This is a genomic window from Flavobacterium sp. 3HN19-14 (genome assembly GCF_051373205.1).
GTDB lineage: Bacteria > Bacteroidota > Bacteroidia > Flavobacteriales > Flavobacteriaceae > Flavobacterium.
In genome coordinates this window covers 2,074,322-2,305,007 of record NZ_JBPPZT010000001.1, presented here as the reverse complement: position 1 = coordinate 2,305,007, position 230,686 = coordinate 2,074,322, and the positions used below count along the sequence as shown (strand labels likewise).

232 protein-coding genes, 1 tRNA gene, 2 other RNA genes and 37 pseudogenes (1 of these 272 only partly in view) are annotated in these 230,686 nt (G+C 40.4%); 112 read left to right on the top strand and 160 right to left on the bottom strand.

Annotated features, from left to right (window positions below; translation table 11 throughout):
- Nucleotides 1-146: the final stretch of a DUF421 domain-containing protein gene (locus tag ACSLFW_RS12475; RefSeq protein WP_436556015.1), read on the top strand. It extends 370 nt beyond the left edge of the window; only the last 146 of its 516 coding nucleotides appear in the window; the start codon falls outside the window, past its left edge; it ends in the stop codon at nt 144-146.
- Nucleotides 147-505: 359 nt separating this feature from the next.
- Here the strand turns inward: ACSLFW_RS12475 and ACSLFW_RS12470 are convergent, their stop codons facing one another.
- The 4 genes and pseudogenes from ACSLFW_RS12470 to ACSLFW_RS12455 form a co-directional block, all read right to left on the bottom strand.
- Nucleotides 506-1,615: an agmatine deiminase family protein gene (locus ACSLFW_RS12470; protein ID WP_436556014.1), complete on the bottom strand. Its 1,110-nt coding sequence runs from the start codon at nt 1,613-1,615 to the stop codon at nt 506-508.
- 3 nt (nt 1,616-1,618) lie between these two features.
- Complete coding sequence (locus ACSLFW_RS12465) at nt 1,619-1,972, bottom strand: four helix bundle protein (RefSeq protein ID WP_436556013.1); 354 nt, start codon at nt 1,970-1,972, stop codon at nt 1,619-1,621.
- A gap of 56 nt (nt 1,973-2,028) precedes the next feature.
- Nucleotides 2,029-2,903: pseudogene (locus tag ACSLFW_RS12460) on the bottom strand (carbon-nitrogen hydrolase).
- 152 nt (nt 2,904-3,055) lie between these two features.
- On the bottom strand, nt 3,056-3,901 hold the full coding sequence (locus ACSLFW_RS12455) for an NAD(P)H-hydrate dehydratase (protein WP_436556012.1): 846 nt from the start codon (nt 3,899-3,901) through the stop codon (nt 3,056-3,058).
- A 264-nt stretch (nt 3,902-4,165) separates the two neighbouring features.
- Between ACSLFW_RS12455 and gcvT the strand changes: the two are divergent.
- The 11 genes and pseudogenes from gcvT to ACSLFW_RS12400 all read left to right on the top strand — a co-directional run bounded on the left by gcvT (nt 4,166) and on the right by ACSLFW_RS12400 (nt 13,183).
- A pseudogene (gcvT, locus tag ACSLFW_RS12450) lies at nt 4,166-5,246 on the top strand (glycine cleavage system aminomethyltransferase GcvT).
- Nucleotides 5,247-5,366: 120 nt separating this feature from the next.
- A pseudogene (locus tag ACSLFW_RS12445) lies at nt 5,367-6,873 on the top strand (S41 family peptidase); the annotation flags it as partial.
- Between the two features lie 60 nt (nt 6,874-6,933).
- Complete coding sequence (locus tag ACSLFW_RS12440) at nt 6,934-7,419, top strand: carboxy terminal-processing peptidase (protein ID WP_436557444.1); 486 nt, start codon at nt 6,934-6,936, stop codon at nt 7,417-7,419.
- 102 nt (nt 7,420-7,521) lie between these two features.
- Entirely contained in the window at nt 7,522-8,232 is a 711-nt protein-coding gene (locus tag ACSLFW_RS12435; protein ID WP_436556011.1) for a YebC/PmpR family DNA-binding transcriptional regulator, read from the top strand.
- Nucleotides 8,233-8,406: 174 nt separating this feature from the next.
- Nucleotides 8,407-10,193: pseudogene (locus ACSLFW_RS12430) on the top strand (ABC transporter ATP-binding protein).
- A gap of 167 nt (nt 10,194-10,360) precedes the next feature.
- Nucleotides 10,361-10,911 (top strand): annotated as a pseudogene (locus ACSLFW_RS12425) (RNA polymerase sigma factor).
- Nucleotides 10,908-11,441 (top strand): anti-sigma factor, encoded by a 534-nt coding sequence (locus ACSLFW_RS12420; protein ID WP_436556010.1) that lies wholly within the window; start codon nt 10,908-10,910, stop codon nt 11,439-11,441. Before ACSLFW_RS12425 ends, ACSLFW_RS12420 begins: the two are co-directional and overlap by 4 nt.
- Nucleotides 11,425-11,640, top strand: a complete 216-nt coding sequence (locus tag ACSLFW_RS12415) for a hypothetical protein (RefSeq protein WP_436556009.1) — start codon at nt 11,425-11,427, stop codon at nt 11,638-11,640. The genes ACSLFW_RS12420 and ACSLFW_RS12415 overlap by 17 nt, the downstream gene beginning before the upstream one ends.
- Nucleotides 11,641-11,675: 35 nt before the next feature.
- Nucleotides 11,676-12,470, top strand: a complete 795-nt coding sequence (locus tag ACSLFW_RS12410) for a hypothetical protein (protein ID WP_436556008.1) — start codon at nt 11,676-11,678, stop codon at nt 12,468-12,470.
- Nucleotides 12,471-12,512: 42 nt separating this feature from the next.
- On the top strand, nt 12,513-12,791 hold the full coding sequence (locus ACSLFW_RS12405) for a hypothetical protein (RefSeq protein ID WP_436556007.1): 279 nt from the start codon (nt 12,513-12,515) through the stop codon (nt 12,789-12,791).
- Nucleotides 12,728-13,183, top strand: a complete 456-nt coding sequence (locus ACSLFW_RS12400; protein WP_436556006.1) for a head GIN domain-containing protein — start codon at nt 12,728-12,730, stop codon at nt 13,181-13,183. The genes ACSLFW_RS12405 and ACSLFW_RS12400 overlap by 64 nt, the downstream gene beginning before the upstream one ends.
- Nucleotides 13,184-13,381: 198 nt before the next feature.
- Here ACSLFW_RS12400 and ACSLFW_RS12395 read toward each other — a convergent pair.
- A pseudogene (locus ACSLFW_RS12395) lies at nt 13,382-14,423 on the bottom strand (PLP-dependent cysteine synthase family protein).
- Nucleotides 14,424-14,501: 78 nt separating this feature from the next.
- Nucleotides 14,502-16,564 (bottom strand): annotated as a pseudogene (locus ACSLFW_RS12390) (S9 family peptidase).
- Nucleotides 16,565-16,690: 126 nt separating this feature from the next.
- Between ACSLFW_RS12390 and ACSLFW_RS12385 the strand changes: the two are divergent.
- Nucleotides 16,691-17,017: a YbaB/EbfC family nucleoid-associated protein gene (locus tag ACSLFW_RS12385; protein ID WP_436556005.1), complete on the top strand. Its 327-nt coding sequence runs from the start codon at nt 16,691-16,693 to the stop codon at nt 17,015-17,017.
- 97 nt (nt 17,018-17,114) lie between these two features.
- On the opposite strand, the gene ACSLFW_RS12380 is transcribed toward ACSLFW_RS12385, so the two are convergent.
- Nucleotides 17,115-18,143, bottom strand: a complete 1,029-nt coding sequence (locus ACSLFW_RS12380; protein WP_436556004.1) for a threonine aldolase family protein — start codon at nt 18,141-18,143, stop codon at nt 17,115-17,117.
- Nucleotides 18,144-18,191: 48 nt separating this feature from the next.
- On the opposite strand from ACSLFW_RS12380, the pseudogene prfB reads away from it, so the two are divergent.
- Nucleotides 18,192-19,286, top strand: a pseudogene (gene prfB / locus ACSLFW_RS12375) (peptide chain release factor 2).
- Between the two features lie 121 nt (nt 19,287-19,407).
- Here the strand turns inward: prfB and ACSLFW_RS12370 are convergent.
- The 3 genes from ACSLFW_RS12370 to ACSLFW_RS12360 form a co-directional block, all read right to left on the bottom strand.
- On the bottom strand, nt 19,408-20,097 hold the full coding sequence (locus tag ACSLFW_RS12370) for a DUF4386 domain-containing protein (protein ID WP_436556003.1): 690 nt from the start codon (nt 20,095-20,097) through the stop codon (nt 19,408-19,410).
- Between the two features lie 72 nt (nt 20,098-20,169).
- Nucleotides 20,170-20,604, bottom strand: a complete 435-nt coding sequence (locus tag ACSLFW_RS12365; RefSeq protein ID WP_436556002.1) for a hypothetical protein — start codon at nt 20,602-20,604, stop codon at nt 20,170-20,172.
- Between the two features lie 178 nt (nt 20,605-20,782).
- Nucleotides 20,783-21,343, bottom strand: coding sequence for a Crp/Fnr family transcriptional regulator (locus ACSLFW_RS12360; RefSeq protein ID WP_436556001.1), 561 nt, complete (start codon nt 21,341-21,343; stop codon nt 20,783-20,785).
- Between the two features lie 99 nt (nt 21,344-21,442).
- Here ACSLFW_RS12360 and ACSLFW_RS12355 point away from each other — a divergent pair, with 99 nt between their 5' ends.
- The 4 genes and pseudogenes from ACSLFW_RS12355 (at nt 21,443) to lpxD (ACSLFW_RS12340) (ending at nt 24,065) form a co-directional block, all read left to right on the top strand.
- A complete protein-coding gene (locus tag ACSLFW_RS12355) occupies nt 21,443-21,880 on the top strand; it encodes a hypothetical protein (protein ID WP_436556000.1) in 438 nt (145 codons plus the stop codon).
- Complete coding sequence (locus ACSLFW_RS12350; RefSeq protein ID WP_436555999.1) at nt 21,831-22,289, top strand: endonuclease/exonuclease/phosphatase family protein; 459 nt, start codon at nt 21,831-21,833, stop codon at nt 22,287-22,289. Before ACSLFW_RS12355 ends, ACSLFW_RS12350 begins: the two co-directional genes overlap by 50 nt.
- Nucleotides 22,289-22,840 (top strand): DUF1697 domain-containing protein, encoded by a 552-nt coding sequence (locus tag ACSLFW_RS12345; RefSeq protein ID WP_436555998.1) that lies wholly within the window; start codon nt 22,289-22,291, stop codon nt 22,838-22,840. The genes ACSLFW_RS12350 and ACSLFW_RS12345 overlap by 1 nt, the downstream gene beginning before the upstream one ends.
- A 227-nt stretch (nt 22,841-23,067) precedes the next feature.
- Nucleotides 23,068-24,065: pseudogene (lpxD, locus tag ACSLFW_RS12340) on the top strand (UDP-3-O-(3-hydroxymyristoyl)glucosamine N-acyltransferase).
- 112 nt (nt 24,066-24,177) lie between these two features.
- Here the strand turns inward: lpxD (ACSLFW_RS12340) and ACSLFW_RS12335 are convergent.
- The 3 genes from ACSLFW_RS12335 to ACSLFW_RS12325 form a co-directional block, all read right to left on the bottom strand.
- Entirely contained in the window at nt 24,178-25,446 is a 1,269-nt protein-coding gene (locus ACSLFW_RS12335; RefSeq protein ID WP_436555997.1) for an anion permease, read from the bottom strand.
- Nucleotides 25,447-25,455: 9 nt separating this feature from the next.
- Entirely contained in the window at nt 25,456-26,100 is a 645-nt protein-coding gene (locus tag ACSLFW_RS12330; protein WP_436555996.1) for a DUF47 domain-containing protein, read from the bottom strand.
- A 130-nt stretch (nt 26,101-26,230) separates the two neighbouring features.
- Nucleotides 26,231-26,578: a hypothetical protein gene (locus ACSLFW_RS12325; protein WP_436555995.1), complete on the bottom strand. Its 348-nt coding sequence runs from the start codon at nt 26,576-26,578 to the stop codon at nt 26,231-26,233.
- 215 nt (nt 26,579-26,793) lie between these two features.
- Between ACSLFW_RS12325 and ACSLFW_RS12320 the strand changes: the two are divergent.
- The 14 genes and pseudogenes from ACSLFW_RS12320 to ACSLFW_RS12255 all read left to right on the top strand — a co-directional run bounded on the left by ACSLFW_RS12320 (nt 26,794) and on the right by ACSLFW_RS12255 (nt 39,457).
- Nucleotides 26,794-28,410 (top strand): annotated as a pseudogene (locus tag ACSLFW_RS12320) (acyl-CoA carboxylase subunit beta).
- Between the two features lie 130 nt (nt 28,411-28,540).
- Entirely contained in the window at nt 28,541-29,398 is an 858-nt protein-coding gene (locus tag ACSLFW_RS12315) for a hypothetical protein (protein WP_436555994.1), read from the top strand.
- Between the two features lie 17 nt (nt 29,399-29,415).
- A complete protein-coding gene (locus tag ACSLFW_RS12310; RefSeq protein WP_436555993.1) occupies nt 29,416-30,162 on the top strand; it encodes a M1 family metallopeptidase in 747 nt (248 codons plus the stop codon).
- A gap of 89 nt (nt 30,163-30,251) precedes the next feature.
- On the top strand, nt 30,252-30,650 hold the full coding sequence (locus ACSLFW_RS12305; RefSeq protein ID WP_436555992.1) for a glyoxalase: 399 nt from the start codon (nt 30,252-30,254) through the stop codon (nt 30,648-30,650).
- A 242-nt stretch (nt 30,651-30,892) separates the two neighbouring features.
- Nucleotides 30,893-31,606, top strand: coding sequence for an esterase family protein (locus ACSLFW_RS12300; RefSeq protein WP_436555991.1), 714 nt, complete (start codon nt 30,893-30,895; stop codon nt 31,604-31,606).
- A 52-nt stretch (nt 31,607-31,658) separates the two neighbouring features.
- Nucleotides 31,659-32,607, top strand: a pseudogene (locus ACSLFW_RS12295) (ATP-grasp domain-containing protein).
- Nucleotides 32,608-32,698: 91 nt separating this feature from the next.
- Nucleotides 32,699-33,807 (top strand): annotated as a pseudogene (locus tag ACSLFW_RS12290) (carboxylate-amine ligase).
- Nucleotides 33,808-33,980: 173 nt separating this feature from the next.
- A complete protein-coding gene (locus tag ACSLFW_RS12285) occupies nt 33,981-34,811 on the top strand; it encodes a type 1 glutamine amidotransferase (RefSeq protein ID WP_436555990.1) in 831 nt (276 codons plus the stop codon).
- 77 nt (nt 34,812-34,888) lie between these two features.
- Complete coding sequence (locus ACSLFW_RS12280) at nt 34,889-35,260, top strand: hypothetical protein (RefSeq protein WP_436555989.1); 372 nt, start codon at nt 34,889-34,891, stop codon at nt 35,258-35,260.
- Between the two features lie 6 nt (nt 35,261-35,266).
- Entirely contained in the window at nt 35,267-36,541 is a 1,275-nt protein-coding gene (locus tag ACSLFW_RS12275; RefSeq protein WP_436555988.1) for a M4 family metallopeptidase, read from the top strand.
- A 37-nt stretch (nt 36,542-36,578) separates the two neighbouring features.
- Nucleotides 36,579-37,670: a M4 family metallopeptidase gene (locus ACSLFW_RS12270; RefSeq protein WP_436555987.1), complete on the top strand. Its 1,092-nt coding sequence runs from the start codon at nt 36,579-36,581 to the stop codon at nt 37,668-37,670.
- Nucleotides 37,573-37,914: a CUB domain-containing protein gene (locus ACSLFW_RS12265; RefSeq protein WP_436555986.1), complete on the top strand. Its 342-nt coding sequence runs from the start codon at nt 37,573-37,575 to the stop codon at nt 37,912-37,914. The genes ACSLFW_RS12270 and ACSLFW_RS12265 overlap by 98 nt, the downstream gene beginning before the upstream one ends.
- Nucleotides 37,848-38,261, top strand: a pseudogene (locus tag ACSLFW_RS12260) (T9SS type A sorting domain-containing protein); the annotation flags it as partial. The gene ACSLFW_RS12265 and the pseudogene ACSLFW_RS12260, both read left to right, overlap by 67 nt.
- A gap of 95 nt (nt 38,262-38,356) precedes the next feature.
- Nucleotides 38,357-39,457 (top strand): hypothetical protein, encoded by a 1,101-nt coding sequence (locus ACSLFW_RS12255; protein WP_436555985.1) that lies wholly within the window; start codon nt 38,357-38,359, stop codon nt 39,455-39,457.
- 155 nt (nt 39,458-39,612) lie between these two features.
- Here the strand turns inward: ACSLFW_RS12255 and ACSLFW_RS12250 are convergent, their stop codons facing one another.
- The 15 genes from ACSLFW_RS12250 to ACSLFW_RS12180 form a co-directional block, all read right to left on the bottom strand.
- Complete coding sequence (locus ACSLFW_RS12250) at nt 39,613-39,834, bottom strand: hypothetical protein (protein WP_436555984.1); 222 nt, start codon at nt 39,832-39,834, stop codon at nt 39,613-39,615.
- Nucleotides 39,815-40,225, bottom strand: coding sequence for a hypothetical protein (locus ACSLFW_RS12245; protein WP_436555983.1), 411 nt, complete (start codon nt 40,223-40,225; stop codon nt 39,815-39,817). The genes ACSLFW_RS12250 and ACSLFW_RS12245 overlap by 20 nt, the downstream gene beginning before the upstream one ends.
- A gap of 104 nt (nt 40,226-40,329) precedes the next feature.
- Nucleotides 40,330-41,547, bottom strand: coding sequence for an ATP-grasp domain-containing protein (locus ACSLFW_RS12240; RefSeq protein WP_436555982.1), 1,218 nt, complete (start codon nt 41,545-41,547; stop codon nt 40,330-40,332).
- A 3-nt stretch (nt 41,548-41,550) separates the two neighbouring features.
- Nucleotides 41,551-42,687, bottom strand: coding sequence for a leucyl aminopeptidase family protein (locus tag ACSLFW_RS12235; protein ID WP_436555981.1), 1,137 nt, complete (start codon nt 42,685-42,687; stop codon nt 41,551-41,553).
- Nucleotides 42,626-42,982, bottom strand: coding sequence for a hypothetical protein (locus ACSLFW_RS12230; RefSeq protein ID WP_436555980.1), 357 nt, complete (start codon nt 42,980-42,982; stop codon nt 42,626-42,628). Before ACSLFW_RS12230 ends, ACSLFW_RS12235 begins: the two co-directional genes overlap by 62 nt.
- Entirely contained in the window at nt 42,983-44,089 is a 1,107-nt protein-coding gene (locus tag ACSLFW_RS12225) for an alpha/beta hydrolase (protein WP_436555979.1), read from the bottom strand.
- A gap of 172 nt (nt 44,090-44,261) precedes the next feature.
- A complete protein-coding gene (locus ACSLFW_RS12220; protein WP_436555978.1) occupies nt 44,262-44,735 on the bottom strand; it encodes a DUF2231 domain-containing protein in 474 nt (157 codons plus the stop codon).
- A 124-nt stretch (nt 44,736-44,859) separates the two neighbouring features.
- Nucleotides 44,860-46,254, bottom strand: coding sequence for a sensor histidine kinase (locus tag ACSLFW_RS12215; protein ID WP_436555977.1), 1,395 nt, complete (start codon nt 46,252-46,254; stop codon nt 44,860-44,862).
- Nucleotides 46,251-46,919, bottom strand: a complete 669-nt coding sequence (locus ACSLFW_RS12210; protein WP_436555976.1) for a response regulator transcription factor — start codon at nt 46,917-46,919, stop codon at nt 46,251-46,253. The genes ACSLFW_RS12215 and ACSLFW_RS12210 overlap by 4 nt, the downstream gene beginning before the upstream one ends.
- Nucleotides 46,920-46,930: 11 nt before the next feature.
- Nucleotides 46,931-47,812, bottom strand: coding sequence for a diacylglycerol/lipid kinase family protein (locus ACSLFW_RS12205; RefSeq protein ID WP_436555975.1), 882 nt, complete (start codon nt 47,810-47,812; stop codon nt 46,931-46,933).
- 171 nt (nt 47,813-47,983) lie between these two features.
- On the bottom strand, nt 47,984-48,364 hold the full coding sequence (locus ACSLFW_RS12200) for a hypothetical protein (protein WP_436555974.1): 381 nt from the start codon (nt 48,362-48,364) through the stop codon (nt 47,984-47,986).
- On the bottom strand, nt 48,358-49,092 hold the full coding sequence (locus ACSLFW_RS12195; protein WP_436555973.1) for a hypothetical protein: 735 nt from the start codon (nt 49,090-49,092) through the stop codon (nt 48,358-48,360). The genes ACSLFW_RS12200 and ACSLFW_RS12195 overlap by 7 nt, the downstream gene beginning before the upstream one ends.
- A gap of 5 nt (nt 49,093-49,097) precedes the next feature.
- On the bottom strand, nt 49,098-50,009 hold the full coding sequence (locus ACSLFW_RS12190; RefSeq protein ID WP_436555972.1) for a hypothetical protein: 912 nt from the start codon (nt 50,007-50,009) through the stop codon (nt 49,098-49,100).
- Nucleotides 50,010-50,060: 51 nt separating this feature from the next.
- Nucleotides 50,061-50,273 carry a GldL-related protein gene (locus ACSLFW_RS12185; RefSeq protein ID WP_436555971.1) on the bottom strand — a complete coding sequence of 71 codons (213 nt, stop codon included), beginning with the start codon at nt 50,271-50,273 and terminating at the stop codon, nt 50,061-50,063.
- Nucleotides 50,274-50,324: 51 nt separating this feature from the next.
- Nucleotides 50,325-51,071, bottom strand: a complete 747-nt coding sequence (locus ACSLFW_RS12180) for an SDR family oxidoreductase (RefSeq protein WP_436555970.1) — start codon at nt 51,069-51,071, stop codon at nt 50,325-50,327.
- Between the two features lie 164 nt (nt 51,072-51,235).
- Here ACSLFW_RS12180 and ACSLFW_RS12175 point away from each other — a divergent pair, with 164 nt between their 5' ends.
- The 5 genes from ACSLFW_RS12175 (at nt 51,236) to ACSLFW_RS12155 (ending at nt 55,012) form a co-directional block, all read left to right on the top strand.
- The gene (locus tag ACSLFW_RS12175; protein ID WP_436555969.1) at nt 51,236-51,787 is read left to right on the top strand and encodes an RNA polymerase sigma factor; all 552 of its coding nucleotides are present in this window, start codon (nt 51,236-51,238) and stop codon (nt 51,785-51,787) included.
- A 16-nt stretch (nt 51,788-51,803) separates the two neighbouring features.
- On the top strand, nt 51,804-52,070 hold the full coding sequence (locus ACSLFW_RS12170) for a hypothetical protein (RefSeq protein WP_436555968.1): 267 nt from the start codon (nt 51,804-51,806) through the stop codon (nt 52,068-52,070).
- A gap of 2 nt (nt 52,071-52,072) precedes the next feature.
- Nucleotides 52,073-52,531 (top strand): hypothetical protein, encoded by a 459-nt coding sequence (locus ACSLFW_RS12165; protein WP_436555967.1) that lies wholly within the window; start codon nt 52,073-52,075, stop codon nt 52,529-52,531.
- A 25-nt stretch (nt 52,532-52,556) separates the two neighbouring features.
- Nucleotides 52,557-53,747, top strand: coding sequence for a cytochrome-c peroxidase (locus tag ACSLFW_RS12160; RefSeq protein ID WP_436555966.1), 1,191 nt, complete (start codon nt 52,557-52,559; stop codon nt 53,745-53,747).
- Nucleotides 53,748-54,280: 533 nt separating this feature from the next.
- Nucleotides 54,281-55,012: a DUF6261 family protein gene (locus ACSLFW_RS12155; RefSeq protein ID WP_436555965.1), complete on the top strand. Its 732-nt coding sequence runs from the start codon at nt 54,281-54,283 to the stop codon at nt 55,010-55,012.
- Nucleotides 55,013-55,104: 92 nt separating this feature from the next.
- On the opposite strand, the gene ACSLFW_RS12150 is transcribed toward ACSLFW_RS12155, so the two are convergent.
- The 10 genes and pseudogenes from ACSLFW_RS12150 to ACSLFW_RS12105 form a co-directional block, all read right to left on the bottom strand.
- Entirely contained in the window at nt 55,105-55,533 is a 429-nt protein-coding gene (locus tag ACSLFW_RS12150; protein WP_436555964.1) for a hypothetical protein, read from the bottom strand.
- Nucleotides 55,534-55,655: 122 nt separating this feature from the next.
- Nucleotides 55,656-56,528, bottom strand: coding sequence for a succinate--CoA ligase subunit alpha (gene sucD, locus ACSLFW_RS12145; protein WP_436555963.1), 873 nt, complete (start codon nt 56,526-56,528; stop codon nt 55,656-55,658).
- A gap of 247 nt (nt 56,529-56,775) precedes the next feature.
- Nucleotides 56,776-57,834, bottom strand: coding sequence for a hypothetical protein (locus ACSLFW_RS12140; RefSeq protein ID WP_436555962.1), 1,059 nt, complete (start codon nt 57,832-57,834; stop codon nt 56,776-56,778).
- A 111-nt stretch (nt 57,835-57,945) separates the two neighbouring features.
- Nucleotides 57,946-58,308: a nuclear transport factor 2 family protein gene (locus ACSLFW_RS12135; protein ID WP_436555961.1), complete on the bottom strand. Its 363-nt coding sequence runs from the start codon at nt 58,306-58,308 to the stop codon at nt 57,946-57,948.
- A gap of 1 nt (nt 58,309) precedes the next feature.
- The gene (locus ACSLFW_RS12130; RefSeq protein ID WP_436555960.1) at nt 58,310-59,239 is read right to left on the bottom strand and encodes a UDP-3-O-(3-hydroxymyristoyl)glucosamine N-acyltransferase; all 930 of its coding nucleotides are present in this window, start codon (nt 59,237-59,239) and stop codon (nt 58,310-58,312) included.
- Nucleotides 59,240-59,273: 34 nt separating this feature from the next.
- Nucleotides 59,274-59,841: pseudogene (gene efp / locus ACSLFW_RS12125) on the bottom strand (elongation factor P).
- 51 nt (nt 59,842-59,892) lie between these two features.
- Nucleotides 59,893-60,678, bottom strand: a pseudogene (gene lpxA, locus ACSLFW_RS12120) (acyl-ACP--UDP-N-acetylglucosamine O-acyltransferase).
- Nucleotides 60,675-62,101: pseudogene (locus tag ACSLFW_RS12115) on the bottom strand (bifunctional UDP-3-O-[3-hydroxymyristoyl] N-acetylglucosamine deacetylase/3-hydroxyacyl-ACP dehydratase). The pseudogenes lpxA and ACSLFW_RS12115 overlap by 4 nt, the downstream one beginning before the upstream one ends.
- 15 nt (nt 62,102-62,116) lie before the next feature.
- Nucleotides 62,117-63,142: a UDP-3-O-(3-hydroxymyristoyl)glucosamine N-acyltransferase gene (gene lpxD / locus ACSLFW_RS12110; RefSeq protein ID WP_436555959.1), complete on the bottom strand. Its 1,026-nt coding sequence runs from the start codon at nt 63,140-63,142 to the stop codon at nt 62,117-62,119.
- Between the two features lie 110 nt (nt 63,143-63,252).
- Nucleotides 63,253-64,488 (bottom strand): annotated as a pseudogene (locus tag ACSLFW_RS12105) (HD domain-containing protein).
- A gap of 114 nt (nt 64,489-64,602) precedes the next feature.
- On the opposite strand from ACSLFW_RS12105, the gene ACSLFW_RS12100 reads away from it, so the two are divergent.
- A complete protein-coding gene (locus ACSLFW_RS12100; RefSeq protein ID WP_436555958.1) occupies nt 64,603-65,190 on the top strand; it encodes a hypothetical protein in 588 nt (195 codons plus the stop codon).
- A gap of 83 nt (nt 65,191-65,273) precedes the next feature.
- Nucleotides 65,274-65,474 carry a hypothetical protein gene (locus tag ACSLFW_RS12095; RefSeq protein WP_436555957.1) on the top strand — a complete coding sequence of 67 codons (201 nt, stop codon included), beginning with the start codon at nt 65,274-65,276 and terminating at the stop codon, nt 65,472-65,474.
- 95 nt (nt 65,475-65,569) lie between these two features.
- On the opposite strand, the gene ACSLFW_RS12090 is transcribed toward ACSLFW_RS12095, so the two are convergent.
- The gene (locus ACSLFW_RS12090) at nt 65,570-65,890 is read right to left on the bottom strand and encodes a ShlB/FhaC/HecB family hemolysin secretion/activation protein (RefSeq protein ID WP_436555956.1); all 321 of its coding nucleotides are present in this window, start codon (nt 65,888-65,890) and stop codon (nt 65,570-65,572) included.
- Between the two features lie 16 nt (nt 65,891-65,906).
- A complete protein-coding gene (locus ACSLFW_RS12085; protein ID WP_436555955.1) occupies nt 65,907-69,245 on the bottom strand; it encodes a metallophosphoesterase in 3,339 nt (1,112 codons plus the stop codon).
- Nucleotides 69,246-69,321: 76 nt separating this feature from the next.
- Here ACSLFW_RS12085 and ACSLFW_RS12080 point away from each other — a divergent pair, with 76 nt between their 5' ends.
- Nucleotides 69,322-70,509, top strand: coding sequence for a Pycsar system effector family protein (locus tag ACSLFW_RS12080; RefSeq protein ID WP_436555954.1), 1,188 nt, complete (start codon nt 69,322-69,324; stop codon nt 70,507-70,509).
- 144 nt (nt 70,510-70,653) lie between these two features.
- Here ACSLFW_RS12080 and ACSLFW_RS12075 read toward each other — a convergent pair whose 3' ends face one another.
- The gene (locus tag ACSLFW_RS12075; RefSeq protein ID WP_436555953.1) at nt 70,654-73,017 is read right to left on the bottom strand and encodes a GAF domain-containing protein; all 2,364 of its coding nucleotides are present in this window, start codon (nt 73,015-73,017) and stop codon (nt 70,654-70,656) included.
- Between the two features lie 122 nt (nt 73,018-73,139).
- On the opposite strand from ACSLFW_RS12075, the gene ACSLFW_RS12070 reads away from it, so the two are divergent.
- From ACSLFW_RS12070 to ACSLFW_RS12035, 8 genes and pseudogenes are all read left to right on the top strand, one after another.
- Complete coding sequence (locus tag ACSLFW_RS12070) at nt 73,140-73,427, top strand: Ku protein (RefSeq protein ID WP_436555952.1); 288 nt, start codon at nt 73,140-73,142, stop codon at nt 73,425-73,427.
- On the top strand, nt 73,385-73,666 hold the full coding sequence (locus ACSLFW_RS12065; protein ID WP_436555951.1) for a Ku protein: 282 nt from the start codon (nt 73,385-73,387) through the stop codon (nt 73,664-73,666). The genes ACSLFW_RS12070 and ACSLFW_RS12065 overlap by 43 nt, the downstream gene beginning before the upstream one ends.
- Complete coding sequence (locus ACSLFW_RS12060) at nt 73,632-73,928, top strand: hypothetical protein (protein WP_436555950.1); 297 nt, start codon at nt 73,632-73,634, stop codon at nt 73,926-73,928. Before ACSLFW_RS12065 ends, ACSLFW_RS12060 begins: the two co-directional genes overlap by 35 nt.
- Before the next feature lie 112 nt (nt 73,929-74,040).
- A pseudogene (locus tag ACSLFW_RS12055) lies at nt 74,041-74,420 on the top strand (DNA polymerase ligase N-terminal domain-containing protein); the annotation flags it as partial.
- Nucleotides 74,400-76,601 (top strand): DNA ligase D, encoded by a 2,202-nt coding sequence (gene ligD, locus ACSLFW_RS12050; RefSeq protein ID WP_436557443.1) that lies wholly within the window; start codon nt 74,400-74,402, stop codon nt 76,599-76,601. The pseudogene ACSLFW_RS12055 and the gene ligD, both read left to right, overlap by 21 nt.
- 329 nt (nt 76,602-76,930) lie before the next feature.
- Nucleotides 76,931-77,512: a Crp/Fnr family transcriptional regulator gene (locus tag ACSLFW_RS12045; protein ID WP_436555949.1), complete on the top strand. Its 582-nt coding sequence runs from the start codon at nt 76,931-76,933 to the stop codon at nt 77,510-77,512.
- Nucleotides 77,513-77,728: 216 nt separating this feature from the next.
- Entirely contained in the window at nt 77,729-78,454 is a 726-nt protein-coding gene (locus tag ACSLFW_RS12040; RefSeq protein WP_436555948.1) for a pirin family protein, read from the top strand.
- Nucleotides 78,455-78,580: 126 nt separating this feature from the next.
- Nucleotides 78,581-79,111: a YceI family protein gene (locus tag ACSLFW_RS12035; protein ID WP_436555947.1), complete on the top strand. Its 531-nt coding sequence runs from the start codon at nt 78,581-78,583 to the stop codon at nt 79,109-79,111.
- Between the two features lie 59 nt (nt 79,112-79,170).
- Here the strand turns inward: ACSLFW_RS12035 and ACSLFW_RS12030 are convergent, their stop codons facing one another.
- Nucleotides 79,171-79,716 carry a hypothetical protein gene (locus ACSLFW_RS12030; protein ID WP_436555946.1) on the bottom strand — a complete coding sequence of 182 codons (546 nt, stop codon included), beginning with the start codon at nt 79,714-79,716 and terminating at the stop codon, nt 79,171-79,173.
- A gap of 55 nt (nt 79,717-79,771) precedes the next feature.
- Nucleotides 79,772-80,809, bottom strand: a complete 1,038-nt coding sequence (locus ACSLFW_RS12025; protein ID WP_436555945.1) for an EamA family transporter — start codon at nt 80,807-80,809, stop codon at nt 79,772-79,774.
- 152 nt (nt 80,810-80,961) lie between these two features.
- Between ACSLFW_RS12025 and ACSLFW_RS12020 the strand changes: the two genes are divergently transcribed.
- The gene (locus tag ACSLFW_RS12020; RefSeq protein WP_436555944.1) at nt 80,962-81,291 is read left to right on the top strand and encodes a hypothetical protein; all 330 of its coding nucleotides are present in this window, start codon (nt 80,962-80,964) and stop codon (nt 81,289-81,291) included.
- Nucleotides 81,292-81,472: 181 nt separating this feature from the next.
- A pseudogene (locus ACSLFW_RS12015) lies at nt 81,473-82,901 on the top strand (L-serine ammonia-lyase).
- A gap of 12 nt (nt 82,902-82,913) precedes the next feature.
- Here ACSLFW_RS12015 and ACSLFW_RS12010 read toward each other — a convergent pair.
- The 13 genes and pseudogenes from ACSLFW_RS12010 to ACSLFW_RS11950 all read right to left on the bottom strand — a co-directional run bounded on the left by ACSLFW_RS12010 (nt 82,914) and on the right by ACSLFW_RS11950 (nt 90,603).
- Complete coding sequence (locus ACSLFW_RS12010) at nt 82,914-83,297, bottom strand: VOC family protein (protein ID WP_436555943.1); 384 nt, start codon at nt 83,295-83,297, stop codon at nt 82,914-82,916.
- Nucleotides 83,275-83,415: a lipoprotein gene (locus ACSLFW_RS12005; RefSeq protein WP_436555942.1), complete on the bottom strand. Its 141-nt coding sequence runs from the start codon at nt 83,413-83,415 to the stop codon at nt 83,275-83,277. Before ACSLFW_RS12005 ends, ACSLFW_RS12010 begins: the two co-directional genes overlap by 23 nt.
- Before the next feature lie 8 nt (nt 83,416-83,423).
- Nucleotides 83,424-83,765: an SRPBCC domain-containing protein gene (locus tag ACSLFW_RS12000; protein WP_436557442.1), complete on the bottom strand. Its 342-nt coding sequence runs from the start codon at nt 83,763-83,765 to the stop codon at nt 83,424-83,426.
- Nucleotides 83,714-83,878, bottom strand: a complete 165-nt coding sequence (locus tag ACSLFW_RS11995; protein WP_436555941.1) for an SRPBCC domain-containing protein — start codon at nt 83,876-83,878, stop codon at nt 83,714-83,716. Before ACSLFW_RS11995 ends, ACSLFW_RS12000 begins: the two co-directional genes overlap by 52 nt.
- A 51-nt stretch (nt 83,879-83,929) precedes the next feature.
- A complete protein-coding gene (locus tag ACSLFW_RS11990) occupies nt 83,930-85,171 on the bottom strand; it encodes a flavin monoamine oxidase family protein (protein ID WP_436555940.1) in 1,242 nt (413 codons plus the stop codon).
- A gap of 58 nt (nt 85,172-85,229) precedes the next feature.
- Nucleotides 85,230-86,528, bottom strand: a complete 1,299-nt coding sequence (locus tag ACSLFW_RS11985) for an outer membrane beta-barrel protein (RefSeq protein ID WP_436555939.1) — start codon at nt 86,526-86,528, stop codon at nt 85,230-85,232.
- A gap of 125 nt (nt 86,529-86,653) precedes the next feature.
- Complete coding sequence (locus tag ACSLFW_RS11980) at nt 86,654-88,105, bottom strand: KUP/HAK/KT family potassium transporter (protein WP_436555938.1); 1,452 nt, start codon at nt 88,103-88,105, stop codon at nt 86,654-86,656.
- Nucleotides 88,102-88,497, bottom strand: a complete 396-nt coding sequence (locus ACSLFW_RS11975; protein ID WP_436555937.1) for a KUP/HAK/KT family potassium transporter — start codon at nt 88,495-88,497, stop codon at nt 88,102-88,104. Before ACSLFW_RS11975 ends, ACSLFW_RS11980 begins: the two co-directional genes overlap by 4 nt.
- Nucleotides 88,498-88,782: 285 nt before the next feature.
- Complete coding sequence (locus tag ACSLFW_RS11970; RefSeq protein WP_436555936.1) at nt 88,783-89,169, bottom strand: winged helix-turn-helix domain-containing protein; 387 nt, start codon at nt 89,167-89,169, stop codon at nt 88,783-88,785.
- Between the two features lie 42 nt (nt 89,170-89,211).
- Nucleotides 89,212-89,268: pseudogene (locus ACSLFW_RS11965) on the bottom strand (hypothetical protein); the annotation flags it as partial.
- A gap of 49 nt (nt 89,269-89,317) precedes the next feature.
- Nucleotides 89,318-89,497, bottom strand: a complete 180-nt coding sequence (locus ACSLFW_RS11960) for a response regulator (protein WP_436555935.1) — start codon at nt 89,495-89,497, stop codon at nt 89,318-89,320.
- A complete protein-coding gene (locus ACSLFW_RS11955) occupies nt 89,490-89,768 on the bottom strand; it encodes a sensor histidine kinase (protein WP_436555934.1) in 279 nt (92 codons plus the stop codon). Before ACSLFW_RS11955 ends, ACSLFW_RS11960 begins: the two co-directional genes overlap by 8 nt.
- Nucleotides 89,758-90,603 (bottom strand): sensor histidine kinase, encoded by an 846-nt coding sequence (locus ACSLFW_RS11950; RefSeq protein ID WP_436555933.1) that lies wholly within the window; start codon nt 90,601-90,603, stop codon nt 89,758-89,760. Before ACSLFW_RS11950 ends, ACSLFW_RS11955 begins: the two co-directional genes overlap by 11 nt.
- A 430-nt stretch (nt 90,604-91,033) precedes the next feature.
- Here ACSLFW_RS11950 and panB point away from each other — a divergent pair.
- The 7 genes and pseudogenes from panB to ypfJ all read left to right on the top strand — a co-directional run bounded on the left by panB (nt 91,034) and on the right by ypfJ (nt 101,364).
- Nucleotides 91,034-91,851: pseudogene (panB, locus tag ACSLFW_RS11945) on the top strand (3-methyl-2-oxobutanoate hydroxymethyltransferase).
- 117 nt (nt 91,852-91,968) lie between these two features.
- Nucleotides 91,969-92,664, top strand: coding sequence for an RluA family pseudouridine synthase (locus ACSLFW_RS11940; RefSeq protein ID WP_436555932.1), 696 nt, complete (start codon nt 91,969-91,971; stop codon nt 92,662-92,664).
- Nucleotides 92,665-92,777: 113 nt separating this feature from the next.
- The gene (locus ACSLFW_RS11935) at nt 92,778-94,118 is read left to right on the top strand and encodes a hypothetical protein (protein WP_436555931.1); all 1,341 of its coding nucleotides are present in this window, start codon (nt 92,778-92,780) and stop codon (nt 94,116-94,118) included.
- A 31-nt stretch (nt 94,119-94,149) separates the two neighbouring features.
- Nucleotides 94,150-95,476: pseudogene (locus ACSLFW_RS11930) on the top strand (aldehyde dehydrogenase).
- 65 nt (nt 95,477-95,541) lie between these two features.
- A complete protein-coding gene (locus tag ACSLFW_RS11925) occupies nt 95,542-96,387 on the top strand; it encodes a hypothetical protein (protein ID WP_436555930.1) in 846 nt (281 codons plus the stop codon).
- A 141-nt stretch (nt 96,388-96,528) separates the two neighbouring features.
- Nucleotides 96,529-100,509, top strand: coding sequence for a PAS domain S-box protein (locus ACSLFW_RS11920; protein ID WP_436555929.1), 3,981 nt, complete (start codon nt 96,529-96,531; stop codon nt 100,507-100,509).
- Between the two features lie 10 nt (nt 100,510-100,519).
- Nucleotides 100,520-101,364 (top strand): annotated as a pseudogene (gene ypfJ, locus ACSLFW_RS11915) (KPN_02809 family neutral zinc metallopeptidase).
- A gap of 435 nt (nt 101,365-101,799) precedes the next feature.
- On the opposite strand, the gene ACSLFW_RS11910 reads toward ypfJ, so the two are convergent.
- Nucleotides 101,800-103,335: a YifB family Mg chelatase-like AAA ATPase gene (locus ACSLFW_RS11910; protein ID WP_436555928.1), complete on the bottom strand. Its 1,536-nt coding sequence runs from the start codon at nt 103,333-103,335 to the stop codon at nt 101,800-101,802.
- Between the two features lie 129 nt (nt 103,336-103,464).
- On the opposite strand from ACSLFW_RS11910, the pseudogene ACSLFW_RS11905 reads away from it, so the two are divergent.
- Both ACSLFW_RS11905 and ACSLFW_RS11900 read left to right on the top strand, forming a co-directional pair.
- Nucleotides 103,465-106,458: pseudogene (locus ACSLFW_RS11905) on the top strand (amidohydrolase family protein).
- A gap of 3 nt (nt 106,459-106,461) precedes the next feature.
- Nucleotides 106,462-107,758 (top strand): annotated as a pseudogene (locus ACSLFW_RS11900) (amidohydrolase family protein).
- Nucleotides 107,759-107,832: 74 nt separating this feature from the next.
- Here ACSLFW_RS11900 and ACSLFW_RS11895 read toward each other — a convergent pair.
- The 5 genes and pseudogenes from ACSLFW_RS11895 to pabB form a co-directional block, all read right to left on the bottom strand.
- Entirely contained in the window at nt 107,833-108,762 is a 930-nt protein-coding gene (locus ACSLFW_RS11895; protein ID WP_436555927.1) for a protein-disulfide reductase DsbD family protein, read from the bottom strand.
- A gap of 25 nt (nt 108,763-108,787) precedes the next feature.
- Nucleotides 108,788-109,198: a cytochrome c biogenesis protein CcdA gene (locus ACSLFW_RS11890; RefSeq protein ID WP_436555926.1), complete on the bottom strand. Its 411-nt coding sequence runs from the start codon at nt 109,196-109,198 to the stop codon at nt 108,788-108,790.
- Between the two features lie 17 nt (nt 109,199-109,215).
- Nucleotides 109,216-109,854 carry a protein-disulfide reductase DsbD domain-containing protein gene (locus ACSLFW_RS11885; protein ID WP_436555925.1) on the bottom strand — a complete coding sequence of 213 codons (639 nt, stop codon included), beginning with the start codon at nt 109,852-109,854 and terminating at the stop codon, nt 109,216-109,218.
- On the bottom strand, nt 109,854-111,164 hold the full coding sequence (gene tilS, locus ACSLFW_RS11880) for a tRNA lysidine(34) synthetase TilS (protein WP_436557441.1): 1,311 nt from the start codon (nt 111,162-111,164) through the stop codon (nt 109,854-109,856). The genes ACSLFW_RS11885 and tilS overlap by 1 nt, the downstream gene beginning before the upstream one ends.
- Before the next feature lie 358 nt (nt 111,165-111,522).
- A pseudogene (gene pabB / locus ACSLFW_RS11875) lies at nt 111,523-112,817 on the bottom strand (aminodeoxychorismate synthase component I).
- A gap of 398 nt (nt 112,818-113,215) precedes the next feature.
- On the opposite strand from pabB, the gene ACSLFW_RS11870 reads away from it, so the two are divergent.
- On the top strand, nt 113,216-114,544 hold the full coding sequence (locus ACSLFW_RS11870; protein WP_436555924.1) for a M1 family aminopeptidase/hydrolase: 1,329 nt from the start codon (nt 113,216-113,218) through the stop codon (nt 114,542-114,544).
- Entirely contained in the window at nt 114,528-115,061 is a 534-nt protein-coding gene (locus tag ACSLFW_RS11865) for a leukotriene A4 hydrolase C-terminal domain-containing protein (RefSeq protein WP_436555923.1), read from the top strand. The genes ACSLFW_RS11870 and ACSLFW_RS11865 overlap by 17 nt, the downstream gene beginning before the upstream one ends.
- 70 nt (nt 115,062-115,131) lie before the next feature.
- On the opposite strand, the gene ACSLFW_RS11860 is transcribed toward ACSLFW_RS11865, so the two are convergent.
- From ACSLFW_RS11860 to ACSLFW_RS11840, 5 genes are all read right to left on the bottom strand, one after another.
- Nucleotides 115,132-115,878 (bottom strand): ThuA domain-containing protein, encoded by a 747-nt coding sequence (locus ACSLFW_RS11860; RefSeq protein ID WP_436555922.1) that lies wholly within the window; start codon nt 115,876-115,878, stop codon nt 115,132-115,134.
- Nucleotides 115,879-115,960: 82 nt separating this feature from the next.
- Nucleotides 115,961-116,341 carry a hypothetical protein gene (locus ACSLFW_RS11855; RefSeq protein WP_436555921.1) on the bottom strand — a complete coding sequence of 127 codons (381 nt, stop codon included), beginning with the start codon at nt 116,339-116,341 and terminating at the stop codon, nt 115,961-115,963.
- Nucleotides 116,342-116,343: 2 nt separating this feature from the next.
- A complete protein-coding gene (locus ACSLFW_RS11850) occupies nt 116,344-116,718 on the bottom strand; it encodes a hypothetical protein (RefSeq protein WP_436555920.1) in 375 nt (124 codons plus the stop codon).
- On the bottom strand, nt 116,678-117,445 hold the full coding sequence (locus ACSLFW_RS11845; protein WP_436555919.1) for a hypothetical protein: 768 nt from the start codon (nt 117,443-117,445) through the stop codon (nt 116,678-116,680). Before ACSLFW_RS11845 ends, ACSLFW_RS11850 begins: the two co-directional genes overlap by 41 nt.
- Nucleotides 117,396-117,752, bottom strand: a complete 357-nt coding sequence (locus tag ACSLFW_RS11840) for a hypothetical protein (RefSeq protein ID WP_436555918.1) — start codon at nt 117,750-117,752, stop codon at nt 117,396-117,398. The genes ACSLFW_RS11845 and ACSLFW_RS11840 overlap by 50 nt, the downstream gene beginning before the upstream one ends.
- 518 nt (nt 117,753-118,270) lie before the next feature.
- Here ACSLFW_RS11840 and aroB point away from each other — a divergent pair.
- From aroB to ACSLFW_RS11810, 6 genes and pseudogenes are all read left to right on the top strand, one after another.
- On the top strand, nt 118,271-119,338 hold the full coding sequence (gene aroB / locus ACSLFW_RS11835; RefSeq protein WP_436555917.1) for a 3-dehydroquinate synthase: 1,068 nt from the start codon (nt 118,271-118,273) through the stop codon (nt 119,336-119,338).
- 58 nt (nt 119,339-119,396) lie between these two features.
- Nucleotides 119,397-119,576 carry a hypothetical protein gene (locus ACSLFW_RS11830; protein ID WP_436555916.1) on the top strand — a complete coding sequence of 60 codons (180 nt, stop codon included), beginning with the start codon at nt 119,397-119,399 and terminating at the stop codon, nt 119,574-119,576.
- 52 nt (nt 119,577-119,628) lie between these two features.
- Nucleotides 119,629-121,029 (top strand): arginine decarboxylase, encoded by a 1,401-nt coding sequence (locus tag ACSLFW_RS11825; protein ID WP_436555915.1) that lies wholly within the window; start codon nt 119,629-119,631, stop codon nt 121,027-121,029.
- Nucleotides 121,030-121,158: 129 nt separating this feature from the next.
- Nucleotides 121,159-122,129, top strand: a pseudogene (locus ACSLFW_RS11820) (deoxyhypusine synthase family protein).
- 9 nt (nt 122,130-122,138) lie between these two features.
- Nucleotides 122,139-122,351: a hypothetical protein gene (locus ACSLFW_RS11815; RefSeq protein ID WP_436555914.1), complete on the top strand. Its 213-nt coding sequence runs from the start codon at nt 122,139-122,141 to the stop codon at nt 122,349-122,351.
- 316 nt (nt 122,352-122,667) lie between these two features.
- Nucleotides 122,668-123,144, top strand: coding sequence for a DNA-deoxyinosine glycosylase (locus ACSLFW_RS11810; protein WP_436555913.1), 477 nt, complete (start codon nt 122,668-122,670; stop codon nt 123,142-123,144).
- Between the two features lie 74 nt (nt 123,145-123,218).
- Here ACSLFW_RS11810 and ACSLFW_RS11805 read toward each other — a convergent pair whose 3' ends face one another.
- The 4 genes and pseudogenes from ACSLFW_RS11805 to ACSLFW_RS11790 form a co-directional block, all read right to left on the bottom strand.
- Nucleotides 123,219-123,734, bottom strand: a complete 516-nt coding sequence (locus tag ACSLFW_RS11805; protein ID WP_436555912.1) for a DinB family protein — start codon at nt 123,732-123,734, stop codon at nt 123,219-123,221.
- 136 nt (nt 123,735-123,870) lie between these two features.
- Nucleotides 123,871-126,454, bottom strand: a pseudogene (locus tag ACSLFW_RS11800) (phosphoenolpyruvate carboxylase).
- Between the two features lie 78 nt (nt 126,455-126,532).
- The gene (locus ACSLFW_RS11795) at nt 126,533-127,012 is read right to left on the bottom strand and encodes an Lrp/AsnC family transcriptional regulator (RefSeq protein ID WP_091140893.1); all 480 of its coding nucleotides are present in this window, start codon (nt 127,010-127,012) and stop codon (nt 126,533-126,535) included.
- Between the two features lie 68 nt (nt 127,013-127,080).
- Nucleotides 127,081-128,235, bottom strand: coding sequence for a M14 family metallopeptidase (locus ACSLFW_RS11790; protein ID WP_436555911.1), 1,155 nt, complete (start codon nt 128,233-128,235; stop codon nt 127,081-127,083).
- A gap of 303 nt (nt 128,236-128,538) precedes the next feature.
- Here ACSLFW_RS11790 and ACSLFW_RS11785 point away from each other — a divergent pair, with 303 nt between their 5' ends.
- Nucleotides 128,539-128,961 carry a helix-turn-helix domain-containing protein gene (locus ACSLFW_RS11785; protein ID WP_436555910.1) on the top strand — a complete coding sequence of 141 codons (423 nt, stop codon included), beginning with the start codon at nt 128,539-128,541 and terminating at the stop codon, nt 128,959-128,961.
- A 179-nt stretch (nt 128,962-129,140) separates the two neighbouring features.
- Here ACSLFW_RS11785 and ACSLFW_RS11780 read toward each other — a convergent pair whose 3' ends face one another.
- The gene (locus tag ACSLFW_RS11780; protein WP_436555909.1) at nt 129,141-129,689 is read right to left on the bottom strand and encodes a 1-acyl-sn-glycerol-3-phosphate acyltransferase; all 549 of its coding nucleotides are present in this window, start codon (nt 129,687-129,689) and stop codon (nt 129,141-129,143) included.
- A gap of 57 nt (nt 129,690-129,746) precedes the next feature.
- On the opposite strand from ACSLFW_RS11780, the gene ACSLFW_RS11775 reads away from it, so the two are divergent.
- Entirely contained in the window at nt 129,747-130,412 is a 666-nt protein-coding gene (locus ACSLFW_RS11775) for a spermidine synthase (RefSeq protein ID WP_436555908.1), read from the top strand.
- Nucleotides 130,413-130,532: 120 nt separating this feature from the next.
- On the opposite strand, the gene kdsB is transcribed toward ACSLFW_RS11775, so the two are convergent.
- Both kdsB and ACSLFW_RS11765 read right to left on the bottom strand, forming a co-directional pair.
- Nucleotides 130,533-131,273 carry a 3-deoxy-manno-octulosonate cytidylyltransferase gene (gene kdsB / locus ACSLFW_RS11770; RefSeq protein WP_436555907.1) on the bottom strand — a complete coding sequence of 247 codons (741 nt, stop codon included), beginning with the start codon at nt 131,271-131,273 and terminating at the stop codon, nt 130,533-130,535.
- 115 nt (nt 131,274-131,388) lie between these two features.
- Nucleotides 131,389-132,811: pseudogene (locus ACSLFW_RS11765) on the bottom strand (ATP-dependent DNA helicase).
- 300 nt (nt 132,812-133,111) lie between these two features.
- On the opposite strand from ACSLFW_RS11765, the gene ACSLFW_RS11760 reads away from it, so the two are divergent.
- A complete protein-coding gene (locus ACSLFW_RS11760; protein ID WP_436555906.1) occupies nt 133,112-133,927 on the top strand; it encodes a DUF3822 family protein in 816 nt (271 codons plus the stop codon).
- Nucleotides 133,924-134,472 (top strand): RsmD family RNA methyltransferase, encoded by a 549-nt coding sequence (locus ACSLFW_RS11755; RefSeq protein WP_436555905.1) that lies wholly within the window; start codon nt 133,924-133,926, stop codon nt 134,470-134,472. Before ACSLFW_RS11760 ends, ACSLFW_RS11755 begins: the two co-directional genes overlap by 4 nt.
- A 42-nt stretch (nt 134,473-134,514) precedes the next feature.
- Here ACSLFW_RS11755 and ACSLFW_RS11750 read toward each other — a convergent pair.
- Nucleotides 134,515-136,298 (bottom strand): annotated as a pseudogene (locus ACSLFW_RS11750) (TonB-dependent receptor domain-containing protein).
- Nucleotides 136,299-136,693: 395 nt separating this feature from the next.
- Nucleotides 136,694-137,698, bottom strand: coding sequence for an alpha/beta hydrolase family protein (locus ACSLFW_RS11745; RefSeq protein ID WP_436555904.1), 1,005 nt, complete (start codon nt 137,696-137,698; stop codon nt 136,694-136,696).
- A gap of 288 nt (nt 137,699-137,986) precedes the next feature.
- Here ACSLFW_RS11745 and ACSLFW_RS11740 point away from each other — a divergent pair, with 288 nt between their 5' ends.
- Nucleotides 137,987-139,360, top strand: a complete 1,374-nt coding sequence (locus tag ACSLFW_RS11740) for a sensor histidine kinase (RefSeq protein WP_436555903.1) — start codon at nt 137,987-137,989, stop codon at nt 139,358-139,360.
- Between the two features lie 2 nt (nt 139,361-139,362).
- Nucleotides 139,363-140,043: a response regulator transcription factor gene (locus ACSLFW_RS11735; protein WP_436555902.1), complete on the top strand. Its 681-nt coding sequence runs from the start codon at nt 139,363-139,365 to the stop codon at nt 140,041-140,043.
- A gap of 91 nt (nt 140,044-140,134) precedes the next feature.
- Here the strand turns inward: ACSLFW_RS11735 and rnpB are convergent.
- Nucleotides 140,135-140,447, bottom strand: an RNA gene (rnpB, locus tag ACSLFW_RS11730) — RNase P RNA component class A.
- 299 nt (nt 140,448-140,746) lie between these two features.
- Between rnpB and ACSLFW_RS11725 the strand changes: the two genes are divergently transcribed.
- The 8 genes from ACSLFW_RS11725 to ACSLFW_RS11690 all read left to right on the top strand — a co-directional run bounded on the left by ACSLFW_RS11725 (nt 140,747) and on the right by ACSLFW_RS11690 (nt 146,688).
- A complete protein-coding gene (locus tag ACSLFW_RS11725) occupies nt 140,747-141,058 on the top strand; it encodes a hypothetical protein (RefSeq protein WP_436555901.1) in 312 nt (103 codons plus the stop codon).
- Nucleotides 141,059-142,129: a DNA topoisomerase IB gene (locus ACSLFW_RS11720; RefSeq protein WP_436555900.1), complete on the top strand. Its 1,071-nt coding sequence runs from the start codon at nt 141,059-141,061 to the stop codon at nt 142,127-142,129.
- Between the two features lie 67 nt (nt 142,130-142,196).
- Nucleotides 142,197-142,823, top strand: coding sequence for a hypothetical protein (locus tag ACSLFW_RS11715; RefSeq protein WP_436555899.1), 627 nt, complete (start codon nt 142,197-142,199; stop codon nt 142,821-142,823).
- A gap of 129 nt (nt 142,824-142,952) precedes the next feature.
- Nucleotides 142,953-143,489 (top strand): hypothetical protein, encoded by a 537-nt coding sequence (locus ACSLFW_RS11710; RefSeq protein ID WP_436555898.1) that lies wholly within the window; start codon nt 142,953-142,955, stop codon nt 143,487-143,489.
- 78 nt (nt 143,490-143,567) lie between these two features.
- A complete protein-coding gene (gene dnaX / locus ACSLFW_RS11705) occupies nt 143,568-144,641 on the top strand; it encodes a DNA polymerase III subunit gamma/tau (RefSeq protein ID WP_436555897.1) in 1,074 nt (357 codons plus the stop codon).
- On the top strand, nt 144,622-145,272 hold the full coding sequence (locus tag ACSLFW_RS11700) for a DNA polymerase III subunit gamma/tau (protein ID WP_436555896.1): 651 nt from the start codon (nt 144,622-144,624) through the stop codon (nt 145,270-145,272). Before dnaX ends, ACSLFW_RS11700 begins: the two co-directional genes overlap by 20 nt.
- A 122-nt stretch (nt 145,273-145,394) precedes the next feature.
- Entirely contained in the window at nt 145,395-145,832 is a 438-nt protein-coding gene (locus ACSLFW_RS11695) for a hypothetical protein (RefSeq protein WP_436555895.1), read from the top strand.
- Between the two features lie 421 nt (nt 145,833-146,253).
- On the top strand, nt 146,254-146,688 hold the full coding sequence (locus ACSLFW_RS11690) for an SRPBCC family protein (RefSeq protein ID WP_436555894.1): 435 nt from the start codon (nt 146,254-146,256) through the stop codon (nt 146,686-146,688).
- A gap of 121 nt (nt 146,689-146,809) precedes the next feature.
- Here the strand turns inward: ACSLFW_RS11690 and ACSLFW_RS11685 are convergent, their stop codons facing one another.
- Nucleotides 146,810-146,989 carry a hypothetical protein gene (locus tag ACSLFW_RS11685; protein WP_436555893.1) on the bottom strand — a complete coding sequence of 60 codons (180 nt, stop codon included), beginning with the start codon at nt 146,987-146,989 and terminating at the stop codon, nt 146,810-146,812.
- 176 nt (nt 146,990-147,165) lie between these two features.
- Here ACSLFW_RS11685 and ACSLFW_RS11680 point away from each other — a divergent pair, with 176 nt between their 5' ends.
- The 3 genes from ACSLFW_RS11680 (at nt 147,166) to ACSLFW_RS11670 (ending at nt 148,578) form a co-directional block, all read left to right on the top strand.
- The gene (locus ACSLFW_RS11680) at nt 147,166-147,372 is read left to right on the top strand and encodes a hypothetical protein (protein WP_436555892.1); all 207 of its coding nucleotides are present in this window, start codon (nt 147,166-147,168) and stop codon (nt 147,370-147,372) included.
- Nucleotides 147,373-147,512: 140 nt separating this feature from the next.
- Nucleotides 147,513-147,746 carry a hypothetical protein gene (locus ACSLFW_RS11675; RefSeq protein ID WP_436555891.1) on the top strand — a complete coding sequence of 78 codons (234 nt, stop codon included), beginning with the start codon at nt 147,513-147,515 and terminating at the stop codon, nt 147,744-147,746.
- A gap of 43 nt (nt 147,747-147,789) precedes the next feature.
- Nucleotides 147,790-148,578, top strand: coding sequence for a hypothetical protein (locus tag ACSLFW_RS11670; protein ID WP_436555890.1), 789 nt, complete (start codon nt 147,790-147,792; stop codon nt 148,576-148,578).
- A 44-nt stretch (nt 148,579-148,622) separates the two neighbouring features.
- Here the strand turns inward: ACSLFW_RS11670 and ACSLFW_RS11665 are convergent, their stop codons facing one another.
- From ACSLFW_RS11665 to pyrR, 9 genes and pseudogenes are all read right to left on the bottom strand, one after another.
- Nucleotides 148,623-149,204, bottom strand: a complete 582-nt coding sequence (locus ACSLFW_RS11665; RefSeq protein ID WP_436555889.1) for a TMEM175 family protein — start codon at nt 149,202-149,204, stop codon at nt 148,623-148,625.
- A gap of 2 nt (nt 149,205-149,206) precedes the next feature.
- Nucleotides 149,207-150,095 (bottom strand): annotated as a pseudogene (locus ACSLFW_RS11660) (Ppx/GppA phosphatase family protein).
- 53 nt (nt 150,096-150,148) lie between these two features.
- Nucleotides 150,149-152,253: pseudogene (gene ppk1, locus ACSLFW_RS11655) on the bottom strand (polyphosphate kinase 1).
- Nucleotides 152,254-152,256: 3 nt separating this feature from the next.
- A complete protein-coding gene (locus ACSLFW_RS11650; RefSeq protein WP_436555888.1) occupies nt 152,257-152,742 on the bottom strand; it encodes a SixA phosphatase family protein in 486 nt (161 codons plus the stop codon).
- Nucleotides 152,743-152,834: 92 nt separating this feature from the next.
- The gene (gene pdxH, locus ACSLFW_RS11645; protein WP_436555887.1) at nt 152,835-153,476 is read right to left on the bottom strand and encodes a pyridoxamine 5'-phosphate oxidase; all 642 of its coding nucleotides are present in this window, start codon (nt 153,474-153,476) and stop codon (nt 152,835-152,837) included.
- Nucleotides 153,477-153,576: 100 nt separating this feature from the next.
- Nucleotides 153,577-154,483, bottom strand: a pseudogene (locus tag ACSLFW_RS11640) (ribonuclease Z).
- Nucleotides 154,484-154,499: 16 nt separating this feature from the next.
- Nucleotides 154,500-154,832 carry a ribonuclease Z gene (locus ACSLFW_RS11635; RefSeq protein WP_436555886.1) on the bottom strand — a complete coding sequence of 111 codons (333 nt, stop codon included), beginning with the start codon at nt 154,830-154,832 and terminating at the stop codon, nt 154,500-154,502.
- Nucleotides 154,833-154,987: 155 nt separating this feature from the next.
- Nucleotides 154,988-155,912, bottom strand: a pseudogene (locus tag ACSLFW_RS11630) (aspartate carbamoyltransferase catalytic subunit).
- A 110-nt stretch (nt 155,913-156,022) separates the two neighbouring features.
- Nucleotides 156,023-156,556, bottom strand: coding sequence for a bifunctional pyr operon transcriptional regulator/uracil phosphoribosyltransferase PyrR (gene pyrR, locus ACSLFW_RS11625; RefSeq protein WP_436555885.1), 534 nt, complete (start codon nt 156,554-156,556; stop codon nt 156,023-156,025).
- Nucleotides 156,557-156,753: 197 nt separating this feature from the next.
- Here pyrR and ACSLFW_RS11620 point away from each other — a divergent pair, with 197 nt between their 5' ends.
- The 3 genes from ACSLFW_RS11620 to ACSLFW_RS11610 all read left to right on the top strand — a co-directional run bounded on the left by ACSLFW_RS11620 (nt 156,754) and on the right by ACSLFW_RS11610 (nt 158,806).
- Complete coding sequence (locus ACSLFW_RS11620; protein WP_436555884.1) at nt 156,754-157,152, top strand: response regulator; 399 nt, start codon at nt 156,754-156,756, stop codon at nt 157,150-157,152.
- A gap of 14 nt (nt 157,153-157,166) precedes the next feature.
- A complete protein-coding gene (locus ACSLFW_RS11615) occupies nt 157,167-158,558 on the top strand; it encodes an ATP-binding protein (RefSeq protein ID WP_436555883.1) in 1,392 nt (463 codons plus the stop codon).
- A gap of 80 nt (nt 158,559-158,638) precedes the next feature.
- Entirely contained in the window at nt 158,639-158,806 is a 168-nt protein-coding gene (locus tag ACSLFW_RS11610; RefSeq protein WP_436555882.1) for a hypothetical protein, read from the top strand.
- 104 nt (nt 158,807-158,910) lie between these two features.
- Here the strand turns inward: ACSLFW_RS11610 and ACSLFW_RS11605 are convergent, their stop codons facing one another.
- Nucleotides 158,911-160,527 carry an ABC-F family ATP-binding cassette domain-containing protein gene (locus ACSLFW_RS11605; RefSeq protein WP_436555881.1) on the bottom strand — a complete coding sequence of 539 codons (1,617 nt, stop codon included), beginning with the start codon at nt 160,525-160,527 and terminating at the stop codon, nt 158,911-158,913.
- A gap of 346 nt (nt 160,528-160,873) precedes the next feature.
- Here ACSLFW_RS11605 and ACSLFW_RS11600 point away from each other — a divergent pair, with 346 nt between their 5' ends.
- Nucleotides 160,874-162,283: a peroxiredoxin family protein gene (locus tag ACSLFW_RS11600; RefSeq protein ID WP_436555880.1), complete on the top strand. Its 1,410-nt coding sequence runs from the start codon at nt 160,874-160,876 to the stop codon at nt 162,281-162,283.
- 150 nt (nt 162,284-162,433) lie between these two features.
- Here ACSLFW_RS11600 and fsa read toward each other — a convergent pair.
- The 5 genes and pseudogenes from fsa to ffs form a co-directional block, all read right to left on the bottom strand.
- Nucleotides 162,434-163,091 (bottom strand): annotated as a pseudogene (fsa, locus tag ACSLFW_RS11595) (fructose-6-phosphate aldolase).
- Between the two features lie 328 nt (nt 163,092-163,419).
- A complete protein-coding gene (locus tag ACSLFW_RS11590) occupies nt 163,420-164,220 on the bottom strand; it encodes an SDR family oxidoreductase (protein WP_436555879.1) in 801 nt (266 codons plus the stop codon).
- 324 nt (nt 164,221-164,544) lie between these two features.
- Nucleotides 164,545-164,949: a hypothetical protein gene (locus ACSLFW_RS11585; protein ID WP_436555878.1), complete on the bottom strand. Its 405-nt coding sequence runs from the start codon at nt 164,947-164,949 to the stop codon at nt 164,545-164,547.
- A gap of 33 nt (nt 164,950-164,982) precedes the next feature.
- Entirely contained in the window at nt 164,983-165,411 is a 429-nt protein-coding gene (locus ACSLFW_RS11580) for a VOC family protein (RefSeq protein ID WP_436555877.1), read from the bottom strand.
- Nucleotides 165,412-165,667: 256 nt separating this feature from the next.
- An RNA gene (gene ffs / locus ACSLFW_RS11575) (signal recognition particle sRNA small type) lies at nt 165,668-165,764 on the bottom strand.
- Between the two features lie 87 nt (nt 165,765-165,851).
- Here ffs and ACSLFW_RS11570 point away from each other — a divergent pair.
- From ACSLFW_RS11570 to ACSLFW_RS11545, 6 genes are all read left to right on the top strand, one after another.
- Nucleotides 165,852-166,904: a glutaminyl-peptide cyclotransferase gene (locus tag ACSLFW_RS11570; RefSeq protein WP_436555876.1), complete on the top strand. Its 1,053-nt coding sequence runs from the start codon at nt 165,852-165,854 to the stop codon at nt 166,902-166,904.
- Nucleotides 166,905-167,129: 225 nt separating this feature from the next.
- On the top strand, nt 167,130-167,486 hold the full coding sequence (locus tag ACSLFW_RS11565) for a BlaI/MecI/CopY family transcriptional regulator (RefSeq protein WP_436555875.1): 357 nt from the start codon (nt 167,130-167,132) through the stop codon (nt 167,484-167,486).
- Between the two features lie 199 nt (nt 167,487-167,685).
- Nucleotides 167,686-169,404, top strand: coding sequence for a M56 family metallopeptidase (locus ACSLFW_RS11560; RefSeq protein ID WP_436555874.1), 1,719 nt, complete (start codon nt 167,686-167,688; stop codon nt 169,402-169,404).
- A gap of 54 nt (nt 169,405-169,458) precedes the next feature.
- The gene (locus ACSLFW_RS11555) at nt 169,459-169,602 is read left to right on the top strand and encodes an SsrA-binding protein (RefSeq protein WP_436555873.1); all 144 of its coding nucleotides are present in this window, start codon (nt 169,459-169,461) and stop codon (nt 169,600-169,602) included.
- Nucleotides 169,603-169,730: 128 nt separating this feature from the next.
- A tRNA-Arg gene (locus ACSLFW_RS11550) sits at nt 169,731-169,804 on the top strand.
- Between the two features lie 95 nt (nt 169,805-169,899).
- Nucleotides 169,900-171,105, top strand: coding sequence for a tyrosine-type recombinase/integrase (locus ACSLFW_RS11545; RefSeq protein WP_436555872.1), 1,206 nt, complete (start codon nt 169,900-169,902; stop codon nt 171,103-171,105).
- A gap of 46 nt (nt 171,106-171,151) precedes the next feature.
- Here the strand turns inward: ACSLFW_RS11545 and ACSLFW_RS11540 are convergent, their stop codons facing one another.
- The 7 genes from ACSLFW_RS11540 to ACSLFW_RS11510 form a co-directional block, all read right to left on the bottom strand.
- Nucleotides 171,152-172,582, bottom strand: coding sequence for a hypothetical protein (locus ACSLFW_RS11540; protein WP_436555871.1), 1,431 nt, complete (start codon nt 172,580-172,582; stop codon nt 171,152-171,154).
- A 98-nt stretch (nt 172,583-172,680) separates the two neighbouring features.
- The gene (locus tag ACSLFW_RS11535) at nt 172,681-172,971 is read right to left on the bottom strand and encodes a hypothetical protein (protein ID WP_436555870.1); all 291 of its coding nucleotides are present in this window, start codon (nt 172,969-172,971) and stop codon (nt 172,681-172,683) included.
- Nucleotides 172,972-173,068: 97 nt separating this feature from the next.
- Nucleotides 173,069-173,623 carry a hypothetical protein gene (locus ACSLFW_RS11530; protein ID WP_436555869.1) on the bottom strand — a complete coding sequence of 185 codons (555 nt, stop codon included), beginning with the start codon at nt 173,621-173,623 and terminating at the stop codon, nt 173,069-173,071.
- Between the two features lie 178 nt (nt 173,624-173,801).
- Nucleotides 173,802-174,395: a hypothetical protein gene (locus tag ACSLFW_RS11525; RefSeq protein ID WP_436555868.1), complete on the bottom strand. Its 594-nt coding sequence runs from the start codon at nt 174,393-174,395 to the stop codon at nt 173,802-173,804.
- 96 nt (nt 174,396-174,491) lie between these two features.
- A complete protein-coding gene (locus ACSLFW_RS11520; RefSeq protein ID WP_436555867.1) occupies nt 174,492-175,016 on the bottom strand; it encodes a DUF4468 domain-containing protein in 525 nt (174 codons plus the stop codon).
- Nucleotides 175,017-175,053: 37 nt separating this feature from the next.
- A complete protein-coding gene (locus ACSLFW_RS11515) occupies nt 175,054-178,110 on the bottom strand; it encodes a hypothetical protein (RefSeq protein WP_436555866.1) in 3,057 nt (1,018 codons plus the stop codon).
- Nucleotides 178,111-178,112: 2 nt separating this feature from the next.
- Nucleotides 178,113-178,487, bottom strand: a complete 375-nt coding sequence (locus tag ACSLFW_RS11510) for a hypothetical protein (RefSeq protein ID WP_436555865.1) — start codon at nt 178,485-178,487, stop codon at nt 178,113-178,115.
- Nucleotides 178,488-178,599: 112 nt separating this feature from the next.
- On the opposite strand from ACSLFW_RS11510, the gene ACSLFW_RS11505 reads away from it, so the two are divergent.
- Nucleotides 178,600-178,917 (top strand): hypothetical protein, encoded by a 318-nt coding sequence (locus ACSLFW_RS11505; protein WP_436555864.1) that lies wholly within the window; start codon nt 178,600-178,602, stop codon nt 178,915-178,917.
- Nucleotides 178,918-179,038: 121 nt separating this feature from the next.
- Here ACSLFW_RS11505 and ACSLFW_RS11500 read toward each other — a convergent pair whose 3' ends face one another.
- The 27 genes from ACSLFW_RS11500 to ACSLFW_RS11370 form a co-directional block, all read right to left on the bottom strand.
- Nucleotides 179,039-179,542: a hypothetical protein gene (locus ACSLFW_RS11500; protein WP_436555863.1), complete on the bottom strand. Its 504-nt coding sequence runs from the start codon at nt 179,540-179,542 to the stop codon at nt 179,039-179,041.
- The gene (locus tag ACSLFW_RS11495) at nt 179,520-179,981 is read right to left on the bottom strand and encodes a hypothetical protein (RefSeq protein WP_436555862.1); all 462 of its coding nucleotides are present in this window, start codon (nt 179,979-179,981) and stop codon (nt 179,520-179,522) included. Before ACSLFW_RS11495 ends, ACSLFW_RS11500 begins: the two co-directional genes overlap by 23 nt.
- Nucleotides 179,982-180,451: 470 nt before the next feature.
- Nucleotides 180,452-180,685: a hypothetical protein gene (locus tag ACSLFW_RS11490; RefSeq protein ID WP_436555861.1), complete on the bottom strand. Its 234-nt coding sequence runs from the start codon at nt 180,683-180,685 to the stop codon at nt 180,452-180,454.
- Nucleotides 180,667-181,068 carry a peptidoglycan-binding domain-containing protein gene (locus ACSLFW_RS11485; protein ID WP_436555860.1) on the bottom strand — a complete coding sequence of 134 codons (402 nt, stop codon included), beginning with the start codon at nt 181,066-181,068 and terminating at the stop codon, nt 180,667-180,669. The genes ACSLFW_RS11490 and ACSLFW_RS11485 overlap by 19 nt, the downstream gene beginning before the upstream one ends.
- Nucleotide 181,069: 1 nt before the next feature.
- Nucleotides 181,070-181,498, bottom strand: coding sequence for a phage holin family protein (locus ACSLFW_RS11480; RefSeq protein WP_436555859.1), 429 nt, complete (start codon nt 181,496-181,498; stop codon nt 181,070-181,072).
- Between the two features lie 2 nt (nt 181,499-181,500).
- Entirely contained in the window at nt 181,501-181,782 is a 282-nt protein-coding gene (locus ACSLFW_RS11475) for a hypothetical protein (RefSeq protein WP_436555858.1), read from the bottom strand.
- 3 nt (nt 181,783-181,785) lie between these two features.
- Nucleotides 181,786-183,384: a hypothetical protein gene (locus ACSLFW_RS11470; RefSeq protein WP_436555857.1), complete on the bottom strand. Its 1,599-nt coding sequence runs from the start codon at nt 183,382-183,384 to the stop codon at nt 181,786-181,788.
- Between the two features lie 40 nt (nt 183,385-183,424).
- Complete coding sequence (locus tag ACSLFW_RS11465) at nt 183,425-184,069, bottom strand: hypothetical protein (protein WP_436555856.1); 645 nt, start codon at nt 184,067-184,069, stop codon at nt 183,425-183,427.
- Nucleotides 183,978-184,397, bottom strand: a complete 420-nt coding sequence (locus ACSLFW_RS11460) for a DUF6712 family protein (RefSeq protein WP_436555855.1) — start codon at nt 184,395-184,397, stop codon at nt 183,978-183,980. The genes ACSLFW_RS11465 and ACSLFW_RS11460 overlap by 92 nt, the downstream gene beginning before the upstream one ends.
- Before the next feature lie 145 nt (nt 184,398-184,542).
- The gene (locus ACSLFW_RS11455) at nt 184,543-185,151 is read right to left on the bottom strand and encodes a hypothetical protein (protein ID WP_436555854.1); all 609 of its coding nucleotides are present in this window, start codon (nt 185,149-185,151) and stop codon (nt 184,543-184,545) included.
- Nucleotides 185,126-185,764 carry a hypothetical protein gene (locus tag ACSLFW_RS11450; RefSeq protein WP_436555853.1) on the bottom strand — a complete coding sequence of 213 codons (639 nt, stop codon included), beginning with the start codon at nt 185,762-185,764 and terminating at the stop codon, nt 185,126-185,128. The genes ACSLFW_RS11455 and ACSLFW_RS11450 overlap by 26 nt, the downstream gene beginning before the upstream one ends.
- Nucleotides 185,764-186,066, bottom strand: a complete 303-nt coding sequence (locus tag ACSLFW_RS11445; RefSeq protein ID WP_436555852.1) for a hypothetical protein — start codon at nt 186,064-186,066, stop codon at nt 185,764-185,766. The genes ACSLFW_RS11450 and ACSLFW_RS11445 overlap by 1 nt, the downstream gene beginning before the upstream one ends.
- A 272-nt stretch (nt 186,067-186,338) precedes the next feature.
- Nucleotides 186,339-187,157: a hypothetical protein gene (locus ACSLFW_RS11440; RefSeq protein WP_436555851.1), complete on the bottom strand. Its 819-nt coding sequence runs from the start codon at nt 187,155-187,157 to the stop codon at nt 186,339-186,341.
- Nucleotides 187,158-187,229: 72 nt separating this feature from the next.
- Entirely contained in the window at nt 187,230-187,712 is a 483-nt protein-coding gene (locus ACSLFW_RS11435; protein ID WP_436555850.1) for a hypothetical protein, read from the bottom strand.
- A 113-nt stretch (nt 187,713-187,825) separates the two neighbouring features.
- A complete protein-coding gene (locus ACSLFW_RS11430; RefSeq protein ID WP_436555849.1) occupies nt 187,826-188,398 on the bottom strand; it encodes a hypothetical protein in 573 nt (190 codons plus the stop codon).
- Nucleotides 188,391-189,134, bottom strand: a complete 744-nt coding sequence (locus ACSLFW_RS11425) for a hypothetical protein (RefSeq protein WP_436555848.1) — start codon at nt 189,132-189,134, stop codon at nt 188,391-188,393. The genes ACSLFW_RS11430 and ACSLFW_RS11425 overlap by 8 nt, the downstream gene beginning before the upstream one ends.
- Nucleotides 189,116-190,546, bottom strand: a complete 1,431-nt coding sequence (locus tag ACSLFW_RS11420; RefSeq protein WP_436555847.1) for a glycosyltransferase family 2 protein — start codon at nt 190,544-190,546, stop codon at nt 189,116-189,118. The genes ACSLFW_RS11425 and ACSLFW_RS11420 overlap by 19 nt, the downstream gene beginning before the upstream one ends.
- Complete coding sequence (locus ACSLFW_RS11415; RefSeq protein WP_436557440.1) at nt 190,543-191,121, bottom strand: glycosyltransferase; 579 nt, start codon at nt 191,119-191,121, stop codon at nt 190,543-190,545. The genes ACSLFW_RS11420 and ACSLFW_RS11415 overlap by 4 nt, the downstream gene beginning before the upstream one ends.
- Nucleotides 191,122-191,144: 23 nt before the next feature.
- Nucleotides 191,145-191,867, bottom strand: coding sequence for a hypothetical protein (locus tag ACSLFW_RS11410; RefSeq protein ID WP_436555846.1), 723 nt, complete (start codon nt 191,865-191,867; stop codon nt 191,145-191,147).
- Nucleotides 191,867-192,088: a hypothetical protein gene (locus ACSLFW_RS11405; protein ID WP_436555845.1), complete on the bottom strand. Its 222-nt coding sequence runs from the start codon at nt 192,086-192,088 to the stop codon at nt 191,867-191,869. Before ACSLFW_RS11405 ends, ACSLFW_RS11410 begins: the two co-directional genes overlap by 1 nt.
- Nucleotides 192,089-192,148: 60 nt before the next feature.
- Nucleotides 192,149-192,490 (bottom strand): hypothetical protein, encoded by a 342-nt coding sequence (locus ACSLFW_RS11400; protein WP_436555844.1) that lies wholly within the window; start codon nt 192,488-192,490, stop codon nt 192,149-192,151.
- A gap of 77 nt (nt 192,491-192,567) precedes the next feature.
- Entirely contained in the window at nt 192,568-192,699 is a 132-nt protein-coding gene (locus ACSLFW_RS11395) for a hypothetical protein (RefSeq protein WP_436555843.1), read from the bottom strand.
- A gap of 41 nt (nt 192,700-192,740) precedes the next feature.
- Nucleotides 192,741-192,947, bottom strand: coding sequence for a hypothetical protein (locus tag ACSLFW_RS11390; protein WP_436555842.1), 207 nt, complete (start codon nt 192,945-192,947; stop codon nt 192,741-192,743).
- A gap of 242 nt (nt 192,948-193,189) precedes the next feature.
- Nucleotides 193,190-194,155, bottom strand: a complete 966-nt coding sequence (locus ACSLFW_RS11385) for a hypothetical protein (protein WP_436555841.1) — start codon at nt 194,153-194,155, stop codon at nt 193,190-193,192.
- 17 nt (nt 194,156-194,172) lie between these two features.
- A complete protein-coding gene (locus tag ACSLFW_RS11380; RefSeq protein WP_436555840.1) occupies nt 194,173-195,471 on the bottom strand; it encodes a S49 family peptidase in 1,299 nt (432 codons plus the stop codon).
- Between the two features lie 74 nt (nt 195,472-195,545).
- On the bottom strand, nt 195,546-196,019 hold the full coding sequence (locus ACSLFW_RS11375; RefSeq protein ID WP_436555839.1) for a hypothetical protein: 474 nt from the start codon (nt 196,017-196,019) through the stop codon (nt 195,546-195,548).
- 70 nt (nt 196,020-196,089) lie between these two features.
- The gene (locus tag ACSLFW_RS11370; RefSeq protein ID WP_436555838.1) at nt 196,090-196,563 is read right to left on the bottom strand and encodes a hypothetical protein; all 474 of its coding nucleotides are present in this window, start codon (nt 196,561-196,563) and stop codon (nt 196,090-196,092) included.
- 453 nt (nt 196,564-197,016) lie between these two features.
- Between ACSLFW_RS11370 and ACSLFW_RS11365 the strand changes: the two genes are divergently transcribed.
- Together ACSLFW_RS11365 and ACSLFW_RS11360 are read left to right on the top strand one after the other, a co-directional pair.
- Nucleotides 197,017-197,394: a hypothetical protein gene (locus tag ACSLFW_RS11365; RefSeq protein WP_436555837.1), complete on the top strand. Its 378-nt coding sequence runs from the start codon at nt 197,017-197,019 to the stop codon at nt 197,392-197,394.
- Nucleotides 197,395-197,685: a hypothetical protein gene (locus tag ACSLFW_RS11360; RefSeq protein WP_436555836.1), complete on the top strand. Its 291-nt coding sequence runs from the start codon at nt 197,395-197,397 to the stop codon at nt 197,683-197,685.
- Nucleotides 197,686-197,745: 60 nt separating this feature from the next.
- Here the strand turns inward: ACSLFW_RS11360 and ACSLFW_RS11355 are convergent, their stop codons facing one another.
- The 19 genes from ACSLFW_RS11355 to ACSLFW_RS11265 all read right to left on the bottom strand — a co-directional run bounded on the left by ACSLFW_RS11355 (nt 197,746) and on the right by ACSLFW_RS11265 (nt 210,087).
- A complete protein-coding gene (locus tag ACSLFW_RS11355) occupies nt 197,746-198,138 on the bottom strand; it encodes an Acb2/Tad1 domain-containing protein (RefSeq protein ID WP_436555835.1) in 393 nt (130 codons plus the stop codon).
- A gap of 50 nt (nt 198,139-198,188) precedes the next feature.
- Nucleotides 198,189-198,335, bottom strand: a complete 147-nt coding sequence (locus ACSLFW_RS11350; RefSeq protein WP_436555834.1) for a hypothetical protein — start codon at nt 198,333-198,335, stop codon at nt 198,189-198,191.
- A 17-nt stretch (nt 198,336-198,352) separates the two neighbouring features.
- Nucleotides 198,353-198,586, bottom strand: coding sequence for a hypothetical protein (locus ACSLFW_RS11345; protein ID WP_436555833.1), 234 nt, complete (start codon nt 198,584-198,586; stop codon nt 198,353-198,355).
- A gap of 102 nt (nt 198,587-198,688) precedes the next feature.
- On the bottom strand, nt 198,689-200,446 hold the full coding sequence (locus tag ACSLFW_RS11340) for a hypothetical protein (RefSeq protein ID WP_436555832.1): 1,758 nt from the start codon (nt 200,444-200,446) through the stop codon (nt 198,689-198,691).
- 92 nt (nt 200,447-200,538) lie between these two features.
- The gene (locus tag ACSLFW_RS11335; protein ID WP_436555831.1) at nt 200,539-201,303 is read right to left on the bottom strand and encodes a toprim domain-containing protein; all 765 of its coding nucleotides are present in this window, start codon (nt 201,301-201,303) and stop codon (nt 200,539-200,541) included.
- Nucleotides 201,304-201,387: 84 nt separating this feature from the next.
- Nucleotides 201,388-203,526 (bottom strand): CHC2 zinc finger domain-containing protein, encoded by a 2,139-nt coding sequence (locus tag ACSLFW_RS11330; protein WP_436555830.1) that lies wholly within the window; start codon nt 203,524-203,526, stop codon nt 201,388-201,390.
- Nucleotides 203,466-203,972: a DNA cytosine methyltransferase gene (locus ACSLFW_RS11325; protein WP_436555829.1), complete on the bottom strand. Its 507-nt coding sequence runs from the start codon at nt 203,970-203,972 to the stop codon at nt 203,466-203,468. Before ACSLFW_RS11325 ends, ACSLFW_RS11330 begins: the two co-directional genes overlap by 61 nt.
- On the bottom strand, nt 203,962-204,783 hold the full coding sequence (locus tag ACSLFW_RS11320) for a hypothetical protein (protein WP_436555828.1): 822 nt from the start codon (nt 204,781-204,783) through the stop codon (nt 203,962-203,964). Before ACSLFW_RS11320 ends, ACSLFW_RS11325 begins: the two co-directional genes overlap by 11 nt.
- A gap of 10 nt (nt 204,784-204,793) precedes the next feature.
- The gene (locus ACSLFW_RS11315; RefSeq protein WP_436555827.1) at nt 204,794-204,925 is read right to left on the bottom strand and encodes a hypothetical protein; all 132 of its coding nucleotides are present in this window, start codon (nt 204,923-204,925) and stop codon (nt 204,794-204,796) included.
- 1 nt (nt 204,926) lies between these two features.
- Complete coding sequence (locus tag ACSLFW_RS11310; RefSeq protein WP_436555826.1) at nt 204,927-206,048, bottom strand: reverse transcriptase domain-containing protein; 1,122 nt, start codon at nt 206,046-206,048, stop codon at nt 204,927-204,929.
- A 218-nt stretch (nt 206,049-206,266) separates the two neighbouring features.
- A complete protein-coding gene (locus tag ACSLFW_RS11305; RefSeq protein ID WP_436555825.1) occupies nt 206,267-206,644 on the bottom strand; it encodes a hypothetical protein in 378 nt (125 codons plus the stop codon).
- Nucleotides 206,645-206,661: 17 nt separating this feature from the next.
- Nucleotides 206,662-207,099, bottom strand: a complete 438-nt coding sequence (locus ACSLFW_RS11300) for a hypothetical protein (protein WP_436555824.1) — start codon at nt 207,097-207,099, stop codon at nt 206,662-206,664.
- Between the two features lie 65 nt (nt 207,100-207,164).
- The gene (locus ACSLFW_RS11295; protein ID WP_436555823.1) at nt 207,165-207,647 is read right to left on the bottom strand and encodes a hypothetical protein; all 483 of its coding nucleotides are present in this window, start codon (nt 207,645-207,647) and stop codon (nt 207,165-207,167) included.
- A gap of 66 nt (nt 207,648-207,713) precedes the next feature.
- Complete coding sequence (locus ACSLFW_RS11290; protein WP_436555822.1) at nt 207,714-208,202, bottom strand: hypothetical protein; 489 nt, start codon at nt 208,200-208,202, stop codon at nt 207,714-207,716.
- 48 nt (nt 208,203-208,250) lie between these two features.
- Entirely contained in the window at nt 208,251-208,523 is a 273-nt protein-coding gene (locus ACSLFW_RS11285) for a hypothetical protein (RefSeq protein ID WP_436555821.1), read from the bottom strand.
- Complete coding sequence (locus ACSLFW_RS11280) at nt 208,499-208,714, bottom strand: hypothetical protein (RefSeq protein WP_436555820.1); 216 nt, start codon at nt 208,712-208,714, stop codon at nt 208,499-208,501. Before ACSLFW_RS11280 ends, ACSLFW_RS11285 begins: the two co-directional genes overlap by 25 nt.
- Before the next feature lie 3 nt (nt 208,715-208,717).
- Nucleotides 208,718-209,182 carry a hypothetical protein gene (locus tag ACSLFW_RS11275; protein WP_436555819.1) on the bottom strand — a complete coding sequence of 155 codons (465 nt, stop codon included), beginning with the start codon at nt 209,180-209,182 and terminating at the stop codon, nt 208,718-208,720.
- Nucleotides 209,179-209,760: a helix-turn-helix transcriptional regulator gene (locus ACSLFW_RS11270; protein WP_436555818.1), complete on the bottom strand. Its 582-nt coding sequence runs from the start codon at nt 209,758-209,760 to the stop codon at nt 209,179-209,181. Before ACSLFW_RS11270 ends, ACSLFW_RS11275 begins: the two co-directional genes overlap by 4 nt.
- Nucleotides 209,761-209,922: 162 nt before the next feature.
- Complete coding sequence (locus ACSLFW_RS11265; RefSeq protein WP_436555817.1) at nt 209,923-210,087, bottom strand: hypothetical protein; 165 nt, start codon at nt 210,085-210,087, stop codon at nt 209,923-209,925.
- 125 nt (nt 210,088-210,212) lie between these two features.
- Between ACSLFW_RS11265 and ACSLFW_RS11260 the strand changes: the two genes are divergently transcribed.
- Together ACSLFW_RS11260 and ACSLFW_RS11255 are read left to right on the top strand one after the other, a co-directional pair.
- On the top strand, nt 210,213-210,422 hold the full coding sequence (locus ACSLFW_RS11260; RefSeq protein WP_436555816.1) for a helix-turn-helix domain-containing protein: 210 nt from the start codon (nt 210,213-210,215) through the stop codon (nt 210,420-210,422).
- Between the two features lie 25 nt (nt 210,423-210,447).
- Nucleotides 210,448-210,687 carry a hypothetical protein gene (locus ACSLFW_RS11255; RefSeq protein ID WP_436555815.1) on the top strand — a complete coding sequence of 80 codons (240 nt, stop codon included), beginning with the start codon at nt 210,448-210,450 and terminating at the stop codon, nt 210,685-210,687.
- A 204-nt stretch (nt 210,688-210,891) separates the two neighbouring features.
- Here ACSLFW_RS11255 and ACSLFW_RS11250 read toward each other — a convergent pair whose 3' ends face one another.
- From ACSLFW_RS11250 to ACSLFW_RS11240, 3 genes and pseudogenes are all read right to left on the bottom strand, one after another.
- The gene (locus tag ACSLFW_RS11250) at nt 210,892-211,095 is read right to left on the bottom strand and encodes a hypothetical protein (protein WP_436555814.1); all 204 of its coding nucleotides are present in this window, start codon (nt 211,093-211,095) and stop codon (nt 210,892-210,894) included.
- The gene (locus ACSLFW_RS11245) at nt 211,070-211,879 is read right to left on the bottom strand and encodes a glycosyltransferase family protein (protein ID WP_436555813.1); all 810 of its coding nucleotides are present in this window, start codon (nt 211,877-211,879) and stop codon (nt 211,070-211,072) included. Before ACSLFW_RS11245 ends, ACSLFW_RS11250 begins: the two co-directional genes overlap by 26 nt.
- Before the next feature lie 52 nt (nt 211,880-211,931).
- Nucleotides 211,932-213,288: pseudogene (locus ACSLFW_RS11240) on the bottom strand (GH1 family beta-glucosidase).
- Between the two features lie 302 nt (nt 213,289-213,590).
- Here ACSLFW_RS11240 and ACSLFW_RS11235 point away from each other — a divergent pair.
- The 4 genes from ACSLFW_RS11235 (at nt 213,591) to ACSLFW_RS11220 (ending at nt 215,795) form a co-directional block, all read left to right on the top strand.
- Nucleotides 213,591-214,226: a DJ-1/PfpI family protein gene (locus tag ACSLFW_RS11235; RefSeq protein ID WP_436555812.1), complete on the top strand. Its 636-nt coding sequence runs from the start codon at nt 213,591-213,593 to the stop codon at nt 214,224-214,226.
- Nucleotides 214,227-214,288: 62 nt separating this feature from the next.
- The gene (locus ACSLFW_RS11230; protein ID WP_436555811.1) at nt 214,289-214,729 is read left to right on the top strand and encodes a tyrosinase family protein; all 441 of its coding nucleotides are present in this window, start codon (nt 214,289-214,291) and stop codon (nt 214,727-214,729) included.
- Between the two features lie 51 nt (nt 214,730-214,780).
- A complete protein-coding gene (locus ACSLFW_RS11225; protein ID WP_436555810.1) occupies nt 214,781-215,662 on the top strand; it encodes a tyrosinase family protein in 882 nt (293 codons plus the stop codon).
- Entirely contained in the window at nt 215,586-215,795 is a 210-nt protein-coding gene (locus ACSLFW_RS11220; RefSeq protein ID WP_436555809.1) for a DUF7868 domain-containing protein, read from the top strand. The genes ACSLFW_RS11225 and ACSLFW_RS11220 overlap by 77 nt, the downstream gene beginning before the upstream one ends.
- Here ACSLFW_RS11220 and ACSLFW_RS11215 read toward each other — a convergent pair.
- On the bottom strand, nt 215,780-216,025 hold the full coding sequence (locus tag ACSLFW_RS11215) for a hypothetical protein (RefSeq protein ID WP_436555808.1): 246 nt from the start codon (nt 216,023-216,025) through the stop codon (nt 215,780-215,782). The two genes, ACSLFW_RS11220 and ACSLFW_RS11215, sit on opposite strands and share 16 nt — an antisense overlap.
- A gap of 98 nt (nt 216,026-216,123) precedes the next feature.
- On the opposite strand from ACSLFW_RS11215, the gene ACSLFW_RS11210 reads away from it, so the two are divergent.
- The 6 genes from ACSLFW_RS11210 (at nt 216,124) to ACSLFW_RS11185 (ending at nt 219,609) form a co-directional block, all read left to right on the top strand.
- Complete coding sequence (locus ACSLFW_RS11210) at nt 216,124-216,336, top strand: hypothetical protein (protein ID WP_436557439.1); 213 nt, start codon at nt 216,124-216,126, stop codon at nt 216,334-216,336.
- Nucleotides 216,337-216,386: 50 nt separating this feature from the next.
- The gene (locus tag ACSLFW_RS11205) at nt 216,387-216,614 is read left to right on the top strand and encodes a hypothetical protein (protein WP_436555807.1); all 228 of its coding nucleotides are present in this window, start codon (nt 216,387-216,389) and stop codon (nt 216,612-216,614) included.
- Between the two features lie 191 nt (nt 216,615-216,805).
- Nucleotides 216,806-218,080 (top strand): LTA synthase family protein, encoded by a 1,275-nt coding sequence (locus ACSLFW_RS11200; RefSeq protein ID WP_436555806.1) that lies wholly within the window; start codon nt 216,806-216,808, stop codon nt 218,078-218,080.
- On the top strand, nt 218,077-218,727 hold the full coding sequence (locus ACSLFW_RS11195; protein ID WP_436555805.1) for an LTA synthase family protein: 651 nt from the start codon (nt 218,077-218,079) through the stop codon (nt 218,725-218,727). Before ACSLFW_RS11200 ends, ACSLFW_RS11195 begins: the two co-directional genes overlap by 4 nt.
- Nucleotides 218,727-219,233: a diacylglycerol/lipid kinase family protein gene (locus ACSLFW_RS11190; RefSeq protein WP_436555804.1), complete on the top strand. Its 507-nt coding sequence runs from the start codon at nt 218,727-218,729 to the stop codon at nt 219,231-219,233. The genes ACSLFW_RS11195 and ACSLFW_RS11190 overlap by 1 nt, the downstream gene beginning before the upstream one ends.
- A 16-nt stretch (nt 219,234-219,249) precedes the next feature.
- Complete coding sequence (locus ACSLFW_RS11185; protein ID WP_436555803.1) at nt 219,250-219,609, top strand: diacylglycerol/lipid kinase family protein; 360 nt, start codon at nt 219,250-219,252, stop codon at nt 219,607-219,609.
- Between the two features lies 1 nt (nt 219,610).
- On the opposite strand, the gene ACSLFW_RS11180 is transcribed toward ACSLFW_RS11185, so the two are convergent.
- From ACSLFW_RS11180 to ACSLFW_RS11145, 8 genes and pseudogenes are all read right to left on the bottom strand, one after another.
- On the bottom strand, nt 219,611-220,414 hold the full coding sequence (locus tag ACSLFW_RS11180; RefSeq protein WP_436555802.1) for a phosphatase PAP2 family protein: 804 nt from the start codon (nt 220,412-220,414) through the stop codon (nt 219,611-219,613).
- 53 nt (nt 220,415-220,467) lie between these two features.
- Nucleotides 220,468-220,791, bottom strand: a complete 324-nt coding sequence (locus ACSLFW_RS11175; RefSeq protein ID WP_436555801.1) for an efflux RND transporter permease subunit — start codon at nt 220,789-220,791, stop codon at nt 220,468-220,470.
- 109 nt (nt 220,792-220,900) lie between these two features.
- Nucleotides 220,901-223,513 (bottom strand): annotated as a pseudogene (locus tag ACSLFW_RS11170) (efflux RND transporter permease subunit); the annotation flags it as partial.
- A 61-nt stretch (nt 223,514-223,574) separates the two neighbouring features.
- Complete coding sequence (locus ACSLFW_RS11165) at nt 223,575-224,444, bottom strand: efflux RND transporter periplasmic adaptor subunit (protein WP_436555800.1); 870 nt, start codon at nt 224,442-224,444, stop codon at nt 223,575-223,577.
- On the bottom strand, nt 224,434-225,054 hold the full coding sequence (locus ACSLFW_RS11160; protein ID WP_436555799.1) for a TolC family protein: 621 nt from the start codon (nt 225,052-225,054) through the stop codon (nt 224,434-224,436). Before ACSLFW_RS11160 ends, ACSLFW_RS11165 begins: the two co-directional genes overlap by 11 nt.
- 74 nt (nt 225,055-225,128) lie before the next feature.
- Nucleotides 225,129-225,602, bottom strand: coding sequence for a hypothetical protein (locus ACSLFW_RS11155; protein ID WP_436555798.1), 474 nt, complete (start codon nt 225,600-225,602; stop codon nt 225,129-225,131).
- An 81-nt stretch (nt 225,603-225,683) separates the two neighbouring features.
- Nucleotides 225,684-225,977, bottom strand: coding sequence for a PepSY-like domain-containing protein (locus tag ACSLFW_RS11150; RefSeq protein ID WP_436557438.1), 294 nt, complete (start codon nt 225,975-225,977; stop codon nt 225,684-225,686).
- Complete coding sequence (locus ACSLFW_RS11145) at nt 225,932-226,108, bottom strand: hypothetical protein (protein ID WP_436555797.1); 177 nt, start codon at nt 226,106-226,108, stop codon at nt 225,932-225,934. The genes ACSLFW_RS11150 and ACSLFW_RS11145 overlap by 46 nt, the downstream gene beginning before the upstream one ends.
- Nucleotides 226,109-226,288: 180 nt before the next feature.
- Here ACSLFW_RS11145 and ACSLFW_RS11140 point away from each other — a divergent pair, with 180 nt between their 5' ends.
- The 3 genes from ACSLFW_RS11140 to ACSLFW_RS11130 are packed head-to-tail and all read left to right on the top strand — an operon-like array spanning nt 226,289 to nt 227,469.
- Nucleotides 226,289-226,717: a hypothetical protein gene (locus tag ACSLFW_RS11140; RefSeq protein ID WP_436555796.1), complete on the top strand. Its 429-nt coding sequence runs from the start codon at nt 226,289-226,291 to the stop codon at nt 226,715-226,717.
- A 39-nt stretch (nt 226,718-226,756) separates the two neighbouring features.
- The gene (locus ACSLFW_RS11135) at nt 226,757-227,098 is read left to right on the top strand and encodes a hypothetical protein (protein ID WP_436555795.1); all 342 of its coding nucleotides are present in this window, start codon (nt 226,757-226,759) and stop codon (nt 227,096-227,098) included.
- The gene (locus ACSLFW_RS11130; protein ID WP_436555794.1) at nt 227,059-227,469 is read left to right on the top strand and encodes a hypothetical protein; all 411 of its coding nucleotides are present in this window, start codon (nt 227,059-227,061) and stop codon (nt 227,467-227,469) included. Before ACSLFW_RS11135 ends, ACSLFW_RS11130 begins: the two co-directional genes overlap by 40 nt.
- A 240-nt stretch (nt 227,470-227,709) precedes the next feature.
- Here ACSLFW_RS11130 and ACSLFW_RS11125 read toward each other — a convergent pair whose 3' ends face one another.
- Nucleotides 227,710-230,007 (bottom strand): AsmA family protein, encoded by a 2,298-nt coding sequence (locus ACSLFW_RS11125; RefSeq protein ID WP_436555793.1) that lies wholly within the window; start codon nt 230,005-230,007, stop codon nt 227,710-227,712.
- A 23-nt stretch (nt 230,008-230,030) separates the two neighbouring features.
- On the bottom strand, nt 230,031-230,351 hold the full coding sequence (locus ACSLFW_RS11120) for a hypothetical protein (RefSeq protein ID WP_436555792.1): 321 nt from the start codon (nt 230,349-230,351) through the stop codon (nt 230,031-230,033).
- Between the last annotated feature and the right edge of the window lie 335 nt (nt 230,352-230,686).

The window sequence follows — 230,686 nt, the reverse complement described above, 5'->3', positions numbered from 1 at the left end:
AACACGGCATCGAAAACATCAAAGATGTAAAGCTTGCGATTTTAGAAATGGACGGCAACATCAGCATCATTTCAGGCGATAAAAACCTGAAGCAAACGCATTACAAACGCCGCAAGAACAGAAGAAGCTTAATGCGGATGAATTAACGAATGTAAAATCTTCAAATCTACAATCTGAAATCTAAAATAAAAAGAGAGGCACTTAGCGAATCAAGGCCTCTCTTATTGTAAATTCTGGATTTATTTCCGGCAGTTAACGTTGACAGTACTTTGCGGTTTATTTGGATTTTCAATCGAAATTCATCATAAATCTGAACTACAAAATGAAATTACCATTTTTCTGCCGATATAAAAAACCTTGCGTTTAACTTTATGGTTTCTTTAACGCGTTAACAGCGAAAGGATTACAACGCGGAAAAATTTAATAGCAATGGCAATATCAAATTTCAATTTTGTGCAACAAACTTAATTTGATTTTTGATATTGATATTGATTTGAAATTGAAATTACACCTTCGGTTCCTGTTGGCTCAGGCAATGAAAGCTTCCCAATCCCCAAATCAAATCAGTCGAATCGATCCCGATTACTTTTCTGCTTTTAAAAGTGTCCTGCAATATATCAAGTGCTTTTACATCATTTTTATCATCGCGGAAAGTCGGAACAATAACGCTTTCATTCGAAATATAGAAGTTTGCATAGGAAGCCGGCAATCTTTGGTCTTCGTAAATCACCGCTTTTGGCATTGGCAATTCGATGATGTTCAGTTGCTTCTCATCCTGTAATCGCATTTTTTTGAGCGAATGCAGATTTTCCTGAAGCAATTTGTAATTGTCATCAGATTTGTTTTCTTCAACAACCGTGACAACCGTATTTTCATTGACAAAACGTGTAATATCGTCGATGTGGCCATCAGTGTCGTCTCCGACAATTCCGTCGCCAAGCCATAAAATATGATTGGCGCCGTAATAATCACAAAGATATTGCTCGATTTCCTTTTGAGACAAATGCGGATTTCTGTTTTTATTGAGAAGACAGGCCGTCGTGGTCAGGATTGTACCTTTTCCGTTGAATTCAACACTTCCGCCTTCCATCACTATTTCGGGATAAAAAACCGGCAGACCCAGCTTTTCGCCAATCATTGTCGGAATATTATCATCCAAATCATAAGGAGGATATTTATCGCCCCAGGCATTGTAACCCCAATCGACGATTGCTTTTTTCCCGGTTTCGCGGTTGACCAAAAATGCCTGTCCGTGATCGCGGCACCAGGCGTCATTTGTCGGATGAAGATAAAAATGGATATTCTGCAATAACAAATCAAGATTAGATTTTTGCCCGAAAGCAGAATTCGCGATTGCCGAAACCGCAAATTGTTGCATATTTTCATCCGAAACATTAATGTTCACTTTCTGATGCGCCGCAACCTGTAAAATGAATTCTGAATACGAATCGTAAATCAAATGCAGTTTTCCCGGCCATGACGCTTCTTTGTGAGGCCACGATAACCACATCGCTTCCTGCGGTTCAAATTCCGCGGGAAAATGAAATCCGAGTTCTTTTGGAGTCAACTTGTCGGAAAGTTCGGAAGTCGGAAAGTTGGAAAGTTTTGAAGTCATAATTTAGTCAAGTGATTTCTTTAGTGCATTAATCATTACAAGTATCTCTTCGCATTGAATATAGATTGTTTTGAAGTCGTCTTCATTTATTATATTTCTCTTTCTTGCTAAATGTATACAAGCCACGACTTCAATATTAGAGCGCAGTGCAATTGAAAGAAATCTTTTGAACTCAGGATTAGTTTGTCCGGTTGAGCCTTCAGCGATATTTAAAGAAATTGAGTCTGTAGCTCTTTTTATCTGTGATGTAAGTACATAAAGTTCTTCTTTTGGAAAATTCTTTGATATTCTGTTAACCTCAACAGATAATTCCACAGCTTTTTGCCAGACGATTAATTTTTCAAACTTAAATGGCATATAAATGAATTTGGTACATTTTCTGACTTCCTGACTTTCAGACTTCTTGACTATGCTCAATCTTCATCAATGAATCGTTTAGTTATCGGTTGGTAACTATCTATCCTTCTGTCCCTTAAAAATGGCCAATGCATTCTAAAATGATTGGAATCCTTGAGATTTAAATCTACTACTGTTGTTTCTTCATTGTCATGCGAACCGAGATATAAAAGTTTTCCCTGGCCATTTGCTACGAAACTTCCGCCCCAGAATTTCATCGCGCCATCCTGTTCAAAACCCACACGATTAACGCTTACTACAGGAATGCCATTTGCAACTGCGTGCGAACGCTGTATGATTTGCCATGATTCGTATTGGTCTTTATTGGTCTCTTCATCCTGAGAAGTCGCCCAGCCGATTGCCGTCGGGTAGAACATGATCTCTGCGCCCATCAAAGCGGTAATCCTGCTGGCTTCCGGATACCATTGGCCCAGCAAATCAGGATTCCGATTCTGGCGAATTTGGTATCGAAAACTTTATAGCCTAAATCGCCCGGCGTAAAGTAGAATTTTTCATAAAACGCCGGATCGTCAGGAATGTGCATTTTGCGGTATTTTCCGAGGTATTTCCCGTCAGCGTCAATGACTGCGGTAGTATTATGGTAAAGGCCTTCTGCCCTTTTTTCGAACAGTGAAGCAATAATTACAACACCCAATTCGGCAGCGATTTCAGAAAGTGCGGCGGTAGATTTCCCCGGAATCGGTTCTGCGAGTTCAAAATTATCGTAATCTTCAACGTCACAGAAGTAAAGCGACGTGAACAATTCCTGAAGACAGACAATTTGCGCGCCGTCTTTGGCAGCAACCCTGATTTCGCGGATGGCTTTGTCAAGATTCGCCTGTTTATCGGCAACGCAGGACATTTGCACCAATCCAATTTTTACGTTTGACATGGTTTTTTGTATGAAATTAAGGCTGCAAATTTACGGAAAAAAGTTCAGAAGATAAGACGCTAAATACAACTCTAAGACACAAAGACGCTAAGGCGCAAAGAAAAAAAACTTAAAAACTTAGCGGCTTTGCGTCTTTGTGCCTTTGCGGTAAGTCATTTCAGACTTAAATAAGCTTTACCTAAATATTTTAAGATATCAGAGGCAATAAACGATTCAGTTCCGGTTTCTGGTAAAGCGATGTCGGCTGAAAGTCCGTGCAAGTATACCGCTAATGTTGCGGCGGCGATTGGTTCGTAGGATTGTGCCAGCAAACCTGTAATAATTCCCGTTAAGACGTCGCCGCTTCCCGCGGTTGCTAATGCTGCGTTTCCGGTGGTGTTTTCATAAATATTTTCGCCGTCGGTGATAAAGGTTGGCGCGTCTTTCATGACGATGATTATTTTATGTTTTGTGGCGAATGCGTTGGCTTTTTCAAATTTTTCGATTTCGGATGCTGATTTTCCTATTAGTCTTTCGAGTTCTTTGGGATGTGGTGTCAGGATGGTTTTGGGTTGCAAAAGTGATAACCATTCTTTATTTTCCGATAAGATATTGAGCGCGTCGGCGTCGATGACTAAAGGTGTTTTGTTGCTTTTCAGGAATTTATGGAGTGCTTTTGCCGTTGAGCGCTTCTGCCCTATCCCCGGACTGATTCCGATGGCCTGCGTAATGATATTGAATTTGATTTTTGATATTTCATTTTGATTTTTGTCTGTAATCGCCATGACTTCAGGGATTGCGGTCTGGATGATTTCGTAGCCGCATTTGGGAAGGAAGGCGGTTACGAGTCCGCAACCGGATTGCAGGGCGGCTTTTGATGAAAGGCAGACGGCGCCGATTTTCCCATAGCTTCCGCCGATTAATAAAGCTTGGCCATGCGTGCCTTTGTGTGCGTTGGCGGCTGCGGGTTTGTAGATTTTCTGGATTTTGGCTTTGGTGATTTTGACTGGTTTTTTCATAGGTTTTGTTTGTTCAAAAGACCTAACAGGTTTTCAAAACCTGTTAGGTCTGGTATAAAATTAATAAGAATATAATTTCTTTCGAAAATCCGAATGCTATTAATTTCACAAATGCCCTAGCCCGGATGGAAACGGCTATCCTTTTGCCGCCTTCTTTAGGCGGGAAAAGATAGTAGTGGACAGCCGGAATAGCTTCAAAAAAAACTTCAAAAACAGCAAAAAAAATAATACATTAGCGGGATTAAAACCCGTTAAAATTTTACGATGAAAAATACTGCGCTTACGCATGTCCACGAGAGTTTAGGAGCGAAAATGCTGCCGTTTGCCGGCTATAATATGCCGATTTTGTATGAAGGTGTGAATGCCGAACACGAAACCGTTCGCAATGGCGTGGGCGTTTTTGACGTGTCGCACATGGGCGAGTTTTTTCTTTCGGTCCGAATGCGCTGGCTTTGATACAGAAAGTGACGTCGAATGACGCTTCGGTTTTGACAGTCGGGCGCGCGCAATATTCGTGTTTGCCTAATAATGACGGCGGAATTGTTGACGATCTGATTGTTTATAAAATGGGTGAAGAAAAGTATTTGCTGGTTGTAAATGCTTCGAATATTGATAAGGATTGGGATTGGATTTCGGCGCATAATGATTTGGGTGTTGCTATGACAAATGCGTCTGAAGACTACTCTTTGTTGGCAATTCAAAGGCGAAAAGCTGTGGAAGCGATGCAATCATTAAGTTCAATCGACTTGTCGAAAATAGCTTACTATCATTTTGAAGTAGGCGATTTTGCCGGATTTGACGATGTGATTATTTCTGCAACTGGTTACACCGGCTCGGCGGATTTGAGATTTACTGCAAAAATGAACAGGTTGAAACCATTTGGAATAAAGTTTTTGAAGCTGGTGCAGACTTTGGAATAAAACCGATTGGATTAGCAGCGAGAGACACTTTGCGTTTGGAAATGGGCTTTTGTTTATACGGAAACGACATCAACGATACAACTTCTCCGCTTGAAGCAGGTTTGGGCTGGATCACGAAATTCACCAAAGATTTCACCAATTCTGAAAACCTGAAAAAGCAGAAAGAAGCCGGCGTTTCAAGAAAATTAGTTGGTTTTGAATTGACGGAAAGAGGCGTGCCGCGTCAGGATTATGAAATTGTTGATGCAGATGGCAAGGTTATTGGGATTGTGACTTCCGGAACCATGTCGCCTTCGATGAACAAAGGCATCGGATTGGGTTACGTAACTTCCGAAAACAGTGCTGTTGACAGCGAAATTTTTATCCGAATCCGTAAAAATGATGTTGCAGCGAAAGTGGTGAAGTTGCCATTTTATAAGAAATAAGACATCAAGTTTTGCCACGAATACACAAGGGCGCTAAGTCGCTAAGATTTTTAAAACTTTGTATCTTTGTGTCTTTGTGCCTTCACGGCGAAAATAATTAATAAAAATCCCAACCGGGTTATGAGGAAATTTTTCCTGTGTGCATTGCTTTTTTCGTTTTCCCTATTCGGGCAAAATGGCGCTAAAACCTGTCAGACTCTCAATAAAATCAATACGTTGATGCAGCGCGAGCATTATCATCCGAAGCCGATAGACGACAGTTTATCGGTTTTTGTGTTTGATACTTTTATGGACAAGCTCGACATCAACCGGAATATTTTTACGAAAGAAGAATACGAGAAGCTCAGCAAAAACAGGCTTTTGCTTGATGATTATATTCGCGATAACAATTGCAGTTTCATGAAGGAATTCGTGAATACATATAAATCGGCACTTACGAGAAAAAAGGCGATTGTTGAAAAACTGCAGAAAATACCATTCGATTATGCCACGAATGACAGTGTGAAATTCAGCAAGAAAAATTTCCCTTTTGATTTAGACGAAGCCGGTTTGGAAAGAAGCCTGAAGAAAAGAATGCGCTTTGATATTCTCGAAGATATTTCAAAACTGAGCAACAATCCGGATTCGCTGCAACAGCATTTTACTGAACTTGAAACCGCATCGCGTAAGAAGATTTTCGAAACGACACTCTGCAAAATCAATAATATCATCGACAGCAAAGAAGATATGGAAACTTCGCTTTCGAATGATTTTCTGGATATTTTCTGCAATTATTACGATCCGCATTCTAATTATTTTTCGCTGGATACCAAGACGAGTTTCATGTCGGCATTATCGACCAACAATTTGTCGCTCGGACTGAACCTATCAATCAATGAAAATGAAGAAATTGTCGTAGCTGAAGTCGTTCCCGGCAGCCCGGCAGCCAAAAGCAAGAAAATCGACAAAGACGATATCATCGTAAAAGTTTCCAACGGAAAAGGCATTGATTATTGGGTTTCGTGCGCTTCGCTTGAAACAATCGGCGAAATCATTTTTTCCGATGCTAATAAGAATATCGAATTTACGATTCGCAAGAAAAATGGCTCTTTACTGGATGTTGTGCTCAAAAAGCAGGTCATGAAAGCCTCAGATAATACCGTTACGAGTTTTATTGCTGAAAATGGCGCGCGCGTCGGCTACATCAGCCTTCCGAGTTTTTATACTGATTTTGAAGGGAATTCTGCCCATGGTTGTGCCGATGATGTTGCGAAAGAAATTGTAAAACTGCAAAAAGATAAAATCGACGGACTCGTAATCGACTTACAGGATAACGGCGGCGGATCGATGGAAGAAGCGATCAAATTGGCGGGAATGTTCATCGATTATGGACGGTTTCAGTATTGTCAGACAACAGGAATAAGCAAACTATCCTTAAAGATCAGAACCGCGGCAGCGTTTACAACTGGCCATTAGTGGTTCTAATCAACGGAAATTCCGCTTCGGCGAGTGAGTTTTTACGGCCGCGATGCAGGATTACAGCCGTGCGATTGTCGTTGGCGCAACTTCTTTGGGAAAGGCTTCGATGCAGGTGATTTTACCAATTGATGAAAAAAACGAAGATGATTATGCAAAAGTGACAATTCAGAAATTTTATCGTATCACAGGCGACAGCAACCAGATAAAAGGCATTATTCCTGATGTGCCGATGCCGGTGCTTTTCGATAATGTCATCGATCGCGAAAAGGATTACAAGACGGCGTTGCCATACGACCAGATTGTTACCAAAGCAAAATTCCAGAAATATTACGCTTCCACCTATAATGACGAAATAATTGCAATGAGCCTTGACCGCGTGAAAACCAATGCGCGTTGCCAGGAACTTGCAAAAATAAATGAGGAAATCAATGTGGTTTATGACAATATCAGGCCGCCGGTGAGGTTAGCATTTGCTGATGTTTACAAGGAAATTCATAACATCGATGTTTTGTGGAAGAAAGTAAAACAGATTACGGCACGTCCGACGAATTGCAGGATTTCTAATACTTCGTACGAAAAAGTCAGGATTGACGCAGATGCACTGCTGAAAGAAATCAATACTTACAAAATGAAAGATGTGCAGGCCAATCCTTATCTTGAGGAAGCGGTTGGCATTATAGGCGATTTCAATAAGCTGAAGAAGGTAACCGATTGATTTAAATCACAATAACAAAATTCGGAAATTACGGTGCGGAATTTGCAAAAACGACGGAAACCGTATTTTTGCATTCACATCTGAAAAAATTTATTACAATATATGGGAAGAGCGTTTGAATTCAGGAAAGGCCGTAAAATGAAACGTTGGTCGGCAATGGCCAAAGCCTTTACAAGAATAGGAAAAGATATCGTAATGGCCGTGAAAGAAGGCGGTCCGAATTCGGAAGCCAATTCGAGACTCAGGGCGGTAATGCAGAATGCGAAAGCAGCCAACATGCCGAAAGAGAACGTTGAACGCGCCATCAAAAAAGCAACCGATAAAGATACGGCGAACTACAAAGAAGCATTATTCGAAGGCTATGCGCCACACGGAATCGCACTTTTGATTGAAACCGCAACCGATAATAACAACAGAACTGTGGCCAACATCCGCAGTTATTTTAATAAGTGTAATGGTACGATGGGAACGCAGGGCTCGGTGGAATTTATGTTCGACCACACTTGTAATTTCCGAATTCCGGCAGCAGGAATCGACGTTGAGGAAATGGAATTGGAATTCATCGATTTCGGTGCCGAAGAGATTTTTGCAGACGAAGACGGCATTTTGATTTATGCGCCTTTCGAGAGTTTTGGCGCAATTCAGAAAGAGCTCGAAAGCAGGAATATCGAAATTCTTTCTTCAGGATTTGAAAGGATTCCGCAAGTAACGAAAGAATTGACTGAAGCCCAAATGGCTGATGTTGAGAAATTGATTGAGAAAATTGAGGAAGATGATGACGTGATGAACGTTTATCATACAATGCAAGAGTAGTCGAAAGTCCAAAGTCGAAAGGCTAAAGTCAGCAGAACATAAATATAAGCTTCGGGGAAATCCGGAGCTTTTTTGTTGATTTTAATGGAGATATTTATCGGAATCAGACTTTCGACTTTGGACTTTAATCTTTCGACTCTTTTTTACGTAAATTTGTAATCCAAAACTTCTACAATGGCACGCCATAAACCCGAAAATGACCTTCCGAAAGCGAAAATAAACGTTTCATCCCTTAAAAAATTCTGGCAACTATTCAACTACGGCGGCAGCCACAGGTGGAAATTCTTTGTTGGATTGGTCTTTCTTTTGCTGACCGGTGCCACTGCCCTCGCCTTTCCGAAATTGATCGGCATGCTGGTGGATTGCGCTAAAAATAAAGATTTAGCGGAAGCCAATAAAATCGCACTCGGGCTTGTAGTGATCTTATTCCTGCAGTCGATTTGCTCGTTTTTCAGGTTGTCGCTTTTTATCAATTTCACTGAAAATACATTGGCCAACATTCGACTTGCATTATACAGCAACCTGATCAAACTGCCGATGTCATTCTATTCGCAAAAACGCGTTGGTGAACTCAACAGCAGGCTTACATCTGATATTTCGCAAATTCAAGACACGTTGACCACTACGATTGCTGAATTTTTACGACAGTTGATATTAATTATTGGCGGTGTTATTTTTCTGGCGGTTATCAGTATAAAATTGACTTTGATGATGTTATCAATCGTACCATTGGTAGCAGTCGCTGCGGTGATTTTTGGTAGATTCATCCGTAAATATTCAAAGAAAACGCAGGATAATATTGCCGAAAGCCAGGTCATTGTAGAAGAGACTTTACAAGGCATCAGTAACGTAAAAGCGTTTGCCAACGAATGGTATGAAATTGCACGCTATCAGTCGAAAATAAAAGACATTGTCAAAATCGCTATTAAAGGCGGCCAGTACAGAGGATATTTCGCTTCGTTTATTATTCTTTGCCTTTTTGGTTCAATCGTTGCCGTCGTTTGGTATGGCGTTACGCTGATTATCAGTGGCGACATGAAAGATGTGGGGCAATTGATTTCGTTTGTATTGTATTCGATTTTCGTCGGTGCTTCGTTTGGCGGAATTGCCAGAATTGTATGCACAAATCCAGAAAGCCATTGGCGCTACTGAACGTGTTTTCGAACTTTTAGACGAAACCCCGGAGAAGATCAACACCAATCAGAAGCAATTGACTGAAAAGATAAAAGGCGATGTTACTTTTAATAATGTACAATTCAGCTATCCATCCAGAAAAGAAATAAAAGTTTTGAACGGCGTGAGTTTTTCAGCCGAATTCGGGCAGAAAGTCGCTTTGGTCGGGCAGAGCGGTGCCGGGAAATCGACGATTTCATCATTGTTATTGCGATTTTATGACATTCAGGGCGGCGAGATTTTAATCGATGGAAAGAATATTTTCGATTACGATCTGGAAAACCTGCGCGGCAACATGAGCATTGTTCCGCAGGACGTAATTTTATTCGGCGGCAGCATTCGCGAGAATATCGCTTACGGGAAACCTGATGCATCCGAAGAAGAAATCATTATCGCTGCCAAACAAGCCAATGCGTTTAATTTTATCGAAGGATTTCCCGAGAAATTCGACACTCTGGTCGGTGAACGTGGCATTAAATTATCGGGCGGACAACGGCAGAGAATCGCAATTGCACCAAGCTTTACTGAAAAATCCAAGCATTTTGATTCTGGACGAAGCTACTTCTTCACTCGACAGCGAAAGCGAAAAACTCGTTCAGGAAGCTTTGGAAACTTTGATGGAAGGCAGAACGAGCATCATCATTGCACACAGGCTTTCAACCATCAGAAATGCTGATAAAATTTTGGTTCTGGATAACGGCGTTATTTCTGAGCAGGGAACGCACAAGGAATTGCTTGAAATTGAAAACGGACTTTACAGGAGTTTGAGTAATCTGCAGTTTTCCTGATTTTTACTTTCAGAAAAAGAACAAAGAATCAAGAGCCAAGAATCAAGATTGCGATCACGCATAATATCTTGATTCTTGGCTCTTGTTTCTTTTCTCAAAAAAAATTTCCATCAAACTGTAACATTCGAAAAATACAACAGTCATTATACCAAAGCTAACCACTTAACTTGGAACAAAACAAACAAGATATCGATCATCTGATTGCCCTTTGCAGGGAAAAGAACCGCAATGCACAATTTGAGGTGTACAACCGGTATTACAAGACGATGTATAACACGGCGCTGCGTATTGTGAAAGACGCGCATTGGCCGAAGATATCATGCAGGAATCGTTTTTGAAGGCGTTTACGAAACTGGATAGTTTTAAGGGTGAAGTGACATTTGGTGCATGGCTGAAGCGAATCGTAATCAACGACAGCCTCGATAATTACAAGAAAATCAATAAGAATGCGACAACGCCGATTGATGCTGTTCTGTATAAAGTTGGTGATGAAATCGAAGATGATTACCGCTTTGATGTAAAAGATTTGAAAGTGCAGCAGATTCTTGAAACACTCAAATCACTCAAAGACAGTTACAGGATTGCATTGACGCTTTTGTTCATCGAAGGTTATGACCAGGAGGAAATTTGCGAAATCATGAATATCAATGCCGGCAATTGCAGAACGCTGATCAGCCGTGCGAAAGAAAGTTTAAGGGAAAAATTACAATTGCAATGAAAGAGAAAAATTTAGGCGAATTGTTCGAATCGTTCGAAAATCAATGGGATGTTGAAGAGCCGGTTTTAGGCCATCAACAACGCTTCATGGAACGATTGGCGCAACCGAAGAAGAAAAAATTTCCATATAAGACAATCCTGTCAATTGCGGCAGCTTTGGTAATCTGCTTCGGGATTTACATCCAATACCAACCTTCGGGAAGCCAATCAGCAGTCGCTGCCATGTCGCCTGAAGTGAAAGAAAGCCATCTGTATTTCAATTCGCTTATCAAAAAAGAACTGGCCATCATCCAACAGGAAAATTCGCCGGAAAGCAAGATTATCGTTCGGGATGCGATGGCACAATTAGATGCGCTGGATAAAGATTATAACAAACTCGTCGCTGAGATGGCTGAAAAAGGAGAAAGTACGCAAATTATTTATGCGATGATCCAAAACCTGCAAACCAGGGTGAATTTCCTGCAGCAAGTCGTAAAACAAATAGAAAACATCAAAAAACTAAAATCCAATTACAATGAAAAAACTACTTAATATTTTCTGTACCTTATGGTTGTTGCTGTCGGCAGTTCCGGTTTTCGCAGGCGAGCCCGGAGGTGATATCAAAAAGAAAAAAACATCAACAAAGCTTATCTTGTCAATGCCGACGCGGGTATCAATATCAACAATAAATATGGAAACATCTATGTCGCAACGTGGGATGAGAATAAAATTGCGATTGACGTCGTCATAAAAGTAACCGGAAGAAAAGCAGAATCTGTAGATAAATTGCTTAATTCTATTGATGTCGATATCGACGCACTGACAACAATGGTGACGGCAAAGACGACATTCAGCGGGAATTCACCGAGGAATACTTCGATGGAAATCAATTATACAATAAAAATTCCGCGTCGCGGCAGCATCAAACTCAACAATCAATATGGCGCTATTGTCGTTGATAAAATTCAAGGGAAATCTGACATCGATTGTAAATACGGGAATGTTACGGCATCAGAATTACTAAATGGTAATAACGATATTAATATTCAATATTGTAATAATTCTGCCATCGGAACTGTTAAAAATGCCACAATTAACGCTAAATATTCTTCGCTGACGATATCACAATCGGGAAATATCAATGCCGATTTAGGTTATACCAACCTGTTTATACGATCTGTTGATAACATTTCTTACAATGCTGATTATGGTGAGCTCAATTTTGCCAATGCCGACAACATCAACGGTGAAGGCAATTACCTGACACTGAATTTCGGGAATATAAGCCACAATCTGAATGTTAACACGAATTATAGTTCGATAACCGGAAAATTGGGCGCGAAAGCCAACAATGTCGCTGTGACTGCCAATTATACCAACATAGACCTTAAATATGATTCAGACTATGCTTTTGATTTCGATTTCAGTCTTAAATACGCTGGATTAGATAGTTCGCTGACATTCCAGAGCAAGAGAGAAAGCAATAATATGAATCTGTACAAAGGTTTCTATAAAGCGACCGGCGTCAACAAAATGAACATCACTTCGGGTTATGGCAACCTGAAACTGACCAAAATATAAAGGGTTTCATTCATCAATAACTAATCATTAAAAAATTAAATCATGAAAAAAGTAATCATTTTATCTTTATTATTTGTTGCTTTTGCGGCGAATGCACAACAGAAAAGAGCCATCGGCGATTATTCAAAACTGAATGTTAAAGGTTCATTCGACGTGACACTTGTTCAGGGCAAAACCGAAGCAACGATCACGGCGACCAAAAAGAAGTACTTGAGCATATCAAGATGGAAATTAACGGTGACCAACTCAGTATCTTCATGGATGAAAAAGGCTGGAGAAATTCGGGTGAAGTCAAAATTGAATTGCCTTACAAGGCTTTAAGCGAAATCAACCTCAGCGGTTCCGGCAGTATTGTCGCTGATGGCACAGTCAAATCAGATAATCTGAAAATCAGTATTTCAGGTTCGGGCGACATCAACCTTACTGTAAATTCTGAAAATGCAGTCGGCGAAGTAAGCGGTTCAGGCGATCTTACGCTTAACGGAAAAACTACCAATTTTCAAGGCCGCGTTACTGGTTCAGGAGATTTAAAAGCATTCGGACTCAAAGCCGAAAACACCAATATAGATGTTGCGGGTTCAGGTGATGCGGAAGTGTATGCGTCGGAAAATATCAAGGCGAGAGTTGTTGGCTCAGGAGATATCAAATACAAAGGAAACCCAAAACAGGAAGACACGAAAGTAGCCGGCTCAGGCGAAATCGAAAAGGCTTAATATCAGGTTCTGAATAGTATCGAAATGATTTAGTTGGTACTTTGTTAAAGTTAGTATGTTAACAGCAGAACGAAAAACCCGGCGAGAGCTGGGGTTTTGTTGTTTTAGATTTTAGAGTTTAGATTTTATCAAATCTTATTAATAAAAAACTCCCGTCATTGACAGGAGTTTATATATTCTAAAATCTGAACTCAAAAATTACTTTATAAATTCAATCTTCTGAGCCTCTTCAGCATTAACGCTGTCAAAGAAACCTTGCTCGTTCATCCATTCATCACTGAAAACCTTGCTCATATATCTTGAACCATGGTCAGGGAAAATCGCAATAACATTACTGTTTTCGTCAAATTCGCCTTCTTCTGCATATTGTTTAATCGCTTGCATCACAGCTCCGGAAGTATAACCAACAAAAAGCCCTTCTTTCTTAGCGATTTCTCTTGTAGTGTGTGCACTTTCTTCGTCAGTCACTTTGATGAAATGATCAATAATGTCGAAATCTGTCGCAGTCGGAATCAGGTTTTTACCCAATCCTTCAATCCTGTAAGGATAAATTTCTTCTGCATCAAACTCTTTCGTTTCGTGGTATTTTTTCAAAACAGAACCAAAAGCGTCAACGCCTAAAATTCTGATATTTGGATTTTTCTCTTTAAGGAATTTAGCCGCTCCGGAAATAGTTCCGCCTGTTCCGCTGCAAGCTACAAGGTGCGTGATTTTTCCGTTCGTCTGTTCCCAGATTTCCGGTTAGTGTAGATTTATAATGCGCGTCGATATTAAGCTGATTGAAGTACTGGTTGATGTAAACCGACCCTTTTGTCTCTTCGTGCAGACGCTTGGCAACATTGTAGTAAGAACGCTCATCGTCTGCGGAAACGTGCGCCGGGCAAACATAAACTTTCGCCCCGAGGCTGCGCAACATGTCAATTTTATCTTTGGATGATTTAGAGCTTACTGCTAAAATACAGCTGTAACCTTTAATAATACTTACCATTGCAAGGCTGAAACCTGTGTTTCCCGAAGTAGTTTCGATAATCGTGTCGCCCGGAGTTAAAATACCTTGTCTTTCTGCTTCTTCAATGATATATAACGCAATTCTGTCTTTTGTGGAATGTCCGGGATTGAAGGCTTCTACTTTCGCGTAAAAATTGCCTTTTAATGCCTGGGTTATATTATTAAGCTTAATAAGCGGAGTGTTTCCTATTAATCCTAATACATTATCGTAAGCTTTTATATCTTCTTTCATAAAATAAATTAGTCAAGGCGCGTCCGAAAACCAAAGTCATAGCTTCGGGACCTGCAAAGTTAAATAAAATATTTTAAACTATTTTTTTATTCCTTCTAAATCTAATAAAAAACTAAATTCCTTGGCCAACTCTTTGAGTGCTTCGAACCTTCCTGAAGCACCGCCGTGTCCCGCGTCCATGTTGGTGTCGAGGAATAATTGTTTGTCATTTGTTTTCATTAACCGCAGTTTCGCCACCCATTTCGCAGGTTCCCAATATTGCACTTGCGAATCGTGAAACCCCGTCGACACATACATATTCGGATAATCCTGCGACTTTATGTTGTCGTAAGGCGAATAAGATTTCATATAATCATAATATTCTTTCTCATTCGGATTGCCCCATTCGTCGTATTCGCCCGTCGTAAGCGGAATGCTGTCGTCGAGCATCGTCGTGACCACATCTACAAACGGAACCTGTGCAATTACGCCATTATACAATTCAGGCGCCATGTTATTAATCGCACCCATCAGCAATCCACCCGCTGAACCGCCTTCAGCATATAAATGTTCAGGTGAAGTGTATTTTTCTGCAATGAGGAATTTTGAGCAATCGATGAAATCTGTAAATGTGTTTTTCTTTTCAAGCAATTTTCCGTCTTCATACCAATGGCGGCCAAGTTCTTCGCCTCCGCGGATGTGCGCGATGACATAAATAAATCCGCGGTCCGAAAAGCGATAACCGTGTCGATGAAAAATAAGCGTCCATTGAAGCGCCGTAAGAACCATAAGCATACAATAACAGTGGGTTCTTACCATCTTTCTGCAATCCGTTTTTATAAACAACAGACATAGGCACTTTCGTTCCATCTTCAGCCGTCGCCCAAAGTCGTTCTTCGGTATAATTATTTTTATCGAATTTACCTCCTAAAACCTGTTGTTCTTTCTTGATTTCCTTCTCCTTCGTCTTCATGTTGAAATCAATCACCGAAGATGGCGTCGCCATCGACTGGTAGCTGTAGCGAAGGATATCTGTGTTGAAATCGACGTTAGTTGTCGTGTAAGCCATGTAAGTTTCACTTTCAAAGGGCAGATAATACTCACCTTCCCCGCTCCACGGCCGGATGCGGATTTTATTGAGTCCGTTCGCGCGTTCTTCGACCACTAAATAATCCTTGAAAATTTCGAAATCTTCGAGCAAAACGTCTTTTCTGTGCGCAATGACATCTGTCCAGTTTTCGCGTGAAGTTGCATTTTCAGGCGTTTTCATAAGCTTGAAATTCTCAGCTTTGTCTTTATTGGTGCGGATGTAGAAAGCATCTTCGTAATGCGAAATCCCGTATTCCATGCCACGAACACGCTTTTGAAAAATCCTGAATTCGCCGTTTGGATTATCTGCTTCAAGAATCCTGGCTTCAGTGGTGAGCGTACTTGCCGATTCAATCATCAGGTATTTTCGCGATTTCGATTTGCTTACATCGATGTGAAAAGTTTCATCTTTTTCGAAATAAACCAAAGCATCGTCGTTGGAATCAGTGCCGATGATATGCTTGTAAACCTTGTCAGGACGCAGCGTCGTTTCATTCTGGCGTGTATAAAAAACGGTTTTGTTGTCATTCGCCCAAACCGAACTTCCGGTAGCGTTTTCAATTTTATCGGAAAAGATTTCGCCTGATTCTAAATTCTTCACCTGAATCGTATAAATTCTACGTCCGACGGTATCAATTCCGAAAGTCGCCAATTTATTATCCGGACTGATGCTGAATCCGCCCAATTGAAAGAATGAATGTCCTTTTGCCCATTCATTGCAATCGAATAAAATTTCCTCATCTGCCGAAAGGCTGCCTTTTTTTCTGGAATAAATCGGATAATCCTGTCCGGTTTCGAAGCGCGTAATGTAGAAATAACCGTTGTAAAAATAAGGAACCGATTGGTCGTCTTCTTTAATTCCTGGCTTTCATTTCCGCGAATAAATCTTTTTGGAAATCCTTCGTATGCGCGGTCATTTCGTTGTAATAGGCGTTCTCCTGGTTCAGGTAATCAATGACTTCCGGGTTTTCGCGGTCGTTGAGCCAATAATAATTATCTGTGCGTTTGTCGTTGTGTATTTCCAGGATTTTAGGGATGATTTTTGCAACCGGGGGTTGTATTTTTTTAGTCATTTCAGAATTGTTAGAAGATGCAATTTAATGGAAATTGTCGAAAGTTCAGCAATCCGCAAAGACTTTCCAACTTTCGACTTTCGACTTTTGACTGAACCAACTATCTTTGCAAAAAAAACTAAAACTATGTTTGGAGATTTAATGGGCATGATGGGCAAAATGCAGGAAGCCCAAAAGAAGATTGAGGAAGCGAAAGCGCGTTTGAATACGATTTTAATTGATGAACAAAGCAATGACGGACTTTTAAAAGTCACCGTAAATGCCAACCGCAAGCTGACCTCGGTAACTATTGATGATAGTTTGCTGGAAGACAAAGAGCAGCTAGAAGATTATTTTATCCTTGTTTTAAACAAAGCGATTGAAAAAGCTTCAAAAATAAATGAAGATGAAATTGCTGCTGCGGGACATGTCGATTTGCCGCAGATTCCCGGAATGGAAGGCCTTTTCAAATAGAGAAAAGAGACAAGACCGCTTCGCTGCAAGAAGAAAGACTATCATTTTGTCTTTCAGCGAAGCGGTCTTGACTCTTGCAGCGAAGCGGTCTCTCCTTCTACTTCGTTCCAATCCGCTCCAGCGTTTCCAGCACATAACTGTGCATCACTTCGCGGTAATCCAGATGCGTTACGATTCGGAGTTTTCCTTGCCCCATCGAACTGATGTGGATATTTCTTTCTTTTAATTTTGCAATCAGCATATTTTCATCGAGGCCTTTTCTGACTTCAAATATGAGTATATTGGTTTCAATGGGCTCGACTTTTTCTACCCAACTGAGTTTTGACAATGCGGCGCCGAGTTCTTTTGCACGGCGGTGGTCTTCTGACAATCTTTCGATGTTATTGTCTAAAGCGTAAATTCCGGCAGCAGCTAAGTATCCAACCTGACGCATACCTCCGCCTAATATTTTTCGGATTCGCAAGGCACGATCGATTGTTGCCTTATCAGAAACCAATAAAGAACCAATTGGCGCGCCAAGTCCTTTTGAAAGGCAAACTGAGATTGTATCGAAAATCTGCCCATAAGTTTTAGGATTCTCGCGTGTTACGACAAGTGCATTCCACAAACGCGCACCGTCCAAATGAAATTTAAGGTTATTTTGCTGGCAAACCTGCTTGATTTTTACCAATTCATTGCTATCATAACAAGCACCGCCGCCTTTATTCGTAGTATTTTCAACGCAAACCAAACTCGTAAGCGGACTGTGGTAAAATTCCGGTAAATTGATTGCACCAGCCACTTGTTCAGCCGTAATCATCCCTCGATTTCCATCCAAAAGACAACACGAAACACCACTGTTGAAAGAAACGCCGCCGCCTTCATAATTAAAAACATGCGCCCATTTGTCGGCAATAAGCTGTTCTCCGGGCTGTGTATGCAATTTTATCGCGGTCTGATTCGCCATCGTTCCTGACGGAAAAAACATCGCCGCTTCCATCCCGAACATGTCGGCAACCTTTTGCTGGAGCGCGTTTACAGTAGGATCCTGTTTGTAAACATCATCACCCACCTGCGCCTGGAACATATAGCGCAGCATTTCCTGCGACGGCTTCGTTACGGTATCACTTACCAAATTTATTTCCATATTGTCAAAAGGATGTCTTATTTTTGTGCAACAAAATTACAAACTATTATGACAAATACCGAACAAATTAAGGGTATTGTAGAGCGCCTTGGTGCGTTGAGGAGGTATCTTTGACGTTGATGCCAAACTGATCGAAATATCAAACGAGGAAGAAAAAACGCTCGCCCCCGATTTCTGGAACAACCCGAAAGAGGCAGAAGCTTTCGTTAAAGTGCTGCGTTCCAAAAAGAAATGGGTCGAAGATTATGACAAAGCCGTTCAATTAGGCGAAGAGTTACAACTGGCGCATGAATTTTTCCGTGAGGGCGAATTGTCTGAAGCCGAACTCGACGAAACATACGAACTGGCCAATGTTCACATCGAAAACCTCGAATTCAGGAACATGCTTTCTGAAGAAGGCGATTCGCTGAGCGCTGTCCTTCAAATTACCGCCGGAGCCGGTGGAACAGAAAGTTGCGACTGGGCGTCGATGCTCATGCGGATGTACATGATGTGGGGTGAAAAGAACGGTTATAAGGTCAAAGAACTTAACTTTCAGGAAGGCGATGTGGCCGGAATTAAAACCGTAACCCTCGAATTTGAAGGCGATTATTCTTTTGGATACCTGAAAGGCGATAATGGCGTGCACCGCCTCGTGCGGATTTCTCCTTTTGACAGTAATGGAAAGCGCCATACTTCATTTGCATCTGTATACATTTATCCATTGGTCGATGATACGATTGAGATTGACATCAATCCTGCTGATATTGAAATCATTACTTCCCGATCAAGCGGCGCCGGAGGTCAGAACGTAAATAAAGTGGAAACCAAAGTACAGCTTTTCCACAAGCCAACCGGGATCCAGGTGCAGTGTTCTGAAACGCGTTCACAGCAGGACAACCGCCAGCGTGCAATGCAGATGTTGCGCTCTCAATTGTACGAAATCGAATTGAAAAAGCAAATGGCACAACGCGCCGACATCGAAGCCAGTAAAATGAAAATCGAATGGGGTTCGCAAATCCGGAATTACGTCATGCATCCCTATAAATTGGTAAAGATGTTCGGACGCAATATGAAACCAGCGATGTTGAGGGTGTAATGAATGGCGAGATTGATGCGTTTTTAAAGGCATATCTGATGATGATGGGACAGAAGGAGGAGTGATTTGAAAACATTTCCCGTAACAACAACTTTTCTTGGAAATTACCGTCATTACGGGACGAAGCAATCTAAACCAATACAGGCAATGCGATTATAAAGCCCTGATCATGTATGATGGAAATAATTACACCTCTTTACGGCAAAATCTGGTACCAATCACCATCAGCCATACCAACCAAAGCGTACTTCCGATAAACCCAGCCAATCCCCACACAGGAAATCCCGGAATGACCGTTGCGAACAGTTCGGCTTGTGCCATGAGGTAAATCGCTGAGGATATGTACCCAAGGTAAGTTACCCATTTCGGCACAAATTTCATCCTGTCAAAGGCAATGGTCATCATGACCGTCCATATAATGGTAAACAACTGCCCGAGGTGCTCGCCTAAAACCACGCCGCCATATTGATGCACGACCTGAAAAGCGATTTTACTAGCTGTCTGCGTCATGGCATCGCCTTTTATATAATTGTCTGCCAACACAGGAACGACGAACGTCCAGCGCAATAAGCCTATCATCTGAACGATCAATCCTGTGATGCCCAGCGTCGTTTCCCAGCCTGCAAAACCAAATTTGCTTTCCAATAACTGCCCGATTTTCTTATAAGCTAAAAGCAATGGCAACCCCAAAACCGCAAATGCCCACCAGGTGAAGATAAGGCTGCTGCCGCCTTCGTGGAATTTGGTCAGTATCATTCCGGTTTCCTGCCTGAGAATGTCAGGATAATTGAAAGTGATGGTGAGGATGGTGTAAGGAATCAGTACGCCTATCGCCCCCGCGAGGAGCAATGACCCGATGTGTTTTTGTGTTTTCATGTTGTAAAGATTAAAGGTTAATGATTGTTTGTTTGATTGATGATTGAAACTCCTTAAAATTGAAATGAATAACTAATCCCTGGCGTCGGATTTACTTTTACATCCTGTCCTTTTGCAGACAAAGCGATAACGCCGAGACGAAGGTTTAATCCTTTCCATACGGCACGAACGGTATCCGGCTTCAATGGCAAAGGCATCTTTATCGGTGTAATCCTTATTGCGGCCACGCAGGTAGGAAGCCCCCGCATAAAATGACGATCGCACTTCTTTCTTTCCCATTGGAAGAAACCAATACGTTAAGCCTGTGCGGATAAACTCAGTCGTTTCGCCTTTTTTGAAAGCAGTAATGTAATAACCGGCATGCACCGAAACATGCAGGTGCTGGTATTCTGCTCCGATTGAAGGATTGCGGAAGCCGTTAACGCTTACCAAATGTGTAGGGAATTTTTGCGCAAACGCCATACTGAAAGTAAATAATACGAATGTGATAATTAATTTTTGCATCATCTTGTGTTTTAATGGTTTGATGAGGCAAAGGTCGGCAGCCGGGAATTACTGCAACCGGACAAATGTCTATAAATAGTCGAAAGAAGCTTAAAGTCCTCAGATTGTGTTGAGAGATGCTTATGACTTTTATTTCGACTTTCGACTTTCGACTTTCGACTTTCGACTTTCGACTTTCAGACTACTTCACATTCCGGATCCTGCTCAAATGACGCGGCGTGACGCCCAGCATAGAAGCCAAATGCTGCAACGGAATCTGCTGCAGCAAATGCGGTTCTTCCCTGAGCATTTTTTCATAACGCTGTTCGGCAGTCAGGACGATAAGGTCGTGGCGGCTTGCGTCAATCCCGCAAATCGAGCTTTCGAGCAGGCCGATATAAAAATCTTTAAAACCGGGAACTTCCCTGACGAGCATCTTCAGGCTTTCTTTGCTGATCATGCAGATGCTTCCGGCAGTAAGTGCTTTGATGCTTTCGAGAGCAGGTTTTTCGCCGATGAAACTCAACAACGAAGCGAAAAATGTATTCCCGATGGAAACATAGGTGGTGCGCTCCTCTCCTTGTTTTATTACGTAATACTGAAACAGGCCGTCAACGACAAATCCGATGTGTCTGCTGGTTTTGCCGTATTCAACGACAAATTCATTTTTCCTGAAATGCTGTAGGAAAAAGGCATCGAGAATCTGATTAAGGTTTTCGCCATGAAAACCCATCATTTCAAAATATATTTTTAGTTTTTCCATACACATTCCAAAAACACCATTACAAATTAAGTAAAAAAAATAGCGCAATTTCCGATAAAAAACTACTTTTGATAAAACAACCAATACCAATAAAACCTAATGAAACGATTGCATTTTACCGTATTGATGACACTTTTGCTGTCTTCTTTTTGCGGACATACACAGGATTTAAAAGTCATGACTTATAATTTAAGGTTCGACAATCCTGCCGACGGGGAAAACAAATGGGATTTGAGGAAGGAATTCCTAACCGGCCAAATTGCCTTCTACGAACCGGATTTCTTCGGCACCCAGGAAGGAAAGCTTCACCAGCTTAAGTATATCGACAGCACGCTCGTCAATTACAACTGGATTGGTCTTGGCCGCGACAATTCGCCTACTGGCGGAGAATACAGCGCACTTTTCTACAATTCTGATAAATATAAGGTGGTAAAACAAGCTACTTTCTGGTTGTCTGAAACACCTGAAAAAGTTTCAAAAGGCTGGGATGCCATGTTTGAACGCATCTGTACCCTGGGGTTTATTCGAGAATATTAAGACCAGAAAGCATTTTTATGTATTCAACACGCATTTGGACCACGTTGGAGAAACCGCCCGTACCAACAGCGTTAAGCTTATTTATGAAAAAATAACAAGTATCAATACAGAGAAATATCCGGTGATTTTAACCGGTGATTTTAATAGTGAAGTCAACAGCAAAGCGTATCTCTACCTCTCTTCCAAAATGGATGATGCAAAAGTTGTCAGCCAGACTGACCCGTTCGGACCTAAAGGAACGTTCAATAATTTCGAATTCCACAAACCTGTGACTTTACTCATCGATTACATCTTTACAAGCAAAAACAACATCAGAGTATTGAAATATGCTGTATTAAGCGATTCAAAAGATTGCAAATATCCTTCAGATCATTTGCCGGTTTATGTTGAACTCGAATTAAAAAAATAATGCATACTTATATCGCATTATTGCGCGGCATCAATGTTAGCGGCCATAACATGATCAAAATGGAATTACTGCGGGGATTTTTAAAAGAACTGGATTTTGCGAATATTACGACCTATATCAATAGCGGAAATATCCTCTTTCAAAGTCAGCAAACCGATACTGCAAAACTCGAAGAAAGCATTCATTTGAAGATTGCAGAAAAGTTCGGTTTCAATATTCCCGTCGTGATCGTTACGTTGGAAGGTTTGAAAATTGTCGTTTCGAATAATCCGTTTTCGGAAAATGAAATTTCTGACCCGACACAGCCTTTCGTCGCTTTCTTATCCGTAAATCCTAGCCAGGACGATATTGCTGCTTTTAGTGCGATTGATTTCGGGAAAGATAAATTTCACATTATCCATAAAGCCATTTACCTGATTTATGCCGATGGTGCCGCGGGAAAGACCAAACTCACGAATGCTTTAATCGAAAATAAACTGAAAGTACGCGCGACTTCCCGCAATTGGAAAACAGTGCATAAGTTGATTACTTTGGCGGAAGCTTACAGGTAGCAGGTTTCAGATGGCAGATGGCAGGTTACAGCTAACGCGTTATAGGTGCATAACTATAGATATAACGATGTCAATATTAACTTATTGCTACTATCTGCGATATGCTGACTGCCATCTGCTGACTGCTATCTGCTATCTAATTTTATCAATATCTTAAATATCACCCGCAAATTTGGAATTATAACAATAAAAGGCTTTATTTGGTAACTAATAGAAAAATTAGTGCAATGAGAACATTCAGCCTTTCCGAAATTAACGACGTCCTGAAAGGAGCAATTGTCGGCAACACCAACCGGCAGATCACCGCTCCTGAACAACTCGAGGCGGCTTCGGAAACTGAAATTTCCTTCATCGGCAATAAAAAATACGAAAAGCTGTGGCAGGATTCAAAAGCCTGTGTTGCAGTTGTAAATGAAGACATTTCTATTGAACCCGGCGATAATCGCGCTTTTATAAAAGTAAAAAATGCCGATTTGGCGATGTCGCAGGTATTGGAAATTTTTGCACCACCTGCACCCGTTTTCACTCACGATATCCATCCAACCGCGACTGTTGATACAACTGCTATTATTGGGAAAAATTCCAGAATCGGCGCCGGATGTTATCTTGGCCCAATGTAAAAATAGGCGATAATGTTACGATATACCCAAACGTGACCATTCTTGATGAATCTACTATAGGAAACGGAACTATCATCTGGTCAGGGACCGTCATCCGCGAACGCTGCCATATTGGTGCCGAATGTATTTTGCACCCAAATTGCTCCATTGGCGCAGATGGCTTTGGTTTCAGGCCTTGTGCAGAAAGAGGTTTGGTGAAAATTCCGCAAATCGGGAATGTCATTATCGGTAATCGCGTTGAAATTGGTGCCAATTCGTGTGTCGACCGCGGTAAATTCAGTTCAACTGTTTTAGGAGACGGATGTAAAATTGATAACCTTGTGCAAATCGGACATAACAGTAAGCTGGGCATGTTCTGCATCATGGCAGGCAATAGCGGACTTGCAGGCTCGGTGACGCTCGGAAACGGCGTAATCATCGGCGGAAGCGCTTCCATAAAAGACCACATAACAATCGGTGACGGTTCAGTAGTAGGAGCAGGTTCAGGTGTAGCCGCTGATATCCCGGCAGGAAAAACCATGTTGGGTTATCCGGCAGTCGAGGCGCGGGATGCTTTGAAACAATGGGCGATTTTGAAGCGATTGGTAAGAGATGCTAACAAATAATTTTTACAATAAAGGATAAAGTAATTAAGACTAAATTATCCTTAATGCCTTAATGGTAAAAAACAAAAAAATCCGCTTTAGAGCGGATTTTCTATTTTAGAAAAATATTCCTTTACAAGAAAATACTCAATATCCAATAAATCAACGCCGCCAGTAAAGCCGAGATTGGAATCGTCAAGACCCACGCCCAAATAAGGCTTACCGTAACACCCCAGCGTACTGCCGAAATCCTTTTGGTCAATCCGACCCCAATAATAGAACCTGTGATGGTATGCGTTGTACTTACCGGGATTTTTAAATGCTCTGTGAAATATAACGTCAGCGCACCGGCAGTTTCTGCAGCAACGCCTTCAAAAGAAGTTACTTTGGTGATTTTAGAACCCATCGTTTTTACGATTTTCCAACCGCCGCTCAATGTTCCTGCAGCAATCGCCGAATAGCAGGCCAACGGTATCCATTGTGGCATGTGCCCTTCTGCATCATCTTTTGGTAAAACTACGTTGAGCCATTCCGGCATCACTTCTTGTCCGCTTGTGTGAATGTAAACGGCAACAGCGGCTGCGATGATTCCCATGACCTTTTGCGAATCATTTCCGCCATGTCCCAAACTGAAAGCCGCAGATGAAAGCAATTGCATCTTTTTCAGCCAATATTCAGACTGGCTGTGGTTTAAGCTGCTGAAAAGCAGGCAAAACGTACTTACCGATAATATGATAAATCCGATTAAGACCCACTTGATGTTATGTGATTCAAAAGCTATACTCCAGAAATGCGATTCAAAACGCGGTTTATCGATATCAAACTTAAGCTGGCTATTTACAAACCAAACCGTTAAAACCATTAAAGCAATCGTGAATATTTTAGGCCGAACGCTTTTTCGCGAAGCATTCAGTAACCAGATTGAAATAAGATAGGACGCTAATGCACCCAGCAACGGCGCCAGAACGATAAAAGCGATAATAATCAATACACCAGTCGGCAAACCGCCGTCTTTTCCTGCAGCATACCAATTTACTACGCCAAATCCGGCATGGGCGATTGCAGCTCCTGCAAATCCGCCAATTAAAGTGTGTGAAGAACTCGACGGAATTCCGAGCCACCATGTCAGCAAATTCCAGATAATCGCAGCAATTACACCGGCCAGGATTACGACAAGGTTGATATCCATTGTGTGGGCAGTCTTCGCCACCGTATCGGCAACGCCAAATCCAAAAACCCAATAGGCCAGAAAGTTAAAAAATGCTGCCCAGATCACAGCCTGAAACGGCGTAAGCACTTTAGTCGCTACAACTGTCGCAATCGCATTCGCTGCATCGTGAAAACCGTTGATGTAATCAAAGATCAGCGCTAAAACGATAATTACTATAAGGAGTGTAAACATGAAATTGGCTTAAGAATGTTTTACGGCAATGGATTCCAATACATTCGCAGCATTCTTGCATTTGTCAGCTGCAGATTCCAGTACAGATAATACTTCCTTGTAGATAAGGATTTTCTTTGCATCCTGTTCGTTTTCGAATAGATCTGCGACCGCTTTGTCGTAGACAGTATCCGATTTATTTTCGAGTTTGTTAATTTTATTACAGGCGTCGGTTATTTTCTTGATTTTCTTCAAATCGCGCAATTCACGAACGGCAACATCGATATGCTGACAGGCCTCAAGGTTAATTTCTGTGAGCTTTCTGATTGATTTAGTGATCTTATCAACGTGGTACAAACGCATTCTGCTGGCTGCACCGTAAAGATTTCCTGAAATCGTATCGATTGCGGTAATCAATGCATAAATATCCTCACGATCAAAAGGCGTAATGAAATTACTGCTGAGTTCGATATTGGTCTGGCGCGTAATATCTTCTCCAATTTGTTCAAATTCTTCGATTTTTCTAAAAAGTTCCGGTCTTTCACTTGCTGGTAAATTCACTACTTCGTGAAGCGTAGTCGCCATCAGGATAAGATTGCTGGTAGCCTGTTCGAATAGAGGAAAGAATTTTTTATCTTTCGGTACCAAAAACTGGAAAAAAGTGTTAATCGTCATAGTTTGTTGTTTTTAACGGCACAAAGGTATCCCGTCAATGTTAAGTTAATGTTAAGCTAATATGAATTACTCTGCACGTCTCAGTCGAAAATATTAATAAAAAAAACCGACATTTCAGTCGGCTTCATTGCTACTTTTTCTTTTTTCGTGATTTTGCCTTCTTAGCTTTTTCTTTTGCTTTCTTCGTTTTCTCTTTAGCTTTGGCTTTTTCTTTTTGCTTTTTGGCCTTTTCTTTTGCTTTGGCTTTCGCTTTTTTGGCTTTTTCCTTAGCCTTTTCTTTGGCCTTTTTCTGTTTTTCTTTCGACTTTTTATCGGCAGATTTTAGTTTTGTTGCAGTTATTTTGGCAGGAATTTCTTCTGTAATTTCTTCGGTATTTTCAGGCACAGTTTCTTCCTGGATTTCCGGAGTATTTTCCTGAGTTACTTCTTCGGGGTTTTGTGCTGTATTTTCGTCTGGCGTTGGTAAATTTTCGCTCATAATTATTTTTTTTCGGAGTTTAGTTTGTAAATCAAATCTTAATAATACGACAAAATTAAGCATTTAATGGCTTTTCCAATGTTAAGTTTTTCTTTGAAAGGTTTCCAAATCATTAATTGCAACTACTGATTGTCGGCTCATTTTAAAATTCAAATTCAAAACTGCTTATTTCAATCGTTTTCGTATTTTAGCAACCCTTAATTACAGCAACTACAATGGACATCAACTTCAACAAAAACGAAGACCACAATAAGCTTTTGTTAACCGATTTAAAACAGCGGTTCGCCAAAGTAAAACTCGGCGGCGGAGAAAAACGCATTGAAAAACTGCATGCCGAAGGTAAAATGACAGCCCGCGAAAGAATCGATTATTTACTCGATGAAAAAGCCAGGAGCATTGAAATCGGAGCCTTTGCCGGCGATGGCATGTATGCAGAACATGGCGGTTGCCCGTCAGGCGGAGTCGTTGTAAAAATCGGCTACATCAAAGGAAAACAATGTATGGTCGTTGCCAACGACGCGACCGTAAAAGCCGGCGCCTGGTTTCCGATTACGGGAAAGAAAAACCTGCGCGCACAGGAAATCGCGATGGAAAACCGCTTACCTATTATATATCTTGTAGACAGCGCCGGTGTTTATCTTCCTTTACAGGATGAAATTTTTCCCGATAAGGAACATTTCGGACGCATTTTCGCAACAACGCCATCATGAGCAGCCTCGGAATTACGCAAATAGCAGCAGTTATGGGAAGCTGTGTCGCTGGCGGCGCTTACCTGCCCATCATGAGCGACGAAGCTTTGATTGTTGATAAAACCGGAAGTATCTTCCTTGCGGGAAGTTACCTGGTAAAAGCCGCAATCGGCGAAACCATCGATAATGAAACTTTAGGTGGCGCTACGACGCATTGCGAAATTTCAGGCGTTACCGATTACAAGGCAAAAGACGACAAAGACGCACTCGATAAAATCAAAAATATAGTTTCAAAAATAGGCGATTTCGAAAAAGCCGGGTTCAACCGCGAGAAGCCTGCAAAACCAGCGATGGACGAAAAGGAAATTTACGGCATCCTTCCAAAAGCACGCAATGAACAATACGATATGATGGAAATCATCAATCGCCTCGTTGACAATTCTGAATTCGAAGCGTATAAAGATGGCTACGGCCAAACCATCATTACCGGTTACGCCAGGATCGACGGCTGGGCGGTCGGAATTGTTGCCAATCAACGAAAGGTCGTCAAATCTAAAAAAGGCGAAATGCAGTTCGGAGGCGTAATCTATTCTGATTCAGCCGATAAAGCCACACGTTTTATTGCGAATTGTAACCAGAAGAAAATCCCGCTCGTCTTCGTTCAGGACGTAACCGGATTCATGGTCGGCAGCAAATCTGAACATGGCGGCATTATTAAAGACGGTGCAAAAATGGTGAATGCCGTCAGTAATTCTGTCGTTCCGAAATTCACCGTAATCGTCGGAAATTCATACGGCGCAGGAAATTATGCCATGTGCGGAAAAGCGTATGACCCAAGACTGATTTTCGCCTGGCCAAGTGCAGAACTAGCGGTTATGGGCGGAACGCAAGCCGCAAAAGTACTCATGCAAATCGAAGCTTCATCGCTCAAAGCAAAAGGTGAAATCGTCGACGAACAAAAAGAACAGGAATTATTCGATAAAATAAAAGCCAGATACGATGCGCAGGTTTCACCTTATTACGCAGCTTCAAGATTATGGACAGATGCAATCATCGATCCGCTTGAAACCCGTACCCTGGATCTCTATGGGCATCGAAGCGGCCAACCACGCACCTATCGAAAAGAAATTTAATCTGGGGTAATTCAGGTCTGATCCAAAAGGCACAATTAGTATTTGCAAGCGAAAGCCTGCTAAAACCATAGGCGTCCCTGTCAAAATTAAAGCAATGCTATTGATTTTTAATTAGATTTACATATAAAAACAATTCCTGTATGAAAAATCTTGTCCTGTTCTTATCACTGATTTTATTTCAATGCGTAATTGCACAGGATATGCCCACATTTACGCGAAAAGATTCGCTTTTTGGCGGGCTCCCGCCAGAACGGACTTCTTATGACGTTCTGCATTATGACCTTAATATTAAGGTAGAACCTGACAGGAAATTTATCAGCGGTTATAACGAAATCATTTTCAAAACCGTAGCCAATACGCAAAAAATCCAAATCGACTTGTTCAAGAACATGAAAGTTGACAGCATCGTCTGGAGCAAACAGAAATTGATGTTTTCAAGGGAATTCAATGCCGTTTTTGTAGAATTTCCATCGGTATTAAAAGAAAAATCTGAGCAAAAATTACGTTTTTATTTTTCCGGAAATCCATTAATCGCTAAAAGAGCACCTTGGGACGGCGGATTCGTCTACAAAACCGACAGCAACGGAAAACCATGGATTGGCGTAGCTGTGCAAGGAACCGGTGCCAGTTTGTGGTATCCGGTAAAAGATTCGCAATCTGATGAACCCGACAATGGTGCAACGATAAATGTGGCCGTGCCAACCGGATTGATGAATGTTTCCAATGGCCGCTTCAAAGGCTCTGAGGATTTAAAAAATGGCTATACACGCTGGGATTGGGAAGTCAAAAATCCAATCAACACTTATGATATTACCCTAAATATCGGCGATTACGTGCATTTCTGGGAAAATTACAAAGGCCTAGACCTTGATTACTACGTGCTTCGCGAAAACGAATCGAAGGCCAAAACACAATTCGGGCAGGTAAAACCGATGATGGATTGCTACCAATCAAAATTCGGCCCTACCCTTTTCCTGAAGACGGATTTAAGCTGGTAGAAACTTCGTACTTGGGAATGGAACACCAAAGCGCGGTCGCTTACGGCAATCATTACGGCAACGGCTATCTTGGCCACAGCCTTTCTTCAGATGAAATTGGAATGTCGTTCGATTACATCATCATCCACGAAAGCGGGCACGAATGGTTCGGCAACAGCATTACTTCCAGAGATATCGCCGATATGTGGATACACGAAGGTTTTACGTGTTACACCGAATCGGTTTATGTGGAATGTCTTTACGGATATGAAAAAGGCCAAAATTATATCAATGGCTTGAAGCAGAATATCGCAAATGACCATCCGATAATCGGGTTTTATGGCGTTGGTTTTGAAGGCTCGGGTGATATGTACCCGAAAGGCGCGCTGATGCTCAACACCATCCGAAGCATCATCAACGACGATGCAAAATGGTGGAAATTACTCTTGGATTATTCCAATAAATTCCGCCATCAGATTATTGATACCGAAACCGTTGTTGCATTTTTCAATAAAGAAAGCGGCTTGAACCTGACGCCGGTTTTCAATCAATACTTAAGATATCCTGCAATTCCGGTGCTCGAGATAAAGCGCGAAAAAGGAAGCATTCAATACCGCTGGAAAGCTGATGCTGCCGATTTTAATATGCCGGTCGATGTCGAAATCAACAAAAAACAAGTGCGTTTGCAGCCTACAACGACATGGAAATTTACTGAAACAAGGGGCATCAAAGATTTCAAGGTGCTGCAACAGAAATTCCTTATTGATGTTATGGAGGTAGAATAAACGGTTGATAAGTTCTTGATAAGTACGACCTGAATTGACTGCCGCTGGAAATCTCCAAACCATTTATTTCGTAATTTTAAAAGAAAAAAATGGAAACAAGAGACCAGTTTATCAGTGATTTCAGGGGCGAAATGATCGGAACGGTAAATGCGCAATCTTCTGCCGACGAATTTTTCCAGAACCAGACGTTGAGGCCAATATTGAAATTACAGAACGATTTGTTCGTAGAAGTCTTTCGGAATTACATTTCCAAAAGCAAAACCGATTTCTATAATTTCAGTGTCGAGAAGAAGATGCATTTTATTGAAAACAGTATTCAACGCGATATCAAATTTCGTAATTCTTTAAAAGGTATCGTAATCGGATTATTTACCGTTGCAGAATATGCAACTTACATCCAAAATTCATCAGACCTGAACAAACGCATGATGTCGATGCTGATTGAACGGCTTAAAAGCCAGGTGCAATTGTTTGAAATGAGTTATTAAATGGAAGCTTTCGGGCTTCTTTTTTATTTCTGTAACTTTCTGTGCGAAAATTCACAATATATTCACAGAAATGCCAATGCATTTTTTGACGAAATTCTAATCAAAGCTGGAATTTAAAGCATTATTTATTATTTTGTTAATATTTATAAGTTAATCCAAACATTCCGATAAAAGTTTTTCAAAAATCAGATAAAACAAGGGTTTCTTGTTTATTTTTATTATAATTGTTTAAAAATAAATACATGAAAGAAGAATACTTCAAGTGGTACTCGCCCAACCTGAGCCGCGAAATTGAAATGCTGGTTTTCGGCCACGCCGGTTATCCGGTAATTTTATTCCCAACCTCAATGGGAAGTTATCATGAAAACCGCGATCAGGGACTCATAGAATCAGCCAAATGGTACATTGAGCAAGGATTGATACAGATTTTTTGCCCGGGAAGTATCGATAAAGACAGCTTTTATAACAAAAAAATCCATCCCGTTCACCGCATCCAGAACCATGTCTGGTATGATAAAATGATTTGCCACGAAATCGTAGAACGTGTGAAAAATAATACCGGCGCCGGAAAAGTCGTCGTTGCCGGTTGCAGTTTTGGTGGTTATCATGCGGCGAATTTCGCCTTTCGTCATCCGGGATATGTAAGCCACATGTTTTCGATGAGCGGCGCATTTGACATTAAGAGTTTTATGGATGGGCATCACGACGAAAATGTGTATTACAACAGTCCTGAAGATTATTTATACGGACTCAACGACCGCGAATTGTGGAATATGGACATCGTTCTCGGCACTTCCAACTGGGATGTCTGCTTCGACGCAAACCTGAAACTCAGCAAAGTCTTAGCCGACAGAAGTATCGATCATTGGCTCGACATCCGCCAGAACCGCGAACACGACTGGCCGGTCTGGAAAGAAATGTTCCCGCATTATTTGTCGCGAATCAAGTTCTTTTGACTTTAGACTTGCGACTTTAGACTAACAAAAAACTAACTAAACAAATTATACAATGAAGAAGATCGGGATTTTATTCGGAATGGAAGATACCTTTCCACAAGCATTCATCGACAGGGTGAATTCGAAAAAGAAAAAGATATCGTTGCAGAAGCGGTTTCAATCGACAAGGTCGTGCAAAATAAAGGCGGCGAATATGCCGTGATCATTGACAGGATCTCTCAGGATGTGCCGTTTTACCGCGCTTACCTGAAAAACGCGGCTTTGACAGGAACGAATGTCATCAATAATCCGTTTTGGTGGAGCGCAGATGATAAGTTTTTCAATAACTGTCTTGCCGATACTTTGGGCGTTCCGTTGCCGAACACGGTGATTTTGCCTTCTGCGGAACATCCGACAGATACCACCGGAAAATCTTTCCGCAACCTCGCCTACCCGATGGATTGGGAAGCGATTTTCGATTATGTGAAATTCCCGGCCTATATGAAACCTTACGCCGGCGGCGGATGGAAGAATGTTTATCGTCTCGAAAATCGTGAGGAGTTTTGGGAAAAGCACCGTGAAACCGGACAATTGGTGATGCTTTTACAGGAAGAAATTGTTTTCACAGAATATTTTCGCGTGTATTGTTTAGGAAGAAAAGCCGTAAAAATCATGCAATACGAGCCTAGAAATCCGCATCACTTGCGTTATGTGATTGATGGCCTGCCGGTTTCGAAAAAATTATTGGATACAGTAAAAGATTATACTTTACGCCTTTGCAACGGATTGGGTTACGACTTCAATACGGTAGAATTTGCAGTGCGTGACGGAATTCCGTATGCGATTGATTTTGGAAACCCAGCGCCGGATGCAGAATTGACGTCGGTAGGTGCCGAGAATTTCGAATGGGTTGTAGAAGAAGCCGCGAAAATGGCGATTGCCGCTGCGAAGAAACAAAAGCCCGGACAAATGAACCTGACCTGGGAACATTTATCAAGGATGCCGCTGCTGCTGTAAAGTAATTAGATAATGAGATAATTAGGAAATGAGATAATGATGAGCGTTGCTTATAATTATCACATTTTCTAATTTTCTAATTGACACATTAAAATCATGACACGAAAATTACCCGTTTTCACGCTTGGCGTTGAAGAAGAATACCAGATTATTGATCCTGTTTCAAGGGATTTGCGCTCGCATTTGTCGAAAATCGTCGATGGTGCGAAAATCATTCTGAACGAACAGGTGAAAGCCGAAATGCACCAATCTGTGGTGGAAGTTGGCACCAATATCTGCAAAAGCGTGAAGGAAGCCAAAGAGGAAATTACGTTCCTTCGCAAGAAAATCGTTGAACTCGCTGACAAACAGGATTTGGTTGTTGGCGGCGCCGGGCACCACCCGTTTTCGAGGTGGCAGGACCAGCCGATTACAGACGATCCGCGGTACCATAATATCGTAAATGAACTGCAGGATGCTGCGCGTTCGAATTTGATTTTCGGGATGCACTGCCACGTTGGGATTGAAAACCGAGAAATCGGACTGCAATTGATGAACCAGGCGTGTTACTTCCTGCCGCATATTTTTGCGCTTTCTACGAATTCTCCATTTTGGGAAGGCAGGAAAACCGGATATAAATCGTTCCGGACTAAAGTTTTTGATAAATTTCCGCGTACCGGTCTGCCGGAATATTTCGATTCAGTTTCGGCTTATGACAATTATTTAGAAACTTTGGTCAAGACGAATTGCATTGACAACCCGAAGAAAATCTGGTGGGATTTGAGGCTGCATCCGTTTTATGATACGATTGAATTCCGCATCTGCGACATGAGCCTTACTGTTGACGAAACGATGTGTATTGTCGCAATAATCCAGGCAGTTGTGGCGAAATTGTACAAGCTGACGATGGCGAATACAAGTTTCAATATTTATCGTTTGGCGTTGATCAAAGAGAATAAATTTCGTGCTGCACGTTATGGCATTGACAATCACATGATTGATTTCGGTTTGCAAAAGAGGTCGAAACCAAAATGCTGATTTTGGAATTGCTTGAATTTATTGACGATGTTGTGGATGAATTGGGAAGCCGCGACGACATCAATTACGTACATACCATGATGAAAGAAGGAACAGGCGCAGACAAGCAATTGGCGATTTATGAAGAAACCGGCGATTTGACAAAAGTGGTTGATTTTATCACATCTGAGTTTACAAGAGGGTTGTAAGGAAATTCTAAAGAACAAAAACCAAATATCAAATAAATTCCAATGCTTTAAATTTCAAACGTTTGCGTTTATAGAATTGAAAATTTGAATATTATTTGGCATTTATAATTTGCTGTTTGGCATTTAAAAAGATTTATATTTGCAATTCCGTTACAATTACTTAAAAAACGATTATGACTGATCAGACTATAAAAATTGCGATTTTGGATATGTATAACGGCGAGCCCAACCAGGGAATGCGCTGTGTAGTTGACATTATTGGCCGATTCAGTAATATTGTGAGCTTTAAGGTTTTTGATATCCGTGGGAAATCTGAAATTCCTGATATCAAAAAATACGATATTTATATTTCGACAGGCGGTCCGGGAAATCCGCTTGACGGCGATGGCATATGGGATAAAAAATACTTCGATTTGATTGATTCACTTACGCTTTGGAACAAGCAGAATGAAGTGAAGAAACATGTTTTATTTATTTGCCATTCGTTTCAAATGGCTTGCAAGCATTTTGGATTGGCACAGGTTACGAAGCGAAAATCAACTTCTTTCGGGATTATGTCGGTTCATAAAACTGCAGACGGTAAAACAGATCCCTTGTTTGACGGACTTCCCAACCCATTTTATGCGATTGATTCGCGCGACTATCAGGTGGTGCAACCAAATCTTGAAGTTTTTGAAGACAATGGCGCTAAAATACTTTCTTTGGAAAAAATCCGTGACCATGTTGTTTTTGAGCGTGCAATCATGGCGGTTCGTTTTACGGAATATTTCGTCGGAACGCAATTTCATCCAGAAGCGGATCCGATGAGTTATATCGCCAATCTCAGGAAAGAAGAAGCACGTGAACGCATCATCAAACTCAAAGGAAAAGAGAAATTCCTGAGCATGCTTGAAGATTTGCTTGATGAGGAAAAAATCTACAAAACCAACGAAACGATTATCCCGAATTTCCTCAGAATTGCCATCAACGATCTGATGAAAACCAAAAAAATACTGTCTAATTAGTACCGCATTCTCTTCAATACGATATATTTGCGCAGTCTTATAATATTTAAATGACACGCAAGTTTTTTTCCTTATTAATGTTTTCTCTTTTACTTATTTCCTGTTCCGCGAACAAAGCTCCGGCAGCAACAGACATATTGTCTGTAAGCTTTGGCAGCAGTGGTGGTTTCACGGGAATAACAGAATCCTATACCCTGACTTCAGAGAAAAAATTATTCAGGAAACAACAATTTATAAATGAAATTTCCGCCGAAAAAGCCAACCATTTATTAAGTGAAGCAGCCTCGGTCAAGGATTACGTTTATAGTAAACCCGGAAATCTTTCTTATTTCATCGAAATCAAAACCAAAGAAAAAACAAATCGCATTGTCTGGGCAGCTACTACTTCGATGGCGCCAGACCAAAAAATCATAACATTGTACGACCATTTAATTTCCGCCACTAAATAAATTGCTATGAACATCATTACAAAAAGTACATTTTTTGCAGCCTTACTCTCAATTACAGCTTACGGACAAAAACAACGGCCGGTTTATCAGGTTAACCAGATTCAGAAGCCAAATTTACATGCAACTGCAATTCCGGTTGTATCCCAAAACAAGAAAGCACCAAAACCAAAGTTCAGGATTACAAATGGTTCGTTTTCCCATAACATAACCATTGAAAACCTGTCTGTTGAAGCAGCAAAATCAAAATTCAACAATTGGTTTGCGCTTCCTGACGATTATACTTTTGATAAGATTCAGGAACGAACTGACGAAATGGGCATTACTCATACTAATTTCCGTCAGCGATATAAGGGAATCGCGATAGAAGCCGGTTTGATTATGCTGCATTCAAAAAACAACCTTGTACAAACAATCAATGGTAAAATTGCGGAATTCGATTCATTGAACATTCAGGCGGATGTTACTGGTGAAAATGCTGTCGAAATTGCCAAAAATCATTTGCATGTTACGGCACTTCTAAGAAATTACCCGGTTGAGACTTTAATTTCAAAAATTGAAAACAATAAAGATTCCGAATGGAAACTCATCCGAAAAGTGAGGATTGATTCGAAGCTACCGTTTGCAATGTGCAACATTTATGTCGATGCCGTTTCCGGAAAAGTTCTGAAGAAAGTAAACCTGATGGCCGATATCGACACGCCGTCAACAGCAAATACGGTTTATAGCGGTACAAAACCTATTACAACAGATAGTTTTCAGGGTCACTTTAGATTGAGGGAAAATACCCGTAAGATTGAAACTTACAGTGCTACAAATGCCACATTTGAGGAAGATGGATTCGTTGGCTATGAGGATTACACCAATGCAACATCAAATTGGAGTACCGTAAATCCCGCGCTTGATGTACATTGGGGAATGGAAAAAACCTATGAATTTTACAAAACCACTTTAAATCGCGATAGTTTTGACAATGCAGGTTCAACGATAAAGAATTTTGTTGACGGTACGATGCAAATTGCCAATACCCAAAATAACGCGTTCGCGCTTCCTCCGCCTTACAGTTCGATGGTTTACGGACTTGGAGATGGAAACTTTCTCTGCCCTGTGGTCGGCCTGGATGTTGAAGGTCACGAATACACGCATATGGTGGTTGATTTCAACGGCAATGGCGGGCTGGAATATGTTGGCGAATCGGGCGCATTGAACGAGTCTTTTGCTGATATTTTCGGAACATGCGTTGAATTTTATTCCGGATACAATCCGGACTGCAACCATTGGTGAAGGCGTTATGCTAATTGAACCGTTTTACATGCGTTCAATGTCAAATCCAAATTTGGGCGAGCAACCTGATACTTACGGTGGTGATTATTGGGCAGATCCGAACAACATAGACGACGGTGATGAGGGTGGCGTTCATACCAACAGTGGCATTCAGAATTTATGGTTCTACCTGCTTTCGCAAGGAGGCACCGGAACGAATGACAACGGTTATAACTACAACGTCGCCGGCATCGGAATAACCCAGGCAGCACAAATCGCTTACAGAAACCTGACCACATATATTACACCAAATGCCAGCTACCTCGACGCCTATAATGGTGCTTTACAGGCAGCAACAGATTTGTTTGGAAATACTTCATCGCAATACGCCGCTGTTCAGGAAGCCTGGTTTGCCGTAGGTGTCGGCAATGGCCCGGCTCCTTTTTGCGAAGGAACAACTTATCTCACTACCCCGTCAGGGATTTTTGTTGACGGCAGCAACACTTCGGATTACAATGCGTTTTCAGATTGCAAATGGGTAATCCAGCCTGAAGGCGCCAATCAGATTACATTGTATTTTCAGGAATTTGACACTGAAGAGGGTTACGATTATGTATATGTATACGATGGCCTATCAGATACAGACCCATTGTTAGGTGCTTATTCAGGAGATAATATTCCGGCCAGTATTTCAACATCAGCCGGCGTTGGCGCGATGTGCATCAAATTCGTTTCCGACGAGCTGATTGAATCTTCCGGCTGGACGATTCAATATACGAGTACCGGAATTACGCCAACTTGCAGTTCAACTACATTATCAAATGCATCGGGAACATTCAGTGACGGCTCCGGCAGCGGTAACTATGGCAATAACCAGAATTGCAGTTGGTATATTGCACCACCTTGCGCAACTTCAATTACGCTTAACTTTAGCCTATTTGCAACAGAACAAACTTATGACACTGTTGCCGTATTTGACGCTTCAGGAAATTCACTTGGTGTATTCTCCGCAACCGACAATTCCAGCCTCAATAACTGCCGCAACAAGCGAAATGATTGTATTGTTCAATTCAGACTATGCCACTACTATGGCAGGATTTACAGCGAATTACACCTCAAATGGTGGAAACGGATGCTCAGGAACAACTAATCTGAACAGTCTAAGCGGAACTTTTACGGACGGCAGCGGGTCAGCAGATTATTGCGCAAATCTGGATTGCAAATGGCTGATTCAGCCAAATTCGGCAGCAACAGTGACGCTAAACTTTAGCGCTTTTGATGTTGAACCTGCAGATGGGAATGAAATCTATGATTTGTCCAGGTCTTTGACGGTTCCGATGAGACGGCTCCGTCTTTGGGTATTTTTTATGGAAATGCATTACCTCCGGCATTGACATCAACCGGCAGCAATATGTTCGTGCATTTTCACAGTGATGAATTCGTTCAGAAATCGGGTTGTGCTGCCACTTATACGTCGATACCGCTTGGCACCGAAAATAATGTGATTGAAAAAGGCTTAAAAATATATCCAAATCCGGCCAAAGGAATTTTCAGTATTGATTCCCTGTTTGATACTGCCGTAGATGCCGTTATTACCGATATGCTCGGTAAATCAGTGAAAACTCTGAAAATCAGCAAAGGAAATAATCCAATCGATGTATCAGACTTAAGCGCAGGAATTTACCTGCTCAAATTTAATGCAGATGACAAGTATCACATCGAAAAACTGATAATTCAATAAAAATTTCTGTTGAAAAAAAGCGCTATGAAATTAATTTTATAGCGCTTTTTTTCAACAGAAATTTTAACTTTACTTACCGTCAATAAAACAAAGTTATGATTCCAAAATACCGCACGCTTTTCAACGAAAGTTTTTCGACAGAAAAATACCATGAATTTCAGGATAATATCGCTGCCGATTTTAATTATCTGCCAACATTCAGGATGGCAGAAACGCCTTTTTTTATTTCCAATGAATTGAAAGCCCAATTGCTTGAAGGCTGTCAGGATGTTATCAATTTAATTCAACAAAAAGATTTTAAAGAACTCACAGAGAAATCTTTAGAACTCAACACAAAAGTCCCGAATGAAGATGAACACACGACTTTTCTTGCGATAGATTTTGGAATTTGTGAAGAAGACGGCAAGGTAATTCCGAAGCTTATTGAAGTGCAGGGATTCCCGTCATTGTTCAATTACCAATATATTTTATACGACAAATTCAAGCAGTTTTATCCTTTTTTGGAAGAACTGACGCCATTTATCAATAACATTTCTCCGGAAGAATATCTGAAAATTATCGAGGAAGCGATTTGTGATAATCACCCGAAAGAAAATGTAATCTTGCTTGAAATAGAGCCTGAAAAACAAAATACCAAAATCGACTTTTACTACTGTAGGCGGGATATCGGAATTCCGATTGTTTGTGTAACAGATTTGGTTAAGAAAGGTAAAAAACTCTATTACCACAATGACAAGGGTGTTGAAATCGAAGTCAGGAGAATCTACAACCGTGTGATTTTCGACGAACTCGAATTGCGCAAGGATTTGGATATGAAATTCAGTTTTTCTGATGATCTGGATGTCGAATGGGCAGGGCATCCGAACTGGTTCTTCCGGATCAGCAAGTTCATTTTGCCAATGCTGAAGGGAAAATATTTCATTGAAACGACATTGCTTAGTGATTTAAAGGAAATCCCGGAGGATTTGGAGAATTATGTATTGAAACCTCTGTTTTCTTTCTCGGGAACCGGCGTAATTTTCCATGTAAAGAAAGAAGATATTGAAGCAGTTAAAGAAAAAGATCTTTATATTTTACAGAAAAAAGTGCATTATATTCCAATCATACAATCGCCTGACGGAAAGGTAAAAGCCGAAGTGCGCGTGTTGTGTGTGTGGAAAAAGAAGACAAATCCCCTACTCTTTTATGCAATTTAGTACGTTTGAGCCGTGGTGAAATGATTGGCGTTAAGTTCAACAAAGACAAGGACTGGGTTGGCGGAACGCTTGGTTTGTTTGAGAGAGAAGATAATTAGATAATTTGAAAATGAGATAATTAGCGAATGTATTGATTGGCGAATTTTAAAAATGAATTATAAGTTATCCCAAAATTCTGCGCTTTGCTGATTTATATCTAAAGAGTCATTGTAGAAGTTGTCAAAATTGTTTCTGCTGTTTTTGTGATATTCTCTTTCAAAAGTGGCTTCTTCTAAATTAAGCTTTTTAGAGTATTCATCAAAAATTAAATTTAAGTATTTTTCTACCAGATTAAATTTTTCAAGGTCAGTTAATGATCTAAGCTTTTCGACTGCCATTGATTTCAACAGAATTTTTCCTTCTGAAGTAATGCAAAGAATTGCTTTTATTTCGAACAATAGATTGTTTACTATTACCATAGTTTTCCCCAATCTTGTAAAACTCATAAAATATTTTCGGTTTGGCTTGGTCAATTACTGCCAGAAGTTCAAATAATTGCCAATCTGGAATATTGCCAAACAGTTTTTTTAAAGGAACATATAATTTTTGTTTATTTTCAGTAACAATCAAAACTTTAGTAAAGAATTGCTGCCTGATTTCCGGCCAGTTATTTTTGGAAATAGTATTAGGGCCAATACAACTAATATAGATATCGCGCTTTTTGATGTAATTTTCAATATCATAATGATGATAATCATCGAGCTGGATTTTATACAATGTTGTTTCCATAAAATTTATCAAATGATTATTCCATTTCCAAATTAGCTAATTTCCACATTCGCTAATTGCCTCATCCGCTAATTATCTAATTATCTAATTTTCTCATTATCTAATTAATGCAGATTCTTCACTTCCGCTTGTTTTGCAACAGTTGCAAAATCGCGAACCAATCGTTCTGCATAATCATCGAGAAGTTCTAAAACCCTTTCATGTTTATCAGAATTTACAATCAATCCTGCGTGATATTCTAACGGAACTGTAAAACAAACTTCTTCGTCAGAGAACGAAGACAAATCTGGATTCTCATATTTGGAAAGCGTTAAAACAATTCCTGCGTATTCTTTCCTGACTTTCGGAAGCTTGTATTCGAGGCCTTTTGCGAGCGCATTTTCAATCGCAGCCCATTCTGCCCATAAATTTATTCCGGATGCAGCCGCAACCATTTCAGCTAAATGTGCACCGCCAACGCGCGAAGATGTTTCAAGGAAATAGATTTTTCCGTCGTCTTTACATTTGATGTATTCTGAATGCGCGGCACCGTGTTTGAGTCCGAATCCTTTAATAACCTGCTCATTCACTTTTTTAATCGCCTTGTCGTCCTCAGAATTATACGGAATATTAGCACTCCTGAAAATACCGCCCCCCTGTGAAATTTCCATTGGTGTCGCCAGGTATCTCGAAGTGATGCTGAATAGGATTTTCCCATCCAAAATCAAACTGTCACAGTGATATACATCGCCGGGGCGAAATTGCTCCACCAAATATTTAAAACGATTATTACCCATTTCATTGATATGCATCCACAAACTTTCCTTATCATGAACCTTAATAATCCCAGATGCCGATGCTTCCGAACGCGGTTTCAAAACCCATGGCGGTGAAACCGTATCAGCAAACGTGTTGATATCAAAATCGTTAAACAATGAGCAAAAATTCGGATTCGAAATGCCACAACTTTTCGCACGCATGCGCATCGCTAATTTATCTCGAAAATAGCGGCCTGTTGATTGTCCCATTCCGTCTATCCGTAGGTTTTCACGCAGGTAAGTCGCCTTCTCAACGTCAAAATCATCCAAAGCGACAACGGCATCAATCTTATTGTTTTTCATCAGGTTGCTGACACCAAGCAGCAAATGCTCGAGATTCCAGTCGATGTCCTGTCCTTCCATATAAAAAACTTCATCAATATGACCGAAAGGCCACGGCTTATTGCGAAGTTTTTCTGATGTTACAAGAAAAACTGTATTTCCTGAATTTTTAAGGTTGATTAGAAAATCAGCGCCTTTGAAATAATTCGAAATGCAAACGAAGGTCTTTGTATTGTTATCCATAACTTAAAGATTTTCAATAAATTTAGTTAATAAATGCACACCGAAGGCAGTTCCGTGTTTGGTTTTTGCAAATTCGTCATCGCCAAAAGCGACGCCTGCAACATCGAGATGCGCCCAGGATTTGTGGCCTTCAGTAAAATATTCTAGGAATTTCGCTGCGCTGATGGCTCCTGCAACCGGTTTTCCGCTATAATTCTTCACATCGGCAATCTCACTTTCGATATCAGATTTATAGGCATCCCAAAGCGGTAATTGCCACAAACGCTCACCCACACTATCTCCTGATTGCTGTAATTGTTTTGAAATTGATTCATTATTTGTAAATAAAGCGCCGCATTCGTAGCCAAATGTCCCGACGCTGCTTCCTGTCAACGTAGCAATATCAACGATAATTTCTGGTTTAAAATTTTTGATTAGATATGACAACCCATCGGCAAGAATCAATCTTCCTTCTGCGTCCGTATCGATGATTTCGATGCTGTGGCCGCTGTAACTTCCGATGACGTCACTGGGTAAAAAAGACTTGCTGTCGACGGAATTTTCACAGGCAGGCACAATCGCGGTAACTTTTACAGGCAATTTCAAATCTGAAATCAGTTGCATTGCTCCTAAAACTGCAGCTCCGCCGGCCATATCCGATTTCATGTGCAACATCCCGGCGGTTTTGATATTGAGTCCGCCTGTGTCGAACGTAATTCCTTTTCCTACCAAACCTACATGCGTTGTTTTATCATTGGCATTTTCGGGAACATAATTCATGATGAGGAATTGCGGTTCTTTGTCGCTGCCTTTCCCAACCGATAAAAAAGCTTCCAATCCGGCTTTTGTAGCGGCATCACGACCTAAAATTTCTGTTGAAAAACCGTGTCTCTTTCCGCTTTCAGCTGCCCAATTTGACAAATATTCCGGCGTAACGACATTTGGTGGTAAATCGACCAGATTGAATATTTCAAGTTGCGCTTTTGCAATTTTCAATCCTTTTTCGAATGCAGAAGAAAAATCTTTTTTTGACAGAATCGATAATGCAAAATCATCTTTAAAAAATGGATGAACGGCATTTTTCTTGAAATGTCCTAGATTATAAGTTCCTAATGAAAGTTCGGAACGCTGCGGCTTCAATCTGCCAGTCTGTAAAATCATCCGGGATAAAAAGTGCCATTTTTTTGCCGAAAACATCTTTTTGTTTTGCCGCAATCCGCCTGAAAATTGTTTTAAAACTTTTATAATCAATGTCTTTTCCAAGTCCGATAAAAATATGCGTGCTTTCGTATTTTTCGACCAAATAATGCGTGTCTTTTTTTCCGAAGAAAACTTTTGAGGCCACCGTCACGCCACCAAACTCAATCGGCACAAGGCTTTTCGCGTTGGTTTCAAAAACCGGAATCAGGATTGTCCCTGAAAATTCGTGTATGTTTTTTATAATTTCCGTTTTCATTTAATTGTCTTTTGTATTGAAAAACAGCCATTCAATTGCTTTCGGAAATTCATCACTCCAGTAACTTTCGTTGTGCTTCCCGTGCATATTGATGCTGAGTTTGATTTTCATTTTGTCTTGTACGAAATCATTTTCAATCATGTTTTTCTGGAATCTCTTGACGTGTTTTATCATCGTCTGGCTTTCATCGCCGCCGGCATACAGGTAAATTTTTGTATCGTGCGGCTCGAAGAAATCAATTCCGGAGAAATTCATTTTCGGAACAACCCAAAGCGATGGCGAGAAAATCATAAGTTTCCCGTAAACTTCCGGATACATCAATCCGCTGAAAATACTGACGAGTCCGCCCATTGAACTGCCACCGATTCCGGTATTTTCACGTTCTGGTTTGGTGCGGAATTTAGAATCGACGAATGGTTTCAAAGTGTCAGTAATAAACCTGATGTATTTCTTTCCTTCACCATTTCCTAAAATCGTTTTCCCGACGTTATATTCTTTAATCCTGTCCTGTTCTGCGTGTTCAATGGCGATGATAATGATTTTACCGATTTTATATTCTGACATTACAGCCAGTTTTTTATCGATTTCCCAATTGCCAAATTGCGCCTGTTCATTGAATAAATTCTGCGCATCCTGCAAATACATCACCGGATAAGTATCTGTCGATGTTTCATAATCGTGCGGTAAAAGCGCCCAGATTTTACGCTTTTTATTGAGTTGCGGCATTTCGAATTCTTCGGAAATCAATTGTACCTGCGGCAAAAAATTCGGCTTGAACGGCAGCCAGTTTTTCCTCCATTTCGAAACGTGTTCTTTTCTTACGCCTTTGTGCTGGCGGCACGAACGGTTTTCAGTACGGTTTCCGTATTGGTCGATTTCAACTTCACTCCAATCGCCTTTTGTAAATTTATACAGCAATTCGTCAGGATAGACAAAATCGTGCGGAAATTTGAAATGATACAATCCGTTACCGATTTTCTCCATCTCAAAATCTTTGTCCTGTGTATGCCATTTATTGAAATTTCCCGAAATGTAAACCGGCCGAAAATCATCTTCGTCAGTCGTGAGCAGTATATTGAGTTGCGGTTCTGTCAAATCGTCGTCCAAATCGCGGGAAAGTGTTGAATTCTCAGTATTCATCTAAAACAAAAAAACTATAATTACTATTGAATTAGTAAATATAGTTTTTTGAAATCTGATATAAAAAGAAACCGGAACGTTTTACAGAATTTAAAATGAATTACCGGTTTTTTGAAGAAAATGCAATCAAATCCGGAAGTTATTCCAAATGTTTCGGGTCATGTGCATCATAGTCTGTACGGATTTCCGTATGGCGGATTTCGCCACCTGAAGTTCCTGATGCCAACGCCAGCCAAAGACCGATTGCAGACAAAACCATTGCGCTGTAAGCCACGAATTTTGCGGCTTTGCTGTCTTGTCTTTTCAGGAACAAACCTGCGATTGAAAGTGCACCGATTACATATAAAACCAATGCTAATTTTTCGGCTATTTCTTCATGTTCGTGAATGATGTGTTTGGTAATATCAGGCATGTGCTCGACCATTTCTTCAGCGCCTTCACCCGTTGCCATGCTTGTGAAAGCCGTGATTGCAGAGATAATAAAAACTATGTAAGCCGTTTGTTTAATGGCGAGGTTGCGGCGAAATAAACCGGCAATCAGGATTCCGAATCCGAAAAATATCCCTACGATGGGGAAATGGTTAATTGCAATGTGTAAATGGGCATCAGTCATAATCAGTGTTTTGAGTTGAAAAAGCGATGCTCTAAAGTAGGTATAAAACCATAAGTATTACGATACAATAAAAATTTTAACAATTTTTACGGTTTAGCATTGATTTAAACTTCAGAACGAAAACCTAATTTTTCAAAGGAAAATTCAGAATAATATTAGTCCCGACATTCTCGCGGCTGCTGATGTCTATTTGTATATCAAGTAAAGTGCATAAGCGTTTTACGATTGAAAGTCCGAGTCCGGTGCCTTTAATCTCGCTGTGTTCTGTTGACTTCGAGCGGTAAAACTGATCGAATATTTTCTGAAGGTCTTCAGCCGGGATTCCAATTCCTGTGTCAGCAAGGATGCATTGGATTTTGTGGTCAGACTTAATAATCGAAATTGTTAAGCTGGCTTTATCGTTTGAATATTTAATCGAATTTGAAATCAGGTTATTCAATACAATCGACAATAAATATCCATCCGTTTCGACGTAAAAATCCTCAGTGAAGTTGGCAGAAATCTGTATTTTTTTAGCGCTTATCAATCCGGAGAATCTTGAAATATTTTCTAAAATCAGTGAATTCAGATAGACATTTTCAATTTTAAGTGATTGTCCCTGATTTTCGAAACGCGCCAGCAATAACAATTGGTCGACCATGTGATTCAGGCGGTCTACTTCGCTGATGCAGAAATTTATTTTTTCTTCATATTCTGACTGGCTGCGCGGTTTTCTGATTAAAACTTCAAGGGTTCCTTTGATTACGGCAAGCGGCGTGCGCAGTTCGTGGGATGCGTCAGAAGTAAACTCTTTCTCGCGACCAATGGCATTTTCTACGCGGTCAAGCAGATTATTGATGGTTTCAGACAATACATAAAGTTCGTCCCGGTTTACGGGCATTTCAATACGAGAAGTAAGGTTTTCGCGCGTAATGATTTTAGAAGTTTCCGTGATATTCCGAATTGGCTTTATACTTTTTCCGGCGATAAAACGTGCAGCAAAAAACAGCACCAAAAGTATAATCGGATATAAAATACACAGGATCTCACCAAGATTGTTGAGTACTGTATTTGATTCTTCCAGCGAAATGGCGATCAATATGTAACCCGCAATTTTGCCGTTGTTGAGCATCGAAAACTGAATCTGCCTGATCGATTTGTCATCAAGTTTCGTGTCGAATAACTCATAATTTTCTTTTTGTTTATTAAAAACCAGATCAGCTTTTTTGAGATTTGGCGATTTTTCAACCGTCACGCCGCCTTCGTCGAGTACCTGAATGAAAACCGGACTCACACTCAACGTATTGTGTTCTTTTCGTTGCCATTCCTCTGCATTTACAAGCTGCAGACAACCTTGGTGTATTTCAATTTCGCCAATATAATCGTTCACTTCGCTGGTCAAATCGCCATCAACATGCTTGTAAATCGTATACGAAACCGTTCCGTAAATGATACCAAACACAAGCATTACCATCAATGCGGTGCCGATGAGATAATAAAGCGCGATGCGGTTCCTGAAAGAAAGATGGAAAAAATTCATAGCGTATCATTGGCAATATATCCGATGCCGCGGATGGTTTTGATGTAATCGGTTTCTTTTTTGAGGCCGAGTTTTTTGCGAATCATATTGATGAAAACGTCGATTACACCGGTGTCATATTCAAAGTGGATATCCCACACATCTTCAATGATTTCAGTACGTGAGCATACTTTCCCTTTGTTTTTGATCAGATAAGCCAGCAGTTCAAATTCGCGGTGCGTTAAGGCAACTTCTGCATCTTTAACAAAAACGGTGCGTTGTGCAGCATTCATGCGGATGTCGCCAAGCCTAAGGATTTCTTCTTCTTTCTTATTGCGAAAATGCACTTTTATCCTTTCGACCAATTCGTCAAAGCTAAAAGGTTTTTTGATGTAATCATTCGCGCCGGCTTTAAGCCCTTCGATGGTTTCCTGAACCGTGTCTTTTGCAGTCAGGAAAATAATCGGCGTTCTTTTGCCGCTTTCACGAATGGCTTTGCAGACTTCGAGACCGGTCAATTTAGGCAACATCCAATCGAGTAATATCAAATCGAAATTTTGCTTCTGCACCATTTCAAGTGCTTTGAGTCCGTCTGACGCAGCACTCACTTCATAACCTTCTTCTTCGAGTCCTTGTTTCAGGAAACTTATAATACCTATTTCATCTTCAACAATCAGGATGTGCATAACAGAATAATTTAATCAACAATAACATTTAAAGCGCCCGGAAGTACTGAAATACTCAGCGTATTGGATTCAATAGTATAATATTCGCCATCGAGTTGCATTTCGATAACGGTTTTTCGGCGGTATTTCACCGACATATCTTTTACCAGAAAATGCTTGTATTTGGAAAAGAAGTGCGGTTTTCTCAACATCACTAACAATCCGAAATATAATTTTTCAAAGAAATTGACCTTCGAAATCACCATCAAATCCAGCAAACCGTCCTGAAGGCTGGCTTTTGGCGTGAGGCTCATATTGTATCCCATTTCGTTCGAATTTGAAATGAAAAGTAAAAATGGCTCGGCTTTTACGGTTTTACCGCCAAAATAGATATGACAAACAGAAGGCTTGTATTGGAAGATCGAAAGCAATGAGGATTTCATATAAGTAGAAAGGCTTCGTTGCTCTAAATTTTCATACTTTTTAATGATCATCGCATCGATGCCCATTCCCATATTGCTAAAGAAATATTTCCCATCCGCAAGACCTACATCTATGGGGCTGGGCGAACCTCGTTGGATAATTTTTATGGCCTTCTCAATTTGTTTTTCGATTTTCAGGTTGGATGCGAGTCCGTTTCCGAAGCCAATCGGGATAATGCCCAATGGAATTTCAGAATTCACCAATACCGACGCGACTTCGTGGATCGTTCCGTCACCTCCGCAGGCTACTATAATGTCAGGTTTTTGTAATACTGCAGCTTCGGTCAGGCCAATCGCATGTTTTTTGTAATCAGAGAAGTCAACTTCAATTTTATAATCGGCTGCCGAAAAATACTGAAGAAGGAAATTTTTCGTGATTTTTCCTTCCCCCTTCCCTGATATCGGATTGACTATGAAGTGTATATAGCGCATGATTTACAAACAGGCAAAACTGCCAATACGCAAAATTGACGCTTTTTTTTGTATATATGCTTAATATTGGATTAAAAATGGGTGCAGGTTTTGGGTTTAAGGTTCAGGGAATCAGATGTCGACATAAAATCTCATTTCTTTAGACTTTACACACTAATTACCTTATACCTTTTAAAGCATTCCGTTATATTTTCTTACAAACCACTCCGTCGCCAACGAAATCGCGATAAGCACCAGCAATAAAATGCTGTCAATTAATGGAATCTTTTTTACAATAGCTTTTTCGATGGCTTTGTAATGGTCGTCTTTGAGCAATTGATCGATTAACGCATCAACCTGGTTTGGCATGTAAACGTCGCCTTTTGTCTGCGAAGCCAATTGCTTTAATTTCGGCAAATCCGGATTTACGAATTGCTTTTCGATGTCAAAATCAAGGATTTCAAAATAGCCGTTGTAGACAGATTTCGAATTCAATTCTTTGACTACGAAATTATACTGACCAGCCGGAAGGCCGTCAAGGTTGGCCTTAAAAGCATTGCTGCCTTTCAGCATGTCGTAATTTTTCGTCTGTTTGGTTTGCTTATTCGTAACGGCAATCGACAAGCGGGCCTTTCGTCAAACTCATAATTCTTGTTGAAATATTGCGCCGTAATTTCCAATGCGTCACCTGAATTGTAAAAACGCTCGTGATTGACAACCAATGATTTTCTGGCATTATTCGTTGCCAGAAACTGAATAATCTTATCCGCGAAAATGTCGAATTTTTCAAAAGAATTATTATCGATGTGGCTTTGCAAACGCCATTTCCAGATATTTTCGCCTAACAGGAAAGCAGAACGTTTTCCTTTATCTTCAGCAAAAACCAACAATGGCATATTGACATCAATATTCCTGATGCGCGAAGCGAGCAACGTATTCGTATTTCCATTAACTGTAACGGTTCCGAACGCATTCTGCAATGGCGGAAAATGCTCGAAACCAATATCATCTAACGCAAAAAGATTGAATTGCGGATTGAACGCTGCCATGTAATCTTCCTTCTGCCCGCTCATCTTAAACGCCAGAGTTGATTGCACTTGCAATAAAAAATTAAAATCGGTACTCAATCCGGTGACGACAAACATATTCGCCCCTGCATTTTTCGCAGTTTCAAAAACTTGCTTAAAAGCAGCTGTCGGCTGGTACATGATCAATACGCTGTAATCCTGTAAAGATTTTACATCCTGCGGTTTAAGGATGGTTACTTTTCGTTGCGGATTCATTTCAATTGCGCGCTTCAAAGCGCCTAAATCTGGATGGTTAATAGCCGAAATGATGGCGATTTCAGATTTCTGATCGATGACTTCAACCGCAAAATTCTTGTAATTGTTATAACTGTTTTTCTCTTTTCTTTAGAAGTGACAGCGGCTCTAAAAACCTGCAAACCTGTTTTTTCCGCAGGAAGCAACACGTTAATTACAGCCGATTTTTTTGATGGTGAAAACGAAACTGATTGTTTATTAAGTACGGTATTCCCTTGTGAAATGCTGAAATCTGCCGTAATACTTTTCGTCCCGGAATACTGAAGGAAAACCTCAACCGGAAATTTATTCTTGTGAAAAGCGTATTTATTGACATTGAGCTGACTGATTCTCAAATCGAGAAAAGTCGTCGTATCGCCCAATACCAAAGGAAATACTTTATTGTTAGCATCAAAACTGTATACATAATCATTTCCTGTGGTCTGGTTTCCATCAGAAATCAGGATCGTCGGATACAGCTTGTTTTTGTTGATGCTTTTGAGGTTTTTCGCTACTTCTTCAACGTTAGTCTGTGTGCCTTTGAAATCGAAATTTTCTGAAAGCGCGAATTCATTGTCGAAGCCGTAAGACTGGATGTCGAATTTATTTTGCAGCGCGGAATTAGACGCCAGTTTTTTATACAATTCCAAAGCCGTTGCATCAGCTTTCAAATCTTTCACAGACGCGGAATTATCTACGACCAAAGGCAATGGTGTTTTTTGCGTTTCGTAAGTATTGCGCGTGATTTTCGGATTGATCAGCAGCAGTAAAATGCCAAAAACAGAGAAAAACCGCAGGAAAGCCAGCAAAAACTGCACTTTCGTACGATTGTTATTCTTATAAAAATATTGGTAAAACGACAAACCGCCGGCAATTGCAAGCGAAAGTAGTAATAATAGAATGGTATTTGCCGTCATTAAAGATTTTAGAATTGAGATTTTAGTTTTAGATTAATCCGATTGGCACGGCTATTTATCCAAAAAATTGCTTTTGTCTTTAGGCGTAAACAATAATTTAACGACGAACATTAAGCAGGCTAAAACCTGTGTCATCATACCGATCGTGAGCAAGACTGACCCGTTTATTGCGCCGAATTGATAATGCAGGATTTTCAGCAACGAACCAAAAATGACGATCGCTGTGGCAAAAACAAAAATTAAAAGGATATATCTATTTTTCATAATCTAAAATGTAGGTCATTCTAAAATTTTACAGTCTGAAAATCTTATAATCTAGGTAAGCATTCCGCCGTCAACATTAAGTACCTGGCCTGTAATATAAGCACTCATATCTGATGCCAAAAACAAACACGCATTCGCGACATCTTCAACAGAGCCGCCGCGTTTGAGCGGAATCGCTTCTGCCCAGCCCTGCACGACATCTGCATTCAGTTTCGCGGTCATTTCTGTTTCGATAAAACCAGGCGCTATGGCGTTGCAACGGATATTTCTTGAGCCTAATTCGAGCGCAACAGATTTTGTAAACCCAATGACGCCGCTTTTGAAGCCGCATAATTCGTTTGTCCGGCATTTCCTTTTACGCCAACAACAGAACTCATATTGATGATGAGAACCCGAACGTTGTTTCAAAAATGTTTTCTGAATCGCCTTGGTCATGTTGAATACCGATTTCAGATTCACTTCAATTACTTTATCAAAATCGGCTTCAGACATACGCATCAAAAGGTTGTCTTTTGTGATTCCGGCGTTATTGATCAATACGTCAACAGTTCCGAATTCTGCTAAAACTGCATCTACAAAAGTCTGTGCCTCGTTAAAATCGGCTGCGTTTGACTGGTATCCTTTGGCTTTTACGCCTAATTTATTTAATTCATTCTCTAATGCCTGCGCTGATTCTGCGGAAGCGCTATAGGTAAATGCGACGTTTGCGCCATGTTTTGCAAACACTTCTGCAATTCCTTTTCCGATGCCACGGCTTGCGCCGGTGATGATAACGGTTTTTCCTTCGAGTAATTTCATACCAAGTATAGTTAGTTTGTGATACAAATATAGAATTTAGATTTTAGATTTCAGATTTTAGTACTGAAACTTGACTACAGATTTAAGAATTTCCTGCATTGAAATTTTCATTCAGAATAATTTGCATTTTGTTCGTGAATGAATTTTTTTGTTAAATTTCAACCATGAAAGACAATCCGCTGTTGTTCCGGAAGTTGTATGATGATTATCACGTAATGGTCTACAATTGCGCTTTGAATTATCTGCAGCATACCGCCGATGCTGAAGAAATCACGCAGGATGTCTTTGTAAAAGTCTACCAGTCAATGCAGCAGTTCAACGAAAAATCTTCGTTAAAAACCTGGATTTACCGCATCACTATCAACAAATGCCTTGATTTTATCGACAAGAAGAATACGCGAAAACGATGGTTTGTATTCTCCAATAAAGCTGCTGATGATTATGAAATGTCCAGGATTCCCGATTTCGAGCACCCCGGAATCTTACTCGAAAACAAAGAAAAAGCCCAAATTTTATTCGAAGCCATTAACAGCTTAAATGAAAACCAACGCACTGCTTTTATGCTTTCAAAGCTCGACGGACTCGGGAATTCCGAAATCGCCGAGGTCATGCAGACAACGATTTCGGCAGTAGAATCAATGCTTTTCAGGGCAAAAGCCAGCCTGCGTGAAAAATTATCAGAAAAATTCGAAAACTACCGCAAGAATAAATCATAAATACCGTCTAAGAATTATGGAAAAGCAAAACTGGATCGAAGAAGTGCTCAACAGCACCAACGGCATGCGGCAAGCAACGCCCGATGAATCCTTGTTTTTAAAGGTTCAGAACCGCATCCGCAACCGCGAAACCGTTCCTGCCAAATGGTTGTGGACAGCCGCCGCATCATTCCTTTTACTGTTAGCGCTCAATTTCACTATGCTGAACAGTAAAATCGAAAAACCGGAAGATGCTGCCGGAATGATCGCATCAGGCATTTCAAGAACCAATCAATTGTATTAGCCATGGAAAAAGTAAAACTCCTGACTTTCTCCGTCATCGCATTGCTCCTGCTGAATCTAGGCACACTGGGCTTTCTTATCTTTTCTGCCAGAGGAGACAGGCCGGGAAGAAGACCCGAACCAAAGGAAATCATCATTGAGAAACTGCATTTCGACAGTAAACAGCAAACTGAATATGAAAGCCTGATACACGATCATCGCAACGCTATTGACAAATTGGATAATGATATTGTGATGTCGCGTGCAGCACTATACCTGCAACTGGCGTCGCCTCAACCGGATGCCAATGCGATGGACAGCCTTACCAATGTGATTGCCGCTTACCAAAAACAGGTAGAAGTTGTGCATTTTCTGCATTTCGCCAACATCAAATCGATTTGCCGCAAAGACCAGCAAAAAGCTTTTGATGCCATGACGCTTGAGCTCGCCAGCATATTTTCCCATCCGCGGCCGCGACCTTAAACCGTTAACCAACACAACCAATGATATGAAAACCAAAACCCTCCTTTTACCCGCATTATTACTGTTGCTCAACGCTTGCAGTAAAAGTGACAACGACCCGTCAGCATACATTCCGGTTGACCCCTACCCTGCGATAACTGCGGCTTTTGGCAATAATATCGATATGGAAAGCCTTGCCAATTATGCCAACCAGCCCATTCCGCCCTACATCACAAGAGACAATACTGTTGGAAACCCAATAACCGACAAAGGCGCGACATTGGGGCGTGTGTTATTTTATGACAAGAACCTTTCGGCAAGCAATGCCATTTCGTGCGCAAGCTGCCACATCCAGGGTAATGCATTTGGCGATGCAGCAGAATCAAGCCAGGGCGTTAACGGCGGCACTACAAGGCACACAATGCGCCTGATCAATTCGAGGTTTGGCGTTGAACGGAAATTCTTCTGGGACGAAAGAGCACCGACGCTTGAATTCCAGACCACACAACCGATACAAAACCATATCGAAATGGGTTTCAGCGGAACCAGCGGCGACCAGGACATGGCCGGTTTGACCAATAAACTTCAGAATATCGCTTATTATAAGGAGCTCTTTACTTTCGTTTATGGCGACGAGCAGGTGACGGAAACACGCATACAAAATGCACTCGCGCAATTCGTCAGGAGCATACAGTCGTTTGATTCGAAGTACGACGCCGGGCGTGCAACTGTTCCTAACGACGGACAACCGTTTGCCAATTTTACTCCGGAGGAAAACCAGGGCAAAAATCTCTTCCTTTTGCCTCCACAATTCAATGCAACCGGTTCGCGCACAGGCGGCGGTCTCGGATGCGCGGGCTGCCATGCGGCGCCTGAATTTGACATCGCACCCAATTCCGGTAATAATGGCATCATCGGCTCTCTAGGCAATATGGCTTTGCTCGATATTACGAATACCAGAGCCCCTTCTCTGCGCAATATTGTAAAGGCAAGCGGCGCACTGAACGGGTCATTTATGCACACGGCGCTACCAACACTACAGGCGGTAATCGATCATTACAACAACATCACCCTCGCGCCCGGCAACACCAACCTCGACCCAAAATTGAGGCCTAACGGATTCGGGCAAAAACTCAACATAACGCCTGCAGAGAATGCTGCGCTGATTGCATTCCTGAAAACTTTAGACGGCGCAGATGTTTATACGAATGCCAAATGGTCGTCGCCTTTTAATTAGGTGCAGGGTATTGGGTAAAGGGTTCTGGGTTTAGGTTCTGGGTACAGGTTCGGGGTACAGGGTTCGGGCCATTCTGACACCTTGTACCTTAAACCCAACACCCTGAACCCAAAAAATTGAGATTTAGATTTTTTTAATAATGAAAGAGGCTGCCGTAGGATTGGGCGGCCTTTTTCTATTGATGCCGTTACCCGCCGTATTGCTGAATGTACAATTCCTGGTATGGGAGGCGGGCTTAAGGCGCTAATGTATAGGATTTCCGCAGAAATAAAGAAAACTTACCCGAAACCTTCCTCCGCATTGGAGCGGCTCATCGGGTAGTACCCGAAACCTTCCTCCCGATTGGAGCGAGCCTTCGGGTAATGCCTTATACGCTCCTCCGGAACGGGGCGAACTGTCAGGCAGCACCCGAAACCCTCTTCCGGATTGCGTGAACTTTTCGGGTAAAATGCATCGACCACTTTCATATTGTGATTATTTTTATTACTTTCGAATCAGACCCCCGCAATTATTAACTTTAATTTTTAATTATTATGATTAACGGAATTGATTTAGGAAAATTGCGAAATGCTGAATTGCTTCAGCTAATGAAAAACACCGCATCGCTGGTTGCGGCAAATGACACAACGGTTTTAAATGTAGTGGCACAGCACACCGCACTCCAAAACCAGATCAACGCGCTCGACACGCTGTTCAGGATAAGCCAGGCGAATGAAATCACACAGGAGTTATTCGACATTGATACCAGTCGCGATAACTGTATTACCGGTATTGGAAAAGTTGTCGAAGGGTATATGTCTCATTTCGATACATCTATTGCAATGGCAGCCAAAAGGCTTAATGACAGTCTTGCGTTGTATGGAGAGCGGATATCAAAGCAGAATTACCAATCTGAAACCGCAACGCTCAACGCCATCATTTCAGACTGGGAAACAAAACCGGAGCTTACGGCAGCCATGAACACGCTGCACCTCGAAGAATGGAAGGATAAGATGAAAACCTACAACACACTCTTCGACGAGAAATACCTCACGCGCACGCAGGATTACGGCGCCGCCAACCCTGATACGATAAAGGCCGAACGCGAAGAAACGAATCAGGCATATTATAAGCTGCGCGACAGGATTACGGGTTTCGCAACCGTGCTCGACAACCCGAATGCTGCCTATGCCAAGACCATCAACGAACTCAATGCGCTGATCGACCAGTACAACACACTGCTCAGCAACCGGGTGCCCGAAACGCCGGAAACTCCAAGTGCTTAATGAGAAAAGGCTGCCTGTAACGGGCAGCCTTTTAAATAACAAAAGAGCCTTACCGAAGTAAAGCTTTCATATCAAAATTATTTTATTGCAGCTTAAAACGCTACGTTCCACCTTGGCAATTTCCCGTTCTCATCAAGGAAATTCTGCAACGCCTGACCTTCTGCAAAAGTTGGGATTACTTTATTTTTTGCATTGAAAGTTTCATACCAAACGACTTCAAGCCTTTCGATATTTTCTTTCTTCATTTGTGCCGGCCAGGAATACTTCCTTCCGGTTTTGGCGAATTGGTGTCCTTCGACGATTTTGTCGTAAAGGCCGCCGTTTTTGCTTTTTAATGTTCCGTCATTCTGGATGGTTCCGGTTGAACCCACCATGATAAGTTCTTTTTCTTCCCCTTCAATGGCATATACCAAAAAGACACCACTACCCGATTCCGGTGCGTTGCAGACTTCTTCAAGGCTGTCATCAGGTGTGAATGTGAAGGTATTGGTAGTTTTGAATTTCTTTAGTTCTTTGTACATGAGATTTTAGATTTTAGATTGCAGATTTTAGATTTCAGGTTTATCGACCTTAATAAAAAACCGAAACTAATGTTTCGGTTTTTTATCGCAAAGCATATTAATTATTAATTGTTCATTGACAATTATCCAAGTACTTCTTTTACTTTCTTACCAATCTCTGCAGGAGAATCAACTACGTGAATGCCACATTCGCGCATGATGCGTTTTTTGGCTTCTGCAGTATCATCAGCACCACCAACGATTGCACCGGCGTAGCCGATTGTGCGGCCTTTTGGCGCAGTTTCTCCGGCGATAAAACCGACGACAGGTTTTCTGTTGCCGTCCATCTGAATCCATCTTGCGGCGTCTGCTTCTAATTGCCCGCCGATTTCACCGATCATTACGATACAAGCGGTTTCAGGGTCATTCATTAACAATTCAACAGCTTCTTTTGTTGTTGTTCCGATGATTGGGTTGCCGCCGATTCCGATAGCGGTTGTGATGCCGAGACCTTGTTTTACAACCTGATCAGCGGCTTCATAAGTCAACGTTCCTGATTTTGAAACGATCCCGACAGTTCCTTTTTTGAAAACGAATCCCGGCATGATACCTACTTTCGCTTCTCCGGGCGTAATTACACCAGGACAGTTCGGCCCGATCAATCGGCAATTTTTTCCTTTGATATAGTCATAAGCCTTAATCATATCAGCAACCGGAATTCCTTCTGTGATAGTGATGATAACTTTGATTCCGGCATCAGCAGCTTCCATAATCGCGTCGGCAGCAAATGCAGGCGGAACGAAGATAATCGTGGTATCAGCACCGGCTTTGTCCACCGCGTCTTTTACCGTATTGAAAACCGGACGCTCCAGGTGCGTTGTTCCTCCTTTACCCGGAGTTACGCCACCAACGACATTCGTACCGTATTCAATCATCTGTGAAGCGTGGAAAGTGCCTTCACTGCCCGTAAAACCCTGGACAATTATCTTAGAATCCTTGTTAACTAAAACACTCATGATATATCTTTTAAGTTTGTTTTTTAAAATTGTGATGCAAAAATAAGGTTTTATGGAGAATATCTGAAGTCTTTTTTGGGATTTTTTGGAAACGACTGTACCTTCGGATATTTGAACTCGCTTCGCTTTGGAAACGGCTGCGCCTTTGGATTTTTAGACTTCTTAGATTTTGAAAAAAATGGAGGCTCCTTATTGTCGGTTAAGTCAAAAAATCCAAAAACGAAGCGGTCTGTAGCCGAAGGCGTATCTATTTAATTTCCCTGATGTTTTCAGGTTTGTAAGGGTATTGATAAATATGAAAAGTCGCGTCAGCCTTCGGATTTCGCTGTTTCCATTTTTTGATGACGCCTAGGTAAATGCGCTCTTCGGGATAAACGATGATGTTCATTTCTTTTAAAGACCAGAAATTGGCGTTGAGTACTTTGTAATCTTCTCCACAGAAGTTTTTCTTGTTTGAAAAATACGGTTTATAATCTTTCACGTATCCGTCATCTTTAACGCAAATCTCAAGCTGCTTCAGGCTTCCCGAATATAAATTGAACGAAAGGAAATTGTCGTACAATCCGAAATTACACAGGATCGGTAAAATCCCGATAAATATAAACGGAATGAAATTCGCGCCTTTCATCAATCCGTAAAAAGAAACACGCGCTTCCGACTGGTTGAAAATCAATATGTAAATCAGGATTATCATCACAACATTCCACGGCCAGACGATGATGTTGTAATTGAGGCCGGTTGGGGAAATCATCGCCAGAATGAAAATGTGCATGCCAATTAAAAGCAATGCAAAGAATTTTTTTCTTTTGAAGAATAAAATTCCGAGAGCGCCGACGACTTCAATAATTCCGAGTGACAATCCGGCGAAATGCACCCATTTCTGCGCAATTACGCTTTCTTCAACACCGAAAAAGCGGCGTAAAATCATGCTTTCCCAAACATCATACAGAAAACTGCCATTGAGTTTGTGTAATCCACTGTTGAAGTAGATGATCACGATTAAAAACGTAAAATAATTGAGGAATTGCTTCGGGTTATCGCGGTAGAAAAAAGCAAATAAAACCGTAATCATGTATTGCAATTCCCACGGCTGCCAGCGGTTTTGGTCGAGCATGCAGGAACAAAATTCTATCGCAATGGCAAGAAACAATGCAAACCTGCCTTTTGGAAAAAGAAAAATAAGGAAAATGCCCGAAAGTGCTGCGTAGAAAAGTGCAAGATGTGTTTCGGCTGTAAAACCTTCCAGAAAATCAAAAGGCGGAATTAACGGAAAAAGCCGGTCAGAAACCCATAATTTATAACTCATCAATTTGGTTAAAATCCAAACCAGGCAAGTAATTCTGATGATCAGGCCGATGCGGTTTCTTCGTAAAACTTCAAACATAAAAACGGTGGTATAGTATGCCTGAAATTTAAATTAAGAAAGTTGGCTGATCTGGTAACCGCGGAATAACTTATCGTCTTTGATTTCCCAAATCACGAAAAAGTGAGCCAGAAGCATTTCCTCACGCGGATTTTCAATGGTTTTGACGTAATGAGAATAACGCACCGCAACGGTATCGCCTTCTTTGATCATGTGGCTTATCCTTGCTTTTGAACGGATGTAGGCCCGGCTTAATTCGGCAGTCAATGCCAGGATATCTGCACGTTTCATCTGGATAAAACCCTTGCTGCTGTTCCAGTCGACAACCACATCGGGATGCAGATAAGTATCCATAACCGCGCTGTCAATAAGCGCATCTGATTTGTAAAAGTCCTGAAGCAGTTTTTTAGCAAGCATATTATTTTAATTTTTGGAGAATTTCCGGTATTTTCTTGATGTTGGCCATTTGTTTGAGTGTCTCGCGCGATTCCTGAATTGGTGTGCCGAAATAGGTTTTGCCGCCCTCAACAGATTTGGTGACGCCGGTTTGGCCTAAAATTACAGCTTTTGAACCAATCGTGATACCACTTGTCGTGCCGACTTGTCCCCAAAGTGTGACTTCATCTTCGATGACAACACAGCCTGCAATTCCGGTTTGTGATGCGATAAGGCATTTTTTACCGATTACGGTATCGTGTCCGACATGCACCTGGTTATCGATTTTCGTCCCTGCTCCTATCGTAGTATCCCCGGTAACGCCTTTATCGATTGTGCAAAGCGCGCCAATTCCGACATTGTCTTCGATCACAACACGGCCGCCTGAAATCAATTGGTCGAAACCTTCGGGGCGTTTTTTGTAATAGAATGCATCCGCACCCAAAATCGTTCCGGAATGAATCATGCAATTATCGCCGATAACCGTGTAATCGTAAATCGTCACATTCGCGTGAATGAGGCAATTTTTTCCTATTACAACATGATTTCCAACGAAAGTATTTGGTTGAATGATTGTGCCTTCACCTATTTTTGCAGATTCAGCAATCGATGCATTCGACGACTGAAATGGCTTGAAATGATTTGTCAGTTTATTAAAATCCCTGAATGGGTCGTCAGAAATCAACAACGCTTTTCCGGCGGGACAATCTACTTCTTTATTAATCAAAATCACCGTCGCAGCGGAATTTAACGCCTTGTCATAATATTTCGGATGGTCGACAAACACAATATCTCCGGGCGTCACCACGTGAATTTCGTTCATGCCGTGCACTTCAAAATCAGCATCGCCGACGTATTCAGCGTTGATGAGACTGGCGATTGCGGAGAGGGATTGTATTTCTGGAAACTTCATATTAATTAGCGAATGGGCGAATTAGCGAATTTATTTACTCTTTCACACGCTCCATATATTGTCCTGAAGCCGTATCAATCTTGATTTTATCGCCTTCGTTGATGAAAAGCGGTACGTTTACAGTAGCCCCGGTTTCAACAGTAGCCGGTTTTGTTGCGTTTGTTGATGTATTTCCTTTCACTCCCGGTTCAGAATAAATCACTTCCAAAATTACAGAAGCGGGCATATCAACAGAAAGCGGTGCTTCAGTTTCAGCATTGATGATTACTTTTACAGTCGTTCCTTTCTTTCAACAAATCCGGTGCATCCAAAATCGCTTTGTTGAGTTGGATTTGCTCGTAAGATTCCGTGTGCATGAAATTGAACAAATCACCTTCAGCATACAAAAACTGGTATTCATGCGTTTCAACACGAACCTCATCGATTTTGTGTCCGGCAGAAAAAGTGTTGTCCAGCACTTTTCCGTTTGTCAAACTTTTCAGTTTTGTACGTACGAAAGCCGGGCCTTTTCCAGGTTTTACGTGAAGGAATTCGATGATTTTGTAAATATCGTGGTTAAACTTGATGCATAATCCGTTTCTAATATCTGATGTAGATGCCATTATTTTTATTTTAAATGTTGAATGTTAAATTTTAAATTGTGCCGACTAATACTAATAATTTCCTGTGTAACCTTTCATTACACCTCTTGAGGAATTACGAATAAAGTCAAGGATTTCATCTCTTTCAGTCGTAGCCTCCATTTCCGCTTCAATAATGCTTACAGCTTGGGAAGTGTTGTAATTCTTCTGGTATAAAATCCTGTAAATTTCCTGGATTTCGCGAATCTTATCTGTCGAAAATCCTCTTCTCCTCAATCCGACAGAATTAATCCCGACGTAGGAAAGGGGTTCTTTAGCGGCTTTTGTGTAAGGCGGAACGTCTTTTCTAACCAGCGAACCACCTGAAATCATCGCATGGTCACCAATATGAATAAATTGGTGAACTGCAGCCAAGCCGCCAATGATGGCGTGATTTCCTACGATTACGTGTCCTGCCAGTGCAACACCATTTACGATAATTGCGTTGTCACCGATGTGGCAATCGTGTGCGATATGCGCAGTTGCCATTACAAGGCAATTGTTGCCCAAAACAGTTTGCCCAGAAGCAATCGTACCGCGGTTGATTGTTACGCATTCGCGGATGGTACAATTATCACCGATGATTGCGAGTGATTCTTCACCTCCAAATTTCAAATCCTGCGGAACGGCAGAAATGACAGCACCCGGAAAAATATTGCAATTCTTCCCGATTCCTGGCACCTTCCATGATGGTTACGTTGGAACCAATCCACGTGCCGTCGCCAATCACAACATTATTATGAATGGTTGTAAACGGCTCGATGACGACGTTTTTGGCGATTTTTGCGCCGGATGAACATATGCTAATGGTTGATTCATCTGTGTTTTATATTTTTTGGTTTAAAAACCGGATTATTGTTTTTGGCGATTTGCGCCATTAATTCTGCTTCAGCGACTAATTTTCCGTTCGCATAAGCATTGGCTTGCATGTGGCAGATGCCGCGGCGAATTGGCGTAATCAAATCGCATTTGAAAACCAAAGTATCGCCCGGAAGCACTTTATGCTTGAATTTCACATTGTCGATTTTCATGAAAAAAGTCAGGTAATTATCCGGATCCGGAACAGTGCTTAAAACGAGAATTCCGCCGCATTGCGCCATCGCTTCTACAATCAGAACGCCCGGCATTACAGGCGCGCCAGGAAAATGCCCTACGAAAAACGGCTCGTTCATCGTCACATTTTTCACACCGACAACGTGCACATCAGACAATTCAAAAATTTTGTCTACCAACAAAAATGGTGGCCTGTGTGGCAACATCGACATGATTTTATTGACGTCCATCAATGGCTCCTGGTTCAAATCATAAACCGGAACCTGGTTTCTTTGCTCGATTTTGATGATTTTCGCCATCTTTTTCGCGAATTGGGTATTGACGGAAATGTTCATGGTTTATTCGCGATAACCTTTCCTTTGATTTTTGTTCCGATTAGTGCTAAATCACCAATAACATCAAGCAATTTGTGTCTTGCAGCTTCATTCGGATAATGTAAAGTCAGGTTGTCAAGAATACCATTTGGCTTCACGGAAATTTTCTCTTTCCCAAAAGCGACTTTCAGGCTTTCCATTGTGGATTCTGAGATTTCTTTATCTACATAAACGATGGCATTGTTCAAATCGCCGCCTTTGATAAGACCGTTTTCGAGCAATGATTCCAATTCGTGCAAAAAGCTGAAGGTTCTGGATTCAGAAATTTCACTTTTGAAATCGGCGATGCTTTTCATCGTAGCATTCTGTGTTCCGAGTACTTTCGTACCGAAATCAACCATTGCGGTTACCTGATAATCGTCGCTTGGCATCACAAGGATTTCGCTTCCTGTGGCTTCATCAGTAAATGAAATTACTTCTTTTACGACATAATATTTCCTTTCTGCTTCCTGCTCTTCGATGCCCGCTTTTTCGATAGCTTCAACAAAAAATTTCGAAGAACCGTCCATGATTGGCGGCTCAGAAGCGTTCAGTTCAATGATTACATTGTCTACATCACAACCAACGAAAGCTGCCAAAACATGTTCTGAAGTCTGGATTTTGACACCCAATTTCTCAAGATTCGTTCCTCTTTGTGTGTTTACCACATAATTGGCATCAGCTTCAATGACCGGGCTGCCTTCTAAATCAACTCTTACAAAGGTAAATCCGTTGTTTATGGGTGCCGGTTTGAAAGTCATTTTCACCTCTTTTCCGGTGTGAAGTCCGACTCCTGTTAATGAAATTTCGTTTTTGATGGTCTTTTGTTTAACCATGTTAAGTCCGTTTTGTTATTGTTTGTTTATCTTTTTCTTCAATTCTTCAAGCTCTGCAACGATTTTCGGCAGGTTTTTGAAATGTACGTATGATTTCGTAAAATCACTATAATTAAATGCAGGGCTTCCCTGGATTATTTCGTCGTCCTTGATGTTCTTCCCGATTCCTGCCTGCGCCTGAATCCGAACATTATTCCCGATTGACAAATGCCCGGCGATACCAACTTGTCCGCCAATCATGCAATTCCTGCCGATTTTGGTCGAACCTGCAACACCGGTTTGTGCGGCAATGACAGTATTTTCACCAATTTCAACATTGTGCGCAATCTGAATCTGGTTGTCGAGTTTCACGCCTTTTCGGATAATCGTAGAACCCATCGTTGCACGGTCAATCGTCGTTGCGGCGCCAATATCTACATTATCCTCCAGAATTACATTGCCTATTTGCGGGATTTTGGTGTAGGTGCCGTCTTCATTCGGTGCAAAACCAAAACCATCCGCGCCAATGATGGCACCGGAATGTATGCTGCAATTGTTCCCGATTTTTGACTCGGAATAAATCTTGGCTCCGGCAAAAATAATTACATTATTCCCAATTTCAACATTATCACCAACAAAAGAATTAGGATATATCTTGACATTGTTGCCAATTGTTACGTTTTTGCCAATATAACTGAAACTTCCAAGATATAAATTGTCGCCGTAAGTGACGTTTTCTGAAATAACAGATGGCTGTTCGATGCCACTTTTGTTATGCTTGACTTCGTTGTAAAACTCAAGGATTTTCGAAAATGCGCCGTAAGCATCTTCAACTTTGATTAAAGTCGTGCTCAATGGCGATTCAGCGACAAAAGTAGTATTGACAATGGTAACAGATGCTTTTGTAGAGTAAATGAAATTCTGGTATTTCGGGTTTGACAGGAAAGTCAGCGAACCGTCAGTTCCTTCTTCGATTTTTGACAAGCGGGAAACTTCGGCAAGCGGATTTCCGATAACTTCGCCTTCTAAAATGCCCGCTATTTGCTCTGCTGTGAATTTCATTTATCAGATTTATTTCGCCCCGAAATTGGTATTTGCAACGGTTGATTTGTTACAAAATACAACTTTAAAAATTTCGTCGCCACAAAAGTATAAAAAATAGGTTTTAAATGTTAATTTTTAGCAAGTACTTTTGGAAAACAAATGTAATATTTCGTGACGGCTTTTGTTAGCGCTTTCAGGTTCAATTGGTCGGATGCAGTTACCACATCTTCAGTGGTTTTATCTTTTTTGAGAATCGTGATGGGTTCGGCTTCTTTGTTGTAGCCTGGCTTTTGATTTTTCCGCGGAAAACGAAATATTGCGCTTCTGCGGCAGAAATACTTTCGGAAGCGGCGAATTCGTTGATTTTCGCATCGACATCTTCTTTAGTGAACTTTTCTTCACTGACTTTAATTTTCAGCAAATCGCGGTTGATGATCATTTTGCTGAGTGAACTTAATACATAATCTTCATGGTCTTGCCAGGCTTTAAGCGCACTGATGATGTCGGAATCGTCGAGCTGCGAAAACAAATCCAGCGTTTCATCGTTAAAATCTTCCATTTCAATTTTATTGTGGAGAAAATAAGACAGCGGTTTGCTGGCGCTAAGCTCAATTCCCTTTTGGGTTAACTCTTTTGCTCTTTTTAAAGTTTTCGTAAGGATCAATTCTGCAGCCAGACTGGTTTTGTGAAGATAGGCCTGCCAATACATCAGCCTGCGCGCCATGAGGAATTTCTCAACGGAATAAATGCCTTTTTCTTCAATGACCAAAGTTTCATCCTTAACACTCATCATTTGGATTAAGCGGTCAGAATTGATATTTCCTTCGGCTACGCCAGTGTAAAAACTGTCGCGTTTGAGATAATCCATGCGATCCATGTCGAGTTGGCTGGAAATGAGTTGCAGCATGAATTTCCGGTGGTATTTTTCTTTGAAAATTTCAATTGCCAGCGTCAGTTCTCCGTTGAATTCTGCATTAAGCTTGTTCATGAACAGCAACGAAATCGATTCGTGGCTTACATCTTCGACGATGCTGTGCTCCATCGCATGCGAAAACGGCCCGTGTTCCGATGTCGTGTAATAAAATAGCGACGTATAAAGCTTTTTCTTCTTCTTTAGAAATTTCGGTGCCTTTGTAACGGATGACTTCAATCGCTTTCTGCATGATGTGCATACGCCCCATCGCGTGGTGGAAACGCGTGTGGTGCGCGCCCGGATAAACCAGATATGACAATCCCATTTGTGAAATCCGGCGCAAACGCTGGAAATATGGGTGCTGGATCAAATCATAAATTATAGTGTCAGGAATGGTGATAAAACCGTAAATCGGGTCGTTGAAGATTTTAAGCTTGTTGAATTGGCTCACTTTGGTGCGGAATTTTGATTGGCAAAGATAGCGAATATACGTAAAACCCCAGTTTTATCAAAGTTTTGGGGATTTTAAGATTGGGATTTAATTTGGGTTGCTTAATTTTATAAAATGAAAAAAATCTGTGCCAAAATGCTGCTTATACTTATTTCGTTAATGTTCGCTTCATGCGCTGAAAAACCGGAATCTTTATCCGTAATTTTTGATTTTCCTAATAATTTAAAGGAAGTTTCGTCTGCTGAAATTTCAGAAAAATCAGGATTGATTTGGGTTTGCGAAGACAGCGGCAATCAACCTGAAATTTACGGACTCAATACGAAAGGAGAAATCATCAATACTGTTCACATAAATGGCGTTGAAAATAACGACTGGGAAGATCTGACTTCGGATAACGACGGTAATATCTACATCGGCGATTTCGGAAACAATGCCAACGAGCGCCAAAACCTTGCGATTTATAAAATCAATGCAGCAGATTTAGTCAAACCCGAAACACAAATCGCCGAAAAAATCGAGTTTTATTATCCCGAACAGCAAGATTTTCCGCCCAAAAAATCACAACGCATTTTCGACTGCGAAGCGTTCTTTTTCACAATGACAATTTTTATCTTTTCACCAAAAACCGCAGTTCCAAATTTGACGGAACGACACAATTATATAAAGTCGCCAACAAAACCGGACGTAATGCAGCGCAATTAATCGGTAGTTTTAAAACTTGTGACGAATTCAGGAAATGTGCCATTACAGGTGCTGATATCAGTCCGGATGGAAAGAAAATAGTTTTGTTAAGCTGCGGCAAAGTCTGGCTTTTTGAAAATTTCTCAGGTGATGATTTTTTCTCGGGAAAAGTAAAAGAAATCGACCTGAAGCATTATTCCCAAAAAGAAGGCATTGGTTTTTTAAATAATTCCGAAGTTTATATTTCGGATGAAAAGGATAAGAAAACCGGCGGAAAACTTTATCAATTAGATTTGAAAAAGTAGGCAGATTTCAGACAACAGTTGGCAGAACGCAGATAGCAGAAAAACGGTTCTTTAAAACTGCAGTCTGAAATCTGCTATCTGCAAACTGCTATCTCCTAAAACCCGAATCCAAGCCCGAACGTCACCCTTCCTCCTTCTTCAGAATTAAAATAATTAATTTTCGCAGTAACCACATTCATTCCATTGAGCCATAATCCGCCGCCGTAAGAAGTATGCCATTTGTCGGAATTTTCACCCGGAATCCAGACGCGTCCGTAATCATATCCAACCAAAAAGCCATATTTAAGCGGCACGATGAAATTCCTGATTTTCCCGATTTCATAGCGCAAATCAGTTGTCTGCGCAAATCCGCGTTTGCCTGAAAAACGCTCTTTCCTGAATCCGCGAATATCAAAATCGCCACCGACAGTCACCATTTGGTAAAATTCGTATTCATTGCTGAAAAGGAATTTTGCTTTCGCCTGTGTGCCAAAAACCGAATTTTCCGTTCGAAGTAATTTTATGGCTCAAACCAATCAATCCTTCGATGTGCGGAACCGTGCGTTTGGTATCTTTGGTGTTACTCTGCACGCCAGCTTCGAGGTAAAATTTCATGCCCAAAGTTGGCAATGAAGTGTTGTCATAATTTTCAAAACCATATTTAAGATTGGCACCAGCAAAATTTTTCGTATCATAAACAGACGGATCAACAACACCGACAGAACCGATATACCTGTCAGTCGATTGATCCACTTCCATCGAAGTGAAAGTTGCCTGCGCAGAAAAATAAGTTCCGGCGTCGCTGTCCCAACGCATTGATGGCGCTACTTTCATTATTTGTATTCTCACACGGTTATAATCCATACCTAGAGCGTCGTCGTAATTTTTGGTTTCGTTGCCGTATCCGAAGAAATTAAAACTGAAAACCGGACTTGTATACTGCGCTTCCAACAATACTTTCCAATTGCGCAGGATGTTCGGAAAAGTGCCCTTGTATAATATTTCCGTGCCTTTTGTCGCAAAATAATAATTCACTTTGAGGTTGTGCTTTTGCGAAAACGGATTGCGCTTGAAACTGTTTACGGTGTAATTGATGTTCGCGCCCGCTTTAATTCCGTCATCAGGGTTGAATCCGATATTCGGAAGTCCGGCAATGGCGTTGTATTTTGGTTTTTTATAATCATAATTGTTGATGTTATAATCATCGGTAAGCAAAACGCTTGTTTTTGAATCGGCTTTGATGTCGTTTTTCTTTGTTTTGTAATCGTAAATATTGACTTTCCGGCCGTTTTCAATCACGTAACCGTCATTTTCCAATCCACCTAAAAGACGTAATCTTATTGGTCGTGATCCTTTTCCTTTAACTTCAAAAATATCGTCATTGTCGAGTCCGTAAATCCAGATTTCACGGGTTTCATTTCTATTATAGGTTCGATTGCTGACCGGAACCTCCTTGTCATCTTTTATCCTGAAAACTTTGACTTCGGTTTTTCCGCCGGGCATTCTGGTGATGCTGAATTTGTCTTTTTTGTCTGTTCCGACAATGACAACAGTTTTCTGAAGCACTTCGTAATATCTTGCGGCATACTCTTTGAGGTGTTTTTTGCGTGACTTTAAATTGTTCATGATTTTGATGGAAGTCTCGTCCTGAACTTCTTTCGGCAAATCGAGAAATGCATTTTCAACAATTGCATCGGTGAGTTTTTTCTGGATGAAATCGGCTTGTTCTTCCCATACTTTTTTGTCAGAAGCCGTAATAAATGCAAGGTCTAACGGATACGCTTCCATATTAAACCACTTTACGTTGCCCATTTCTTTTTTGTAAGTGTGCATGTGGCGCAGCGCCGGGTTTTTCATGACCAGATACAACAACGCACCGTCATATTTCGGAAAAGCCTGGTCGCGGTCACGCGGAATCGGGCGGTAAATCACATTGCCGTTTTCGGTATATTCGCCCCATTTCCACTGGTCGTGGTGACGGCTCCAATCGCCGATTAACATGTCGAAAATCCGCGCGCGGATGTATTCTTTTTCATCGACTTTATATTTTTGGTCTTTGGCGATATTGGCCAGGACATCTTCAGTCGAAACAATTTTTTCAGGTTTCCCGAAGCTTTTGAGGTTTTCAAATCCATCGGCAGGACGTTCTTCAATCATATACAACCCGTCACCAAATTCTTCGTTGTACAATCCCAGCGCATTTTGTTTTGGCACATAAAAAAGTTTCGGATTGGTATGTTTTAATCCAATTGCATCAGCCATTTTTGAAACTACAAATGGAGTATATGGATGTGAAGATGTGTAAAAATCAAGTAGGAAACTTTCTGCATAAGTATTCTTAAAATCTTCTTCAATCGACTGGTTTTTGAATGCTACGGTTTGCAGGAAACGCACCGCGCTTTTTTTCAATGCGCGCATTACATACGGTTTTTTGTTTTTGTCTGTAAGCCTGAGCGACAATGATTGGTGGCCGCCGCCTTCGATTTCAGGTTTGAGGCCGCCGTACAAAGTATCGAGGCTGACTGCTTTTACTTTAATTGATTTTGCGTAATATTTCCGGTAATGTTTTCCCCAGAAGAAATTATGGAAAACATTTCTCCGTGTCAAAGTCGAATCATAAACCGATGCCGAATATTCATTTTTAAATGTTGAAGGATAAGTTTTCGGGACAAATACTTCTTTCGGAAACGTAATCTGGTGGCGGTATAACATCGTTTCCTTATTTCTCTCCAAACCGTAATAAGTAACAACAGATTCGCCTTTTTCATACACCTGCAAAACCGCGTAACCATTGCCTCCATAAGAAAAGTCTTTTGAATGCACTGCCCTGGCCGCTTCCGATTTCGAGCCTGCGCCGCTGATGATCTGGTTGATGGTTTCATTTTCGATGTATTGCAAGTTGTGCTCGTGCCCGGAAACGACAATGATATTTTTTTCGTCTTTGATTAAAGCGGAAATGCGTTTGACAAGTGCGCCATATCGTTTGTCCTGCGCATCCTGCGGATCCAGCCCGGAGGTTCTCCTGAAAACATTAAGCAAAGTTCCGAGTACCGGCAAGGGCAAATCCGACTGAAACGGAAAAATCTGCTTGTACATGGAATATTGCCCGCCGTGAACGCCATTGCTGATAATCGGGTGATGAATCGCAATTATCGTCGTTTTGTTCTGGTTTTTGTTGATTAAATCTGCCAGTTCGTCAAAGAAATCTTCGCGTGTTTTGATGTCGCAATCGTCGTTGATATTCGGAATATCATCCCAATTTTCAAGATACCATTGCGAATCAATCACAATCATCGAAATCTTATCATTCACTTTAAGTTCTTCAATCGCACAGCCGTTTTTGGGCATGAATGATTTTTTTTCAGAGAATTTATCGTTGACATATTTTTCCTCGCGCTTCAATCCCTGCGCACTTTCGCTGTACCAATCGTGGTTGCCCGGAATAAAAATCGTTTTTCCTTTAAAATCCTTTGCCAAGGCAAACTGGTTGTTCATTTTTTGTTCTGCGAGTAGGCGTTCGGGCTTGTCTTTTGCGGGCATTCCGGCCGGATAAATATTGTCGCCCAAGAACAATAAGGTGCTTTCCTTTTTCGCTTTACTCAACCTTGCCTGCATGAATTTGAGTTTTTCTACGGCGTCTTCCTTATCTGCATTTCCGGCATCGCCAATCAGGTAAAAAGTATGCAGCAAAGGCGATTTTTGCAAAGTGTCGGCATTCGTAATCGTTTCGCGGCCGTATTGCGTGTGATAAGTCGCACATGAATCCAGAAATAAAACTGGGAGTAAAAGCAATAAAACCGCAATTAACGGGCGATTGGATTTATTTAAACGAAATAATTTCATAAATTGGTACAATAAAATTTTCCTCATGGCAATTAATCAAAAAGCGGAAGAATTCGTCTACACGCTATTCAAAGATAAACTTTCTGCGTCATATACTTACCATAATTTCAACCATACTTTGCGCGTTGTTGAGGCGGTGAAGGAAATCGCTTCCGCGGAAAAAATCAATCCTGAAAATACCGAATCGCTAATCCTCGCGGCTTGGTTTCATGATACGGGTTATGTTAACGGCTGCGAAAAACACGAAGAAAAAAGCGTTGCCATTTTTCAGGAATTTGCGAAAACAGAATCCATTTCGGCTGAAATTGCCGCAGTTACAGTAGATTTAATTCGTGTAACAGATATTCATGCAACACCAAAAACAGAACTTGAAAATATCATCCGCGACGCCGACAGTTCGCATTTCGCCGATAAGAATTACTTAAGCATCAGTGAAACTTTGCGCGAGGAATGGGCAGTTCTTTCCAACCGGACTTACACCGACCTTGAATGGGCAAAAGGCAACCTGAAAATGCTGCTGCAATACCACCATTATTTTTCTGATTTCGCTAAAAACGAATGGCAGAAAAAGAAAGAAAAGAACATCACGCGCCTTCAGGAAAAAATCGAAATTCTCGAAAAAGAGGCTGAAAAAGAAGCCAAAAAAGCCGCCAAGAAAAACAAAGACAACAAGCCTGAAAAACCGGAACGCGGTGTTGAAACGATGTTCAAAGTCACGCTCAACAACCACACGCAACTGAGCCAGATTGCTGATAGCAAAGCCAATATCCTGCTTTCCGTAAACGCGATTATCATTTCGATTGCACTTTCGACATTGATTCCGAAATTGGATAGTCCGGGGAATGCTCATTTGGTTATGCCGACATTCATCATGCTGATGTTCAGCGTTGTATGTATCATTTTTGCGATATTGTCAACAAGGCCAAAAGTGACGAGCGGAGCCTTTACACGCAAAGAAGTCGGCGAAAAGCAAATCAATTTATTGTTCTTTGGGAATTTCTACAAAATGCCGCTCGACGAATACCAATGGGCAATGAATGAAATGATGAAAGACAAGGATTATCTGTACAATTCGATGATAAAAGACCTTTATTTCCTCGGATTGGTACTGCACCGAAAATACAAATTACTGCGGATTACCTATAACATTTTCATGGTCGGAATCATCATTTCGGTGATTGCTTTTGTAATTGCGTTTAAGACGAATGTTTGAAATCGGACACGCCTTCGACTTTTGGATTTTAGACTCGCTGCGCTTTTAGACTCCTTAGACTGCGAAAAAAATTGTGCACACAATCCTGGTTCCAGGCAAAGCTTAAGAAGTCTAACTGTCTAAGAGCTCTGCGAGTCTAAAAATCTAAGAATTGATTGTTTCCAGTAATTCATTATAACTATAAAGTCGGTTTTCGGTTTGACCATAAAGCACTTCAACGCGAATGGCTTTTAATCCCGAAACGCCTTGCAAATCTTCAATTTCAAAGAATTCTACATTGTCAGAAATCACTTTTTGGTATTGCAAAAATTTGATATAACGTTTGTATTCAAGCTCTTCAGCCTGCTGTGTATAAACAATGGTGATTTTATTCTGCTGCGTAATCCTTTCCTGTGAATTTTTGATAAAAGCCTTGTCGATGCGTTTTTTAACGACTTCATAACGCGCATTGTAAGAACCGTCAACATCAAAACGCTTTTCGTCCATCCTGAAACGGATGGTAATCGGATGATGGAATGCAAGGATCAGCGACGCCACTTCCATCGGATAAGGCAATTCAGGCTGTAATTTGTGATAATGTTTCTCCATTTCACACATTACTTGAAGTTGCCACAAACGTAAGTTATACAGATAAAGCATGTCGAAGTTGGCCTCATTCGTGATAGAATTTCCAATGTACAAATTGTGCTCAACGCCATCCGTTTTGAAACGCTCGTAATAATGCGGATAATAAGCCTGTGCCTCTACTTGTTTCTCATCGAGAATCTTCGCCATTTTCTTATTGATGATGGCAACGGTCGAATCGAATTTTTTACGGGCGTCGTAAATCATTTCGGTATTCGGATCGAGCTTTTCAAAATAGGCGCTGATTTGTTTATTGAGATTTTCGTCGTCAAAACGATTCGATTTTAAAACCGGATGCAGGTCATTCCGAAGATAATTCTGAATCAGTTGTTCCGCATCGGCCTTGATCTGGTCATTAAGCAATCGCAGCAAATCGCGTAACTCAAATATCTTCTGCTCAAATAGCGGTAATTTTTGCAGGTTGTAAATCGATTCGAAAATTGAAATCAACAGGTTTACTTGAAACTTTATGTCTTCCTGAGTCGTTTTATTCCGCATTACAGACGATCCTTTGATGTCAATCTGCCCGTACAGCGGATATACATTCTGGAATACAATTTCATGCAATGAAAATCCGGCGGTATCATGAAGATGCTGCGACGCTTCATCGCGGAATTTCCAGTAAACACTCGGATGAATCGTCGTGTATTCTTTCTGGATCAACGCATCAATCTGGTTTTGGATATCGATATAATATCGGTCGATTGTATCTGTAATGTAAGGCAAAACGATGTCAAGTTTGTGCGAATTGACGCTGTTAAGCAATCGTCGTGTAGCCGAAACGACTTCAATAATCCCAAGCAATTTCTCATTTTTTACCACAGGCGCAAAAATCGCACTGCGGATTTTCTGACGCGCCAATTGCTGCAGAAGCAGATTTTCCGGCTCATCGTGAAGTTGCTCTTTCACATCGGAAATGACGAAATATTTTTGTTCGTTGATCAGTTCGTCGAAAGGCTCATCGCAGCAAAAACTACCACAATCCAATTCGGTTTTGCCGTTCAATATGTGGCTTTGTATCGTAATATCGAAAGGCGAAGTCGACAAAGTGTTGTTCTGCGCGTCAAAAGACGTATAACCAATCCTGATATCAGGCAAATTAAAAATCGACTGGAAAATACTCAGGAAACTTTGCTGCAAAGAATTATCATCTTTCTTATCAGGCTTTGCAAGCAGATTGGTTTTGAGATTTGAAATCGCATTTTCGGTCGTTGAATCGAAAAGACTCATGATTCCGAAGCCCTTTAAAATCCAGCTTTCAGGTGGAAATTTCTCTTTCCAGATGTCAAAATTCTCGAAATTATCCATTAGTAATTTTACGTCGTCATCAGTAATTTCAATGGCTTTTTCCGTTGGGAAAATTTCCATAAAATCGGCATTGTACATGATGCGGTAATGCTTGACGATGCCTTCCTTACTCGGAATATCATAAAAAAACGGCTTGCTGAAATCGAAATGCTGTCCGTAATACGCATTCATAATCATGCAACAACTGATGATGTAGGAACGTTGCCCGTCAAAATCGCGAATCGTCATATCAAAATCTGGTCCGGCATTATTTAAGATGTCTTGAAAACGCTCAGAATAATTGAAAGTGATGTTGTGGAATGGAATGGTGACGGCCTTGATTTCATTCTTTGTAAGCGCTGTTGGAAATAAATCTGAGAGTAAATTCCGGATCAGTTGCTGATGCTCTTTAATGATTTCCGGGTTTTTGATTCCGGTGCGCAGTTCAGGTACTTTAGCAATTTCGGCAAGCAAACCTTTTGCATAATTCGCCCTATAATCAACGTCAGACATGGCGATATCCTCCAACGTTTCAATCACTTTGTGAAAAGAAATCTGGACTTCAAACGGGTTGTCGTGAAATTGTTCGAAAATCATGCCGCAAAGATACGAAATATCAGCATCGGCAAAACCAAATTTTACAAATATGACTTTGAATTCTATAAGAAAAATCTATAGCTTTTTGGTGAAATTTGTTAGTAAACCAAAATGCAAAAATCATGAAAGCTATCTGGAAAGGCAATATCAGTTTCGGGCTTGTGAACATTCCAATTCGCTTGTACAGCGGAACTTCCGTACATCGTGTTGAATTGGATATGATTCGTAAAAAAGACCATTGCGCCATCCAGTATGTCCGTGTTTGCAAGAAAGACGGCAAAGAAGTTCCGTGGGATGATATTGCGAAAGGTTACAAAAAGAAGATGGCGATTACGTCGTTCTCGACGAAGCTGATTTTGCTAAAGCAATGCCTGAAAAAACGCAGACGATTGACATTTTTGAATTTGTGATGGAGAAGGATATTCCGTCGCAATATCTTGAAAAACCATACATCGTTGAACCGGCGAAAGAAGCGCGAAAAACCTACAGTTTATTACGGGAAGCTTTGAAGAAATCCGGCAAATGCGGATTGGCGAAATTTGTTTTGAGAAGCACCGAACACCTGGGAATCCTGAAAGTTCAGGAAAATGCCATTTTGCTGATACAAATCAGGTTTGACCAGGACTTTGCGCGACCCGGACGAGGCTAATATTCCTGATAATATCAAAATTGAAAAGAAAGAACTCGATATGGCACTTTCGATTATCGACCAGTTGACCGGCGAATTTGAGCCTGAAAAATACAAAGACACCTACAAAGACGAATTACTCAAGATCATCACTAAAAAATCGAAGGAAAAGCCCGGCGCGAAAAAGACCAAAGAAGTTGAAGAGAAACCTAAACCTAAAAAAGGCGCTTCTGACGATTTGCTGGAACAATTGAAAGCTAGTTTGGAAGCGATAAAAAATTAAATTACAAACAACAAATCCCAAATTACAAATAAAAACCAAAGTCCAAATTTCAATTGTGCTTCGTGTTTCAAATTTGAAAATTATGATTTGAAATTTGAAAATTCAAAAAATCATGGCCGTCGAAAAATACAACCAAAAACGCGACTTCAAAAAAACGCGCGAACCTAAAGGAATTGCAAAAAAATCTTCCGGAAAATTGCGATTTGTCGTACAAAAACATGCCGCTTCGCACCTACACTACGATTTTCGCCTTGAAATTGACGGAGTATTGGTAAGTTGGGCAGTTCCGAAAGGCCGTCTGAAAACCCGTCAGACAAACGCCTCGCGATGCACGTTGAAGATCATCCGATAGATTATATTGATTTTGAAGGCACGATTCCGAAAGGTGAATATGGCGGCGGAACTGTGATGGTTTGGGACAACGGCACATATCGCCCTGAAGAACCTGAAACGATTGCGAAAGACAATGCCATGATGAAAAAAATGCACAAAGACGGCAACATCAAAATTGTACTTCAAGGTAAAAAACTCAAAGGCGCATATCATTTGGTTGAAATGAAGGGCAAAGAAAATCATTGGTTATTGATGAAAGCGAAAGATGAATTTTCAGGTTCAGATAAAACTTTTGACCAGAAATCAGTTTTAAGCGGATTAGATTTAGACGAAATTGCCAAAACCGATGAAGTTTGGCATTCAAATAAAACCGAAAAAAAATCCAAAACTTCCAGGGCTGAAAAGTCAACTACTGCCGAAACGCAGGAAGAAGGATTTTCTGCAGAAGATGTTGCAGATGCCAAAAAATTAAAAACTTTTCCTGACAATTGGCGGCCGCAACTTGCAACATTAACTGACGAAGCTTTTGATAACGACGACTGGATTTTTGAAAATAAATATGATGGTTATCGTGCGCTTGTTCAAATCAAAGACGGAAAAGCGAATCTAATTTCCAGAAACGGAATTTCATTCAATAAAAAATACAAAGCATTGGTTGCTACTTTCGACAATATTTTTCACGACATGATTCTTGACGGTGAAATTGTGGTTGAAGATAAATCCGGGAAAAGCCATTTTCAATGGTTGCAAAATTTTGAAGACAATCCCGACATCGGAAAGTTGAAATTTTATGCTTTTGATATTTTGTATTTCAAAGGTTTCGATTTGCGCGGACTCGAACTGCTCCAACGCAAAAAAATCCTGAAAGCCATTTTACCAAAATCGGATAATCTTATTTTCTCGGCACATACTGTCGGCAAAGGCATCGAAACTTTCAAAGCGATTGAAAAGCTTGGAGGCGAAGGTATAATCGCAAAAAAATCAAATTCCAAATATGCCGAAAATAAACGTACAAAAGACTGGCTCAAAATCAAAACTGAACAGCAACAGGAAATGGTCATTGGCGGTTATACCGATCCGCAAGGCGGTAGAAAAGGCATCGGTGCATTAATTTGTGGATATTATGAAAATGGTGAATTATTATACTCGGGAAAAGTTGGCAGCGGATTTGATGATGAAAGCCTTTCCGAAATGAAGAAAAAGCTTGAAAAACTTGAAATCGATAAAAGTCCGTTTAAGGAAAATCCACGCGAACGCGGCGTGCATTGGGTAAAACCGCAACTGGTCGCGCAAATTAAATTTTCAGAATGGACGGAAACCAACAGCATGCGGCATCCGGTTTTTCTGGGTTTGCGGGAAGATAAAAAAGCGGGTGAAGTCAAAAAAGAAAAAGCAAGTCAAGTGGAAATTCCAAAAAGCAAAACCCAAAAGTCAGATAAATCACAAAATTCAAAATCTGAAAATTCCAAAGTTGAAATCACGCATCCCGATAAAATATATTTTCCAAAGGAAAAAATAACCAAAGGCGATGTGATTGCTTATTACGACTCGGTTTCTGAATATATTTTGCCTTATCTGAAAGACCGGCCACAATCGCTTCGCAGAACGCCGAATGGCATTGACCATGATGGATTCTTTCAAAAAAATGTCGAAGGAATGGTGCCGCCGTGGATTAAAACCCGCAAGATAAAATCGAAATCTGCCGAGGACAGCATTACTTATTTATTGTGCCAGGATAAGGATACGCTGCTTTTTCTGGCGAATTGGGGTTGCATCGAACTCAATCCGTGGAGCAGCCGCGTTGGTACCTTAAACAATCCGGATTATATTATTTTTGATTTGAACCCGAATGGCGCCGACATTAAAAAAATCGTCAAAACCGCATTAAAGCTGAAGGAAATCCTTGATATGCTTAAAGTTCCTGCTTATATCAAAACTTCGGGAGGAAAAGGCATTCACGTGTTCATTCCGGTTTTGCCGAAATATACTTACGACCAGACGCGCGAATTTTCGCATCTCGTCAGCCAGATGGTTTTGAAGCAACTTCCCGACATTGTTAGCCTTGAAAGAATGCCCGACAAACGAAAAAACAAGGTTTATCTTGATTTTTTGCAGAATGGAAAGGGCAAAACGATGGCGAGTATTTACTCACTTCGGCCGCGTGAAGGTGCCGGTGTGAGCACGCCGCTGGAATGGACAGAAATTAATGACAAACTGGATTTAAAGAAATTCAATATCAAAACCATTCCGAAAAGACTTGAAGAAAAAGGTGATCTGTGGGCAGATTTTTTTGAGGATGCGATAGATCTGAAGTCGATTTTGGCAACTTTAGGTAACTGAAGTTTGACACGAAGCCGCACAAATTGCATAATTGCAAATTATCAGTCCAAAAAATCTTATCTAAAACGTTACAACAAATTTTAACAATTTTTACGGCTTTGCCGTAGCCAGAATAATTGATTTTTTTTGTAGGGATGCATTCTCCCCTTCCCTGAAGGTAAGATATGATTTTTTTCAACACGTTGTATTGCGGGAAAGCCGTAAAAATTGTTAAAATTCTCGGGAAGATTGATTTACATAATATTCAGAAGATTGCTTATAAATTCGTGCGAATCTGTGTAATTCGTCGCTGATATTTTTTTAAATTTCGGAAATATAAATCTATTGCTTTGTACGACCATATCAACAAGAACATCAGCCGTTACGTTACCTTTTATCCCGAAGAACTCGAAATTTTCGATTCATTGACAGCATTCGAAAAAGTACCTAAAAAAACCATCATGCTGCACGAAGGAGAAACCTGTAACTTCGAAGCGTATGTTGTTAAAGGCTGCCTTCGCAAATATTACATCGATGCCAATGGTTTTGAAGTCATTTTGCAATTTGCCATCGAAGATTCCTGGATTGGCGATATTTCCTTTAGTATTTATGAAACCAAACCGAGCAAAGTATTCATAGAAACACTTGAAGATTGTGAACTGCTCGTCTTCTCACCTGAAAAAAAAGAAGAATTATATACAAAAGTTCCCAAAACAGAACGCGTTTTCAGAATCCTGATGATGCGCAATCTGGCAGTAACACAGGAGCGTTTGTTTAATACCATTTCCAAGACTGCTACTGAAAAATATCTGGAATTCATTGCGCAATATCCTACGATTCCGCAACGTGTAGCGCAACATTATATTGCATCTTATCTGGGAATTTCACCGGAATTTGTGAGTAAAATCAGGACGCGGTTGGCGAAAGGTTGACGCGTCACTTCGAGTGATTTCAGGAAAAATGCGACCGCTTTTTTCTGAAATTGTATCGAGAAGGTTCTGAATTCAAAAACGTTCTCGATACTTCGTAAAGATTAGCTGTCGCAAATCTCTACTCAACTCGAACTGACGATAATTTTCTTGTCCCAGTTCAATGCACACCAGAAATTACTGACCGAAATTTGTACCATAATAATCACACAAAATATTATGGACACAACAGCAACAAAAACCATTTTACACAAAGCAGGCACCAGAGGCCATGCCAATCACGGCTGGCTTGATTCGTATCATACTTTTTCATTCGCTTCCTATTATAATCCGGAGCGTCATAATTTTGGCGTTTTGCGCGTATTGAATGATGACCGTGTAGATCCCGGAATGGGTTTTGGCACGCACCGCCATGACAATATGGAAATCATTTCGATTCCGCTCGAAGGCGATTTAGAGCACAAAGACAGCATGGGCAATACTACAGTCATTCGCAAAGGCGACATTCAGGCGATGAGCGCCGGTACAGGGATTTTCCATAGCGAGTACAACAAAAACAGCGACAAACTGACGAAGTTTTTACAGATTTGGGTAATTCCGAAGCAGCAAAATGTAACGCCAAGATACGACCAGGTGACGCTTAATGAGAATGACCGCCACAATAAATTGCAACAGGTACTTTCGCCAAATGCAGAGGATGAAGGCGTGTGGATCCATCAGGATGCATGGTTTCATCTGGGTACTTTCGACAAGGATTTCACTACGGATTATCAAATCAAAAAAGAAGGCAACGGTATTTATGCATTCATCCTGAAAGGCGATTTTACGATTGGTGGTGTTACTTTAAATGAAAGAGACGGATTGGGAATGACCAATACGGATTCAATTACAATCACAGCCAATTCGGAAGGAGCAGAAATTCTTCTGATGGAAGTGCCAATGTAAAGGGTACAGGATTTTGGGCACAAGGTGCAAGGTCGTACCTTTAACTACGAAATTGTTTAACCCTAAACCCGGAACCAAGAAACCTGAACCAAGAAATAATAACTTAACATTCAAAATAAATCAATTATGTCAACAACAAAATGGTCAGTAGACCCAACACACTCAGAAATCGGATTTAAAGTTAAACACATGATGTTTACCAATGTTTCAGGAAGCTTTCAGAATTTTGAAGCAACCGTAATGACCGAAGATGAAAATTTCGAAAACGCCGATGTAACCTTTTCAGGCGATGTAAGTTCCGTTAATACCGGAAATGCCGACCGCGATAAGCATCTGCAAAGCCCGGATTTCTTCGATGCGGAGCAATTTCCGAAAATCACCTTTCAATCAACATCATTCAAAAAAGAAAGCGATGATGAATATATTTTGATTGGCGATTTAAGCCTTCACGGGGTTTCAAAACCTGTAACACTCAATGTCGAATTTGGCGGAACTGCCAAAGATCCCTGGGGAAATTTAAAAGCCGGAATGTCAATCACAGGAAAAATCAATCGTAAAGACTGGGGACTTTCCTGGAACGCAGGCCTTGAAGCAGGCGGCGTTTTAGTTGGAGAAGAAGTAAAATTCAATATCGAATTACAGTTCGTAAAACAATAATGATTAGTGATTTGTTGGTTAATCCCGGCGGCAGTTTTTCTGTTGCCGGGATTTTTTATTTACGCCTTCGCGGATTTTAAAATACGCTTTGATTGAACCATAAGTGCGATTTGTACAGCAATAAAAGCGTAATAACCCCATTTTATTTGGGTGAAAGTTTCAAATGATTGTTCAAAAAATACAACATCAAAGTAAGCCACCAAAATGATTATACTGTTGACAAACGAAAGCCTGTAAACCAGCTTTATATTTTTTGTAAAAGTGAAAATTGCAATAATTCCCGACAAAAGCGCGCTGATAAGGAAAGCGAAGCAAGCCAGAATCGTAATATTATCAGTTGCTTTATTATTGCTGATCTCCTTGCCGAATTCTCCTAAACCTTCATTCACCATAGCAATCGGAAATTGCGCCATCTCCAATCCTGTCAATGCATTTTCGCCAACAAAAAAATCAGCAACCTTCTCTGAAAAGGTCTTTTCAGGTTGTGGCGTTTCAACAACCGGGGATTTTGTAAATACTTTCCCGTTACAACTGTCATAAAACGGCGCCATCAACAATAAAAATCCTAGTACGCCCAAAAATCTCAAAGACACATTTGCTTTCATAAAAATCCTGTTAAAAGTTAGTTAAGAGCAGGATTTCAAAGTATGTGCCAAAAAATTATTTTGAAGTTTTTCCGAGAATTGCTTTACCGTTAAAAATTACAACTGAGATGATAATAATCAGGTAAGAAATCAGCTGCAGCGCGTCAATCGCTTCGTGAAAATAAAATACCGCAAGGAAAAAATTGATGAGCGGATTGATGTACATTAAAATCCCTACAGCCGATGAATTCATGCCTTTGAGCGCATATAAATTCAGGAACAGCGGGATGATTGTAAAAATGACAACAATCAGCGTCAGCATCGTATAAAACAATGTTTCTGTCGGTATTTCGCCGCTATATTTCGGAAAAAACGGAATGACCACAACAGACGCAATAAGCATTTGCACAGTCAAAACTACAAAACGGTCAAACTGATTATTTTTGCGTTGCGTAATCAGGTAAAATGCGAATGAGAGTGCGATTACCAGGCTGTAAATCAGGTCGCGGATACTTCCAAAAGATAACAGTACACAACTGATTAAACTCAGTCCCACAGCGAACCATTGCCATTTCCCTAATTTTTCTTTCAGGATGAAATAAGCAAGGATGGTCGTTAAAATAGGACAAATTAAATAGGCGAATGAAGCCGATTTCAAACTCACGTGATTGACCGCATACACAAACAAAAACCAATTGACTATCAGCAAGAAACCGCCGGTAATGGTCAGCAGGAAAGTTTTCCGGCGCGCAGCCTTGTCCATACTTTTAATGACTTGTAAATCATTTCGCAGCACTTTCTTCCTGAAAATCAGGTTGATTCCCAACAACAAAATCGTCGCATAAAAAATCCGGTAAAAGATAATGTCAAGCGAAGGATAATTGTGCAAAGGCTTTAAGGCCAGGCTAAAAAATCCCCAAATCACAAATGCGGAAAAGGCAGAGAGATAATATTTATTGAGGCGCATCAGAACAATTTTCAGCAAATGTAAGCAAAGTCTGAGGTTGCAGGAAATACGTGCTTTTAAATTGCGTACATCTACTTCTTTTCGTTGTAAATCTACCTGCAATTTTATTCGCGTAATATTACCTTTTACATAAGTAGAATTACCCAATTTTCAAAATCACGTATTTTTGCGCTGTTTTAAAATCGCAATATGCTATAATATTGTCATGTTCATTTGAGCGTTGCAACAAAAAACTGGACGGCGGAGTAAACTGAAAATCCGAACAAAGAGTAAGTACCAACCAATAAATTATAGAAATTATGGCTATTCAAAGAGTAGGGAAATTTAAATTAAACCAACAAGGCGGTTATGTTTGCCGCACAGAATTCGTTTATATGAACGACGAAGGTCAGAACGTGCAATCTTCGCAAACCGGAGATGAATTGCTCGGGCAAAGTTATACTACAAACCCGGGCGATCTTGGCGTTCCCGCCGGATCAACCTTGTGGATGAAAATCTGGGTAATGTGGGGCACCGACAACCAGGCTTCACAGGCATTCGTTTACGATCCGTCTTCAAGCCTGACAGCAGAATACACTTGCTCAGGAACCACTTTAGGTAACAACCTGGCATTGAACGGGGTTTCTTAATGCTTGACCAACGCAATGCCCGAAAGCCGTATCATTTGATGCGGCTTTCTTTGTTGTATTGACATAACGATTTATACAATATTCATTATTTGCTAATTTTATCAAAGAATTATTGTGATATTATGAATTTCTTTACCTTTAAACGCGACAACTCAATTATCTTTGTAACAAAATTGCTTTTATGGAAGAATGTATCTCCGTTTTTGATATGCTGAAAATCGGCGTTGAGACGGTCAAGCTCGCACACACTGGGCCATGGCGCGCTGCCGAAAGGTTTCTGGCTGAATTGCGATCCGAAAATCTCCTTCAAAAAACAGAACGCATAAAAGTTGATCTATATGGTTCGCTTTCTCTTACCGGAAAAGGCCACGCTACAGATTTGGCGGTAATGCTGGGGTTGAGCGGGCAAGATCCTGAATATATCCCGATACAGGATATCGCAGGAATCATCAAATCCATTGAGGACAGTCATGAAATTAACCTCGGCGGCCAAATAAAAATCCCATTTTACTTTCTGCAAGATATCGTTTTCAACAAAAACTTCCTGCCTTTCCATGCGAATGGATTGATGTTCACCGCTTTCGCGGATGACGGAACCGAATATGCATCGACCTTCTACTCTATCGGCGGCGGATTTGTCGTCAAGGAAGAACGCGTCAATGCGCAGAAGAAAAGCCAGATTAAATGTGCGTTTCCATTTCCGATACAAAATGCAGAAGAACTGCTCAATTATACCATAGCACAGAAGAAAAGCATTTCTGAAATCGTTTATGAAAACGAAAAATCAATGCGTCCTGAAACCGAAATCCACAGCGAGCTCATGCGCATCTGGAACACGATGCTTGAATGCATGTATACGGGTTGCCATTCTGAAGGAATCCTTCCTGGCGGATTAAATGTGAGAAGACGCGCTTTCGATATGCACCAGGGCTTGATTGGTTTGGCCAATTATAATTCGCCGCAGGAATGGCTCGAAACGATTCGAAAAACCGAAGTGAAATTCCGTCAAATTCTTAAATGGGTAAGTTGTTTTGCGCTTGCCGTAAACGAAGTCAATGCTGCGTTAGGCCGAGTCGTTACTGCTCCGACAAATGGAAGCGCAGGCGTGATTCCATCAGTTTTGATGTATTATTTAGTAATTGAAAACCACGATGCCGGGGAGAAAGAAATCAAACAATTCCTGATGGTGGCCGGAGAAATCGGCAGTATTTTCAAAAAAGGCTCTACAATATCAGCTGCGATGGGCGGTTGCCAGGGCAGAGATCGGCGTGTCGTCGGCAATGGCAGCAGCAGCTTTGTGCGAATTGATGGGCGGCACTCCGGAACAGGTGCTGATGGCGGCAGAAATTGCGATGGAACATCACCTCGGATTGACCTGCGACCCAATTGGGGGACTGGTGCAAATTCCGTGTATCGAGCGCAATACGATGGGCGCAATTAAGGCTATTAACGCAGCAGAACTCGCTTTAGAAACCGATCCTAAAAATGCAAAAGTGCCTTTAGACAAAGTCGTCGATACGATGTGGCAGACGGCTGTGGATATGAATAATAAGTACAAAGAAACTTCTGAAGGCGGATTGGCGATTGCTGTGAATATGGCTGATTGTTGATTTGCAAACGAATTATTTTGCTTCTTTACTGCTTTTATTTTCTTTGGCCGGTTCCCATAATTCTATTTTGTTGCCGTCCTTATCCATGATGTGTACGAATTTGCCATAATCGTAAGTTGCAATATCATCAAGTACTGTAACACCATTTTTCTTAAGTTTTTCAACAAGTGCCTCGATGTTCTGAACGGTATAATTGATCATGAAATCTTTTTTAGAAGGCGCGAAATATTGGCTTCCGTTCTTAAAAGGTGTCCATTGCAACGTATTGATTTCATCAGGATTATTAAGGCTCCTTGATTCAAAGCTAGCGCCATAATCTCCGGCTTCAATGCCAAGATTCTGTTTATACCATTCTCTTGTTTCTTTTGGATTATCAGAAAAAAGAAATCCCGCCAACTCCGGTTACTTTTGGAGTTGTGTCATCAGATGCATGTGTATCCATATTTTTTGTTATTTTGGGATTACAACCTGTCAGCATTATGGCGGCTGAAATCGTTAGTATTGATTTGTTCATTTTTAATTTTATTGCGCCATTTTGGCGAGTTCCGCTTCAAGCCTGTCGAAGTTTTCTTCGTTCTTGTCGATAACATAGGGTTTTAATTTGCTGCATTCTTCAGGCGTTTCAAAAACCATTTTCCAAACGATTTTTGTCTGGTCAGGATTTACTTCCTCAAAAGCCGCTTCAACATTAAAAAGTGGCTTTGAATGCCTTTTCCACGAAATAAATGTCGGATTTTCAATGCTTGTAAACTCACATTCATTTTGGTAATTGCCTTTGTCCGGGCCATGCATGATGAAGCTCCATTTGCCGCCTACGCGGAAATCAAAAGTGTTGAATGTGTTGGTAAAACCCGCCTGCCCCACCAATTCTTCAAATGGTTCGGGTCAGTCCACGCCTTAAAAACAAGTGCCCTGGGAAAATTAAAAACGCGTGTCGTCGCAATTTCACAATCCGGATTTGAAATATTGGCTGCCATTTTATTTTTTATTTCAAATATCGGAAATTAGATTATATGATTTAAATTTCATCAAGAAATCAACGTCAAAATCTTCCTTGCCACATATCTCCCGCTCTGCAGCGCTGCCTCGACTGTTCCGGTTTCAGCACCCGGATGCAAGGCCTCACCGGCAAAGAAAATGGTGTTGTCAATTCCTTTATTGAGTTCACGGATTGCTGATTTGCTTTCCGGTTTCAGCCAGGAATAGCCGCCGCCTTCGAAGCTCTTTTTGGTATATCTGAACACAACTGAAGCCTGCAACAATTCTTTTATATGCAACTCGGCAAAAATTATCTGCAGTTCTTTCAGCGCCGCTTCAACGAGTTCATTATCGGGAATATCATCAGATGCAGCAGCATAATCATTACCAAGCCAGCCTGTCAATAAAGGTTTGCGCATCGAAAGCTGCGTCCAGAATGTAAAGCCGTTTCCTGTGAACAAAAAACCCATTTCAGGCATTTTTTCTTCCCAAAAGGCAAAGCGGAATTCCAATAGTATCTTCGTCACTTCTCCAAAACCAATTTTATCGAAAAACGCAGTTTGCGGCAATTCCGGTTCAAACAAAATGTCATTGCGATGATGGCTTCCCAATGACGTGGAGATGATTACTGCATGGGCATTGAAACTTTCCGTTTCTGTCACAACTTCCACATTGCCTTTTCTCCATTGAATCGTATTTACTTTCGAATTCAGTCGTAATTTATAATTTTCAGACACGGCGTCGTTGTGCAGGAATTCAAGTAAAGATGCGTATCCGGTTTGAGGACGGTATTGAGGTTCTTCAGACAGCCATTCTTTTTTCAATCCGAGTGCGCTGACCAGATTTGTATCGGCCAAATCCAGCCCTTGTGCCATTTCGCGCACTTCTTTCCTGAATTTAGAATATGCTTTCTCTGAAAAATGTTGTTGCAGCATAAACTCAAGCGTGCAGTCTTTTTTGAGGTTCTCAAGAATTTCATAAAAGGCTGTCCATGCTTTTCCCTGGCCAAAATGCTTGCTTAACCTGCCATTTTCGTACTTCAGCATTTCGCCGGTCGCAGGAACAACAGGCAATTTTGCTTTCTTCATCAATTGAAGCGTCAGTGGAAGATTGCCATGTATGAATTCTGCGCCGCCTTCGATAAATCCGCTGAATCCGGTTGGTATGTGCGTATGAATACGGCCTCCGATGCGGTCGAGTGCTTCAAGAATAACCACTTCAACCCCTTTTTTCTCCAATAAATTTGCAGCCATTAATCCGGAAGCGCCGGCGCCTATGATGATTACTTTCATAGACTGGAAGATACGAAAAACAGGTGAAATTCTTAGATTCCGCTTAATGATTTAAATTTTACAGCCTAAAATTAACGGCCAATGTCACTCCGCCCTCATTTTCAACCAAATCCGAACGCCAGTTGTTTGTTGGTGTATTGACCCAACCGTCAGGCGAAGTCGTTCCGCCGCGGCCTGCAAAATAAGGCTTGTTGCTTTTTCGGTAACGGAATTCCAGTCGAAACGTTACGAAATCATTCGGCATTACATCAAAAGTCGCCGTTCCCTGATAAATCGTAATGTCCTGAACCGGATCGTCAGTAAAATCATTTGGCGTTACAGGCGATGGCGTAAAGGCGAGGTACAATCCGGGGTTTCGTACAAAATCACCACGTAATGCCAACGCCAGTTTGTTTTTGTTGAACCATAAACGATTACTCAAAGATGCGCCAGTCATGTATTGCTGCGACGGCTTCACTCCTGCTCCGCTCTGAAAACCGTAATGCGTGTTCAGGCTGAAAGCGGCCTGCGATAACCCTTTGCTTTTTTTATTATTGAAATATCGGGCGACGATACTATTATCATGATGAAACCGATTGGTTGCAGTGCGGCTGTCGTTTCCATAATAAAAATTCGCGACAAGCTGCAGATTTTCATTCGGGCGGTAATAATTTGAATTCCCGACACCGATGCTTTTGTTCCATACGTTATACGATTGCCAGCCGTTGAGCAGCCATAATTCAGTCTTGAATTTCTTCGTCGGAAAAACCTGCAGCCTTGCGCCCGAGAAATAAAACGGCGTAAAATCACAAACCATAGACCGTTGGTACGACCAATTTTCCTGGGTCACATAGCTTTCAAGGCCGATGTAGCTCATGAAAATACCCATTTCGACATTCACGCCGTACCATTTGTTGAAGTGATAACCTGCGGAAGCTTCACGGATATTTTTGAGGTTATCAATTGATGTATTTCGTCCATGTTGCGTCGTTGCATCCAAATCCTGGATAATGGCGCTCATCTGCCCGTATTGCAGCCACAATCGACCGATGATATTCTTGTAATTTGTTTCGATACCGATACTTGCGAGATTCAGTGTAAATTCATTACTACGCCCAATCGACGATGAAATCGTGTGCGTATTGTCTTTCGGATTGTTGAAATCGTAATTGTAATAAGTATCAAGATAGGCCACTCCGGTTACAATTGTTTCGTTTGTTGCCTTGTCTTTAAAAGTAAGCGGGAAACTCGTTTGGCGGTTCTGCCCGTTGATCCATGACAAATCCATGCCTTCGAATGGGATTTTGGGCAATGTATCATTTTGGGCGGTTGTTATTCCGCTGATCAATAATGCCAGTAATAAGATTTTATTTTTCATTTTTTAGAATTTGTTGTTAAAGGCCCTCGACTGCGCTCGGGGTGACAGCATGTACTAATTAATTTGATTTTTTCAGGATATTTTGATTTGTCACCCCGAGCGCAGTCGAGGGGCTTTGTTAAAAATTAAAGTGCTTTCCGTTCCAAAGACAATTTGCTTATCGGCTGGTACACAATCGGAACTTTCTCAATCTTCACGTCGCTCTTGTCGAGCCCGAATGCTTTTGTATCCGATAAAGACAGGTGTTTCAGCCAATAATAAGCGTTGAGCATCAATCCTTCCCTGACTTCGAAATCATTTTCAACGGAAAGGAATTTTTCGATGATGACGAATTTATAATCCGGTTCTGCGTTATATTTTGTAGAACCGTCGGGGCGTATGTGCAGATTGAGTTCCTTATCGCGAACAAGGTTGCGGACGATGGTCTTGAAGTACAATTCGACTTTCGGCTGTATGCGGAAACCGACGTTCAATACGATTTTGATGACTTTATCGTCGAGCAGTTCAATCACCTCATAATTCAGCGTGAAAGGCTCATTGACGCGGTTGATGTGGAAGAACCAATATACATCGGCGCGTTTTGGTTTTTTAGAAAAGATAGATTTGAGGATCTTCTCTTCTATTTCATAATTTTTATCGGCTTTTGATAGGTAAATGAGATGCGTCGAATATTTCGGGATGCTGTCGTCTTCGCTTAAAGATTTCAGCAGCTGCACTTTTTCGGTGAGATTCGTGAATTTGAGCAGTCGGTTGTTGATTTTCCTCGAAAAATACCAGATATACATCACCATAAAAATGAACAATTCGAAGAACAGGAACATCCATCTTTCTTTGATTTTGACGATGTTGGCTGCGAAAAATGAAATTTCAATCACTGCAAAAACCGCGAGTACCAAAAGCACCCAAAATGCCTTGACTTTTTTGATGTAAAACATATAATACGTCAGTAAAAACGTCGTCATCAGCATGGCAATCGTGATTGAAAATCCGTAAGCCGCTTCCATGTGTGCCGAGTTTTTGAAATACAAAACCATCAATACACAGCCAATCCATAAAATCGTGTTGACAGATGGAATATAAATCTGCCCTTTCAGATCAGTTGGGTTCCTGAGGGCAACGCGAGGCCAGAAATTCAGCGAAATTGCTTCGTTAATCAGCGTGTAAGAACCACTGATTAAGGCTTGGGATGCAATCACAGCGGCAAAAGTGGCAATGATAATTCCGGATAATAAAAACCATTCAGGCATGATCGTATAAAAAGGATTTTGTCCGTTTAAATGTGTATTTCCCTGTGTCATCAGCCAGGCAGCCTGCCCTAAATAATTCACGACCAATGCAATTTTGACGAAAATCCAGGTGAGGCGGATGTTTTCTTTCCCGCAATGCCCTAAATCAGAATAAAGTGCTTCTGCGCCGGTCGTACAAAGGAAAACTGCGCCTAAAAGCCAAAATCCTTTTGGATATTCAACGAGCAATTCATACGCATAAACAGGATTCAGTGCCTTAAAAATCTCCGGATGGTGAATGATTTGTGAAGCACCTAAAACCAAAAGCATCGTAAACCAGATTGCCATCATTGGTCAAAAAAAGTCCCGATTTTATGCGTTCCGAACCTTTGGAAGAAAAATAATGCGGATAAAATTGCAATTACAATCGGAATCGTCGGTAAATCCGGCACTAAAACTTCGAGTCCTTCAACTGCCGAAGCGACTGAAATCGGAGGCGTAATGATGCCGTCGGCAAGTAAAGTTGTCGCGCCCAAAATCGTCGGAATCACCAATTTTCCCTTTCCGAAACGTTTTACGAGCGCATACAATGAAAATACGCCGCCTTCGCCATGATTATCGGCAGAAAGCGTCAGGAAAATATATTTGAAAGTGGTTTGGAAAGTCAATGTCCAGAAAATACACGAAATTCCGCCATACACCAATAAAGGTGTAATCTCGCGGTCGCCGACAATGGCTTTCATAACATAAAGCGGACTCGTACCGATATCCCCATAAATAATACCAGGGCGACGAGCAGCGTTGCGGCACTGACTTTGTGAAGGGTTGATTTGTTCATTTTTTAAAGATTTAAATTTAATTTGATTTGTTAATCTGTGAGAAATTGAAGTGATTGTAAGGCATGGGAGATCTGTATCGCAAGTTTCAGGAACCTGCAATGGCTATATTTCAGTAAAAATTCAGTTTTTTTTTTAAACCATTAACGGATTAAGGTTCATTAAGTAGCTAGCTTAATGCAACTTAATTTCTTAATGGTTCAATATTTTAATCTTAAGTTTCAATCCGTTCGGAAGCGGTATCCTATTCCTGATTCCGTCAGGATGTGGCGCGGCCTGTTTGGATCGGCTTCGAGCTTCTTTCGCAGTTGCGCGACAAAAACCCGGAGGTATTGCGTCTGGTCGTGGTAGGGAGGCTCGCCAGATTTCCTTCAGCAGATATTGATGCGTCAGCACACGGCCTTCGTTTTTTATCAACAGCAACAATAATGCATATTCTGTTGCAGTGAGCTTTATAATTATGTCTTTGACTTTTACAATCCTTGCCGCCATATCGACTGAAATATCTTCAAAATTGACAATTGGTTCTGCCTTTTGTTCGAATGTGTTGCGCAATGCGGTGCGGATTCTCGCCAGCAATTCCTGGGTGCGGAAAGGTTTCGTGAGGAAATCATTCGCGCCATTGTCCAGCGCTTTTACGATTTCGTCTTCGGTACTTTTGACAGACAGGATGATGATTGGATTGCTGAACCATTCGCGAAGATTGACAAGTACGTTTTGTCCGTCGTCATCCGGCAGGCCCGAAATCCAATAAGATCAAATCCGGTGGATGATTGGCGGCAATCGCGATGCCTTCTTTCGCGGTTGCGGCAAAAATCGTCTTGTAACCGTTCGATTCGAGTGTGATTTCGAGCAGTTTCCTTATCTGGCTTTCGTCGTCTATGACTAAAATTACGGCGTTATTCATTTCCAATATTTTTAGTGTGCATGACAGCTGCGGGGAAATAAATTGTAAAAATCGCGCCGCCTTCGGGTTTGTTTTCGAGCGAAACTTTTCCGCCCTGCGCTTCGGCAAAACCTTTTACGATGGACAATCCGAGTCCGGTGCCGCCTGTTTTCGAATGTTGCAGGCGGTAGAACTTATCGAATACTTTTTCGATTTCAGCTTCAGGGAAACCGTGTCCGTCGTCGGCAATCGAGATAACACAGGTCATGATTTTATCCGGTTCATATTCCATCCGGAACGTCAGGATTGAACTTGATTTCGATTGCAATTGCGGCACCTTTCGGTGTGTAAAGCGATGCATTATAAATAAGATTATAAATGATGTGTTCTGTCAGTCCATAATCCAGTTTAAATAAAGGCAAATAATCGTTAGATTTCACCGAAACCTTGTGCTGTTGCAGGTTTTCATTGAGGTTTGAAAGCACATTGTAGACCAATTCTCGAATGTCGCACCAATCGGTTTTCGGCTGGATATAACCCGATTCCAGTCGGGACATATTAAGGAGATTTTCTACCTGATTGTTGAGGCGCAGTGCGGCTTTTTCCATTTCTGACAGCAATCCGGCTTTATTCGCTTCTGAAAGATTGACTGATTTTCCCTGTAAAGTTCCAACTGAACCTATGATCGTGGCGATTGGCGTGCGCAATTCATGCGAAAGCGAATCTAATAATGTGTTGTACAATTTCATTGTGCTTATCCGCGCTTCTTTTACCTGAACGATTTGTTCGGCTTTGCGGATTTTGTACGTCAGTACCGCGTTGATGAGCGCGATGACGAAGAACATCAGCAGTAATAATGCGTCTTCGGCTTTGTCAATATGAAAATTGTAATACGGCTTGATGAAGAAAAAATCGAGTGTGAGCGCGCTGATTATCGCGGCAAGCAAAACCGGAAGGATTTCGAGGAAAATCGCCAAAAGCGAAACTACGACGAGTAACACATAACCGACGACTTTGTAATCGACCAAATCCCGTATCAACAAGCACAAAATCGAAACCAATCCGACAGAAAATAAGCTAACTAAGTATTGATTTTGTTTTTTTGTATGTTTTAAAAACTGTTTCAAAATGCTGTTATTTGATGGGACAAAGTTAAATTATAAGTTGTAAGTATTTTGTAATATTAGTGGCTTACAGTATAAAGATTTTATAAAGAAATGTGCCGCACATCTTGAACTTAGAAGAAAATAAACCGGGTCAGTTAAAAAACTTTAACAATTTTTACGGGCAACCCGTAACCAAGATTTTCATATTTTTCGTAGGGATGCTACAACCCCTTCCCTGAAGGTAAAATACAAATTTTATCAATCGGTTGTATTACGGGAAAGCCGTAGAAATTGTTAAACTTTCGATTAAAATTAACCACATCCCATATCCGCTAAAAACGCCTAAAACGTAATCAATCATTGAAATCCTTAAGTTGTAAATCAAGTTATTTCGACTTTTGACTTTTGACTTTTGACTTTTCACTACTTTTACATTTCCAAAAAACACACTATGTCTGTAGCCAAAAAAGATTACAAGAGAATTACGACCAAGTCGCTGATTGACATGAAAGCCAATGGCGAGAAAATTTCGATGCTTACTGCTTACGATTTTACGATGGCGAAAATCGTAGACACCGCAGGCGTTGACGTAATTTTAGTCGGTGATTCTGCGTCGAATGTTATGGCGGGTCACGAAACAACTTTGCCGATTACGCTCGACCAGATGATTTATCATGCGTCGTCGGTAGTGAGGGCAGTTGAGCGCGGACTCGTAGTCGTAGATCTCCCTTTCGGAAGTTACCAATCTGATTCAAAAGAAGCGTTGCGCTCTTCTATCAGGATTATGAAGGAAAGCGGCGGCCATGCCGTAAAACTCGAAGGCGGCAGCGAAATCAAGGATTCCATCAAAAAGATATTGAATGCCGGGATTCCGGTGATGGGGCATTTGGGATTGACACCACAATCTATCTATAAATTTGGGACTTACACCGTTCGCGCCAAAGAAGATGCCGAGGCTGAAAAATTGCTCGAAGATGCGAAATTACTCGAAAAACTAGGCTGTTTTGCATTGGTTTTGGAGAAATCCCGGCGCATTTAGCAGAGAAAGTCGCCAAAAGCATTTCCATTCCCGTGATCGGAATCGGTGCCGGTGGCGGTGTTGACGGACAGGTTTTGGTGATTCACGATATGTTGGGAATGAATAATGAATTCAGTCCGCGCTTTTTACGAAGGTATTTGGATTTATATGCGCAGATGACAGGCGCTATTGGAAAATATGTGAATGATGTGAAATCGAAGGATTTCCCGAATGCATCGGAGCAATACTAAACAAAATTTCTAAAAAACATTTTCATTGCTAGGCACGAAGCAATCTTTTCACATAACTATTAACTTCAACAGATTGCTTCGTACCTCGCAATGACGCAATACACAACAATTCAAGAATTGAAAATCATTTCTACGAAAGAAAACCTGCAAATCCTCCACGAAGACAACCACATCATTGTTATCAATAAACGCGTAGGCGACATTGTTCAGGGCGATAAAACCGGGGACAAACCGCTTTCAGACGTTGTAAAGGAATACCTCAAGGACAAATACAACAAACCAGGCGAAGTATTTTTGGGCGTCGTGCACCGGCTTGACCGCCCGACAACCGGAATTGTAGTTTTCGCACGGACTTCCAAAGCATTAACGCGATTAAACGAGCTTTTCAAAAACCGCGAAACCCAAAAAACGTATTGGGCAGTCGTAAAAAATAAACCGCCAAAAAACGAAGACAAACTCTTGCATTTCCTCAAGAGGAACGAAAAAAACAATACTTCGAAAGCGCATTTAAAAGAAGTGCCTGACAGTAAAATCGCCAGCCTCGATTACAAAATCATTAGTGAACTCAATAGTTATTTTGCGCTTGAGATCAATCTCCATACCGGACGGCACCACCAAATCCGCGCACAATTGTCTGCCATTGGAAGTCCGATTAAAGGCGATTTGAAATACGGCTTCGACCGCAGTAATCCAGATGGCGGTATTCATTTGCACGCCCGAAAACTCAATTTCACGCATCCTGTTTCAAAGGAAAATCTGACCATTGTCGCGCCGGTTCCTGATGATGTGATTTGGAAAGCTGTTGAGAAATAGTAGTCAGTATTCAGTATTCAGTGAACCCAAATCAGTGTTCAAAAAACTGAATACCGAAAACTGAATACTGAACACTAATTTTGTATATTTGGTTAACTCAAAAAACTAAATACATGAAAAAAATTACTTTATTACTTTGCACTGCATTTGTCCTGCCCGCGATGGCGCAGGAACATTTTTCGGCAATCAGTACTTCAAAAAGGGTCGGGATTCTTAATGGTAACGTCAATCCGTCAGAATTTGCCAACCTCGGCAGCAGGGTTGAGATCCAGTTGTTCGGTTTAAGCGTGAACGCTTCGAGCAACAAGGTGGGTTTCAGCGATTTGGTAAATGGCGAAGATGTTGAAGATTTGATGTTTTCTGGTAGCAAAGCGGTTGATTTCACAACCAATGCAGAGCTTGCTTTGCCAGGCGTAGCGTTTAAAGCATTAGGTTGGGGATTTGCAGTCACTTCAGGAGCGCACGTTACTGCCAACGTAATTGGTGTAAATTCCGATTTAGGACGCGCTTTAGTAGGAGATAGCGATATCGATGCGCAAACTGCAGCAAATATCATTGAAAATTCAGGAAACCAGCGTATCAACGCGACGACTTGGGGCGAAATTGGATTCTCCGCAGCGAGAAAGATTTACGAAAATGACAAGCATAGATTTAATGCGGGACTGACGCTGAAATTACTATTTCCTGGTTCTTATGCCAACTTCGGTGCTTCACAATTCAACGGAACCATCAGCTATGAGCCGGGCGGGCCATACCTTTCTAATGCCAGTGCCAACCTGAATGTTGCCTATTCCGGAAGCCTTGCAGACAATTTTACAGATACAAGCGATTATACAAGTTCACTTTTTGGCAATCTTAAAGGAATGGCGGGCGATATTGGTTTCGATTACCAATTGAAATCCGGAAGCGGTTATAAATTAAAAGTCGGACTTGCCGTAAAAAATATGGGAAGCATGACGTTTAAATCAGATAAAAATTCGTCAACAGATTATCAATTGAGTATCACGGGTACAGATAGGTTAAATCTGAATGATTTTAATGATTCCGAAAGTCTTTCAGATGTTGAGGAAGTTTTGATTACCAGAGGATTTTTGGATAAATCATCTCCGGAAAAAACCAATTTCAAAGTAAAACTACCAACCGTTTTAAACCTTTACGCAGATTACAACATCCTGCCAACATTAAATGTTACGCTGTTCTTACAACAGAAAATGAACAAAGACGAGAAAAACGACCAGGTAGCGTCACAGAATATTTTCTCCATCACGCCGCGTGTGAACATCAGCTTCTTTGAAGCATTTTTACCGGTTTCATTTAACGAAATTTCAGGAACAACCGCCGGTTTCGGATTCAGGCTTGCAGGATTTTATCTCGGTTCAAATTCTGTGCTGACAGCCATCGGCGACGGAAAACAAGCCGACGCTTACCTCGGTTACCGCTTCGGGTTTTTATAATCCATACACCAAAAAACATCTTATTTCTTAAATGGATTACAGGAACAACATCAATTTCAGGAAAAAGACACTTATAAAGCTACTCCACAATATCATGCTTCACGAAGATGCTATTGTGGAGGCTTTGTATAAGGATTTTCGCAAACCGGCTTTCGAGGCTGTCATGACCGAAACTTCTTATGTGATTTCTGATTTGAAAAACACGCTCAACAACATGAATTCGTGGGCGAAACCGAAAAAGGTTTTTCCGTCGCTGCTCAATTTTCCTTCAAGGGATTACATTTACAGCGAACCTTACGGAAAAGTCCTGATCATTGCGCCGTGGAATTATCCGTTTCAATTGGCGATGTGCCCGATGATTGCGGCGGTTGCGGCAGGAAACTCGGTCGTGTTAAAACCTTCTGAACATACGCCGGCGACTTCTTCCATCATTGCTAAAATCATCCGCGAAACTTTTGAAGTGCAGCACGTTTTGGCAGTTTTAGGCGATGCGGCACTGGCGCAGGATTTACTCAAAAAACGCTGGGATTACATTTTTTTTACCGGAAGCGTGAATGTTGGAAAAATCATAGCCAAAGCCGCTGCTGAAAATCTGACGCCTGTTACATTGGAATTAGGAGGAAAAAATCCGTGTATCGTTGACCAAACAGCAAACCTGCCTTTGGCCGCAAGAAGAATCGTCTGGGAAAATTCATCAATGCCGGGCAAACCTGCATCGCACCTGATTATATTTTGGTGCAAAGCAATATGAAGCATAAATTTGTGCAACTGCTTCAGGAAGAAATCACAAAAGCTTATGGTGAAAACCCGGAACTTTCTCCGGATTTTGCGCGCATCATCAACAAAGAAAACTGGGAACGGCTTACGAAAATGATTGTTCCCTTTAAGGTAATTGCCGGCGGCGCATCCAACGAAGAGGAAAAGTACATCGCTCCTACCCTGATTGATGAAAATGATGTTGACAGCGATTTAATGAAAGGAGAAATTTTGGGCAAATACTGCCAATACTGACTTACGATAACCAAACTGATTTAAAAAGAATCATTTCGAAATATGAAAAACCGCTGTCATTATATGTTTTTACCGACGATACCATTTTTGCCGAAACGATGATCCGGAATTTCTCATTCGGCGGTGGCTGCGTTAACGACACCGTAATTCATTTCAGCAATAACAGGCTTCCGTTTGGCGGCGTCGGGCATTCAGGAATGGGCGCTTACCACGGCAAGGCGAGTTTCGATACATTTTCACACAAGAAAGCAATTGTTAAAAAAGCCAATTGGCTCGATATCACGATTCGTTACGCGCCTTACAAGAAGAAACTCAAACTCATCCGCAGATTATTCAAATGGATTTAGGTTTTCGGATTGATTCTTAAATTTCTCCGCAACATTTATTATTATTGCACAACTAAACCACACCAATGAAAACCACACAGGAAAAATTAATTGAAATAAAAAGCCACGGATACGAATTCAATTTCGGGCAGGTATTTGAACAAACTTTTGAAAATTACAAGAAAATCGCGCTTTTGGGCGGCGTCGTCATGCTTGTTTTTGTAATCATCCTTCTGATTATCTCTACCGGACTCAGCGCAATATTGGGCATGGCTACTTTTATGTCGGGAGATTTGACGGGTTGGAGAACAACTGTTGATACCGGCAGCCTCACAGCATTTTCACTAATTTCAAAAGTCGGCGTAGCGATTCTTACCGCAGGTTTTGTAGCGCCGGTAACTGCCGGAGTATTGCAGATGGCGCACAATGCCGAAACTTATAAGGAATTTAGTTTCGCTACAGCATTTGAACATTATAAATCCGGGCATTTCAAAAACCTGTTCATTGCATCGTTGGTCATATCGTTGTTCAGCCAGGCGTTTCAGGTAGCTTTTGATATGGTGCGTTTGTACAGCGATTTTCCGATGGATTATATCATTCCGTTTGCGCTGCTGAATGCTGTTTTAGGTGCGGTGATTTGGTTACTGATGCTATTTTCAATTCCACTCATCATTTTCGGAAAACTCAGCGCAAGCGAGGCCATCAAAGGCAGCATGATGCTTGTAATAAAAAGATTCTGGGTGATATTATTTCTTTCTATAATCGTATTTATTTGTGCGTGTCTGGGAATAATCGGCTTGTGCATCGGAGTGTTTTTTACGATGCCAATCATTTATTCTTTCCAATATATTGCTTATCGCACCGCTGTAGATATTGACGAAGTCGACGAAATGGACGAAATTGGTTTTAGCGAGGACAGCCGTTTCGAATAAATAAATTCACAACAAGATTTCATCCCGCAGGATTTTTATCACTGCGGGATTTTTTTTGAATGCAAATAGCGAGTGTATTGGCATATTGGCTATATTTACTAGACTATTTGATTTGGTTTATGCGAATCTAGAATCAATTATATGAACAAAGTATATAATTTTTTATTTGCAGCAATTCCATTTTACAACAAGTGGTGGGTGATTTTCATTTCATTTTGCCTGCTCTGTGTGATATTCCTGACCATCTTCAGGAAAATTTCCTATGCGAAAAGGGAATTTGTTTCTTCCTATAAAATCAACCAGATTGAAACCGAACAATACCGCATGTATTTGCTGTTTTTCGGTACGATGTTTCCGTTTACAGAATTATTCCTCGAAGTTTTTAACGGCCGCAGGCAAAGTGAATTCCTGGTTAATTCGGCAATCGGCATCATCCTTATTTTTATTTATTTCTTTCATTCGAAAATAAGATTTCTCAGGAACCATTTCCGTACCATATTCATTGTAAACTATATCTGCCTTGCTTTTTTCACGGTATATAAATTGACTACATCGCCTTTTGAACTCGTCACATTTGCTGAATTTCTTATAATATTTTTCTTCGCGCCAAGCATATTTCAAACATTGCGCAGTTACTGGCTTTTTGTCGCCGTTTTTGCAGTTTTTTTCCTGATGATGTACCAACTCGGGCAATTCGAAGTGCATGTGCTGATTACGGTTTTGTATTCATTGCTGTTCATTCTTGTCATCCACTATATCCGGCACACCGTTTTATTGAATTCACAGGACAAATTCCTGTTCGCAAATGAAATCGTCAACCGCGGGAACTCGCTTATCCTCGGAACGAATAAAAAAGGTGAATTGTCTTATTGCAGCGACAGTATTTTTTCGATTTTAGGGTACAAACCTGCGGAAGTCATGGGCATGAATTTCTGGAAACTTACCGAAGACCCTGAATTCATTGGCGAAAGGTACCACGACAATTACGTCGATGAAAGGCTTTATATCCGTAAGCTCAAATGCCGCAGCGGCGAATACAAATTCATCCAATGGAAAGACAAAAAATACAACGAAAACCTGATTATCGGGATTGGGCAGGATGTAACAGACCAGATTGAAATACAAAACCAGTACCGGAATCTCATCCAGACAGCAACAGATATCATTTTTGAAGTCAATGACGACGGCGATTTTACGTTCGTAAACGAATTCACGATACATTTTCTCGGGTTTGAAATGAAAGAAATTCTCGGTAAAAACTACAAGGATTTTGTGCGTGCCGATTTCGTCGACGATGTGACGCAATTGTATGAAAACCTGACTGAAAATGAAAATGATTTTCCGACCGTCGAATTTCCGATGCATAAGAAAAACGGCGAGGAAATCTGGGTCTCGCAACGCGTAATCGCCCGTCGGAACAGCGTTGGTGAGATCATCGGCTATTCCGGAATCGCGCGTGATATCACAAAAGTAAAGAACCTGAAATCTGAAAACCTTTCGCGCCAGAAAAAAATTGAAAAATACAATATCACGATTAATAAACTTTCTACAACCAATTATTCCAACCAGAAAGACCTTACGGCGATATTGCAGCTAATACTCAAGAGTGTTGCAAAACATTCTGCCGCAGAACGCGTCAGTTATTGGGATTATACGCCCGAAAATATCACTTGCCTGTGTTTGTATGATTTGCCCGCCAATGCATTTTCAAAAGGACAGGTTTTTTATAAATCAGATTATCCGGTTTATTTTCGCGCGCTTGAAAATGACAAGCTCATTATCGCCTCTGATGCCCACAATCACAGGGAAACGAAGGAATTCCGGGACAATTATTTTACAAAAAACAGCATACTTTCATTGCTCGATGTGGCCATTATCATTAACGGAACGATTTCCGGAATACTGTGTTTTGAAAGTACTACAAAACGAAATTTCGATAACGAAGACATCAGTTTTATCCGTTCAATCGCCGATATTATTTCGCTTGCCATCGAAGCCCAGAAAAGAAAAACTGTCGAACAAAAACTGGCTTATAAAAGCGAATTGCTTTCGTGCATGTCTTTGTGTACCGATAAATTCCTGCTCAAAAGCGATGCGCGGGAAATGTTCCTTGAAACCTTTGAAATCTTTGGAAAAGCAACCAATGCCGACCATGTTTACTATTATTCCAACGATCCGAAAACCAACCTCATCAGCCAGCAATTCAAATGGACAAATCCTGTCTTAACGCCAAGAATTGTTGAGTTGCAGAAATTCACGCATGAGCAATTATACCAGATTACAACCAACCTGAAGCGGCCATTTATTGCCATCACATCACAACTTGAGGATAATTTTTTCAAAAGATTGCTGATTGACGCAGAAGTAAAATCTGTACTGATATTGCCAATCCTGCAGAAAAACATATTCACCGGATTTGTCGCTTTTGACCAGTGCAGCCATGAGCGCATCTGGACCGAAGATGAAGTTTATATTTTGCAGACATTAGCCAACAACATCGCTTCTGCAATCGAAAGAAACCTCAACGAAAATATCATTTATGAAAGTGAGGAAAAATTCAAATTGCTCGCCAACAACATTCCGGGAACCGTTTATCTGTCTAAAAATGACGAAAACTGGTCGACAATCTATATCAACGACCAGATTGAAAAACTGACCGGTTACAGCAAAAAGGATTTTCTCAAAGGTAACATAAGTTATCGAAAACTCATCCATCATGAAGACCGCGAACGCGTGATGAACCAGATCAATCATTCGCTTTTCAGCCGGCGCGCTTTTAACATGTCGTACCGCATCCAGCGCAAAAACGGAGAATTCGTATGGGTTGAAGAATTTGGCGACACCATTATCATTGATAATAAAATTGCATTCATCGAAGGCATTTTTATCGATATTACTGAGAGAAAACAAACCGAAACCGTTATCAAAGCCAAAGAATTGGCCGAAGCCGCCAACAAAGCAAAATCGGAATTTTTGGCGAATATGAGCCACGAAATCCGCACGCCGCTCAACGGGATCATCGGATTTACCGATTTGCTGATGAAGACCAATCTCGAGAATATCCAGGAAAAATATATGGTTACCATCAACCAATCGGCCAATTCATTGCTCGACATCATCAATAATATTCTTGATTTCTCAAAGATTGAAGCCGGAAAACTCGATCTCGACGTGCATAAATATGACGTCGTCGAAGTGCTGCAGCAGGTAATCGACCTGATTTCATTTGAATCTTCACAGAAAAAAATTGAACTCGAATTGACCATCGCGCCTGAAGTTCCTAAATATGTCTGGACAGATGCTGTAAGACTCAAGCAAATTCTCATCAACCTGCTTGGCAATGCCGTGAAATTCACAGAAAAAGGCAAAATAGAGCTCGAAGTCATGCTGCAAAGAAAAATATCCGAAACGAAAAACACCCTCCGGTTTTCAGTCAAGGACACCGGAATCGGGATTTTAAAAGAAAACCAGAAGAAAATTTTCAAGGCTTTTTCACAGGAAGACAATTCGACAACCCGCAAATTTGGCGGCACCGGACTCGGCCTCACCATTTCCAACCAATTGTTAAGCTTGATGGACAGCAGTCTGCAGCTCGAAAGTGAAATTGCACAAGGAAGCGTTTTTTATTTTGACGTTGTGTTAAATACTTCAAAAGAGACCGTTTATGAACCCGGAAATTACCCTAACTTTATAGAAGCGACAAATAGTGACGATATGCCTGCAAATTTCAGCCTTGCCGAAAATCTTAAAATCTTAGTGGCCGAAGACAATAAAATCAACATGCTGCTGATTAAAACCATCATCAAAAATATCCTGCCGAACGCCTCGATTACTGAAGCCAATAATGGCGAAAAAGCTGTCGAAGCATTCAAAAACCTGTCGCCCGACCTCGTTTTTATGGACATCCAAATGCCGCTCATGAACGGCTACGAAGCCACTCAGGAAATCCGAAAGCTGCCAATCGGCGCAGCAACGCCAATCATCGCCCTCACCGCCGGAACCGTTAAAGAAGAAAAAGACCGTTGCCTTGAAGCCGGGATGAATGATTATGTCACCAAACCAATCATTAAAGGCACGATAGAAGATGTCATCCAGAAATGGATAAAAAAAGAAACAGCATAAAAAAGAAACTATGAGATGGTCAGGAAGAAGACAAAGCGATAATGTAGAGGACAGAAGAGGCATGTCTGGCGGAAAAATAGTGGCCGGAGGCGGTATCATCGGTGTGATTATACTCGTTGTCAATATGCTCATGGGCGGCGATCCCGAGCAATTAATCGACGGGTTACAGCAGACCTCTCCAACCCAAACCCGCGAACTCACCACCGAAGAAAAGCAGGAAGGCGATTTCATCAACGCGCTTGTGGTAGACAACGAAGATGTGTGGGCGAAAATCCTTTCTGATAATAATGTGCAATATACCGCACCGAAGCTAGTGCTGTTCAGCAATAATGTTGATACCGGTTGCGGCAGTGCGACTTCTGCTGCCGTCCGTTTTACTGCCCTGAAGACCAGACCGTTTACATGGATATGGTTTTCTTTCAGGAATTACAATCCCGATTCGGCGCTAAAGGCGGAGATTTTGCAGTGGCTTATGTTGTCGCGCATGAAGTCGGGCATCACATACAAACCCTTCTGGGCACATCCCAAAAGGTGAACCGCATGCAGCAAAACGCCTCTGAAACCGAAGCCAACAAACTTTCTGTCGCCTTAGAATTGCAAGCCGATTTTTACGCCGGCGTTTGGACGCACCACGACCAGAAAATGAAAAATATCCTTGAAGAAGGAGATATCGAAGAAGCGTTAAGTGCAGCCAATGCCGTTGGCGATGATGCTTTACAAAAGAAACTACAAGGTGAAGTCACACCTGATTCCTTTACCCACGGCACTTCACAACAACGGATGTACTGGTTCAAAAAAGGCTTTGAAACCGGTGATATCAAGCAAGGCAATACCTTTGAAACTTTAGGGCTTTAGTTTTTTGGGCGAACGGCCGGGTTATCCGCTGTAGCTGCCCACGCGCTAAAGGAGCGCGAGAAAGGATGCCGCTGCTACCCCTGTCGCAGATCCTGCTTCAATTAACTTCTGGTTTAAAATAACATCATCGCCCGTTAGTTAAACTTCCTCGGCGGTTCGCTGATGCGCTTCGCCGGTTAGTTACCGTGGCTCGCCCGATGTTTACCATTCTTCGCCTGATGTTTGATAACGCCCGCCCTCTGTTTATATCCCCTCGCCCGGTGTTTGACGTCCCTCGCTCATTATTTACTGTCCTTCGCCGGCGAAGCCATTTAAACATCGGGCGAAGTGATTCAAATACCAGGCGATGAATATTAAAGAACAACTGAAACACTATAGATACTGTTCACTGAACACCGATCACTGAACACTGAACACCGATCACTGACCACTCACTCACCCCAGCCATCCATCACGATCCAAACTCCTGTACTGAATCGCTTCGCCAATATGCGACGCATTAATCACTTCCGATTCCTCTAAATCTGCAATAGTCCGCGATACTTTTAAAATCCTGTCGTAGGCACGTGCCGACAAATTAAGCCGTTCCATAGCGGTTTTAAGCAATTGCAGTGAAGCTTCATCGAGTCGGCAGAATTCCCTGATCAATTTCGAGCTCATCTGCGCATTATAATTCACCGATTCCGTTTCTTCAAAACGCTTCGACTGGAATTCCCGCGCTTTGGTCACACGCTGCCTTATCTCAGCACTGGTTTCGGATTTTCTTTCTTCAGACAATTTATCAAAAGGTACGGGCGTCACTTCGATATGAATGTCAATACGGTCGAGCAACGGAACGGAAATCTTGCTCAGGTACCGCTGCATTTCATTCGGAGAAGAAGTTACCGGCGCATTGGGGTCGTTAAAAAATCCACCCGGACTCGGATTCATACTCGCTACCAACATAAATGACGATGGATACGTAACTGTGAATTTCGCCCTCGAGATCGTTACTTCGCGGTCTTCGAGCGGCTGCCGCATGACTTCAAGGACATCGCGCTTGAATTCAGGCAATTCATCCAGAAACAGAACGCCGTTGTGCGCCATGCTGATTTCGCCGGGTTGTGGATAACTGCCGCCGCCAACAAGCGCTACATTAGAAATCGTGTGATGCGGACTACGGAATGGCCTTTGGTTCATCAACCCGACTTCCTTTAATTTTCCCGCAACACTGTGGATTTTTGTAGTTTCGAGGGCTTCACGCAACGTCATCGGTGGTAAAATCGTCGGCAGTCTTTTGGCAAGCATTGTTTTTCCGGCACCAGGCTGCCCAATTAAAATAATGTTATGCCCACCTGCCGCGGCGATTTCCATACAACGCTTGATGCCTTCCTGTCCTTTTACATCCGAAAAATCAAATTCAGGAAAATCTAAGGTTTTGTAAAATTCGGCGCGCGTATCTATGACAGTTGGTTCGATTGATCCTTTTCCGCTGAAGAAGTCGATGACTTGTTGCAGGCTTTCAATTCCATAAACATCAATGCCCGAAACGATGGCGGCTTCTTTGACATTCTGAATGGGCAGGAAAAAACCCTTGAAGCCTTCTTCTTTCGCTTTAATCGCGATTGGCAGCGCACCTTTTATCGGTTGCAGGCTTCCATCGAGCGACAATTCGCCCATAATGATATAATTTGCAATTTCATCTGTTTGTATTTGTCCCGAAGCGACGAGAATGCCCATTGCCAACGTCAGGTCATAAGAAGAACCTTCCTTTCGCAAATCGGCGGGTGCCATGTTGATGATGATTTTTTTGCCGGGCATTGAAAACCCGTTGTTCTGGAGTGAGGCAGCGATGCGGTAACTGCTTTCCTTTACGGCATTGTCGGGCAGTCCGACGAGATGGTAACCGATTCCTTTGTCAATATTGACTTCGACGGTAATTGTTGTGGCTTCGACACCGAAAACGGCGCTTCCGAATACTTTTGTGAGCATGGCGTGTATGATTTAAATTGGCTTGTATGAGATAAAAGTAGTAAAAACTTCCTTAAATAAGAGACAGTTCCGTTTTTTCTTTGATTAACGGAAATCATTCCTTTAATTTGATAAACCTATACCAAACCAATGAAAAAAATCTTACTACTATTTTTTTTCCTGTCGCTGATGCAAGTCCGCGCGCAGGTTTACTTCCCTAATAATGAAAGCGTAAAGAGCAAGAACAACAATTACACCGCACTGACCAACGCAAAAATCTTCATTACGTCGACGCAAATTGTCGAAAAAGGCACTTTGCTGATTCAGGATGGAAAAGTGATTGCGGTTGGAAATGCTGTTGCAATTCCGAAAAATTCAGTAATCATCGACCTTTCCGGAAAATCAGTTTACCCTTCATTCATTGATGTTTACACAAGTTTCGGCATCCAGAAACCAGAACGCGGCAACTTTGGTCGCGATCCGCTTTACGACACCAAGCGCACCGGTTTTTACTGGAACGAACACATCCGCTCGACGGTAAATGCCATCAACTCCTTTCAATATGACAGTGACAAAGCTGAAGAATATTTAAAAGCAGGTTTCGGCGTTGTCGGCGTAAGCGTCCAGGATGGCATCGCGCGCGGGACAGGCGCTTTGGTGGCACTCAACAATTTTGAAAATGAAAAAAGATTCCTCTCAACCGCTATTACGAATAATTTCAGTTTCTCAAGAAGCGTCACCACGAATCAGGCTTATCCCGGCTCGCTGATGGGGATGATGGCTTTGTTGCGCCAACTTAATTACGATAAAATCTGGTATAAAAACGGCAATTCCGACACTAAAGATTTGTCACTCGAAGCGCTTATCAAAAATGACAATCTTGTTCAGGTATTTGATTCCGGAGACAAGCAGAACAGCCTTCGTGCGGCAAAACTCGGTAAGGAATTCGGGGTTAATTATGTATTGAAAGGCAGCGGCAATGAGTTTGAAATTATTGACGATATTAAAAAGACGAATGCCAAATTCATCATTCCGGTTAATTTTCCGAAAGCTTACGATGTTTCCGACCCCTATCAGGCAAACCAAATCGATTTATCCGAATTGCGTTTCTGGAACCAGGCACCAACCAACCTGAAAGTATTATCTGAAAATGGCGTCACTTTCGCCCTTACGACCGATAAATTAAAGAAACCTGAAGAATTCATGACCAATTTATTGCAGGCAATTTTCTTTGGCTTCGACAAGACTAAAGCGCTTGAAGCATTGACAACGATTCCGGCAGCAATCATCGGGAAAAGCAATGAAATCGGGAGTTTGAAGGTTGGCAGTTTCGCGAATTTCACGATTACATCCGGCGAAATTTTCGATGAGAAAACCATACTTTATGAAAATTGGGTACAAGGCAATAAATTTGTAGTCAATGAAATGACCGCAAAAGATGTCAGAGGCAGTTATAATCTTCAAATCGGCAGCGAGAATTACAAATGGAAAATCGAGGGCGACGAAATGGCCTCGCCGAAATCAGAAGTTGTTGCAGTGGCTGACGGTACAAAACTCAATTCAAAGATCAGCATCAACAACAACTGGATTTCCACCGTTTTAAAACCACAGGATACAACCGGAACGAGATTTATCCGTTTTTCAGGATATGTCGAAAATACAGAGAAACTTTCAGGAAAAGCCGTTTTATTTGACGGGAGTGAGGTGCAATGGTCAGCTGTAAAAGTGAGTCCGTTTGTCAAGGAAATCGATTCGTCTGAGGCACCGAAGCCGCGTTATGTATTGCCTGTAACCTTTCCGAACGAACCTTTCGGAAGTACAGCAAAAGCCACAGCACAAAATATGCTTTTCAAAAATGCCACCGTGCTGAACCAACGAAAAAGAAGGCATCCTTGAAGAAGCTGATGTTTTGGTGAAAAACGGAAAAATCGCCGCAGTTGGTAAAAACCTCAGCGACCCAACGGCACAAACGATTGATGCAAAAGGAAAGCACTTAACGAGCGGCATTATCGACGAGCATTCGCACATCGCAATCACGCGCGGCGTCAATGAAGGTGGGCATAATTCAAGCGCCGAAGTTTCGATACAGGATGTTGTAAACCCTGAGGATGTCAGCATTTACCGTGATTTGGCCGGTGGTGTTACAACTTCGCAATTATTGCACGGTTCAGCCAATCCAATTGGCGGGCAATCGGCAATCGTAAAATGGAAATGGGGATTGCCGGCATCGGAAATGTTGTATAAAAACCAACCGAAATTCATCAAATTCGCTTTGGGCGAAAACGTCAAGCAGGCGAATTGGGGCATCAACAATCCGACGCGTTTTCCGCAGACAAGAATGGGTGTTGAGCAGGTTTTTACAGATTATTTCCAGCGTGCGAAAGAATATGATGCCGTGTGGAAACAATACAATTCCAATCCGAAAAAGATAAGAATAAAGCGCCGCGTGTCGACTTGGAATTACAGACATTAGCAGAAATCCTCAACAAAGAGCGCTTTATCACTTGCCATTCGTATGTCGCTTCAGAAATCCTGATGCTGATGAATGTTGCAGAAAAATTCAATTTCCGTGTGAACACTTACACGCATATCCTCGAAGGTTATAAAGTTGCCGACAAAATGAAAGAGCATGGCGTTGGCGCATCGACATTTTCTGACTGGTGGGCTATAAGTTTGAAGTGAATGATGCGATTCCGTACAACCGGCCATCATGCACAATGCGGGACTCGTGGTCGCATACAATTCTGACGATGCGGAAATGTCAAGGCGATTGAACCAGGAAGCGGCAAAAGCGGTTAAATACGGCAATATTTCTGAAGAAGAAGCGTGGAAATTCGTAACGCTAAATCCGGCGAAATTGCTGCATATTGATGATAAAGTCGGCAGTATTAAAGTCGGAAAAGATGCTGATTTAGTACTTTGGAACGACAATCCGCTTTCGATATATGCCAAACCTGAAAAAACAATCATCGAAGGCGTCGTTTATTTCGATTTGAAAAAAGATGAAGAATTACGAAATGCCGTCACAAGAGACCGAAACCTGATCATCGGCCAGCTGATGCAGGAAAAAAATAAGGGTATGGAAACGCAGAAACCAAAGAAAACCCCAAAAAAGAATACCACTGCGATACTTTAGAGCCATAAGACATGAAAAAAATAAATCTTATAATTTTAGCTTTTTGTTTCGGAATTACCGCAAATGCCCAGCAGATTCCGGTGCCGAAACAAACAAAATCGATCCTGATTCTTAACGGAACTGCCCATCTGGGCAATGGCAAAGTGATTGAAAACAGTGCCATTGGTTTTAAGGATGGAAAAATAACTTTGGTAGCCGATTCAAAAATTATCCGGCTTGCTTCAGATGCGTATGATATTACAATTGATGCCACCGGAAAGCACGTTTATCCGGGATTCATCGCGCCAAATTCGACTTTAGGATTGGTAGAAATTGATGCCGTGAAAGCGTCTGACGATCAGGAAGAAATTGGCGGACTGAACCCGAATGTAAGAAGCATCATCGCTTATAATCCGGAGTCGAAAGTAATTGAAACCGTTCGCCCTAATGGTATTCTGATGGCGCAGGTGGCGCCGCGTGGCGGCAGGATTTCCGGAACTTCATCTGTTGTACAACTCGATGCCCTGGTCGTGGAAAGATGCCATCCTGAAAGAGAATGATGGCATCCACCTGAATTTTCCTGAGACTTTTGCAAGAGATTGGGAAAACGATGGTGTGATTGGCTCCAATAAAGATTACATGAAGCAAATTGACGAAATCAGGAATTTTTTAACGGCATCAAAAGCTTATAACAGCGATAAGTCTACCGAAAGAAATCTCGTTTTTGAAAGTGCGAAGGGATTGTATGATGGCACAGAAATCCTTTACATCCACGCTGATGAAGAAAAGCAGATTATTGATGCCATTTCACTTTTTAAAGAAACCGGTGTTGTAAAAATGGTTGTCGTTGGCGGTTATGAAGCGTATAAAACAGCTGGTTTGTTACAACAAAATCATATCGGCGTTTTGCTCAGAAGAGTTCACGACGTACCCCAAAGTGACGAGCAGGATGTAGATTTACCTTACAAACTCGCAAAATTGCTGACCGATAAAGGCGTAATCGTCGGCCTTGAAAACAGTGGCGACATGGAAAGGATGAATACCAGAAATCTTCCGTTTTTGGCGGGAACCTGTGCCGCCTATGGTTTAAGCAAGGAAGATGCATTGAAGCTCATTACTTTAAATACTGCGCAATTGTTAGGCATCGATAGTTTCTGCGGCAGTTTAGAGCAAGGCAAAGATGCGACCTTATTCATTTCTGAAGGCGATGCGCTTGATATGCGCACGAACAAACTTACAAAGGCTTTCATTCAGGGAAGAGACATCAGTTTGAAAACACACCAGAGTGAATTGAATGAGAAGTATAAGGAAAAGTATGGGCAGAAATAATTAGTAATTATCAAAAAATAAAGAAAGCCGGAAACGTTATGTTTACCGGCTTTCTTTATTTTTATACGTAATATTTACTTCTTAAAATTTGCAATTCCAGTCTTCAACCATTCCAGATATTCATCTGCAGGAACATAACTCGAAGTCGGCGTTTCTACATTCAGGCTGTTGCCTTCCAGATCAATCAAAACATACAACGGCTGTGTGTTGGTTTTGTATTTCGTAATCATGAAATCAGTCCATTTATCGCCGATGGTTTCAATCGCATCGCCATCTTTAGTTGTAAATTGTTTGTCTTTCGGCAACTCACGCTTGTCATCCACATACAAAGAAATCAGGACGATATCATTTTTCATTATTTTGAGGATGTCTTCGCGCGACCATACGAAATTCTCCATTTTTCGGCAATTTACGCAAGCCCAGCCTGTAAAATCAAGCAATACGGGTTTGTTTTGCTTTTTGGCATAAGCCATTCCGGTTTCATAATCATCAAAAGTTACGATGCCATGCGGACCTGATTTTGAGCCTTGAGGTAAGTTGGCAGTTACAGCTGTTGCGCTACCGCCCTCTCCTATTCCATGCGGACTCTCACTGTATTCCATCGGAGGTGGAAACGCGCTGATCAATTTCAGCGGTGCGCCCCAAAGTCCCGGAATCAAATATATCGTGAATGTCAAAACCAGTAGGCCCAGCATCAGTCTTCCAACAGAAATTGACGGCAGCGGACTGTCATGCGGCATGGTAATTTTTCCGAATAAATACAGTGATAAAGTTCCAAAAACGGCAATCCAGATGGCAAGGAAAACTTCCCTTTCCAGTAAATGCATCTGCAAAACCAAATCTGCATTGGAGAGGAATTTAAATGCCAATGCCAATTCAAGAAATCCTAAAAATACTTTTACGGTGTTGAGCCAGCCGCCTGATTTCGGAAGTGTATTGAGCCAGCCCGGGAACATTGCGAACAACATGAAAGGCAGTGCAATTGCCAATGAAAATCCGAACATTCCAACTATTGGCGCGATACCGCCTTTAGAAGCAGATTCGACAAGTAACGTACCTACAATGGCCTGTACATGAAAACGAAACGATCGCCAATGCCAGCGCCATGAACAATATCCCTACAATTCCGCCTCTGTCGGCTTGCCTGTCAACTTTATTCGCCCATGAATTTGGCAGCATGATTTCAAAAGCGCCTAAGAATGAAACGGCAAAAAAGATCAATAAGATAAAAAACACGATGTTAAACCAAACGTTTGTGGCCAGAGCATTCAAGGCATCCGCACCAAAAATCGCAGTAACTACCAAACCTAACGCCACATAAATAAATATGATTGAAATGCCATAAATAATCGCATTGCGGATTCCGGCCGCACGGGTTTTGCTTTGTTTTGTAAAGAAACTCACCGTCATCGGAATCATCGGAAACACGCACGGCGTCATCAAAGCTGCAAAACCTCCTAAAAATGCAAGGAAAAAGATGCTGAAAAGGCCTTTCTTTTCTTCTTTTTCTTTGGTGCTGCAACCTGTTTTACTTGAGTTTTGGCTATTCCATTCGATTTAACGGTATCTGGTTTTGGCGTATCAACTACAACTGTGTCAATTTTTACAGCAGGAATTGCAGGCGTCACAGCGGTTTCTTTTGCTGTAATTTTCGGAATATCGAATGTAAAATCTTTGTCGTCATTAATACACGACTGCTTACAAACCTGATAAGCCACATTGACATTTATTTTAGTAACATTTTTACCGGTAATCCTGACTTTCTGCGTTAAGACGACTTTTTTCTCGAACATGATTTCGTCGACTTCAAAAACGTCACTGAAAGCTCTTTTTGTCTTGCTTTCCGCGGTTTTTCCAATTAATTCGTAATTGCCTTTCTGGTCTTTGTATTTGATTTCCATTGGCAACGAGCCGCCGTCCGGAGTGAATTGTGAATAAACGTGCCAGCCCTCGTCAATCGTGCCATCCATGATAAGGTTAAATTCGGTATCAGAAATTTTCTGCAGCCTCGACGTCCATTTTACGGGTTTTATGATTTGTGCGCTGGCGCTCAAGAAAGCCAAAAAGGCGAATAGTATAAAAACGTTTTTTTTCATTAGAAAAGCTGTATTTGCATTATAGTTTGGGTAGTTGTTGTTACTTTAAAACGTTCGTCCTGCCTGATGCCGACAACCCATGCGATTTGATCTCCGGAAACCAAAAGCCAGGTATTTTCCTTTTCTTTCATCGATAATTTCTCGTCTTTCAGGTGCTTACCGACTTTTTTCGACTGGCCGTTCATCCCGAAAGGCTGAAAAATATCTGCCTCATTCCACTTTCTTAAAATCAATGGGAATTGCAGTTTTCCGGCATCCGCAAATATAGTCGTATTTGTAGGATTTGAAATGTGTTTTACAATTTCAAACGAAATATTTAAGGGAGATTTAATTTCTGCCGGAACAGCACTTATCGTGAATGCTTCACTATTGACTTTTTCAGAAAGTTCATGCAAAACAAGGTTTTCACGGTCTTTAGTCAACCTGTAATCACCGGAAAATATAAATTTACCAGTTTCCGCATTCACTAAATCATAAATATCATTCCACGCCGAAAAGCCGAAAGGTTTCAGCCATTGGTACAAATATGCTTTATAATTCGGAAGCTGCATTAACTCCGGAAGATGGATGATTTTACTGCCTTCCTCATCGGTAACCACTTTCCTGTAAACGATTCGCGAAGCATCATCGGCCATAGACTGGCTTTGTTGTAAGTATTCAAGTGTATTTTGAAAAGAATTGTGAAAAGCGGGATTGATTTGCTTTAAAACCGGCACTAGTTGCTGGCGGATTTTATTGCGAAGGTATTTGTCAGAAGCATTAGTGCTGTCTTCGCGCCATTGAATTTTATTCTCGATGGCATACTGCTCCATTTCTTCACGTGAAAAAGGCAAAAGCGGACGGATAATCTTATCATTTTGCTGTGGAATTCCGGTCAGCCCATCCAAACCTGTGCCGCGTGAAAGGTTAATCAGAAAGGTTTCGATGACATCATCAGCGTGATGTGCGGTAAGCAGAAAATCGAATTTTTCTGTTTCCAACAATTCATAAAACCAGGAATAACGCAGTTTTCGGGCAGCAACTTGTATGGAAAGTTTATAATCTGAAGCAAAAGTCTGTGTGTCAAATTGCGTTATGAAAAGTTGAAGTTTATGTTCCTTCGCATAATTTTCAACGAAAAGCTGATCATCATCACTTTCTTCGCCCCGCAATTTAAAATTACAATGCGCCAGAGCGATTTCAAAGGGCAATTCTTTGAATAAATCAACGAGCACCATACTGTCAATTCCACCGCTGACGGCAAGCAGCAATCTTTTGCCGGAAAGAAAAGGGAACTGGTTGGAAAGATGGCTTCGTAATCTGGAAATCATGCCCAAATATACGATTTTAGGTTTTAGATTTTGGCATTCGAGAATTGAGATTTCTGATGGTCTTATAGTCGAAAACAGGAGATTGCAGAGAACAAATAGTAGAAATAAGTGAATTATGAATAATCTACAAGGGATCGAAACTTTAACAATTTTTACGGCAAACCCGTATCCAAGTAATTTGTTTTTTCGTTAGGGATGCATTCTCCCCTCCCCTTAAGGAAAAATACAAAATTTTTCGATACGCCGTATTACGGGAAAGCCGTAAAAATTGTTAAATCTTTCTACGGGATTTGATATATCTCCAGTCAGAAACCGCTAACCGCAATATGAACACTGAACACCGATTACTGAACACTGATCACTGAACACCGACAACTTTCCTCATAGCATCGGCTTTCAAAAGGCATTCCTCATATTCATTTTCAGGAATTGACAGTGCCGTGATGGCGCTTCCGACCGAATAGGAAATGTAGTTATTCTTAGCATTGTAAAGGATACTGCGGATAACGACATTGAAGTCAAAATCTGATTCCGAAGTGAAATAACCAATCGCACCGCTGTACAATCCGCGTTTGGTTTCTTCGAGATTTTCAATGATTTCCATTGCAGAAATCTTAGGCGCTCCGGTCATGCTTCCCATTGGGAATGATTTTTTAATCAATTCTGAAACAGGATATTGACTGTCTAATTTTGAAGTTATCGTTGAAATCATGTGATGTACTTGCGGAAAAGTGTAAATGCCGCATAATTCTGTAACTTCCACGCTACCTTTTTGAGCCGTGTGCGATAAATCATTGCGCACCAAATCGACAATCATAATATTTTCAGAGCGTTCTTTAGGGTCTGAAGCAAGTTGCTTTTTTGAATTTTCGTCGGCTTCCGGATCAGTAAATCTTTTCGAAGTTCCTTTTATGGGTTGCGAAATAACGACTTCACCATTTTTCTTTAAATAGCGTTCCGGCGAAGCTGACAGCAGGAATTGTGCATCATTTTTAAAGAACGCGGCAAATGGCGGCATTGAAATCGCATTGAGCTTTTCAAATTTTTCAAGCGGGTCGATTGTGACATTTTCAGCGTAAAATTCCATGCAGAAATTGGCTTCGTAGATGTCGCCGCGCTGAATGTGCGCCAGCATTTCTGTTACTTTTGCAATGTAATTTTCCTTCGGATTCTTTGTTTGATGGTTATTGCGCCTTTCTCACTTTCGACTTTCGACTTTCGGTTTTCGATTATTTCCTTAAAATCAGCTTCAATTTCATCGTCGCACATTCGTAAATACTGTACATCTACCCTTTTGTCTTTCAGCAAAAACAACTTCTTCGGCTGAAAAAAGTACAAATCCGGAAATTCGAGTCCGTCAAAATTTTCAGAATACAAAGCTTCAGTGTCATTTTTCAAATCGTAGGACAAATACCCGAAAAGCCAGTCTTTTGTGGTTTGCTGATAAGCTTTTAAATCTTCAAAAGCATTGGTATAATCGGTTTTTAAAGATGTGAATGCATCAACCGCAAGCACGCAATCATAAGCCGCAAATTCCTGCTTAAAGTCATTGCTGTCAAGGAATAACACTTCGCGAAATTGCTGTGCCCACTGCAAAAGCTGCTGTTTGAACTGTGATGAATTTTCGATCGCAAAAGATACAGAAGTTCTCAAAAGTAGTTGTGTTTTCGGCAAATTTAGTCAAATGTGCCGAAAGTTTAAAGTCGGTGTTTCTAAAGTCTCCCGCAAAATACAAATATGTCTTTTATTGTCAATTTAGCCTGTTTCACAATCCTTTTAGCCTGTTTTGAAGGCTTAAAAGAGTGTTTTAAATGCGTGATAAAGTGTTTTGAAGGCTTAGTAAAGTGTTTTGGAGGCGCTGCAGCTTGTTTTGATATCCCGTAAAGATGTTTTGAAGGCCAGGTAAAGCGTTTTGAAGGCGTAGAAGGGCGTTTCGGAGTCCATTTATACCCGCCGACACATTCAAAATACGTTGAGAGCTTGATTTTTTGAAATCCGCAACCAGATTTCCGCATCGACTTTTTCCTATCTTTACCGCAAATTAATCTCCGATGAAAAAAATATTCCTGCTCGCTACTTTATGCCTCATGGCCTGCCAAACCGAAAAGAAAACTGAAAAACTGACTGCCGTAAAAGACGAACATTCTTTCGCACAGCCTGAAAAAGCGGTCGCTAAGCACCTGAATCTGGATATTGTGGTCGATTTTAATGCGCAAACGATTTCCGGAAAAGCATCTTGGGATATTGAAAACATTGCCAAAGGCGATGAGATTATTTTTGACGAAAATACACTCGAAATCACAAAAGTGACGCTTGACGCGGATGAAAAGCCAACCTCTTTCAGCCTTGGAACTGAAGTCGAATTTCACGGAAAGCCGCTCCATATCAAAATCGACAAAAACACTACGAAGGTCAATATTTACTACAAAACAACTAAAGATGGCGTTGCGCTGCAATGGCTGAATCCGCAGCAGACCGCAGATAAAAAATACCCGTTTTTGTTTTCTCAGGGCGAAAGCATCTGGACGAGAACATGGATTCCGTGCCAGGATTCCCCTTCCATCCGCTTTACTTACGACGCAAAAGTTACCGTCGACAAAGCATTGTTGGCGGTGATGAGCGCCGAAAATCCTCAGCAGAAAAATGACACCGGAATTTATACTTTCAAGCAATCAAAGGCGATTCCGTCTTATTTAATGGCGATTGCCGTCGGCGATATGCAATTCAAAGCGATTGATTCGAGGACTGGCGTTTATGCAGAACCGTCGATGGTTGAGAAATCTGCGTGGGAATTCGCCGAACTGGGCAAAATGGTCAATGCCGCCGAAAAATTATACGGCCCTTACCGCTGGGGGCGTTATGATGTCTTGGTATTGCCGCCGAGTTTCCCTTATGGCGGAATGGAAAACCCGAACCTCACATTCTTAACTCCGGGTGTTGTTGCCGGCGATCGTTCTCTCACGAGCATTCTCGCGCACGAACTTGGGCACAGCTGGAGCGGCAACCTCGTAACCAACGCCACCTGGGATGATGTATGGCTTAATGAAGGATTTACTACTTATGTAGAACACAGGATTGGCGAGGCAGTTTTTGGCATAAAAGAAGCAAAAATGCAGGACGTCCTGAGCAGGAAAGTCTTGTCGGACAATATGGCAGAATATGGCAAAAATAATCCTGATACGCGTTTAAAAGTCAGCACTTCCGGCAGGAACCCTGACGACGGATTAAGTGATATCCCATACGAGAAAGGCTATGCATTTTTGCAGGTTGTCGAAAATGCCGTTGGCCGCGAAAAGATGGATGAATTTGTGAAAGGTTATTTTGCTGGCCCACGCATTTCAATCAATTACTACGGAAGATTTCGTGAAATATTTCAATGAAAATTTAATTAAGGGCGACAAAGCGCTGGCCGATAAAATCCAGATGGAAAAATGGGTTTACCAGCCGGATGTTCCGTCTAATATCACAACTCCGGTTTCAGAAGATTTTGCGGCAATCGACAAAATCCAACAAGAATGGCGTACTACAGGCGTAAAAGGGTTATCGCAAAAAATCAAATCGACGAACGAAAAACAGCATTTCATTGATTACCTGCCGAAAGACATCACGGCTGCAGAAATGGCGGCGATTGACACAGAATTCAATTTCACAAAAGGCGGCAATTTCGTCATCAAAAGGCAGTGGTTTGCCATCGCGATTCGTCAACAATACAAACCTGCTTATCCAGCCATTGAGCAATTCATGATTGCCACAAGCAGGACTGGTTCATTGATGACTTTGTATAAGGAAATGGTTAAAATTCCTGATGGTAAGATCTGGGCAAAACAGATTTTCGAAAAAGCAAAATCGGGATATCACGCAACTACTGTTGAAGCTGTTGAAGGACTGTTGAAGTAATTTTTTAAACCATTAAGGAATTCAGGTGCATTAAGCCTTAATGTAACGTAATCACTTAATGGTTTATTTTTTAGTGGTTCCCAAGCCACAAAAGCGCATCCAGAGTCAGTTCGCTTTCTGTCTTATTTTCAAACGTATACGACAGCGTTTTATTAGTTCCGCCTTCATAATCAATATCATTGTGACCCATATTGAAATAAATCATCTTGTAACTTTTGTTCGTCCAAACCACCGGATAATACCCTTCATGCCAGATTTCGTAAGGCTTCGGGCCAGTTCCGAGCGGAAAACTCTTTTCGTCGATTGCTAAAAGAATGTCGATATTTTTGTTTTTACGCAAATCATTTTTCCATCGGTACCATTCATTTGGCGCTGATGTGAAAGTTTTCGGAATATTTTTCAGCGCCGGATGCTGGTTTTCAATGCGTAAAATCGCTGAAGTCGGACGCCAGGTGTTGCTTACATATTCGCCCGAACCGAGAAATTCATTGTGATACCAATCCCAATCCTGTTTTACATCGGAATCATTGAGTGCAAAAGCGGCGAAGTGAAAACCCATCCATGCACCGCCGTTTTTCATATAATCTTCAAAAGCTTTGCGCTGTTCGGCTTTTTCAGGTCTTGTGTCGAGAAATAAGACGACTTTATATTTTGAAAGAAATTCCTTGTTGAGATTGTTCCAGTTGCTTGTCGTGTCATAGACAAAATGCTGTTGCTGCGACTGTTCTGCAAACCATTTATTGGCTTCATGGAGAAAGCTGATGTGTGCTTGATCGTTTTTGCCGGTGTAAAAGGCGATTACTTTAAATTTTGGCATTATCAGCTTGTCAGTCTTTCCACATGACAAAAATGTTAAAAGCAATAATAGAAGAATTCCGGTTTTACAATTCATCGTTGTTTTAATTCTCAATCACTTCATCAATTATCCATACTCTTTTCACCGGATATAAGGTTCCGGAAGCAGCATTATCGGCCACGTAAATAGCAATCGTGTAGTTGTCATAATAAAACTCAGGATTTTTTTTGTTTTGCAAATTTCCTTTAATTTCCCTGTTAAGATCTGCTATACTTGTAATCTCTTTTTTTATTGCTTTATATTTTACTTTTTGCTTTGAAGCATTTTTCGCAAAATATTTAAAGGATTGGTTGTCAATATAAAAACATTTGTTTTTAAACGACATATTTTTATCTACTGAACTAAAAACCAAAACAACTTTCTTCTTCTGTGCGTAAACTGAACAGAAAGCCAAAAACATTGTAAACAAAATTATTTTTCTCATGATTAATTACAGTTAGTGCTGCTATTATCAAAGTTTATTATCAGTGTATTTATATTTGATTTTTCACTTAAAGTCAAATTATTCCATGCAACTGTATTCTTAAGGCCTTCCCAAGACAATGCATCGTAAAACGCTTCACTATGAGCATTATTATCGTAATCTCGTAGTACCTGTTTAACCAAGTCTCTATAGCTTTGCGCCATCATTTGATGTTGTGCTGACGACGGTGTTTGCCCGACCGGAATATTCCATTTATATCTCATATAGTAATCATATAAACCAGGATAACTGTCTTTTATTTGAATAATCTGTGCTTCGGTAAATTGAATATTTGGTTCATCCGCAAACAGATAATAGCTTCCTGAAGATTTCCGCATGTATTAATTCATGAATAAAAGTTCTTGCTATTGAAAGACCTGGTCTATTCAAATTATTCAAGTTGAACTGCAACTTAATTAGATAATTTTCTGGCGGTGTAGTTTGGGCATTAACAGTAGCTGGAAGAGAACTAATTGCTTCAATCTTTAAATTTGCTACAGAAAAATCTCCATCAAAATTATGCAAATAATTCTGAAAAGCAGGTGCTTTTCCCAATTGAGTATAAACTCCATATAAGCACGGATTATTGACAAAAGTAGGATCTAAAATTATTTGGTAAGGTATATCTGTTTCACCTCCGCTAGTTACGGAATTTATGACTTCGGCACAAAATGGTATAATATCCTGTGAAAATTCCTTTTCAATCATGTAATTAATAATTGCAATCTGCAAATTAGCACCCAAATCTACCAAATTACCTAAATCAATCGCAAGTAATGCCGCTTTTATTTTTAGCTTAACAGCCGGTGCATATTCGTTTTCTTCAAGGTAATCAATAATATTTTGCTGTGCTTCATAATTCATTTGCTTAAAAAGTTCCGAATCAGGGCTTCCAAGCCCTTTTATAAATATTATACTTCTTGCCGGATAATTGGGCATTACTGAAATAGGCGATCCATCTCCTCCGCTTCCGCTTGTTCCACCCGGACCTGAGCCTCCTGGATTTGTAGGATTGTTACCTGCCGACCCATCTGAATTTCCCAGTTCCAGTAGCAGTAGTGCCACCCATATGACCAACACTAATCGAACCATTGCCCCAGAATACGACGACCCAGTCGCCAATTATTATCTTTACACATCGATTGACTCCATTTTCATACTGTACAACTCCTTGAAAGTTTTCTTGATTATCATAAATTTCCAAGTCCCCGGTGAATGTTTTTAAATCAAATGCTTTACTATCATCAAGCATATTGTACTTAAAGATAAATGATTTATAGTAACCGTCTTTCTCATATATATGAAGGTTTTCCACATAAAAATCTTCATAATCGGTAAATTCTTTTTTGATGTTTATGCTATATGATTTCATACCATCTCCATAGATGTATTCAAGAATATTCTCTAGGTCAAGATTTAAATTAAGAGGCTCTCTAGCTTCCGTCCTTGTCGCGATCGAATTATCCAGAAATCCATAATCTTTATTAAACTCCTTGATAGCGGGAATTAAAAATGGTAGTTCACTAATTGGTTTATAAACAGTTGATGTTGTTGGTCAACCACCGATTCCTCATACAAATCCTTTTGACATCCTGAAAGCGAAAAAAGTATTAACAGAATAACTAAATTAAGTAATCTTTCAAGATGTGTTTTCATAGTAGGTTAGGTTTTAATATTTCGAATATACCAGCTTTATTAATACCTTTTACAAACCATCATTAAATCAGGTATTTATACGTAAGTTGTTTCTTTCAATAAAAAGATATTTACTTGCAAATTATATTACTCAAGGTTAATATTGATTATGTATTTTCCAGTAAAAAGTTAATTTTAAAACAAACTAAATCTTAAAAAGCGTTACTTTGCCTATCACAAATTTTACCTTAATATATGCAGCCCATTTCCGCCAACGGTTACGAAATTCATTTCAATGAAAATGCTTATGAAGCACTCAATTCGCATTTGCGCAACAACCGATATTCGGGTATTTTCATCATAACCGACAGCAATACGAACGAAAATTGCCTGCCGGTTTTACTGCCGAATTTAGAAACGGAACTCAAGATTGAAATCATCGAATTCGAATCGGGCGAAACCAGTAAAAATATCGAAACCTGCATAGAAATCTGGAATGTCCTTACAGAAATGGGCGCCGACCGCAAAAGCCTTATCATTAACATTGGCGGCGGCGTAGTGACAGATTTGGGTGGATTTGTCGCTTCGACTTTCAAGCGCGGCATTGATTTTATTCATATTCCGACAACTTTGCTCGCGATGGTCGACGCTTCCGTCGGAGGAAAAAACGGCATCGATTTAGGAAATTTAAAAAACCAGATCGGCGTGATCAATGTGCCGGAAATGGTTTTAATTGATACAAAATATTTAGAAACGCTTCCGCAGCATGAAATGCGCTCCGAACTCGCCGAAATGCTAAAACACGGACTCATTCATGACAAAATTTACTGGCAGCAATTCCTTGATTTATCGAAGATCGATTTTGCAGATTTTGACGCTTTGGTATATGATTCCATTCTCATTAAAAATGAAATCGTAACCAAAGATCCGAAAGAAAACGGCATCCGGAAAGCACTCAATTTCGGGCATACATTAGGCCATGCGATTGAAAGTCATTTCCTTGCAGATGAAAGCAAGAAAACGCTGCTTCATGGCGAAGCGATTGCGGCCGGAATGATTCTGGAAAGCTTTATTTCATTGAAAAAAGGACTGCTGACTTTCGCCGAATACAACGAAATTAAATCGACCATAAACAGCATTTACGAACGCATCGATTGCAATGAAAATGACATCGAAGTCATCAAAGAATTACTGATTCACGACAAGAAAAACGAGTACGGGAAAATCCAGTTTGCGCTTCTTGACGGCATCGGCAACATAAAAATCAACCAGGAAGCCGAAAACGAACTGATTCACAAGGCTTTTGCCGATTATAAAACTTAGTATTTTTTTAATACAAAATGATTGGATTACGCTAATATTATTTTTTACATTTGCGCTAATGAACAGAAACCGAAATACGATGCATAAAGCCAGTGCCGGCAACGAAAGTAAACCTTATCCAAACGGGATTTCGTTGTGTTTTTCGGCCGCAAAAGCCGCGATGCATTTTGAACTGTTCCAATATTCAACCAACTATCACGAAAAATTACCCATTATTTACGCCAACATCCGGGTTTGAACTTTAGATTGATTTATACCTTTAAATTTTAATCTAAAAACTTGATAATTAAATGAATACGAAATATTTCGACCTTATTAACCAGACTTATTATTTCCCGCAGGAGGAATTTACGCTCAACAAAGACAACCACCTGCAGTTCCACAACATCGATTTGATGAAACTTGTTGAAGAATACGGCACTCCGCTTAAATTTACTTATTTGCCGCAGATTTCCAACAACATCAAACGAGCCAAAAATTGGTTCAGGAATGCGATGGAAAAGAACAAATACGAAGGCAAATACTACTACTGCTATTGCACTAAAAGCTCCCATTTTGAATATGTGATGAATGAAGCTTTCAAGAACAATATCCATATTGAAACGTCCTCGGCATTTGACATCAATATTGTTGAAAACCTTTTGGCGAACGGCAAAATCAATAAGAGCACTTATATTATATGTAATGGCTTCAAACGCGACCAGTACATCACAAATATTGCGCGTTTGATCAACAATGGTCACAAAAATGCCATTCCGATCATCGATAATTATGAAGAACTCGATTTGCTTCAGGCAGAAATTAAAGGAAAATTCAAGATTGGAATTCGTATTGCCGCTGAAGAAGAACCAAAATTCGAGTTTTACACCTCACGCCTTGGCATTGGATACAAAAATATCGTTAGCTTCTACAAAAGGCAGATTCAGGAAAACCCGAATCTGGAACTGAAAATGCTGCACTTTTTCATCAATACCGGAATCAATGATAACGCGTATTACTGGAACGAATTGGTGAAATGTATTAAAGTGTACATCGCCCTCAAAAGAGAATGCCCGACGTTAGACGGACTCAACATTGGCGGCGGTTTCCCGATTAAAAATTCACTGGCTTTCGAATATGATTACCAGTACATGATCGACGAAATCATTAATCAGATCAAGATTGCATGTGAGGAAGCTGAGGTCGATACACCTAATATTTTCACAGAATTCGGCTCGTTTACTGTTGGCGAAAGTGCCGGCGCCATTTACCAGGTTTTGTACCAAAAGCAACAGAATGACAGGGAAAAATGGAACATGATCGATTCGTCTTTCATCACCACTTTACCCGATACATGGGCAATTAACAAGCGTTTCATCATGCTTGCAATCAACCGATGGAATGACCAATATGAACGCGTACTTTTGGGCGGAATGACCTGCGACAGCGACGATTATTACAATTCAGAGCAAAACATGAACGCGATTTACCTGCCAAGATATAATAAAGAAAAACCTTTATACATCGGATTTTTCAATACCGGTGCCTATCAGGAAACGATTGGCGGTTATGGCGGATTGCACCACTGTTTGATTCCGCAGCCAAAACACGTACTGATTGACCGCGACGAAAACGGCATTATTGCAACCGAGGTTTTTTCGGAAGCACAGACCGCAGACGACGTATTGAAAATCTTAGGCTACAACAAATAATATAAGAAATTTAGGTAATTTCATAAACCGTAATTTAGAAAATTTATTAATTTGCGACAGTAATTTGAATTTCGGGTTGCAGATTTCAATGAAAATACCGCCAAATTATACAAACACAAACAAACTAAAATGAGTAAAGGACCAATTAGCCAGTTTATTGAAAAGTATTACCTGCATTTCAATGCGGCAAGTGTTGTTGATGCTGCGAAAGCGTATGAGCAACAATTACAAAACGGTGCCAAAATGATGGTGACACTCGCCGGCGCGATGAGTACGGCCGAGTTAGGAAAGATTTTCGCCGAAATGATCCGTCAGGATAAAGTGCAGATTATTTCATGCACGGGCGCGAATCTCGAGGAAGATATTATGAATCTGGTGGCGCATTCACACTATGAAAGGGCTCAAATTACCGTGACCTTACACCGCAACAGGAATGGGATTTACTCGAAAGAGGATTGAACCGCGTGACTGATACTTGTATCCCGGAGCACGAAGCGTTCCGTCGTTTACAGAAGCACATCTACAAAATCTGGAAAGACGCTGATGATGCAGGCGAAAGATATTTACCGCACGAATTCATGTACAAAATGCTGCTTTCAGGCGTTTTGGAGGAATATTACGAAATTGATTTGAAAGACAGCTGGATGTATGCCGCTGCAGAAAAAAATCTGCCGATTATCGTTCCGGGTTGGGAAGACTCAACGATGGGAAATATTTTCGCTTCTTATGTGATTAAAGGCGAAATCAAAGCATCTACGATGAAATCCGGAATCGAATACATGACTTTTCTTGCTGATTGGTACACTAAAAACAGCAGCAACGGCGTTGGATTCTTCCAGATTGGCGGTGGAATCGCAGGGGATTTCCCAATTTGCGTAGTGCCGATGTTGTACCAGGAATATGGAAATGCACGATGTACCGTTCTGGAGTTATTTCTGCCAGATTTCTGACTCGACGACCAGTTACGGTTCTTATTCCGGAGCAGTTCCGAACGAGAAAATAACGTGGGAAAATTAGATATCAATACACCCAAATTTATCATTGAATCAGATGCCACGATTGTTGCGCCATTGATTTTTGCTTATTTATTAGACCTATAATATTGTTTTATGAAGAGAGTTATTGTTGACTACGCCAAACTGACCAATGAAATCCTGAACCTTCTGGTTGAGAAATTCCCTGACGGCTATGACGATTCGCACATCGTTCGCTTTAAAAATGCGAAGAATGAGCTTATTGAAGCAGTTGAAGTAAGAACCGAAGACACCATTTACCTTGTAAAAGTGAGTACCAAACTGGCTTCCCGCTTAGAAAAATCTTGACGACGATGATATCGATGACGTTGTAGAACCAATCGACGCTATCAAAGGAATCGACATCGATGACGAAGATGCCGTAAACGATGATGACGATGACACTGACGAAGATTTAGACAAACCGGATCTTGATCCTGATGATGACGATGAAGACGGCGACCGCGATGAGCCAGCCGACTTTGACGATGAGGATGACGAAGATGATGACAAATAATAATATTTAAAGGAACTCAATTGGGTTCCTTTTTCTTAAAACATTTCTACTGAACCATTAAGAAATTAATGTTCATTAAGCAGAATGTAAAATTCTTAATGGTTTAAAATGATAAGTTCCTTTCCTCCTTTTGTAAATGAAGACTCCGAAATTCTTATTCTCGGCACAATGCCCGGCGCGACATCATTGGCAAAGCAGGAATATTACGGATTCAACCAAAACGCATTCTGGAAAATCATCTATTCTGTTTTTGCGGAATTGCCGGTTGCCGCGACTTTTGATGAAAAGAAAGAAGTACTGAAGCAAAACAAAATTGCCGTTTGGGACGTCCTTGAAAATTGCGAAAGAAAAGGCAGCCTTGACATTCACATCAAAAATCACAAGGAAAATGATTTTGATACTTTCTTTTCTGAATATCCGAAAATCAGGAAAATATTGTTTAATGGAAAAGAAAGCCACAAATATTTCTTTAGGAAATATGGGCAGATTGAAGGTTTAGAATACCATGTGATGCCTTCAACAAGTCCGGCCAACACTATGACTTTTGAGAAAAAACTCGAAGCGTGGAAAATGGCCTTAATTTGACAGCTCTTTATTTTTTATTTGCCACGAATTAGCACAAATTAATTCGTGTTAATTCGTGAAATTCGTGGCTACCTTTAAAGATAACGTTCTTTATAAACTTTTTGGTGGTGTTTTTGATGTCCGATAATTACGAAACCCAAAGCGCGTACCGACATTTCTTTTCCTGATGCCGTGCCGGTTTCTGAAAGCATTTCCGCAGAAAAACTCTTGAAAAGCGCCAAAGTTGACTGTCTTACGGTTGCAAATTCGCTCAATAGATCCTGGACACTTCGATTGTTGGCCAAAGCATTATCCACATATTCATTTTCGTCGAAACTGGCTAACGGCGTCTTGTCTTTTCTGGCAAAACGCAATGCGCGGTAAGCGAAAATCCTTTCAGCATCAATCAGATGCAAAATGATATCTTTGATTGTCCATTTTCCTTCCGCATAGCGGTAATCGAATTTGTCCATCGGAATATTTTGTACAAAACGAATAAAATCGTGCTGCGAAATCTCAAGTTCTTCAATAAGGTGAACATTTTCTAAAACCTGGATGTAGCCGGCATAAGCGGCTGCGTATTCATTGACGGGAAGTTGGTTGGAGAACATTTTAATGAGAAAATTAGTTAATGAGAAAATGAGATAATTATTAAATTGCGAATAGCGAATTTAATCATATAAGCCCAAATTGTTGTAAAATCCGCTAATGAATTTTCTAATTTTCTCATTAACTAATTATCTAATTCTATGCTGAGTTCCTACTCGCATTGATATTCCCGAAAAGGGAGCGTGTCACAATCTTTTCATAATCAGCAATCAGCGATTCGTCAGGATTTTCAGTTTGATTGAGTTCACGGATTTTAAGCAGTGCATATTGCTGAATCGTCAATAACGGCATCACAATATGTTCCCGCATTTCAATGGAAGCTTTTCCGTCGGGATAATTTTCCATCAGCGTTTTATGCCCGGCGATTTTTAGCAAAAGTCGGCGTGCTTCCTGAGATTCATCAAAAATGATTTGCCAGAATTCACCAAATTCCGCATCATCTTTCATATAAGCCGTCAATGGAAAAAAGATTTGGCAAGCGACATCATACTGTTTTCAAGCAAAGTCCGGAAGAAAAGCGAATTGTCATACAAGTTTTGAATTTCGTCCCAGCGGTCGTTTTCCTCAAAATATTTCAAAGCCGTTCCGACGCCGAAAAATCCGGGAACATTCTGTTTCATCTGGCTCCAGGCCCAACAAACGGAATTGCGCGCAAATCTGAAAACACCAATTCATCGCCACTATTTCGTTTTGACGGACGGCTGCCAATATTGGCTTTTCCGTAATAGTTGAGCGTACTCATTCTTTCTAAATATGGAATGAATTTCGGATGTGCCTTGAATTCCATGTATTTATCATAACCTTTCTCAGCAAGTTCGTCGAGAATTTTCTTGTCTTCAGCCGAAAGTAAATTTTCGCCTTTGTTAAAAACGTGATTTGTAACCCCAGCGCTCAAGAGGTTTTCAAGATTATAACGACAGGAATCCAATGTTCCGAAATTAGAACTTATCGTTTGTCCCTGAATCGTGATCTGGATTTCTTCACTTTCAATTTCCGAACCTAATGAGGCGTAGAATTTATGTGTTTTTCCGCCGCCACGAGCTGGTGACCGCCGCGTCCGTCAAAAAAGACGACTTTAATGCCATATTTCCTTGAAATTGCCGTAATGGTTTCTTTGGCTTTGTAAATGCCCCAATTCGCCATTAAATAACCGCCATCTTTCGTTACCGTCAGAAAAACCGACCATTACAGTTTGCTTGTTGCCGCGGCGTTTGAGGTGTTCCATATAATAATCGGTCGTGTACAACTGTTCCATGATTTTCCAGGCTTTCTGTAAATCATCGACAGATTCGAAAAGCGGCACAATATCTACGGCCGGATTTTTCCAACCTGTCATTCGTATCATCGCATAAGTTTCCAACACATGCAATGCCGATTCATTATTGCTGATGACGTAACGATTCGAACCTTGTTCGCCATTTCTTTCCTGAATGGTTTTCATGGCACACATCGATTCTAAGGTAGATTTTGCGATTTCGTCACTGCAGTCTTCAGGATTTAACTTTGCATCGGCTTTTCCTATGAATTCAATTTTCTCGGATTCATTCAAATCGAAATAATTATCAGGATAAATCCCGGCAGATTTTACCTTCAGGCACGACAGCAATTGCGGAAAAACTTTGTCATGAATTTTACTGTTCTGACGGATATCGAGCGACGCAAAATAAAATCCGAAGAGGTTTATTTTATTGATCAACGCGTCTAAATCGTCCAAATAAAGTGACTGATGTTGGTTGATTATGATGTCCCGAATGGCATTTAATTGCGATTTAAATTCTGCTAAAGTGATATAAATTTCTCCTTTAGAATAGAAAACTGATTTATAAAGTTTTTGTTCAATATTAGTAACTAAAGTATTTACATTAGAGAAAGTTAGCTTTCTTTTCAATTCGCGTATTTCAAAATAATAACACTTCAGAATAATCATCCGTAAACGGTCTGCAACCTGCAGCGTAATGTCAGTCGTAACAAACGGATTTCCGTCGCGATCACCGCCCGGCCAGAACCCAAAACCTATCAACGGATGCGTCGCCCTTTCGCCATCAAAGAAATTTTTCTGCAGGTAACTGACCATGTCACCCGCCGTTTTGTAAAACACATTTTCAAGATACCAAATCAAGCTGACCGCTTCGTCATATGGCGTTGGCTTTTCTTTTTTTATGAAGGGCGTTTTACCGAGTTGTGACAAAAGCTGTTTGATTTTTAAAAGGTCGTTTTTGCGAACGGCTTCCGTTAAATCGGTTATGATACCTAATACTGATCCCGGGTAAAATTGTGTCGGATGCGCTGTCAATACTGTCCTTACGTTAAATTCTTCAAGGAAATTCCGCAATTCATCTTCTTGTCCGTTTGAATCAGCGGTTTCTTTAATATCACGTAGCGAACCTTTTCCTTCAAGATTATTGACAATCGGAAAAGCAGCGTCTTCAATGGCATCAAACAAAACCACCTGGCGTTCAATATATTGTATAAATCGAAACATCAAATCTATACGCTCCTTCTCAGAAGCTTTATCGAGGAATTTTTCAGCAAAAAGATCAAATATTGCTGACGGACTTTTACCTTCCTTAAATCCATTCTCACAGATTTCTGTAAATAAAGGCAGCAAAACGCCCGTATTGTCAATGGCGTCGAATGGCAGCGTAATAAAAACGCTGTTGTAAATATGATATCGGGAAAGCACATTCTGGTTAAAACGCTCGATTTTCGTTGGAGTATACATGGCTCGGAATTTTTCCATTAAGTTAATAAAAAAACCTCCGTCTTTCAACGGAGGTTTCAATATTTTTAACGAAAACGATTACATATTTTTGAAAATCGTATGCATCAATCGCTTTTTATCGTTGATGCTTTCTTCGAGTGAAATCATGGTTTCAGTTCTGTAAACACCTTCGATGTCGTCAATCATGAAGATTACATCTTTTGCGTGCTTGGTATCTTTTGCGCGGATTTTACAGAAAATATTGAATTTTCCTGTAGTCACGTGCGCTACGGTGACGAACGGAATTTCGTTGATACGCTCCAAAACAAATTTGGTTTGCGAAGTATTGTTCAGGAACACACCTACGTAAGCGATGAAGGAATATCCTAATTTTTCATAATCAAGTGTCAATGAAGAGCCCATGATAATACCGGCGTCTTCCATTTTCTTTACCCTTACGTGCACGGTTCCTGCCGAAATCAAAAGTTTTTTAGCGATATCAGTAAACGGAACTCGTGTATTGTCAATTAACATGTCTAAAATCTGGTGATCTACCTCATCTAAGCGAAACTTACTCATAACTTTTGTGTTTTGTTTTATTATCCGGTGTTTGTCGTACAAATCAACAGGACTAACAGCTACAAATACTATGATTGTACAATTCCATTGCGGATTTGTACGCTTTCGCCTATAAAAAAATCAGCTTTTTGATTAAGTTGAAGCGAATTTTCGGTGAAATTTTTGAATGATTGTCCATTACCATCCAATTCCGTATGCCCGACATTTTCTTCTAAATCGCCAATTTTAACAACAAAAGCGTTAAAAAATATTTGATTATCTATTAATTCTTCATTGAATTGTGCAGCAAAATTGATGAATTTATCTGAACTATCATAATTTATTTTGATGTTTTTATAAACAAAATCAAAAAATCGCGGATTATTTTGCGGAATATTCACATAATCTTCAAAAACGTTATCAACTATAACGTTTTCGTAAATTGAGTCGAACGCTGATAATAATGCAAAAAAGATGAATTTACGCGTTTCTTCTCTTTCATAATCGCCCTGAAAATGTCCGGCTTCAAACAAGATTGTCGGTGTCCCCGCATGTTGGAACGTATCCCCAACACAATTCAGGTTAAATCCGTCATCGAACCGCCCAACCTGACCAGGAATGAATTGCTGGAGCGTGTTGTTCATCGCAACGATTACGCTAACAGCCTTTTCACGAACAGCATTTATATTTCTTTCTTCATCGTAAGACGGCGCCAAAAAAGACACCGTTGCAGGTTTATTGGTGTCTCCGACTCCAAAAATCGTCCGTTGGTCATGCATATTGAAGCAGAAATCAGGCTCAAAATCATTATAAGCCCTGCGAAGTACAATACTTTCGGGTTGCGATAAATCCTGGGCATCGCGATTTAAGTCGATTTTGTTGGCATTCACGCGTGTATAGGCCTCTGCTCCGTCGGGATTCAGTATTGGAATTATGCAAAAGGAAAAACGATTCAATAAATCCTTTGCGATTTCGGCATCACTTTCGAGCAGATTAAAAAAATCCAAGAGTGCTTTTGTAGTCGTTGATTCGTTGCCGTGCATTTGCGACCAGATCAGAATTTTGATTTTTCCTGAACCAGATTGACAAGAATAAATTGGTCTTTCAAGTACTGATTTTCCAATGACTGCCACTTTTATTTTTTCGGAAAGTCGATTCAAAATCGGCTCGATATGGTTTAGCGTAATGTACCGTTCGGAGATTTTCTCTTCTTTAAACTGATTGTAAATTTGCTCGAAATTCATAAGTGTGTTTTTACATTTACAAAAGTAAACAACTTTGGTTTTACAATTGTACAAGCATCGGTATTTCAAAAAGTTTATAATTGTAAACAAAAAATAATGATGCGGCAATGAGTACATTAAATCATATATTAAACACTATTAAATTACATATTAAATATTTTAAAATCAATATTTTAAATTTATTTATTTGAAGTTAAATTAAATATAAAGCTATCGATTTTAATTAATTTACAGTTGTAAATAGCTTCCATTCATTTCTTTTATTTACATTTGTAACAATACAGTTTCAATTTATAATTTACAATGGTAAACGCCGAAGATTTCATAAAACGACTCGAAATTTTACTCGAATATTACAGCCTGAATGCTTCTTCATTTGCCGATAAAATTGGTGTGCAGCGTTCGAGCCTTTCCCATCTCCTATCGGGAAGAAACAAACCAAGCCTGGATTTTGTAATGAAGATTTCAGAGGAATTTGCAGACATAGATTTGTATTGGCTTTTAAATGGAAAAGGTTCGATGTTAAAAAATGCAGCGGCTTCTGAAGAAAAAATCACAGCGCAAAAACCACAGGAAAATTTTGAAAATGCAGAAAGCGTGACAACCGATAAATCTGTTTCAACAACAAACCATCTTCCCTATTCTGAAATTCCGAATACGGAGCAAATTGAAAAAATAGTAGTGTTTTACAAAAATGGTACCTTCAAAAATTATATCCCGAAGTGACCAAAAAAGAAAACCCCAATCCACGTCGGATTGAGGCTTTCAGAACCAATAAAACAAACACAAAAATCTATATCGTTACAGCATTGCTGATTTTGTCGTTTTCAAAAGAGGCTTTTCAGTGCCGCTCTTTCAATCATTTACGCAGATTTTTTGAGTTTGGATTTATACAGATGTTTTTTTTACAAATTACTCTTTTCGGGAAATTTCCCTTTTACGCCGATAAAATGGCTTTCCAACTTACGGAAATCATCTTCAATATCACCTGTCGGATAAAATGCCGGAGCGACATTGACTTCTTTGCTGCCATAATCAAACGCAATTGGGATAATCGGAACATCTGCTTTTAAGGCGATGTAATAAAACCCGGTTTTCCATTCCGTAACTTTTTTTCTGGTTCCTTCGGGTGCAATCGCCATACGGAAAACACCACGCTTTTTGAATATATCTACAATTGCGTCTACGTTGTTGCGGCCTCCGCTTCTGTCGAGTGGCTCACCTCCCATCCAACGGAAATATCCTGAAAATGGAAACTTAAATAATTCCTTTTTCCCGACCCAATGCATTTCAAGCCCGATAATGCCGCGCGCGAACAGTCCGGTGAAAAAATCATTCCAGCTGGTATGCGGTACGACAATCATGACGCTTTTCTTGATACTGGCGTCCATTGATCCGGTGATTTTCCATCCCATCAGGCGAAAGAAAATCAGTTTATAAATCTTGCGTTTCATTCCACAGAAATTTCCGTAAAAATAATATTTATCGTTTATTTGATAAAATTATCCGAAGTGCTCAAAAAATGGCTTAGTTACCTTATTCCGATTACCGTTTTCGAAAAAAAGTCGGAATGGAGTAAAAATATTGAAGTGACATGGAATAATGGCGAATTAGTGATGGATTCCAAAAACACCAATTATTCCTACGGCAGTTTACAGCGCATCCTTCGAAAAGGCCTTAAAAAAATAGGCTATGACCGGATAATTGCCATGGAAAATATTCTGGTTTTGGGCGTTGCCGGCGGGAGTGTCATTAAAACCATCACCTCTGAAATCAACTACAAAGGCAGGATTACCGGCGTTGACATTGACGAAAATGTAATTGCAATCGCCAATAAATATTTTGCACTTGATAAAATCCCGAACCTGGAAATCGTCATCGATGACGCCTTTGAATTTGTACTCAAAACAAAAGAAAAATACGATTTGATCATCATCGACATCTTTCAGGATACGACAATGCCGAATTTTCTGTTCGAAAGTTTTTTTGTAAGAAGGATTGGTTTTTTACTGGCTGAAAATGGCGTTGCGATGTTCAATACGATGCTTTTAAATCAGGAAGACAACATCCGCAACCAGCATTTTATTTCGGAACTAGAAAAACTCAATTTGAAAACCACGATTATACCGAGAGTAGAACAGCACAATGAGTTGATTCTTTTTGAATTAGCGAATTAGCGAATTTGGCAATTAGCGAATTCATTGTTGCATTAAAAAATCTTACCTGGATTATTGTCAGACATTGCCCATTTTTGTTTTCAATATGCGCATTCGCTAATTTGCTAATCATCTCATTCACTAATTATCTAATTTTCTAATCATCTCATTAGCTTTCTCTAAATCTTCCGGCGTGTCAATTCCGATTCCGACATGAGAAGTCTCGACCATTTTGATTTTCTTACCAAATTCGAGATAGCGCAATTGTTCAAGTTTTTCTGAAGCCTCAAGTGATTTCATTGGCAAGCTGTAAAAATCCAGCAAAGCCTGTTTGCGAAATGCATAAATACCAATGTGGCGGAAGTAACGAACACCAACATTCTTTTCTCTTGGATATGGAATTACAGAACGCGAGAAATACAACGCAAAACCGCTTTGGTCAACGACAACTTTGACGTTATTCGGATTGTTGATTTCGGTTTCATCAGTAATTTCAAGCATCGGCGAAGCCAAATCAATCTGGCGGGCTTCATCCTGCTTAAAGACTTCGATAACTTTTTCGAGCGGTTCTTTATTAATGAAAGGCTCATCTCCCTGAACATTTACCACAATATCTACATCCAGATATTCTACCGCTTCTGCAATCCTGTCGCTGCCGGATTCGTGTGCTTTGATGCTCATGATGGCTTTTCCGCCATTGGAAATAATTTCATCGAAAATAAGTTCAGAATCTGTTACCACAAATACATCATCGAATAATTTTGTTTCGATTGCAGCTTCATAAGTGCGTGTGATGACGGTTTTTCCTCCTAAATCCTGCATTAATTTTGCCGGAAATCTTGTTGAGGCGTAACGCGCGGGAATGACGGCGATTATTTTCATGGGTTTATAGTTTACGGTTAACGGTTAACAGTGACAACAGAAGTTGAAATACTCAGACTGTTATATTGGCAAATTTAGTAAACTGTAAACTGTAAACCGTGAACTGTTAACTTTTTTACTCCTCAAAACGCTCATCCTTAAACCCAATCAGATACAACTTATCCTTCGCCCGCGTAATCGCAGTATAAAGCCATCTGATGTAATCACGATCAATGCCGTCAGGCAAATAAGGTTGTTCTACAAAAACCGTATTCCATTGTCCGCCTTGTGATTTGTGGCAGGTTATAGCGTAGGAAAATTTTACCTGAAGTGCGTTGAAAAACTCGTTTTCCTTGACTTTCTGGAACATCTTGTATTTGGTGGTTTCATTTTCGTAGTCTTTCATGACTTCCTGATAGAGGCGATTCGATTCTTCGTAAGTCAGCGATGGCGATTCGCTCGTAATCGTGTCGAGCAGCAAAACCGTTTCAAACGGAATCTGCTGCGGATAATCAACCATGCGGATTTAACTTTCGAGAATTTGAATCCGTAAATTTCCATAATCCCGAACATTTCGAGCACTTCGATGATATCGCCGTTGGCAATGAATCCGGCGGCATCGGTATCTTTAAGCCAGAAATAATTGTTTTTGACTACCATCAGGAAATCGCCGGTTGACAATTCGCTTTCTTTATCTAAAATTCGCGTACGGATTTGCTGATTATAAGCATTTGCACGTTTGTTCGACCTAACGATAAAAGCCGTGTCTTCAATGCTGTAATTGCTGTAAGACGAATTAATCGCATCCTGAATATCATAACCATCTACAAGGCGGACAATGTCTTTAAATCCGTTTAGATTGAATTTGAAATCTTCGTAAAAATCTGCTGCAAGGCAGTCGCGCAATTCGGTGGCATTCATCAGAATTCCGAAATTTCTTCCTGGCGCATGACTTCGTCGAGTTCGATGTGCCTGATTTGCTTATCGTAATTGCGGTACAGCGAATCAATGTCGAGTGCAGGCGAAATATCAAGATTTACCGGAGGCAACTGCGCCGTATCGCCCAAAAGCAGCATTTTGCAATTGGTTCCGGAATAAACGTAGGAAATCAAATCGTCAAGCAGTGAACCATTCTCATACATTTTGCTTTCTGAATTTGTATCTGAAATCATCGAAGCCTCGTCTACAATGAAAATAGTGTTCCTGTGCTTGTTTGGCTGCATTGTGAAACTCACGCCGCCGCCACTGTTTTTCTTCGGGAAATAAATTTTCTTATGAATCGTGAATGCAGGTTTTTGCGAATAATTCGCGATGACTTTCGCCGCACGGCCAGTTGGCGCTAACAACACATATTTCTTATTGATTTCGGCGAGGTTGTTGACTATAGCCGAAATAACTGTGGTTTTTCCGGTACCGGCGTAACCTTTGAGCACAAAAATTTCGTCATTTTTTTCGTTGGTGACGAATTCTGCCACCATTTGAAAAAAAATATCCTGCTTGTAGGTCGGATTGAACGGGAAATTCCGCGTTAATATGTTGTAGAACTGGCGCGAGTTCATTTTTTGTATTTAAACCGCAATGTAATAAGATTTTTTCTCGCGAAGACGCAAAGGCGCAAAGTTTTGCAGATGGTTTCAAAATTATGGAAATGCGAATTTTCAATTTAGCCCCGATAGCAGCAAAATAGCTTTTGTGTCTCGTTTCTTTAACGAGACGCAAAACTACTGCGGATAGCGGGTTGTGAATGCCATTGTGCGCACGAAGTTTCTGCTCCTGAAAAAAATACCGATTTAAATTCTATATTTTGTGCTTTCGGCTTTTGACTTTCGACTTTCGACTTAAAATCGTAAGTTTGCGCCATGTCTAACAATACGAACATTACCGAAAAGAATTACCGGAAACTTGTACTGCAAGTTGGCCTTGGCGGATTTTCGTATGCCGTTCGTGACACGCTCAGCAGCCGGATTAAGACGTTAAAAACGATAGATTTTGGCAGTTTTTCGGGTTCAAAAGTGGAAGAATTGTACTGGAAAGCGTTTTTAGACAACAGCGATTTGACGCGGCCTTATGATGAAATCGTAGTTTATCACAACAACAATCTCAACACTTTTGTGCCGACGGCTTTGTTTGACGAGGAATTGGCGGGCAGTTATCTGCAATACAATACCAAGGTTTTCGAGACTGATTTTTTCGCGTTTGACGCCATTGCGAACCAGGAAATGAACAATGTTTATATTCCGTATGTGAACATCAACAATTATCTGATTGACCAATTCGGGTCGTTTGAATACCGGCATGTGAACAGTATTTTGGTTTCGAAATTGCTCGATTTGTCGAAAAATAATGATGAAAAGCAGGTGTATGTGCATTTTGCGGCAGAATGCTTTGAAATTATCGTTGTGCAAAACCAGAAATTGCTGCTTTTCAATTCGTTCGAATATAAGACCAAAGAAGATTTTATTTACTATTTGCTGTTTACGGCAGAGCAATTGAATCTGAATCCGGAATATTTTAAGCTGCATCTGCTTGGCGCGATTTCGGAAGACAGCGAGTTTTACAAAGTCGCCTACAAATACGTGCGCAACGTCGATTTGCTTGACACATCTGTGATGCAGCTTTACAATGACTTTTCCAAAGCGGAAAATTTGAAGCATTTTATACTTTTCCAATCGTGAGAATCATTTCCGGCAAATTTAAAGGCTGCCGCCTGACCGCACCGAAGAACCTTCCGGTTCGCCCGACAACCGACATGAGCAAAGAGGCGCTTTTTAACGTACTTAACAATCATTTCAGTTTCGACGGACTTAAAGTGCTCGATCTTTTCGCCGGAACAGGCAATATCAGTTACGAATTCGGTTCGCGCGGCAGCGATAATATTACTTGCGTTGACGGGGATTTCGGTTGTATAAAATATATCAAACAGGTCGCGCAGGAATTCGATTTTAATATTGCAGCGATTAAAAGCGATGTTTTTAAATTTCTCGAAAAGAGTAATTCTTCTTACGATATTATCTTCGCCGATCCGCCGTATAACTTACCGCAAGCAGAATTTGAGAAAATCGTTTTGCTGATTTTTGAACGCGAAATGCTCGACGAAGAAGGCATGATGGTTATCGAACATTCAAAATATACCAAACTCGACCACATGGAACATTTTTCGTTTCAGAAGAATTATGGCGGCTCGGTTTTTTCGTTTTTTGAGTTTGCTGAAGAAGAGTAGTCAGATGGCAGGTTTCAGGTTGCAGGCTGATCAGTGAACACTTTATTTAATTCTCGACGTACTTTCATTCACCGCTTTTTCCGAAACTTCAAAGTCCTTCACTTTCCCAAATGTATATTTCAAAGCTATTGAAAACTCTGAAGTATCGGTGTAATATTTAACTTTCGAATTGATTCCGGTGATGTTGTAATCTTCGTAAAAATTGCTGTTTTTAAATATGTCATTCCAACTCAAAGTACAACTGAAACCATTGCTAAATGTCTTTGAAATTGCCGTATTCATTACGAAATAAGCATTTCTTTTAATCGCTCCGACATTATTTTCTGTGATACCGTAGCCACTGACTGAAAAAATCAGGTGCTTTGGAAATGCAAAATTCTGTGCTGAATAATAGTATAGAAAAGGATCCGATTGGAAGTTTTCAGCCGTCGGATCTTCTACTTTCGCAAGTGAAAAGAATAGCATATTTTCACTCGACCACAAACCTTTTTTGAAAGGTAGTCCAAACTCAATGTTATAAGCCGACTCTTTTTCAGGTTAATCGGTTTGAAATTCAGTTCCTGCATTTCATTATAAGCAAAAGTAAAATATTGCGGATTGGAAGTTTTATAATAATTCAACTTTACATATTTATCTCCGAATTGTAAATTGCACGAAATATCATCCGTAATTGAAGGCTTTAAATTAGTATTTCCGGCGTAAGTGAAATACGGATTGGCGTAAAGCGATGTTTGTCCAGTTGAAGAATAATCAGGACGCGCAATGTTTTTTGCATAATTAAAACTTAATGTTTTTGTGCTGTCAATCGCAAAATCTATTTGCAATTTTGGAAATAAATTAGTGTAATTACGATTTTTATTTGTGATGTTTAAAAATTCGTCTTTGCCTTTCAGATTTGTGTTTTCGGCACGGATTCCGGTTGAGTAACTCCACTTTTTGTATTTTCCTGAAAGCTGGATATAAGCAGCGGCATTCGTCTCGTTTTGAAGGTAATCAGCCGTTTCTCCAACATTATTTTCATAATTGAACTGCGTATATTTGGTTTTCGTATGCGCTGCAAGCCACAGCAATCCGGTTTCGAATTTCAATTCATTTTCAAAAGTCTTTTCGAAATCCGTTCGTGCAGAAAATACATTAATACGAAATTCCTGGTCGCCAGTTTGCGTAGGATTGAAACCAGATTCGTTGTAATTATTAAAAATGCGGCTTTCAGAATTTTGCCTGAAATCTGAAAGCTGTATTCCGGTAAACAAATTGGCCTTGTTGCCCAGTTTCTTATTGTAATTACCAAAAGAATTGAAAAAATTGCGGTTGGCGTCGGTAAAATTCTGTGTTTGAACATTATTCGCATTGTCATTTTGAGAATAAAAAGTCGTGGCATCAATGTCGTTCAGGTCCTTACGATATTGATTCGCTACATTAAAAGACAAAAAATCATTGTCATTAATCTTATACAAAATCCCGATGCCGGCGATATTCTGCGGGCGCTTGTAATCGTCGACAACTAAAAATTTCGATTCGATATTTTTGTCAGGAATGCTAAATTCGTTGCCGTTGCTTTCCCAAGGATGCAATTGGTTATAATTGAAAGTTGCCCTGATTTCAAGTCTCTTCCGTTGGAATGAGCTGTTGAAACCCAAATAATTATTGAATGATTTTTTAAAAGCTGCAGTTTCCGAAAATGTGGTTTTGAAACCTTCTCTCCTGCCCGATTTTCGTGTAATCAGTACAACGGCGCGCCCTTCTGCCTCATATTTTGCCGACGGATTCGTGATGATTTCAATCGTCTTAATATCGGCGACAGCCAAAGCATTCAAATCGTTCATCGTGATTTTCTGGTTGTCGAGGTAAATCAATGGCTCGCCTTTTCCTATTACCGACAGGCTTTCCTTATCCGAACTCACGATAATTTTAGGCAGTTTCGACAAAACGTCCACCGCATTCGGGATATTTTCAAAAACAGAATTGGCAAGATTGATTTTGATGTTTCCGTTTTTATTCGTGAATGCTTGTTTTTGCCCTTCAATCACAACTTCCTGTAAATCTGTTGCCACCGAATCTTTCGGGATTTCCGTCTGCGCGGATGTCGTCGCGATTGTGAACGTTAGGAATAAGCCGGGAATTATTTTTTTCATAATCAAAATTTGAATTAGGTAGCAGATAGCAGTCGGCAGATTTCAGGCTGCAGTCTGCCATCTGCGGTCTGATTACTTAACACCGATCACTGAACACTGTCTTCCAGCCAAATCAGCCAGTCCTTCGCTACTTTATCCCAATTATAAATTTCATAATTCGGCTTTCGTTCTTCATTTACGGGAAAAAAATTATGATCCAGATTTGGGTAATCGATGAAAGTAAAATTACTTTTCTTCTCGCGAATGGCTTCAATCCGGAACAAATCGTTGTACGGTGAAGACCAGTCTTTCGTGCCATAAGTCACCAAAACCGGAATCTTCAGATGGCTCAGGTTTTCATTCTGCGGCTGTGAAAAGTCAAAAGTCGTTTTGAAACTGTCGCCGCCGTTGAAACTGATGCTTTTGGAATTGTCGACAACCGTTTTCCAGTAATCAATTGTGTTGCTGCCATCGTGAACGGAATCGTTTTCTGTAAATCTTGATTGCGCCAGAATGCTCATGATCCTGCCGTACGGATTGCCGCCGGAATAAATCAGGTGCGTGATTTTTTTGTTGGTTGCCGCCATTTTTACAGCGATGGAACTGCCTTCGGAATGCCCGGCGACGACCAGTTTCCGATTGCGCACCCACCGTTCTTTGGCGAGCTGCCGAAGGATGAAGTTATTTCTGAACACATAATAATCAAGGTAATTGCGTTCTATATAACCTTTCGGCGGGATTTCATTTTCGATGTCTTTTAAATACATAAAATCCTTTCCGAGTTTGTTGACGTCTGAAATAATCGGCACAAATGGCTTTCCGACAATCACGATATGAAAATCATTCAAAAACGGATTTTCATCAAAAGGCAAAGTGCCGTAAAGTCCTTTTTCGTCATATTTTACAACAGGTTGCGGCAGACTTCCCTGGCAGAAAAAGAAAAGTGGTTTCGGAATTCTTTCTTCGCCTTTCTTCGAAATCACAATCACATCAACCGGATCATTCTGGAATTTAAACTGCAAATGGCGGTAGCCGTAATCTTCGGGGATTTTCTGTGAATACGCGTAAACTTTGGAAATTAAAAGCATGGCAATCAGTATTAAGTTTTTCATCCTAACAATATCTGCAGCAAATTTGCCTTTAAAAATCTGTTCTGAAAGTTAATCGTAGGTTAATGGTGGGTTAATGTGCGAAATTGGTTGTAAAATCTGTAAATTTGGTGTCGAAAATCGGAGGCTGAAAATTGAACGTTGAAGGTTTGAAATTGAACGTTGGAGGCTCGAAATTCAACCTCAGAGGGTGAAAATTGAGCCTCGAGGGGTGAAAATTCAAGGTTGAAGGCTGAAATTTCAAGGTCAAAGGTTAAAAATTGAATGCCAAAGGATGAAAATCGTAATTTAATGAAACAAAAAATAAATGTGCTGATTGCATTTTCTGCCATTGTTTTGATTGCACTTTCGGCGATGCAATATTATCTGGTGAAAACGGCTTACGATTATAAAGTCGAGGAATTCCGCGCCGAAATCAAAGACAAAATCGCAAAGATTACCAACGATTACAGCGACATCGATTCGACGATTTTCAATAAGAAAGATATTTACTACAAACGGCTTGCCGAGAATTATATTTACGATAAAGGCACGCGAGCAATGATCAAAAAAGCGCTACTGTCAAATGATTTCAAGGCGGAACTCACCCGAAAACTCCAACAGGAATTCAATCAGGAAATTCCGGATTTAAAACTTGATTTTGCAATTGTGCTTAACAAATTCGTGATTTACGAAAACACAAAAGCAGCAGATACTATTTTTGCTGAAAAACCACTCATCGGCAATAAATTATACGGCGATTTAGCGTCATTAGACGATGCTTTTTTGGTGCGCAATTACGTCGGTACAACCAGCGGAATCGCCAATCACGAAAGAATTTCTTCTGATTACAAATTGCTTACGGAAGACACGCTTTACGTTTCTGTCGCCAATTGGGAACAGATTATTGTGAAGCGCATGGCGACGATCTTCGTGTTCGCGATTTTCTCGATTCTTACATTGATTACATTGTTTGTTGTCGCCATAAAAGCATTAATCCGCCAGAAAAAAGTAAGCGATGTAAAAACTGATTTTATCAATAATATTACGCACGAATTGAAAACGCCGTTAACCACTTTGTCAGTTTCTACTAAGATTTTGGAAAGAAAGGAAATCCGCGAAGATGACGCTGCGTTTCAATCGATTGTAGCGACCATCGGAAGACAGAACAATCGCCTGCAAAGCCTTATCGACCAGGTTATGAGCAATTCACTCGGTCATTCTGAAATCGAATTGCAGAAAGAAAAAGTAGCTGCAAATTCGCTTTTATTACAAATCGTTAATGATTTTAAAGTCGCGCATCCGACAGTTCAAATTGATATTGATTTTCCTTTAAACGAAACTAATCTGACGCTCGATAAATTCCACCTGACGACTGCAATTGTCAACGTTCTGGAAAATGCGATAAAATATGGCTGTAGAAATATTTCGGTGAAAACTTCCATCGATAATAATCTGTATAACATCAATATTCAGGATGATGGCATCGGCATTGCAAAGAACAAGCAGCTTCATTTGTTTGAGAAATTTTACCGTGTAGAGCAAGGCAATCTGCACAATGCAAAAGGACTCGGACTCGGATTATATTACGTCGACCAGATCGTAAAAGCGCACCAGGGCACGATAAAAGTCGTAAGCGAACTTGGCAAAGGCGCTGCATTTAATATCAGTATTCCATCAATTTAAAGATGAAAAAAGTACTGCTTGCCGAAGACGACGCCGACTTTGCAGGCGTTCTGAAACAATACCTTGAATTATACGGATTTAGCGTAACCGTAACCGAAAATGGCGAAGAAGCGCTGCAGGTTTTCCAAAAAGAAACTTTCGATATTTGCGTTTTCGATGTAATGATGCCGAAAATCGACGGGTTTACATTGGCGGAAAAAATCATTAAAATCAATCCGGAAATTCCGTTTGTGTTCCTCACCGCAAGAAAACTCAAAGAAGATAAAATCAAAGGCCTTAAACTCGGTGCCGACGATTACATCATCAAGCCTTTTGAAGCAGATGAAATGGTCTTGCGGCTCAATAACATCTTAAAAAGAACGGCTAAAGCAACTGCAATTCCTGATTTGGGCGAAATAAAAATCGGTATTTATACTTTCGATGCCCAACGCTTTGAATTGAAGTCAGAGGAGAAAATCCAACGCCTGACTGAGAAAGAAGCTGCATTGATCCAATTCCTTTACAAAAACAAAAACCAATTGCTCAAACGCGAAGAAATCCTGAAAGCGGTCTGGGGAAACGACGATTTTTTCTCAGGAAGAAGCATGGATGTATTTATCAGCCGATTAAGAAAGTATTTTGGTGACGATGCATCGATTTCTCTGGAAAGTATCCGGAATATCGGGTTGGAGTTTAAGGTGTAGGTTGCTGGGCGCAAGGTACAGGGGGCATTCTAAGAACGAGCGAATAAACCATGAGAATCTATACCCAAACTGAGCCCTAAACCCTGAACCAAAAAAATGCAGACCTGTAAGCCGGATTCTGTATCCCGTCAAAAACGAGACCCTTATCATTTATCTCGCCCCGAAGTTACCCGTGGGATCTATCTTTCTACCCTTCAGCAACGGCCTGGGCTAACCTTAAATGCTGATATACTTGAAATTTCACCGCATAGAGTTTACCTGGTTTCACTACAGCATTACCTGTACATACTTTCTGTTGCACTTGTCCTCCCTCTTGCGAAGTGACGGGCGTTACCCGCTATGCTGCCCTGTGGTGTCCGGACTTTCCTCCATCCCAAAGGAGTGGCGATAAGGCGGTCTGCGGTACAAACTTACAATATTTTGCGGGAATCCTTTGGTAAAATCTAACCACATAGCGAATAGACTTAGCGTCAGTTTGGGTGATTTGCAGAAAAATGAGCCAGCTTTTTCTATAAATCGTATCGAGAAACTTTTGCGCACCACGTTCACGATACTTCATAAAGAAAAGCTACCACATTTCTTTATTCAACTCGAACTGACGTATAATCGAAATAATATAATTTTCTCACAGAATTGTATAACCATTTCAACGTTTCTTAAGTGTAATTTTAATCTACAAAACATAACTAAAAATTATCATATCATGGAACGTCAAATGTATCATTATGCCACGGTTTCAAAGGCTTTGGAAGAATTAAAAGAAAAAGGTTTCACTACAGATTTCAATCTTCAGGAAGATAAAATCATCAATAATCCGGATAATTTCGAAATCTCTCATATTTATCGCTATGAAGGCGAAAGCGATCCGGGTGACGAAGCAACAGTCTACGGCATCAAGTCAAAAGGCGGTGAACGCGGCGTATTTGTTGCGGGCGATTTGTCAATGGGTGAAAAAAGTGCCACGCAAGTGTTAAACGAATTAAGCATCCGCGGCAGACAGGAATCTCAGAATTAAATGAATCGCCTCGAATCAAAGCTCATTAAAATCGGAAGCGACCCGAAAATTACGGCCAAGGCTGTCGGTTTGCGCTATGCGGGAAATTCTGAGAAGGGGTTTTATCGAAAAAAATCAGGCGATAGTTTTACTTATACCGATGAAAACTACAAGAATGTCAGCAATAAAGAAGTGCTGGAACGCATTAAAAAGCTTGTGATTCCGCCTGCATGGGAAAATGTATGGATTTCTCCGTACGAAAACGGACACCTGCAAGTAACAGGAACCGATACAAAAGGCCGCAAGCAATACCGCTATCACCCGAATTGGAATAAAATCCGCAACCAGTCGAAGTTTTTTCGCCTCAGAAGATTTGCCGAAGTAATCCCGAAAATCAGGAAACAAGTCGATAAAGATTTAAACAGAAAAGGACTGCCATTTGAAAAAGTGGTCGCCTTAGTGGTGAAATTGATTGAAATGACGAACATCCGTATCGGAAATGATGCTTACAAAAAATTATACGGCTCTTTCGGACTTACGACTTTGCGCGACAAGCACGTTTCGTTTTCAGGCGAAAAGATCAGTTTTGTATTTGTGGGCAAGAAAGGCGTTCACCATCAGATCAGCCTTAAAAGCAGGAAACTGGCCAATCTCGTTCGGAAATGCAAAGACATTCCGGGACAGGAATTATTCCAATATTACGATGATAACGGCAATCATAAAACGATTGGCTCTGCTGATATCAATTGCTATCTGAAGGAAATCACCGGCGAAGAATTTACCGCTAAAGATTTCCGTTGCTGGGCCGGAAGTGTCAATGCGTTGAAAGCATTTCAGGAAGCCGGTTCACCGAAAAATAGCACTGAAACCAAGCATACCATCATTGAAGTTTTAGATGAAGTCGCTTCGAAATTGGGCAATACTAGAACGGTCTGCAAGAAATATTACGTGCATCCTACAGTAATTGCGGCTTATGAACGCGGTACAATCTTCAACTACAAACCCGGAAAAGGCAATCGAAACCTAAATCCTGAAGAAAAGACGCTTGTTAATTTATTGAAGAAAGAAACGATTGCTGAAGTTGTCGGATAAACAGATAGCAGGTGCAGATGACAGGCAGCAGCGACAAATTCAAATCTACAATTCAAAAAATATTATTATGAAAAGACTCGTTTTAGTATCGGTTTTATTTTTATTGATTTCCTGTAAAAAAGAACCAGCGATAAAAGTCGAAAACGGTGCTGTCAAATTGGATTCAGTTGTAGAACCTGTAAAGTCCGACAATCCAGAAAAAATCAATACAATATTTTTACTTGTTCCGGGAACTTCTGCCGGAATCGTGAATCTCAATGCCAATTCAGAAACGCTTTCAACACTCGGAAAACCAGACATGTCAGATGCTGCAATGGGAAAATCCTGGATGACATGGTACGGCGGGCACGGAACACAAACCGAAGAATTAAACATTTACACGACTTACAAAGACAATGAAATGAAAGAGAAAGTCGTCAAATTAATCCGCGTGACTTCAGCAGAATATAAAACCAAAGACAGCCTCGGAAGCGGGAATACAAAACCTGAAATCAGCAAAATATTTCCGCAATTGCAACTTGCAGCGAAATATAAAAATACGGCTAAAAAAGAAGTTGCAATTTACGACGCCACTTCCGACGGAATCGCCTTTGAATTCGTCAATGACACCTGCAAAGGCACCATCATCCATGAGAAAGGAAGGAAAGTCACTGACACTTACATCACCTTGCATCCCGACATGAAAAAGTTTTGATTGTGGAATGATTTTTTTGCTATTATTGTATATAAATAGCTCATTATGAAATCCCCCGTTTTGTATTTCCTGTTGCTCTTTGCTTGCAGTTCTTACGCTTGTCTGTGTAATCCGGTTGAAAAGGAAAAAATGGTTGCAAAAGGACTTCGCTCAAGCGATGTTGTTTTTTATGGTAAAGTAATTCAATCTGATGCTTCCAGGCAGACTTATACATTTCAGGTATTTGAATTCTTCAAAGGAAAATACAGTTCTAAAACGCTGAAAGGAAAAGTCGTATGCGACTGTTCGGCATTCCCGGATAAGATTGGGAGCTTGTGGCTGGTTTATGCGAATTTCAATAACGACAAGACGATTAATTTCAGCGTTTGCAATCCATCAATCGAAATGGATTTAGACTTGCATATCGCTACACCGCACAGCGAAAAAAATGAATTATCCTTAGTACGGGATTCGCTTTTTATCGCAGATTCTAAAAACGAAAACCTTAAAAACTGGATCTACCAATTTGAAAAGTTGCGCAAATTTAAAGCGGCTACCGATGCAAAAGCGGCAAAAAGTAAAGAAAAATTTTTTGAAGGTTTCATCACTATTTCACTGATTATAAATGTGATTCTTTTCCTATTGGTAATTTATCTTTCAAGGCGCAAAAGAATCGGCAGTATTTAGCAAAACCGCCCATCTTTCCCACCATAATTTTTTCAAACTTTCAATTAAAAAACTATATTTGTCGTCCAATCATTTTCCATGGAGCAATTCGTAGTATCAGCCAGAAAATACCGTCCGCAGACCTTCAAAGATGTCGTCGGGCAGCAGGCTATTACCAATACTTTGCTCAATGCGATTGAGACGAATCACCTCGCTTCTGCCCTATTGTTTACTGGCCAGCGTGGCGTTGGAAAAACAACCTGTGCGCGTATTCTTGCCCGTAAAATCAACCAGCCAGGTTATGACGATCCGAATGAGGATTTTGCGTTTAATGTATTTGAATTGGATGCCGCGTCTAACAATTCTGTTGACGACATCCGAAACCTCATCGATCAGGTGCGCATCCCACCACAAACCGGACAATTTAAGGTATATATTATCGACGAGGTACACATGCTCTCATCAGCGGCGTTCAATGCCTTCCTGAAAACGCTCGAAGAACCGCCAAAGCACGCCATTTTTATTTTGGCGACGACCGAAAAACACAAAATCATTCCGACCATTTTATCGCGTTGCCAGATTTTTGATTTTAAGCGCATTACAGTTAAAGATGCGAAAGAACATTTAGCCGAAGTGGCACAAAGCCAGGGCGTCAGTTTTGAAGACGACGCGCTGCACATCATCGCACAAAAAGCCGACGGCGCCATGCGTGACGCGCTTTCGATATTCGACCGCGTGGTTTCTTATTGTGGTAATAACCTGACCAGACAAGCCGTAACGGAGAACCTGAACGTGCTGGATTATGAAACTTACATCAATGTAACCGATTTGATCCTCGAGAATAAAATCCCGGAATTATTGGTAGCTTACAACGAAATCCTTTCAAAAGGCTTTGATGGGCATCATTTTGTGGCCGGACTCGCCTCGCATTTCCGCGATTTGCTGGTTTCAAAAAATCCTGCTACACTTGCGCTTCTGGAAGCAGGCGAACAGGCCCAGAAATTATATGGCGTACAGGCGCAAAAAACATCACAGGATTTCCTTTTGAAAGCTATTGATGTCGCGAATGATTGCGATTTAAAATACAAATCTTCCCAAAACCAGCGGCTTTTAGTTGAGCTTTGCCTGATGCAACTCGCCTCTATCACTTTCGATGGAGAAAAAAAAAGCTGACGGATTTATAATCCCGCCCAATTATTTTTACGGACGCACTTTTGAAATCGAGGTAAAAGCGCCGGAAGTGCTGATTCCGCCGCTGAATATTCCGGCTGTTGCTGTGCCTGAAACTGTTGTCGAAACGCCGAAAACAGCGCTTCCAAAAGTTGAAATGCCTGTCGGAAGTGATATAAAAGTTTCCGCACTTTCTTTGTCGAGCATCCGTGCGAAAAGGGAATTGGAGCAAACCACCAAGGCAACCGTAAAGGAAGCAGCGCAATTGCCGACAGAACCGTTTTCGGAAACCGATATGATGCTGCAATGGAACAAGTACGCGCAGCGTTTAAGCGATAAAGGCCATAAGATCATGGAATCTTTGATGCTCATCAACGACCCGAAACTCAACGGCGCGACCATCATCCATGAACTGCCGAATGAAGGTTCGAAAATCGATTTTGAAAGCGAAAAGCACGAACTCCTGGGTTACCTGCGCGGGAAATTACACAACCACGACATCATGATCGAGATTGTGGTGAATGAGACGATGGATACGCGCAAGGCTTTTACGACGCAGGACAAATTCAACAGGCTGAATGAGATCAACCCGAACCTGGATTTGCTAAGGCGGACTTTTGATTTGGATATTTGATTTCTCAAAAAAGCATCTCAATCAACTTTTTTAAAGTAAAAAATCTCATAATTCAATTTTTTTGTTAATTTTAATTCACTGTTATAAGAGCAGGCGAATTAACCTAACCAAATAATTATTTTATGTCACAACTTCCAGTTACATTACCAGAACTTACCGATGCCGAACTGAGCACCATCCGTACGAGCATCAACGCAGTTAAGGCAATCCTCACGCCGAAATTTGTCAATCTCGAACCTGAAGACCGTGTTAGATACGGTTCTATCAACGAGAAGAATAAACTGATCATTAATAAGGTGCAGGACTACCGCAACAATATGCCTGCGCTTTCTAACCCGGAGATCAACTGGACTAATTTCACGAAAAATACCACTACCCGCAAAAACTACATGCTCGTTATCGACATGCTTAATGAACTGAACGAATTATCTAACGACCGCGTACATTGGTTGATTATACGTTATACGGCGAGGCGCGCAAGGATTACAAATACACCAAATATAAAGCAGAAGATGACGGCGGAGGCGCGGCAGGTTACGAAGACAAATACAATGCAATGAAGGAGTTTTTTACTTCTGATGATACCACACCATAGTCGGAAGCATTTTATTAAATCAAGCCCGGAAGTAAATCCGGGCTTTTTTATGACGAAACGTGTTTTAATACGTTGTTGACGTAGGTTGATACGTTGTTTACGTTGCCAGCGGGGTTGCCGACGTCGATTGGTACGTTGTTTATGCCGTTCGGGGCGTTGTCAACGCCGTTCTATACCTAAAGAACCCCGTTTTATACGTAAAGAACGTGTCTGGATACGTGAAATGTAGCGTTGGAGACGTCAGGAACGTGTCGGGATACGTATTTAAAGATTTTGATATTGATTTAAATGAATGCGTATATTTGTGATTAGCGGTAATGTTAAGAAACCAAGTCATACAATTGCTCAATATAGAATAAGGTACTGATAACTTAAATTCCCATACAATGGCTTTTGAACTTAAAACTGAAATAACAATTGATGCAACTCCCGAAAAAATCTGGAGTATCCTTTCTGATTTTGATGAATATCCAAATTGGAATCCATTTATAACATCTATAACGGGTGACGTAAAAGTTGGAAATAAAATTGCTGTAAGGATAGAACCACCCGGAGCGAACGCCAATAATTTTAAACCGACCGTGACAGCATTGGAACCAAACAAAAAATTAAGCTGGCTTGGTGTTTTTATGTTTCGGGGCGTTTTTGACGGAGAACATCAATTTGAACTTATTGACAACAAAAACGGAACAACTACGCTTATCCAGCAAGAAAATTTTATTGGGCTGCTTGTGCCGCTTTTCAAAAAGATGCTTGACAACAATACACGAAAAGGATTTGAAGCAATGAATAAAAAATTAAAAGAATTGGCTGAAAAATAAATAAGCACTACTGCTAACGTGCAATTTCACACCAGCGTTTGGCAATTTGCGCAAAATTGTTCGCCTGATTTGCATAACTTCGTTTCGTTACCGAAAGAATCCAATGATTCCATCTGGCTTGCTAATCATAACTCTCAAAACTGAACATGAAAAAAGCAATCTTTATTTTATTCGCCTGTTCCATGATCATTTCCTGTGCAACGGCGCCTTCAACTTTAATTCCGCCATCATTGGTACAAAATGCGACAGACGGCATGCTGGTCGGCACAATCGCTATTGAAAATGAAAGGCCAAGATTCAATCAATATTTTTTTCATTATCTGGGCCGGATGACAAGAGTATTTCAACCCAAAGGATGATAACAATAAGGCCCAACAAATGACTGTCGTGAAGTTTAAGCCTGATTTCTTCGATGAAAATAAGGCGGTTTATTATTTTTCGATAACCGAGCGCGAAGGCAAATATAAATTTACGACTTTGCGGCTGCATGAAAACGGCGGTTATTATCAGTCGCAGGCAGAAATTCCTATGAATTTTGCCTTTCATATCGAAAAAGGCAAAGTGAAATATATCGGTGAGCTTTACTTTAATTATCAAAACAATGCCGTAAGGCTTTATGATAAAAGAGAAAGGGACATTCCTAAATTTAAAGAAAATTTTCCAAATTTGATTATTGAACAATAACGGGCAGCCTGGCGAAATTGCGGCCTTTTCTGCAGAATATCCGGCAGTTTTCCATAATTTCGTCTTGGGGCAATATGCATAACAAATAATGAGACCCAACCCGGGATTGGCAAAATAATTAACGGTGAAAATAGCAATAGATGGAAAATTTATCCGAAAAAGAGAATAGCGAACCAACCTTAAAAAAAACAATTGTCAGGGTTTTTGCTTATTTATTTTGTGCATTCCTTATCTGGTATGGATTTGATACACTGACAAGTGCTCCGACGACTCCGAAAGATAAATTGCGCGGCATTGGAGTAATTGCAGCTGCCTGCGTATACTTATTTGTAGATATCAGAATTTTAATTTCAAAAAATAAACGCCGGAACTAATCTGCCCTGAAACCCTGCCTGTCAAAATCAATTTTTAAATCCTATGAAAAGCACAACACTATTTTTGTTAACAGCTGTGGTTAGTTTGAGCATGAACGCCCAGAAAAAGTTCAATGTTTATTATACAGATGAAACGAAATCAAATAATTACAATTTCGATAAGTTTATATTTGTCCATAATTTTTTTGCAGATGCATTTTACAGGACTGACCTCAATAAGCAACTTAGTTCTGAAGAAATGGCCCAGGTGATTGAAACTGTTCGCCAGAGAATTTCAAAAGACAATAAAATTAAATTTGTTTTTCCTCAAAGCGAAAAGCCTGATGCGGAATTACTATTCTCAATAGTGCCGGAAACTAAAGATGGCCCGATAATAGTTCTTTCAACAAACTTCGATCAGAACTCCCGGAAATTTAATGAAGAAGATAAGAACCATTTGGTGCGATGGTATTTCATCAGGAACAATTTAATAATCTACAGAAAAAACCTGTTCAGTAAAGACGACGAAAAAAAATTCATCAAAGAAAAAGAAAAAGGCGAATTGGTTGAACTTTATATGTTTGATGAAATTACCGAAAACGACTCAAAAGTCAAACCATTGATTGACGAAATCCTTTCGGATGAAAAGTCAACCGATGTTCAGAAATTACAAGCTTATTTATATAATCAGGAGTATTATTTCTCAATTGGGCAATCAGATCTGGCTCAGAAAGCCAATACTGAACTGAATGATTTTTATGACAAAAACCAGGAAATAACAATACCTAAAAATTATCTGCTGCTTAAAAAAATGGCCAATTCGGAGTTCGAAATCATGACATTGATCAAATAAAACTGAGATGATACTGGCTTGCGAAGTTACGAAGCTATACTATTTTATTGCTGCTCCCCGATTACACGCTCAATCCTCCTGTCTGGCACCAGCCACATCAACGCTACAAAAATATAAACCGCGCCGGAAAGCCATTCGTTAAAAAATGACAAGATAATTCCAAGCGTATACAATGGCGGCGATGACAGTCCTTTCCAGTCTTTGCCGACAGCTTTTTTCAAAATTGAATTTTGTCCCTGGCTTTTGATGATGATGCTTTGCAAAATCCAATAGGCGACGCCGGCCATCAGCAGCATCGCTCCGTAAACGGTCAGCGTGGCTTTCGCAAAATGATTTTCGCCCATCCAGCCTGTCGCAAACGGAACAAGTGACAGCCAAAACAGTAAATGCAGGTTCGCCCACAGGATTTTTCCATTCACTTTCGAAACGCTGTGCATCATGTGGTGGTGGTTGTTCCAGTAAATCCCGATGTAGATAAAACTCAGGATGTAACTCAGGAAAACCGGGAACAACTCTAAAAGCGACTCAAAATCAGCACTTTCAGGGACTTTAAGTTCCAAGACCATAATGGTTAAAATGATGGCGAGCACGCCGTCGCTGAATGCTTCGAGTCTTCCTTTGTTCATCGTCAGATTTTATTGTAATACATCGCCTTGATAATGCCGTCTGCCAATCCGATTTTCGGAACATAGATTTGCCGCGCACCGCTCCATTTCATCGCATTAAGATATACACGAAGTGCCGGAATGATAACGTCGGCGCGGTCGGTGTTCATTCCGAGTTCATAAATCCTTTGTTCATAGGATAATGCATTCAAGGCGGTATATTGCGAATTCAGGTAAATGTACGACAATGGTTTTTCCTCGAGTTTTCCTGACATTTTAAACAGTTTATTGATATTTCCGCCGACCGATTAAAGTTACCTGTTCATATTTTTCGGTATTGGCACGGATCCATTTTTCAATTTCTACCCAAACGATATCATTAACCATATTGTTGAGCAAGCGCACGGTTCCGACTTTAAACGACCTGGAAACCATCATCTTACCGTCATTGAACAGCGAGAATTCGGTACTGCCGCCGCCTACGTCTACATAAAGATAGGTCTTGTCTATTTTCAGTAAATGATTTAAATCGGTTGAAGCGATAATCGCCGCTTCTTTTTTACCGTCAATGATATCGATTTTAATATCGGCTTTTTTCTTGATCAGTTCGGCGACTTCTTTTCCGTTGTAAGCTTCGCGCATTGCTGAAGTTGCACATGCCATGTATTTTTCGACTTTATGCACTTTCATCAGCAATTTAAAGGCTTTCATGGCATCGATCATGCGCTCGGTATTTTCTTCGGTAATTTCCCCTACCGTAAACGCATCCTGCCCTAAACGGATTGGAACTCGTACCAATGAACTTTTGCTGAATTGCGTTTCTTTGCTCTTTTCCTCAATGATATTGGCAATCAGCAACCGCATCGCGTTGGAACCGATGTCAATTGCTGCGTATTTTTTAATAGTAATCATGGATGGTTCAGGGTTTTGGGTTTAAGGTTCAGGGGGCTAAACTTTTAACTTAATTATAATTTCTCGGTAATAACTTCAAGTTTATTCCTGTAATAATTGTAGGTTTCGAGCTGTGCACGGAACACAGGCGAATTACCACGTACACGGTACTTATTATCGAGCTTTTCAGAATGCAGTCTCGCTTTTACATTTCCTTTCCAACCCACATTGAAGTTGTCGATGAGTTCATTTTTAACGCTTTCGTCGTAAATCGGGCAGGTCACTTCTACCCTTCCATCGAGGTTTCTGGTCATAAAATCTGCAGAAGAAATGAAAACCTCCGGGTCACCGCCGTTAGCAAATATAAAAACGCGTGAGTGTTCGAGGTAATTGTCGACAATACTTATGGCCTCAATGTTTTCGCTCATGCCCGGAACACCCGGAATCAAAGAACAAATACCACGTATCTGCAACTGTATTTTCACTCCGGCGCGACTCGCTTCATACAATTTATCAATCATTTTAAAGTCTGATAAACTGTTCATTTTGAGTTTCATATAAGCTTGTTTGCCGAGTTTTGCATACATGATTTCCTTGTCGATAAGGCGGTAAATCCTGGTGCGCGTGTAATGCGGCGAAACAATCAGGTGCTTGTAACGGTGCAGTCTGTAATTGACATCAAAGAATTCAAAAATCTTCGAAACATCTTTTAAAATCTGCTGATGGCTTGTGAAAAGCGTCACATCGGTATAGACTTTTGCAGTCGATTCGTTGAAATTTCCTGTTGAAATAAAACCGTAACGCTTGATTTTTCCTTCTTCCATGCGCTCAATCATACAAACTTTCGAGTGCACCTTCAGGCCTTTTATCCCGAAAATCAATTCGATGCCTTCCTGTTGCATTTGCTCAGAATACGAAATATTGCTGGCTTCGTCAAAACGCGCCTGCAATTCGATTTGGACGGTTACTTTCTTGCCGTTTTTAGCAGCATTGATAAGCGAACTGATGACCTGGGAATTCTTGGCCAGGCGGTATAATGTAATTTTTATCGAAGTTACTTTCGGTTCAAAGCCGCTTCTCTGAGGAATTTTATCAAATAAGAAAACGACTGATAAGGCGCATTCACCAGATAATCTTTCTGGCTGATCTTCTCCAAAATACTGCCTTCAAGGCTTAGCCCAACCACCGGAAGCGGCGTATTCTGGTGGTACAACAAATCAAACCTTCCCAAATTCGGGAAATCCATATAATCGCGGCGGTTGTGGTAGCGGCCACCCGGAATGATACTGTCGGTCGTTTCGATATGCAGTTTGTCAATAAAAAATTGCAGCGTATCCTTTCCAATCGATTGGTCGTAAACAAATCGCACCGGCTCGCCAATTCTGCGGTCTTTGACACTGGTCGCGATTTTTTCGAGCATGCTTTTACTCAAATCAGAATCAATTTCGAGCTGTGCATCCCTCGTAATTTTTATCATGTGTGCCGAAACGCTTTCATAATCAAAAATGTTGAAAATATTGCCCAAATGGTAGCGAATGACGTCGTCTAAAAGAATAATATATTGCTTTTCATTCGATGACGGCAAAACCAAAAAGCGGTTGATGGTTTTCGGGATTTCAATAATCGCGTAGCGCACTTCAGGTTTTGGTTTTCCGAGGCCGAGAAAAGGTTTTGACGATGGTTTCATCACCAATTTTACCGCCAGATAACCCGAAGTATCCTTTAAAATCGGGAATTCTGCCAAATCATTCAATATAATGGTAACCAACGCCGGACTTACCCTCTGGATGAAAAAGTCCTTGATGAAATTTTCCTGCTCTTTGGTAATTTCGCTTTCATCGATGATGAAAATATTTTCTTTTTCGAGTTTTTTCTCGATAATACTTAATATCCGAAGACTTTCTGATTGCTGCTGGATTACGATTGCCGTAATTTCCTTGAGCAATTTTTCTGAGGAAATTCCGCCCAAAACCTTCTCGCCAGAAATCCCCGAAAGGCTCAAGCGGCGGATTGCAGCAAATCTAACACGGAAAAATTCGTCTAAATTATTCGAGAAAATCCCTAAAAACCGAAGCCGATCCAATAACGGAACATTCTCATCTCCGGCTTCCTGAAGTACACGTGCATTAAAACAGAGCCAGCTTTTTTCCCTGTCAATATATCTATTTTCTGGTGTCATTTATTATTTTAAATCTTTCGGAAAGACCGTTTTCAAGGTTTTGCCTTTCGCAATGTTTTCCCAATTATTAGTATCAAATGCAATCGAAACGAAGCCTGACGTGGGCACATTGTCGATGTATCGGTCTCCAAATTTATTAACAAAATCTGTTATCGCCTCATTGTGTCCGAAAAGAATAACGTTATCATAATCATTATTGCAGGATTTAATGATTTTTTGGAGCTGACGGCTGTCGAAAGTATATAAATCGTCCTTATAAATAATACTCTCAACCGGACATTGCATATTCTGCATAAAAATCATTGCCGTTTCAGAAGCGCGTTTTGCGGTGCTGCTCCAAACGATAAAAGTTTTAGGCAAATCGGCAACAATCTCTTGTGATACTTGGTGTGCGTCGTTGATACCGCGGTTATTGAGCGGGCGGTCATTGTCTATCAAAGGTGCTTCCCAACTTGATTTTGCGTGCCTGATGAGGATGAGATTTTTCATTTCGGGGATTTTAAAATCTGATTCTTTAAATATCGTGATTTTAAAATGAAACGCAAAAGATTACCGCTGTTTTATAAGTTTTTTATGATGAATTAAGGTTGCAGGCGGTCAGTTTTCCAGCAATCATCAGGTTGCAATTGATAACGGATTCGGTCATGCAGGCGGTTCGGGCGGCACTGCCAGAATTCAATTTCGACGGGCTTTACCAGATAACCGCCCCAGTTTTCGGGTCTCGGAATTGGTTTCCCTTCAAATTGGTGTTCGAGATTCCGAAGTTTTTCTTCGAGTTTTTCGCGGGAATCAATCACTTCGCTTTGCAATGAAACGACGGCGCCGAGTTTGCTGCCTTCAGGCCTTGAATCGAAATAATGGTCAGACATTTTTTCCGGAACTTTTTCAGCTTTTCCTTTAATGATGACTTGCCTTTCGAGCAAATGCCAGAAAAATGAAAGGCTTACGTGCGGATTTTCGGCAATCGCTTTTCCTTTTTCAGAATCGTAATTGGTGTAGAAAATAAAACCGTTATCGTCGAATTGTTTTAGTAGAACAATCCTTGATTTAGGAAAACCATCCAATCCAATGGTTGAAACGGTCATGGCGTTGGCTTCGAAATCCGGAATTTTATCGGCTTCTTCAAACCATTTCTGGAATAAATCGAATGGATTTTGAGTGATATTTTCTTCAATTAGGGAATTTTGCCCGTAGGATTTTCGGTAGTTGCTTAAATCTTTCATTTTAATTAGAAAATGAGATAATTAGAAAATGAGATAATGGTAACAAAATATAAAGTTAGAATGTAATTTTCTAATTATCTAATTTTCCCATTCTCTAATTCTAAAATTCAAAAAACTTTCCGTCGTCGGCTAAGTGCGTATTCGGAAAAACCGTTGCGGCTTCTTCCCTGAAAAGCGCAATAGAATCATATCTTGTGGAATAATGGCCTAAAATAAGCTGCTTTGCTTTGGCTTTTGAGGCAATTGTCGCGGTTTGTTTTGCGGTGCAATGCATGGTTTTTTCGGCAAGATGCGCTTCTGAATCGAGAAAAGTGGATTCCTGGTACAAAACATCAACATTTTCAATCAGCGAAAGGTAGCTTTCCGTGTAAACGGTATCGGAACAAAAGGCGTAACTCTTAGGCGGAATCGGCTCAAAAGTCAGTTCTTCATTTTTGATTATCGTGCCGTCGTCAAGCGTAATATCCTTGCCGTTCTTGACATTCTGGAAATAACAGGTTTCAATTTGATGGCGTTTCATGGCTTCGGCATTGATCCTTCTGTCGCCGATTTTTTCACGGAAAAGATAACCATTCGTGTAAACGCGATGCTGCAGCGGAATTGTCGAAACAATGACTTTTTCATCTTCATAAACAACTTCAGATTCAGTCGATGAAAGTTCATGGAAATATAGTCCGTAACCTGTAAAAGAATTGGCATAACGCAATTGCAGCAGAATGATTTCCTTGATGCCTTTTCGTCCAGTAAACATGCAAATCATTCTCGCGGTTGAGCAATGTGAAAGTGGAAATCAGTCCGACCAATCCGAAAAAATGATCGCCGTGCAAATGCGAAATAAAAATATGGTTGATTTTTGAAAACCTGACTTTGTTCTTGCGCAATTGTACTTGCGTTCCTTCGGCACAATCAATCAGGAACAACCGGTTTTTTATCTCTAAAACCTGCGATGTCGGATTGGTAAAAGTGCGCGGTGTAGCGGCGTAACAGCCAAGAATGGTAAGATTCAATTTAATTTTGGATTGATTAAAAACCTAAATCGCGTTCGATTTCTTCCATTTCGATGATGTCGTGCGCCTCGAGTTTTGTGGGAACGATATCGAGTTTGTCGGAAGCCTTGTTGAAATCGAAATCTTCAACTACGATTACGAAAGACTTTTTGTTCTTTTTATGCGCTTTGCAAAGTGGCAGGAAAGCATTCACTTCTTTTACAGAAGCGTCTTTGCAATGTGTAATGTCGATGATGAGATTGTGCTTTTCAAAAGTTTTATGCTCATGTGTAAGCTTCATCAGGAACGCCGTTAGGTCGCCTTGCGTGTCTTTGATTGTGGTGGTATGTCCTTTGGTTTCGACTTTCATGGTTAAATTAGATAATTAGAAAATGTGATAATTAGAAAATTGAGAATTAATTAATTATCAAAAATTATCAATTAAGCGAATTTATGAAATTTAATACCTAATTACAAAACTCACATTATCTAATTAACTAATTATCTCATTTTCTAATTAGTATATTATTTTATTTTTGATGCCAGAAGATAAATCACCGCCATCCTTATCGCCACACCATTTTCAACCTGATTTAATATGACAGATTGCTGCGAATCAGCAACATCTGACGTAATTTCAACACCGCGGTTGATTGGCCCGGGTGCATGATGACGATTTCCTTATCCAAGGAGTCTAAAAGCGCTTTATCGACACCGTATTGCTGGGCGTATTCGCGTGTTGACGGGAAGTAATTGATGTCCATCCTTTCATTCTGGACACGCAGCATATTGGCGACATCGCACCATTCCAGTGCTTTTCGCAAATTTGGCTCAACCGTAACGCCGAGGCTTTCGATGTATTTTGGAATAAGTGTTTTCGGCCAGCATACTTTTACTTCGGCACCTTGCATCTGCAGTGCATAAATATTAGAAAGCGCAACTCGTGAATGCAGGATATCACCTACGATAACGACTTTTTTTCCACCTACTTCTCCGAGTTTTTCGCGAATCGAATAGCTGTCGAGAAGCCCTTGTGTCGGGTGTTCATGCGCGCCGTCTCCGGCATTTACGATACTTGCTTTTACATTTTGCGAAAGGAAATAAGCCGCTCCGGGATTGGCGTGCCGCATCACGACCATATCGACTTTCATCGACAGAATATTATTAACGGTATCAATCAGTGTTTCGCCTTTTTTGACCGAAGATTGCGCCGCGGAGAAACTGATGACATCTGCTGAAAGCCGTTTTTGCGCCAATTCAAAAGATAATTTGGTACGCGTGCTGTTCTCAAAAAGATATTGGCAATCGTGATATCCCTCAAGGAGGGTACTTTTTTAATCGGCCTGTTGATGACTTCCTTAAAATGATCGGCGGTTTCAAAAATAAGGTCAATATCGTTTTTGTTGATGTATTTGATGCCTAATAAATGATTTACGCTTAATTCCTTCATTCTATTTTAGATTGCAGATTTTTTAAATTTTAGATTTCAGACTGCAGATTTCAGATTGCAGCTCTCACTTTTGACTTTTGACTTTTGACTTTCGACTTTTGACTTTCGACTCACACTAAATAAACACCGTCTTCGCCTTCATTTTCTATCCAGTTCACTTTTACTTTTTCATTGTTGATGGCATCCACCTGCCTACCGCGGTAATCCGGCTGGATTGGCAAATGCCGGCTGAAACGACGGTCAATCAGCACCAGCAATTCGATTTCTGACGGTCTTCCGAAAGATTGAATTGCGGTCAATGCCGAGCGGATGCTGCGGCCGGTATACAAAACATCGTCGATAAAAATGACTTTTTTGTTCTCTACGATAAAATCGATTTTGGTTCTGTTGGCTTCAAGCGGTTTTTCTGTATGGCGGAAATCATCGCGGAAAAATGTGATGTCGAGGTAGCCGAGCGTTATGGCATCGACATTATATTCGTTTTCGAGTAAAGTTTTAAGTCTTTCGGCCAGAAACGTGCCTCTGGGCTGGATTCCGATAAGGATAGTATTGGAAAAATCGAGGTGCTTTTCGATCAACTGGCAGGCCAAACGGTGCAGAATGATATTGACTTCCTTCGAAGTTAGCAATACTTTTTGACTCATGTGTGTGTTGTTTGGGTTGTAAAAGTAAGCAAAAAAAACGATGTTGTAAAATTGTTGCCTCAAATCATTTGTTCATGAAATAATAATTTTAACATTTTGCTTTAGTTGCTTTTTAATTCCTATATTTAACCTGTGCTAACGACTTAATGTGCTATGATGAAACGGAAAATAATCCTCACTGACGACGATGCAGATGATTGCTCGCTCTTTTCAGAAGTACTCAGGAAATACATTCCGACATCAATTTAACCATCATCAATGATGGGGTAACGTTGATGGAAAAACTCGAAGATATCGTGCCGCCACCGCCCGAAGTGATTTTTCTCGACCTGAATATGCCGCTGAAAAATGGCTTCGAATGTTTGATTGAAATCAGGAATACGCCAAAGCTCAAGGATATTCCGGTTGTAATTTATTCCACTTCTTCCAATAAAGATATTGTAGAAAAAACTTTCCAGCACGGCGCAAATTTTTATATTTGTAAGCCAGCCACATATAATGCACTTAAAAAAACCATTGCACACGTGTTGTCTTTCGACTTTAATTCGATGCAAGGGAAAACAGAAAGATCGGAATTTGTAATTAATGTGGCCTGAAAACCTACTCCTTTATGGTAAAAACACGACACATACGCACAAAAATCATTTTCGTTTTTGCCATGGCGCTGTTGCTGTCTCTTTCCGTTTTTTCTTATGTAAGGATTGATGCACTGCTCAAGGCCACACAATGGGTCAACCACACCAATGTCGTAAAACTCAAACTCGAAAATCTTTTTTCGACGGTCAAAGGAATCGAATCAGCACAACGTGGTTTCATTATTACACGTGACGATTATTATGCCAAAGAGTTCGATGACGCGATCGACCAGCTTCAAATAAAATTGACCGAACTCGACTTTGCAATTGGTGAAAATACAATCCAGCAAAAGAATCTCGATAAGCTGCGGAAATTAATCAAACTGCGTATTGATAACCTCAAAAGTGCGCCGCAACTTCCGAAAGGCGATACTTCAAGAAGGTCGGAATACCGTGCCAACAGGGCGTTTCTTCGCAATCATATCCTTGCAATGATGGCACAAGAGGATCTTTTACTGAAAGGCCGCACCAAAGCCCTGACACAGGAAACAGCGCTGACACCGATGTTTAGTATTTTTCTTATTGTCTGCTCAATTGCGATTTTGTTTGCTTCTTATATCAATATTACACGTAACGAAAAAGCGCTGGCGAAACAAAATGCCACACTTGAAGAGAAGAATAAATCGCTGGCACGGATGAATAAAGAATTAGAATCATTCACCTACATTTCAAGTCATGATTTGCAGGAGCCTTTGCGAAAAATACAGACTTTCGTTACAAGAATTACCGATAAGAAAGACGAGCAGCTTTCTGAAACGGCGCGCAATTACCTGAACCGCACGCAGGAATCTGCGAACAGGATGCAATTGTTGATCAGGGATTTGTTAGCGTATTCAAGGCTGAAAACCGAAATCTTCCCTTATGAAATTACGAACCTGAAAAAAATCGTCAACGAAGTAAAAAGTGACCTCGCAGAAGAAATCGACGAAAGCAATGCGGTTATTGAAGTGAAAGGCCTTGCCGACGTTAACGTAATTGTATCGCAATTCAGGCAATTGCTGACCAACCTGATTTCTAACGCTATAAAATTTTCGCAACCGGGCTTGACTTCACATATCATTATTGAAAATGGCACAGAAATGGGTAAAGACGTACCCGGCGAAAACATCCTCAAGCATCAATTGTACTCAAAAATCACCATTTCTGACAACGGAATCGGCTTCGACCCGAAATATACCGACCGGATTTTTAATGTCTTTCAAAGACTGCATACCGACCCGCAATATAAGGGAACCGGTATTGGTTTGGCCATAGTCAAAAAAATTGTTGACAATCATAATGGTATCGTGGTTGCTGACGGCATTGTTGATAAAGGCGCCACTTTCACGATTTATATTCCGTGCCACGGCGGGGTAATTGTACAATAAAATCCTACAATATTGTAATTTTTTCCAGTTGAAAATCGTGAATTTTATAGTAACAAAAAATAACTATAAAACCACGAATTATGAAAACCATCTCATTAAGATTAGCCGCATTTTTTCTGATTGCAACTTTATTTTCAAGCTGTGAAGTCATTGGTGACATTTTCAAAGCAGGAATGGGCGTCGGCATTTTTATCGTCATCGCTATTATTGCAGTTATCATATTTATTATAAGCAGATTTAAAAAATAGATTTTAAGGCTGTGAGATTGCAGACTTAAGAAAATAGCAAACAAAAAAGCGACTCAAAATGAATCGCTTTTTTTATAATTTTCAAACTCTTAAAATCTAATCGCCTAATTGTACATTTTCTTCCTTAACTCCTGCACTTTCTCATCATCAAGATAATCATCAAAAGTCATATAGCGGTCTATGGCACCATTTGGCGTCAATTCTACTATTCGATTTCCGACAGTCTGCGCAAATTCGTGGTCATGTGTCGTTAAAATGACAGAGCCTTTGAAGTTTTTAAGTGAATTATTGAAAGCTGTAATCGATTCCAAATCCAGGTGATTCGTAGGTTCGTCAAGCATCAGAATGTTCGCGCGTTCCATCATCATTCGTGAAAGCATGCACCTTACTTTTTCTCCTCCTGACAACACGCGGCTGGTTTTGAGCGCTTCTTCACCTGAAAAAATCATTTTCCCAAGGAAACCACGAATGTAAACTTCATCGCGTTCCTCTTCGGTTTTTGCCCATTGACGCAGCCAATCTACCAAAGACAAATCGTTTTCAAAAAATGAATGGTTGTCCACTGGTAAATATGCTTGATTCGTTGTAATTCCCCAATCAAAAGTTCCTGAATCAGCATTTTGGTTGCCATTCAATATTTCATAAAATGCTGTCGTAGCACGTGAATCTTTAGAAAATAAGACAATTTTATCACCTTTAGCCATGTTCAGGTCGACGCCTTTGAAAAGCGTTTCACCTTCAATCGAAGCACTCAGGTTCTGTACGTTTAAAATCTGGTCACCGGCTTCTCTTTCCTGATCGAAAATAATCGCAGGATAGCGGCGGCTCGATGGCTTGATTTCAGCAATATTCAACTTGCTAATCATTTTCTTACGCGAAGTTGCCTGTTTCGATTTGGCTACGTTGGCGCTGAAACGACGGATGAATTCTTCCAGTTCCTGTTTCTTTTCTTCCGCTTTTTTGTTCTGCTGCGCACGTTGTTTCGCCGCTAATTGACTTGACTCATACCAAAAAGTATAATTTCCTGAATAATGGTTGATTTTTCCAAAGTCGATGTCAGAAATATGCGTACAAACCGCATCGAGAAAGTGTCGGTCGTGAGAAACTACAATTACCGTATTTTCATAATTCGCCAGGAAATTCTCAAGCCAGGCAATGGTTTCGAAATCAAGGTCATTTGTCGGCTCATCCATAATCAAAACATCCGGATTTCCGAAAAGTGCCTGTGCCAAAAGCACGCGGACTTTCAGTTTCCCGTCCAAATCTGCCATTAAAGTGTAATGCAAATCTTCACCAATCCCAAGGTTTGAAAGCAAAGCCGCTGCGTCAGAATCAGCATTCCAGCCATTCATTTCCTCAAACTGCACTTGTAATTCTCCAATTCTGTCGGCGTTGGCGTCGTTATAATCGAGGTATAATTCGTCCATTTCTTTTTTAACGGCGAATAATACTTTGTTACCCATCATGACGGTTTCGAGTACTGTATGCTCGTCAAACATGTTGTGGTTCTGGTTCAGGACAGACATCCTTTTACCCGGCTCCAACTGAACGTGACCCGAAGTCGGATCCATATCACCGGCCATTATTTTGAGGAAAGTTGATTTTCCGGCACCGTTTGCACCTATTACGCCATAAATATTGCCGTGTGTGAAGGTCGTATTTACTTCGTCGAACAGGATTCTCTTGCCAAACTGAACCGATAAATTGTTTACTGTTAACATGAATTATCTTTTATAAAAAATTTTTGCAAAAGTAGAAAAAATAGTGGAGATTTACGGCTTTCACTGTTACTAAATCATTGGCCTTATTTATGTTCCTGTTCTATTTGATTTTTATTTTCTTACTTGTTTTTTGTCGGCATATTTGTAGCCGGAATCTTCATGATTTTCAGGAACAAAAACAGAAAAAAAGGCTGGCTGTTAGTACTGTCAACACTTTTCATTTTTTTATTCGTATATAGATTATTCTCAACAATGGGGAGGTTTGGCTGCTGAAACCATATTTAACTATGCCTTAACAATATAATTGTTAATAACCTGATATTTTTGTTTACAATAATTTTTACACATGCGTGATTTAAAATTTATAAAACTGTTCTTATTAGCGGCTTGTTTAGTGTCTTTGCTTTCGTGCAACAAGCAATTTAAGGACGACAATTACACTGCTTATTTCGGAGGCGAAGTTACAAATCCAACCAATCCATACGTACTTTTTTGCCGTGGCTCTGAAGTTATAGACACGATAAGACTGAAGAAAGACAATACTTTTTTCATCAAATTCGATTCGCTGACGCCCGGGCTTTATAATTTTAAGAACGAACCTGAATTCCAATACGTTTATTTCGACAAGAATGACAGCATCATGGTGCGCATCAACGCTGACGATTTTGATGAATCAATTGTCTTCTGCGGACGCGGTGAGGAAAAGAACAACTTCTTGATGGAATTGTATCTCAAAAATGAAGAAGACAAGAAGAAAATCTATGACGTTTTTGATTACGAATACCCGAAATTCAAGAAGAATGTCGATTCAACTTATGCTATAAAAAAGGCATTTTACGACACCAAAAAGCAGGAATTGGAATGGAGCGATGATTTTGACATTTACGCCCAGGCCTGCCTCAACTTCAACCATTACATCAAAAAGAAATCTATCCGATTGTGCACAAAGCACGGACAGGCACTGATATTAAAAAGGCAGCTTCCCGTTGATTTTTATGATTACAGGCACGATATCGATTTCAATAACTTAAAATTAAAGGAATATTCGCCGTTTGTAAAATACCTGACCTACATGCTCAATAATGTTGCTTTGAGCAAGGATTTACCGGCAAATACGAGTCCGGCCGATATGGCGCTCGATATGAATATCCGGAAAATGAACATCGCCGACACACTGTTCAAGAATGAAAAGATAAAAAATACGATCCTCAATAACATCGCATTTACTTATCTGCTTGAAGACCAGAATATCGTCAACAACAAAAAGTTTCTCGACAAATACCATGTTTTATCAACAGATACAAGTCAGCACAATGAAATCCTGAAAATCGGCAATGCCATCCAGCAACTCAAAACCGGAAACAAATTACCTGAAGTCGCGTTGGTTGACATGAAAAATGAACCGGTTTCAATCGACACTTTCATCAAATCTAAAACCGTACTTTTCTTTTGGACGGAAAGTCTCGAATCGCATTTGGCCGCAGCTCACAAGAAAATTATAGAAATGCAGAAGTCACATCCTGATTATCATTTCATCGGGATTTGCGTAGACAACAACCAAAAGAACTGGCTCAAACTGCTTTCCAATTACAAATTTGACGGCGTAACCGAATTGCGTGCTGCAGATTTCGAAGATATGAAAGAAAAATGGGTCATCAATAAAATTCACCGTACAATGATTCTCAATGCAGATGGTACGATTGAAAATGCATTTGTGAATCTGTTTGACGTGAAGTTTGAGGATAATCTTAAATGAGATAATTTGAAAATTAGATAGTGAGATAATTCAAATATTGTATATAAAAATGCGGTTCAATGTTGAACCGCATTTTTCTTTATTAAATCAGATGTAACTTTGACCGCAATCAAAATCATTTTCTAATTGTCTAATTTTCAAATTATCTGATTACTTATTCCCTTTCTCGAAATCAGCAATAAACTGCGCCAATCCGATATCAGTCAAAGGATGCTTCAATAAGCCTGTGATCGCCGAAAGTCGTCCAGGTCATTACATCAGCGCCGATTTTCGCACAATTTACAATATGCATCGTGTGGCGAACCGAAGCCGCAAGAATTTGTGTTTCATAACCATAATTGTCATAAATACCACGGATTTCTTCAATTAAATTTAATCCGTCAGTAGAAACGTCGTCCAATCTTCCGATGAATGGCGATACATAAGTCGCACCCGCTTTCGCAGCCAACAATGCCTGCCCGGCAGAAAATACCAAAGTGACATTCGTCCTGATGCCTTTATCAGAAAAATATTTGCACGCTTTCACGCCTTCTTTCGTCATCGGCAATTTCACCACGATTTGCTCGTGAAGATCGGCCAGCTCCTCGCCTTCTCTGATCATTCCGTCATAATCAACGGCGTTCACTTCGGCACTCACATCGCCTTCAACGATATTGCAAATGTCAACGTAATGCTTCAAAATGTTGTTTTTCCCGGAAATCCCTTCCTTCATCATTAACGACGGGTTCGTAGTTACTCCGTCTAAAACGCCCAGTGCCTGCGCTTCCTTAATGTCGGTCAGGTTGGCTGTGTCAATAAAAAATTTCATGTTTATCTATTTAATTGTTGTGTTTACGTGTTGGGCGTTCCCGCTATCAGCATTGGTTTTTCAAGTCAAAATCGTGCAGCGGGTCAGGCTCTCGGCTGTATCTTTTTTTTTTGAACGTTCCTTCAATTCGGAAATTCCCTGCTAAAAAAAAGGATGCCGCCTCCATCCTTAACGCAGGCAAAATTACGATTATTCTTAAGGTTTCAAAGTGGCAAAGTTATAAAGTTGAAAGTTTTCATGCCTTAGTGCCTTAGTGCCTTAGTGCCTTAGTGCAAAATTGAATTTCCAGGTTATCAATTTCTTTTACGTAAACTAAAAAATTCAGGCATTACAATTTATAATGCTTCATGAGCATTTTCTCATACCGTTTGTCGGGCAAGATCCGTTTCAGAACAATAGAGAATTTCGAAAGGAAAGGCCCGACCTTATAATGCACATTGGGCTTTTCAGTATTGATGATTTTGTAAATCGTTTCCGCCATTGCTTTCGGATCGTCTCCGCCATCAACCTGTTCGTTGATTGTCTCAATAGTTTTCGCATAATTCGAGTATGCCGAAGCCGGCGACAACGGCACGTGATAACGCGAAGCCGCGATATTGGTCGCGAATTCTCCAGGCGCAACATTCGTGATTTCGATATTAAAAGGTTTTACCTCCATACGAAGCGCTTCTGTAACATATTCCAATGCCCCTTTCGAAGCCGAATAGACCGCGCGATACGGCAATCCCATATAACCGGCAATCGAAGTAATATTGATGATTAAACCCGATTTTTGCGAGCGCATTTGTGGTAAAATCGCTTTCATCACTTCAATCGGGCCGAAAAGATTCGTCTCAAAATTATTACGTATCTCTGAAGTCGGTATTTCTTCAAGCGGACCAATAATGCCAACGCCGGCGTTATTCACAACCACGTCAATCCTTCCTGAAATTGAGATTACTTTAGCGATACAAGTTGTTATGCTTTCGGTGCTCCTGACATCAAGTGCCAACAACGGGAAAACCGAATTAAAGACTTTCTCCGGATTTCGGCTCGTGCCATAAACCGTATAACCTTTGTGGTGCAGGAATTCCCCGATTGCTTTTCCGATTCCCGACGAGGCACCGGTAATTAAAATGACTTTAGACATTGGATGTTTTTTAACGAAGCCAAATTTCGGCAATCAATTGCAACATGCAATGAGTAAACTCATATTTTTTGTACTGTTTTGTAATAATGTACAATCATTAGGGCGCAATTCGAACCTAAACTTTAACAATTTTTACGGCATTCCCGTAACCGGAATATTTATTTTTTCTGTAGGGATGCATTCTCCCCTCCCCTGAAGGTAAGATATTATTTTTTCCGATACGTTGTAATGCGGGAAAGCCGTAAAAATTGTTAAAGTTTTTTTACGGATTTGATTGAGCAAAAAATCTAAATGCTTTAAAATTATTCGATGTACCACCAATAATTATTTGGTAACTTTTCTCTCATAATAATAAAATTCCTGTAATCCCTGCGCTCCTTTTTTATCACCGCGAATTACATAGTAACGATTGCCAATCGGCTTGATTTCATAATCCCAATCAGCAGATGGGTTTGGATTTTTGCTTTTATCGAAACGGTTCAGGTCGCCACATAATTTTTTGGCCGGCGGAATTGCGATTTTCTCATCGAAGCCCTGTCCGACAACCACAAAACGTAAGTTATACTGCCCGCAAGGCGCAGGTTTTATACTACTGTTTTCAGAAGAAACGAGCGGATCTGAGCGATAAGCTTCCAGCTCTTTCTGAAATTGGTCGTATTGGGCTTTTACATCTGTTTGGGCAAAAGTGGCGGCAGAAGTGAATAATAGTGCGATAAGTAACTTTTTCATGTTTTTTAATTAGATAATTAGAAAATGAGATAATTAGCGGAATCGTCCGCGTAATAAAGTTAAGCATTTTAAATAAATTATCTCATTTTCTAATTCGTAATTATCTAATTCCTCTCCGAACTGAATCATATAACCATTATTGTCATAAATGGCGAATTCACGCATGCCCCAATCGAAGGTTTCCAATTCATAGCAGATTTTGGCTGTGTCTTTTAAATGCTCCCAAAGTTCGTCGACTTTTTCAGTTTTGATGTAGAAGCTTCCTGTGAATTGTGGTTTTTCGAATGGGATGTGCTCATTGGGTTTTGTGACCATGATTTCGCACTCGCCTTTTTGGAGTGATGCCCAACCCCATTCTTCATTGATTTCGTTGCAGGTGAAACCTAAAGTGTTGGTGTAGAAATTAATGGTTTCGTGGAGTTCTGTGGTGTAGATTATTGGAACTATTGGAGAAAATTTCATATTGTTTTATTCATTAGGCCCTCGACTACGCTCGGGGTGACAAATTAGTCGTTACAGACTTTTGAAATTGATTTTTGAATTTGAAATTGACAGTTGAATTTAAGTCGGATGCCCTAGCCCGGATAGCAGTGGAAATCTTTTTTGTTCTTTCTTTAAGAACAAAAAAATTGGAACGTATAGCCGGATCAGCTTCTAAAAAACAATACCTCCAAAAATAAAAAAATCTTCCTGAAGGGAAGACATTATTATGAGAAAAAAATGGCAAGCGACCTACATCGCACCGCTCAACCACGTACCCTTGCTATGTTCCCATCCTGGGGAGTCTGCAGGAGCTGGTCGTGTAGGACTTGCCGTTGCAAATATACAATCTTTTTGTATTTTCGCAAGGGCAAAGCGGCATATTGGTTAGCTTTGTGGAATGTGCCATTTTAAAAATTACAATGAAAAATTATAACTTATTAGGAATCATTTTATTAAGCGCTGCGCTGATGGGCGGATGCGAGTCAAAAAAACCCGAAGATTTTTTCAGCTTTGACGCCACGAAGCTAAAAAAGCAATATCTGAGCGGCGAAACGGCGAATCTTTCAATCACCAATTCTGAAAACAAAGCCATCGACAGCATCGTTTATTATTCGAATGACCAGAAAATTGCCTCGAAAAAAGGCGGCGAAGCGATGAATTTTGAGATCAAGAGTCCGAAATTGGGATACCAGAACCTCAAAGCCATTGTTTATTACGACGGCGAAACGGGCGGACAGGAAGTTTTTTCGAAATTTGAGGTGATTTCTAACATAAAACCTAAAGTTTTGAAATATACGATTGTCAATACCTATCCGCATGACACGAAAGCGTTTACGGAAGGATTGGAATTTTACCGCGATACCTTAATTGAAAGTACAGGCCAGGAAGGCAATTCTTATGTGCGAAAATTCGATTATAAAACCGGAAAAGTATACAAACAAGCGGATATTGATGCGCAATATTTTGGCGAAGGAATCACTGTAATTGGTAACAAGATTTATCAGTTGACGTGGCGCAATAAGACCGGCTTCATTTACAACGCAGACACCTGGAAATTGGAAAAAACCTTTACTTTCGACAAGGATGTTGAAGGCTGGGGAATGACGCACGACAACAAATACATTTACCAATCTGACGGCACTGAAAAAGTCTGGCGCATGGATCCATCCAGCCAAAAGCTGCTGGATTTCATCAATATATATATTGGCGATACGAAAATTCCGCAAGTGAATGAACTCGAACTGGCCGAAGGAAAGCTGTATGCGAATGTGTGGCAGAAAGACGCCGTTGCAGTAATCAATCCGGAAACCGGCGCTACTGAAGGGATTATCGACTTTTCGGGATTACGAGCTTTGGTGAAAGTGACTAAAGAAGATGTGCTGAACGGTATCGCTTATAACCCAAAGACCAAAACATTTTTTATCACCGGAAAAAACTGGGATAAGATATTTGAGGTGAAATTTTCTGAATAGTCGAAAAGCTAAAGTCCAAAGTCGAAAGTCTACTATGTGTAAAATTAGAGACTAAAAAAGTCAGTCCGGTAATAATATCGAACTGATTTTTTTATTGATTCCCATACTTTTGGCTTTCGACTTTCAACTTTCAACTCCTCTTTTCCTTAAAAAATAGTTAAATAACTATTTTTATAGTTGTGTAACTATAAAAATAGTTGTACGTTTGTTTTAAACTTTACAATCATGCAGAATTTAACGAACAAGGAAGAAGAAATCATGCACATTTTGTGGAAGCTCGAAAAAGCTTTCGTAAAAGACATTCTTGCTGAAATTACCGAAGAACAGCCGCATTACAATACACTTTCGACAATTGTAAGAAATCTCGAAGAGAAAGGCTATGTCGCACACAAAGCCTATGGCAACACGCACCAGTACTACCCTATCGTCAAGCTTGAAGATTATCGCAAGAAATTCATGAGCACGGCGATCGACAATTACTTCAACAGTTCCTATAAGAATATGGTGTCGTTTTTTGCCGAAGAAGAGAAAATCTCGGCAAAAGAATTGCGTGAAATCTTAGCCATCATCGAAAACAAATAATCATGGAAGCGCTGTTCCTATATTTGATAAAATCTTGTGGACTGCTTGCGGCATTCTTCCTTTGTTATTATTTTTTACTGCGGAAGGACACATTTTTCAACCTTAACCGTTGGTTCTTATTGGCCGGATTGCCAATTTCGATTTTGATGCCATTATTTTTCATCAAAAAAGTGGTGATTGTACAAAAACCGAAAATTTCGTGGACGCCCTTGTAGCGATGGCGAAACCTGCGCAACTGGCGGCTCCGGTTCCTAATACTATTGCTGAAACAATTCCGCCGCCGGAAGTTATCGAGATTGATTGGATGCAAGTCGCAACATTAGCTTACATAATAATAGCTGCCGTTTTGCTTTTGAAAGTTATATTGAACTTCATCTCGCTTTTCCGCCTGCTCAAAAAACAACAGATCCAGAAACAGGAACAATTCGCTTTTGTTGATCTGAACGAGAATATCGCGCCGTTTTCGTTCTTCAATTACATCGTATTCAATTCGAGGATGTTTACGAATGAAGAACTCGAGAGCATCCTGAACCATGAAAAAGTGCACAGCCGCGAGCGCCATTCATTCGATATATTGATTGCAAAATTGTTTTCCATCGTATTTTGGTTCAATCCGTTCGTGTGGTTGTACAAAAAAGCGATTTCGCAAAACCTCGAATACATCGCCGACAGAAAAGCGATACAGGAATCCAACGACAAACGTGGTTATCAAATTGCATTACTAAAAGTCGTTACCAATCAGGATAGTCTTTCAATCACCAATAATTTTTATCAATCATTAATCAAAAAACGAATCGTTATGCTAAACAAAAACCAGAGTAAAAAGAGAAATTTGTGGAAATATGCTTTCATATTACCGCTTTTGGTCGCCTTCATGTTTTATTTCCAGGTAAAACTGATTGCGCAGGAAATGAATCCGGACGTACATTCGGCCCAATCGTGGCAGGATTTCATCAACATTAAAATCGACAAAAATTCAACTGATGCCGAACTTAAAGCACACACCAAGAAGCTTAAAGAAGATGGCATTACGCTGAAATTTTCAAAAGTAAAAAGAAACAGCAGCGGCGAAATCACAGGAATTAAGGCGGAATTCAAAGATAAGGAAGGCAACAAAGGTGTTTCTCAGGTTGACGGAAAAGAGCCAATCAAGCCGATTGTTTTTTATAAACACGAAGATGCGATCGGATTTGGTGCGCCGAAAGACGTGAATATCTTTAAATTCAAAAATCGCGGCAACAGCCAAAATGAAGACAGTTTTGCTTTTACTTTTGATAAAGACGCACCGGAAGCGCCGGAACCACCAGAAGCGCCTGAAGATTTTGAAGCGCCCGAGCCGCCGGAAGCACCGGAAGCACCGGAATTCAATTTTGATTTCGACTTTGATTATGATACCGACAGCGATTCGAAAATCGTCATCAAAACCATCAATGAAGACGGAAAGCCACTTGTGATGGTCAACGGAAAAGTCGTTGCGGATGCCGATATGGATAAGATTATGAGCGAAATCAATGCTAATGTAAAAAATAACATCCGTATTATTAAAAACGGAAAAGGCGGGCAATTCGGGGTGTCATCAGAAGACGGCGTAATTTACATCGATACTGACAAACTCAGCGAAGACGCTATGAAACAAGCCGACATCGCAATGTTTAAAGCAATGCCTGACATGGAAAATGCCAAAATTAAAATGCGCAGGTCGAAAGACAAAATGAAAATGTCGAAAGCCGATATGGAGCAATCAAAAGCCGCCATGCAACAGGCCAAAGACGAAATGGAGCAGGTAAAAGCAGAGATGGAAAAAGTACGCGCCGAAATGCAGCAACTTAAAGCCGAACAACAAAAATACGCAGAGGATTACAAGCAAAAAACCAAAGCCGAAGCCCAAAAGAAAAAACAGGCGAAGCAAAAACAATAAATCAAAAAGACTGTCAATTTCGGCAGTCTTTTTACATTTGTATAAACTTAAATTATGTTCAAGATTCTAGCGCGCCTCAATAAATTGCTTTTGCCAAGTTTCAGCAAACGGCAGCTTGATTTGTCGAAAGCCTCGAAATGGCAGATGGCAATTATTGGCTGGCGGTATTTCGTAACGCGAAAGGCCTTAGGGAATTAGAGAAAAGCAATACAAAAAATCATTTTAAATTAAATTTTGATTTGCAGGTTTGGTAAATTTACCTATATTTGCACCCGCAAACAAGTTCACCGAACTCCTATGAAAATTAAAGTACGGTGAGGTAATAAGGCCTCGTGGCGCAACTGAATAGCGCATCTGATTACGGCTCAGAAGGTTACTGGTTTGAATCCAGTCGAGGTCACAAAAAAATAATTCGCTTTGGCGAGAAACTAACTGTAAAACAGTTAAGTTTCTCGCCTTTAGTGTTTTATGGCTAACTCAAAACCTATTACGCGTATGTCATTTGCATCCAAGTTGCTCAACAATTTCCCAGAAAACTTCCCAATATATATGAATGGGAAGCTAAGTTGTAAGATAAGACAATATGATTATGTCCAAACAGACGGTACATCCGGGCTGTATGTTCAAGTGTCATTAACAGGTGTGAAAAGCCCGAAAAAAATTCCACTGCTTATTGATGTTCGGAAAAAAGACTTCGACAAAATTGGAGAGAGAGTTCAAAAGTCAAATCTGTATTATCAAGATTACAATTTGCTAATTGAGAAAAAGTTGGCAGAGATCACCAGAATAGAATTAAACTACCGATTGAGTTCTGTTCCGATAACTTTAGATTCGCTGTCCAAAGAATTAGAAAACCCTTCTTCCCGAATTGATTTTATAAGTTTTTGGGAAGCCGAACTGGTGAATCAAAAAACGCTTAATTTGATTTCAGACTCTACACATAGGCAGCAATCTTCTGCTCTTAGAAAATTGAAGAAATATAAAAAAGAGTTATTTTTTTATGAAATCACAGAAGAATTCATTTCAAAAATGAAAGCCCATCTTGCGAAAAAAGAAGGTAACGAAGAAACAACTATTTCATCTTTTATTAAGAATTTCAAAAAGTACCTCCACATTGCAAACAAAAGAGGAATTATTACTCCAATACAATATGACGACATTAAACATAAAGGTTTTAAAAGTCAGCGAACATTTTTGATGCCGGATGAAATTCAAATTCTTTATAAATATTGGAAGAATGATTTCATCAACGCAACGCACAAAGCAATATTAGCGCGATTTCTATTTTCCTGTTTTACAAGTTTAAGAATCTCAGACAATCTGGCGTTGTCTGAAGAAAATTTCATGGGAGATTTTATAGCTTTCAGTTCACAAAAAACAGGAAAGTTTCAACGTATTGCATTGAGTAATAGCGCAAAAACATTTATGAATGACGGGTTACTTATAGGTAAATTCACTCCGGAATATATAAACAGGGAACTTAAATTTATTGCAAAAGCTGTTGGAATTAGAAAAAATATATCGTTTCATGTCTCACGGCATACCTTTGCAACAAATTACCTCATATCGGGTGGGCGCGTAGAAAATCTGCAGAAAATTTTAGGTCATTATAAAATTGAAGAAACAATGATTTACGTTCACATTGTGGAAAGCATCGTTGACAACGAAATAATGACAATGGATGAAATTTTAAATTTCTAAAAATTATAATGAAAAATATCGCTCCACAACTCCACAGTTCCAACAACTAATAATTTACGCTTTCCAACCTAAGTTTCAATTCGTAGTTGTCTTGTTTGGTTTGCACATATTCTGTAGACTCCACAATATACTCCTGATTGTCAAGAAATATTTTTTTTAACTTGGTTATTTTACTCATTTCAGTCTTTGTAAATGCGCCGGCAACGTCAATTTGACCAGCGTTGAGCCTAAATTTTGTGAATATTTTATAGTAAGAATCGTAAATTCCACCTTCACCACCAATTTTGAGATTCTGCCCTAGAAACGAAGTTGAAATTAGTTTTTCATTTTCAGGATCGTAAATCATTAAACCTACACCCGATTTGCTTTCTACAGCCTCTGAAAGTTCTGCCGTAGAACCGTTGTGAGGCACTAATTTAAATTTGCTTTCAACAGTTTCGGCAAAGTCATTCAACTGCTTTGCATAGGCCTCGGTTCCAGAACTCGTTACATACAAACCAGCATCTTCCTCGTTAGAATATTTAAAAATATATGCTGTGTTGGGAGCCTGCTCGTATGACAACACTTTCAACGACCTCATGGAAATATGCTTTTCTGTACGCAACATGAAATCATTGCCGAAATCGAGTCGCATTTCTTTCTTAAAATCATCGATGATTATTTCGAGATTGGCGAACTTTTTCAATTCATTCAAATAGTTTCCGAATGTCCAATCCGGAACATACCTCGAAACCGGAATTGTCGGATGCATTTGATAGTACGTATGCTCTGCGTCCTTTTTGTAAACTTCGATTGAATAGCTTTCCGGCATTAACATATTGATGCTGAAATAATCAAAATGTAATTTTACAAGTGGAGCCAATATAAAAGAAGACTCAGCCTCTATGATTTCACCCGGAACATTATCTTTTCTGTTAAATGTGATTTCTTCTTCTAGAGGATAAGGATCTATTCCAGAAACTTCAGGATAATAAATTCTTTTCATCCGAAAACTTGTTTTTACAGGATGTGAAGAAGTATCAGTTTGCGCCGCAAGCACAAACCTAAATTTCACAGTAACCTCAATGTCTTCATCAACTTCAAAAATGTGAGTTCTTCGAAACCAAAAATAAGACCCGTATTCCCTTAATTGCCATTCCCCATCAAGAAGTATTGGCGTAATGGTCGGTAAAAGTAAAATTTTAGTCAAATTATCTTTCGTGCTTAATAATAAGAGCCGTCTAATAAATGGGTGATCTACAAAGCTTCCCGAAATTTTAAATCCGATAGATTGCATTGCATAAAATAGAGGTGACAATAAAAATAACTGCGGAGAGACAACATTTTTGTTAACCACTACAGCATTGTCCGGGTCTGTTACATCTGCTGTATTTTGCACAAAATTATCGTCTAAAAACCCGTTAATCTTGTTTCCATAATTATACCACGGTTCATCGCCTTCAAGTTCGGTGCCAAATTTATCCTTCCAGGACATCATTGGAAACTGAATTTTTGTTTCCGGAAAACACTTTGTCACACACGAATTAACAAAACTCGGCCAGTATCCAGAACCTTCAGTAATTACATTTGATTCTGCTAAAAAGGTTTCGGAGAAGTTTCTCCGGGAATGATGGAAATCACAGGCATTAAATCGCCTAGCTTTTTATTGAAAATTTTCAAAACTTCGGTGGCATACTTTAAATTGCATTTTCGGTAGCCAGTCAAATAACTCAATATTTGCAACTGGCCGAAATAAACATCATCGCCTTCATGCACTTCTACATCAAACGTTTTTTTCTTCAGTACAGATGCAATATCGCGACTACCTAGAGTTTTTTTACAATTTTCGTTTTCCACAACCAAAAATGGCACGGTCGAATGTGACACCTTAAAATCCGAAGAAAGCAGTGAGTTTTCTTTTTGATTGAAAGTGTTTGATTAACAAAGTCCAACTCCACACCTTCGCAAAATATTTTGATTAGGCTCATGGATTATATGTAACGATGTTAGAAATTGGCTCCGGATCATCCGGTGCTGTAAAATAAACTAAAAACGGCGGCTCTAAATCTAGCGATCCAAAATTATAATGAGGCGTAGTGGGCAGGGTTGAATACCTGAACACCCCATCTTTTTCCAAAACACGTCGAATAAAAGAACCTGTATAATTAATTAATGTAAAGTAAACCAAGATTGTTGTAGAAGTGGTTACAATGTCACCAACGGTAACCTGATCTTCATCAACTTCCGCTACAGGTAGCAGCAGATTTGAAAATGAATTATTGCGCTTCACATTAAAAGTGAGATTTTCACCGTATTGATGTACGTTATCCTTAAAATCGTTATACTTCTTCGTTTTCGAAGTCATATCAATCCATTCGCCTTCGAAAAATAGCTTTGCCTTCAGCGACCTAGTAATCTGCCCGATGATCGCTTTTTCTGAACCGAGCAGCGAGCCGGTATTTATTGAATAAGTTTGTTCTTCAATAATTTCATAAATGACTTCAGAATTGTCATTCTGGTCATATGAATTTATATCCAAATTATTATCAATATTCAGTTGACCGTCGAGATAAGCATAAATCCAGAACCCGAAGTTGTTTAGGAAAGCTATTTCTTTTACTGGAAAATGCGAAAAAGAAGTATTCTAATTGGCTTTATAATTTGTTCAGAACCAACGGAAATGGTAACGAGAAAATTCGTGGTGTTATTGATTAAAGTCACTGCAGACAAATCAAAATTGTAAATAAAAACCTTTTTCCCTCAACAGAAGACAGTGACGCCGAATGCAAAATTGTGTTGAAGTTATCTTCTGTTTTTACCACGATATTTTCAGACACAGCATTTACCATAAATGGTATACTGATTTTACCGGCTTCTGAAACCATCATTATAGGCGCGTCAATTCCCAGAAACCGTATTTTTTCTGTGTCAGAAAATGCCGTGGAAACGGTATTGTACATTAAATAAAAATCAGGCAGCGTAATTGATTGTGCAACCGTATCATCTGCGAGTCGATATTCCATAACCTCAATACTTACAGGCTTGATTAAATGTGATTGTTCTGTGATCCCATTCACAAAGTTCTCATTGAATGCAGTCGTGAAGTAAGCGTTGTAAAGTTTTTTGATATTTTTTTCGGCAGTTACTGCGTCTTTTCGGGACCATCCCTGTTCATCGAACAACTGCCCGTCGATTGTAATATTAGCGCGAAAATAATAGCCTGCACCATTGCTGGACGTGATTGAAATAACAGAATCATTCGCATCTAAAATGATTGAATTTTCGACTGGCGCTGCATTGATTGTAATCATATCCAAATGAATTTACAGCGAATTTATAGCCATGCAGTGCGCGATAATAGGACACAAAAAAACCGCCGAAGCGGTTTTTATTAGTTGCAAAATTGATTACCATTTATTTTTTTCTTCGGAAGTCTTTCCAGTGATGTAGTTGTATAGTGACATATAGGTTTTATTGACACTTTCATTCATGGTGTCGAACGACACTTGATAAGATTTACGAACCGATAAATCTTTTTTAAAAAAATATCTGTACGTGTACATCAATTTACCGCCATCATTGGTAATTTCTTCCAAGGTATAATCAAATTTGTACCTTCCATCTTTAAAACTTACGATAAGCGAATAGCTATGATCTAGATAGTCAGTCATTCCTAAAGCCTTAGTCTGCCAACAATCATTGCAGAATCCTGAAATTCTTATTTCATCAGGTAAATCAGCCTTTAAAACTTCTAAAGGATTTTTATAATAAGTTTGAACCCATTCTTTAGTTTTAGTTCTGATTTGCTCCGCAGTCATGCCCGGAACATCTGTCACAACAGGCAAGTAACCCTCCGGTGTGAGTGTCAATTTTTCCTGAGAAAATCCTAGTATTGAAGACAACAAAAACGAAAAAATAATAATTTGTTTCATGATAATTGGTTTTAAGTTAATCAAATGTAATCAAAAATCATGACGTTATACTGCCATTTTGCGAAGATGCTTTTCGTTCGTCGTTTAAGGTTTCGATATCTTCTGCTTCTTTATATCCTATAATGGCCTTCGCAACGATGCCGTTCTCCAAAATTCCGATTAATTTATTTATTGCCATAATCAAAGTAGAACCATACGCATCATTCGGTGCTTCCGGTGTCGGCATCGGAGCATTGGAAGATGACGGGCCACCTTCAAAATGCTTGTTTCCGTAAATTTTCCGACGCTCGTTTTCTAACCAACCCAAATGAGCCGAATAACGTGGATTTTCTTTCATTATTTTTGGCATAACCCATTCGCCATCGTGAACTACTCCGGTTACTGAACAGTATTCATCATGACCCAGCGCGGCCTTGTGACCAGTATCCCCACCTGAAGCAAATGAAGTGTCTCCACCATGAAAAAATCTTGCTTTTTTAGGTGGTTTTTGCTTATTGATTTCTTTAATTTGTTTCACAGTAGTAACTACGGTAGCAGCAGTAAGGACTCCTTTTAGAATTGCGTCATACGGCTGCGGTAACGATGCCGGCGCCGCCCAGATTGACAAAATCGCCTGCGCACCTGAAATGTTAGCCTGCAAAATCGCAAGTTCTTTAGATTGCCCGAAAAGTTCACCCATCGCGTTTGCTAACGTACTCAAACCATTAAGACCGTTTGCTGTCATTTGCAAATCTTGTTTTGCCTTGAATTTTGCCAAATCTTCTGCAGATTGTTTAGCAAACGCATTATATTCCTGCTCGGTGATAATTTTGTTATCCCGCATTTTTTTGTAGCGCTCTAGTTCTGCGGCATTTTTTTGTTCAGCTTCGATACGGTCTTTCTCATACTGGCTGTCTGCTTCTGCTAACGCTAGTTCTTCATCGGCGGCTTTCTGCTCAATTAAAAGTTGTTTCTGTTCTTCGTCGTACTGCTTTTTCAACTGATCTGTTGTTTTGTAAAATTCGACGTTGAGAAGTTGTTCAGCAGTAAGAGTAGCCAAATCAATTGCCTGTTTTTCAGCATTAAAGGCTTCGAGTGTAATTTTGTGGTCATCAAACTGCTGTTGCAGCGCAGTTAATTTCACAATCCTTTCTTCGGCAATAGCGGAATCACGTTGAAATTTAATTTCTTCCAGGCGTTTAGTTTCTTCCGCGATGCTTTCTAAAGTTAGTTTCTTGCCTGATTCTAATTTGCTTTGATTGAACGCTATAAAGTAGTCGATTTCGGCTTTTGCTAAATCTAATTTTGATTTTGCTAAAGCAAGAGCGCGTGCAAATTCCTCCTGATCTAATTTTCGCTTCGTCTCAGCGCTCTTTTTAGCTTCGTCCGAAACTTTTTTGTTGTGTTCGGTTGTAAGTTTAAGAATCGAATTTTGAATTTGCTCATACTCATCACTGCCTTTTTTCTGAAGCTTCAACTTTAATTCCAGGATTGCTTTTTCTGTGTTGTAACTATCTTTACCTAAAGCTTCTTCCCTAGCCTGTTTTTTCTCTAAAAGGGCAATCTGTTTATTGATATAGATTTCGAAGGCCGCTGCTTTAGCAGCTTGGTTTTGAGAATTTTTGTCGCCACCAGAAGAATCTACTGTTTTATTTTCTGTTGTTCCGCGGACATAGAAATCTTTACTTTTTAATGAATCTAAACCTTTGACTAAGCCCTGAACATCAACCCCTAGTGCTTTCAATATAACTGAAGAAGATTTTGCAAGTCCCTCCAACTGATCAATTATACCGTTATTGAATTTTTTGAAGACGTTCAATCCTCCATAAAATATATCCTCAATAGAATATTTCATTCTATTTAATATGAATAAAACGCCAGAGATCGCATTTATAACTTTGGCTTTAATTTTATCCCAAAGTTCTCCAAAGTCTTTTACTCTGAACAGTAACGATTGTGCTTTGTTTACATTTTGGTTAGCATCAGCAAGGTCAGAAAGTGCTTGTTGATTTGCATTCAATTCTTCGCGTTGAAGTTTTAAAGCACCTGTTACAGTATCAAGAATAACTTCATATCCACCTGCTGCCAAAGCAGATTTTCCAAAAATATCAGCACTAAGCTGGGCTTGTTGACTCTGGTTTAAACCAACTTCCTTAGATTTCGCATTAATCCGTTCAAGCGCTTGAACGGTTGTAATTTCTCCAGTTTTTAATTTGGTGAGAATCTCATCGGTAAATGCTGCGCCTAAAGCCGAACTTAGAGAATTACGTAAATTATCAGATTGCTCAAGTAAATTTTTGGTAGCTTTAGTTATCGCTCCGAAAGTGGCTTCCGGATTAACTCCCGTTTTTTCAATTTCTTTTTTCAAAGAAATTACTTCTTCTAGATTAAGCCCAACTTCCTTTGCGGTAACTGCTGCAGCTTCTAATCCAGAAACAAATTCGTTTTTATCAGGCGCTGTCAACAAGCCTTTCTTTATTTGCTCTAGCGCTGACAACTCATCTTTAGCTACACCTGTATCAACTAAATTATCTACAGCGTTGGCCAACGCGTCGAATTGGATGCCAAATGTATCGACAAGTGATTGCATCATGATGCGGATATCTTCCACAACCTGTCCGGTTTTACCTGTCAGATTTTCGATAATTCGTGTAGATTTTTCCGCTTCCTGATTAAAATCAAAAACATATTTTGCACCGGCTGCGAAACCCGATAAGACAGCAATTGCAGCACCTAACGGAGTCGCAATAAACGCTAAAGAAGCTTCTGTTATTGAAACAATAGAGCCTTTAATTCCTAACAGACCTTCTTTTGCTTCAAATAAGTTTCCTGTTTTGAAACCCTGAATAAAGCGCGAGAAATTTGCCGTTCCTTCTGAAGCTGCTTGATTGGTAAGTTGAAGTTCTTCACGATACTCAATTTGCTTTTTCTTCAATTGTTCGAGCGCAGAAGTGCCTTCTTTCAATTTAGCATCATAGTCATCGGTACCTTTAACAAGATTCTTCAGTTGGCCACGGACTTTTCCCATTTCTTTTTCAATGCCTCCCAAAGAATTTTTCACTTCGCGGTCATTGATAAAGATGGAAATCTGCCGGTTAACGTTTTCTTTTGACATTTTTAGAATGAGATTTTTGTGACAACTTCTTCGCTTCTGATATCGGCGATGCCGTCTGCCAGTTCATTAGTAAGCTGACCTTGTTTTAAGGCAATGTTCAGCACATCGGTAGGTTTTATTCTGGAGTTGATGCTGCGGCGTTTACTACCTTCAATGCCATAATGTTGGATTGGATAAACATAATATGGCATCTTCATCGTGATTCGCTCGAGGTGATTGTTCCTGAATCTCGGAAGCGCTGTAGCTTTTTTGGATTTTCCGGAAACAACATTTTTTTGGGTAAGCGCGATGGCGGATTTTAAGCTTACACGAAATTTGGAAGCCATTGCGTTTCCAAGTTTCTTTTCTAACATTATCGTGTCGATTGCGCCTGTCATTGATTTAATTTTAAGCTAAAGTATCGTAGCGATGAGGCTGAAAATAGGACATAAAAAAACCACGCGGTCTGCGTGGTTTTGTTTCTAAAGCAATCAACATAATCGTAATCCTTTGCAATTTTCTGGGATACAGATTTTCGTGGCTTTCGAGGCGATAACTTTACCGGGTTTAAAAACCTGTAACTCCCTGCGTTTATTCAGTGCAATTCTATCAATCGAAATTGCGGCAGTTGAAGATGGCGATTTTAGCATCTTTAGAACTCGTTTCGACTCATTGATTTTAGATTTGACACTGAAATGTGAAGTGTACCCGATCTGTACAGCATCGGGTGTAACTACGACACAACTCACAGAAATGTCAGAAGGTGCTTTTGTGATTGCTGTTTTCTTCTGCACATCGGTGAACCGTGGATGCATGACAGATTGTTGAACAAAGAAAGAATAACGCAAATGCGCACATCAAAAATTTAAAGTTTTTCATAATAAAAAGTTTTTGTTATTAATTAATTGAATCAAATCTATATAAACACGTAAATACACAATAGGACAAATTATTCGGAGTCGACAGGCCACACCCATTTTTCAGGATCTACTTTCATTGATTCGTGGTTTTTAATTGTGTACAGAATGTTCCATCCAAACATATTATCGAAAATAGGCCCCACTTTTTCCATCCTGAAATTATTAACGTCGAATAATCCGAACAACCAGGAACCGTGCTTTTTGTGTTGCTCAACCAAATAAGCACAAATATCAAGTCCAATATTTTCAAGCCTATCCAGCACTTCGTTTTCACCTTCGAAATCATTGACCTTCACGAAATCCAACAGCATGAATGAAATGTAACGTCCGTTGAAGTTGGTGACGCTTTTCGTTGACGACTCCATTTCCGCAGAATGACTTTCAAGCAACAAGGCAGGCTTCCCCACACCGGAACGAAACTTGCCTTCAATTTCTGCTACATTAAATCGGTAGAATCCGTTAATTCCAATATGTGCTGCTGCAATCTGTTTATGAAACTCTACAATGGCGCTATGCGTTACCTTTCTTTCCATTTTTAGCCTGTTTTAATATTTCGTCCAGTTCTTCCATTAAAGTATAAATGTTGGTGTTTTCGGTTTCTTCAAAAGTTCCGAATTTGCCTCCTGCGACAGAAAGAATTGTTTTTCCAAACCCGGATTGATTTGCCTGTATCTTTGATTTTTTAGAAGTGGTTTTTGGAAAAACATATTTGAATTTTTTCGCAAGGTGATTTTTGCAACCTGCCCACGTGAGTTCTACAGCCATCAACGTTTCAGTCGGAATGTTTTTAAATTGCAGTGCAGCAGTATGAAGATTGTTCTTGTCGAACGCCGGACGTGGATTTTTGACAGCAACATATAGTGTTGCAGCCAAATATTCTAATAATTCGACATTACCTGTCGCGCGGAATTTAATGTGCAAATCGTCGGCAACGGCATATTCTTTTGCCGAAAGATTGGTTATCTTATCCATGGGCCGTTCAACCCAGCAATAAAATCAGGAAAGATGGTACGATCATTTTCTCCATATACGAACTCGAAGAATGTTCGTAGTTCGCTGATTTTAACATTCAACCGAATTTTAAAAATTGCCCAGGCTTTTCTGAATTGGTACCATCTACAATCGCACAAAAGATGGAATAGCTTTATATCGAATTTATCACCTGTTACGCCTGAATTAATCAGTAATGCAATTTTTCCGATTTGCATATATGACAATTCATTCCACGATTGCGGAAGCTTTATAGCGTATTTTTTTGGACGTTTATTCGAAATCATTTGTGACATTTCGGTTTATTTGCTTTTTAAGTAATGCGATTGAAAGAACTGTTTTTCCGAGTTCCCGCAATAATTCTGTTTTCTCCGGATGCAATTCCAGTTCAAAAAGCGTGAGTGCTTTTGTTAGATTTAACTCCCGGAGATTTTGCTCGTTGTTGTTGATGGCTAATTTTTTAAAATTTGATAATATTTTTTCACGAGGAATTTCACTTCATCAAGTCCGTTGTAACCGCCGTTCACAGCCTTACGCACCTTTTTTATAGCAGCATCATCGACAGACGACGCCATTTCGAATAGATTATTCGACCTGAAGTAAAACACTGCTGATTCAAAAAAATACTTTTCAGCAACCAAATCAGGATTCGCGATAAGGTCAACGCCTAGAAAATCCCCCAGCAAGCGATAATTGTTTCTGCCGGTAGTCTGCAATAGACCACGCCCGCGGAATTTAAACCCATCGCCGCTTTGTTGCGACCATTAGCCATTCGGGATGCATAAACAACATTTGCGATTGCTTCATCGCGCCTGGCATATTCTTTCGCTTTAAGCATCGTTGGGAAATAATTTGGAAACGTGGCCAGTAATCCGGCTGCCGAATAATTGAGATTTTCAACTGCCACCTGAAAGCCTCCGGATTCATGGTGCGCATTAGCGACGAAGTTGGCCAGTGACGCATCAGTCGGGATGCTGTATACTTCCTGAATTTTTCGAAGTGTTTTCTTCCCGATAATACCATCAGGAACAAGGCCGTTCTGCGCCTGGAATATTCTAATATACTTCATGTTATTTTGTAATAACATTCCCGCCATCAGCGAAAATATTTTTAATTTGAAAAGTAATTAACCGCCTGATTGGCCGCACAAAGTATTTCACGAAATCCCCATCCTTCCCTGTAGCCTCCATATTTTCAAATATTGATACAACTTCAATATAAATCATAAAGTAGATCATAGCATCACCTAGGAAAGGCGACCATTGTTGACCGAAATCAGTTTCTCTTACTCCCTTTATATTTAGCAACACCATCGAAATAATAATAGAACCACCATATTGAGTAAATTTGTTAAACGTTTTCCTAAAACCTTCAGAAGTTCGAGTTGTCTTAAGCATGGTTGCCTTTGTAATGCCGAAAATTAGATCAAGCGTAAAAACAATAAGAAGTCCAATTAGTAAACTTCCATCAGGAGTATATTTTAATGCGATATTTATCATCTTTATGAATTGGCTTTAGCGTGTCGTTTTGTTCTTGCAACATCCTTTTTATATTCAGCCTCAAGCTTAACTTTTTCATCCAAAATTGCCTGCGGTATTTCATCTCCTTCGCCGTAATCAGAAAATAATGAATTCACCACTTGCTTGTGCGCAAGTTCTTTTAATCTTAAAAGTACCGGCAATACATTTTGCTTATCTTCAAAGGGCAAATTCTTAAACGGAATCATTTTCTGTGGTATCGATTGAATAACTTCCGGAGCGGTAAAATTTTTTTCTTCTGACATATATTATACGTTTTCAAATGTTAATGCTACGTTCAATTTAACTAGGCTAAATCCAGACATCGTAGCGGCGAAGTTATTTGCCATAGCATAAAATAAGCTATTGCCTTTAGGCGCAACTGTCGTCACCGATGTTGTATCGACTATGATGCTGTAATTTGTAGAATCAGTGCTCGGCGTAATCCCATCCCATAATACGGAGTAAACACCTGTTTGCATATTCATTGATAATACTATTAATCTAAAAGGTTGAGAGTAATTACTTGTATTAGTTTTCATCAAAACAATACTTTTCAAAATCACATCATTATCGGCTACGAAAAAAGGTTGTAAGGCATTGGAAAACGCACTTATAAATGTTGAAATCGAATTACTTGTAGAATCAAACCAAAATCCATCCGCGCCCCAAGCTTGATAATTTGACCATATATGATCATTTCCAGGTAACATTATAGTTTTCATGCAATCTATTTGGATTGTACGCAATACAGAACCACCGCCGCCGCCGCCAGATAGAGCGTTAATCTGCGCTTGTAATTTTCCCATTGCAGCGAGCAGTTGATCTGTTGACAACACAGCACCACCGATAGCATCAGTAAAACCCGTTAAAGGAGTACTTAGCACACGATCTGGTGTGTGATATAAATTTTCCGAGCCTTCAGTCAAATCATCTGTTGTTGAAGCTTCTTCAGAACTTCTTTCCACACCTATCTGATACGCCCTAAGTGTATTCGCAATTTGAAACCTAATACTTTCGCCTTTTTTTACGACGTACGGAGCGCTTCCAACAAGAAAAAGTTTACAGCTTGCAAGACCGGAATTATGAAGAAAAGTTACAGGATCATTCTGGACATTTAAAAACGTAACCTCTTGTCCAACATAGTATGGAAAATACAAATCAAAAGTAAAACCACCAATAGATTCAACTCCGCCGCCAATACGGTAGTTTACTGTTTTCGTGAGATTATAATTATCAATTACTCCACTTCCTCCAAAAATGGAAATGTTTTTCACGCCTTTTTCAGACTTCAAAATAGCAGCGTTATTACTTGCAGACAATACTTCGAAATCACTTTCTGTGGTTTGTAATTCGCCATCACCATAAGTTCCGGAAGATCCTGTAAATAAATATTTTGAGCCAACTCCATTTATCCTGATTTTCACTATCACGTAACCATCTTCCTGACCCTGAATTTCAATGGCAGGCGATAGATTATTTAACTCTGACGAAACGGAAGATGTAGTATCGGGAAGTATTATTACTTGTGTTGAATCTAATTCTTCAACTTCATCAGTTTTGGTAAAAGATTTTGAAATTTTTATATCAGATGCGATAAGGGCGCTACCGCCAATACCATAATTTCCTTTTCCACGGTTTAGAATTTCAATTATGTATGTGGTGTTGATGTCTGCGATTGCACGAAAAGAGTATAATTGTCTTTCGTTTACTGTAAATGGGTTTAGTCCATTGATGATTTCAGCAAAATTTTCAGGCGTTGGATCTTCCGGACAGTCGATGACGATTTCCTTCTTTATATTGTCCTGATTGATGCTACCGATTATGATAGGTTTTTCTGAAAATGGATTGTTTGACGCTTTAATCATGATGTAAAAATGCTATAGACCGAAACTATTTAATAGGACATTATAATCCGAGTGTGCTTTTTGTATTGTATGGTTGGAAGCTTGCTTCTGATTTTGCTTCGTTGATGAACACAATTTCGCACTGGTCGAACTTTGATAAATCCGCCTTGATGATATCTTTTGCGTTTAGCAAATACGAAAGTCCATTGTCATTTTGTTTTGCGACCGCTCTTGAAATCTGGTCAGCTTGTTTCCCGTAATCAGGAATTTTCGCCTGTTCGTATGGCAGCGTATCGTATTTTAAACGAAGTCCTGACGCGTCTAGAAGGAAAAGTCCTTCGTCATAAATTTTTGAAATCGTGAAAGCTACAACTGCTTTTTGGAGAAAAACCTTAACCTGTTTTTGCGATGGTTCACTAATTGATGTACTTTTTAAATGCTCGATAAGTTCTGAGCAAAGAAAAGTGTTGATGTACTGGTCTTCGACTTGTCGGATTGTAGGAATTAAAGCCAAAAATGTTTGTCTCGATTCGAAAATATTATAGTATTTATCGAAAGTCGCTGTCGATGAAACCAATAAATCGGCGTTGATTGTGCTGTAATTTGCCTGCCAATCAGGAAATGCATCCGGCGTTGTTTCCAAAACCTTGAGCAAAAGCTGCCATGCTTTCGTGTCCGGAACGTAAAAGTTCGCGGCGGATGTCATTTAGTTGCCAGTTTTCAATCCGTTTTCTCGATGCAGATTCGATATTTTGCATACCGGAAGCATCCATCGTGATTGAATTAAATGGTGTGAACAGAAAGTAACCGAAGTTGGCGATGGCAGACGCCAAATGTTTGCGCGCTTCGTTTTTAACTTCGGCGTTTTCGGCGTCTGCTTCACTAGGTAGCTTTAGAAATTTGTGCAAATTTCCAACATACTTTGACGTGTAAGCATTTACAGCTTTTTCGATGTACGGCTCGAATGTCTCAAACGTAAAGTTTTCGGCAACCGGTACGTATTTTTTTAAATCTTCAACTGAATCGATTATCATGATGCTGCTTTTTGAGTTCCTGTCGGATTTTTATCTAACGTGGTCAGGATTGTATTTTCAAAATTGAATTTGATTATCTCCGGCCATTGGTTGTATTGCTGAATAAATTCCATTGGTTCGAGCGTAGTATCGCGACTATATTTTTTTAAAGCCGAAAGAATTGTGAAGGCTTCCCGTTTGTCGGAACCTGAACCGGCTCCCAGACTTCCGCCGGAATACCTGCACCACCGATTAATGTGGCATCTACACCAAATGCAACAAGTATTTCCGAATTGGCGGCGGACGCTTCCGGAAGATACACACCTTCTTTTAGCTTGTCATCAATGGCGGTAATCTTTACGGCGGAAACCTGTGCGTTGTTTTCGTCCTGGAACATCATCGATTGTATCGACTTTCCGGCATTTGTGTTACCTGAAAGGGAGTCGTTTATTGCGTCGATGATAGTTTTTCTGTGATTAATTCTAACGGTCGCGTCGAACCCTGCCCATTCAGTTTTTCCGTAAACGTTGTGGAAATATCTTTCGTCGATTTCAATAAGATATTTGATGTTTACCTGATTGTTGAAAAGTGCCTTTTTATATTCAGGAATTGAATTTGCAATTTCTAACCAGCCGGATTTCGTAATTGATAACCACGGCGATTCTGGATAGTATGCTTCATCAAGCAGTGGATAAAATACCGGACGAATGAATTTGTAGATTTTGTTGGCTTTACAATATTCTTTTACTTCATCCGCCGAGCCAGTAACTATCAATCACAGGTATGACGGCAACAAATTCGGATGTAGGGTCTACCGAAGTGATGCCGAATTTTTGCGAGATGTAGATGTTTTCCACTAGCCCTGTATCCGGATTCATCGCTTCGAAACGACACCATGCGGCTTTCTGACGTTTTACGCGATTGATTTTGTTGAAATCGTTTGACAGAATATATTCAGGAAAAGCGATTGACCACCATTCGAGGTCGGTTATCAGTTCTTTTGCAAAACGACTGATTTGGCTTTTGGTGAAGAAAGCTTTTACCTCTGGGTAGTCCGAAATATTGAGCAGCTTCGGTTGTTTTTTTCCATCAATATCTGCCTGGCCTTCTTCGTGCAAAATAATTCCGTTGCCGTAGTGAGATTTTATATTTAAGTCAAGCGCTCTGGTTGCAGAACCGTTCTTTTTAACTGCAGCAATAACTTGCTGTGGCGTATTGTTCGCGACTCCCCATGAAGCGATAACACCTGTTTTTTCTTTTGTGTCAATTTTTACCGTGGTGACTGAGGATTCACCTTTTACTTCGGTAGTGTTTTTGAACGAAAAAATATTTTGCCCGTTCGAAAACTCGGAAATGGCGATTTCGCCGATGAATTTTGTATCGCTCATTAGTAAATGACTTGTTGATTATTGATGGTGATGATGAAATCAATCCTAACTTTTCTCACAGAGCCGTCGGAAATTTCAATGTTTCTGGTTCGGTTCGCGAAGTGACGCGGGTTACGTTCCGTTTTTATTGGATTCAGAATGTTGAAAATGTTATCCTGATGAATTGCATTCGGGTTTTTTTCTGGCAAGTACTTCGCGCCGGAATATGATTTCAATTTTCCGCCGGATTTAGATTGTGTGTTGAAAGTTCTGTAAGTTAAATCGAATGGAAATGGCGCACCTGATTTGTCTCGCAGTTGCATAATTTTTATAGCTTCAACTAAAGTCAGATGTCCTGTTTGCATACTTCAAAAGTGCGCGAAGCTGTATTTTTAAAATAGGACAGATTATTTATGCATAAAATCGATCTGGTATTACTCGTGATTATACTATTTTTTAACGCAAGTATTTTTAAATCAATTTTTTAAATCAATTTTTCAAATAAAAATTTATATTATCTAACAGAAAACCACGCCTGTCCCTTAATTTTTTTTCACTTTCCATAAGTTAAAATGACCGATATATGAAAATGATTTTACGAAATCCTGATTTGGGTTTCGTTCAAGTGTTTGTTGCGACTACCCTTAAAGATATCATTGAACATCGCTGCCAGCGGTATGTCGAAGGCATCAGGTAAGTGAGTGGTATGCTGCTGTAGTATCTTCGCATTGCGCTCATCCTTCTTGTTCTTTTGCACACCAGCCAATCCTTCGACTGCTTCAGCGCGCTCGAGTCCAATGATTAGGTCAGGGTTGTTGTGTTCATTGATATGGATTGATGGAAGGTTAGGTTGCGACCGTTTAAGCATAGCATTAATAAGAAGGTACTTATCATAATGAGTAACAGCTGCGCCACGTGTCATAGTAGCAACAACCCATTTGTGAGCACGCAACACCGATTCTACCTGCTCGAACAATGTTAGGCTACTATTCGGTAGCTTATTATTACCGTCGTGCCCACCATACAGATATATCCTTTTCTCTTTATGTGGTGCATAGTAAGGCAAGAACTGTTCGATAAAAAGATCATCCAACAGCTTAGGCGACTTCACCCAGAATGATTTAAGCACCCGATATTTATCACCCTGTAGTTGGGAGACAACGCAACTGTTGAACACCCCAAAATCAACAGATACAATAAGCGGCGCATTGCTTAACACATCATTATCCTGGTTACTGTTAAAGCTTTCTTTATGACCCACTACCCCGATTGTCTCCAGATAGCCGTTATTATAATCTGTGTAATAATGCTTTTCCGGATTTAGATTAGCGTAAAACCCGTCTGTTATTTCTTTCGGGCGAATATTGAGAATCTCAGCCTCATAAATCAGTGCGGACGGCGCTGCATCCTTCATTTCTTTGAACCATTCTTTTCGCAGATACGGATTGGTGAGTGCGCTGGCTTTGGAAAAATAATAGCCTTTCGGTTAGAACGCTGCCTTCTTTTCCTGCTCAATAAACCACTTTCCTTTTTTTGTAATTGGTGTGGAAGAAGCGTAAACTTCGCTGCCCAACATCGAACACTTTTTAAATATTTCCTTTTGTGCCCGATTGGTCGTTTGCACATTGTTATAAAGTTTCTCCGGATCCAACAAGGCAGATTCATCCGCCGCACCACCGTAACTATTCAAACCACGTCCACTATTTGGATTATCCTGTGAAACTAATTGAAAAATCGACCCATTGGAAAAGTGCATAATATTGTTCCACTGATTCGGAGGTTGATAAGGCATTTCGAATCCGTGTCGTTTCCCTGACCTGCCAATAACGTAGTCTACGTCTTGAAAAATATTGAACATTTCAAGGCCTTCAATAGTTGATGGCAGCGTTCTGGATAGAATTTGCGAATAAGTAACTCCCGCCAAAAAGAAAGATGCGCGTGGCATCTGAGTAACAAATTTTTCGGACAAAATAACCTATAATTGTAGATTTTCCACCACCACGACCCCACTCAAAAAACTTCTTTTTCGATTCATTCAAAGTAGCAGCAGCTTGCGGGATGGTAAGCTGAATGTGTTTAATTTTACTGTTCGGTATCATCTGGCACATCAGTATACTCAACATCAACAGCGTTGAAATTATTAAAATCCTGAACGCCGGCTTTTGTCATATTTTTGATCAGGTCGATGACTTCTTTTGGAACATTTAATTGCAATTCGACATTTTCCAACTTTTCCGGGTTAAATTCTAACTGATCATCTTTATCATCAGGCCGCAATAATTTCAGCATAAAACCTTCCATTTTGTCATTCCCTTTTTGACGCATACGCAGCATGTAGTTTTCAGCCCACTGCAGCCAAATCGATTGAAAACCCAACTTTTCAGTTTTATCAATATTTCCGAAAAGGCTCAAACTATTACGGATATCGACGTATGCCTGCGCCTGCGATAGCCCCTTTTCTTTTTCCCAAATCTTTACAATCATCGTTTTTGTAAAACCATTTACGCGCATTGTAAAAATCTCAACCCAACGCTTGCGCATATCATCGAGCGTTTCAGACAATGGAAATTCCTCCGGATTGATGTAATAAGCCAGGATCTTATCAAAATTTGATTCGTCACGGTTTATAACCCGCATTTCCCTTTTCTTACTCATGTTTCCGTTCAATAATTTCTGTTAAAACATTCAAGTCACTTTCCTGCCTGATCAGGTTTAATTCTGATTTAGCTAATGCTTTTTTCAATTTTGTAATATTCCTGACAGTTGTCTCAGACTTCAACCCCGATTCATATCCTATAATTCTTTTCTTCAATTTGGATATCGACGCAAACAATTGCTGTTGCCTACGAAGCTTCGCTTCAGGAGACATCTTTTCAAAATCAGTAATTTCGATAGTAGGTACGGCTCTATGTTCTTTCCAATAGTCAAGCTGCTTCCAACACGCGGCATTTCGTTTCCAATTCGCTTCAATCTTCACTTGAATATCATAAGCCTGATCGACAGCATCATCCGGCAATTCGTTTAAAGTCACTTTCAGTAAACAATTCTCCGAAAACAATCGGTTTTTTTCCGCCAGCACCGGACGTAATTCAGGAGGAAGATCAACGAACAGCAATTTATCCTTCAAGCTTTCCTGTTCTGATAATTGCTCCACAACTTCATTTATCGTAGCATTAACTTTTTCCCCTGAATTCACGTCCGGCAATGGCGTTTGAACATCCGAAAATTTCCCTAACTCATAAATCAATTTCTTCATATGCGCCGGCGTCTGCTTGCGGCGAAAGAAAGCCATAATATTATGATTGAACTTCACCTCTGCGTAAAGCGAAACACCCGAAAGATAATCCCGGGCGTCATCTAAAAGCCAGGCATTTATTTGTGCTTGAACCATGAAGTTTTATTTTCAGTTTCGAACCCCTTGAACAACGTAGTTATTTCACGTCCCGTTTTCATTTTATCCCGCCAATTCGTGTAGCATATATAATTGAAAATGCCCATTTCAGTCATTCCATAATCCAGATGATTGTATCCGTAGAAATCAATTACCTGCCGTAATAGTTCAATAATGTTGTCGAGACTGCCGCCGATCACACCGCAGTTCAATAAAATTTCCTGTGAATTGTTCTTGAAGAAATCCTGTAGAATTGGATTTCGATGATTTTTCACCAGCCAATTACAGCCAACCAAATCATTTTCGTCGCCCATCCAAATTGCATCTTTAAGTCTATCCCACGCCGGTTCTCTTAAAACTTCTACATCGGTTGAATCAATGCAAAAAACATTCTCATAAGATTTTCGGTTATCCATCAACCATTTCCTAACAGAAACCCAACGCTGGATATATGGACTAACAACTGATGATACTCTTACAAATTCGACATTATCGGTGTTCGGTAAATCAAAACAATTGTGCAGCACAATAAGCTTCGTGTTTTTCAAACTTTTGATAAGCGGATCCAAAACAGCAGAATCAGTTTTCCACTCCAGATTTCTTTGCGCATCGTGAACACCAGAAAAGTAGCAACAGATCAACACGTTTTTCTTTTCTACGTATGGAAAATAATAGGATTTGAATTTCCTTTCATCGTATAAATTCAGATTTATCGGTAATAGTTTATCGCGTTCTTTTTTCTCTACCGTCGATGATACCGCCTGGTGTTCGTCAGCAGAATAGAAAAGCCCGGAACTATTTACTATATCCATATAACGAAAAGAAGTAAGTCCGGCAACGTGAATCCTGTCCGATAAATTACCATGCTCGCACCCCCATTTACCAAAAATGGTGTCCATCCCGCCAACCTTTTCAATTACTGAACGATGATAGTAAAGCATGCATCCACGAACATGATTGTAAGCTATAATTTCATCATTTTGGTAAATTTCATCACAGTCATTCAATTTTTTACCGGTCGCGAAATCCTTAAAAATATAATTTAAGTGCGGTTCAGAACATTCAACGTAAGGCTTCCACCAGTCTGAGCACAAAGGATAAGTGTCTGAGTCGAACAAAAATAAATGCTCGCAATCGGCGTTCATGAGCAGCTCAATGCATTTGTTTTTAGCTGCCGCGATGCCAACATTCTTGTTGAACCGAAAAGTAGCTTCTTTTACAGGCGTGCTACTTGCATCATCGACAACTACCAGAAATGCACCAGGCGGAAGATGTTTTTTTATTTCAACATAGGATTTTTTGAAGACATCATACCGATTGTGCTCTGTAATGGCAACTCCGATACGTGGAATTACCTGTTGTGGTAATTCCAACTCATCCAATAACTTTTTTATGTTTTCAATGTTGCTCATTTTCCATAACTTCTTTTAGGTGAATGAACTAAAACTTTTTTCACAAATTTCGTAGCAACGCTGTCGGTAATTGCCTTAATCCACTCATAATCTGAATTTTCAGTAACACCAACTTTCAGAGAATCTTTGTACTGCGCACGCAGAATTAAGCATGGCAATCCAATGCGTCCGCTTTCAACTTTTTTTGCAGATATCAATTCATTGGAAGGTTTAATTTTGCCATTGTCTCTACTCATTTGGCAAACGACAGCCTGCCATGCATTACCTCTTAAATCTTTCACGATTTCTTCAATTGAATTTTTTTGAGCGATATAGTCGTCACAGTCCAAAAAGAAAAACCATCGATTGTCTACGGTTTCGATTTCCGATTTTAATACGTTACAATAATCATTGTAAAAAAACTGTCCTAAAGAATGATTAGGCTCAACTTTAATACTGAAACAATACTCTGGGATAAATTCTTTACAGGAATCGTCGTCGTAAGAAATGAACAAATTTATATTTTGGTAAGTTTGTTCGTGCAGAGATTTCAATGCGCGCTCAAAAACTTCCTTCCTTCCGGCGCTTACACGCATCAGGATATGTACCATTGGATTATTCATAACTCAAATTTGCTTTTATGCGGAAATTCCGATTTTAAATACTGTTCAACTCCAAGATGCCAAGCGCGGTCATTATTCCAATGCGCATCGTTGATCGTGAAAACGTGCGATGATTCGAACTTTATTTTATCATCAATAGTTGCGAGAGATTTCAGCTTTACATCTTTATAAATCGGTCCGTAAAGACTGTGCATATTGCAATAGCTTGATTTTACAACCAAACCCAATGTAGTTGCCGAATGGAGCCATGTTTCACGCAAAGCGATAAACTTTTCAGCGTTATAAACGATTGGAGTATGAACATCAAAATGCAATGCATGCTTACCTTGTGAGAGCAAATAGTCGCGTGTTACTGCCAACTGCTTTTGATAAGGTGTTTTTGGTTCGCCATTCAACAACGGCACTTTTTGATAATATGGATAATCAATAGCATTGAAATGATCCCGGAAAAAGAAGTCATCATTCAAAAAAAGAAAATCGCCGGTGACTATTTGATTTTCACAAGCAAACAAAATTTTTGACGCTATCCTGAAATCCTTATTTCCGGTTTCCGCGAACGGATAATGTTCAACAACATCATAATTCAAAAATGCCGGCCTTTCGCCAATAATGACGACAGTATCGATGCCCGAACCATAACGTTCCAATGAACGCAACGAATAACGCAGTTCCTGATTATTATACATCGAACCCGTGCCTAATACATATAGCGCCTTCATTATTCTGATTTCGATAAACCTTCCACTAACCCAATGACGATGCAAACGGAAATTACAAAAGAAATAATAGCGCCGACAACGTTGAGCAAAATGTAAAACATGTCAGAAAATCTTTCCGGGCTTATCCATCGTGATCTCATCAGAAATACAAAAACGAATGCCGTAAGCAAAACGAGGCAAATTGTAAATTGGAGGAATTTGTTATTAAATAATTTTTTCATACTTCTACATTTTTAAGTTGTACAAATATGGAAAGTGTGAAATAAAACCAATAGGACAAACTATTTTGCCGGAATTGGAAACTCATCCGGTTTTAAATTGAAGTGACTTTTAAGGCACCATCCGAGCGTAAGATGTTTGTGTATTGTAGTGATTGTAGTTTTATCCTTTTTCCTGCCTTCGGTGCGTTCTGTTATAGTTTCGACGATGTATGTAGTTCGGCTGTATCCTAAATCAATCAGAATTTGATTCAGTTGAAAATCACTTATACAACCATCTGGAAATGTCGTAAACAAAAACGATAACAGTTCGTTAGTAGTTTTTTTGAAATTTGCTTTATCAGCGTCACTCACAGTAAAATTTTCCTTGAGATAATCAGTAATCTGATCTTCGTAATCTAACATAATTTTGAGGATATTAAAAAAGCGCCATTCACACGGCGCTTTTCATCTAACTTAAAATAATAAAACATGAACCAAAATTATTCGCTGTCAGTAGCAGTAAGCGCGTCCAACTCACCAAGGTAAATTGCGGCAGGCCATTTCTGCTTATCCTGTATTGTAAGCTTCACCGAATTCGCACCGTCAACCAATGCTTCAATGCCGCCTTCCATTACAGTGATTTTTGCCGGAAGCAGGTTAGAACCCAATTGCCTTACCTGTCCTGTACCAGCTTCTTTAACGAAAACGATAAGTTTTTTCTGCGGATGTATCGCACAAAACCCAAAAGTTTTGCAGACGAACCTTCAACAGTTACCTCCAATTCGTTTTGAAAGATTTTTGCATCGCCAACAATCGAGTGTTTCAACCCGCTGCCTTCTGTGATGGTTTCCAAAGTGTGAAGCTTTTTGCCGGTTTTCATTACGTGATTTCCGACAATCTCTACAAGTTCTTCAAAGTTCGAAGCGCCGTTACCATCTTCATCGCAAATGTTTTTCGGTCACTGAACCGTTTCAAAATCTGACCTTTCAGCCCATGAAATTGAATCAACCAACGCGCCTGTTGGCTCGCAGCTTGCAGCACCAATATTTTCTAAATCAACCATAGTTGCTTGTATTAAAAATTAATGAATACTTCCGGCATTACTGCCGGAAGATTATTTTGTTACTCAGAATCGATTTGACCTGGTTTGAATACGTATACAAGTTCGTTGTATCCAAAACCGAGTGCCTCCCACCAATCAAGCATCAAGAAAACTTCACGTTTGCTTTCTTCAACGTTTGGCTCAGACATCCCGTTTTGTCTTCTCAAATACAAGTAATTAAAATCCGGGGTTGCCCAGATATAATTTGAGCCTGCCATAGATGGCAATCCGACAATTTTAACATTGTCCGCAAAATCAATGGTGATTTTCTTACCGTCGTAATTTACATCACTTCCGTGAGTGTTACGCTTGTCACGCAAATACGCTTTCACATTTTTGGTTGAAGCATAAATCGTAACAGGAACTGCAGACAGCGTATCGTCTAACTGGTCAGCAATAAGTTCGAAGGAATCAAACATATTGGTTTTAGACGGTTCTTCCGGAAGCGTCAGCATTTGCATAGAGTTATCAGCAATACCTTCGTCAAGCATTACTTTAATTCCATCCATACAATCTGCAGCGTTACCCGGAGTACCTGGAGTTGGAGCAACATAAACACCTTTGAAGTAGGCTTTAGTTTCCAAATCCATTTTCAATTGAGGGACCACTTCGCTTTCTAGCAAATAGCGAACGATTGGCCAGTTCTTACGTTCCTGATCAGTTAAGCTTCCTAAGAAACCAAGCCATGAACCTTTCACATCATCTGGATAAAGTGACAGGTCAATTTTGATGTTTCTTAAACGAATTTCGTTCGGTTTAAACGTCAAGTTGCCTTTAGCGGTAAATTGTTTTTGAAATGCCTGGATGATTTCCTGAAAAACTACATTCGAAAAACGATAAACTTCACCGTCATGAATGATTGGCTTCGCAGTGTTCGGCGTTGTGGTTGGAATTCTCAACGCAGATTTTAATCTGTCAAGGTTTTGACCTTCGTTGATGTAATGGTCTCCAAATGCGGCGACTAAGTCTGTTTTAACTATTGACATAACTTTTTAATTAAGTATTAATTATTCAATGCTGCCGAAACATCAATTCCGCCAACAGTTGTAGTTTTTTGATGTGTGTTGTTCGCATCCGTTTTTACAATCGTATGCACTGCACCGTCTTTCCCATTCATCGTCGTAACGTGAGCGTTCAAAGCCGTAAGTTTCTCGTCCAATGTTCCGGTAACAGGAAGATTGGAAGCCGATAGCATAGCATCAACAGATGTTTCTGCAGTTGTGATTGTTCCGGTCGCAGCATCAATTGCCGTTTGATGGGCAGTTGTCGCGGTGGTCAATGCTTGTTGCGCGGTTGAAGCCTGTGTTTCAAGACCTTCAATATGCGCTTCGATAGAATCCAACTGCTCCGAGTTTAAATAGCTTCCCGCTTCGGTTGAAGCCAGCGGAGCATCTAATCCCAAAACAGCCTGAACCTTAGGCAATTGTTTTGACATAGTATTTGAATTTTGATTATTACGATTTTGTGCGGACGCTAATTCAAAACAGATATTGATAGCGTCCTGAAGGGAACCATTTTCGTCAATTAACCCGAGCGAAACAGCTTCTGCTCCGTTCCATGTGCCACCGTTAAAAACTTCCTCACTTAATTGCGGTCTCGCGGCTTTCATATCGGCAACGAAAGTCTCAACAGTAGGATCTAAACCATTTTTTATATATGGTTCGTAGTTTGAATTTTCTATTACTTCACGATAATCCGCGTTCTTTTCTGTAGAATTTGTGGCGTAAATGGTGTGAACCTTTGCCCCAAAGTGCTCCCAGATTCCATTGGTGTCGATTATGGTTGCATAAGCACCAATAGAACCAACAGCATCTGCTCTTTTGTTAGCTATTATTTTCTTTGCCGGTGCCGCCAGGTAATAACCGCCTGAACATAAATAACCATTCGTGAAAGCCACGTATGGTTTTGGATAAGACATTAAATAATCGTAGAATTCTCCAGTTCCGTAAACCTGACCGCCACCAGTATCGAAATTAATTACCACACCTGCAATTGAAGGATCGGATAAAAATCCGTCGAGAATCTTCATGTATGTTTGGGTACCTAACCATTCGCCATAACTATATTTTAATACCGGCTGATTAAAAACTATAACTGCAACCGTATTTGCTACAGTTGATGAAGATGAAGAAGTTTCGGAGTGCTGCGTTTTACTTGTAATTGACGCAATTATATTAGCCTCTGTTTTTGGAATGTAAGAAACATCTACAACCGACTTATATATTGACGGTAAACAGGACATCGCATACATTGGGTGAATGTAGAATGATCCGGAAAGTAATGTATGCAGGTTTTCGTTCAAAACAAAAATTATATCGTTAGATTAATTAACGATACAATACTACATCAGCGCAAAATCACAGAATAGGACAGATTTTATTCAGAATCAGCAACGGCATAAAACACTGGCCTGCTGCGCTGTTCTCCTTTTATATTTATTATCACACCAGCCGGATCGTCAACTTTCTGCCCGTCGTCATTTCTCCAGCGCAAATAAATCGGTTCTTCATTGCTGCCGTACAATTTTTGAAAACCATTATTCAGCCTCGCAATTGCAAATCCGGGCTTATTGGCATATTGCTCGAACATCTGCTCGATACTTTCACTGCGCGTGATGCACTTAAAGCTGGCGTCAATCGGGAAAATTGTACCTTCCGATGAATATTTTGGGTTGACATCTATATTAATGCTGTCATCTACAATTTCAGCATCTACACCATAAACTTCCGCTTCAATGACTATTTGACCCGCATTTAAATCCGTAAGCACAATTGGCCAGTTCGAAGATTCTGATAAAAGGTAAAAATCGAGTTGGGCAAATCCGGCAATTTGTTCGCAATTGAATGTCATGATAATTTATTTTTATAAATGTGTCATATCGGCAAGGCTTTATTAGTAAGGCTTTCCGATATATTTTAACTTAAATTTTAATTTCGTGAAAATTATTTTTTTTAATTTCTGTTTGCTTTTTATGGCGTTGGTAACTTCTGTACAAACTTTCAACCTTGCAATCGTCTTCAGTCAATTGGTAAAAATCAAGGAATAATCGCAACGAATCCATCACTTTTTCACCACCTGTTGAAGTTCTTATATCAATAAAAGCGTGCAATTCTTCGACAAATAGTTTGGTAATGAGTCTGGCAATAAATCTCTTTTTGTTGTAACCAATAGAGTGGCCTTTAGTCCTAAAATAGAATTCCGGAACCGTCACCCGGATAATCTTAGAATATTCTGATTTGTCAATCGGCACCGGTTTTTCTATTTTCATGTCAAGAATCTGAACGATTAGCATCCCGAAGAAAAGATCGTTTGAAATTTTATAATCGGAGCCAAAGCGCTTTTCCCAATATTTTTTTATGTGTGGTTTGGCTGGAATCAGGATGTTAATGCTCATAAAATAAGGCTTTTATATGGTACTAATTTACACTTTAAACTCAAAATATTACATTTTTGTATATAAAATAATTTATATTTTACAAAAATGTATAGCCTATTTTGGAGTAAAAACGCTCCACAACTCCACAAAGCTGATTATCAGCATTTTAATAGTTCCAACAAGCGTGGAGAATGTGGAACTATATTATTTTTGTTGGAACTATAAAAATTAACTCCACAAGTTCCAACAGATAAAAACGCGCGAAAACTATACTTATTTAGACTTAATATACTATAAATCAATTAATTATATTAAAAATATAACTTCGTGTTGGAACTGTGGAACTGTGGAGCGGATTTCACCCCTTTAATTTTCTGTCAAAAAAAAATTTGCATAAATTTTTTATAATTTTGGGGGTGTGGGGAAGCGAAACGCAATTTGTTTTCCGAACTTTGATATAAACTAACGGACATGGACTACTTCAACCCGACCAATAACATCGACCTGTACATTGACGCAATAAAAAATAGGGGGAATAATGGAGCTAAAATCGTGTATGCTTTCCAGATTATTGAAGACGGCTGCTTTGAGATACTAGAAGATGAAGCAGCATTCGCTGAATATGTTGAGCGCCTTTTCGGAATTGGTATTATTGAAGACAGGCAGGAACCAATAGAAGAAGAATTTCTGAAAAAATTTGATGCAACTAATGGTTCGCTGATTATCTTCAGCTTTCTTCCGGAAAGTAAAATAAATGATCCAGGAGAGCCTTTCGATGATATTGCGGTTATTTTCGGTCATAAACCTAAATCGCAGGAAATGTGTGTGGCGAAAATTAATTTTGAATAAATGGCACTAGGAGCCGACGCAAAACCCGTCACTAAATATTACATCTCCGGAATTTGGAAAAATCTTCAGGACGTATCGCATTATGCCGTACACATTAATTATGATCCTGGCGTATCTGCCGCTCGGAAAATGTCAAGACTCCGGGCAATAAATATGGTGACCACGCAAGGAATTGAAGTCTACACTTTCGAATGGGATTATAATCAAGGCCTTTTCGTTCACGGCCAACGCGTGAAATATGACGGCAGAATTTTTTATACTGAACCTTTCAGCGATAAAAAAAAGATTTGAAACATTTGATTTGTTACGATTGGCTGAAATAAAAAACCGCCCGGAGGCGGCTTGAAAAAATTAAGCAGGAGCAGCTTTTACAGCCCACATAGCCGCATCTTCAAAACTAGTCTGCGCAAGCGAAGCTAAACGTCCGTCTTTTTCTTTTAATGGCTCGCACAAATCAATAAGTTCCGCTGATTTGTTTTTAATCTTTGAAACGATATCGCTTGCTCCTGGATTAAAAGATGATCGGACGCGCTGGTGTCCGATTGACAAACCTCTTTCTACTGTCGGAGCCGTTCCGCTTTCAATAACAACTTCTCCTAAAAGTTCTCGCGCTTTCCCTAAAAGCGTTACAACTTCAGTTAGTTTTTCACCAGTAAGGGAAGTGTGTTCAACAGCTTGCATCGCTTCGAAAATGGCGATTTCAGCATCTGTATGAATGTTTAATGGTCTTATTTTATTATCCATTTTGTCGTTTGGGTTTTATAAAGGCCACCCAGACCTATTTTTAAAATTGCTCATCTGTTTTGGTGGATGCTATTGATTGCAAGCATAAACATCCCGGAACTACCTAATATAAATCCGATGGCGAACCAAAGAATTCGGGTAATTAATTTGTCTGATTCTTCCGGCGTCATTTTATCCGGGTCTGGTAAAATTTTCATATCGTTGTTGTTATTGGTTAATATCGTTGTCCGTTGCTAAAGTGCCAGAAAGATTGCTCTGTAGGTTGGTTAGTTTGTGCCTCCTCAATCCGCTCAATCTCAACCGGAATTTCATCTTCAAATAAATGTCGCGCGACATACACGAGGTTTTCCTGAAAATATCTGTTAAACTCCCGTTTGTCAGTATGCTCTGTAATGGTGTAGGCTTTCCGCATAAATTCGCCAGTCACACCGCTGCGCAGAAAATACACCAGCCCAATTCGCCATTTGTTGTTTTCGTCAATGATGTCGAATCGTTCCGCCAGACATAAATCCAGTGTAACTTTTGGAAGCGTGGTGGCGGTTAATTTTTTTCATGTGTCAAATGGTAAATCGTTCTGGTTGGGTTGCTCTGATGGCAACACATTCGGGTTGGTGATAATCTTATTTTTGTCATTGTTAAACAAATCGCCTTCACCTTCTTTCGCCTGTGCCTCACGAATCAAATTCAAAATGCCGCCTTCGTGCATCATGTCGTAATCAAAAATATAAGCGCTCGTGCTGATGTCGTCAAATCGTTTGCTTTTTACGACGCCTTTAAAATATTTTTTGCTTCGGAAGTAATTCTTCAGCGTTGCCTCCTGGATTACATCAGTGCTTTCACGCGTCGACACTTCTTTGTGATACAATTGGTGCACGACATTGAGGCGAAGAAACAACAGACGCGTTTTTCCATGCAGCGTTAACGGAATCGTAGCTTCGCCTTTTTTGCCCATGATATGCACTTCATGCGGCGCTTCGATGACGAATTCCTTTCCGGCTTTAATACGGTGCTGCTCGAGCAGGAATTCAATTGTGCGCCAGAATTCTGCAAGGCCTTCGCTTTCGATGATCAGGTCAGAACTGTCGATAATGGCATCTTTGAACTGGTTCCATATTTCCGGCTGCGAAAACGGAAATTGAAAATGCTTGTGCAGCAACGTCACCGGTGTGAGCATCGCGATGAAGTTTTGCATGATGCGTTCTTCGTAATCTTTGCCTTTAAGTTCCGTGATCATCTTTTTGTTCAGCGCTTCATAGGTGTTGAAGTATTCCGCTTCAAGCAATTCACGGTGTTGCAAAATATCCAGCAACATCGATGTGATTCCTTTTTCCTCCCAACTTTTCAGAACGCTGTAATTGTCAATCTGCTCGGTGCTGAAGCTTTCGTGTTGTTTGGTGAAATTCAAAACGATGCTTCGGATGGTGAGCGAATTATCATCCCACGCCGAAAGATATTGGCTTAACAGAATGATCGCGCAGCGAACTTTCGTTGTTTTGGTTCTGTCGTCATTTGACATTTTACCAAGTTCACGGCCGCGTCCATCATAAGCCCCTTTCAACGCTTGTTTTCTCACGTCCGGCAACGCGTCGTTATATTCCTCAAACATCGACGCAATATTGGCAACACGCGCCAGTCTGCGTTGGAAAGCGACCGGACTTCCTGAATTCAAATCGAACGCTTCTTGTTTGAATGTGAAAATGGCCACAAGGCTTTCAGCGAACTTTGATTTTCCGGAAACCTTTTTCGCCGGAACAAAACAAGTGTGGGAAAAACCCTTTCGCTTCATCAAAATATCCCGGAACGCCGACGCGAATATGAATGCGATGCCTGTGTTGGCTTTTGTGCCGTAAACTTTCGAAAGTTGTTTCATCCAGGCGTTGATATCGCACGGACTTTCTTTGTAAATAATGAATCTGTCATTTTCGTATTCATCATCGCCTTCACGCGCATTTCGATGCATCACCGACGCCGATGGCGAATAATAATGCTTTACATCTTCCATGTATTCATTTTCGTTTGTGACGCCGGTATCAACCTGAATGATGCCATATTCGTTGGCTTCTTTTTTAACGCCTTTGTACGAAACTAAATTCGAGTATGCCCAAAATCCTTCAGGTTGCCAACCCAATTGCTTTAATTCGTATGCCATTATGAATTCCTCCATGATGGAATTCCGGAGCAATTTGAAATGGTTTGAGGTAACATTTGGCGTAAAAAAGAAACTTCCTTCATCCAACAGCTTGCTTTCAAATTTTGGCATCTGAGCAGTATTCGTTTGTGTCAAAATCAATGATTTTCTTCCTGCCATTGATGGAAATTACCTCGCACAATCTTTTGTTATCTGATTTTCCGTAAACGTGGAATAGTGGCGTGATTTTGAAATTTGTTCCAGGAAAAAACTTATCGCGATCGCGGAAGTAAATTTCGTTGCCATGCTGTACGTAACCCTTTTGTTTCATCATTCCAAAATCGGCACCTTCCGGAAAGTCCTAACGTTTCAGCATCAATCAATTTCACGGTTCCGGAGGTTTCCGACTTCACTTCAGCTTTTTGGATGGAAAGCGCCATTTTATCCTTGAACGTTTTAGGCGTTTGCTTCATCATTTTGCTGCAGGATTTTACATAGTGGTCGCGCTTTACATCATCTTTAATGAGCGAAAGCATATCACAAATTTCAGTAACGGCGTCCGCAAGCGCATCAGGATCATTGGCGACGCGGTCATAAATAAGTTTTGTTTTCCATAAAACACCATCCTGCGCTTCGGCAACAATATACTGCTGAATAGTAAGCGGCATTTTATCCGGAAAAGGCTTTTCTTCAGTCGGTTCAAAACCTGCCTCAATTGCGGCGCTTAAATTTTCTTGTCTTTTCTGTTCGAGTTGTCGCGCAAGGCTGTCGGGATCTTCGCCTTCAGGCAACAGACAAACCATTGCTTTCATTCCTTCAGCGAGCGCAATATTTACGTCGCGCATCATCGCTAGAATTCCTTTTTGAAAATCGCCATTTGCGGCGTAACCGTCGTTGTCACGGCACGAAATAAATGTATTGGCAAAACGGTGCAACATTCCGATTTGAATCGATGTGAGAGGCGCCGTGCCGCAATTTGCAACTGTGTTCTCACAACCGTGCTGATGTGTCCCTGTCACGTCGGTGTATCCTTCCACCAGAATTGCAGTTTTGGTTTTTGTGATGGCGGCTTTTGCCTGATAAAAACCGTATAGAGCAGACTCTTTTGGTAAAGTTCGTTGTTAGTCAGAATTGATGTATTTGCCGCCGGTAGCTTCATCGCTGCGGCGCGCGCCAAATCCGATAAAGTTTCCTTTAAAATCCTGAATAGGAAACATAACGCAGTACCGAAAGAAATCGAAATTACGGCCTTCTTTCGTCATCACCAATCCGCAGGCCTTCGCTTCAGCAAATTTCGCAGATGCAACAAAAGGATCAGAAAGAAATTTTGCGTTCTCCGGGGAATAGCCAATGGAAAATTTTGTCAAGGTTTCTTCATTAATGCCGCGCAGCTTTAAAATCTGCTTTGCCCAATGTTCCGATTTTTGATTGTGAAGATTGATTCGGTATTTTGAAACCGCGATTGCCATTACCGCGTGTAATTCTTGTTTTTGATTACGCTTGCGCTGCTCTTCTTCGGAAACTTCTTCTTCAACGAGAACAATGTCACAAATTCCGGCAATAATTCGAAGCGCTTCAACAAAATCGACGCCTTTATGTCTCATTACAAATTCGATACTGTCACCGCCAATACCTGAACTATAATCCTTGAAATTATTATTCGCCTTAAAAACCGTCAAAGATGGTGTCTTGTCTTCTGAAAATGGGGATTTTGCAACATAGTTTGCACCCGCGCGTTTTAATTCTAGGAAATTGCCGATAACCCGAACGATGTCGGCATTTTTTACGTCGTCTTTTGATTTTTCTGTAATCATTGGTTTGGTTGGTGTGGGAGTTATGCTGCGTGTAATAATTGTTTCAATCCGTGATAATTTGCTTCTACAAGCTTTTAGGGCCATCAGCGGAACGACTGAATTTCCAATAAATTTCTTTTGGTCTGTTTGCGTTCCCTTCAATTCGTAACCTTCCGGAAACCCCTGAATCCTTAACATTTCTTCAATAAGCAGCATTCTCATTTTCACATCCACAATTCCATTTTCAGCCATGAATTCTTTAATCTTAACCATCATCGGGCTATCTGTATCATAAATCAAAATAATGCCTTCTCCAGTCTCGGTGCTAATCATGTATGGCAGCCGCTTATCCATCCGAGCAATTAATGTGAAGCACGGCTTTTCAATTGAACTGCCTTTGCTTTCGTACTGAGGATTAAGTAAGTAATGATAATGCCGTGAAGCCGTGATGGTGCTCAATGGCGAATCTAAATCGGAACCAACATTTTGAAAATTGGTATTCATTATCCACGGCTTCGCAGTGACAATCGAAAACTTGTCTTTACAAGTCTGCGTATTTAGCGGAATATCAATTGATGTCGGTTTTGATTGACCATACTGTTGATCGATAAATTGCGCATTTACTAAAGCCAATTTCGGAACCGTCGTTAAAGTATCTGCCGGCTTTTCAATATCTGCCGCCACGCCAGTTCCGTAACGTTTATCTAAAAAATGAGCGTTGACTACGCAAACGCGATCCTTTGTTGTTAAAGTCGGACATGGTTCTTCAATGGAAGATTGCCCGCCGTTTCCGTAGTAGGTTTCCAAATGAAATGCGGATACGATTGCCTGTCCATCAATACAGGTTAGCGTTCCGGCCGAGCAGTCAACTCCAATAACCTTTCCTTCTGGTCTGCCAGAATAATACTTTTTAAGAAATACCGACTTAACGATGCAGTGAACATTCTCAGAAAGAATTGTACCCATCGGAACCGCAAGTGTTTTTGATTTTTCCTGCGGATCAACCGAGCCACCATTGTTTCTGTAACGAAAAGTGCCTTCAGACGAAAATTTCACCAAACCGTGATAAATTCGCGCAAGCGTATTTTCAACAAGCGGTTTTTTTCTTCCAAAAATACTTGTGCCTTCTTCCTCAAGTTTAAGGACTTCGCGAACTGCTTTCCACTTTTTCTTTCCGGGAGTTGGTTTTTTGGAATGCGTTTTTTCAGGTATACAAATTGGAAAACCATATTTCGCGAAAATTCCAAAATAGCGCAGCCGCGAAGTATATGCGCCGAAATCTGCGGAATCAAGTAATGCGTAATCGTAGTCCATTCCGTAAGATTTCATCTGGTCACGCCATCTTTCGTAATAGATTTTTAGCCGCGTTTTATCCGGAATCATCACGAAATTTCCTTTTTTATCGACTAACAATTCACATTGAAATTCGTCGGAGCCTGTTCCTTCTTTAATTCGAAGCGGACCCATTCTAAAAATTCACGAACATTTTCAATATAAAGGTGGTCAGGCGAAAGATGCTCGAGATACATATCCAAATGCTCAGCTAAAGTTCGACTGTCAGCGTTTCTCGATAGTCCGCCTTTTGCTTTTGAATAGTTGGTACATTCCAATGATGCCCAAATGTTGATGATGCAACCAGGATGTTTTTTCCGAAGTTCATCAACCATTACTTTCAATTTCATCACAACTTCGAAATCACGGATATCTTCAACAAAATGCATGCATTCCGGATGATTGCGCTGATGGCTTTCAATCGCCACCGCATCGTGATTTACGCATGCGATTACTTTCGCGTTGGCTTTTGCGTGGTGAATTCCTGTCGAGGTTCCTCCTGCTCCACAAAATAAATCGATCCAAAAAATGATTAAGCCGATTGTTAAAGCTTTGAATAAAGGGATTTGCTTATTTTTCATTTGAAAGAAAATTTTCAGGTTTCTCAATTCTTTCAAACTCAATTATCCATACCCACGGATTAGCATCCCATGATTCCCGACCGTTTATTTTACACCATAATTCAGCCCATTGTGCGAAAAGATTTTCTTCGTGCGTAGCAGGGTTGTCAGATAAATTTTTTCCTTCAGGTAAAAATGACAGCGCATTGTTTTCAACCCCTAAAACATAATGCCCCGGGAAATTTACGCCTTCGGATTTTATGTCATCTGTTGAAATGGATTGCAGTCGCTGCACATTTACCGACTTCACTTTTAAAAATATTCGGCAAGCTTCTTTCGGCATGTGAATCCCTGGAGTCCATTTAAATGGGCTTTCACCTGCTTTCCATTTAAAATAAAATCGTTCTTCATCTTCTTCAACGCGAGGTTCGATTCCTAATTTGTCAAGCTTTTGTAATAATTTTTCTTGAAGGGTAAAGAACTTTTCGTCGTCTTCATAAAAGACCCACGGTGTTTTTTTAATTTCAGGCGATGCTCTATAATCAAAAGCCACTTTAGATTCTTCATCGTTCCATGCTCCTACTTTTATTGTTTCTCTTACCCAAAGGACATCGCCTTCAACTCCAAAGGGACATTGTTCACCAATTCCAAAAAATTCATCACCAAGCCCGGCAAGTGGAACACGTCCAGAACCTTTTTTATAGTCGAAGGAAATCAATTCACCTTCTTCTCTTATATCGATGCCTTTAACAATACGTCGGGTTTGTGTTTTCGTTCCGGCAAGTATCGCCTGAACCATTGCTGTTGAAAATAGTATTGGATGGAATTTCATGATGTTTGTTTTAGCTGAATTCGTAGCGTTCGCCGTTTTTAATAATTGTTGTTTCAAGTGGAAAATGTTCGGGTTCTATTTGTTTGATGGTTTCCATCAGCACAGTCGAACCTAAAAAAACTACATATGGTTTGCCGTCCATTTCAATTTGCAAATAAAGACAGTTGCCTGGTGGCTTGTCCGGCTCTACAATTTTGGAAGGTCTGATCTCGTATCGTAAAACTTTTATCGGTTGGTTGATAATCTCGATAGGCTTGCGCTTGAATCCTACGAAGCCTCCGCCTGCGGCTTTTATATTTAAGTCTGAAAATTTGGTCATCGCTTAATAATTTGGTTAGTAGATTTTTTGAATCACAATGGATTGCCCAACCGTAATATGAAGCGATAGATTCGGGGGTACATCTTCGCTTCAACATACGGGCAAAACTTTGCTTAATGGTTTTTCTTAATAATGCGTATTTATGGAATCGAACGTAGCCTACGAAATTGATTCCGCGTTTAGCGACCGGAAACACCTGGTAATTTGATTTGATGTTCAGGAGCAGATTTTTGGTAAAATATTTCCTGATTGTTGCCAATATTACGTGCAGTTCAGTTTTACTTCCGGAAAGAATTATGATATCATCAGCGTATCTGTAGTAGTATTTAACGCACTGCACTTCTTTCAACCAGTGGTCAAAATATGTAAGATAAAAATTCGCGAAATACTGGCTTAAATAATTCCCGATTGGCAAACCATCGGCGCTGTCAATTATAGTGTCAAGCAGCCACAACAAATCGTTGTCTTTAATTTTTCGGCGAAGCAATGACTTCAAAATATCGTGATTGATGTTTGGATAAAATTTTACGATATCCAACTTCAGGCAATATTTTGTGCCGGCTACATCTTTTACGGCTTTACCTACCGCGCTGTGCGCGGCGTGAATTCCTTTTCCTTTTACGCAACTGTATGAATCGGCTGTGAAAACATCTGTGAATATTTTCTCGAGATAATTCAGGATGGCATGCTGGATGATTTGTTCACGGTACGGCAATTCTGAAATGACACGTTCTTTCGGTTCTCGGACGATAAATGTTCTGTATGGCGCGGTTTTATAGGTTTTGTTTTTTAAATCTTCATGAATGGCAATGATATTGTTTTCGAAATCGTCATCGAATTCAGCTATTTTTTTGCGTTTTGATTTTCCTTTACGGGCTTTTTTATCTGCCAGGATCAGATTCTCAACGCTGATAATTTTTGAATATAGATAACCTATTCTTTTCATGGCCTTTGTTATGCGGGTCGCGGTCTATCATAATGGAATACTAACGCCCCAGATTATAAAACTTTCTTTTCTGCTATGTGAGCAGGGTTTACGTTGCAATCATAATGACAAGTGTGGGCACTGGCATTCGTGTTCGTGTTCCGGTTATCGACATCGTTCAGCGACCAACTGGAAGGCGCAGCGAACAGAAGACATGGCAACGTACAACCGGATTTGACTTATAGCGTTCTTGCTACTAGGTCAATAAATTTTGTGCCTACATAATTCCCGATTTCGCGCGTTCTGAACGATCGGCGGGCACCGGCAGCCGTGTGCGTGTCCCGGCCATCGACATCGTCCAGCGACCAACCGGAAGGCGCAGCGATATCGCGATCATACCAATTTTCAAACTTGTCGGCATTCCAATCTGTGTAGTCTGGTTCCCAATGTTCGGGCTGATCTTCATCGTTTAATGCTTCAATCAGGACGTCCAATTCAAAATTGGCGATTTGACGATCTTTTAAATGCTCTGGACATTCTGATACATCCGGGCGATAATTTGGATTATATCCTTTTGCTTCGAAAGCTGCTTGCAGTGAAATAATTTTTGTTTTCATTTTTATAATGGCTAGTGTTATGTGCAAGCTATCGAACGCCGTACACGATTTGGATTATATTCATATTCCGACCACGGCACTGATTTGAAAACCGCTCGATTGTTCACATATCGGGTATATGCTTTTTGGTATTTATCATCTTTGTTGTACGGCATCACAAAAGGCATCGCGCCCAAATTGCGCAACATTTCGACACGATGTTGATCCTGATCAGGCGTAGTGTCAAATCCAATCAGCACGAAAAACTGCATGTGCTTTGTAGGAATGCCAGCCGAGTTGCAAATCTCGATTCCCTTCATGACAATACTTTCGTCTTTAAATTTATCCCAGGCAAACGTAAGATACTTTTGATTGAATTTGCTGTTTTGATAATTGCATTTTGCAAGTAACGCCGCCTGATCAGGCGTGATAATGCGAATGTTCAAACCTTGAACAAAACAAACTTTCAATTTCAATTCTATTATCCGGTTTAGATTTCCTTCCCAATTATCACCACCAAAAAAATCATTATCCAAAAGCATCAATCGATTGCCGCCGTTCGGTTTATCAATATTTCATCAATCGAATTATAGACAAAGGGGCGACCTTCTTTTTTTGGAACGCAGCAAAATTTACAATTGAAGCGACAACCTTTCATCGAAAAACCTATGTGATAGTTGCAATCAGGGAAAAGCGTGTACGATGGCGTTGCATTTTCAATTTCTTCCGGCAACTTATTCATAAAATCGATTCCGGTTCCGCCTATAACTGCATTTGGCGGCAGCTGCGGCATTTCCGTAAAGGAAAATATTTTGCTGAAATAAATTTTGTCGTACTGATCGGCAAACAAGTCACCATTGTACCAGGAAACTGCATCGCCAATACTTTCATGATAGCCGCAAATTTTCATGATCGCAAGATTTGGATATTTCCCATCGAGCGCACACACTGCAATATTAGCCTGCACATAACCGCCGCTAATCGCAATGGCTGGTTTTTCGGTAATTGGTAAATCTGTTTTCATAAGTTCGTTTTGTTGTTTCGGAGAATACTATTTTCAAAAGTCGCCACTGCGGTTAGCGGTCACTCGTTAGACGAAATAGGTTAGAAAGATTTCTTTGAACTCAGGAACAGTCATCGCGAACTCAAAATGCTCTTTTTTAAGAAAATGTTGGCGGGCACAGGCATCCGTGCGCGTGAGCCGGCCAGCGACAACGCGCAGCGACCAACCGGAAGGCGCAGCCTTGTTCGATACCATCCACGGCACGTATTTCCATTGGCTTGAATTAAACCAGTTGACAACTTCGGCAGTTGACTTATTAAAAGCGGTGACAATAAGAAGCCACTTAGCTAAAGCCATTCCGGAAATGATATCTGGATTTGTGCTAGCAGTTTCATATTCCATTCGGGATTTACCCATTTCTTTGCAAACTGCATCAAATGAGATTAGGCGCTGGGTTACATCTTTCAAAAAGATATCCTTTCCGAAAAGGATTTCTAATGTTGTCCTGAATTTTTTATCAGCCTGATCATAGGCGGCAATTGCATTTTCTCGCGTTAATTCTAAAGTTTTTGACATGGTTATTTTTTAAAAGTTCGTAAAAAGTATTCTCCAACGGTTTCGTCATTATCCGGCGGCGCTGAATAAAGTTGATTGATGCACGACGGTTTGTGCGCCAACAACTTCGAAGCCTTCAAATAATTGCTTAATCTTTGCGGTGGTTTCTTGCTGGCGTTGATTGTAGAGCCCGCGCATTTCGTTTTTTTCGTCATAACTGAATGATTTTACAGTTTCGAGTGATGCCAATTGATTTCCGCATTGGATGTTTTCAATTTCTAAATCCTGAATTTCCTTATGCTTGCGAATGTTCTCATTCATGATGTGAGCGGCCGCAAGCAAGATGTTTCGTTTTCTGGAGTAATGCCTGTTCGAAGCGCTTTGTTTATGGCATCGACAGAATCGAGTTTCCAAAGTCGCATGTAGGCTTTAATGTCGGCTGTGGCTTCGGCAATTTTTGTTTCCCAATTTTCAGGATAACTTTTCAAGACAATCGCCAAAGCGTCGGAGCCGGAAATAGTAAATGCTGTCATAACTTAATTATTTGATGGTGAAACGTGCAGTACAATTAATTCTGAAGAAGGCACCAATCTGAAAACTGTTACCGGATATAAATCAATTTTAGATTTATACAGTTCATCGGGAGATATCGCTGATTGATTTTTATCAATCCAAATAACTTTACCTCTATGTATGACCTGCGGAATTACTGTTCCCAACTCTTTTAGATTGTGGACAGTTGCCAGATATGTGACATTCACCAGAACTTCCTGAATTTCTTCAGTATTGTTCGAAACCTGATTTTCATTAGTCACTAACCATTCATCTTTACCGACAAATATTTGCCTGCCTGAAATCAACAAAAACATTAATTTGCCTTTGTTGTGCGCCGGAGCGTTCGGCACTTTATCACAGTCAACAATTTCTTTAGCTTCGCGCCATTCCAATTGCCCTGATTTCTTGAACTGCATTCCCGGAGTTATTTCTGTAGCTAATTTCATTGGATAATTTTATCACGCGTTGCCGCCATTATTAACCCTCCTTTTGAAAAAACACCGGCAATTTCGAAAAGCTGCGTTTTGTGGGTGTCGAGTGTGCTTTGCGAAATTTGAAGTTGATCCGCAATTTGTTTGTCTGCGAGGTCGGAACACAAAAGTGTAAGCACCTCGATTTTTTTAGCTGTCAAACGCTTATTGTTGAGCGTGATTTTCTTTGATGGCCAGTTACGGCAGATGCAATTTCCTGAACAAAGGAAATTGTCCGATTCTTTCAGTACACCATTTTCGCAAAAATCAGCCTGATGATCTAATCCACCGTAAATACAAAAAGCGAATTGCTCGATGCGCTCAGTTTCCGGAAGGTGTTTTAAATCTTCCATAGCAACAGAATCTCCTAAAAGTTTTTTGAAAATCTGTGCGCGTTTTGTCGCGCATATTTCATTGAAAGGAACGGTTTTCCCCTGTGATACGCCGAACACTCGCCGGCTGTCTCTACAGGCAAATAACTCAGTCGACGTATCAGATGGCAATGCACCTGCATGAATCTGATGAATCAGTTGGTTATTTGATTGATTTGACATATTTTTGTCATGCATAATTGTTAATCGTTAAAGGGTTAATAATCTAAGAAACCGGTGTTGACGCATCGGTTTTTTTATTTCCAATTCTTTGAAGGCGTTTGTTATGGCTTGAGATTTTTTTCAGGCGGGCTTCATAAACATCGATTACAGCAATTTCAATTTCTAAATTGGCGTACTTTCCGCGGCAACATGTCTCACGAATGCAGCACCGAATTCTGTTCCGTTGCCTTTGGTGACTTTCCTTTCCTTTAGTAGTTCCAGAACTTCAGCCGAATAAGATTCGCCTAAAACATCTTTCATTTTTTCATACTGGTCGTTGCTAATCACAGAAATACACTATTTGGATTCGTTTTATATTGAGTATATTTGCTATCGCATATATACAATTAACTATTGCAAATATACACATTTTTGTTTTATTCACACATTTTTGTGTAAAAATTTGAATTTTTATGAGCACAGTTGGAAGCAGATTAGCAGAACTTATTGAAGATGAGAATCTTAACAACACTTCTTTCGGAAAAAAAATTAATACCACACCTAGTGCAGTTGGGGAAATGATTAAAGGAAGTAGGAATATCGGCATAAACACAGCATACAAAATTGTGAAAGCCGTTCCTGGATTAAACCTAAATTGGCTATTTTTTGGTTTAGGCCCATAAAAAAAATACACAAAATAGTGAAGGTTTGGATTATGAAGTCCCACAAGAAGAACTTCATCAATTTGCCGAAGAAGATATTTTAGGTGAAGAAATAGATCCATTTGAGGATATGCTTATGAAATATTTCGAAAAAAATACTGTGAAGCATTTAATTGATAAAGTGGTCGATGCTCGATTATTTCAAATTTCAAAAATGTTGGGTAACACGCATCTGATTGCTCCGGAAATAACTGAGGAAATTGAAAAGGCGATAAAGAAGAAATAATGATTCGCTTCCTAAAATCTTCCCAATAAAAACACGAAGCCTTATGAACAAAGGAATTAAGAGTATGGTTGGTTTACAGTCGAGGTCACGAAACAGATCCCTAACTCATTTACAATTAATGATTTAGGGATTTTTCGATTTTATTTGTGCCAAATACGTGCCAAAATTTTACTTCTTAATTGCTCTTATTTTTATATACAGTGCTTATTCCGAATGATTTGCAATAACCATATCGATAATTTCCTGTGTCCTGTCCGGATAATCAACGGGAATGATTTCTCCATTTTCAAGCCATTCTTTCACAATGGGTTCGTATTTAGATTTTAGGCTTTTAATCACCGGAACGCCCATGCTTTTCAGTGCCTCAGCGTTAAGCTGCTGCTCATATTGGTTTTTCATCGGAATCACCAGCAGCTTTTTCCAGGAATAATGCCTCTGCCGGGGTTTCGAATCCGGCGCCGCAAAGTACTCCGCTTGAAGCTGCCATACTTGCCGTAAAAAGAGCATTGTCAATTGGGTGTATGGTTATATTATCGTATTCTGTTTTCTTTTTGTTGTGCTTTGAGAAAACATCCCATTTGACATCTTTGTATACCGAAAGTTTTTTTACAAGCGCTTTATCGCCATACGAAGGAAGATATACGGTATAATGCCCTTCATTAGTAATGGTATGATCTCTCACCTGCTTGCGGATAACAGGCGTAAACAGGGTCTTATCATCACCTTTAAAATGAAATCCGTATTTCATAGTTGCCGGAGCGTATTGCTGGAGGATCAGCCTTCCCATCGGGTCATTTTGCTCGGGATGTGGGAAAAGTGTTGTCAATACTGCTGATTGGTGGCTCAGGCTGATACATGGCTTGTTCTTAAAATAACACGCCCATGCAACTACCGGCTCAAAATCATTGATGACTAAGTCGTACTTTTCAACCGGTAATTCCTTGATATTTTTTATCAGTTTCCTGATTTTGGTATTCCTGAAAGTTTTCCAGAGTGCGACGCCGCCGCTTTTTCCAAAAATAAAACTCAGTCCTCTGAGCTTGTATTTTATCCTGAAAGGCAGTTTCAAATCACCTTGCGTACCGCTAACCAAAATATCTACAGTGCCATGTTTCTGGAGGCAAGGAATAATGTCGTTGGCCCTGCTAAGGTGGCCATTTCCGGTGCCCTGGATTGCATATAAAATCTTCATTTTGCTATTTTATTAGGCATTAATTCAACAATATTCAATTTCGAATCTGATGTTACCGTTCTCCCAAAAAATCCCGAAACCACAAACCCGATTGTTTTACAATGCGTTGCTGGGTTTCAAAATCAACATAAATAAGTCCGAATCTCGGGTGGTAACCTTCAGCCCATTCGAAATTATCGGTAAGGCTCCACACGAAATAGCCGTCAACTTTAAAGCCTTCATTTTTCGCCTTCAAAACTTGCTTCAGGTGGTCTTTGATATATTCTTTTCTCTGTAAATCATGCACTTGTCCGCCAAGCACACGATCCGGGAAAGCTGCGCCGTTTTCGGTTACAATCAGTTTTTTTATGCCGGCATAACCATTGAATTTTTTAATCAGGTGATAAATTGACGGCGGATACACTTCCCATTGCATTTCTGTCGAAGCGACATTTCGCTTTGCCGGACTCACAAGCGCTGCACCAACATACGGCGTTAGCAGCGATGCTTTTACGACTTCGCGCGTGTAGCATTGGATTCCGGTAAAATCAAAATCGAAAGCCATATTTTTCTCGTCACCTGGCATCATATATCTGTCGAGCCTTTGCAGAATTGGTAAATCTTCCTGCGGATAGCCCAGCCCGAGAATCGGTTCGATAAAAGTGCGGTTCAGCAGTGTGTCGATCCTTTTTGCGGCTTTCTTATCGCGTTCGGCTGTGGAGAATGGCGTAATGTGCGTACACGAAAATGTCGTTCCGACATTGAAATTTTCAGAATGGCTTTTGAGAAGCCTGCCGCCTTCGGCTGTTGCAAGCGTAACATGGTGAACTGCTTTCAGGAAATTATTAATACCTCTTTTTCCAGGTGCATGTATCCCTAAAAAATAGCCCGCTCCTGTAAACACAGAAGGTTCGTTCATGACCATCCAGTTGGTAACGCGGTCGCCGAAATTCCGCGCACATAAATCGGCATATTCTGAAAACCACGAAATGCTGTCGCGGTTGGTTGATCCGCCTTTAAGTTCGAGTTCGTGCGGTAAATCCCAATGGTATAAGGTTAAGCCAGGGCGTGATGCCGCATTCGAGCTGAAAATCTATAAGCCTGTTGTAATAATCAATGCCTGCCTTGTTGAACGGCAGTTTTCCTGAAGGCATTAGCCTGGGCCAGCTGACAGAAAATCGAAAATTCGGGATATTCAGGTTTTTAATCAGACTGATATCATTTTCATACAGATTATAAAAGTCGCAGGCAGTTTTGGCGTGATGGCCGTTTTTAATGGCACGTTTCTTTTCGGTAAAAACATCCCAGACAGAAAGTCCTTTGCCGTCGGCGTCGTGGGCGCCTTCGATTTGGAAAGCGGCGGTTGAAACGCCCCATTCGAAATTTTCACCAAACTGGGCGCGATTTAAATCCGGAGCGTATCTGTTCATCCAAAAATAACTGTTCCGTTCAATTTAGTGATGAAATGCAGATTGCATGGCCCGTATCAAAAGCCATTCTCTTAGTGAAGTTAAATATTGAAGCAGGTAATATTTCATGGCGGTGCTTTTGTACAAATTACCACTACTAAGATTGCCTGATGATGAAATAAATATTAATAAATTATTAAATACCAACTCAATAAGGTTGATTTTTTTCTTTTGCATATTTTTGAAAAACAGGTATTTATACGCATTTCCAGCATTTTTTTATTAAATACTTTTGTCTTCATCCTGTCTAATTCAACAAAAAAATGAAGCCTACCCTGAACGTTGCAGTTATTATATATGAAGGCGTCGAATTAATCGACATGAACAGGCAGGTAGATGTTTTCCTTTACACAAACGGCATTATCAAAAACCGGTATAATATTTACACCATTGCCGAAACGAAAAATCTGGTAATTAGCGAAGGCGGCGTGGTGACCATCATGCCTGCTTTTGATTTTACCGATTGTCCGGAACCGGATGTGCTTATTGTGCCAGGACTGCTCGACCAGGACCTGAATCCGACTGTTGCCAAGGATGCCTGCCTATCTTTTATAAAAAACATTATCCTGAAAGAAAAAATCATCCTTTCGGTATGTGTCGGACTTTACAATGTTGCGGCGACAGGATTACTCAGTGGGAAAAACGTTACGACGCACTATCTGGCTGTTGCTTCATTCCAGAAAAAATACACAGATCTTCATGTTATCAAAAATAAAAGGGTTGTCAGCGACGGCAATCTGGTATCAACCGGCGGCGTTACTTCCGGAATTGACGGAGCATTGCACCTGCTGGAACAATTTGACGGCGATACCATTGCGCAACAGGTCGCTGATATGATGGTTTATAACCGCACGGCGCCATTACCACCCTATACACTGTTGCCTCCTTATAATTGGTAAGCCGGCATCAATCCGATATTCACAAAAACCAACCTAACCAATAACCTTTAAATCCAAAACTTATGACATTTACAAGAAAAAACGCATGGAATCTGGGCGGAACATTCAAAAACCCTGATTTATACTGGTATGCGAAAGCCGTTGCAGAAATGCAATCGCGCGACTTAGACGACCTCAACAGCTGGTGGTTTTTCGCAGCCGTTCACGGAACTGACTGGCCTAATGACATTCCACCGCAACCGACTGTACCAAAAACACCTATGCCGCCTCAAAGTGTAATCGACCAATACTGGGCGCAATGCCAGCACGGCACGTGGTTTTTTCCTCCGTGGCATCGCGGTTATTTGTATGCATTTGAGAATGTGCTCCGCGACATCATCATTTCGTTAGGCGGCCCAATGATTGGGCTTTGCCGTATTGGAATTATTTCGGTTCCGGCGATGAATACCAGATTCCGCCTGCATTTACTGCATCAGAATTCGAAGGAGGCGAGAATCCTTTGATGGTTAACGCGCGCTACGGCCCATAATAACGACGGGAATATATTCATTCCGTTGTCCTACATCAACCAAAAATGCCAGCTGGATACTGAATATACAGGATTACAGCCAAATTTTTACGGTGGTGGCGTGACAGGTTTCGCGCACTACAGCGGCAATACCGGAGCTCTTGAATATAATCCGCATAACTTCGCGCACAATGCCATCGGCGGACAAGATCCTACTACCGGCTTTGGAGGTCTGATGGGTGACCCGGAAACAGCCGGCCTGGATCCTATTTTCTACCTGCACCATTGTAATATCGACCGCATGTCGGCCGCCTGGAATGAAGCCGGAAACAGCGATCCGTCCGACGCGAATTGGCTTGATGGGCAGACCGCTACCGGAAGCCGGAAATTTTATATGCCGAAGCCTGACAAAACAGCCTGGGAATATACACCCGCTATGGTAACTGATACAAAGCTGCTCGATTATACCTACGAAGACCTTTCATTGGGAATGGCAACGCCTTCAGTAAGCAAGAAAACACTGAGATTGCGTACCTTTGGATTGGCAGTTAATGAAAATCTTATTAATAATATGAAACCAGATGAACAATCAGAATTGGTTGGCGCCAACAAAAACGCAATTACATTAGACGCTACCGGTGCACGCACAACGGTTAAGCTCGACTCATCAGGATGGTCGACTGTAAGCAAGAAACTGACCAATGCCTTTTCAGCCGGATTGACCGCAAATCCGGTTTTGGGAAGTTTGCCTGACGAAGTGTATCTCCAGCTTGAAGGCATAAAAGGCAAGGAAGATTCAATCGTTTGTTCCGTTTCTGTGAATAATGTGTATGCAGGCCACCTTTCTTTATTTGGGCTTCGCAGCGCTTCCAAACCCGACGGGCCGGCATGGTGGCGCCGGACTCACCGTCAATTTCGACATTACTAAAATCGTAGACGAACTGCACCTTAACAATGCCATTGACGCCAACGCGCTTGATGTAATGATCCAACCGGTGAATATGGTAGCCGACGGCAATGAAGTGACGATTGACCGCGTGAGTATTTACCGAAAAGGATAAACTGCGCCTATGAGACTTTCAGAAAAAAAGAAAACGACAATCAACCTCGTAATCTTTGGTGCAAGCGTACTTGTCTGGATTGTACTGCTTTTCAATCCGGGACATATCATGACAATGGAACATTGCCACGTGTCTGATTCCGGGCCATCGGCGGCTTCGCTGCAAATGCTGTTGGAGATGAATCCGATTTCATCGCAATTAACAGGCTGGGGACTTATGGTCGTCGCCATGATGCTGCCAAAACTCACCCTGCCGGTTACAGGATATTTATGCACGCAGCCTGAAACGCAATCGTTTGCCGTTGTCTTTGCTGTTTATTCTTGGTTACATGGGAGTTTGGATGGGAATCGGGCTTTTCATGATTGCGATAATTTCAGGTGTACATTTGTTAATGCCGGGTTCTTATGTTCCTGCAATTGTATTAGGGATTATCACTATAATCTGGCAATTTTCGCCCATTAAACAACGTTGCCTTAACCGTGGGCATGACCATTGGACATTAGCCGCATTCGGATGGCCCAGCAGGTCGCGATGCTTTTAACTACGGCATAATGCACGGCGTGTGGTGCGTCGGCTCAGGATCGGGCCATCATGCTATTGCCGATGTTACTGCCAAGCGGACACAATCTTGCAATGCTGATCGTGACTTTCATCATGCTCAGCGAACATCTGGAAGACCCGAAAAAGCCAGTTTGGCGCATTGATATGCGGGCAAAACTTTTCAGGATAATTGTTTCGCAAATGCGAATAAGGCTGAAAAAAATTTCAAAGACTGACGGAAACGGTTTAAAACGAACCGCAAATCCCGTTTTGGATTAATTTGATGCTAATGATTAAATCTATGAGCCCGTACTTTCATACGGGCTTTTTTTTTGCGAAGTTTTTAAAATCATTTATTTCCAAACTGAATCTTAAATTCAGAATTAATTCAGAATCGGCCATGACCTTTACAGGATAATTAATCCTGTTAACAAATGCTCAAAAGGTTTATTGCTCAAAGTAGGTTTTCATTGCTTGCCCATTTCGTCCTTTGGTTCCTGATCGTTTCACAAGTACTGCGTATCGCGTTTTTCATCTGGCAGTATGATGAAGTTTCCTGGAACATTATCAATCTTTTCAGGACATTGCTGACCGGATTGTTCTTTGATATTGGCACAGTTACCTTCATTTCACTTACTGCAATACTCTATTTTGCATTAATGCCAAATCGTTTGATTGGTACTTTGGCAGATAAGGTTTTGGTATGGTTTTTTACAGCGTTACATCTGTTCATACTCGTATTTGCGTTTTTCGCCGAGTTGACTTTTTGGGATGAATTCCGCACAAGATTTAATTTCATTGCCGTCGATTACCTGATTTACACACACGAAGTCGTTTCCAATATCGAAGAATCATACCCGCTTCCGTTACTGATTGGCGGCGTAATGCTGATTACTGTATTGGTACTTTTCCTATTTTACAAACGCGGTGCGATTAAATCGACTTTTACTTATACAGCTTCATTGAAAAGCCGCGCAACAGTGTTGGTTACAGCGGTGCTGATCGCTGTTTTTTATTCGGCATTCATCAGCAATTATCAGGCAGAATGGTCTTCGAACCGCTATAATTCTGAAATTTCAAAATCCGGGATCTATTCCTTTTTTGCCGCTTTCCGAAACAATCAGATGAAGTACAACGAATTTTATACTTCGATTCAAAATGAAAAAGCATTCGGATTGATCAGGAACAAACTCGCCGATTCCAATTCAAAATATGCCAATGACGGTTTTTCCATCCACAGGACAATAACCGACAGTCTTCCTTCTGAAGAAAAGAAAAATGTCGTCTTCATTTTGGTCGAAAGTTTAAGCGGAAGTTTTTTAAAGGAATTCGGCAACACCGAAAATATCACGCCTTTCCTGGACAGCCTCGCCCAGAAAAGTGTCTTTTTCGAAAACCTCTACGCTACCGGAACCAGGACTGTTTGCGGTATGGAAGCCGTCACCTTATGCATTCCGCCAACTCCCGGGCAAAGTATCGTAAAGCGTCCCGAAAACGGAAATTTATTTACCGTGTGCAGCATTTTCAAACAGCGCAACTACGACTGCAATTTCTTTTATGGCGGCGATGGTTATTTCGACAATATGAATTCCTATTTCGGTGGCAACGGATTTAATATTTACGACCGTGGCCGCGGAAGTGTATTGAGCGATCAAATCAAAACAACACGAAACAATATCGATGACAGCGAAGTCACTTTTGAAAACGCCTGGGAATCTGTGACGAAGATATTTTCAATAAAATGATAAAGGTCGCCGACAACCAATACAAGAATAACCAGCCGTTTTTCAATTTTGTAATGACGACTTCGAACCACAGGCCGTATACTTATCCGTCAGGAAAAATTGATGTCCCGTCTGGCCAAAGCCGCGAAGGCGCTGTAAAATATACCGATTTTGCCTTGCGCGAATTGTTTGCAAAAGCGCACACAAAACCTTGGTTTAAGAATACCGTTTTCGTGATCATTGCCGACCATTGTGCCGCCAGTGCAGGCAAAGATGAAATTGATGTGAAGAATTACCACATTCCGGCTTTTATAGTCAATCTTCCTGAAAATAACAACCAGAAAATCCATAAGCAATGCTCGCAGATTGATTTGTGGCCGACTTTATTTTCATTATTTCACTGGAATTACGAATCAGATTTCTTCGGTAAAAATGTATTGGATGCTGACTTTGAAGAAAGGTCGTTAATGGGAACTTACCGCAAACTGGTATTGATGAAAAAAAATGAAGTCATGATCTTATCCGACCAGAAAAAGCAGCAGTTTTATTCGTATAAAAAAGAAGATAATAGCCTGAAAGCTTTACCAATGAACAATTCTTTCCTTGACGAAACCATTTCGTGGTACCAGACCGCCGATTATCTGTTTACGAACAAGCTGCTGAAATAATGATTTATATCCATTTCATTATCAATCCGATTTCGGGAAAGGGCAATCATGTTCTGGATGAAGCCACTTTACGCCCCTATTTTCCCGAATCCCAGTATAAAATCGTTACTTATCATACGAAATACAAGAAACATGCAACAGAGCTGACCAATTCCATCATCGGCTATAATCCGGATTGCATTGTTGCGTGTGGCGGAGACGGAACAATCAATGAAGTCGCTTCCTGTCTTGTCAATGCTGATATTCCACTAGGAATCATTCCCGTAGGTTCAGGAAACGGATTGGCATCGAACCTCAACATTCCGCGAAATTTGGAAAAAGCCATTGACATCATCAAAAACGGGATCACGTCAAAGATTGATGTCGGCACTGTAAATGGACAGTGTTTTTTCAGTAACATGGGCGTTGGCATCGACGCGATGATCATTAAGAAATATGAACTAGGCAGGAAAACGAACGCTTCCGGCTTATATAAAGGCTGCGATTTCTTCAGGCATGCAATTTAAAACTTACGAAGCTGAAGTGAAATTTGACGATCAAATCACGAAGATAAAGCCGTTATTGCTGTTCATTTCCAATTCAAATGAAATGGGTTATAATATGAGCCTGACGCCAAAGGCAAGCCTTAGTGATGGTTTTCTGGATTTGGTATTGGTTCCTGAATTGACATTTTCCGAAAAGATAAAACTCGGATTGTCGGTACTTCGCAACAAAATCCATTCCTTTAAAAAAGCACAACATACGCTAATACGGGATCTTGAAATGGAAATGCCCGACAAGATTTTTCTAGATATTCAGATTGACGGCGAATATTATAACCTGAAAACCAATACAATCAAAGTGGGCATTCTCGAAAGCGGACTGACCGTCATTACGCCATAAATTAAAACTGCAATACAAAACCCGCGCCCACCTGTTTTCCATTATAAAACGGCGAAATCATACCGCCAACGCGTTTGTCATTCGGGAACAAATTGCGCTTTACCCACGGATACATCCAATAAGCCACTTTTGTACTCAAAATCCCGATTCCCGCGCCGGCGGCGACATCTGTCAGCCAGTGCCTGTTGTTCACGATCCGGAATGCACCAACGCCCGATGCGACGACATATCCTGAAATCCCGTACCAGACCGATTTGTCTTTGTATTCCTGCCAAAGGAATTCAGCTCCGGCAAAAGCATTCGCCGTATGGCCTGACGGGAAAGAATTATTGGTCGTGCCATCCGGCCGGTCGACTTTAGTTATCGATTTTAATGAAAAAACAGTTCCCGCAAGCAAAAGATAGGAAGTGCCCATGATGATGGAACGGTCTTTCAGGTTGTGCCTGCCTTTTATTCCGATAGCATTCAGTCCGTAAACTGTTGCGGCAGGCGTATATTGTGCGATGTCGTCGATGGTGAATTTCCGGTCGATGTCTTCGTTGACTTCTTCCCGCAAATTCATGTTGAATGATTTGAGCCAGTCGCTTTCAAGCCCGATTACGCCGTAACCAATCAGGAATGTCGGAATAATGAATTGCTTCAGGTGAATTTTATTCGAGGTTAAGCTGTCCTTTACACCAAGTACATCCTGTGTAATTGCGGCACTGTTGATGCTGTCTTTTTTGACAACAACCGAATCCTTTACGGTGTTTTGGCCATTTACGCTGAACACGGAAAACAAAATAATAAGCAGTGGCTTTTTCATCTTTTACATTTTAAAAATTAGGAATATGCCTTTGTGGCAAGCGTAATTTTATATCATATCAGATGTTTGGTGTGTTTTTGGTTTTTATAAATCAAGGCCAGCAGCGTTGGAAGTACAATCAGCAATAATGGCATTGCGATAATAAAACCGCCGATGACGGCGATGGCTAACGGCTGGTGTAGCTCTGAACCCGTTCCGATTCCGGCTGCTAAAGGCAGTAACGCGATGATGGCACCAATTGCAGTCATCAATTTTGGCCGCAATCTTGTCGAAATGGAATAAATTAATGATTGGCTGATGTCTCCGGTCATGCGGTAAGTTTCGCGGAATTGCAAAAATGTAAAAATGGCATTTTCGCTGATAATTCCAACGATCATGATGATTCCTGTGTAGCTGCCGACGTTTAGCGGAACTTCGCGAAATAAACAAAAGCATATAACTTCCTGAAATGCCCAATACCGAAATCAGTAAAATGACAAGCGCCACCCTTAAATCCCTGAAAAGGAAAAGGATAACGCCAAAAACCAACAACGAAGCCGCTATCAGAATCATCAATAATTCATGGAAAGATTGTTGTTGTTCCTTATACGCGCCTGCATATTCGATGTAATAACCTTGCGGCAATTTTATCGATTTGTTTATTTTATCCTGGATTTCATTCATCACCGTCCCTAAATCGCGGTTGTCGAGCCTTCCGGTAACGACACTCATCGTCTGGAGGTTTTCGCGCTCGATTTCTGCACTGCCTTTCTGTGGCGTAATCGTCACTAAATTCGAAATCGGAATGGATTGTCCGGTCGATAAGAATACCTTGAGATTCCGCATCTCTTCCAGGCTTCGGTTTGCTGAATTTTGATAAATCAGGCGTATTGGTGTCGTCTGTTCATTTTCAAGGAGGCTTCCGACGACATTTCCTTCTAAAGCAGTTTGCATCTGGTATTGCAAATCGGCTGGCGTGATGCCAAATTGTGCGAGCCTGCTGTAATCCGGTTCAATGTTGATGCTTGGTCCGGCGAGAATTGTCCCGTCAAAGACGTCGGCGGTTCCTTTGGTTTGTTCGACGATAGCCGCTACTTGTTTTGCCAATTGCTGTAATTTCGCCTGGTCATCGCCAAAAATCTTCACTTCAATCGGCGAAACGGAACTCATCAAATCGCCGAGCATGTCACCTATTACCTGCCCGAAATCAATGCGAAGTGCCGGTTGTGAGGCTTCGACTTTTGCCCTGATATCGTCAATGACGTCATTGCTGGTCACAGAACGGTCTTTCTTTAATTGTATGAGATAATCACCGGTATTCGGTTCGGTAATGAAAAATCCCATTTGCGTTCCGGTGCGGCGGCTGTAGGCTTCAACATTCGCGTTTTTGATGATGATCTTTTCGACTTCGCGGAGCATCCGGTCGGTTTCTTCGAGTGAAGTACCCGGCGGCGATTCATAATCGAGAACGATGCTGCCTTCGTCCATTTCAGGTAAAAATCCGGTTTCGAGGTTGGGCAGAATCAGTAAAATCGATATAATCAATAAGATGCAAAATGTGATACTAAGCATAGGCCTTTCTATGAAACAGGAAACCCATTTTTGTTTTTTTACATCCTGCATTTCGTCTGTAGCATTTGTTTCAGCTTCTTTTTTAGAAAGCAACAGGTAAATCACCGGCAACAATATCCAGGTGACTAAAAACGAGCAGATCAATGTAATGATCATTGTATCGGTCAAAACTTTGAAATACGAACCCGCCACGCCGCTCATCAAAACGAATGGTATAAAAATTACAATCGTGCTGACAGACGAACCCAACATCGCCGGAAAAAGATAGCGTATTGCTTTTTGCAAAAGTGAAATTGTCGGTTCTCCCGGATGCTCTTCATGTGTCCGGTGGATTTGCTCAACAACCACAATCGCATCGTCAATGATTAATCCTAATGCGGCAGCCAGTGCACCCAGCGTCATGATATTGAAAGTGGCGCCTGTGAAATACAAAACAACAAGCGTCAATCCAATCGTGACGGGAATTGTTATTAGAATCGTAGCACTTGCCCTGAATGATTTCAGGAATAATATTGCAACAATTATCGCCAGAAACAAACCAATCAGCAAGCTGTCGGTAACGCTTTTTACGGCATCATTGACGAAATTCGCCTGTTCATAAAATGGTCTGATAGTGATGTCTTTCGGAAGGATTTTCTGCAATGCAACCAACTTTTGATCCATCGCATCGGAAACTGCAATCAGGTTCGCGTCAGGTTGTTTGAGGACGGCAACCAATATGCTTTCCTTGCCGTTCGCATTGATCTTTACATACTCTTTCGCTTCTTTGATTTCGACCCCTGCAATATCTTTTAGTGTTACGATTCCTTTGCTGTTGTTGCTTATGACAAGGTTTTCGAGCTCATCCCTTTTGTCTAATTGTGCATCGGTTATCATGAGGTATAAATAGTGGTAATCTGAAAGATAGCCATTAGATTTGATGAAATTGGTGGCGCTCATCGCCTGTGTAATTTTATCAGGCGTGATGCCGAGCGCAGTCATTTTGTCGAAATCGAGAGCAATCCAATATTCTTTTTCTTTTCCGCCTACAACGCGCACTTCGCTCACGCCCTCAATTTGCGACAGGAAAGGTTTTATAGTGTAATTGGCAATTTTCTTCAGGTCGATTGGCGATCGGTCTTGGCTTTCAATCGAATAACCAATTACGGGAAGTATCGACGGATTCATTTTCTCGACCGTAATCTGCGCATCGGCCGGAAGGTCATTTTTGATTTGGTTGAGCTGTGCCTCGATTCGGGTTTTGCTTAAATCGATGTTGGCTTTCCAATCCATAAACGCGGAAATCTCGCAACTGCCGCGACTGGTGGTACTTCTTACGGTTTTCAAATCCTGCACTTTCTTTACCGCATTTTCAATCGGTTTTGTAACCGTGACCATCATCTTATCGGCTGGTTGTTGCCCGGCATCGACGATGATCTTGATTTTTGGGAAAGTGATTTCAGGGAAAAGCCCCGTTTGCATTTTTGAATACGAGAATATGCCGCCTAAAATAATCAGGAAGATGATGGTGCTGAGTCCGTTTTTATGTCGCGCAAAAAAGGGTTGCATATCCTTTATGATTTGGTGATTTTCACTTTGATGGTATCCGCGACACCATAATTTCCGGTAATTAAAATGCGGTCATCGGAATTAATCCCGGCGAAAGTATTTCGACTTTATCGTTTGTTTCGATTCCTTTTTTTATCGGAATCTTCACCGCGGTATTATTATCAATCATTTTCATGACCCAGAAATCGGTTTCGGTTTCATCACTTAATATTGCGGCTTTCGGAAGACTGATTGTTTTTGGGCTTGATGCTTTGTTAATGCGCACTTTTACTACAAGGTTTTCAGGAATCATCTGGTTTCCGGAGTATTTCAGGATGACGTTTTGCGTTTGCGAAACGGCGTCAACCGTCGGCAAAAATTGTTCAACACGCGTTTTAATTGTTGTGCCATCCGGAAGAAAAGCGCTCAATTCCTGTCCAATTTTCACGAATTGCTTCAGTTCGTATGGCAAACTCAATACGATTGCAAAACTTTTGGTATCATTGATGACGGCAAGTGCGTCGCCTTCCTGCACATAATCGTTTTGCTGCACGTTTACCGCGCTTACGAATCCGTCAGAAGTGGCATTTATGCTGATAGCCTTCCCGAAATTCAGGCTTGGATCGATTTTATTGACGGTATTTCCGAGCACTTTTGCCTCTCGGGTTTTCAAAGAAAATAACAACCGGCCTCTCTTCACAAAATCATTCGATGCAACATTGACGCGGTCGATATAACCTGTCGTATTGGCTTTAATCGTATTTTTAATTATATAAGAAGTTGTGGCGTTAAGGTCGATATAGCTTGCAATTGCTGAAGTATCGATAGTGGTGACAGTTACCGGAATTACCGGTTCTGCAACAACTTCTGCTTCTGTTTTGGTATGGCAGGAAACAAGCAATAGCAAATTCATACCAGCAATCACAGCAATTAACTTTTTGTTAGTTATCATCTTTCCAATAGTTTAATTCGTTAATCAATTGCAATTTGTCGGTTTGGTTTTGCGCCAATTGGTTCTGGATTGAAATCAGGTTGCTGATGGCAAGCAGGTATTCGGTTATCTGTACATCGCCGCTTATCAGTAATTTTTTATCGGCATCGATAAGCGCTTCGGCAATGGTAAGCTGCTCTTTTAATGCAGCGTTCATTTCATTAACCTGCTCCAACTTCTGGTTGATGATGAAAAGCTGCTGTGCATATTGCCTTTTGAAATTGCGTTTGTAGCTTTTCACGGTTTCCAGTGCCGCTTCGTTCTTTTGTTTTTGAAGGCTTTTTTGATTGCCATCGTAAATCGGGATCGTTAATCCAATTCCAACACTGGCTCCGAAATTTTTGTAAGCCTGGTAAGTGAGACTCGAACTGTATCCGGCATCGGCGAGCAGTGAAAGAGAGGGTTTATAATTATTATCGATTATAACGCTGCTATTAATAATTTTCAGGCTGTCGGTTTCAAATTGCCTCAAAAAGATACTGCCATTGCCGTTTGGGGAATTTATCGAAACTTCAGGCGATTTCAGGTTTAACGCGGCATTGTTATTTTCTCCTGAAAGATAATTCAGCACCGCAAGATCATTCTGATATTGTTGCTTTAATTGTAAAGTTGTGAATTGCTGTTGCTTTACGGTAGCATTAAAAATTAAATAATCGGTTTGTTTGTAAATGCTGTTTTGGGTGAGTTTTTTGAGGATTTTTTCAGTTTCCAGTAAAAGCTCAACCGTCTTTTGGTTGTAATTGATTTGCGATAAAGTGCCCAGGCTGTTATGTATTGCGCAGTTACGGCTTTATCAAGATCTTTCACCGCAACTTTTTTGTTTAATGAAAGTGATTGCTTAATCAGCCTGAACGATTCTGATTGCGTTGCTTTCCTGTTGCCACCGATGATTTTCTGGTTATAACCAATCAATGCATTTAAAGTTTGTCCGTTGCTTAAAGCCGTATCATATCCGTAACCATTGATGACCGGTGCATAACTTTTGTTGAAATTGCCCGAAAGTTGTGGCCTGTAACCGGCGCGGTCAATAAGGCTGTCAAGTGCAGCAGTTGTAATCTGGTAGCTGTAATCTGAAATTAATGGCGAATTGATTTGTGCTTTTTCAATAAAATAGCGCAAATCCTTTTCCTGCGAAAAGGACTTGGCACTACACAAAACAATTATTAAAAAAAATCTCAAATTCATAGTCAAACTAACCGATTATCTGATGAATTTACCATTTGCATCAAAAATGATATCGGCAGATTTACCGTTCTTTTTGATTTCTGCTTCATAAGTCACCACACCTTTATCATTTGTAATCTGCGCAGCTTCTTTTATTTTTTCGTTGGGATAATTTTGTTTCAGGTAATCCAGCGCTGCTTTCGGCAACTCATTTGTTTTGATTTCGACTTCAAGTTCTTTCAGGTGACCGGTGGTGTCGAAAGTTGCCGATGCGTCTTTTCCTTTTAATTGGAATTCTCCTTCATAATCGCCATTTTTTTCTTTTTCCAGGCTACTTTCCCGGTCGGAAATGCTTTTTTGAATGCATTCCTGATTGCTGACGGAACAGCATCACTTTTCACTTTCTGCGCATTGGCATTCAGGCTAAAAGCCAGTAATAAGATGAAGATTGCATATTTCATAAGACTGTATTTTAAATTATTTTAAGGCAAATCTCTAATGCGATTCTGAATAAATTCTGCATTTTCAATCGATTGTCAATATTTTTTATAAAAGATTTAAATTCAAAATGAATTCAGAATTAGAGGGTATTTTAGGCAATAATTCTTATCGACCTGATTATGAAAAAATGCATTGCTATAATGATTGTTCTGCTAATTGGCGTCATTCATTTTTCATGTAAGCAAAATGAAAATCCTGTTTTCACATCTCATGAAATCAACGAGTCATTTAATTCGGGAATTTGGAAAATAAGCAGTTATATCGTTGATAATGCAGAGCAGAAAGCGCAATTCGAACGGTATCATTTCAGCTTTTCAAATCAGAATATCGTAACTGTCGCTGATGGGAAGCAGACTTACAAAGGAAAATGGTCTGTAACAAAAGTCGATGGCGACGATGACAGCCTTTCCACGGATACCAATCTGGTTCTGATTATAAATCCGGCGTGGGGATTGTCGGCATTCAGTAAAGATTGGACGATTAATGATATCTCAGAAGACAGACTGGTGCTGGAAAATAATGATGATGGTGCTACATCTATGATTTTAACCAAAGTGCAGCAATTGTAAAATTTTCATAACTTCGTTTATTCATCATCGATAAAAGCCATGAAAATCATCACATGGAATTGCAACATGGCTTTCAGAAAAAAAGCAGCCTTCATCCTGAAACATTCGCCGGATATTTTAGTAATTCCCGAATGTGAATGCCCGGATAAATTGAAATTTCCGGACGATGTAGCGAAACCTGCCGACATCGTCTGGTATGGCGAAAATCAAAACAAAGGACTTGGCGTTTTTTCCTACAGCGATTATAAATTCAAATTACTTGATTGCCATAACCCGGATTTTAAGAATATCCTGCCGATATTGGTGACTGGAAATGATATTGAATTTTTGCTGTTTGCGATTTGGCCAACAATCCGAAAGATAAAGACGGCGCTTATGTGACGCAAATCTGGAAAGCTTTGCATTTTTATGAGTCGATTTTGTCTGATGAAAAAATTATCCTGATTGGCGATTTTAACAGCAATACGATTTGGGACAGGCCGCGAAGGGAAGGCAACCATTCGACTGTTGTTGAAAAACTTGGGAAGCTGGGGATTTTGAGCACTTACCATAAATTCTACAATCAGGAACAAGGCAAGGAAATGCATCCGACTTTATTCATGTATAGAAATCGCGAAAAACCATATCATTTGGATTATTGCTTCGCATCATCAGATTTCATGGCGAAATTAGTCAATGTTGAAGTTGGTAGTTATGATGAATGGACAAAATACAGTGACCATAAACCTTTGATAGTTGACTTTACAAAGTAATTTACATAAAAAATTGAGGCGACTATTTACTACACGAAATGACACCAAAATTTTAACAATTTCTACGGCAATCCCGTATCCAAGAAATCCAATTTTTTCGTAGGGATGCATTCTCCCCTTCCCTGAAGGTAAAATACGATTTTTCCCGATAGGTTGTATTGCGGGAATGCCGTAAAAATTGTTAAACTTTCCGACGAATGACACGTCTGATTTTTGATAACGCTAAAACCACAAAATCAATTATTTCGAATCCTTTTTTTCAGTGTTAACCGGCATCCGTTTCTCTTCACGAATCACCTTATTCGTTTTTTCATTGTATTTCGCTTCAATAATCTTGCTACCTGTTTTACTGAAAACTTTTATTTTCGGATCGCTGTGCGTGCCGGTCACTACGACCGGAATTCCGATAAGCCCCAAAGGCGGCAATCCAATCCTTATGCGTAAATCCAGCAATCCGTTAAAACTTGTCGTTCCGGAAATCGTCGGGCGGAATAATGAAGCCTTGAATGTAAAATCATCAATATGGATAAGGTTATTATCAATATGGGTTTTGACATTTATGCCTTCCATATTCGGGTTATTCAGCGCACTCTGTCCTGTCTTCTCTCCCACGCCACCGAATAATTTCAGTCCGACGACTTTTACATTGCGTAAATTAATCGTGCCTTCTCCGTTTATTGATTCATAGATTGGCGACATATTTCCGTCAAGGTCTCCTTTAATTGTATAATCGACAGAAATGATGCCTTCTGCTTTTTCTGCAGCAGTCACCATATCATGAAACATCGGAATTTCCTTGTAAGCGCGCTGCACATCGAAATCTTTTGCCCGGAAATGGGCAGAATAATTAGCCGTAAGCGGCGTTTCATCATCGTAAGTAGCATCAATGCCCACCTTACAGCCTATAATATCAAAAGTCGTTGTCTCGAGAATTAATTTTCCGCTTGAAAGTCCGACTTTACCTTTAAGGTTGTTGAGCAATAAGCCATTGTACGATACTTTATCCGCGTCAGCCACAAGCGAAACGTTAAGGTTATGCGGAATCGCCACAACGCCGCTCATTTTCGGATGGTCTTCTTTGGCATATTCTACTTCTGATTTGCGGTCTTTGTTTTCGCCGGGTTTCAGCGCCATGAATTCATCAACATTGATAAGCCTTGATTTCAGGCTGAAATTTCCGGCCAATGTGCCTTTTGATTCCAGGAAATAATTGATGGTATTGAGCAAATACCCGTTGAGGGCGAAATCGGATTTACCGTAATTGGCAGCAAATTTTTCAAACCACATTTTCTCGTTCTGAAAACGGAAAAGCCCTTCTTTTATGAGGAAAGATTTCGGAAATAATTCTGAAGTCGCCTTAATATTTTTCAGCTGGATTGTACCCTTATTATTGAGTTTATCGTACTGTCCAGTCGTCGCATAACTTTGCCGTCCGTCGAGTGAAAGGTCGGCGTTTGCGTAACCGCTTACGTCAAGTCCTTTTTGTGCAAATACTTTATAGATGTTCCCGATACTGAGTTCGCCTTTGATTCTTGCTTTGTAGAACATATCGTTGAAATCTGAAACCGATGCGTCAACATACACCGGATTGCCTTCAAACACAAAAGACGCAGGATTTAAAGCCACCTTCAAGTCTTCAAACGTACCTTCAGCATTGCTGGCATTGGCTACGAAAGTAATATTGCTAATCGGATTCGGGTAATAATCGGTCTTGAGCCATCCGTTTTTGAGGCTGACACCGCCTTTGATTCTTGGGAACAGTTTTGCGGCACTCGCATACCAGCCGTCTGCTGAAATATCGGTTTTCAGCATACCGCGAATGTCGAATTTTTCAAGACCAAGTGCGGCATCGACGGCTTTCAAGTCTAAATCGCCTTTGACGTTGGCCTTAACGTTGATTTCCTTCATTCCCTTTGTATGGACAATCGCTTTGAAATAACCTTTGTCGCCAATTTTAAAATCGAGTGCTTTGAGGTCTACAGATAGTTTTTCGACATCAAGCGAAGGTAATTTCGCATTCAGATCGAGTTGAAAATCTGTCAACGGCGTTTTCACATCTTTGTAGGCCAGCGATCCATCGCGTACTTTAAGGTCAAAAGTCACATCAGGATTTTGCTTCGTCGCAGCGCTGTAACGCCCTTTGAATGTAAAAAGCAAATCGCTGCGCCCTTCAATTTTCGTGTTTTCCATCCACGTTATGTATTGCGGCGGCAGAATCGAAAACAGGTCTTTCAGCGTTGTATTTTCGGATGCCGCGTCAAGGTCGATTTTGTAACCATCTTTTAATATCGAAAACAATCCGGTAAATTTTACCGGTAATTCATTGATTTTAAGCTCGTTCTTTTGCAATACGAATGAAAGCGAATTGGTATTGATTCGAGTGATAAGGTCGGCATGCAATTTTTTCTTTTTAAGGTAAGGCGTGCGGTCGTAATAAAAATCGATGGAATCAATATCAGCATCTGTACGCAGGTCAAAAACATCTTCGCTTAAATCACCTTTCCCGACATAATTGAATCCGTGCGCGTCGACGAGCATTTTTGCAGAACGGTCGTTGTACCTTATATGGCAATTTTCAAAATCGATGCGGTCGAGCCTGATGGCAGTGCCTTCTTCGGTAGTGTCTTTCGGTTGCTTGTCTGGCGAAACATAAATATTATAATTGGCCTCTCCTTTTCATTGACTTTCACATCGATAAAAGCATCTGAAACGTAGAGCTTGTCTATTTTGACTTCGTTGCTAAAAAGCAGCTTCATAAGGTTGATCCCGAAAGCGACCTGTCTTGCTTTCAATAATGTATCATTGCGGTATGGTGCAGATCCGGTGAGAGACAAATCGTCAAGCGAAACGGTGAGCGAAGGGAAATGCGTAAAAAATGACAATTTCGATTTCGAGAAATCGAGTTTGCTGTCGAGGCTTTTATTGGCAACCTTTTTGACTTCTTCGGCAATCTTTCCCGGAAATAGTATCGGTAAGATGAATAGTAAAAAAAGTATGGAAGCGAATGTGATCCCGTTGATTTTAATATCTTGAGCGTGATTTTTTTAACTGATGAACGCATGTTTTTCTTTAAAGTTACTGCTTTTGTGTAAGTTTTCTTACTACTTTAACGTTGCTTTAGTAGAAACTGAAAACGAGCATCGTCATTTACTTTGCTAAAAACCAAAAATAAATATTTGCTAAAAACCCTGTCAATAAAGGGATTTCGAGCAATCAA

Bases quoted from the DNA above. Each gene is read 5' to 3' on its own strand.
- ACSLFW_RS12470 (WP_436556014.1), bottom strand. From the start codon at position 1,615: ATGACTTCAAAACTTTCCAACTTTCCGACTTCCGAACTTTCCGACAAG.
- ACSLFW_RS12465 (WP_436556013.1), bottom strand. From the start codon at position 1,972: ATGCCATTTAAGTTTGAAAAATTAATCGTCTGGCAAAAAGCTGTGGAA.
- ACSLFW_RS12455 (WP_436556012.1), bottom strand. From the start codon at position 3,901: ATGAAAAAACCAGTCAAAATCACCAAAGCCAAAATCCAGAAAATCTAC.
- ACSLFW_RS12440 (WP_436557444.1), top strand. From the start codon at position 6,934: ATGCCGGTGCTTTTCGATAATGTCATCGATCGCGAAAAGGATTACAAG.
- ACSLFW_RS12435 (WP_436556011.1), top strand. From the start codon at position 7,522: ATGGGAAGAGCGTTTGAATTCAGGAAAGGCCGTAAAATGAAACGTTGG.
- ACSLFW_RS12420 (WP_436556010.1), top strand. From the start codon at position 10,908: ATGAAAGAGAAAAATTTAGGCGAATTGTTCGAATCGTTCGAAAATCAA.
- ACSLFW_RS12415 (WP_436556009.1), top strand. From the start codon at position 11,425: ATGAAAAAACTACTTAATATTTTCTGTACCTTATGGTTGTTGCTGTCG.
- ACSLFW_RS12405 (WP_436556007.1), top strand. From the start codon at position 12,513: ATGAAAAAAGTAATCATTTTATCTTTATTATTTGTTGCTTTTGCGGCG.
- ACSLFW_RS12400 (WP_436556006.1), top strand. From the start codon at position 12,728: ATGGATGAAAAAGGCTGGAGAAATTCGGGTGAAGTCAAAATTGAATTG.
- ACSLFW_RS12385 (WP_436556005.1), top strand. From the start codon at position 16,691: ATGTTTGGAGATTTAATGGGCATGATGGGCAAAATGCAGGAAGCCCAA.
- ACSLFW_RS12380 (WP_436556004.1), bottom strand. From the start codon at position 18,143: ATGGAAATAAATTTGGTAAGTGATACCGTAACGAAGCCGTCGCAGGAA.
- ACSLFW_RS12370 (WP_436556003.1), bottom strand. From the start codon at position 20,097: ATGAAAACACAAAAACACATCGGGTCATTGCTCCTCGCGGGGGCGATA.
- ACSLFW_RS12365 (WP_436556002.1), bottom strand. From the start codon at position 20,604: ATGATGCAAAAATTAATTATCACATTCGTATTATTTACTTTCAGTATG.
- ACSLFW_RS12360 (WP_436556001.1), bottom strand. From the start codon at position 21,343: ATGGAAAAACTAAAAATATATTTTGAAATGATGGGTTTTCATGGCGAA.
- ACSLFW_RS12355 (WP_436556000.1), top strand. From the start codon at position 21,443: ATGAAACGATTGCATTTTACCGTATTGATGACACTTTTGCTGTCTTCT.
- ACSLFW_RS12350 (WP_436555999.1), top strand. From the start codon at position 21,831: ATGCCATGTTTGAACGCATCTGTACCCTGGGGTTTATTCGAGAATATT.
- ACSLFW_RS12345 (WP_436555998.1), top strand. From the start codon at position 22,289: ATGCATACTTATATCGCATTATTGCGCGGCATCAATGTTAGCGGCCAT.
- ACSLFW_RS12335 (WP_436555997.1), bottom strand. From the start codon at position 25,446: ATGTTTACACTCCTTATAGTAATTATCGTTTTAGCGCTGATCTTTGAT.
- ACSLFW_RS12330 (WP_436555996.1), bottom strand. From the start codon at position 26,100: ATGACGATTAACACTTTTTTCCAGTTTTTGGTACCGAAAGATAAAAAA.
- ACSLFW_RS12325 (WP_436555995.1), bottom strand. From the start codon at position 26,578: ATGAGCGAAAATTTACCAACGCCAGACGAAAATACAGCACAAAACCCC.
- ACSLFW_RS12315 (WP_436555994.1), top strand. From the start codon at position 28,541: ATGAAAAATCTTGTCCTGTTCTTATCACTGATTTTATTTCAATGCGTA.
- ACSLFW_RS12310 (WP_436555993.1), top strand. From the start codon at position 29,416: ATGGAACACCAAAGCGCGGTCGCTTACGGCAATCATTACGGCAACGGC.
- ACSLFW_RS12305 (WP_436555992.1), top strand. From the start codon at position 30,252: ATGGAAACAAGAGACCAGTTTATCAGTGATTTCAGGGGCGAAATGATC.
- ACSLFW_RS12300 (WP_436555991.1), top strand. From the start codon at position 30,893: ATGAAAGAAGAATACTTCAAGTGGTACTCGCCCAACCTGAGCCGCGAA.
- ACSLFW_RS12285 (WP_436555990.1), top strand. From the start codon at position 33,981: ATGACTGATCAGACTATAAAAATTGCGATTTTGGATATGTATAACGGC.
- ACSLFW_RS12280 (WP_436555989.1), top strand. From the start codon at position 34,889: ATGTTTTCTCTTTTACTTATTTCCTGTTCCGCGAACAAAGCTCCGGCA.
- ACSLFW_RS12275 (WP_436555988.1), top strand. From the start codon at position 35,267: ATGAACATCATTACAAAAAGTACATTTTTTGCAGCCTTACTCTCAATT.
- ACSLFW_RS12270 (WP_436555987.1), top strand. From the start codon at position 36,579: ATGTCAAATCCAAATTTGGGCGAGCAACCTGATACTTACGGTGGTGAT.
- ACSLFW_RS12265 (WP_436555986.1), top strand. From the start codon at position 37,573: ATGATTGTATTGTTCAATTCAGACTATGCCACTACTATGGCAGGATTT.
- ACSLFW_RS12255 (WP_436555985.1), top strand. From the start codon at position 38,357: ATGATTCCAAAATACCGCACGCTTTTCAACGAAAGTTTTTCGACAGAA.
- ACSLFW_RS12250 (WP_436555984.1), bottom strand. From the start codon at position 39,834: ATGGCAGTCGAAAAGCTTAGATCATTAACTGACCTTGAAAAATTTAAT.
- ACSLFW_RS12245 (WP_436555983.1), bottom strand. From the start codon at position 40,225: ATGGAAACAACATTGTATAAAATCCAGCTCGATGATTATCATCATTAT.
- ACSLFW_RS12240 (WP_436555982.1), bottom strand. From the start codon at position 41,547: ATGGATAACAATACAAAGACCTTCGTTTGCATTTCGAATTATTTCAAA.
- ACSLFW_RS12235 (WP_436555981.1), bottom strand. From the start codon at position 42,687: ATGATTTTACAGACTGGCAGATTGAAGCCGCAGCGTTCCGAACTTTCA.
- ACSLFW_RS12230 (WP_436555980.1), bottom strand. From the start codon at position 42,982: ATGAAAACGGAAATTATAAAAAACATACACGAATTTTCAGGGACAATC.
- ACSLFW_RS12220 (WP_436555978.1), bottom strand. From the start codon at position 44,735: ATGACTGATGCCCATTTACACATTGCAATTAACCATTTCCCCATCGTA.
- ACSLFW_RS12215 (WP_436555977.1), bottom strand. From the start codon at position 46,254: ATGAATTTTTTCCATCTTTCTTTCAGGAACCGCATCGCGCTTTATTAT.
- ACSLFW_RS12210 (WP_436555976.1), bottom strand. From the start codon at position 46,919: ATGCACATCCTGATTGTTGAAGATGAAATAGGTATTATAAGTTTCCTG.
- ACSLFW_RS12205 (WP_436555975.1), bottom strand. From the start codon at position 47,812: ATGCGCTATATACACTTCATAGTCAATCCGATATCAGGGAAGGGGGAA.
- ACSLFW_RS12200 (WP_436555974.1), bottom strand. From the start codon at position 48,364: ATGCTGAAAGGCAGCAATGCTTTTAAGGCCAACCTTGACGGCCTTCCG.
- ACSLFW_RS12190 (WP_436555972.1), bottom strand. From the start codon at position 50,009: ATGACGGCAAATACCATTCTATTATTACTACTTTCGCTTGCAATTGCC.
- ACSLFW_RS12185 (WP_436555971.1), bottom strand. From the start codon at position 50,273: ATGAAAAATAGATATATCCTTTTAATTTTTGTTTTTGCCACAGCGATC.
- ACSLFW_RS12180 (WP_436555970.1), bottom strand. From the start codon at position 51,071: ATGAAATTACTCGAAGGAAAAACCGTTATCATCACCGGCGCAAGCCGT.
- ACSLFW_RS12175 (WP_436555969.1), top strand. From the start codon at position 51,236: ATGAAAGACAATCCGCTGTTGTTCCGGAAGTTGTATGATGATTATCAC.
- ACSLFW_RS12170 (WP_436555968.1), top strand. From the start codon at position 51,804: ATGGAAAAGCAAAACTGGATCGAAGAAGTGCTCAACAGCACCAACGGC.
- ACSLFW_RS12165 (WP_436555967.1), top strand. From the start codon at position 52,073: ATGGAAAAAGTAAAACTCCTGACTTTCTCCGTCATCGCATTGCTCCTG.
- ACSLFW_RS12160 (WP_436555966.1), top strand. From the start codon at position 52,557: ATGAAAACCAAAACCCTCCTTTTACCCGCATTATTACTGTTGCTCAAC.
- ACSLFW_RS12155 (WP_436555965.1), top strand. From the start codon at position 54,281: ATGATTAACGGAATTGATTTAGGAAAATTGCGAAATGCTGAATTGCTT.
- ACSLFW_RS12150 (WP_436555964.1), bottom strand. From the start codon at position 55,533: ATGTACAAAGAACTAAAGAAATTCAAAACTACCAATACCTTCACATTC.
- sucD (WP_436555963.1), bottom strand. From the start codon at position 56,528: ATGAGTGTTTTAGTTAACAAGGATTCTAAGATAATTGTCCAGGGTTTT.
- ACSLFW_RS12140 (WP_436555962.1), bottom strand. From the start codon at position 57,834: ATGAGTTATAAATTATGGGTTTCTGACCGGCTTTTTCCGTTAATTCCG.
- ACSLFW_RS12135 (WP_436555961.1), bottom strand. From the start codon at position 58,308: ATGCTTGCTAAAAAACTGCTTCAGGACTTTTACAAATCAGATGCGCTT.
- ACSLFW_RS12130 (WP_436555960.1), bottom strand. From the start codon at position 59,239: ATGAAGTTTCCAGAAATACAATCCCTCTCCGCAATCGCCAGTCTCATC.
- lpxD (WP_436555959.1), bottom strand. From the start codon at position 63,142: ATGAAATTCACAGCAGAGCAAATAGCGGGCATTTTAGAAGGCGAAGTT.
- ACSLFW_RS12100 (WP_436555958.1), top strand. From the start codon at position 64,603: ATGAAAAAAATCTGTGCCAAAATGCTGCTTATACTTATTTCGTTAATG.
- ACSLFW_RS12090 (WP_436555956.1), bottom strand. From the start codon at position 65,890: ATGGTGACTGTCGGTGGCGATTTTGATATTCGCGGATTCAGGAAAGAG.
- ACSLFW_RS12080 (WP_436555954.1), top strand. From the start codon at position 69,322: ATGGCAATTAATCAAAAAGCGGAAGAATTCGTCTACACGCTATTCAAA.
- ACSLFW_RS12075 (WP_436555953.1), bottom strand. From the start codon at position 73,017: ATGATTTTCGAACAATTTCACGACAACCCGTTTGAAGTCCAGATTTCT.
- ACSLFW_RS12070 (WP_436555952.1), top strand. From the start codon at position 73,140: ATGAAAGCTATCTGGAAAGGCAATATCAGTTTCGGGCTTGTGAACATT.
- ACSLFW_RS12065 (WP_436555951.1), top strand. From the start codon at position 73,385: ATGCCTGAAAAAACGCAGACGATTGACATTTTTGAATTTGTGATGGAG.
- ligD (WP_436557443.1), top strand. From the start codon at position 74,400: ATGATGAAAAAAATGCACAAAGACGGCAACATCAAAATTGTACTTCAA.
- ACSLFW_RS12040 (WP_436555948.1), top strand. From the start codon at position 77,729: ATGGACACAACAGCAACAAAAACCATTTTACACAAAGCAGGCACCAGA.
- ACSLFW_RS12035 (WP_436555947.1), top strand. From the start codon at position 78,581: ATGTCAACAACAAAATGGTCAGTAGACCCAACACACTCAGAAATCGGA.
- ACSLFW_RS12030 (WP_436555946.1), bottom strand. From the start codon at position 79,716: ATGAAAGCAAATGTGTCTTTGAGATTTTTGGGCGTACTAGGATTTTTA.
- ACSLFW_RS12020 (WP_436555944.1), top strand. From the start codon at position 80,962: ATGGCTATTCAAAGAGTAGGGAAATTTAAATTAAACCAACAAGGCGGT.
- ACSLFW_RS12005 (WP_436555942.1), bottom strand. From the start codon at position 83,415: ATGAACAAATCAATACTAACGATTTCAGCCGCCATAATGCTGACAGGT.
- ACSLFW_RS11995 (WP_436555941.1), bottom strand. From the start codon at position 83,878: ATGGCAGCCAATATTTCAAATCCGGATTGTGAAATTGCGACGACACGC.
- ACSLFW_RS11990 (WP_436555940.1), bottom strand. From the start codon at position 85,171: ATGAAAGTAATCATCATAGGCGCCGGCGCTTCCGGATTAATGGCTGCA.
- ACSLFW_RS11985 (WP_436555939.1), bottom strand. From the start codon at position 86,528: ATGAAAAATAAAATCTTATTACTGGCATTATTGATCAGCGGAATAACA.
- ACSLFW_RS11980 (WP_436555938.1), bottom strand. From the start codon at position 88,105: ATGATGGCAATCTGGTTTACGATGCTTTTGGTTTTAGGTGCTTCACAA.
- ACSLFW_RS11975 (WP_436555937.1), bottom strand. From the start codon at position 88,497: ATGAAAGCCATTGTCGGCGACCGCGAGATTACACCTTTATTGGTGTAT.
- ACSLFW_RS11960 (WP_436555935.1), bottom strand. From the start codon at position 89,497: ATGAATAACGCCGTAATTTTAGTCATAGACGACGAAAGCCAGATAAGG.
- ACSLFW_RS11955 (WP_436555934.1), bottom strand. From the start codon at position 89,768: ATGGAATATGAACCGGATAAAATCATGACCTGTGTTATCTCGATTGCC.
- ACSLFW_RS11935 (WP_436555931.1), top strand. From the start codon at position 92,778: ATGAAAAAAATTACTTTATTACTTTGCACTGCATTTGTCCTGCCCGCG.
- ACSLFW_RS11925 (WP_436555930.1), top strand. From the start codon at position 95,542: ATGAAAACCACACAGGAAAAATTAATTGAAATAAAAAGCCACGGATAC.
- ACSLFW_RS11920 (WP_436555929.1), top strand. From the start codon at position 96,529: ATGAACAAAGTATATAATTTTTTATTTGCAGCAATTCCATTTTACAAC.
- ACSLFW_RS11910 (WP_436555928.1), bottom strand. From the start codon at position 103,335: ATGCTCACAAAAGTATTCGGAAGCGCCGTTTTCGGTGTCGAAGCCACA.
- ACSLFW_RS11895 (WP_436555927.1), bottom strand. From the start codon at position 108,762: ATGTTCGGATTTTCATTGGCAATTGCACTGCCTTTCATGTTGTTCGCA.
- ACSLFW_RS11890 (WP_436555926.1), bottom strand. From the start codon at position 109,198: ATGACGCCGTGCGTGTTTCCGATGATTCCGATGACGGTGAGTTTCTTT.
- ACSLFW_RS11885 (WP_436555925.1), bottom strand. From the start codon at position 109,854: ATGAAAAAAAACGTTTTTATACTATTCGCCTTTTTGGCTTTCTTGAGC.
- tilS (WP_436557441.1), bottom strand. From the start codon at position 111,164: ATGATTTCCAGATTACGAAGCCATCTTTCCAACCAGTTCCCTTTTCTT.
- ACSLFW_RS11870 (WP_436555924.1), top strand. From the start codon at position 113,216: ATGAAAAAAATATTCCTGCTCGCTACTTTATGCCTCATGGCCTGCCAA.
- ACSLFW_RS11860 (WP_436555922.1), bottom strand. From the start codon at position 115,878: ATGCCAAAATTTAAAGTAATCGCCTTTTACACCGGCAAAAACGATCAA.
- ACSLFW_RS11855 (WP_436555921.1), bottom strand. From the start codon at position 116,341: ATGAGAAAAATAATTTTGTTTACAATGTTTTTGGCTTTCTGTTCAGTT.
- ACSLFW_RS11850 (WP_436555920.1), bottom strand. From the start codon at position 116,718: ATGCGGAAATCTTCAGGAAGCTATTATCTGTTTGCGGATGAACCAAAT.
- ACSLFW_RS11840 (WP_436555918.1), bottom strand. From the start codon at position 117,752: ATGAAATCATATAGCATAAACATCAAAAAAGAATTTACCGATTATGAA.
- aroB (WP_436555917.1), top strand. From the start codon at position 118,271: ATGCAGCCCATTTCCGCCAACGGTTACGAAATTCATTTCAATGAAAAT.
- ACSLFW_RS11830 (WP_436555916.1), top strand. From the start codon at position 119,397: ATGAACAGAAACCGAAATACGATGCATAAAGCCAGTGCCGGCAACGAA.
- ACSLFW_RS11825 (WP_436555915.1), top strand. From the start codon at position 119,629: ATGAATACGAAATATTTCGACCTTATTAACCAGACTTATTATTTCCCG.
- ACSLFW_RS11815 (WP_436555914.1), top strand. From the start codon at position 122,139: ATGAAGAGAGTTATTGTTGACTACGCCAAACTGACCAATGAAATCCTG.
- ACSLFW_RS11810 (WP_436555913.1), top strand. From the start codon at position 122,668: ATGATAAGTTCCTTTCCTCCTTTTGTAAATGAAGACTCCGAAATTCTT.
- ACSLFW_RS11805 (WP_436555912.1), bottom strand. From the start codon at position 123,734: ATGTTCTCCAACCAACTTCCCGTCAATGAATACGCAGCCGCTTATGCC.
- ACSLFW_RS11795 (WP_091140893.1), bottom strand. From the start codon at position 127,012: ATGAGTAAGTTTCGCTTAGATGAGGTAGATCACCAGATTTTAGACATG.
- ACSLFW_RS11790 (WP_436555911.1), bottom strand. From the start codon at position 128,235: ATGAATTTCGAGCAAATTTACAATCAGTTTAAAGAAGAGAAAATCTCC.
- ACSLFW_RS11785 (WP_436555910.1), top strand. From the start codon at position 128,539: ATGGTAAACGCCGAAGATTTCATAAAACGACTCGAAATTTTACTCGAA.
- ACSLFW_RS11780 (WP_436555909.1), bottom strand. From the start codon at position 129,689: ATGAAACGCAAGATTTATAAACTGATTTTCTTTCGCCTGATGGGATGG.
- kdsB (WP_436555907.1), bottom strand. From the start codon at position 131,273: ATGAAAATAATCGCCGTCATTCCCGCGCGTTACGCCTCAACAAGATTT.
- ACSLFW_RS11760 (WP_436555906.1), top strand. From the start codon at position 133,112: ATGTCTAACAATACGAACATTACCGAAAAGAATTACCGGAAACTTGTA.
- ACSLFW_RS11745 (WP_436555904.1), bottom strand. From the start codon at position 137,698: ATGAAAAACTTAATACTGATTGCCATGCTTTTAATTTCCAAAGTTTAC.
- ACSLFW_RS11740 (WP_436555903.1), top strand. From the start codon at position 137,987: ATGAAACAAAAAATAAATGTGCTGATTGCATTTTCTGCCATTGTTTTG.
- ACSLFW_RS11735 (WP_436555902.1), top strand. From the start codon at position 139,363: ATGAAAAAAGTACTGCTTGCCGAAGACGACGCCGACTTTGCAGGCGTT.
- ACSLFW_RS11725 (WP_436555901.1), top strand. From the start codon at position 140,747: ATGGAACGTCAAATGTATCATTATGCCACGGTTTCAAAGGCTTTGGAA.
- ACSLFW_RS11720 (WP_436555900.1), top strand. From the start codon at position 141,059: ATGAATCGCCTCGAATCAAAGCTCATTAAAATCGGAAGCGACCCGAAA.
- ACSLFW_RS11715 (WP_436555899.1), top strand. From the start codon at position 142,197: ATGAAAAGACTCGTTTTAGTATCGGTTTTATTTTTATTGATTTCCTGT.
- ACSLFW_RS11710 (WP_436555898.1), top strand. From the start codon at position 142,953: ATGGTTGCAAAAGGACTTCGCTCAAGCGATGTTGTTTTTTATGGTAAA.
- dnaX (WP_436555897.1), top strand. From the start codon at position 143,568: ATGGAGCAATTCGTAGTATCAGCCAGAAAATACCGTCCGCAGACCTTC.
- ACSLFW_RS11700 (WP_436555896.1), top strand. From the start codon at position 144,622: ATGGAGAAAAAAAAAGCTGACGGATTTATAATCCCGCCCAATTATTTT.
- ACSLFW_RS11695 (WP_436555895.1), top strand. From the start codon at position 145,395: ATGTCACAACTTCCAGTTACATTACCAGAACTTACCGATGCCGAACTG.
- ACSLFW_RS11690 (WP_436555894.1), top strand. From the start codon at position 146,254: ATGGCTTTTGAACTTAAAACTGAAATAACAATTGATGCAACTCCCGAA.
- ACSLFW_RS11675 (WP_436555891.1), top strand. From the start codon at position 147,513: ATGGAAAATTTATCCGAAAAAGAGAATAGCGAACCAACCTTAAAAAAA.
- ACSLFW_RS11670 (WP_436555890.1), top strand. From the start codon at position 147,790: ATGAAAAGCACAACACTATTTTTGTTAACAGCTGTGGTTAGTTTGAGC.
- ACSLFW_RS11665 (WP_436555889.1), bottom strand. From the start codon at position 149,204: ATGAACAAAGGAAGACTCGAAGCATTCAGCGACGGCGTGCTCGCCATC.
- ACSLFW_RS11650 (WP_436555888.1), bottom strand. From the start codon at position 152,742: ATGAAAAATCTCATCCTCATCAGGCACGCAAAATCAAGTTGGGAAGCA.
- pdxH (WP_436555887.1), bottom strand. From the start codon at position 153,476: ATGAAAGATTTAAGCAACTACCGAAAATCCTACGGGCAAAATTCCCTA.
- ACSLFW_RS11635 (WP_436555886.1), bottom strand. From the start codon at position 154,832: ATGAAAGTCGAAACCAAAGGACATACCACCACAATCAAAGACACGCAA.
- pyrR (WP_436555885.1), bottom strand. From the start codon at position 156,556: ATGAGTCAAAAAGTATTGCTAACTTCGAAGGAAGTCAATATCATTCTG.
- ACSLFW_RS11615 (WP_436555883.1), top strand. From the start codon at position 157,167: ATGGTAAAAACACGACACATACGCACAAAAATCATTTTCGTTTTTGCC.
- ACSLFW_RS11610 (WP_436555882.1), top strand. From the start codon at position 158,639: ATGAAAACCATCTCATTAAGATTAGCCGCATTTTTTCTGATTGCAACT.
- ACSLFW_RS11605 (WP_436555881.1), bottom strand. From the start codon at position 160,527: ATGTTAACAGTAAACAATTTATCGGTTCAGTTTGGCAAGAGAATCCTG.
- ACSLFW_RS11600 (WP_436555880.1), top strand. From the start codon at position 160,874: ATGCGTGATTTAAAATTTATAAAACTGTTCTTATTAGCGGCTTGTTTA.
- ACSLFW_RS11590 (WP_436555879.1), bottom strand. From the start codon at position 164,220: ATGTCTAAAGTCATTTTAATTACCGGTGCCTCGTCGGGAATCGGAAAA.
- ACSLFW_RS11585 (WP_436555878.1), bottom strand. From the start codon at position 164,949: ATGAAAAAGTTACTTATCGCACTATTATTCACTTCTGCCGCCACTTTT.
- ACSLFW_RS11580 (WP_436555877.1), bottom strand. From the start codon at position 165,411: ATGAAATTTTCTCCAATAGTTCCAATAATCTACACCACAGAACTCCAC.
- ACSLFW_RS11570 (WP_436555876.1), top strand. From the start codon at position 165,852: ATGAAAAATTATAACTTATTAGGAATCATTTTATTAAGCGCTGCGCTG.
- ACSLFW_RS11565 (WP_436555875.1), top strand. From the start codon at position 167,130: ATGCAGAATTTAACGAACAAGGAAGAAGAAATCATGCACATTTTGTGG.
- ACSLFW_RS11555 (WP_436555873.1), top strand. From the start codon at position 169,459: ATGTTCAAGATTCTAGCGCGCCTCAATAAATTGCTTTTGCCAAGTTTC.
- ACSLFW_RS11545 (WP_436555872.1), top strand. From the start codon at position 169,900: ATGTCATTTGCATCCAAGTTGCTCAACAATTTCCCAGAAAACTTCCCA.
- ACSLFW_RS11540 (WP_436555871.1), bottom strand. From the start codon at position 172,582: ATGATGTCCTGGAAGGATAAATTTGGCACCGAACTTGAAGGCGATGAA.
- ACSLFW_RS11525 (WP_436555868.1), bottom strand. From the start codon at position 174,395: ATGATTACAATCAATGCAGCGCCAGTCGAAAATTCAATCATTTTAGAT.
- ACSLFW_RS11520 (WP_436555867.1), bottom strand. From the start codon at position 175,016: ATGAAACAAATTATTATTTTTTCGTTTTTGTTGTCTTCAATACTAGGA.
- ACSLFW_RS11515 (WP_436555866.1), bottom strand. From the start codon at position 178,110: ATGTCAAAAGAAAACGTTAACCGGCAGATTTCCATCTTTATCAATGAC.
- ACSLFW_RS11510 (WP_436555865.1), bottom strand. From the start codon at position 178,487: ATGACAGGCGCAATCGACACGATAATGTTAGAAAAGAAACTTGGAAAC.
- ACSLFW_RS11500 (WP_436555863.1), bottom strand. From the start codon at position 179,542: ATGGAAAGAAAGGTAACGCATAGCGCCATTGTAGAGTTTCATAAACAG.
- ACSLFW_RS11495 (WP_436555862.1), bottom strand. From the start codon at position 179,981: ATGGATAAGATAACCAATCTTTCGGCAAAAGAATATGCCGTTGCCGAC.
- ACSLFW_RS11485 (WP_436555860.1), bottom strand. From the start codon at position 181,068: ATGAAGTATATTAGAATATTCCAGGCGCAGAACGGCCTTGTTCCTGAT.
- ACSLFW_RS11480 (WP_436555859.1), bottom strand. From the start codon at position 181,498: ATGATAAATATCGCATTAAAATATACTCCTGATGGAAGTTTACTAATT.
- ACSLFW_RS11475 (WP_436555858.1), bottom strand. From the start codon at position 181,782: ATGTCAGAAGAAAAAAATTTTACCGCTCCGGAAGTTATTCAATCGATA.
- ACSLFW_RS11470 (WP_436555857.1), bottom strand. From the start codon at position 183,384: ATGATTAAAGCGTCAAACAATCCATTTTCAGAAAAACCTATCATAATC.
- ACSLFW_RS11465 (WP_436555856.1), bottom strand. From the start codon at position 184,069: ATGACATCCGCCGCGAACTTTTACGTTCCGGACACGAAAGCATGGCAG.
- ACSLFW_RS11460 (WP_436555855.1), bottom strand. From the start codon at position 184,397: ATGATAATCGATTCAGTTGAAGATTTAAAAAAATACGTACCGGTTGCC.
- ACSLFW_RS11450 (WP_436555853.1), bottom strand. From the start codon at position 185,764: ATGAGCGATACAAAATTCATCGGCGAAATCGCCATTTCCGAGTTTTCG.
- ACSLFW_RS11445 (WP_436555852.1), bottom strand. From the start codon at position 186,066: ATGCAACTGCGAGACAAATCAGGTGCGCCATTTCCATTCGATTTAACT.
- ACSLFW_RS11440 (WP_436555851.1), bottom strand. From the start codon at position 187,157: ATGAAGGATGCAGCGCCGTCCGCACTGATTTATGAGGCTGAGATTCTC.
- ACSLFW_RS11430 (WP_436555849.1), bottom strand. From the start codon at position 188,398: ATGAGTAAGAAAAGGGAAATGCGGGTTATAAACCGTGACGAATCAAAT.
- ACSLFW_RS11425 (WP_436555848.1), bottom strand. From the start codon at position 189,134: ATGGTTCAAGCACAAATAAATGCCTGGCTTTTAGATGACGCCCGGGAT.
- ACSLFW_RS11420 (WP_436555847.1), bottom strand. From the start codon at position 190,546: ATGAGCAACATTGAAAACATAAAAAAGTTATTGGATGAGTTGGAATTA.
- ACSLFW_RS11415 (WP_436557440.1), bottom strand. From the start codon at position 191,121: ATGCGTGTAAGCGCCGGAAGGAAGGAAGTTTTTGAGCGCGCATTGAAA.
- ACSLFW_RS11410 (WP_436555846.1), bottom strand. From the start codon at position 191,867: ATGAAGGCGCTATATGTATTAGGCACGGGTTCGATGTATAATAATCAG.
- ACSLFW_RS11405 (WP_436555845.1), bottom strand. From the start codon at position 192,088: ATGAAAAAATTATTTAATAACAAATTCCTCCAATTTACAATTTGCCTC.
- ACSLFW_RS11400 (WP_436555844.1), bottom strand. From the start codon at position 192,490: ATGTTAGATTACGAAGATCAGATTACTGATTATCTCAAGGAAAATTTT.
- ACSLFW_RS11395 (WP_436555843.1), bottom strand. From the start codon at position 192,699: ATGGAAGGCGGCATTGAAGCATTGGTTGACGGTGCGAATTCGGTGAAG.
- ACSLFW_RS11390 (WP_436555842.1), bottom strand. From the start codon at position 192,947: ATGAAAACCGGCAAAAAGCTTCACACTTTGGAAACCATCACAGAAGGC.
- ACSLFW_RS11385 (WP_436555841.1), bottom strand. From the start codon at position 194,155: ATGTCAATAGTTAAAACAGACTTAGTCGCCGCATTTGGAGACCATTAC.
- ACSLFW_RS11375 (WP_436555839.1), bottom strand. From the start codon at position 196,019: ATGACATTCAATTGCGAACAAATTGCCGGATTTGCCCAACTCGATTTT.
- ACSLFW_RS11370 (WP_436555838.1), bottom strand. From the start codon at position 196,563: ATGAGCATTAACATCCTGATTCCAGCCAAACCACACATAAAAAAATAT.
- ACSLFW_RS11365 (WP_436555837.1), top strand. From the start codon at position 197,017: ATGGACTACTTCAACCCGACCAATAACATCGACCTGTACATTGACGCA.
- ACSLFW_RS11360 (WP_436555836.1), top strand. From the start codon at position 197,395: ATGGCACTAGGAGCCGACGCAAAACCCGTCACTAAATATTACATCTCC.
- ACSLFW_RS11355 (WP_436555835.1), bottom strand. From the start codon at position 198,138: ATGGATAATAAAATAAGACCATTAAACATTCATACAGATGCTGAAATC.
- ACSLFW_RS11350 (WP_436555834.1), bottom strand. From the start codon at position 198,335: ATGAAAATTTTACCAGACCCGGATAAAATGACGCCGGAAGAATCAGAC.
- ACSLFW_RS11340 (WP_436555832.1), bottom strand. From the start codon at position 200,446: ATGGCAGGAAGAAAATCATTGATTTTGACACAAACGAATACTGCTCAG.
- ACSLFW_RS11330 (WP_436555830.1), bottom strand. From the start codon at position 203,526: ATGGGTCCGCTTCGAATTAAAGAAGGAACAGGCTCCGACGAATTTCAA.
- ACSLFW_RS11325 (WP_436555829.1), bottom strand. From the start codon at position 203,972: ATGAAAAATAAGCAAATCCCTTTATTCAAAGCTTTAACAATCGGCTTA.
- ACSLFW_RS11320 (WP_436555828.1), bottom strand. From the start codon at position 204,783: ATGAAATTCCATCCAATACTATTTTCAACAGCAATGGTTCAGGCGATA.
- ACSLFW_RS11315 (WP_436555827.1), bottom strand. From the start codon at position 204,925: ATGGACGGCAAACCATATGTAGTTTTTTTAGGTTCGACTGTGCTGATG.
- ACSLFW_RS11310 (WP_436555826.1), bottom strand. From the start codon at position 206,048: ATGAAAAGAATAGGTTATCTATATTCAAAAATTATCAGCGTTGAGAAT.
- ACSLFW_RS11305 (WP_436555825.1), bottom strand. From the start codon at position 206,644: ATGAAAACAAAAATTATTTCACTGCAAGCAGCTTTCGAAGCAAAAGGA.
- ACSLFW_RS11295 (WP_436555823.1), bottom strand. From the start codon at position 207,647: ATGAAAACAGATTTACCAATTACCGAAAAACCAGCCATTGCGATTAGC.
- ACSLFW_RS11290 (WP_436555822.1), bottom strand. From the start codon at position 208,202: ATGTCAAAAACTTTAGAATTAACGCGAGAAAATGCAATTGCCGCCTAT.
- ACSLFW_RS11280 (WP_436555820.1), bottom strand. From the start codon at position 208,714: ATGACAGCATTTACTATTTCCGGCTCCGACGCTTTGGCGATTGTCTTG.
- ACSLFW_RS11275 (WP_436555819.1), bottom strand. From the start codon at position 209,182: ATGAAATTAGCTACAGAAATAACTCCGGGAATGCAGTTCAAGAAATCA.
- ACSLFW_RS11270 (WP_436555818.1), bottom strand. From the start codon at position 209,760: ATGTCAAATCAATCAAATAACCAACTGATTCATCAGATTCATGCAGGT.
- ACSLFW_RS11260 (WP_436555816.1), top strand. From the start codon at position 210,213: ATGAGCACAGTTGGAAGCAGATTAGCAGAACTTATTGAAGATGAGAAT.
- ACSLFW_RS11245 (WP_436555813.1), bottom strand. From the start codon at position 211,879: ATGAAGATTTTATATGCAATCCAGGGCACCGGAAATGGCCACCTTAGC.
- ACSLFW_RS11235 (WP_436555812.1), top strand. From the start codon at position 213,591: ATGAAGCCTACCCTGAACGTTGCAGTTATTATATATGAAGGCGTCGAA.
- ACSLFW_RS11230 (WP_436555811.1), top strand. From the start codon at position 214,289: ATGACATTTACAAGAAAAAACGCATGGAATCTGGGCGGAACATTCAAA.
- ACSLFW_RS11215 (WP_436555808.1), bottom strand. From the start codon at position 216,025: ATGGCGACGACCATAAGTCCCCAGCCTGTTAATTGCGATGAAATCGGA.
- ACSLFW_RS11210 (WP_436557439.1), top strand. From the start codon at position 216,124: ATGGGAGTTTGGATGGGAATCGGGCTTTTCATGATTGCGATAATTTCA.
- ACSLFW_RS11205 (WP_436555807.1), top strand. From the start codon at position 216,387: ATGCTATTGCCGATGTTACTGCCAAGCGGACACAATCTTGCAATGCTG.
- ACSLFW_RS11195 (WP_436555805.1), top strand. From the start codon at position 218,077: ATGATAAAGGTCGCCGACAACCAATACAAGAATAACCAGCCGTTTTTC.
- ACSLFW_RS11190 (WP_436555804.1), top strand. From the start codon at position 218,727: ATGATTTATATCCATTTCATTATCAATCCGATTTCGGGAAAGGGCAAT.
- ACSLFW_RS11180 (WP_436555802.1), bottom strand. From the start codon at position 220,414: ATGAAAAAGCCACTGCTTATTATTTTGTTTTCCGTGTTCAGCGTAAAT.
- ACSLFW_RS11175 (WP_436555801.1), bottom strand. From the start codon at position 220,791: ATGATCGTTGGAATTATCAGCGAAAATGCCATTTTTACATTTTTGCAA.
- ACSLFW_RS11165 (WP_436555800.1), bottom strand. From the start codon at position 224,444: ATGATAACTAACAAAAAGTTAATTGCTGTGATTGCTGGTATGAATTTG.
- ACSLFW_RS11145 (WP_436555797.1), bottom strand. From the start codon at position 226,108: ATGAAATATGCAATCTTCATCTTATTACTGGCTTTTAGCCTGAATGCC.
- ACSLFW_RS11140 (WP_436555796.1), top strand. From the start codon at position 226,289: ATGATTGTTCTGCTAATTGGCGTCATTCATTTTTCATGTAAGCAAAAT.
- ACSLFW_RS11135 (WP_436555795.1), top strand. From the start codon at position 226,757: ATGAAAATCATCACATGGAATTGCAACATGGCTTTCAGAAAAAAAGCA.
- ACSLFW_RS11125 (WP_436555793.1), bottom strand. From the start codon at position 230,007: ATGCTCGTCGACGCGCACGGATTCAATTATGTCGGGAAAGGTGATTTA.